This is a genomic window from Anaerosphaera multitolerans (genome assembly GCF_004006535.1).
Taxonomy (GTDB): domain Bacteria; phylum Bacillota; class Clostridia; order Tissierellales; family Peptoniphilaceae; genus Anaerosphaera; species Anaerosphaera multitolerans.
The window spans coordinates 57,672-268,334 of record NZ_RLIH01000001.1; the positions used below are offsets into that span (position 1 = coordinate 57,672).

Annotated in this window: 212 protein-coding genes and 1 pseudogene (1 of these 213 cut by a window edge); 154 read left to right on the top strand and 59 right to left on the bottom strand. The window is 35.2% G+C overall.

Going from position 1 to position 210,663, the window contains the following annotated elements; all coding sequences use genetic code 11:
* On the bottom strand, positions 1-451 hold the 5' portion of the coding sequence (locus EF514_RS00255) for a glycoside hydrolase family 73 protein (RefSeq protein WP_127722636.1). The gene continues 125 nt to the left of window position 1, outside the view; 451 of the gene's 576 nt are visible here — the first part of the coding sequence; the start codon lies at positions 449-451; its stop codon lies off the left edge, out of view.
* On the bottom strand, positions 441-1,772 hold the full coding sequence (gene rpoN, locus EF514_RS00260; RefSeq protein ID WP_127722638.1) for an RNA polymerase factor sigma-54: 1,332 nt from the start codon (positions 1,770-1,772) through the stop codon (positions 441-443). Before rpoN ends, EF514_RS00255 begins: the two co-directional genes overlap by 11 nt.
* Positions 1,773-2,404: 632 nt before the next feature.
* Here rpoN and EF514_RS00265 point away from each other — a divergent pair.
* Positions 2,405-2,851: a nucleoside deaminase gene (locus EF514_RS00265; RefSeq protein ID WP_127722640.1), complete on the top strand. Its 447-nt coding sequence runs from the start codon at positions 2,405-2,407 to the stop codon at positions 2,849-2,851.
* Here the strand turns inward: EF514_RS00265 and EF514_RS00270 are convergent, their stop codons facing one another.
* Positions 2,852-3,373 carry a phosphatase PAP2 family protein gene (locus EF514_RS00270; RefSeq protein ID WP_127722642.1) on the bottom strand — a complete coding sequence of 174 codons (522 nt, stop codon included), beginning with the start codon at positions 3,371-3,373 and terminating at the stop codon, positions 2,852-2,854.
* Between the two features lie 392 nt (positions 3,374-3,765).
* Between EF514_RS00270 and EF514_RS00275 the strand changes: the two genes are divergently transcribed.
* The 4 genes from EF514_RS00275 (at position 3,766) to EF514_RS10710 (ending at position 8,320) form a co-directional block, all read left to right on the top strand.
* The gene (locus tag EF514_RS00275) at positions 3,766-5,508 is read left to right on the top strand and encodes an ABC transporter ATP-binding protein (RefSeq protein ID WP_127722644.1); all 1,743 of its coding nucleotides are present in this window, start codon (positions 3,766-3,768) and stop codon (positions 5,506-5,508) included.
* Entirely contained in the window at positions 5,495-7,393 is a 1,899-nt protein-coding gene (locus EF514_RS00280) for an ABC transporter ATP-binding protein (RefSeq protein WP_127722646.1), read from the top strand. Before EF514_RS00275 ends, EF514_RS00280 begins: the two co-directional genes overlap by 14 nt.
* Positions 7,394-7,499: 106 nt before the next feature.
* Positions 7,500-8,150, top strand: a complete 651-nt coding sequence (locus EF514_RS00285) for a DUF1361 domain-containing protein (RefSeq protein ID WP_127722648.1) — start codon at positions 7,500-7,502, stop codon at positions 8,148-8,150.
* Between the two features lie 8 nt (positions 8,151-8,158).
* Positions 8,159-8,320, top strand: a complete 162-nt coding sequence (locus EF514_RS10710; RefSeq protein ID WP_164845505.1) for a hypothetical protein — start codon at positions 8,159-8,161, stop codon at positions 8,318-8,320.
* 31 nt (positions 8,321-8,351) lie between these two features.
* Here EF514_RS10710 and EF514_RS00290 read toward each other — a convergent pair whose 3' ends face one another.
* On the bottom strand, positions 8,352-9,221 hold the full coding sequence (locus EF514_RS00290; RefSeq protein WP_127722650.1) for a LysR family transcriptional regulator: 870 nt from the start codon (positions 9,219-9,221) through the stop codon (positions 8,352-8,354).
* Positions 9,222-9,329: 108 nt separating this feature from the next.
* Between EF514_RS00290 and EF514_RS00295 the strand changes: the two genes are divergently transcribed.
* The 8 genes from EF514_RS00295 (at position 9,330) to EF514_RS00330 (ending at position 14,801) form a co-directional block, all read left to right on the top strand.
* A complete protein-coding gene (locus tag EF514_RS00295) occupies positions 9,330-9,908 on the top strand; it encodes a chromate transporter (RefSeq protein ID WP_127722652.1) in 579 nt (192 codons plus the stop codon).
* Positions 9,898-10,458 (top strand): chromate transporter, encoded by a 561-nt coding sequence (locus EF514_RS00300; RefSeq protein WP_127722654.1) that lies wholly within the window; start codon positions 9,898-9,900, stop codon positions 10,456-10,458. Before EF514_RS00295 ends, EF514_RS00300 begins: the two co-directional genes overlap by 11 nt.
* A 256-nt stretch (positions 10,459-10,714) precedes the next feature.
* Positions 10,715-11,875 carry a thiolase domain-containing protein gene (locus tag EF514_RS00305; RefSeq protein ID WP_127722656.1) on the top strand — a complete coding sequence of 387 codons (1,161 nt, stop codon included), beginning with the start codon at positions 10,715-10,717 and terminating at the stop codon, positions 11,873-11,875.
* A 1-nt stretch (position 11,876) separates the two neighbouring features.
* Complete coding sequence (locus tag EF514_RS00310) at positions 11,877-12,086, top strand: Zn-ribbon domain-containing OB-fold protein (RefSeq protein WP_127722658.1); 210 nt, start codon at positions 11,877-11,879, stop codon at positions 12,084-12,086.
* A gap of 167 nt (positions 12,087-12,253) precedes the next feature.
* Complete coding sequence (locus EF514_RS00315; RefSeq protein ID WP_127722660.1) at positions 12,254-12,640, top strand: GntR family transcriptional regulator; 387 nt, start codon at positions 12,254-12,256, stop codon at positions 12,638-12,640.
* Complete coding sequence (locus EF514_RS00320) at positions 12,618-13,310, top strand: ABC transporter ATP-binding protein (RefSeq protein ID WP_127722662.1); 693 nt, start codon at positions 12,618-12,620, stop codon at positions 13,308-13,310. The genes EF514_RS00315 and EF514_RS00320 overlap by 23 nt, the downstream gene beginning before the upstream one ends.
* Before the next feature lie 12 nt (positions 13,311-13,322).
* Complete coding sequence (locus EF514_RS00325; protein WP_127722664.1) at positions 13,323-14,123, top strand: ABC-2 transporter permease; 801 nt, start codon at positions 13,323-13,325, stop codon at positions 14,121-14,123.
* A gap of 159 nt (positions 14,124-14,282) precedes the next feature.
* Positions 14,283-14,801 carry a nucleoside 2-deoxyribosyltransferase gene (locus tag EF514_RS00330; protein WP_127722666.1) on the top strand — a complete coding sequence of 173 codons (519 nt, stop codon included), beginning with the start codon at positions 14,283-14,285 and terminating at the stop codon, positions 14,799-14,801.
* A gap of 109 nt (positions 14,802-14,910) precedes the next feature.
* Here the strand turns inward: EF514_RS00330 and EF514_RS00335 are convergent, their stop codons facing one another.
* Positions 14,911-15,612, bottom strand: coding sequence for a (Fe-S)-binding protein (locus EF514_RS00335; protein WP_127722668.1), 702 nt, complete (start codon positions 15,610-15,612; stop codon positions 14,911-14,913).
* Between the two features lie 126 nt (positions 15,613-15,738).
* Between EF514_RS00335 and EF514_RS00340 the strand changes: the two genes are divergently transcribed.
* From EF514_RS00340 to EF514_RS00350, 3 genes are read left to right on the top strand one after another with little or no spacing between them, the layout of a single operon-like run.
* Positions 15,739-16,380 carry a hypothetical protein gene (locus EF514_RS00340; protein ID WP_127722670.1) on the top strand — a complete coding sequence of 214 codons (642 nt, stop codon included), beginning with the start codon at positions 15,739-15,741 and terminating at the stop codon, positions 16,378-16,380.
* Positions 16,377-17,006 (top strand): hypothetical protein, encoded by a 630-nt coding sequence (locus EF514_RS00345; RefSeq protein WP_127722672.1) that lies wholly within the window; start codon positions 16,377-16,379, stop codon positions 17,004-17,006. Before EF514_RS00340 ends, EF514_RS00345 begins: the two co-directional genes overlap by 4 nt.
* A 10-nt stretch (positions 17,007-17,016) precedes the next feature.
* Positions 17,017-17,643: a hypothetical protein gene (locus tag EF514_RS00350; RefSeq protein ID WP_127722674.1), complete on the top strand. Its 627-nt coding sequence runs from the start codon at positions 17,017-17,019 to the stop codon at positions 17,641-17,643.
* 24 nt (positions 17,644-17,667) lie between these two features.
* Here EF514_RS00350 and rlmH read toward each other — a convergent pair whose 3' ends face one another.
* The 8 genes from rlmH to EF514_RS00390 all read right to left on the bottom strand — a co-directional run bounded on the left by rlmH (position 17,668) and on the right by EF514_RS00390 (position 24,849).
* On the bottom strand, positions 17,668-18,147 hold the full coding sequence (gene rlmH / locus EF514_RS00355; RefSeq protein ID WP_127722676.1) for a 23S rRNA (pseudouridine(1915)-N(3))-methyltransferase RlmH: 480 nt from the start codon (positions 18,145-18,147) through the stop codon (positions 17,668-17,670).
* The gene (locus tag EF514_RS00360) at positions 18,144-18,695 is read right to left on the bottom strand and encodes an isochorismatase family protein (protein ID WP_127722678.1); all 552 of its coding nucleotides are present in this window, start codon (positions 18,693-18,695) and stop codon (positions 18,144-18,146) included. The genes rlmH and EF514_RS00360 overlap by 4 nt, the downstream gene beginning before the upstream one ends.
* A 9-nt stretch (positions 18,696-18,704) precedes the next feature.
* Positions 18,705-19,205 (bottom strand): thiol peroxidase, encoded by a 501-nt coding sequence (tpx, locus tag EF514_RS00365; RefSeq protein ID WP_127722680.1) that lies wholly within the window; start codon positions 19,203-19,205, stop codon positions 18,705-18,707.
* 130 nt (positions 19,206-19,335) lie between these two features.
* On the bottom strand, positions 19,336-20,691 hold the full coding sequence (locus EF514_RS00370) for an alkaline phosphatase family protein (protein WP_127722682.1): 1,356 nt from the start codon (positions 20,689-20,691) through the stop codon (positions 19,336-19,338).
* Positions 20,692-20,707: 16 nt separating this feature from the next.
* Positions 20,708-22,000: an ABC transporter substrate-binding protein gene (locus EF514_RS00375; RefSeq protein ID WP_127722684.1), complete on the bottom strand. Its 1,293-nt coding sequence runs from the start codon at positions 21,998-22,000 to the stop codon at positions 20,708-20,710.
* Between the two features lie 13 nt (positions 22,001-22,013).
* Complete coding sequence (locus EF514_RS00380; protein WP_127722686.1) at positions 22,014-22,841, bottom strand: carbohydrate ABC transporter permease; 828 nt, start codon at positions 22,839-22,841, stop codon at positions 22,014-22,016.
* Between the two features lie 9 nt (positions 22,842-22,850).
* On the bottom strand, positions 22,851-23,801 hold the full coding sequence (locus tag EF514_RS00385) for a carbohydrate ABC transporter permease (protein ID WP_205666342.1): 951 nt from the start codon (positions 23,799-23,801) through the stop codon (positions 22,851-22,853).
* A 10-nt stretch (positions 23,802-23,811) separates the two neighbouring features.
* Positions 23,812-24,849 (bottom strand): ABC transporter ATP-binding protein, encoded by a 1,038-nt coding sequence (locus EF514_RS00390; protein WP_240648970.1) that lies wholly within the window; start codon positions 24,847-24,849, stop codon positions 23,812-23,814.
* Positions 24,850-25,062: 213 nt separating this feature from the next.
* On the opposite strand from EF514_RS00390, the gene EF514_RS00395 reads away from it, so the two are divergent.
* From EF514_RS00395 to EF514_RS00405, 3 genes are read left to right on the top strand one after another with little or no spacing between them, the layout of a single operon-like run.
* Positions 25,063-26,244: a carboxylate--amine ligase gene (locus EF514_RS00395; RefSeq protein WP_127722688.1), complete on the top strand. Its 1,182-nt coding sequence runs from the start codon at positions 25,063-25,065 to the stop codon at positions 26,242-26,244.
* A 1-nt stretch (position 26,245) separates the two neighbouring features.
* A complete protein-coding gene (locus EF514_RS00400) occupies positions 26,246-26,950 on the top strand; it encodes a gamma-glutamyl-gamma-aminobutyrate hydrolase family protein (RefSeq protein ID WP_127722690.1) in 705 nt (234 codons plus the stop codon).
* The gene (locus EF514_RS00405) at positions 26,947-27,690 is read left to right on the top strand and encodes a TraX family protein (RefSeq protein ID WP_127722692.1); all 744 of its coding nucleotides are present in this window, start codon (positions 26,947-26,949) and stop codon (positions 27,688-27,690) included. The genes EF514_RS00400 and EF514_RS00405 overlap by 4 nt, the downstream gene beginning before the upstream one ends.
* Positions 27,691-27,721: 31 nt before the next feature.
* On the opposite strand, the gene EF514_RS00410 is transcribed toward EF514_RS00405, so the two are convergent.
* Positions 27,722-28,915: a MalY/PatB family protein gene (locus tag EF514_RS00410; RefSeq protein ID WP_127722694.1), complete on the bottom strand. Its 1,194-nt coding sequence runs from the start codon at positions 28,913-28,915 to the stop codon at positions 27,722-27,724.
* Between the two features lie 207 nt (positions 28,916-29,122).
* Here EF514_RS00410 and EF514_RS00415 point away from each other — a divergent pair, with 207 nt between their 5' ends.
* The gene (locus tag EF514_RS00415; protein WP_127722696.1) at positions 29,123-29,653 is read left to right on the top strand and encodes a MarR family winged helix-turn-helix transcriptional regulator; all 531 of its coding nucleotides are present in this window, start codon (positions 29,123-29,125) and stop codon (positions 29,651-29,653) included.
* Between the two features lie 18 nt (positions 29,654-29,671).
* Here the strand turns inward: EF514_RS00415 and EF514_RS00420 are convergent, their stop codons facing one another.
* From EF514_RS00420 to EF514_RS00445, 6 genes are all read right to left on the bottom strand, one after another.
* Positions 29,672-30,187 (bottom strand): GNAT family N-acetyltransferase, encoded by a 516-nt coding sequence (locus EF514_RS00420; RefSeq protein ID WP_127722698.1) that lies wholly within the window; start codon positions 30,185-30,187, stop codon positions 29,672-29,674.
* Between the two features lie 407 nt (positions 30,188-30,594).
* Entirely contained in the window at positions 30,595-31,533 is a 939-nt protein-coding gene (locus EF514_RS00425; protein ID WP_127722700.1) for a bile acid:sodium symporter family protein, read from the bottom strand.
* A gap of 353 nt (positions 31,534-31,886) precedes the next feature.
* Positions 31,887-33,875, bottom strand: a complete 1,989-nt coding sequence (locus EF514_RS00430; protein ID WP_127722702.1) for a CotH kinase family protein — start codon at positions 33,873-33,875, stop codon at positions 31,887-31,889.
* A 12-nt stretch (positions 33,876-33,887) separates the two neighbouring features.
* Positions 33,888-34,559, bottom strand: coding sequence for a DUF4956 domain-containing protein (locus EF514_RS00435; protein ID WP_127722704.1), 672 nt, complete (start codon positions 34,557-34,559; stop codon positions 33,888-33,890).
* Positions 34,560-34,568: 9 nt separating this feature from the next.
* Positions 34,569-35,243 (bottom strand): polyphosphate polymerase domain-containing protein, encoded by a 675-nt coding sequence (locus EF514_RS00440; RefSeq protein ID WP_127722706.1) that lies wholly within the window; start codon positions 35,241-35,243, stop codon positions 34,569-34,571.
* A gap of 33 nt (positions 35,244-35,276) precedes the next feature.
* The gene (locus EF514_RS00445) at positions 35,277-35,555 is read right to left on the bottom strand and encodes a hypothetical protein (protein ID WP_127722708.1); all 279 of its coding nucleotides are present in this window, start codon (positions 35,553-35,555) and stop codon (positions 35,277-35,279) included.
* 128 nt (positions 35,556-35,683) lie between these two features.
* Between EF514_RS00445 and EF514_RS00450 the strand changes: the two genes are divergently transcribed.
* On the top strand, positions 35,684-36,358 hold the full coding sequence (locus EF514_RS00450; protein ID WP_127722710.1) for a response regulator transcription factor: 675 nt from the start codon (positions 35,684-35,686) through the stop codon (positions 36,356-36,358).
* The gene (locus EF514_RS00455) at positions 36,355-37,605 is read left to right on the top strand and encodes a sensor histidine kinase (protein WP_127722712.1); all 1,251 of its coding nucleotides are present in this window, start codon (positions 36,355-36,357) and stop codon (positions 37,603-37,605) included. Before EF514_RS00450 ends, EF514_RS00455 begins: the two co-directional genes overlap by 4 nt.
* 56 nt (positions 37,606-37,661) lie before the next feature.
* On the opposite strand, the gene EF514_RS00460 is transcribed toward EF514_RS00455, so the two are convergent.
* The 7 genes from EF514_RS00460 to EF514_RS00490 all read right to left on the bottom strand — a co-directional run bounded on the left by EF514_RS00460 (position 37,662) and on the right by EF514_RS00490 (position 43,895).
* On the bottom strand, positions 37,662-37,928 hold the full coding sequence (locus EF514_RS00460) for a hypothetical protein (RefSeq protein WP_127722714.1): 267 nt from the start codon (positions 37,926-37,928) through the stop codon (positions 37,662-37,664).
* 10 nt (positions 37,929-37,938) lie between these two features.
* Positions 37,939-39,144, bottom strand: a complete 1,206-nt coding sequence (locus EF514_RS00465; RefSeq protein ID WP_338067633.1) for a pyridoxal phosphate-dependent aminotransferase — start codon at positions 39,142-39,144, stop codon at positions 37,939-37,941.
* 12 nt (positions 39,145-39,156) lie between these two features.
* On the bottom strand, positions 39,157-40,131 hold the full coding sequence (locus EF514_RS00470) for an ATP-binding protein (protein WP_127722716.1): 975 nt from the start codon (positions 40,129-40,131) through the stop codon (positions 39,157-39,159).
* A 24-nt stretch (positions 40,132-40,155) separates the two neighbouring features.
* Positions 40,156-41,178 carry a DnaD domain protein gene (locus tag EF514_RS00475; RefSeq protein WP_127722718.1) on the bottom strand — a complete coding sequence of 341 codons (1,023 nt, stop codon included), beginning with the start codon at positions 41,176-41,178 and terminating at the stop codon, positions 40,156-40,158.
* Positions 41,163-41,771, bottom strand: coding sequence for a GNAT family N-acetyltransferase (locus EF514_RS00480; RefSeq protein WP_127722720.1), 609 nt, complete (start codon positions 41,769-41,771; stop codon positions 41,163-41,165). The genes EF514_RS00475 and EF514_RS00480 overlap by 16 nt, the downstream gene beginning before the upstream one ends.
* A gap of 127 nt (positions 41,772-41,898) precedes the next feature.
* Positions 41,899-43,278: an MATE family efflux transporter gene (locus EF514_RS00485; RefSeq protein ID WP_127722722.1), complete on the bottom strand. Its 1,380-nt coding sequence runs from the start codon at positions 43,276-43,278 to the stop codon at positions 41,899-41,901.
* Positions 43,275-43,895: an NAD(P)H-hydrate epimerase gene (locus EF514_RS00490; RefSeq protein WP_127722724.1), complete on the bottom strand. Its 621-nt coding sequence runs from the start codon at positions 43,893-43,895 to the stop codon at positions 43,275-43,277. The genes EF514_RS00485 and EF514_RS00490 overlap by 4 nt, the downstream gene beginning before the upstream one ends.
* Positions 43,896-44,084: 189 nt before the next feature.
* On the opposite strand from EF514_RS00490, the gene EF514_RS00495 reads away from it, so the two are divergent.
* Complete coding sequence (locus EF514_RS00495) at positions 44,085-45,149, top strand: DUF3048 domain-containing protein (protein WP_127722726.1); 1,065 nt, start codon at positions 44,085-44,087, stop codon at positions 45,147-45,149.
* Between the two features lie 105 nt (positions 45,150-45,254).
* Here the strand turns inward: EF514_RS00495 and brnQ are convergent, their stop codons facing one another.
* The 3 genes from brnQ to proC form a co-directional block, all read right to left on the bottom strand.
* Positions 45,255-46,595, bottom strand: a complete 1,341-nt coding sequence (gene brnQ, locus EF514_RS00500; protein WP_127722727.1) for a branched-chain amino acid transport system II carrier protein — start codon at positions 46,593-46,595, stop codon at positions 45,255-45,257.
* Between the two features lie 83 nt (positions 46,596-46,678).
* Positions 46,679-47,263: a DJ-1 family glyoxalase III gene (locus EF514_RS00505; RefSeq protein ID WP_127722729.1), complete on the bottom strand. Its 585-nt coding sequence runs from the start codon at positions 47,261-47,263 to the stop codon at positions 46,679-46,681.
* A gap of 17 nt (positions 47,264-47,280) precedes the next feature.
* Positions 47,281-48,063, bottom strand: coding sequence for a pyrroline-5-carboxylate reductase (proC, locus tag EF514_RS00510; protein ID WP_127722731.1), 783 nt, complete (start codon positions 48,061-48,063; stop codon positions 47,281-47,283).
* Positions 48,064-48,151: 88 nt separating this feature from the next.
* Here proC and EF514_RS00515 point away from each other — a divergent pair, with 88 nt between their 5' ends.
* Together EF514_RS00515 and EF514_RS00520 are read left to right on the top strand one after the other, a co-directional pair.
* Positions 48,152-48,715: a chromate transporter gene (locus EF514_RS00515; RefSeq protein WP_127722733.1), complete on the top strand. Its 564-nt coding sequence runs from the start codon at positions 48,152-48,154 to the stop codon at positions 48,713-48,715.
* Complete coding sequence (locus EF514_RS00520) at positions 48,708-49,271, top strand: chromate transporter (RefSeq protein WP_127722735.1); 564 nt, start codon at positions 48,708-48,710, stop codon at positions 49,269-49,271. Before EF514_RS00515 ends, EF514_RS00520 begins: the two co-directional genes overlap by 8 nt.
* A 16-nt stretch (positions 49,272-49,287) precedes the next feature.
* Here the strand turns inward: EF514_RS00520 and EF514_RS00525 are convergent, their stop codons facing one another.
* Positions 49,288-50,025 carry a YoaK family protein gene (locus EF514_RS00525; RefSeq protein ID WP_205666343.1) on the bottom strand — a complete coding sequence of 246 codons (738 nt, stop codon included), beginning with the start codon at positions 50,023-50,025 and terminating at the stop codon, positions 49,288-49,290.
* A 120-nt stretch (positions 50,026-50,145) separates the two neighbouring features.
* Between EF514_RS00525 and EF514_RS00530 the strand changes: the two genes are divergently transcribed.
* A complete protein-coding gene (locus EF514_RS00530) occupies positions 50,146-50,991 on the top strand; it encodes a DUF975 family protein (protein ID WP_127722737.1) in 846 nt (281 codons plus the stop codon).
* 34 nt (positions 50,992-51,025) lie between these two features.
* Here the strand turns inward: EF514_RS00530 and EF514_RS00535 are convergent, their stop codons facing one another.
* The 10 genes from EF514_RS00535 to dnaA all read right to left on the bottom strand — a co-directional run bounded on the left by EF514_RS00535 (position 51,026) and on the right by dnaA (position 61,433).
* Positions 51,026-51,664, bottom strand: a complete 639-nt coding sequence (locus EF514_RS00535; RefSeq protein ID WP_127722739.1) for a transporter associated domain-containing protein — start codon at positions 51,662-51,664, stop codon at positions 51,026-51,028.
* 29 nt (positions 51,665-51,693) lie between these two features.
* Positions 51,694-52,482 carry a SigB/SigF/SigG family RNA polymerase sigma factor gene (locus EF514_RS00540; protein ID WP_127722741.1) on the bottom strand — a complete coding sequence of 263 codons (789 nt, stop codon included), beginning with the start codon at positions 52,480-52,482 and terminating at the stop codon, positions 51,694-51,696.
* 10 nt (positions 52,483-52,492) lie between these two features.
* A complete protein-coding gene (locus EF514_RS00545) occupies positions 52,493-52,837 on the bottom strand; it encodes an ATP-binding protein (RefSeq protein ID WP_127722743.1) in 345 nt (114 codons plus the stop codon).
* Position 52,838: 1 nt separating this feature from the next.
* On the bottom strand, positions 52,839-53,147 hold the full coding sequence (locus EF514_RS00550; protein WP_127722745.1) for an STAS domain-containing protein: 309 nt from the start codon (positions 53,145-53,147) through the stop codon (positions 52,839-52,841).
* 24 nt (positions 53,148-53,171) lie between these two features.
* Positions 53,172-55,592, bottom strand: a complete 2,421-nt coding sequence (gene gyrA / locus EF514_RS00555) for a DNA gyrase subunit A (RefSeq protein ID WP_127722747.1) — start codon at positions 55,590-55,592, stop codon at positions 53,172-53,174.
* 9 nt (positions 55,593-55,601) lie between these two features.
* Complete coding sequence (gene gyrB / locus EF514_RS00560; RefSeq protein ID WP_127722749.1) at positions 55,602-57,539, bottom strand: DNA topoisomerase (ATP-hydrolyzing) subunit B; 1,938 nt, start codon at positions 57,537-57,539, stop codon at positions 55,602-55,604.
* A gap of 18 nt (positions 57,540-57,557) precedes the next feature.
* Entirely contained in the window at positions 57,558-58,643 is a 1,086-nt protein-coding gene (gene recF / locus EF514_RS00565; protein WP_127722751.1) for a DNA replication/repair protein RecF, read from the bottom strand.
* The gene (locus EF514_RS00570) at positions 58,640-58,840 is read right to left on the bottom strand and encodes an RNA-binding S4 domain-containing protein (RefSeq protein WP_127722753.1); all 201 of its coding nucleotides are present in this window, start codon (positions 58,838-58,840) and stop codon (positions 58,640-58,642) included. Before EF514_RS00570 ends, recF begins: the two co-directional genes overlap by 4 nt.
* Before the next feature lie 8 nt (positions 58,841-58,848).
* Entirely contained in the window at positions 58,849-59,943 is a 1,095-nt protein-coding gene (gene dnaN / locus EF514_RS00575) for a DNA polymerase III subunit beta (protein ID WP_127722755.1), read from the bottom strand.
* Positions 59,944-60,092: 149 nt separating this feature from the next.
* A complete protein-coding gene (gene dnaA, locus EF514_RS00580; RefSeq protein ID WP_127722757.1) occupies positions 60,093-61,433 on the bottom strand; it encodes a chromosomal replication initiator protein DnaA in 1,341 nt (446 codons plus the stop codon).
* A gap of 399 nt (positions 61,434-61,832) precedes the next feature.
* Here dnaA and rpmH point away from each other — a divergent pair, with 399 nt between their 5' ends.
* The 13 genes from rpmH (at position 61,833) to EF514_RS00645 (ending at position 71,533) form a co-directional block, all read left to right on the top strand.
* Complete coding sequence (gene rpmH / locus EF514_RS00585) at positions 61,833-61,967, top strand: 50S ribosomal protein L34 (protein ID WP_127722759.1); 135 nt, start codon at positions 61,833-61,835, stop codon at positions 61,965-61,967.
* Positions 61,968-61,984: 17 nt separating this feature from the next.
* Complete coding sequence (gene rnpA, locus EF514_RS00590) at positions 61,985-62,308, top strand: ribonuclease P protein component (RefSeq protein WP_127722761.1); 324 nt, start codon at positions 61,985-61,987, stop codon at positions 62,306-62,308.
* A 4-nt stretch (positions 62,309-62,312) separates the two neighbouring features.
* Positions 62,313-62,528, top strand: a complete 216-nt coding sequence (gene yidD, locus EF514_RS00595; protein ID WP_127722763.1) for a membrane protein insertion efficiency factor YidD — start codon at positions 62,313-62,315, stop codon at positions 62,526-62,528.
* A gap of 14 nt (positions 62,529-62,542) precedes the next feature.
* Positions 62,543-63,265, top strand: coding sequence for a YidC/Oxa1 family membrane protein insertase (locus EF514_RS00600; RefSeq protein WP_240648971.1), 723 nt, complete (start codon positions 62,543-62,545; stop codon positions 63,263-63,265).
* The gene (gene jag / locus EF514_RS00605) at positions 63,262-64,038 is read left to right on the top strand and encodes an RNA-binding cell elongation regulator Jag/EloR (protein WP_127722765.1); all 777 of its coding nucleotides are present in this window, start codon (positions 63,262-63,264) and stop codon (positions 64,036-64,038) included. Before EF514_RS00600 ends, jag begins: the two co-directional genes overlap by 4 nt.
* 150 nt (positions 64,039-64,188) lie before the next feature.
* Positions 64,189-65,568, top strand: a complete 1,380-nt coding sequence (mnmE, locus tag EF514_RS00610) for a tRNA uridine-5-carboxymethylaminomethyl(34) synthesis GTPase MnmE (RefSeq protein ID WP_127722767.1) — start codon at positions 64,189-64,191, stop codon at positions 65,566-65,568.
* 7 nt (positions 65,569-65,575) lie between these two features.
* Positions 65,576-67,471, top strand: a complete 1,896-nt coding sequence (gene mnmG / locus EF514_RS00615) for a tRNA uridine-5-carboxymethylaminomethyl(34) synthesis enzyme MnmG (RefSeq protein ID WP_127722770.1) — start codon at positions 65,576-65,578, stop codon at positions 67,469-67,471.
* A complete protein-coding gene (rsmG, locus tag EF514_RS00620; protein WP_127722772.1) occupies positions 67,468-68,163 on the top strand; it encodes a 16S rRNA (guanine(527)-N(7))-methyltransferase RsmG in 696 nt (231 codons plus the stop codon). The genes mnmG and rsmG overlap by 4 nt, the downstream gene beginning before the upstream one ends.
* Before the next feature lie 105 nt (positions 68,164-68,268).
* A complete protein-coding gene (locus tag EF514_RS00625; protein WP_127722774.1) occupies positions 68,269-68,592 on the top strand; it encodes a hypothetical protein in 324 nt (107 codons plus the stop codon).
* Positions 68,593-68,605: 13 nt separating this feature from the next.
* Complete coding sequence (locus EF514_RS00630; RefSeq protein ID WP_127722776.1) at positions 68,606-69,358, top strand: ParA family protein; 753 nt, start codon at positions 68,606-68,608, stop codon at positions 69,356-69,358.
* A gap of 8 nt (positions 69,359-69,366) precedes the next feature.
* A complete protein-coding gene (locus EF514_RS00635) occupies positions 69,367-70,215 on the top strand; it encodes a ParB/RepB/Spo0J family partition protein (protein ID WP_127722778.1) in 849 nt (282 codons plus the stop codon).
* Positions 70,216-70,217: 2 nt separating this feature from the next.
* Entirely contained in the window at positions 70,218-71,099 is an 882-nt protein-coding gene (locus tag EF514_RS00640; protein WP_127722780.1) for a PhzF family phenazine biosynthesis protein, read from the top strand.
* A 155-nt stretch (positions 71,100-71,254) separates the two neighbouring features.
* On the top strand, positions 71,255-71,533 hold the full coding sequence (locus EF514_RS00645) for a hypothetical protein (RefSeq protein WP_240648972.1): 279 nt from the start codon (positions 71,255-71,257) through the stop codon (positions 71,531-71,533).
* Between the two features lie 16 nt (positions 71,534-71,549).
* Here EF514_RS00645 and EF514_RS00650 read toward each other — a convergent pair whose 3' ends face one another.
* Complete coding sequence (locus EF514_RS00650; protein ID WP_127722782.1) at positions 71,550-72,680, bottom strand: pyridoxal-phosphate-dependent aminotransferase family protein; 1,131 nt, start codon at positions 72,678-72,680, stop codon at positions 71,550-71,552.
* 85 nt (positions 72,681-72,765) lie between these two features.
* On the opposite strand from EF514_RS00650, the gene EF514_RS00655 reads away from it, so the two are divergent.
* A complete protein-coding gene (locus EF514_RS00655) occupies positions 72,766-73,086 on the top strand; it encodes a YqfO family protein (protein ID WP_420836566.1) in 321 nt (106 codons plus the stop codon).
* Between the two features lie 48 nt (positions 73,087-73,134).
* Here the strand turns inward: EF514_RS00655 and EF514_RS00660 are convergent, their stop codons facing one another.
* Positions 73,135-73,962: a polysaccharide deacetylase family protein gene (locus EF514_RS00660; protein WP_127722786.1), complete on the bottom strand. Its 828-nt coding sequence runs from the start codon at positions 73,960-73,962 to the stop codon at positions 73,135-73,137.
* Positions 73,963-74,079: 117 nt separating this feature from the next.
* On the opposite strand from EF514_RS00660, the gene rlmD reads away from it, so the two are divergent.
* The 24 genes and pseudogenes from rlmD (at position 74,080) to dcm (ending at position 106,835) form a co-directional block, all read left to right on the top strand.
* On the top strand, positions 74,080-75,411 hold the full coding sequence (rlmD, locus tag EF514_RS00665; protein ID WP_127722788.1) for a 23S rRNA (uracil(1939)-C(5))-methyltransferase RlmD: 1,332 nt from the start codon (positions 74,080-74,082) through the stop codon (positions 75,409-75,411).
* A 229-nt stretch (positions 75,412-75,640) separates the two neighbouring features.
* Entirely contained in the window at positions 75,641-76,414 is a 774-nt protein-coding gene (locus tag EF514_RS00670; RefSeq protein WP_127722790.1) for a replication initiator protein A, read from the top strand.
* On the top strand, positions 76,411-77,238 hold the full coding sequence (locus EF514_RS00675; protein ID WP_127722792.1) for an ATP-binding protein: 828 nt from the start codon (positions 76,411-76,413) through the stop codon (positions 77,236-77,238). The genes EF514_RS00670 and EF514_RS00675 overlap by 4 nt, the downstream gene beginning before the upstream one ends.
* Positions 77,231-77,716, top strand: coding sequence for a PcfB family protein (locus tag EF514_RS00680; RefSeq protein WP_000606600.1), 486 nt, complete (start codon positions 77,231-77,233; stop codon positions 77,714-77,716). The genes EF514_RS00675 and EF514_RS00680 overlap by 8 nt, the downstream gene beginning before the upstream one ends.
* On the top strand, positions 77,713-78,447 hold the full coding sequence (locus tag EF514_RS00685) for a BRO family protein (protein ID WP_127722794.1): 735 nt from the start codon (positions 77,713-77,715) through the stop codon (positions 78,445-78,447). The genes EF514_RS00680 and EF514_RS00685 overlap by 4 nt, the downstream gene beginning before the upstream one ends.
* On the top strand, positions 78,440-80,236 hold the full coding sequence (locus EF514_RS00690; RefSeq protein ID WP_127722796.1) for a VirD4-like conjugal transfer protein, CD1115 family: 1,797 nt from the start codon (positions 78,440-78,442) through the stop codon (positions 80,234-80,236). Before EF514_RS00685 ends, EF514_RS00690 begins: the two co-directional genes overlap by 8 nt.
* A gap of 18 nt (positions 80,237-80,254) precedes the next feature.
* Positions 80,255-80,530, top strand: a complete 276-nt coding sequence (locus EF514_RS00695; protein ID WP_127722798.1) for a hypothetical protein — start codon at positions 80,255-80,257, stop codon at positions 80,528-80,530.
* A gap of 40 nt (positions 80,531-80,570) precedes the next feature.
* Positions 80,571-80,944, top strand: a pseudogene (locus EF514_RS10885) (VirD4-like conjugal transfer protein, CD1115 family); the annotation flags it as partial.
* 67 nt (positions 80,945-81,011) lie between these two features.
* Positions 81,012-82,163 (top strand): hypothetical protein, encoded by a 1,152-nt coding sequence (locus EF514_RS00705; protein ID WP_127722800.1) that lies wholly within the window; start codon positions 81,012-81,014, stop codon positions 82,161-82,163.
* Between the two features lie 185 nt (positions 82,164-82,348).
* The gene (locus EF514_RS00710) at positions 82,349-82,663 is read left to right on the top strand and encodes a single-stranded DNA-binding protein (RefSeq protein ID WP_127722802.1); all 315 of its coding nucleotides are present in this window, start codon (positions 82,349-82,351) and stop codon (positions 82,661-82,663) included.
* Position 82,664: 1 nt separating this feature from the next.
* On the top strand, positions 82,665-82,880 hold the full coding sequence (locus EF514_RS00715) for a Maff2 family mobile element protein (RefSeq protein WP_012797151.1): 216 nt from the start codon (positions 82,665-82,667) through the stop codon (positions 82,878-82,880).
* 10 nt (positions 82,881-82,890) lie between these two features.
* Positions 82,891-83,754 carry a VirB6/TrbL-like conjugal transfer protein, CD1112 family gene (locus EF514_RS00720; protein WP_127722804.1) on the top strand — a complete coding sequence of 288 codons (864 nt, stop codon included), beginning with the start codon at positions 82,891-82,893 and terminating at the stop codon, positions 83,752-83,754.
* A 9-nt stretch (positions 83,755-83,763) separates the two neighbouring features.
* Positions 83,764-84,054, top strand: a complete 291-nt coding sequence (locus tag EF514_RS00725) for a hypothetical protein (RefSeq protein ID WP_127722806.1) — start codon at positions 83,764-83,766, stop codon at positions 84,052-84,054.
* A 1-nt stretch (position 84,055) separates the two neighbouring features.
* Positions 84,056-84,466, top strand: a complete 411-nt coding sequence (locus EF514_RS00730) for a PrgI family protein (protein ID WP_127722808.1) — start codon at positions 84,056-84,058, stop codon at positions 84,464-84,466.
* Positions 84,357-86,780, top strand: a complete 2,424-nt coding sequence (locus EF514_RS00735; protein WP_127722810.1) for a VirB4-like conjugal transfer ATPase, CD1110 family — start codon at positions 84,357-84,359, stop codon at positions 86,778-86,780. The genes EF514_RS00730 and EF514_RS00735 overlap by 110 nt, the downstream gene beginning before the upstream one ends.
* A gap of 7 nt (positions 86,781-86,787) precedes the next feature.
* Complete coding sequence (locus EF514_RS00740) at positions 86,788-89,367, top strand: C40 family peptidase (RefSeq protein WP_127722812.1); 2,580 nt, start codon at positions 86,788-86,790, stop codon at positions 89,365-89,367.
* A 14-nt stretch (positions 89,368-89,381) separates the two neighbouring features.
* Entirely contained in the window at positions 89,382-89,621 is a 240-nt protein-coding gene (locus EF514_RS00745) for a hypothetical protein (protein WP_016648544.1), read from the top strand.
* Complete coding sequence (locus EF514_RS00750) at positions 89,608-91,959, top strand: leucine-rich repeat protein (protein WP_127722814.1); 2,352 nt, start codon at positions 89,608-89,610, stop codon at positions 91,957-91,959. The genes EF514_RS00745 and EF514_RS00750 overlap by 14 nt, the downstream gene beginning before the upstream one ends.
* Positions 91,960-91,973: 14 nt before the next feature.
* Positions 91,974-92,831, top strand: a complete 858-nt coding sequence (locus EF514_RS00755) for a CD1107 family mobile element protein (RefSeq protein WP_127722816.1) — start codon at positions 91,974-91,976, stop codon at positions 92,829-92,831.
* 64 nt (positions 92,832-92,895) lie between these two features.
* Positions 92,896-94,617: a DNA topoisomerase 3 gene (locus EF514_RS00760; protein WP_127722818.1), complete on the top strand. Its 1,722-nt coding sequence runs from the start codon at positions 92,896-92,898 to the stop codon at positions 94,615-94,617.
* Complete coding sequence (locus tag EF514_RS00765; protein ID WP_127722820.1) at positions 94,610-95,575, top strand: DNA cytosine methyltransferase; 966 nt, start codon at positions 94,610-94,612, stop codon at positions 95,573-95,575. The genes EF514_RS00760 and EF514_RS00765 overlap by 8 nt, the downstream gene beginning before the upstream one ends.
* Positions 95,562-103,205: a helicase-related protein gene (locus EF514_RS00770; RefSeq protein ID WP_127722822.1), complete on the top strand. Its 7,644-nt coding sequence runs from the start codon at positions 95,562-95,564 to the stop codon at positions 103,203-103,205. Before EF514_RS00765 ends, EF514_RS00770 begins: the two co-directional genes overlap by 14 nt.
* Positions 103,206-103,248: 43 nt before the next feature.
* Entirely contained in the window at positions 103,249-103,905 is a 657-nt protein-coding gene (locus EF514_RS00775; RefSeq protein ID WP_127722824.1) for a DNA-binding protein, read from the top strand.
* A 107-nt stretch (positions 103,906-104,012) separates the two neighbouring features.
* Positions 104,013-106,835 (top strand): DNA (cytosine-5-)-methyltransferase, encoded by a 2,823-nt coding sequence (gene dcm, locus EF514_RS00780; RefSeq protein ID WP_127722826.1) that lies wholly within the window; start codon positions 104,013-104,015, stop codon positions 106,833-106,835.
* 7 nt (positions 106,836-106,842) lie between these two features.
* Here dcm and EF514_RS00785 read toward each other — a convergent pair whose 3' ends face one another.
* A complete protein-coding gene (locus tag EF514_RS00785; protein ID WP_164845506.1) occupies positions 106,843-108,222 on the bottom strand; it encodes an Alw26I/Eco31I/Esp3I family type II restriction endonuclease in 1,380 nt (459 codons plus the stop codon).
* Positions 108,223-108,368: 146 nt separating this feature from the next.
* Here EF514_RS00785 and EF514_RS00790 point away from each other — a divergent pair, with 146 nt between their 5' ends.
* Positions 108,369-109,145, top strand: a complete 777-nt coding sequence (locus EF514_RS00790) for a DUF6414 family protein (protein WP_127722830.1) — start codon at positions 108,369-108,371, stop codon at positions 109,143-109,145.
* The gene (locus EF514_RS00795) at positions 109,138-110,244 is read left to right on the top strand and encodes an AAA family ATPase (protein ID WP_127722832.1); all 1,107 of its coding nucleotides are present in this window, start codon (positions 109,138-109,140) and stop codon (positions 110,242-110,244) included. The genes EF514_RS00790 and EF514_RS00795 overlap by 8 nt, the downstream gene beginning before the upstream one ends.
* 18 nt (positions 110,245-110,262) lie before the next feature.
* Here the strand turns inward: EF514_RS00795 and EF514_RS00800 are convergent, their stop codons facing one another.
* Positions 110,263-111,594 (bottom strand): relaxase/mobilization nuclease domain-containing protein, encoded by a 1,332-nt coding sequence (locus EF514_RS00800; protein ID WP_127722834.1) that lies wholly within the window; start codon positions 111,592-111,594, stop codon positions 110,263-110,265.
* Between the two features lies 1 nt (position 111,595).
* A complete protein-coding gene (locus tag EF514_RS00805; RefSeq protein ID WP_106012388.1) occupies positions 111,596-111,952 on the bottom strand; it encodes a plasmid mobilization protein in 357 nt (118 codons plus the stop codon).
* Positions 111,953-112,253: 301 nt separating this feature from the next.
* On the opposite strand from EF514_RS00805, the gene EF514_RS00810 reads away from it, so the two are divergent.
* From EF514_RS00810 to EF514_RS01205, 83 genes are all read left to right on the top strand, one after another.
* Positions 112,254-112,874, top strand: a complete 621-nt coding sequence (locus EF514_RS00810) for a recombinase family protein (protein ID WP_240648973.1) — start codon at positions 112,254-112,256, stop codon at positions 112,872-112,874.
* 363 nt (positions 112,875-113,237) lie between these two features.
* Positions 113,238-114,659 carry a SpaH/EbpB family LPXTG-anchored major pilin gene (locus EF514_RS00815; protein ID WP_127722838.1) on the top strand — a complete coding sequence of 474 codons (1,422 nt, stop codon included), beginning with the start codon at positions 113,238-113,240 and terminating at the stop codon, positions 114,657-114,659.
* 50 nt (positions 114,660-114,709) lie between these two features.
* Positions 114,710-115,561 (top strand): class C sortase, encoded by an 852-nt coding sequence (locus tag EF514_RS00820; RefSeq protein ID WP_127722840.1) that lies wholly within the window; start codon positions 114,710-114,712, stop codon positions 115,559-115,561.
* A 36-nt stretch (positions 115,562-115,597) separates the two neighbouring features.
* Positions 115,598-116,551 carry a Cna B-type domain-containing protein gene (locus tag EF514_RS00825; protein ID WP_127722842.1) on the top strand — a complete coding sequence of 318 codons (954 nt, stop codon included), beginning with the start codon at positions 115,598-115,600 and terminating at the stop codon, positions 116,549-116,551.
* Between the two features lie 422 nt (positions 116,552-116,973).
* Positions 116,974-119,862 (top strand): VWA domain-containing protein, encoded by a 2,889-nt coding sequence (locus tag EF514_RS00830; RefSeq protein ID WP_164845507.1) that lies wholly within the window; start codon positions 116,974-116,976, stop codon positions 119,860-119,862.
* Positions 119,863-119,894: 32 nt separating this feature from the next.
* Positions 119,895-120,452 carry a sortase gene (locus tag EF514_RS00835; RefSeq protein WP_240648974.1) on the top strand — a complete coding sequence of 186 codons (558 nt, stop codon included), beginning with the start codon at positions 119,895-119,897 and terminating at the stop codon, positions 120,450-120,452.
* Positions 120,453-120,527: 75 nt separating this feature from the next.
* Positions 120,528-121,361 carry an AP2/ERF family transcription factor gene (locus EF514_RS00840; protein ID WP_127722848.1) on the top strand — a complete coding sequence of 278 codons (834 nt, stop codon included), beginning with the start codon at positions 120,528-120,530 and terminating at the stop codon, positions 121,359-121,361.
* Positions 121,362-121,658: 297 nt separating this feature from the next.
* Positions 121,659-123,200: a Spy0128 family protein gene (locus tag EF514_RS00845; RefSeq protein WP_164845508.1), complete on the top strand. Its 1,542-nt coding sequence runs from the start codon at positions 121,659-121,661 to the stop codon at positions 123,198-123,200.
* A gap of 392 nt (positions 123,201-123,592) precedes the next feature.
* Positions 123,593-123,793 (top strand): hypothetical protein, encoded by a 201-nt coding sequence (locus EF514_RS00850; protein WP_127722852.1) that lies wholly within the window; start codon positions 123,593-123,595, stop codon positions 123,791-123,793.
* A 306-nt stretch (positions 123,794-124,099) separates the two neighbouring features.
* Positions 124,100-124,258: a hypothetical protein gene (locus tag EF514_RS10715; protein ID WP_164845509.1), complete on the top strand. Its 159-nt coding sequence runs from the start codon at positions 124,100-124,102 to the stop codon at positions 124,256-124,258.
* Positions 124,259-124,556: 298 nt separating this feature from the next.
* Complete coding sequence (locus EF514_RS00855) at positions 124,557-124,973, top strand: helix-turn-helix domain-containing protein (protein WP_127722854.1); 417 nt, start codon at positions 124,557-124,559, stop codon at positions 124,971-124,973.
* Positions 124,974-125,403: 430 nt separating this feature from the next.
* Complete coding sequence (locus EF514_RS10720; protein WP_164845510.1) at positions 125,404-125,553, top strand: hypothetical protein; 150 nt, start codon at positions 125,404-125,406, stop codon at positions 125,551-125,553.
* A 43-nt stretch (positions 125,554-125,596) separates the two neighbouring features.
* Positions 125,597-127,351, top strand: a complete 1,755-nt coding sequence (locus tag EF514_RS00860; protein WP_127722856.1) for a recombinase family protein — start codon at positions 125,597-125,599, stop codon at positions 127,349-127,351.
* Between the two features lie 472 nt (positions 127,352-127,823).
* Positions 127,824-129,443, top strand: coding sequence for a restriction endonuclease subunit S (locus EF514_RS00865; protein ID WP_127722858.1), 1,620 nt, complete (start codon positions 127,824-127,826; stop codon positions 129,441-129,443).
* A gap of 14 nt (positions 129,444-129,457) precedes the next feature.
* On the top strand, positions 129,458-131,875 hold the full coding sequence (locus tag EF514_RS00870) for an N-6 DNA methylase (RefSeq protein WP_127722860.1): 2,418 nt from the start codon (positions 129,458-129,460) through the stop codon (positions 131,873-131,875).
* Complete coding sequence (locus tag EF514_RS00875) at positions 131,868-133,364, top strand: type I restriction-modification system subunit M (RefSeq protein WP_127722862.1); 1,497 nt, start codon at positions 131,868-131,870, stop codon at positions 133,362-133,364. The genes EF514_RS00870 and EF514_RS00875 overlap by 8 nt, the downstream gene beginning before the upstream one ends.
* The gene (locus EF514_RS00880; RefSeq protein WP_164845511.1) at positions 133,357-134,403 is read left to right on the top strand and encodes a restriction endonuclease subunit S; all 1,047 of its coding nucleotides are present in this window, start codon (positions 133,357-133,359) and stop codon (positions 134,401-134,403) included. The genes EF514_RS00875 and EF514_RS00880 overlap by 8 nt, the downstream gene beginning before the upstream one ends.
* Positions 134,404-135,489 (top strand): restriction endonuclease subunit S, encoded by a 1,086-nt coding sequence (locus EF514_RS00885; protein ID WP_127722866.1) that lies wholly within the window; start codon positions 134,404-134,406, stop codon positions 135,487-135,489. It begins immediately after the preceding gene.
* Between the two features lie 70 nt (positions 135,490-135,559).
* Positions 135,560-136,540: a site-specific tyrosine recombinase/integron integrase gene (gene xerA, locus EF514_RS00890; RefSeq protein WP_127722868.1), complete on the top strand. Its 981-nt coding sequence runs from the start codon at positions 135,560-135,562 to the stop codon at positions 136,538-136,540.
* Positions 136,506-137,132, top strand: a complete 627-nt coding sequence (locus EF514_RS00895) for a restriction endonuclease subunit S (protein WP_127722870.1) — start codon at positions 136,506-136,508, stop codon at positions 137,130-137,132. Before xerA ends, EF514_RS00895 begins: the two co-directional genes overlap by 35 nt.
* 24 nt (positions 137,133-137,156) lie before the next feature.
* A complete protein-coding gene (locus EF514_RS00900; RefSeq protein WP_127722872.1) occupies positions 137,157-140,066 on the top strand; it encodes a type I restriction endonuclease subunit R in 2,910 nt (969 codons plus the stop codon).
* A 14-nt stretch (positions 140,067-140,080) separates the two neighbouring features.
* A complete protein-coding gene (locus tag EF514_RS00905) occupies positions 140,081-141,994 on the top strand; it encodes a hypothetical protein (RefSeq protein WP_127722874.1) in 1,914 nt (637 codons plus the stop codon).
* Positions 141,995-142,387: 393 nt separating this feature from the next.
* On the top strand, positions 142,388-142,930 hold the full coding sequence (locus tag EF514_RS00910; RefSeq protein ID WP_127722876.1) for an RNA polymerase sigma factor: 543 nt from the start codon (positions 142,388-142,390) through the stop codon (positions 142,928-142,930).
* Between the two features lie 64 nt (positions 142,931-142,994).
* Positions 142,995-143,777, top strand: a complete 783-nt coding sequence (locus tag EF514_RS00915; protein ID WP_127722878.1) for a phage antirepressor KilAC domain-containing protein — start codon at positions 142,995-142,997, stop codon at positions 143,775-143,777.
* 1 nt (position 143,778) lies between these two features.
* Complete coding sequence (locus tag EF514_RS00920) at positions 143,779-144,213, top strand: DUF7768 domain-containing protein (RefSeq protein WP_127722880.1); 435 nt, start codon at positions 143,779-143,781, stop codon at positions 144,211-144,213.
* Complete coding sequence (locus EF514_RS00925) at positions 144,210-146,567, top strand: virulence-associated E family protein (protein WP_127722882.1); 2,358 nt, start codon at positions 144,210-144,212, stop codon at positions 146,565-146,567. The genes EF514_RS00920 and EF514_RS00925 overlap by 4 nt, the downstream gene beginning before the upstream one ends.
* Before the next feature lie 224 nt (positions 146,568-146,791).
* A complete protein-coding gene (locus tag EF514_RS00930; protein ID WP_127722884.1) occupies positions 146,792-147,073 on the top strand; it encodes a VRR-NUC domain-containing protein in 282 nt (93 codons plus the stop codon).
* Positions 147,054-148,406 (top strand): DEAD/DEAH box helicase, encoded by a 1,353-nt coding sequence (locus EF514_RS00935; protein WP_127722886.1) that lies wholly within the window; start codon positions 147,054-147,056, stop codon positions 148,404-148,406. Before EF514_RS00930 ends, EF514_RS00935 begins: the two co-directional genes overlap by 20 nt.
* On the top strand, positions 148,403-148,624 hold the full coding sequence (locus EF514_RS00940) for a hypothetical protein (RefSeq protein ID WP_127722888.1): 222 nt from the start codon (positions 148,403-148,405) through the stop codon (positions 148,622-148,624). The genes EF514_RS00935 and EF514_RS00940 overlap by 4 nt, the downstream gene beginning before the upstream one ends.
* Entirely contained in the window at positions 148,624-149,076 is a 453-nt protein-coding gene (locus tag EF514_RS00945) for a DUF1492 domain-containing protein (protein WP_127722890.1), read from the top strand. The genes EF514_RS00940 and EF514_RS00945 overlap by 1 nt, the downstream gene beginning before the upstream one ends.
* 316 nt (positions 149,077-149,392) lie before the next feature.
* A complete protein-coding gene (locus tag EF514_RS11045) occupies positions 149,393-149,554 on the top strand; it encodes an HNH endonuclease signature motif containing protein (RefSeq protein WP_476726855.1) in 162 nt (53 codons plus the stop codon).
* Between the two features lie 119 nt (positions 149,555-149,673).
* On the top strand, positions 149,674-150,213 hold the full coding sequence (locus tag EF514_RS00955) for a P27 family phage terminase small subunit (protein ID WP_127722894.1): 540 nt from the start codon (positions 149,674-149,676) through the stop codon (positions 150,211-150,213).
* A 1-nt stretch (position 150,214) separates the two neighbouring features.
* Positions 150,215-151,378, top strand: coding sequence for a methionine adenosyltransferase (gene metK, locus EF514_RS00960; protein ID WP_127722896.1), 1,164 nt, complete (start codon positions 150,215-150,217; stop codon positions 151,376-151,378).
* Positions 151,368-152,606 (top strand): site-specific DNA-methyltransferase, encoded by a 1,239-nt coding sequence (locus EF514_RS00965; protein WP_127722898.1) that lies wholly within the window; start codon positions 151,368-151,370, stop codon positions 152,604-152,606. The genes metK and EF514_RS00965 overlap by 11 nt, the downstream gene beginning before the upstream one ends.
* Positions 152,607-152,741: 135 nt before the next feature.
* Positions 152,742-153,434, top strand: a complete 693-nt coding sequence (locus EF514_RS00970) for a virulence protein (RefSeq protein ID WP_127722900.1) — start codon at positions 152,742-152,744, stop codon at positions 153,432-153,434.
* Positions 153,418-153,648, top strand: a complete 231-nt coding sequence (locus EF514_RS00975; protein WP_127722902.1) for a DUF4314 domain-containing protein — start codon at positions 153,418-153,420, stop codon at positions 153,646-153,648. Before EF514_RS00970 ends, EF514_RS00975 begins: the two co-directional genes overlap by 17 nt.
* Positions 153,638-153,817, top strand: a complete 180-nt coding sequence (locus tag EF514_RS00980) for a DUF5049 domain-containing protein (protein WP_127722904.1) — start codon at positions 153,638-153,640, stop codon at positions 153,815-153,817. The genes EF514_RS00975 and EF514_RS00980 overlap by 11 nt, the downstream gene beginning before the upstream one ends.
* 3 nt (positions 153,818-153,820) lie before the next feature.
* Positions 153,821-154,045, top strand: a complete 225-nt coding sequence (locus tag EF514_RS00985; RefSeq protein ID WP_127722906.1) for a DUF7678 domain-containing protein — start codon at positions 153,821-153,823, stop codon at positions 154,043-154,045.
* 149 nt (positions 154,046-154,194) lie between these two features.
* Positions 154,195-155,760, top strand: a complete 1,566-nt coding sequence (locus tag EF514_RS00990; RefSeq protein ID WP_127722908.1) for a terminase large subunit — start codon at positions 154,195-154,197, stop codon at positions 155,758-155,760.
* A 15-nt stretch (positions 155,761-155,775) separates the two neighbouring features.
* Positions 155,776-157,098: a phage portal protein gene (locus tag EF514_RS00995; protein ID WP_127722910.1), complete on the top strand. Its 1,323-nt coding sequence runs from the start codon at positions 155,776-155,778 to the stop codon at positions 157,096-157,098.
* A complete protein-coding gene (locus EF514_RS01000; protein WP_164845512.1) occupies positions 157,034-157,765 on the top strand; it encodes a head maturation protease, ClpP-related in 732 nt (243 codons plus the stop codon). The genes EF514_RS00995 and EF514_RS01000 overlap by 65 nt, the downstream gene beginning before the upstream one ends.
* A 16-nt stretch (positions 157,766-157,781) precedes the next feature.
* Positions 157,782-158,978, top strand: a complete 1,197-nt coding sequence (locus EF514_RS01005; RefSeq protein WP_127722912.1) for a phage major capsid protein — start codon at positions 157,782-157,784, stop codon at positions 158,976-158,978.
* A 12-nt stretch (positions 158,979-158,990) separates the two neighbouring features.
* The gene (locus tag EF514_RS01010) at positions 158,991-159,215 is read left to right on the top strand and encodes a Head fiber protein (protein WP_127722913.1); all 225 of its coding nucleotides are present in this window, start codon (positions 158,991-158,993) and stop codon (positions 159,213-159,215) included.
* Positions 159,216-159,236: 21 nt separating this feature from the next.
* Positions 159,237-159,545, top strand: coding sequence for a head-tail connector protein (locus EF514_RS01015; RefSeq protein WP_127722915.1), 309 nt, complete (start codon positions 159,237-159,239; stop codon positions 159,543-159,545).
* Positions 159,546-159,548: 3 nt separating this feature from the next.
* Positions 159,549-159,890 carry a head-tail adaptor protein gene (locus EF514_RS01020; protein WP_127722917.1) on the top strand — a complete coding sequence of 114 codons (342 nt, stop codon included), beginning with the start codon at positions 159,549-159,551 and terminating at the stop codon, positions 159,888-159,890.
* Positions 159,877-160,308 carry an HK97-gp10 family putative phage morphogenesis protein gene (locus EF514_RS01025; RefSeq protein ID WP_127722921.1) on the top strand — a complete coding sequence of 144 codons (432 nt, stop codon included), beginning with the start codon at positions 159,877-159,879 and terminating at the stop codon, positions 160,306-160,308. Before EF514_RS01020 ends, EF514_RS01025 begins: the two co-directional genes overlap by 14 nt.
* Positions 160,305-160,649 carry a hypothetical protein gene (locus tag EF514_RS01030; RefSeq protein ID WP_077316358.1) on the top strand — a complete coding sequence of 115 codons (345 nt, stop codon included), beginning with the start codon at positions 160,305-160,307 and terminating at the stop codon, positions 160,647-160,649. The genes EF514_RS01025 and EF514_RS01030 overlap by 4 nt, the downstream gene beginning before the upstream one ends.
* A 2-nt stretch (positions 160,650-160,651) precedes the next feature.
* Positions 160,652-161,236: a major tail protein gene (locus EF514_RS01035; RefSeq protein ID WP_127722923.1), complete on the top strand. Its 585-nt coding sequence runs from the start codon at positions 160,652-160,654 to the stop codon at positions 161,234-161,236.
* A 13-nt stretch (positions 161,237-161,249) separates the two neighbouring features.
* The gene (locus tag EF514_RS01040; protein ID WP_127722925.1) at positions 161,250-161,633 is read left to right on the top strand and encodes a hypothetical protein; all 384 of its coding nucleotides are present in this window, start codon (positions 161,250-161,252) and stop codon (positions 161,631-161,633) included.
* 205 nt (positions 161,634-161,838) lie between these two features.
* On the top strand, positions 161,839-164,445 hold the full coding sequence (locus EF514_RS01045; RefSeq protein ID WP_127722927.1) for a phage tail protein: 2,607 nt from the start codon (positions 161,839-161,841) through the stop codon (positions 164,443-164,445).
* 12 nt (positions 164,446-164,457) lie between these two features.
* Positions 164,458-165,234 (top strand): distal tail protein Dit, encoded by a 777-nt coding sequence (locus EF514_RS01050; protein WP_127722929.1) that lies wholly within the window; start codon positions 164,458-164,460, stop codon positions 165,232-165,234.
* 4 nt (positions 165,235-165,238) lie between these two features.
* Positions 165,239-167,764: a phage tail spike protein gene (locus EF514_RS01055; RefSeq protein ID WP_127722931.1), complete on the top strand. Its 2,526-nt coding sequence runs from the start codon at positions 165,239-165,241 to the stop codon at positions 167,762-167,764.
* A gap of 12 nt (positions 167,765-167,776) precedes the next feature.
* Positions 167,777-167,974, top strand: a complete 198-nt coding sequence (locus EF514_RS01060; protein WP_018659533.1) for a hypothetical protein — start codon at positions 167,777-167,779, stop codon at positions 167,972-167,974.
* Positions 167,967-168,551 carry a hypothetical protein gene (locus tag EF514_RS01065; RefSeq protein WP_127722933.1) on the top strand — a complete coding sequence of 195 codons (585 nt, stop codon included), beginning with the start codon at positions 167,967-167,969 and terminating at the stop codon, positions 168,549-168,551. Before EF514_RS01060 ends, EF514_RS01065 begins: the two co-directional genes overlap by 8 nt.
* A complete protein-coding gene (locus EF514_RS01070) occupies positions 168,551-171,019 on the top strand; it encodes a glycosyl hydrolase family 18 protein (RefSeq protein WP_127722935.1) in 2,469 nt (822 codons plus the stop codon). The genes EF514_RS01065 and EF514_RS01070 overlap by 1 nt, the downstream gene beginning before the upstream one ends.
* A gap of 60 nt (positions 171,020-171,079) precedes the next feature.
* Positions 171,080-171,490 (top strand): phage holin family protein, encoded by a 411-nt coding sequence (locus EF514_RS01075; RefSeq protein ID WP_127722938.1) that lies wholly within the window; start codon positions 171,080-171,082, stop codon positions 171,488-171,490.
* A gap of 2 nt (positions 171,491-171,492) precedes the next feature.
* Positions 171,493-172,431 (top strand): GH25 family lysozyme, encoded by a 939-nt coding sequence (locus EF514_RS01080; RefSeq protein WP_127722940.1) that lies wholly within the window; start codon positions 171,493-171,495, stop codon positions 172,429-172,431.
* Positions 172,432-172,763: 332 nt separating this feature from the next.
* On the top strand, positions 172,764-173,081 hold the full coding sequence (locus EF514_RS01090) for an rRNA biogenesis protein rrp5 (RefSeq protein WP_127722942.1): 318 nt from the start codon (positions 172,764-172,766) through the stop codon (positions 173,079-173,081).
* The gene (locus EF514_RS01095; RefSeq protein WP_127722944.1) at positions 173,074-174,210 is read left to right on the top strand and encodes a DUF2800 domain-containing protein; all 1,137 of its coding nucleotides are present in this window, start codon (positions 173,074-173,076) and stop codon (positions 174,208-174,210) included. The genes EF514_RS01090 and EF514_RS01095 overlap by 8 nt, the downstream gene beginning before the upstream one ends.
* A 5-nt stretch (positions 174,211-174,215) precedes the next feature.
* Positions 174,216-174,767, top strand: coding sequence for a DUF2815 family protein (locus tag EF514_RS01100; protein WP_127722946.1), 552 nt, complete (start codon positions 174,216-174,218; stop codon positions 174,765-174,767).
* Positions 174,768-174,839: 72 nt separating this feature from the next.
* Entirely contained in the window at positions 174,840-176,780 is a 1,941-nt protein-coding gene (locus tag EF514_RS01105; RefSeq protein ID WP_127722948.1) for a DNA polymerase, read from the top strand.
* Between the two features lie 55 nt (positions 176,781-176,835).
* Positions 176,836-177,051, top strand: coding sequence for an SHOCT domain-containing protein (locus tag EF514_RS01110; RefSeq protein ID WP_127722950.1), 216 nt, complete (start codon positions 176,836-176,838; stop codon positions 177,049-177,051).
* Between the two features lie 61 nt (positions 177,052-177,112).
* Positions 177,113-178,675 carry a recombinase family protein gene (locus tag EF514_RS01115; protein ID WP_127722952.1) on the top strand — a complete coding sequence of 521 codons (1,563 nt, stop codon included), beginning with the start codon at positions 177,113-177,115 and terminating at the stop codon, positions 178,673-178,675.
* A complete protein-coding gene (locus tag EF514_RS01120) occupies positions 178,676-179,092 on the top strand; it encodes a recombinase (protein WP_127722954.1) in 417 nt (138 codons plus the stop codon).
* Between the two features lies 1 nt (position 179,093).
* The gene (locus tag EF514_RS01125) at positions 179,094-180,656 is read left to right on the top strand and encodes a recombinase family protein (protein WP_476726853.1); all 1,563 of its coding nucleotides are present in this window, start codon (positions 179,094-179,096) and stop codon (positions 180,654-180,656) included.
* Between the two features lie 142 nt (positions 180,657-180,798).
* The gene (locus EF514_RS01130) at positions 180,799-181,023 is read left to right on the top strand and encodes a helix-turn-helix domain-containing protein (RefSeq protein ID WP_127722956.1); all 225 of its coding nucleotides are present in this window, start codon (positions 180,799-180,801) and stop codon (positions 181,021-181,023) included.
* Positions 181,024-181,038: 15 nt separating this feature from the next.
* On the top strand, positions 181,039-181,710 hold the full coding sequence (locus tag EF514_RS01135) for a hypothetical protein (protein WP_127722958.1): 672 nt from the start codon (positions 181,039-181,041) through the stop codon (positions 181,708-181,710).
* Positions 181,711-181,787: 77 nt separating this feature from the next.
* Entirely contained in the window at positions 181,788-182,933 is a 1,146-nt protein-coding gene (locus EF514_RS01140; RefSeq protein WP_127722960.1) for an ATP-binding protein, read from the top strand.
* 174 nt (positions 182,934-183,107) lie between these two features.
* Positions 183,108-183,344: a hypothetical protein gene (locus EF514_RS01145; RefSeq protein ID WP_476726854.1), complete on the top strand. Its 237-nt coding sequence runs from the start codon at positions 183,108-183,110 to the stop codon at positions 183,342-183,344.
* 609 nt (positions 183,345-183,953) lie between these two features.
* Entirely contained in the window at positions 183,954-184,550 is a 597-nt protein-coding gene (locus tag EF514_RS01150) for a DUF1062 domain-containing protein (protein ID WP_127722962.1), read from the top strand.
* Positions 184,543-184,746: a 50S ribosomal protein L35 gene (rpmI, locus tag EF514_RS01155; protein WP_127722964.1), complete on the top strand. Its 204-nt coding sequence runs from the start codon at positions 184,543-184,545 to the stop codon at positions 184,744-184,746. Before EF514_RS01150 ends, rpmI begins: the two co-directional genes overlap by 8 nt.
* A 111-nt stretch (positions 184,747-184,857) precedes the next feature.
* Positions 184,858-185,040, top strand: a complete 183-nt coding sequence (locus tag EF514_RS10725) for a hypothetical protein (protein ID WP_164845513.1) — start codon at positions 184,858-184,860, stop codon at positions 185,038-185,040.
* 197 nt (positions 185,041-185,237) lie between these two features.
* Positions 185,238-185,645, top strand: coding sequence for an SRPBCC family protein (locus EF514_RS01160; RefSeq protein ID WP_127722966.1), 408 nt, complete (start codon positions 185,238-185,240; stop codon positions 185,643-185,645).
* A complete protein-coding gene (locus tag EF514_RS01165; protein WP_127722968.1) occupies positions 185,642-186,103 on the top strand; it encodes a MarR family winged helix-turn-helix transcriptional regulator in 462 nt (153 codons plus the stop codon). Before EF514_RS01160 ends, EF514_RS01165 begins: the two co-directional genes overlap by 4 nt.
* Positions 186,104-186,360: 257 nt before the next feature.
* Entirely contained in the window at positions 186,361-187,032 is a 672-nt protein-coding gene (locus tag EF514_RS01170; protein WP_127722970.1) for a hypothetical protein, read from the top strand.
* A 39-nt stretch (positions 187,033-187,071) separates the two neighbouring features.
* Positions 187,072-187,389, top strand: coding sequence for a DUF6017 domain-containing protein (locus tag EF514_RS10730; RefSeq protein WP_276317149.1), 318 nt, complete (start codon positions 187,072-187,074; stop codon positions 187,387-187,389).
* Entirely contained in the window at positions 187,374-187,871 is a 498-nt protein-coding gene (locus EF514_RS01175) for a PcfB family protein (protein WP_127722972.1), read from the top strand. Before EF514_RS10730 ends, EF514_RS01175 begins: the two co-directional genes overlap by 16 nt.
* Before the next feature lie 50 nt (positions 187,872-187,921).
* A complete protein-coding gene (locus EF514_RS01180; protein WP_127723033.1) occupies positions 187,922-189,772 on the top strand; it encodes a VirD4-like conjugal transfer protein, CD1115 family in 1,851 nt (616 codons plus the stop codon).
* A 66-nt stretch (positions 189,773-189,838) separates the two neighbouring features.
* Entirely contained in the window at positions 189,839-190,231 is a 393-nt protein-coding gene (locus tag EF514_RS01185; protein WP_127722974.1) for a hypothetical protein, read from the top strand.
* Between the two features lie 65 nt (positions 190,232-190,296).
* Positions 190,297-191,154, top strand: a complete 858-nt coding sequence (locus EF514_RS01190; protein ID WP_127722976.1) for a toll/interleukin-1 receptor domain-containing protein — start codon at positions 190,297-190,299, stop codon at positions 191,152-191,154.
* Between the two features lie 313 nt (positions 191,155-191,467).
* On the top strand, positions 191,468-191,692 hold the full coding sequence (locus tag EF514_RS01195) for a helix-turn-helix domain-containing protein (protein WP_127722978.1): 225 nt from the start codon (positions 191,468-191,470) through the stop codon (positions 191,690-191,692).
* Positions 191,682-192,380 carry a site-specific DNA-methyltransferase gene (locus tag EF514_RS01200; RefSeq protein WP_205666345.1) on the top strand — a complete coding sequence of 233 codons (699 nt, stop codon included), beginning with the start codon at positions 191,682-191,684 and terminating at the stop codon, positions 192,378-192,380. Before EF514_RS01195 ends, EF514_RS01200 begins: the two co-directional genes overlap by 11 nt.
* Positions 192,381-192,557: 177 nt before the next feature.
* On the top strand, positions 192,558-193,109 hold the full coding sequence (locus EF514_RS01205; protein WP_205666346.1) for a hypothetical protein: 552 nt from the start codon (positions 192,558-192,560) through the stop codon (positions 193,107-193,109).
* 17 nt (positions 193,110-193,126) lie between these two features.
* Here the strand turns inward: EF514_RS01205 and EF514_RS01210 are convergent, their stop codons facing one another.
* The 13 genes from EF514_RS01210 to EF514_RS01255 form a co-directional block, all read right to left on the bottom strand.
* On the bottom strand, positions 193,127-194,683 hold the full coding sequence (locus tag EF514_RS01210; protein WP_127722984.1) for a recombinase family protein: 1,557 nt from the start codon (positions 194,681-194,683) through the stop codon (positions 193,127-193,129).
* Entirely contained in the window at positions 194,668-196,428 is a 1,761-nt protein-coding gene (locus EF514_RS01215; RefSeq protein WP_127722987.1) for a recombinase family protein, read from the bottom strand. Before EF514_RS01215 ends, EF514_RS01210 begins: the two co-directional genes overlap by 16 nt.
* A gap of 30 nt (positions 196,429-196,458) precedes the next feature.
* A complete protein-coding gene (locus tag EF514_RS10735) occupies positions 196,459-196,635 on the bottom strand; it encodes an SHOCT domain-containing protein (protein WP_164845515.1) in 177 nt (58 codons plus the stop codon).
* Complete coding sequence (locus EF514_RS01220; protein WP_127722989.1) at positions 196,632-197,039, bottom strand: helix-turn-helix domain-containing protein; 408 nt, start codon at positions 197,037-197,039, stop codon at positions 196,632-196,634. The genes EF514_RS10735 and EF514_RS01220 overlap by 4 nt, the downstream gene beginning before the upstream one ends.
* Positions 197,032-197,238 carry a hypothetical protein gene (locus tag EF514_RS01225; RefSeq protein WP_164845516.1) on the bottom strand — a complete coding sequence of 69 codons (207 nt, stop codon included), beginning with the start codon at positions 197,236-197,238 and terminating at the stop codon, positions 197,032-197,034. Before EF514_RS01225 ends, EF514_RS01220 begins: the two co-directional genes overlap by 8 nt.
* 92 nt (positions 197,239-197,330) lie before the next feature.
* On the bottom strand, positions 197,331-199,319 hold the full coding sequence (locus EF514_RS01230; RefSeq protein ID WP_127722993.1) for a DNA polymerase: 1,989 nt from the start codon (positions 199,317-199,319) through the stop codon (positions 197,331-197,333).
* Between the two features lie 53 nt (positions 199,320-199,372).
* Positions 199,373-199,516 (bottom strand): hypothetical protein, encoded by a 144-nt coding sequence (locus EF514_RS10740; RefSeq protein WP_164845517.1) that lies wholly within the window; start codon positions 199,514-199,516, stop codon positions 199,373-199,375.
* Positions 199,517-199,528: 12 nt separating this feature from the next.
* The gene (locus EF514_RS01235; RefSeq protein WP_205666347.1) at positions 199,529-200,089 is read right to left on the bottom strand and encodes a DUF2815 family protein; all 561 of its coding nucleotides are present in this window, start codon (positions 200,087-200,089) and stop codon (positions 199,529-199,531) included.
* Positions 200,082-201,215, bottom strand: a complete 1,134-nt coding sequence (locus EF514_RS01240; protein WP_127722995.1) for a DUF2800 domain-containing protein — start codon at positions 201,213-201,215, stop codon at positions 200,082-200,084. Before EF514_RS01240 ends, EF514_RS01235 begins: the two co-directional genes overlap by 8 nt.
* The gene (locus EF514_RS01245; RefSeq protein WP_127722997.1) at positions 201,212-201,505 is read right to left on the bottom strand and encodes an rRNA biogenesis protein rrp5; all 294 of its coding nucleotides are present in this window, start codon (positions 201,503-201,505) and stop codon (positions 201,212-201,214) included. The genes EF514_RS01240 and EF514_RS01245 overlap by 4 nt, the downstream gene beginning before the upstream one ends.
* The gene (locus EF514_RS01250; RefSeq protein ID WP_127722999.1) at positions 201,502-202,251 is read right to left on the bottom strand and encodes a BRO family protein; all 750 of its coding nucleotides are present in this window, start codon (positions 202,249-202,251) and stop codon (positions 201,502-201,504) included. The genes EF514_RS01245 and EF514_RS01250 overlap by 4 nt, the downstream gene beginning before the upstream one ends.
* A complete protein-coding gene (locus EF514_RS10745) occupies positions 202,229-202,366 on the bottom strand; it encodes a hypothetical protein (protein ID WP_164845518.1) in 138 nt (45 codons plus the stop codon). The genes EF514_RS01250 and EF514_RS10745 overlap by 23 nt, the downstream gene beginning before the upstream one ends.
* Positions 202,367-202,472: 106 nt before the next feature.
* Entirely contained in the window at positions 202,473-203,012 is a 540-nt protein-coding gene (locus tag EF514_RS01255; RefSeq protein ID WP_127723001.1) for a helix-turn-helix transcriptional regulator, read from the bottom strand.
* A gap of 617 nt (positions 203,013-203,629) precedes the next feature.
* Between EF514_RS01255 and EF514_RS01260 the strand changes: the two genes are divergently transcribed.
* The 5 genes from EF514_RS01260 to EF514_RS01280 all read left to right on the top strand — a co-directional run.
* Complete coding sequence (locus EF514_RS01260; RefSeq protein WP_127723003.1) at positions 203,630-204,775, top strand: ABC-three component system protein; 1,146 nt, start codon at positions 203,630-203,632, stop codon at positions 204,773-204,775.
* Positions 204,759-204,989 (top strand): ABC-three component system middle component 7, encoded by a 231-nt coding sequence (locus EF514_RS01265; RefSeq protein ID WP_127723005.1) that lies wholly within the window; start codon positions 204,759-204,761, stop codon positions 204,987-204,989. Before EF514_RS01260 ends, EF514_RS01265 begins: the two co-directional genes overlap by 17 nt.
* Positions 204,974-206,620 (top strand): DUF2326 domain-containing protein, encoded by a 1,647-nt coding sequence (locus tag EF514_RS01270; protein WP_127723007.1) that lies wholly within the window; start codon positions 204,974-204,976, stop codon positions 206,618-206,620. The genes EF514_RS01265 and EF514_RS01270 overlap by 16 nt, the downstream gene beginning before the upstream one ends.
* Entirely contained in the window at positions 206,617-206,820 is a 204-nt protein-coding gene (locus EF514_RS01275) for a helix-turn-helix domain-containing protein (protein ID WP_127723038.1), read from the top strand. The genes EF514_RS01270 and EF514_RS01275 overlap by 4 nt, the downstream gene beginning before the upstream one ends.
* 249 nt (positions 206,821-207,069) lie before the next feature.
* The coding region (locus EF514_RS01280; protein ID WP_127723009.1) for a VWA domain-containing protein at positions 207,070-210,663 on the top strand (3,594 nt) is incomplete at its 3' end.

Sequence of the window (210,663 nt, forward strand, 5' to 3'; positions counted from 1 at the left end):
AGTTTTTAGCCCTTCTTACGCTTTCATACCTCCCGGCTTCTGTAATTAATTTCGCATAATCATTAAAACTTTCTTCCTTAGTATTATACCTTCTAAAATTTTCCTTTAAGGTAACTTCCTCACCGTCAATATATTCGGAAGTATTTAATCCCACTGCATTTTCTCCTGAATTTGATTTAATCCCAAAGTAGTTTTTATACTCAGTGGAAAGTTCGGACCTCCCAAAATTGCTCTCCAATGCTGACTGGGCCAAAGTAACACTTGGAAATAATTTATATTTCTTGGAAACTTCCATTGCCAAATACTTTGTATTTTCCAAATATTCCTCTCTGGGATTTACTCTATCTCTGGAAAGTACTAAAATAAACAGCGTAATTAAAAACAACAGCCCTCCAAAGAAAATAAAAGCACATCCACCGCCTTTTTTTCTCTTATATCCTCTATTTGCCATTAAAGCTCCTTCTATTTTTAGCTGAACCTATTCCCAGTTCACTTCTATATTTTGCAATAGTTCTTCTATTAATATCAATTCCTTTTTTATTTATAATATCTGTAATCTTTTGGTCAGAAAGGGGTTTTAGCTTATCTTCGTTTTCAATTATATCAATTAACAGTTTTTCAATATAATCCTTTGAAACACTTCCTCCACTGGCACTTATTGAAGTGGAAAAGAAATATTTCATAGGAAAAATTCCTTTGTTACTCTGTAGATATTTATTTTTAGTAACTCTGGAGACTGTTGATTCGGAGATTCCCAAAGCCTCAGCCACATCTTTTAGTGTCATCGGCTTTAAAGGGGAGCCATAAAGAAAAAAGTCCCTTTGCCTTTCCACAATTTCTTTAGATACCTTTCTTATATTCTCCATTCTCTGTTCAATGGAATTTATTAAAAACATAGTTCTGGAAAACTTATCATTTAAATACTTTTTAGTTTCATCATCTATATCTCTCTCCAACATTTTTAAGTAGTATTCATTAACTGCTATATTTGAACTTCCCTCTCCCTCAAAACTTAAAGTCAATTCCTCTCCCTCAACTTCTACAAAAACCTCAGGTCTTATATATACTGTAGGTTCCTGAGAAGTATCAAATCCGGAACCCGGTTTTGGATTTAACTTTTTAATTTTCTCTATGTTTTCCAAGGTTTCTTCTATGGAAATATTTAAATTTTTTGCAATTTTATTTATTCTGTTTTCAGATATATCCTCAAGGTGATATTCTATAATTCCCTTTAATACATCGTCACCATCTTCAATTTGCAAAAGTAAACACTCTCTTAAATCTCTTGCGCCTATACCTCTAGGTTCAAATTGCCAAATTTTTTTTAAAATATAAAAGACATCATGCGTATCCACATTTAATATGTCCGACGCCTCATTTAAATCAATTTTTAAATAACCACTGCTATCTATATTATCAACTAAAAATTCTCCTATTTTCTTTTCCGCTTTAGTTAATTTTAAAGCATCTAATTGTTCCATTAAGACATCTCTTAACAGAACCTTTGAAGATATATATCTCTCATAGGAACTTTCTTCCTCATCAGGTACTCCATAGTAATCTTCTTTTTTTTCTCCTCTTCGCTTTAAAAATTCAACGGTTTTTTTTCTTTCAACTTCTCCCTGGTAATCTACGAATATATTTTCCTCTGATTCCTTCATTAAAAAATCTTCAAGCTCCATTGAGTTTAATTCTATAATCTCTATAGCTTGAATTAACTGTGTCGTCAAATTTAATTGTTGAACTTGATTTAATTTAATGTTTAAATCCATAATATCACCATAACTATTATACCACAGAGGTCTAATACCTTATCTTGCTAAATTGTTTTAATAGCAGATAAATAAATAAAAAAGAGAGCGAATAAAATATTTTCAAAAACTAATATTTTTAATTCACTCTCTTTAATTTGCTGACAATTTCACCCAACCCAAATCTTTTAATTCTATCAATTTCTCTATCTACCTTCTGTTCATATAAAATTTTCGACAATTTAATCTTTTTAACTGTTTTTTCAATTAATCGATATCATCTAATTTAGCTCTTACTAAACTTAAAATCCCACGAATTACTTTTCTTATTTTTGTAAGCTACTTCTCCTTATTTCTTATTCCAAATCCCACTCTTAAATTTGGAGAACATCAGAGTCATAAGACTTACCTATATTCAATAGCTGCTATTCTTAATCAGCAATATACAAACATCACTTAACTAAATAACATCTATATCAACGCCCTATTGGCAATTCACATTGGAAGATTGGATGAAATTGTCAAATTCCATACCAAGTCATACTTGGTATTATTAATATACCCAGTAAAATTAATAAACTAACATAAAAAAGAAAATTATTTAAAAATTTTGTCTTTTCCTTTAATTTTGTTAAAATTAAAATGGTGATATTATGAACAGAAAATTTTTCATGGAAGAAGCCTTAAAACTGGCTGAAATTTCCTATAAAAATAAAGACATTCCCGTAGGGGCAGTAGTGGTTTTAAATAATGAAATAATAGGAAGGGGTTACAACAGAAAAGAACTTTTAAAAGATGCTTCAGAACATGCGGAAATTATGGCTTTAAAAGAAGCCTCTAAAAAATTAAAGAGCTACCATTTAGAGGAATGTGAAATGTATGTAACTTTGGAACCTTGTGCCATGTGTGCAGGAGCCATAGTTAATTTTCGATTAAAAAAAATCCATATAGGTACAGAAAACCCTCGATTCGGATGCTGCGGCAGCAATTTAAATCTGCTTTCTCACAATTTCAACCACAAAACAGATGTGGAATTCGGACTTTTAAAAGAGCAGTGTTCAAAAATTTTATCGAATTTTTTTGAAGAACTTAGAAAATAATTACCTAGTTAATCTCTTTTCCAAATAATCTACTATTTGCCTTGAAATAATTCCGAAACCAACTCCTATTACAGCTCCTGCCAATACGTCAGTAGGGTAATGAACATAAAGATAAAGTCTGGAAAATCCCATAATCGCAGCAAATATAAAAAATCCGACACCTGGTTTTTTATTGTATAAATAAAGACTCGTTGCCGTAGCAAAGGCAGAATAGGTATGTCCTGAAGGAAAGGAAAAATCTGTAGGCGCCTTTATTAAAAGCTCAATATCCTTTATTGTAAAAGGACGCGGTCTTGCAATTAAAGGCTTTAATAACATATTTCCGAAAACCAAACACAAAATTAAAGACATCAGTATTGTAATGCCCATCTTCCTATCTTTTTTTCTAATTAAAAATACAAGCCCCACTAATATAAATATGAAGCCGCTATTTCCCAAAGTGCTAATTAACGTCATCACCTTGTCCAGTAGAGGACTGTGTAAAGTCTGTATCCAATTTAATATGTCAAATTCAAAAACCATAACCTAACTTTTTACTCCAACTTTTTATATTTAAATCTACCTTAAATCTTAACTTTAACTAGCTTGAAATTAAACTTTCGTATTTAAAACATATCCCTCTTTAATTCCCAAAGAGTTTCTTTAAAATTTTAAAAACTTCCTTAAACTTAATAATATATAAAATTATAGATATTCTATTGTAGTCTTATTATCTTAAATGATATATTAACATAAATTAAGTTTTTCTTAAAAGAAAATATTATAGCACCACAGTTCTCTTCATCCAACTAAAATACCGAATTTTTCTTTAATTTCTTATCCTAACCTCTTCCAAAAAATAATTTAATGGTATATCATATAGAGTACGGTGTTTACGCACCTTTTTTATTTTTGACAAGAAAAGGGGGCCTTATATGATTAAAAAAATATTTTCCAATGTCAAGGAATATAAAAAATTTGCCCTTCTATCTCCAATTTTCGTAATTATAGAAGTGGCTATGGATATTGCTATTCCCTTTTTAATGGGACTGATTGTAGATAGGGGAATTACAAATCCATCAAAAGAAAACATTTTAAACCTAGGTACCTACCTGTTTTTAAGTGTTATATTTGCGCTTATTACCGGAATTTTATCCGGATATTTTGCAACTAAATCCTCTGCAGGTCTTGCAAAAAACTTAAGACATTCAATGTTTAAAAACATTCAAAATTTTGCCTTTGAAGATATAGATTCTTTTTCTACAGGGTCTTTAGTTACAAGGCTTACCACTGACGTTCAAAACGTTCAAGTTGCATTTCAAATGTCTATAAGATTGGCCTTCAGAGCACCTTTGATGTTGATTTTCTCCTTTTTAATGAGTCTTCGTATTCATGTAAAAATCTCTTTAATATTCTTATTAATATTTCCAATTCTTGGAATAGGAATCGGAATAATAATTTCCAAGTCTTTTCCAATATTTAACAAAATATTTAGAACTATGGATAAATTAAATACTACTGTTTCCGAAAACTTACTTGGAATTAGAGTCGTAAAGAGTTTTGTAAAGGAAGAACATGAAACTCAAAAGTTCAAGGATATTTCCCTATCCCTTTTTAACAACTATGTAAGAGTGGGAAAACTATCTGCTCTAGCTGACCCTTTAATGCAAGCTTCAATTTATATAGTGGTTCTATTACTTGGATGGTTTGGCGCCAACTATATAGTAGTTGATCACAGTCTAAGTACGGGAGAACTTTTAAGTTTGGTAACTTATGCCTACCAAATTCAAGTTTCACTTATGATGGTTTCAATGCTTATTATTCAAATGATAGTTGCAAGAACCAGCGGTATGAGAATTGTAGCTGTACTGGATAAGGAATCTTCTCTTGATAAGAATGTTGATGGAGAAACTGAAATTAAAGATGGCAGCATTGAGTTTGACGACGTTTGTTTTTCCTATAGTAAAAAAGAGGATAAACTGGCTTTAAAAAATATCAGCTTAAAAATTAACTCAGGAGATAATGTGGGAATTATAGGTTCAACGGGATCTTCTAAGACAACGCTGGTAAGTTTAATTCCCAGACTTTACGATGTCCTTAGAGGAAGTGTTAAAGTTGGAGGAAAAGATGTTAGAGAGTACAATTTAAATGCGCTACGCGATGCAGTTGCAGTAGTTCTTCAAAAAAACCAACTTTTTACAGGAACTGTAATTGAAAACTTAAGATGGGGTAATGAAAATGCAACTTATGAAGAAGTGGAAAGAGCTGCCAAAATAGCTCAAGCTCACGACTTTATAACTCAAGTTCCCGAAGGATACGACCGTATAGTTGAAAGAGGAGGAACTAACTTCTCAGGCGGACAAAGACAGAGACTTTGTATAGCAAGAGCTCTGCTTAAAAAACCTCAGATTTTAATTCTTGATGACTCCACCTCCGCCCTTGACAATACCACAGAAAAACTTATTGTGGAAAATCTAAAGGAGCAGTTACCGGAACTTACTAGAATAACCATATCTCAAAGAATTAAATCCATTGAGGGCTGCGATTACATTATAGTTATGGACAACGGTGAAATTAATGGAATAGGTACACATGAAGAGCTTTTAGAAACAAATGAGATCTATAGAGAAATTTCTCAAAGTCAGGAAAAGGAAGGTGATTTTGATGAACCAAACTAAAAATCCAAAGAAAAGTAAAATCACATCACCTGAAAATATAAAGACCATTAAAAGACTTTTAAAATTTATATTTAAACAACATCCTTATAAATTGGTACTAGTTGCCTTTTTAGTTGCAATTTCCTCAACTATCGGTGTTGTAACATCTATATTTGTAAAAGTCTTAATAGATAGCTATATAATACCTATGATGTCTCAAAGCATTCCTGATTTTGGACCATTAATTCAAATAATTCTGACCTTTGCAGCTATTTACTGTCTAGGTGTGGTTTCATCATTTTTCTACACTAGAATAATGGTGGACGTATCAGAGGATATTCTTAAAAAATTGAGAGATGAACTCTTTGAACATTTGCAATCATTGCCGATTTCATACTTTGACTCCAATTCACACGGGGACATTATGAGTCGTTTTACCAACGACATTCAAATAATTGAGCAAATGGTAGCCAATTCAATACCACAGGTCTTCTCTTCAATATTGTCCTTTGTGGCGGTAATTTCAGCAATGCTCTATTCTTCTTTAATTTTAAGTGTCGTTGCTCTTGTTTCATTTATATTGGTTTTAATAGTTATGAACCAAATAGGAGGCAGGTCATCTAAGTACTTCCTAAGACAACAGGAGTCACTGGGTAAGGAGAACGGCTATATTGAAGAGATGATAGAAGGTCAAAAAGTTATTAAGGTCTTCTCCCATGAGGAAAAAATAGTTGAGGGCTTTGATGTTATAAATGACGAACTGGCAAAAAATACAACTTATGCCAATATGTTTTCATTAATACTACTTCCAATTGTATTTAGTATAAGTAACCTTCAATATGCCTTTACTGCAGTTGTGGGAGGGTTAATGGCAATAAACGGAAGCTACGGAATTTCCGTAGGAACTATAGCTGCTTTCTTGCAACTTTCAAGAGCTTTTGCAGGTCCTATTAGAAATATAGCTCAACAGATGAACGTAATAATCTCTGCCATTGCAGGAGCTAATAGAGTATTTAAATTATTAGATGAGGAACCTGAAGACTATAGCGGTGAAGTTTCTCTAGTTAGAATTAACAAAGATGAATATGGAAATATGGAAGAATGTGTTGAAAGGACTAATATGTGGGCTTGGAAGGACGAAAGTCAAAATCCGCCTGCATATACGGAATTAATGGGAGATATTAGATTCTTCAATGTAAATTTCTCCTACGATAAAAAACACAACGTACTTCACGATATTTCCCTATTTGCAAAACCGGGACAAAAACTTGCCTTTGTTGGGGAAACGGGAGCCGGAAAAACTACTATTACAAACTTAATAAACAGATTTTATGAAATAGATTCAGGAACTATAACCTATGACGGAATTGACATTAAGCGAATTAAAAAAGCGGACTTAAGACGTTCCCTTGGAATGGTACTACAAGATACTCATCTCTTTACGGGAAGTATTTACTACAATTTAAGTTACGGTAGAAACCACCTTGACAAGGAAGCGGTAAAAGATGCTGCTAAGAAAGTCCAGGCAGATAACTTTATAGAGCTTTTGCCTGAAAGCTATGACACTATAATCTCCGGTACTTCTTCAGACATTTCACAGGGACAAGCTCAACTCCTTTCCATTGCAAGGACGGAAGTATATGATCCGCCTGTCTTGGTCCTAGATGAAGCCACATCCTCAATTGACTCCAGAACTGAAATGCTCGTTCAGGAGGGTATGAATAGAGTTATGAAAAACAGAACAACTTTTGTAATTGCCCATAGACTTTCCACTGTACGTGATGCCGATGCTATAATAGTCCTATCCCAAGGTAGAATTATTGAAAGAGGAAGTCACGATGAGCTACTTGCTCAAAATGGCGTCTATGCAAGATTATATACTGGTGGCTTTGAAGAAGGCGACTAAAAATATTAAGTGCACTTAAAAACTTATTTTAGGTGCACTTTTATATTGCTTGAATTTAAGCCCATACTTCTATAAAATAGATACAAATAAACTTAAAGGCGATTTTATGAACAAGGAAACTGTAAACAACTACAAAAAGATATTTATATATTTTTTATTTTTTATGGCTCTATATGCCTGTGTAATTTATTTTAATTTTAATTTAAAGTACCTGCTCTTTAATGCAGGTCTGTCCTTTATTCCCTATTTACTGACCTCATTTTGCGTAAATATGAAAAATAAGGGGCTTGTATGTGTGCCCATTACTTTAGTGGCTGTGGTGTTTTATCCCAATACACTTTATATGTTTACCGATCTAATTCACATACGCACAAGTGAATTTTATTCCTATTCCGGCGGAGAAATGGTATATGTAATGGATTATTTAAATTGGGTAAAATTGGGAGTTACGGTGCTATTAGTTTTAATTTCCCTATGCCTGTGTTTTGAAAGTTTTATAAATATTTTAAAAATAATAAGATGTTATAAATACAAATTTGCAAGTTTTATAATGTTGCTTTTATTTTCTGCAATAAGCGGTGTAGCTCTTTATATCGGTCGATTTTTAAGGTATAACTCCTGGAATATATTTGACATAAAGGAAATTATAAACTACTTAATATACAACACCACTCAAAATGACCATATGCTCATTGCCCTCTTTGCCATTATGCACTTTATAGTAATTTTACTATTTGCAAATTTAAAAAGTCACTAGGAGAAATTATGAAGTATTTAAAAATTATAGTAGGTATATTGTTAATTCTGGGCGGTCTTAAAGAAATTCTAAACAATGGCGTAGTTACGGGAATAACTTTAATTTTAATCGGAGCACTCCTTATTAAAACCTATAACAGTGCACCGCCTAAGAAAAAAGATAAAAATTAACTTAATGTGGATCTAATCTATATTTTTTAAACTATACGCTTAAATCCACTAACTCCAAAAATTTATTTAGAGAATAAGTCCTGTATTTATTTTTATTTAAAACAAGACTTATTTTATTAAATATTTCAAAGTCTTCTATTTCAATCTCCTTTACATTTCCTTTTTTTAATTCTTCTAAAACTAAAACCTTAGGTAAAATAGAAATGCCTAAATCTTGTTTTACCCCTTCAACTAATGAATCTGTACTTACACTTTCCCACAAGGGATTTACTTTATATCCCTTTAAAGAAACAGCCGAATCAAATTCCTCTCTAACAGAACTGCCCTTTTCTCTTAACAATAAATCCTTTCTAAGTAATTCTTCAACGGAAATTTTATCATCACTGTAGTAATTATTTGAACTGATTGCTATTAATTTATAAGATGAAATTTGCTTTACTTCAAATTTATCAAGTGAAATATTTCCTTCTATAAAAGCCAAATCCACTTTCCCCTGAGTTAATAATTCCAATGAGTCCTCTGCCCTTTGAATTTTTACAATTACCTTTGTTTCCGGTGATATATCTTTAAATTTCCCTATTAATTTCGGAAGCTCTCTTTGAGAAAAAGTTATACAACAGGCAATATGCAACGGGGTGTCCTGTTCCAAAAATTTCATTCTGGACTCTAATCTTTCCATTCCCTCCAATATAGGCAGTATCTCCTTTGAAAACAGCTCTCCCGTCTTTGTCAGTTTTACTGATTTATGTAACCTTTCAAAAAGCTTAGTTCCCGTTTCTTCTTCTAATTTTTTCATTGCATGGGAAACTGCCGACTGAGTCAAATATAAATTGTCGGCTGCTTTCGTAAAGTTTTCCGTTTTTGATATTTCCCTAAAAATAATACATTGTTTAAAATCCATAACATCTCCTTGACATGAATTATATTCATAGTTATGTTGATATGTTATCATTTCACAAATGGCAATACAATACTTATAATAGAAGTCATAACTTTGGAGAGTGGTATTATGAAAAATAATTTAAAACTTTATCTCTGGCTTTTATACGTCAATTTATTTATAAGTTCCTTTACCTTCGGCGGAGGATACGTAGTAGTTCCCATGGTTAAAAAATACTTTGTAGAAAATAAAAATTTAATATCGGAAGATGAGTTAATGGAAATGGCAGCTATTGCTCAATCATCGCCAGGATCTATGGCTGTAAATTTAAGTATTTTAGCCGGAAAAAAAGTTGCCGGGATTCCCGGAATAATAATAACCCTTATTAGCTGTATAATTCCTCCTGTCATTATTTTAGGGTTGATTTCAAAATGGTATGTGGCTTTTTCTAAAAACATCTATATAAATGCCATACTTAGAGGAATGCAGGCCTGCGTCATAGCTTTAATAATAGATTTAGTAATCGATATGTATAAATCCATTATTAAGGAAAATTCCCTACTGTTAAAAATACTCGCTCCAGTGGCCTTTATTTCCTCAGCTTTTTTTAATATAAATGTGATTTTAATTTTGGTTTTAAGCTGCGTCATTAGCTTTTTTACTTTGTTTTTTAAATTAAAAAGGAGGGAGAGAGTCAATGATTTTTAAATTGTTTATTACCTTCTTTAAAATAGGCTCTTTTAGCATAGGCGGCGGATATGCAATTATGCCCTTAATTCAGGAGCAAGTTGTAAATCAGCACCAGTGGATTACGGAAAAGACCTTTACGGATATTATTACAATATCACAAATGACACCGGGCCCTTTAGTTGTTAACAGTTCCACCTTTGTAGGTATGCAGATTTCCGGACCGGTAGGAGCAGTCGTTGCTACATTCGGCTCCATTATAGGCGGAATTACCATAGCCATTCTCTTACATGAATTTTTTTCAAAATATAGAAGCTCACAATATGTTTTTCAAGTATTAAATAGTTTAAAAGCCTCGTCTCTAGGTTTAATAATGTCTGCCGGTTTTACTATGCTTTTACTGGCCTTTTTTAACAACTCCGATTTTAGAACTATTTCATCTATTAAAAACATAGACCTTATTGCAGTTTTAATTTCAGCAATATCTTTATTTATACTTAGAAGATTTAAGATTAATCCGATTATTGTAATGGTTGTAACAGGCGTTGTAGGTTTATTTGTATATGTTTAAGACTATAAAAAATAAGGCGTTTTAATTAAATTTAAAATGCCTTTTAAAATGCTCAAAATATAAAAATTCTTTATACTCCCCAATTTTTTGATTTTATTAAATTTTCAGGTATAGAAACTTTAAAATGGGTATAAAATTCGTACACAATAAAGTTCACAAATATCCGTTGTTTAAGGAAATTTTAAAATCTTCAGTAGGTTAAAACTTGTGCTTATTTTATATAAAATTTGCATTATTTTAAGGAAGGAGTGATTTTATGCGCTCTGTTTCAGTTATTGGAATAGGTGAAACTAAAATGGGTAAGCTTGACTCAGGTCTTCATGAGTTGATTTTAGAAGCCGGAAACAAGGCCATTGAAGATGCAGGAATAGAAAAAACTGCAATAGAGGCGGGCTATATAGGAAACTTTGACAGCGCCCACCTATGTAATCAAAACCATATCGGCGCAATGGTCTCTGAAGTTTTAGGGCTTAAAAACATACCCATGATTCGTACTGAAGCTGCCTGTGCTTCGGGAGGCGTGGCTTTAAGACAGGCTTATATGGCCGTTGCAGGAGGATTTTACGACATAGTCCTTGTGGGCGGTGTTGAAAAGATGACTCATCAGTCCACAGATATTGTAACTTCAGCGTTGGCATCTGCAATGGACTATGAAAAAGAAGCCTCTTTGGGACTTACCTTCCCAGGAAGTTTTGCCATGATTGCCCACCGTTACTTCCATGAGTTTAGAAATGTTAAAAAGGAAATGGCCATGGTGGCAGTACAGTCTCATAAAAATGCAATGTTAAACCCGGATGCTCAAATGCCAAGGGATTTGGATTTGGAAACAGTATTAAACGCCGACCTAGTTGCCAGCCCTTTAAGTCTCTACGACTGCTCCTTAATCACTGACGGTGCTGCCTTTGCAGTTCTTGCAACTACAGAAATAGCTCAATCTTTAAATAAACACCGCACTGTTGAAATAATCGGTTCAGGACATGCAGGAGACACTTTAAGTATTTTTGGAAAGAAACAACTTACAACCTTAGATGCAACTATATCCGCATCAAAACAAGCCTATGAACAGGCGGGATTAAAAGCTTCGGACATTGATTTTGCAGAAGTTCACGACTGCTTTACCATCACTCAGATTATAATTTCAGAGGACCTAGGCTTCTTTGAAAAGGGTAAGGGAGCAGATGCAGTCCTTGAAGGAAAAACCGCCAGAGACGGTATAATACCAATAAATGTAAGTGGCGGACTTAAAGCCAAGGGGCATCCCATCGGTGCCACAGGAATAAGCCAGCTTTACGAAGTAGTTACTCAGCTGCGTGGTGATGCCGATAAAAGACAACTTCCAAAGGCGAACATTGGATTAACTCATAATTTCGGCGGAACTGCCGGAACTTGTGCAGTCCATATTTTGAAAGGGTGGTAGTATGAAGACGACTATTTACAGCTACACTAAAATCTATGTGGCAGGTAAAGAATATAAAGATGATGCCCCTTTTATAAGCGCCATTCTTGACGAAGAGGGAAATAGATTTATAGGCATTGTTGAAGAAAATGGCAAAGAAGTGAAAATCGGCGCTGAAGTTTCTTTTTTAAGAAACAATGATAAGGGTAAACCAGTGTATTCATTAAAATAATATATAGCTTAGAATATATAGCTTAGACCGGTTCTATTTATTTAGAGCCGGTCTTTTTATTTATTATTTTCTTAACTAGTATAAATTTTAAAAAAAGCAGTTGACATCTTTTATGTTCGGGTGTATTATATAACCAATACACTAAGACTTGTTTACGGAGGTGAAATATGGAGTTTAATGGAAATGCACCTATTTATATACAGGTAATGGATCTGCTTAAAGCTAAAATAAGTGCCGGCGAATTAAATCTTGGCGATAAGTTACCATCAGTTAGAGATTTGTCTAAAGAGTTAAAGGTCAATCCCAATACTATCCAGAGAGCTTATCAGGAACTTGAAAGGGAGTCATTAGTCTTTACGCAAAGAGGCCTTGGAACCTTTATTACTGAAGACAGTGAATTAATTAAAAGCTTTAAAACTAAGGAGATAAATGATTTAATAAAAACCTTTATAGAGGACGTTATAAAACTGGGATACGACATTGAAGATGTCTTAGAAATATTAAAAACCTATTTAAATGAGGAGGAAATAAATGAACATAGTGGAAATAAATAATCTCACTCGAAAATACGGCAGAAAAACAGCCTTAAATGAAGTAAGCTTAAACATAGAAAAGGGAAAAATAGTGGGAATACTGGGACCTAACGGTAGTGGAAAGACCACATTAATTAAAATATTAGCAGGTCTGCTTAGACCCACTAACGGCTTTGTAAGAATTAACGATGAAGCAATAGGTATTAAAACCAAAGCCATGGTTTCCTACTTGCCCGATAGAACTTTTCTATACAGTTGGATGAAAATAAAAGACGCAAAAAATTTCTATTTGGATTTTTTCCCCGATTTCAACGAGAAGAAATTTGATGAACTGCTTAATTTTATGAATCTTAGTATGGAAATGAAGGTTACTGAACTTTCAAAGGGTATGCATGAAAAACTCAATCTGTCTTTAGTTCTTTCAAGAGATGCTGAACTGTACATCCTTGACGAACCTATTGCAGGAGTAGACCCCGTTGCAAGAGATCAAATCCTAGACGCAATTATAAATAATTATTCCAAAGACAGTTCAATGATTATAACCACTCACCTATTAAAAGATATGGAAAACCTCTTTGAAGATGTTGTCTTTTTACAAGAGGGAACGATAGTACTTGAAGGCAATGCCGAAGACTTAAGAAATGAGTATAACGGACAAATCGATACCATATACAAAGAAATATTCGGTTAACAGGAGGTAGAAATGTTAAATTTTATTAAATATGAAATAAAGGGAAGCTACAGATTTATTCTTGGAGTATTGGCTCTAACCACAATTTTAAATATAGGCAATTTTTTCTATTTGGATAAAGTAAATTATACGGGACCCTCTGCCATAGGAGGAATCTTTCTAGGTTTTTCCTTTTTGGTAATTTTCGGAATGATGATTGCAACTTTTTTCTACATTGTAAATTTATTTAGAAAAGACCTTTACGAAGACAGAGGATACTTAACCTTTACTCTGCCCATCAGTTCCCAAAAAATACTTGCATCTAAAGTCCTAGTTGCTTTTTTATGGTTTACAGTTGTTACTATAGGATTTATACTATCTAATATACTGGCTGTAAATCTAATAAGTTCAAATGTAATTTTAAGTGACATTTATAGATTTTTTATGGTAACTGACATACCATGGAAAGAAATTTTTGCGCTTTTCATAGGAATAATTACCAGTTCCATAATAACTCTATTGATTATTTTCTTTTCAATGACTGTTGGAAGAGTTTCAATAAAAAGTAAAAAATTTAAGGGAGTATGGTTCTTTATCTTTATTTTTATTTCCATAATCCATTCCTTAATTAATGTTAAAGTAATAGAGATTACTCCTTACTATTTTAATATAAGCACCTTAGGTTTTGAATATATAAACAATTACTTTTTCGGAGCAACTTTTAATGACGGTGTTTTTATAGTTAACTTGGGGTCAATATTATTTAATATTTTAACTTTACTCGGATTTTTCTTTGGCACAAGTTATTTAATGGAAAACCATATAGATTTATAATTTTTCTTTAAAAACAGTTTTTGTATATCAAAAGCTGTTTTTTGTTTTTAATATTATTTTAATAATTTTACTACTTTTCGAATATCCTTTGAGTTTACTTTTCTAATTTTATATAATTAATATATTATGTAATTAAATCAACTATAATAAGGAGACAATATGAAAAAATTTACGGGATATTTTGCATCTCATTTTTTTAATGCGGGAATGTTTGAGTGGACGGAAAAAGTCGCCCAGAGAATTGAAAGTGAAACGGGAATTGACCTATACGTTCCTCAACGAAACGGAGAAATAAACGACAAGAAAAACAATGATGACATTATTACGGACATTGCCATATCAAAGGCTGATACTGCTCAACTTAAAAAAGCAAATATATTAATAGCATGTCTTGATGGACTGACTATTGATGACGGAGTTGCTGCGGAAATAATGGCCCATGGAGTTATGGCTGAAATTGAAGAAGAGTATAACATTAATAAAGATTTCCCAAGGATGATTATCGGAATAATTACGGATATGAGATATCACGGTACGGGAGACAATCACCTTTACCGAAATTTAATGATAATTGGTAAAGTAAGAGAACATGGCCACCTAGTAGTGGGCTATCCCGGAGATGACAGCTATATTGACGAAATTATAAAACATATTAAAAACTTTATAGCAAAAAATTAAATAAAGGAGTCGGAGTAAAAAATACTCCGATTTTTTATTCACATTCCCGTTAAAATCTCAAAAAACTATCCACAATTTCCACAGTTATCCACAGACTTATACATAGTGACTAATGAGAATCTATATAATCCTGTACCGTTTTATGGTATTTAACCAAATCTCTTTCCTGAGCTTCAGTACTTTCTCCAAGAAGTAAATCCACCATGTACCTGGGTTCTTTTCCTCCTATTAACATGGATTTAATACAGGATACACAGTATACTGCCACTTCATCGCAAGGCATCTGTGATGCACGCTTTTTTTGAAATTCATGGACTTTTTCCAAGGGCACTCTGCCAAATAAATTATCCCCGCAACAGATGGACTTTGTACCGCTAAACTCCGAATCTATCACTTTAATTCCCATTTTATTTAAAAGACTTCTAACTGCCCTGTGGACTTGAGGTTTCGGACGATAGGAGCAGGAATCGTGAACGGATAAAGTAAGCCTCTCATACTTGGGAAGAGGAAGGTCCTCTAATGAATCTAAAATCTCCCAGAGGGAAATAGTTTCAATTCCTTCATAGAGGGAACGAAATCTTCGGTCACATCCTGCACAGTTATTGATTATAGTAGCTCCCTTGGGCAATTTAGGATTGTGGTGACAACAGATACTGTGAAGTTTCACCTCACCAAAATACTCATTTAAGATTTTTAAAACCCTATTGGCACTTTCAGGTTTATAGACACAAAGGGCACATCCCGGATTAAACCAACAGTTTTTCATATCTATTTTTGAAATTTCAATACTTTTTAATCTACCTTCTTTCAAATTCTTCCTCCAACTTTTAAAATATGTAGTCACTTCCATAGCTTATCTGTAAAAATTATAACATATACTTTTATTTTTACCCTCCTGATAATAAAACATGGTATACTTTTTTTAAGAGGTGTTGTTATGAAAAAATTATATATATTGATTTTGACCTTATTCTTAGTGGGATGTGGCGGTATACATATAGGATATACTAACATAGAGCCAATACCTGTAGATATAAGCAACAAGGAGTTAAATTTATATAGGAGTATTTTAGGGGAATCCAGGTTTTTTAGAATAAAACCGCCTGAAAATTCACTATCTTATTCAACTGAGGTATATTTACATAAAAATGGAGAATCTAAATTACAACTTCACAGTTCAGATAATTTCACTGTCCTTCCAAAGACCGGTTTTAATATAGGTTGTGGCTTAATATATGATAAATTTGTATTTTACAATGAAAGTAAGTATAAAACCGATACTTTCAGTGGCCAAGGATATGGTACCTCCTCCTTTCAAGGGGAAGAAAGTACAAAGAGCTATCAAGAAAGTTCCCGAAAATTTCTTGATACAAAGGTTAAGGATGTGGAGTTAAATGAGCCCGTTATCTTGGAACTGCTATCCTTTTCAAATAAAAATACAAGCGAACCCGACTACAAGAAAACCTATATGAAAGAATATGAATTTGACAATGAGAGAGTATATTATATTTTTACAATTACCTTTTATGACTACGATATAACAAAGCAGGATATGCCAGAAAGGTTGGAAGAGCTATGAGGAAAAAACTGATTTTTATAACTATATTTTTACTTTCCATTACAGCTGTATTTGTACTTTCAAATAAAAATCCATATATTAAGACCATTACTAAAAGCAAAATAGACGTGGATAATATAAATATAAATGCTATGGACGGTATTGAATTTAAAAATACAATTCCCAATAATATTAGTTTCTACAAGGTAAAGCCACCAAAGGAAAGCAAATCTTTCTCCATAGATATTTACAAAGCCTATGGTGAAGAAATAAATAAGTACTCCGGTGTTTTGGATAACTATGAATTTGCTGATAAAAAGGGTTTTGAACTTGCCCTTGGAACTATTTCCAATCTTCCCCTAATAAAATTTGAAAATTTTGAAATGACCATTCCCGAAGATGGAAAGGAAATTTCAGAAAGTGAGGTACATTTTACAGGTTTTTCCACTCTTGAGGGGAAAAAAGAATTTTCCAAATTAAGGGAGCCTATTATTTTAAAAACGCTGTGTTTTTCCAAAATCCATGGAGCAGCATTTAGCAACACCGATTATTTAAATATGTATAAATTGAATAAGGATTATAACTACTACTTCTTTACAATTACATTTTATGATTGGGACATAATAGAGGAAGATAAAATTAATTAGGAGGTAGAAAATGAAATTTAAAAAAATTATTTTACCATTAATACTTTTACTGTTTTTAACAGCCTGTGGTGACAAAACTGATACTAATAGCGAGACGTCATATATAGAAAGAACCCTTGAAGAAAATATTCCAAAAGAATTTAAAGCTTACGAAGCAGTACTTGGTGAAACGTATTTTTACAAGGTAAAGCCCCCAAAGGGAACAAAGTCCTACCAGCTTAATATTTTTTCCAACCAATATGACTCTGTAGCAAATAAAGGGATTTTCGGCTTTGAAGAATATGACTACACCTTTGGATTAGTTCAAAGTATTCCCTTTGAATACAATGAACCAACAGATAAAGAAATAAATATTGGCGCAGGCTTTATTTCAAATACTTTAATTATGAATAATGATGAGGCGTTTTTTACTGTGGAAATAGATGAGATTGCTGCAAATAAGAGCCAGATAATTCAATCTACTTCCCTTTTAAAACAGGAGGATTTGGAATTGAATAAACCAATGGTACTCTGCTCAGTTAAATGTAGCGATGCTAAAACGCCAAAAAGAAATGATATTACCTATTTGAAAGATTACACCTTAGATGAAGAAAGCATAGATTACTTTATCACCATTACATTTTTTGACGGAGAATAAATAAAGGTACCCTTCAAGGTACCTTTATTTATGGTAGGGATAATTGTTAATTATCCTAAATGCTCTATATACTTGTTCCAATAATATAAGTCTCATTAATTGATGGGGAAAAGTCATTAGCGAAAAAGAGAGGACGAAATTTGCTCTTTTTAAAACCTTTCCACAAAGTCCGTTTGAGCCTCCAATTATAAAGTCAATTGTGGAATTTCCTCCTAATTGAATCATCTTTATTCTTTGGGCAAATTCTTCTGATGTAAGTTTTTTACCCTTTGAATCTAAAGCAACTACATAGTCATTCTCCTTTATTTTTTTGAGAATTCGCTCTCCCTCTTTTATTTTCACCATCTCTCTTTCACCTTCTGAAAGACTTTCCGGTGCACTTTCATCTGCAACTTCAATTATATTGACCTTTGCATGGGGAGTAAGTCGCTTTATAAACTCTTCAATTCCCTCTTTAATATAATTCTCTCTAACTTTTCCAACAGCAATTATATTTATGTTCATATAAACTCTATGCCTCGATTCTTTAGCTCTTTGAGATTATCCAAATGATCCTTTTCATTGACATAGCCTGTTCCTTCAACATAAAAACTTACATTTTTTCCATTTTTTTCAAGTTCAAGTATTGTCTCTCGAACACAGTACTCACTTGCAAGTCCACATACTATAAATTCATCTGATATAATTTCATCAATGGACTCACCCTTGTAATTTTTAGCATAGTAGGCGGAGTACTCTTCCACCTCATCATCTAAACCTTTTTTGTAAATATTATCTTCATTAGGTCGGTGATTTTCATTTTCTATTTTGGAAAACTCTTCTGATAGAAGAGAACCTTCCTCCCCAGCTACACAGTGTACCGGCCAAATTCCTCCATTTATCTCAAAGGATTTATTTTCCGGTGAATGATAGTCCATGGAATATACCACTTTATCAAAGGCTCCACTGTTTATCTTTTTAACAATGTTATTCACTGCCTCTTTTGACTTTATACATGCAAGACTGCCATCTATAAAGTCCTTTTGACAATCTACTACAACTAAGGTTTTCATTTCACTCTCCTAAATCAGTTTTTTTAATTCTTCCAAGGCTTTGTCAAAGTTAACTTCATGGGTAACCTCTTCTACATATTCAACGTATGATATTTTACCATCTCTGTCCACAATTACAATACCTCTTGATAAAAGTTTTAATTCATCAATTAAAAATCCATACTTCTTTCCAAATTCATGATCTCTGTAATCGGATACTACAATTGCACTTTCTATTCCCTCAACTGCACAGAATCTCTTTTGTGCAAAAGGAAGGTCCACAGATACTGTAACTATTGCCACGTCATCGCCAAGTTTTGAAGCTTCTTCATTAAAAAATTTAGTCTGAATGGAGCAAACACCTGTATCTATTGAAGGGACTACTGAATAAACTACCACCTTGCCCTCTAGTTCCTTTGAATTAAACTCCGAAAGGTTCAAGTTAACCGCCTTAAATTCAGGAGCCATCTCTCCCACTTTCACCTGTTCTCCAACTAATGTAACTTTATCTCCGCCAAATGTTACGTTCATAATATACCTCCTTATATTTTAAATTCACTTTTGAAAACTATTTTTCAACTATAAGAGATATACCCAACAAAAAATAAAATTATCCATTGTTTTTTTGTGAAATCATAAGATTTGTCTTTAAATCTGTAAATTAAATTTTATTTACTACTGCTTTTTCTTTAGTTTTTATAATTTCATCGACGCCTTTTAAAATATTTACAGGACTTCCCACAGCCCCTTCTATTTCAACGCCGCATAATTTTGCCAGTGTTGGAGCAATATCAATTATTTTGCCACGCTCCAACACCATATTTTCTTTTATGTCAGGCCCCAGGGCTACAAAAGGAGGCTTTGTACCCTTTACCGGATGATGGCCGTGTGTTGCCTTATAGTAATTAAATTTTTCAGATGTGGAGCTTATAAATACTTCTCCCTCAACTTCCTTTTCGCCAAATAAGACCCCCTCTTTACCCTCTACTACAAAGGAAAAATCTCCCCTTAATCCCTCTCTTAACGCCACTTCATCAGCTGTATATATTCTTTCTATATATTGGGGGTAATCATCTCTTATTATATTTAAAATTTTCAATACTTTCTTATACATTTCCTCACTGTCCTCTTTTAAAAATATCTGAGTTGAAAATCCCGCAGAAAAAGAATAACATTCATAATCTACTACTTTTCCCTTATTAAGAGTTATAAGACCGTAATCCGCAAAAAGTTTATTTAAGGAAAATACTCCGTCAATATTTATTTGTCCGTGGTCCCCCAACATTACAAAGTTGGTGCTATTATAGGTTCCCGCTTTTTTAGTCGCTTCTATAAACCTGCCTGCAATTATGTCCAGCTGTCTTAAACAATCATCTACTTCCTTACTCTCAACTCCATACTTGTGACGTACATGGTCCAAATGAATAATGTGACATAGCAATAAATCCGGCCTTTCGTTTTCCAGAATATCAAGGGCAATTTCAACTCCGTAATTTAACATATCTTCCGTATTACTCCAGTTATAATGACTGATATAGGAGTTATAGTACCTGTCAAAGACATTTTTAGATGAGGTTCTGTAAAATAATTCTTCCACTGACTCATCGCTTAAATTATCAGGCCAAATCTCCGGCAGATTCCAACCTCTTTTTTCACCGCCTGTAACGGGCCACAGCACACTTGCCGTAGTCTTTCCCTTTTCCTGCAGTACATCTACTAAAGTAGGAACCTTAATATATTTCTTCTCCCAATGCCATTTGGAACCCATTATGTTAAAGTCCGGATTTTCATGGTAGAGGGAAGGTAGCTGATTATGTGTAATTCCGTGTTTATCGGGATATACTCCCGTCAACATAGTGGTATGAATGGGATAGGTCAAAGTGGGATATATTTCATACATATTTTTTATCACAGATGCCCTTTGGAAAATTTTTGAAAAATTAGGCATTTTAATTAACTTTTTTAAATCTGTTGATTGAAGTGCGTCAAAGGACAACACCACTAATTTATTATTCATCTTCTTCTCCTAAATATTACTTACTTAACAGTTCATTGGCTTTAATTTCAAACTCGGCTAAAGTGGAATCTATATCGGCACCATTTACCCAAATTGCGTCCATAGTTTCCGTTAAATACTTCTTCACTTCCGCATAGGCGGGGTTCATGGGACGACCTGTGCTGTAAAGCTCCAATTGGTCCAAGGCCACTTTAAATTGTGGCGTTTCTTTATAAAGCGTTTTAATTTTATCTGTTTCGGCTGCGCTTTTTCTACTTGGCACATAGCCCGTATAGGCGCTTGCATAGGCTGACTGTTCCGTATCTACCATCCACTTTATAAACTCCCATGCAGCTTCTTTTTCCTCAGGAGAAATTTCCCTAGCCATTACTAAATTACATCCTCCTGTGGGAACTCCATAATCCACCTCTTTAGGCAGAAAACAGGTATTTACTTCAAAGTTGTTTTCCTTTGCAATTTCTAAAATCTTGGTGATATCTCCCGTTGACTGCATCCACATTGCTGTATTTTGATTCATATAGTCAGCTTCTAATTTTGCAGAGTCACTTCCCGCCATAAACCTAATATAATCTTTATCTTTTAAATCCTTAAAGAATTGAAAAACTTTTTTGCCCTCTTCTGAATTTAAGTTGGTCTTAGTTTCATCTTCACTTAAAACCGAACTTCCATGTTCCAACATAAAACCTTCCAACAACCAGTCGTAGGAATGCATACTAAGTCCATAAGCTCCCGTTTTTTCCTTGACTATCTTGGAATACTCCGCAAGTTCATCCCAAGTTTTAGGGCCTGTGGGATCAAGTCCCGCCTTTTCCAATAAAGTTGTATTTAAATAGAGTATGGGTGTACTTCTAAGGTAGGGTAGACCGTACCAAACATCTTCAACTTTACAATTTCCAAGCAGGCCTTCATAAAAATCTCCCATATCGATATTATCTTTTTCAATATAGGGAGAAAGAGGTTCTATTACTCCATTATCAGCAAAGGTTTTTATTGAGGCAATTTCCATTACACTTACTGCGGGAACCTCTCCTGCAACATGGGCAGCTTGAAGTTTTTGATGCAGCTCATCATAGGAGCCTTGGTATTCGGCCTTTACCACAATATTTTTTTCCTTTCCCACAGTTTCATTAAATTGTTTAACTAAATTTTCATTGTTCTCCTGAATTTTATCTGTCCAGGAATACCAATAGGTTATTTCCATTGGATTATCCGAATCTTCTTTGCCGGCTTGGGAAGAATCCGCTTTACTGCAAGCTACTAAACTTAAACTTAACAAGACCATTAATACTAAAGTGAATTTTTTTCTCATTTACTATCTCCTTTTATTTTATGCCTGTATAAGACAGGGCATCCATAATTTGCCTTTGAGCAATAACAAATACTATTAATACAGGAATTATCAACAATACATTTCCCGCCATTATAATATGGTAGTTCAATCCGCCCTCCATAGTTCTCAGCGCCGCTATTCCAACGGGAAGCGTACGCACTGCATCATTTGTAGTTAGAACAAAGGGCCAAAAATAATCGTTCCAAGAGGATATAAAGGTAATCAGTCCCAAAGTTACCAATGTAGGTCTTGCAATGGGAAGCATAATTCTTGTAATAATCTTTCCTTCACTTGCCCCGTCTAATTTTGCAGCCTCTACTAACTCCTTGGGAACCTGCATAAAGGTCTGCCTTAACATAAATATTGCAAAGGCACTGGTTGCCGAAGGAAGTATTAAAGAAAGGTAACTGTTAATTAAACCCAATTTACTAAACATTAAAAATACAGGTAAAAATATAAGTTGAGCGGGAATCATCATTGTAACAAGAGTTATTCCAAATAAAATTTTCCTGCCCTTAAAATCATATCTTGCAAAGGCATAGGCAGCCGGTATTACAGTTACAACTTGACATAGCAAAGTTCCGGTTACTACAATTAAACTGTTTTTCAGCATATGCAGAAAGGGAATTGCCTCAAAGGCCCTTACAAAATTATCCCACTGCGGATTTTTCACAATAAAGCCGGGAGGCATTTGCAAGGTCTGCCCTAGAGTTTTTAAAGAAGTTACAACCATCCATGCAAAGGGAAAAACAAAAATTACCACCAACAATATATTTAAAAGATTTTTCATTAAAAAACCTAAACTTTTTTTAATTGCCATAATTCCTCCTTACTGATAGTGAACTTTCTTACTTAAAGCCCAGAAATACAAAATTGTACAAATTCCTATAAGTCCCATTAACACCACTCCCATCGCTGAAGCATATCCGATTTTATAATATTTAAAGCCATATTCATAAAGGTTAAAAACCAAAGTATTTGTTGAGTTCATAGGACCTCCCTGAGTCATAATACTTACAGTTTCAAAGACCTTAAAGGATGAAATAATATTCATTAGCACCAAAAAGAAAATTGAAGGTGAAATCATAGGCATAGTTATTTTAAAAAAAACTTTTTGCTTACTTGCCCTGTCCAAATTTGCAGCTTCATATAAATCCTTGGGAACTGCATGCATTGCCGAAAGTAAAATAATTACATTATAGCCCACTCCCTTCCAAACCGATACAAGTATTATGGAATTAAGGGCAATCTTCGGATCTTCCAGCCATTTAACGGAATTTATTTCCAGAACTTCAAGCAGATAATTTAAAAGTCCGTAGTCGCTGTCCATTAACCACATCCAAATAAAGGCTATGGATATTAAAGGAATTACATAGGGAGTAAATATTATCCCCTGCAATATTGAATTAATCTTCCTACTTTCCTTTAAATATTCAGCCAGCATTAAAGCAATTCCAACGGAAAAAAACACTGTATAAAAGGTATATTTCATAGTATTTACAACTACTTGAAGAAATTCTTCACTTGTAAATAAAGCTTTGAAATTTCCCAGCCCTATAAATACTTTTTCTCCTATTAAATTCCATTCAAAACCGCTTAAATAAACCATATATCCTATTGGATAAAGTACAAATACTGCAAGGATTATAATAGCGGGGCTTACCATTAAGTAGGGTTTGATTTTGGAAAGTTCTCCATATTTCTTGTTTCTTTCCTTTAATTGTCCCCGCAACTTATACCTATTTAAATATTGACTTTGAGTGTTTCGAGTATGTTCCACTTTACTCCTCCTAACTTAGAGTCTTTGCCACTCTATTCCCATTTTCATCAAAATAGTGAATATTTCTATTGTCCACCCTTACTACACAATTTCCCATGGAAATTTTCCTTTCATCAAAGCTTTTAACCTGTATGTTCCCAAATTCCGTTTTTACTTTAAATATTTTTTGATCTCCCAGCATCTCCTTTGCTGTTACTTTCCCATAAAAAGAATAGACATCTTTTAATTCACTTAAATCAGAATCTATATATGCCTTTTCAGGTCTAAAACCAATATGACTAATAGAAGTCTTCCCCTCATTTAAAACATTTAAAGGCAGTATATTCATAGGAGGAGAGCCTATAAATTTAGCGGAAAACATATTTTCAGGAAGATTGTAAATAGCTTCAGGAGTACCCTGCTGTTTAATTCTTCCCCTTTCCAGCAAAACTATTTCCGTTCCCATGGACATTGCCTCTACCTGATCGTGAGTTACATATACAAAAGTGCTTTTTAATTTTTGATGTAATTCAATTAAATCCACTCTTATTTGACTTCTAAGTTTTGCATCTAGGTTGGAAAGAGGTTCATCCATTAAAAACACATCCGGCTTTTTAACCAAGGCCCTTGCCAGAGCAACTCTCTGTCTTTGACCTCCTGAAAGCTGTTGCGGTTTCCTATTTAAAAATTCTATAATTCCAAGAGATTTTGATGCATTATTTATTCTCTCCTCCCTTTCCTCCTTTGGCAATTTCATATTCTTTAATCCGAACTCAATATTTTCCTTCACCGTCATTGTGGGATAGAGAGCATAGTTTTGAAACACCATGGCGACATTTCGCTTCCCCGGCTCAATATCTCTTACTGAATTGCCACCCATAATTATGTCGCCCTCTGTTGGCTCCTCAAGACCTGCTATCATTCTTAAAATTGTGGACTTACCGCATCCCGAAGGACCAAGCAGGACTGTAAAACTTTCTTTTTCTATTTCAAGATTCATATTTTCTATAATGGGCTTTTGATTTCCGAAAGCTTTATAAATATTTTTCAACACTATTTTATTTTCCAAAATATTCTCCTTTCAAGGTGGTTTTCCCTTCACTACGGTCCAAGTATATAACCCAAGTGTAAATTTCACTTGTAAGTAATGTAAAGATTGTTAAAAAAATTCAGGTCCTTTGTAAAACACCTTTAATTTCAGATTGCGCTATTTGGAATTAAATTCTTTGATATATTTCAAAAAATGGTATAATACCATTAGTAATTATAGGGAAGTGATAATGTGAGATATAAATACAGAAACAAGGCAGTAGTTCTTGGAACCAACTACTACGTTGGACTTGGAGTAGTTAGAAACCTTGGAAGAAACGGAGTAAAGGTAGTAAGTGTGGATTATGCTGAATCCAACTACGGAATATCCAAGTACGTAAAAGAAAGATTAATAGCTCCCCACTACAAAGAACAGGAAGAGGAGCTGGTTCAGTTCTTAATAGACTATGCTAAAAAACAAACGCGTAAACCCGTACTTTTCCCCACAGCTGATTTATATGTGGAGTTTATGGAAAACAATTTTGATGCCTTAAAGGAATACTACCTATGGCCTAATGAACAAAAAGGACTACTTGCCAGCTTAATGGACAAGCAATCCCTTTTACAATATACGGAACCTCTTGGAATTAAAACGCCTGAAATAATTCCAATGGATGAGGAGAATTTATACTCCAAGGTAACTGAGGAGTTGGGCTATCCCTGTATAGTAAAACCCAAGGATTCAATGCCCTTTGTAAATAAATATAGAAGTAAGGTATTCTTTGTAAATTCTGAAGAGGAATTAATTGAAAAAATTGAAATGTGTAAGCGGGACGGTCAGGAAGTCTTCGTTCAAAAAATAGTAAAGGGTCCCGAGACCAATTGCTATTCCTTTGACGTCTATATGGACAAGGACCAAAATGTAGTAAGCTATATGACCACAAATAAAATCCGTCAATGGCCTGTTAATTTCGGAGCAAGTACCTATGCCCGTCAACACTATATTCCGGAATTATATGATATTTGCGTGCCTTTGTTTAAAAATGTAAAGTACAGAGGTTTTGCGGAAGTGGAACTTAAAAGAGATGAAAATACAGGTACTATTTATTTAATAGAGGTCAATGTTCGATTTGTAAACTTCGTTGAACTTCAATGTGCAATGGGTATGAATACTCCAATGATGTACTTTTTGGATTCCATTGGCGAACCTGTTGAAGGACCTATTATAGATGAGGATAAGGACATCTACTGGAAGTACAAATATGAGGACATTTCAGCAATAAAAAAATATTTAAATACTAAACAAATGACTTTATGGCAAATTATAAAGGATTACAGATTTAAAAAAGTCAGCTCTACTTGGGCCTGGGACGATCCTAAGCCGGGATGGACATTCTTTAAGTGGGCCATAGGTCACAAATTAAAAAGGAGTTAGTATGAGACCTTTAATAGCTATTACTCCCAGAGTAGACTCCAACTGGGAAAGTGTAAATATGAACAGTGAATTTTTCAATTTTCTAGAGGATTTGGGAGCAACTCCTATAATATTGCCCTATAACTACTCTAGGGAATCCATTGACAATATTTTAAATAAAGTTGATGGACTGCTCTTTACAGGCGGACACGATATAAATCCTATGTACTACGGGGAATTTCCCACAAGTAAGTGTCATATTATAAGTCCTAAAAGAGATGCCTTTGAAAGTGAACTTATGAGGGCTGCTATTGAAAAAGATATACCCCTACTTGCCATATGTAGAGGGATGCAGTTATTAAATATAGTTCAAGGCGGTTCACTCTATCAGGATATAGACAGCCAGTATAAAACCAGCTTAAAGCACATCAACGAGGAGCCCTTTGATAAATTAGTTCACAGTGTGGAGATTATAAAGGACAATCCCTTTGGAAGTGTTTTTAAAAAAGATCTGCTGGAAGTAAATTCCCTTCACCATCAGGCTATTAAAGATTTAGGAAGTAATCTAAAAGTTTTTTCCAAATCAACAGACGGACTAGTTGAGGGAATATATATGGAAGATAAAAAGTTTATATGCGGAGTTCAATGGCATCCGGAATTTCTATATAAAACCTGTGAAGATAATAAAAACCTACTGTTAAAGTTTATTGAAAGCTGCAAAATATGAAAGAAATCTCATTAAATAAAAATTTAAATGCCTTTCATTTAAAAATTATAGCAATTATTGCAATGCTGCTTAATCATTTGGGAAGCGGGTTTAAAATAGGGATTTCCCATCCCTATTTATACCTATTTACTGAGACCATAGGAAAACTAACCTTTCCCATTATGGCTTTTCTACTGGTGGAGGGTTTTTATCACACAAGGAACTTTAAAAAATATGCTCTAAGGTTAGCTGTTTTTTGGATAATTTCCATAGTTCCTTTTAAATTATATTTTTTTGAAAATAGGCCCTTTATCTTTACAGACTTATTTAACAATATAATGTTTACACTTTTAATGGGACTTTTAATGATGTACTGTCTACAAAAATATAAGAATTTTTCCTTTATTATAGTACTTATCTTTATGTTCCTAACCTCTTTTTCCGATTGGGGAATTTTTGGAATTATAATTATTTTTTGTTACTACAATATTAAAGATGAAGTTTTAAAGGTGGTAAATCCTACAATATTTGTAGCTCTTCCCACTATAATAATAACACTTTTGGCTAAGGTATCCGACCCTTCTTTCAGTTCCATCTATGTTATTGAGGGAATTGGTATGGCAGGAATATTTTTAACGATTCCTTTGCTTTTAAAGTACAATGGCGAAAGAGGCTATTCACCAAATTGGGTTAAGTATGGATTTTATTTATTTTATCCTCTGCACCTAACAGTTCTTTTAATAATCAGAAACTATATATAGAAGGAGTTTGCCCTTGGACAAACTCCTTTTTTTATTTATTTTCTTTTAACTTTACAAGTGCTTTATCAAGTCTTTCAAGCTCTCTTTTTATAACCCAAGTTGGAGCAGCGAGGTTTATTCTCTCATAACCATTTCCCTCTTCTCCAAAAATATATCCCTCATCTGTAAAGAACTGAGCCTCCATATGCATAAACTCTTCCAGTTCCTCATTACTTAAACCCAATCCGCTAAAGTCAACCCACTGTAGGTAAGTTCCCTCGGAAAGATAAGCCTTTATCTCTGGATGTCTCTCATCAAAAAAGTCCTTTACCATTCTTTGATTTCTATCTATTACGGGAATTAATTCATCTAACCATTTTTCACTTTTAGTATAGGCAAGTTCACAGGCCTTATATCCTAAAATATTTACCATTCTGCTTCGCATTGCAGCTAAGGCTTCTAGGTAGACACTTCGCATTTCTTCATTTTTAACTATTATGTTGGAAGTTGCCAGTCCCGCCAAGTTAAAAGTCTTTGACGGCGCCGTACAGGTAATAGTAATATTTTCTATTTCTTCAGATATACTTCCCATCATTATGTGTTTGTAACCGGGCATTATTAAGTCATTCCAAATTTCATCAGACACCAATACAATATCATTTTCCAAACAAATATTGCCGACTTTTTCCAACTCATCACGTGTCCAAACTCTTCCTACAGGATTATGAGGATTGCAAAATATCAATAATTTATTTTTAGGATCTCTTGCCAATTCTTCAAACTTGTCAAAATCAATAGTATAGTATCCATCAGTTTTTATAAGCGGACAATTTACAAGTTTTCTATTATTTGCATATATGGCATTTGTAAAAGGATAATATACCGGTCTGAAAATTATTACTCCATCGTCTTCTTTTGTAAAGGCATTTACCGCTGCGTAAAAGGCATTTACTACACCCGGAGTAGTTACAATCCAGTCTTTTTCTATGTCATAATTGTGTCTGCGCTTCATCCAAGAAATTACAGCTTCATGGTACTCCGGATAAGGTCCTGCATATCCAAGTATAACTTCATCTAAGTACTCCTTAAGTCCTTCTATTATTTCCGGTGCATTTTTAAATTCCATATCAGCAACTGATAAGGGAACTACATCCTCACTTACATTTGGATTCCATTCATACATCTGGTCCCACTTTTCAGACCCTTGTTTTTTTCTAGATACTAAAGTTTCAAAATCATATCCCATAGTAAACCTCCAATTTTTAAATTATTTTAGCCTTTAATTATTAAGCCCCTTAACTTTATTGTTATTATACCACTTTCTTCTTTGGTAAATCAATTAATATTATATATCTTCTTAATATGAGTAGACTTTTGATATTAGTTTAACATATTTCCCAAAAGTGTGGTATTATTAAAAACAAAAGTAAGTAAAAATTAGCGAGGTGAATTTGTGAACTTAGAAACTTTTAAGAGAGAAATACTGGATACTTGGATTGAGGGCGATGAATCAGAAGAATTTGTAAATGAAAAATATGCAATAATAGATGCCTTTGCAACAAATCTCTATGATTTCGTACTAACTTACTATAACTATATGAATCGAAGGAAGGATTATGGCTTGGGGAAACCTCTTACAATGGTTGAAGTACATATTCTTACAGATATAGGAGATAATCCCGGAACTACAGTAACTGAACTTGCAAAAAAATGGAAAAAAACCAGCAGTGCAATTTCTCAAACAGTACGCAGTTTATTAAAATTAAACTACATTAGAAGAGAAAACAGCACTACTGACGGAAAGGTCTTTTTCCTCTATGTTACGGAAGAAGGAGCTGATATGGTCCTTGCCCATAAAAAATATGATATTATAGATACTATTAAAACCAACAAAAAGTTGGCCAAAAAATTTACTGCGGAAGATCTTTTTTTATTTAATGAAATTTTAAAAGAATATACCGACTTATTAAATCCAAAACTATAAAAGCAGGCATGCCTGCTTTTAAAAATCCTCTGAAATCTCTCTATTCCATTCTCTCTTTAACACTCCCATCATAAAGCTGTCCTTATACTCTCCCATTGTATAAAAGTGTTCTCTTAAATAACCCTCTTCCTTAAATCCAAGCTTTTCATAAATATGAATGGCTTTTTTATTGTCCGTATCTACATAAAGGTAAACTTTATGCATATTTAAAATATCAAAGGCATAACTCACTATTTCAATCATGGACTTTTCTGCCAGACCCATACCCTTAAACTTATCGGTAATTATAACTTGAATTTCACAGTTTCTATGGATATAATCCAACTCCACTAATTCTACAATGCCAGCAAATACTCCCTTTTCCTCCACTACAAACCTTCGCTCGGACTCATCTCTTAAGTGTCTTTCATAGAGGCTTTCCAATTCACTAAGGGATTGGTAGGGCTCTTCAAACCAATAGGCCATAATTTTTAACTCATTATTTATTTTATGAACGTCTTTTAAATCTTTTTTCTCCAAAGGTCTTATGTGCATAATACTCTCCACTTTCTAATTTATTCTTTTATTTTACACTACTATTATGAAAACTATATTAAATTTTTAAAATAAGTAACCTTCCAATGTCAAACTAACATAAGAAAAAAAAGAGTTCTTAATTAATTCAACTTTTATTATAAAATATACAAGCGGGAAGGATGAAACTGAACATTAAATAAAGGGATACTATGAAAATAGTACCCCTCTAACTATTTAGAACCCTATCGTACAAGATAAAAAGTGCAGCTCTGCTAAAATAGGAATATAAATAGATTTCTCAAGCCAAGTAATAAATTGTCTTAAGAATTATAAAAAGTTTTTAAAATAAATTACAGATTATCAATTTTATATTATAGGTCAATTATAAGATTACTATAAAGTATTATAAAAATTTTAATTTTTTCTTATTCTTCGGCACGATTAGCCATTATATTGGCAAACAAAGAACCTGAAATGTTATGCCAAACACTAAATACCGCTCCCGGAATAGTAGCTAAGGGCATTGTGGCAAAGTGAGTAGCAGCAAGTGAAGTTGCAAGACCGGAGTTCTGCATACCAACTTCTATAGCAACAGTGACACTTTTCGCGCGAGACATTCCACATGTTTTACCAACTAAATAACCGGTTGCATATCCTAAAAGATTATGAAGTACTACCACAGTTACAATTAATATACCGCTTGTAAGAATCTTGGAAGCGTTAGCCGATACAACAGATCCAACTATCATAACAATTGCAGTAACAGAGACTAAAGGCAATACCTTTGTAACTTTTTCCGTAGTCTTGCCAAAGAAACGATTAACAATAAATCCCAGTGCAATTGGCAATATTACCACTTTTATAATTGAGAAAAACATACTGAGCATATTTACATCAACACGTTGTCCCGCATATAAATAGGTTAAAAAAGGAGTTAAAATAGGAGCCAATAAGGTGGAAATAGTGGTCATTCCAACTGATAAAGCCACATCTCCTTTGGCAAGATAAGTCATTACATTGGAAGAAGTTCCTCCCGGACAAGTTCCCACAAGAATAACACCAATTGTAAGTTCCGGAGATAAATTAAAAACCTTGGTCAATATAAATGCAATTAATGGCATTAAAATAAATTGTGCAAGCACACCAAATATTACATCTTTAGGTCTTGAAAAAACAACCTTGAAATCTGATAAGGTTAAAGTTAAACCCATTCCAAACATTACAATACCTAACAAAGTATTGACCCATGTAGTTTTTATCCAAATTAGTGCAGGGGGATAAAAAAGAGCAAGCGCTGCTACAACAAGTACAATTATTGACATATATTTCCCTACAGTATTACTTATTTTTTCTAATGATTTCATAATATCCTCCTAATTTCTAATTTTTCAGGGTCTCAGACCTCTAAAATTAATATGATTCCCATTATATTTCATTTGTTTGAAATAGTAAAGACAATACTGTATACCAAGGGATTTTTTAATACTTTAATAGAATTATAAATAAATATTATCCCTATTGGACTGAGCAATAAATTATCGCAGGTAATGAAAAAAAGCAGTGGCATAGCTTAGTACACCCATAATTACATATAATATCAGCTACCACTATAAACTTTAAAATAAATAACCTCCACTTGGGAGGCTATTTATTAACAGTCTTACTTAATTGCCAAAACAGGCGAGTATAGTAAACTTTTGAATTCAAAAGTTATAGCTTATCTGTGAATTTTAAATTTTTTTGCCACTATTAATCCGATTATTAAAATAAGCACACTTCCTAGTAAAAGGAAAATTTCATTACTATAGTCTTGACTTTCCACCTCTCCTTTAAAGCCTTGAAAATCATCAGGGAAAGTCCCATCTCCTCCGGGGAAATTTCCCGGAGCTTGAGGAACTTCTTCTCCCTTTTCCGGTTCATTTAAATTCGCCTCCCCCTCTTCTTTAAACTCTTCAACTTTAAATTTATCTTCTCTTAAAAAATTATTTTGCATTTCTCCATTTATTTCAGGATTTTCCACTTCATTTAGATTTTTAAATCCTACATTCTTCTGTAACTTTGCTGTTTCATTTTCCATATTTTCATTTTTATCACCTTCAATGGTTTCTTCCTCAATTTGAAAATTAAAATTCTCCTTTTGGACACCTCTATTCCCCCCAAAATTATTAGAGCCCATCTCAGTTAAATTTATGTGCGATGCATCTATTAAATTGGCACTGTCCATATTTTGCCCTTCTTCAGTTGAAGGAATTTCACCGCTTAATTGTCCTTGAATACTTTCTCCTCTAAGAAGAGAAAATTCTTTTAATTGACTTGAAGCCTTTATAAAATCATCATAATCTACAAATGCCGTAGGATCTTTTTCCACATAGGGTGAAATTAATTTTAAAGCCTTGTCAAATTCCTCTTCAAAAATTCCACTTTCAAAGTAATTTAAAATAAACTGGCTGAATAACTCGTGGTATTTTTTAAGATATTCTTCATTGGATAATAGTTGCCCCAACATAGGCCTATCTTCAAGGGTGGCGCCGAGAACAGGACTATCTATGGGATAATTTACCATGGCAGTGGAAATGGAAATATCTCCATCTCTTCCTGCTCCCATACTGAAAGCTCCAAAGGCAAGGTTGTAGTCCCATGCAATCATGGAAAGTCTGCCATCATATTCATATAGGTAGTAATTATGCATCATACTTCCCGTATAGCTGTCAAAATTTAATAGGTAATTATGGACTACAAAGTATCTCAATACTTCATCAATATCCAATATTTCCTCTAGGTTTTCACCTGTTGACAACTGCTTTAAAGTTGCTATTAATCTACTTTTGTCCCTATCGGTTATTTCAGTTTTAGCATTTTCAAAAATATTGGCATAGCTGCTAAATTCATCGTCACTGTATAGAAGTGCAACGTCACTTGCTCCTCTGTTCATTCCGCCCCTTGGTCCTATAAAATCCCCTTCTTTAAGCCTGTTTTCAAATTCAGATTTAAGATCCGGATTATTATCTAAATTTCCCCTTATACCTTCCTCATTTTTTTCAAGGTCTTCTTCATTAAATTTCACTTCTCTTCCACCAACCATATTCATGGAATCGGGCTTATATAAATTTCCCGTGTCCTTTCCATAGGTCCTGCTCATAAAGGAATCTTCAATGGCCTCAACTGCTAAGTAAAGTCCCCAATCTTTTCCATTTACAGTTATCCAAATAAAACTGCTAAGGGGTGAATCCACATCAAAGTAGTTCATCATCTGGTAGCTTAAATAATCTTTAAGATAGGTATTATCTTGAATTATATTGTTCAGCACCAATTTATCCAAACCCATATAGGTTTTTCCGTCTTCATAGTGGTCAAATTCAATTTTAAAGCTGTATCTATTTGAATCTGAATTGGAAACACTGCTTAAGGAGGAGTTTCCCTTAGTTCTAATTGCCACATTGTTTACATTGTTATTGTCTATTACCACGTTGCAGTTTACATATTCCTTATCTATTGCATTAGATAACATTGAGTTAAAATCATCTTCCTTTATTACTATATCCAAAGTGTGGACTGAATCTGTGGAAAAAAGAGATTTAACATAGGGCAGTTCACTGTCAGTCTTTGTAATACCTAAACTTTCACCTTTTAAAAATAGCAATGCAAGTAAAAACGTAGCTATCACTATTCCTAGGGAAATAATTGTGGTTTTATTACTTTTAGACATCTTAACCTCCCGCTAGCCTTCATAATCTCCGTTGTAGCTTACCAATACTACATTCTCCACATTTTCTTTTTGAGATAGTCTGTTTATAAAACTTGTATCCTCGGATTTAAGTCTTATTTCATAATTTAATTCTATTGCATTTTCTCTGACTATCTTACTTTTAATTTCACTTTTATCTACAAGAGTTTTTAATTCACTTAGTATCTCTTTTTCACATCTGTCGCCTGTACAATTAATAACTAAAATATAAGGGTTGTCATAGGTCTTTCTATTTACAAATATTAAAAGCACAATACCTATTGCAACACTTCCAAATACAGCTAAAGGAATCATTCCTGACGCCAAAACTATACCTGCTGCAATGGACCAAAATAAAAATACCAAATCCAAGGGCTCCTTTATAGCCGTACGAAAACGCACAATAGATAGGGCACCTACCATACCCAGAGAAAGCACAACATTACTGGTAACGGCTAAAATTACCAAAGTTGTAACCATACTAAGCCCTATTAAAGTAACTCCAAAACTGGAGGAATACATAACTCCCTTATAGGTCTTTTTATAGATTAAAAATATAAATACTCCCAATCCAAAGGACATAGTTATGGCAAGTACCATATCAAAAATTGAAACGCTGCTTACATTTTCTAAAAACCCTGATTTAAAAATATCATCAAATGTCATAATTTCCTCCTATCCGTATATACGACAATTAGCATACTTGGAACAAGCTGTTGATTGTCTATTTCCAAGTTGAACTATATCTCTAATAAAGCCGGGAAGAAATTCATCATATTTAACTTCTAAAATAATCTCTTCCTCTCCTGCCGGTATTGACACCGGGGCACCGCTAAAAAAATCAGTTACCCTCATTCCCCTACGTATATCTCTGTCAAAGGTTATGCGTACATTTCCCGCCGGAAATACAAAAGGCTCTCTATAGTATTGAACTATTGTCTTTGGTCTTAAAAGCTTACTGTTGTACTTGCTGTAAAATTCAATTAAAATCGGATCTTTGCTTTCCAACATCCAACTTACGTCTCCTTTAATAATTTTCTCCACTTCCTCTTTGCAGATTTTTTTTGATTCCTTGTAAGTTAAATTATTTATCTTACTCTTTTTTTCCAACTTAATAAGATTGTAATCATCGTTGTAATACCTTATTCGAAATTTCTCTCTATGGTTAACTCCATTTATTTTTTCCCTAAGGGCTTCATCCTTGGGAGTGTCAAAATATAGACTGCTTATTTTATACTCCCTTCTCCCCTTGGTATTTTTATCTCTTGGCAGTACTGAAATTAATTTTTTTCTTAAAACCATATAGTCTAAATAATTTAAATTATGTTTTAATTCATGTCTTCCCTTCATAAATAACCCCTCTTTTTAGATAGTTTAAGGAAATTAAAGTTGAACCTCCAAAATACAAACCTCCTCATCTCTTCCTCCTAAGTATTTAACATCTTTTTCTACTTTAATATTTCCACTTAATACCTCCTTTAAAATTTCATCTAAACCTTCATTTAAGTGATTAAAAACGGTTTTTACTTTATAATCCTTAAATTTTAAACTGGTTAAATATATATTTGATGTCAATCGCTTTTTAATTTCCTCACAATATAAATAGCTTTCCGCTACAATATTCATAAGTTTATATCTTTCAATATCAATTTTTAAAATCATTTACAAACTCCTTTCTCAAATTGATTTAGGACAATATTACTTAAGCTAACTTAAAAGTAGATTGAACTTCTTTTCAAGTTTAATTTAAGCTTCGTGCTATAATATTAATTAAAGTTAGGAGGTTTAATATGAAGTTACTTTTAATAGAAGATGAAAGACAACTATCAGATGCCTTAGTTGCTCTCTTTAAACAAAATAGGTATTCAGTGGATGTTGCCTATGATGGAGAATCAGGCGAAGAACAGGCTCTAACCGGAATTTACGACGTAATAATACTTGATATTATGCTGCCTAAAAAGAACGGATTACAGATTTTAACCTCTTTAAGAGAGGAAAATATCTCCACTCCCATATTGCTTTTAACGGCTAAATCCGAAGTTGAAGACAAGATAAAGGGCTTGGATTATGGCGCTGACGACTACCTTACAAAACCCTTTGTGGCAGATGAACTTCTTGCTCGAATTAGGGCCATAAGCAGAAGAAAGGAAGAATTTATAGGAAATGAACTTACCTTTAATGAAACCAAATTAAATAAGGATACCCATGAATTAAGTTACAAGGGAAACACAGTTAAACTTGGTTTAAAGGAATTTCAAATTTTGGAAATGCTAATGGAGAACAGCAAACAAATAATTCCAAAGGAGACTTTTATAGAAAAGATTTGGGGATTTGACAGCGACGCTGAATACAATACCGTTGAGGTTTATATATCCTTTATTAGAAAAAAGCTTCTTGCTATAAATTCCGATATGCAAATTAAAGCTACTAGAGGACTTGGCTATTCTTTGGAGGACCTACAGTGATACGCTCTTTAAAAATTAAATTTATTACTATAATAATGGGTGTTTTAACTGCTGTATTTATTGGAATCTTCGTAGTTTTAAACATATTTATGCAATCTAAAAGCTCGGAGCAGACGGGAAAACTTCTAATGTTAATAGCTCAACAGGACGGTGTGGAGTTTTTACAGGACTTTAGAAGAGATTACTTTAGAGATGACTTCTTTAAAAGTCCCGATTTTGGAATAAACACCTTGGACCTTTCCCCTGCTGCAAGGGCTTCCAGAATTTTTTATGTAAAAATAGATCAGTCCAACAGAGTTTTTGAATTTCACTTGGATATGATTACTGGGCTTTCCATAGAAGATGCTAAGTCCTACTTGGAAGATGCCCTTACTAAGAACAAGAAACAGGGATTTATAGATAATTTTCAATATCTAATTGCAGATAAGGACTACGGTAAAATGATTATCTTTGCCGAAAAAAGTATAGAAACTCAACTTTTAAACCAACTTATGGATGTTTCCTTAAAGGTTGCAATTTTCAGTCTTGCCATTTTCTTTATACTTTCCATCTACCTATCAAATTGGGCTATTAAACCTGTAAAAACAGCCTTTGAAAATCAAAAACAGTTTATTTCCGATGCCAGTCACGAATTAAAAACACCTTTAACTATAATTTCCACTAATGTAGATGTTTTGGAAAATGAAATAGGAAAAAATAAAAGGCTGGAGGATATTAAAAGCCAGACAAATAGAATGAATCTCTTAATTAAAGAGCTTTTATCTTTGGCTAAAACCGATGAAGGCAAGGCAGATTTGGAATTTAAAAACTTCAATGTCTCCCAGGCTATTTTAAACAGCTCTCTGGAATTTGAAAGCAGAGCCTTTGAAGAGGGAAAGAACTTGGAAATAGAAGTTAAAGAAAATATTTTCTACAAGGGAAATGAAGATAAAATAAAACAGCTTTGCTCCATATTAATAGACAATGCCATTAAACATTCTCAAGACAACGGAGATATAAAAGTCAGATTTAAAAAAGAAAGTTCTAAATTACATTTTTCCGTATATAATACGGGTACCGGAATTCCCGAATCGGAAAGGGAAAAGGTCTTTGAAAGATTTTACAGAAGCGACAGCTCCCGTTCAAGAGATACGGGCGGCTACGGTCTTGGACTTTCCATTGCAAAATCCATAGTTGAAATCCACAGGGGGAAAATTTATATTACGGGAGAGTATGGCAGCTGGATTCAATTTAATGTAATATTATAAACCCTCAATTGTTTAAGGGTTTATAAATGAAAAAAGGACTTGGAATAAACCAAGTCCTATACTAATCCTCTATATTTAAATATTCCAAAGAGTACCAGCAGCAAAGCGTAAATGGCAAGTAGTCCCTTTACCAATCTCTTATCCTCTTTTGCTACAAATAACAGCCCCACAACCATTACAAGGAACATTACCACATATTCGGCATAGCGAATATATTCATTAAAACTTCCCGTTTTCCATTGCAGTTCCCTATATATAAACTGTAAAGCTATTAATATTACTGCAAGAGCTACGAATATTTTCTGCAAAGTCTCTTTTTTCAAAATCACACCTCTACTGATTTGTTAACTTTCTATATTCCTTTAAAGCTATTCCTAAAATCTCAATAGCTCTCTTTAAATCCTTTTGATTAATTACATATGCAAGTCTTACTTTACTCTTTCCTTCATTGGAATCATGATAAAAACCGTCTGCCGGAGCAATCATTATAGTCTCTCCATCTACGTCAAATTCAGTAAGCAACCACATTGCAAAATCATCGGCATCTTTTATTGGAAGATCGGGCATAATGTAGAAAGCCCCCTCAGGCTTGTAAACTTTTACTCCCTCTATTTTCTTTAATTCCTCGTAAATTAAATTTCTGCGTTTTTCATACTCTTCATTTACTTCTTTAAAGTAACTTTCATCTACATTATAAAGAGCTGTTGCTCCTATTTGATCAATAGTTGAAACTGCAAGTCTTCCAGTGGCAAGTTTTATTACCTCTGTCATCAATTCCTGATTTTTGCAGATTAATGAACCTATTCTTGCTCCACATGCTCCAAATCGCTTAGATATGGAATCTAAAATTATCAGCCTATCTTCAATTCCCTCTATTGAAGCAAAGGACATAAATGTCTTACCGTCAAAGATAAATTCACTATAAACCTCATCTGCAATTATAAAAAGGTCCTTTTCCTTTGCAACTCTTACAATTCTTCTAAGTTCCTCTTCAGTATAGACAGTTCCTGTCGGATTGGAAGGGTTGGATATTAAAATAGCTGCCGTATCTTCAGTTACTGCATTTTTAATAGTCTCATAGTCCGGTAGTCTATAGCCGTCCTCCACCTTTGTATCAAAGGTAACAGGATTTAAGCCACACTGTCTAAATATTGTATAGTAATTTGAGTAAAAAGGATTTGAAGTTAGGATTTTTTGTCCCAGTTCAGATACTGCAATTAAAGCGAAAACCAAAGCTTCACTTGCTCCCGTTGTAATAATTATATCTTTATTTGGATCAAAGTCCGCTCCTCTTGCCTTATAATACTCACAGGTCTTTTCCATTAATGATTTTAATCCCTTTGATGGAGCATAATCTAAAGTTTTCAAATTAGTGTTTTTTATTGCATCAAAAAATTCATCAGGTGTCTTAGTATCTGGGGCGCCTATATTTAAGTGGTATACTTTTTTACCATCGGCTTTTGCTTTATCTGCAAAGGGTGTTAACTTTCTTATTGCTGAATAGGGTACTTCTTTTATTCTCTGTGATATATTCATCATATCATTCACCTCTTATGAATTAATTTTTAATCTTAAATCTTCTCCAAAAAATTTAATTGGTTCAAATTTTTGGAATACTCGTGAAAAAACTCTATCAGTGTACTTTGCCGTCAATTCATCAGGCGATAAATTGGTGGAAATTAAAGTCTTACTTCCTCTAAGAATTCTCGTGTTGACTATATTAAAAATCTCAGATGCAGTAAAAGAATTTGTAAATTCAATTCCCAAATCATCGATTATTAATAACTCACAATCAAATAACAAGTTATATTTCACTGAGTTTATTTCATTTCTTCTAAACTTTCTATCTTCTATTAAATCAAGCATATTAAAGGCCGTTTGATATACTACAGCCACATTTTCATCTATCAGTTCCTTGGCTATACAATTTAACATAAAGGTCTTTCCCTGACCTGTCGGCCCGTAAAACAAAAGATTCATATCATTTTTGTCCTTAAAGGTATTTATAAATCTTCTGGATAATTTAAGAACCATTTCCATATTTTCTCTGGGAGAAATACCTTCATTTTTATAGGGCTCCCTTGAAAAAATTCCCAAGTCAAAGGTATTGAAATTTTCCTTATCCAAGGTATAGCTCATATTACTTATATAATAAAGCTCTCTGGCAATTTTTGCCTGCATACAATGGCACCTGCTGCCATCTTCTAAAAAACCTGTATCCTTACAGTCATAACAACTGTAGGAATCATCTAAATAATCTCTTGAATAATCATTTTCCAATAAGAGTCTTTCCTTTTCGCCCCGAAGGGCGTAAATGTCCTCGTTTATTTTTCTAAGTTCGTCTAGAGAAGGACTCTTTACCTGACTTCTTAAAGATTGAAAACCAAGGGAGGAAATACACTCGTCAATTTTTTTAATCTGAGGAATTTCCGCATAAATTTCACGTTTTCTATCCTCTAAATCCCTTTTGTTCTTATCTCTTTGAAGTTCATATTCTCTTTCAATTTTTCTAAATACATCCTTCATCAGTATCATCCTAAACACAGTTTATTAAACATCATCATTTTTCAAGTCTTCAAAAAGGGCTTCTCTTTTCTTTTTGGCTAATTCCTCTAAGTACCCTTCTGGATATTCATCACTTAACTGTTTAAAATTGTGAAACTTAGTTTTTACCACTTTCTGCTTACGTTTATCCAAGACTTCTATATCATCAACGGTTGTAATACCCTTTTCTTTCCAATTCATTAAAATACGATTTACATAGCCCAAGTTGGGATTATTCGTATTTATACACTTATCGCTGGCTGCCATTACTAAATCATAATCCATATTGTGCTCGTCAAACCAACTGTTTACAAGTTCAAAATCTCTGGCATTGTATGCCTTATTTGAGATTCCAATTCTCTCTTTCACCTTTAAAAATCTATAATATTTCTCATCATATTCCAAGTAGCTGTTTTGAATATCTTCCATTGTCCTAATATTATTTTCAGACCAATTCCTTATAACACCTTCAATATAGGGCAATTTATAGATTTTCTTAACTTCAGTGGCATACCAGAAGGCCTCTTCTATTAATTCCACAGGCATATTGTAAAAATCTCTCCATGAAGCTATTTCCTGTTTCTTAGCTACGGAAATCTGTCCTCTTAAGTAATATTCCGCCTTTGACAGCAAATCGGCTATCTTCGGATCATCTAAAATAGAATTCTGATCCACTCTCTCCTCTATTTTAGGAGCTGAATATATATTTTGAATATAGAGTTCTTTTAAGTTTAAAAAAATTATATTGAAATCATCTTCATCTTCTCCATCGTACTCCTTGGTAACAATTCCCGCTTTTTCCCAGTAGTCCCAAGCTCTTAGTACGTCAGATTCAATAAGTCCCAGTAGATCTGCTATTAAATTGTTGTCAAATTTCCTAAGTCCTCCCGATTCCCTTGCAAGTTTATATCCCATTAAATAAACTTTCACAAAGTTTCCGTCGGCTCCTGGCATATAGTCATTTATAAAAATATTTTCAATAGGTGTATCACCTAAATCCATACTTAATTTCTTTAACTTGAAATACATTTTACCACCTCATTAAAAGCATTTCTATATAGAACCATCTTATCTGTATAATAAAATTTTACACCTAAAAAATCTCTAAAACAATTCTTTAAATTTTCATCTTCATTAAAATCAACATCTCCGTTTTCATAAAGGCGCATAAAGGACCCTGTTTTTTCAAAACCCATTTTTTTATATAATAAAATAGCTCGTTTATTGTATCTTGCAACTTCTAAATACAACTTTTCAAAGTTGCACTCGTAAAAATAATATTTTAACATTCTAAACAGAGCTTCTTTTCCAAATCCTTTTTCAATTTTGCCAGGTTCTATTACAATGCCAAGCACTGCCCTTTTCTTTCTTTCATTAATGCTTTTAAAGCTGAGGTAACCTATGGGAGTATCCTTTAAAAAAATAGTAAAGTACTTACTTCTAAAACTTCCCGTCTTCCATAAAAACCAATCTTTTATTTCCTTTTCAGTACTTTCGTCAAAATTATAATCCGCATACAATGAGCTTTTATGTTTCTCCCAATCTTTAAATTTAAAGACATCTTGAAGTTTCATTTCCTCAAATCTAAGATTTTCACTGTAAATAACCTTAACACTTCCCAATAGTACTCCATCCCAGTCTAATTTTTATCTATTCTTTCAATTTTCAAAACAATTGTAGCCATTTTTAATTGTTAGGTTTTATAATATAATAAACCTTGGAATTTTTCAAGATAAATTAAAGAAGAAACTACACTTTGGCAGTTTCTTCTATTGTAGGTCTCCATTTTCCGAAATAATAATAAAGAGCCATTAATATACATGTCACTGTCCAGGAAATCGGATAGGATAAATAAATTATTTCAATCCTGTTCCAGGCCACTAGGGCAGTATAAATCCAAATTATTCTAAGTCCGCACATGGATATTATGGATATTACCATTGGAGGTACGGCTTTTCCCGAAGCCCTTATAAATCCTCCATAGATTTCGCTCATTCCAAAAATAAAATATCCTCCTGCCAAGTAGTAAATACACTTGGCTCCATAGTCTATTACATCTGGGGCACTGTTAAATATTCCTATTAACTGTCTTGCAAATATTACTGCTATTGTGGAAAGTATAATTGCAGAGCCTATTACAAGAGCCATTGAAACTTTCATTCCCGACTTTATTCGCTCATATTTTTTGGCTCCGAAATTCTGTCCTGCAAAAGTAGTTGCCGCAAGGGCTATTGCCTGCAATGCCATAAATATAAAGCCGTCTATTCGACCTTCAGCCGCAAGCCCCGCTATGGCATCGGAACCAAAGCCGTTTATCTTTGTTTGAATAAGTACATTGGAAAGAGAAATTACCGAACCCTGTATTCCCGAAGGAATTCCAATACTAAAAATTTCCCTCATACTGTCCTTATAAAATTTAACTTCCTTTAATTTCAATCTAAATATATTTTCCGATTTCATAAGACTGTAGGTAACTAAAATCGCCGTTACCATTTGAGATGCAAAAGTAGCCCAACCGGCTCCTCTTACAGACATATTTAAATTCTTAACAAAAATTAAATCCAGTACTATATTAGTCACAGCACCTACACACAGAAAGTTAAAAGGCCTTTTGGAATCTCCCACAGACCTTAGTATACTTGCTCCCATATTGTAAATTAACAGTGGAATTACTCCTATAAAAAATATTCTCATATAGGATATGGAATCTTCCATTATCTCAGCAGGTGTATTTAACATTCTAAGCAGCATAGGAGATATTAAATATCCCAAAAATGATAGAAGTATTCCACCTACTATGGATATTGCATAGGCTGTATGGATGGCATTGTTTAACTTTTTTCTGTCTCCCGAGCCGAACTTTTGAGATACTACAACTGCCGCTCCCGTAGTCAAGCCCACAAATAAACCTATTAACAGGTTTGAGATAGGACCTGTTGCTCCTACGGCCGCCATTGGATTTTTACCTGCAAATTTACCTACTATCATTAAATCCGCAGTATTATAAAGCTGCTGTAGAAAGTTGGATAACAAAAGAGGAATTGCAAAGTAAATAATTCCCCTTGCAATTGAACCCTCTGTTAAATTTATATTTCGTTTTTCATTTAATTTCAATTTTTTTCTTCTCATAATCCCGGAACACCTAAATAAATGGTGGTCACCTTTCCGCAAAGTTCATTGTCCACCATTCCCTTTTTTATTTCATAAACCGTCATAGTTTCATTGGCTATTACTGATGTATTTAATACCTCTCCTGTATTTGCCTCCACTCCCGAAGGTATATCTATGGAGATAATATAATTTGAATGTCTGTTGATTTCCTCTATTACTTTTTCAAAAATTCCCCTTACATCTCTACAAAGACCTATTCCAAAAATACAATCAACTGTAACTTCATTTACTTCCAGAGAATCTACTAACTTTACCAAATCCTCTTCCTCATTTAATTTATAGATATTATTTGTAAAAGTCCTTAATATTTCCAGATTTTCAATTAATTCTTCACTTTGGGGTTCTCCCATAATGAAAATATCCACATCTCTTTTGTCTATTAAAAGGTGTCTTGCCAAAGCAACTCCATCTCCACCGTTATTTCCATTTCCGCAAACTATGGTATAGGAATCATACTTATTTATCTCATTAAAAATACCCAAGGCAACGTTCTCCATAAGTAAAATCGGTCTGATCTTATGTATTTCCGTTGCCCTTCTATCAATTTCAAACATTTCTTCTCTTAATAAACTCATGGCTCTCCTCAAATTACTTATTATATTTTGATTATATCATAATTTTCCACACTTTATAGGGCACCTACAATTTTTTTCTGCAATTATTCTTATAATTAGGCTATTGATTTTTATCCTCTTAATTACTAAACTATAACTTGGGTTTAGTTTTACTAATCCTTAATTTAAAATACTTTTTGGAGCGATAAAATGAAAAAAAAGATTTTTATAATAACCTTACTTACGCTTTTACTTTGTAGTTGTGCAGGACCTAAAGATCCTGAGACACCAGAAAAAGAAGTGGAAAAAATTTCCTACTATGCGCCTCTAAGCGGAGAGGAGACAGCTGAAGATATATCGGGTAAGCCTGTTTTTGCAGTAATGCTTGACAACCATCCCGACGCAAGACCTCAATCAGGTTTAAATGATGCCGAGGTAGTATATGAATTTAAAGCTGAGGGAGAATTTACAAGGTACCTGGCATTGTATATGAAAAATGAAGTTGATGTACTGGGACCTGTTAGATCTGCAAGACCTTACTTTGTAGATACTGCAGCAGAATATGAGGCTATCTATGCCCATTGGGGAGGTTCCGAAGCGGGGTATTTTCAAATTTCAACTTTAGGAGTTAAAAATTTAGATGGAATTGCCCTTGAGGGTATTACTTATTACAGAAATAAGGAAGTAAATAAAAGAAGACCTCACGATGGTTACACAAGCTATGAATCAATGTATGAAAAGGCAGAGGAATTAAATTACTTAGAAGACCTTCAACCTGTCACTTCTTTTAAATTTGACTACAGTGAAGATTTAAATGCTATTAAAGAGCAAATGGGCGATGTTGAAGCTACTAAAGTATCCTTGGACTTCTTTAAACACTATAACACCACCTTTGAATACACTCCCGATTCAAATTCCTACCTTGTTTTTAGAAATGGGGAAGAAGTAGTTGATGAAAGAGATTCTTCAAATGTAGTGGCTAAAAATATAATAGTACAGTTTGCAAAATCCTACGTCTCAGGTCCAAATGGTACTCTCACCGTTGAACACCTTGGAGAAGGCGAGGGTAAGTTAATTACCAATGGAAAAATAATAGATATAACTTGGGAAAAAGACTCCGATAATTCCAGAACTATATTTAAAACACTTTCAGGCGAAGAAATAATTTTAATGCCAGGAGAAACTTTTATAGAAGTTTTAGATCTAACAGATAATGTGGAAATAGAACCAGTAGTTGAAAGTGAAGAAGTTAAAGAATCTGAAAACAATAAATAAAATGTAAAAAAGACTTTCTTGAAAAGTCTTTTTTACTTGGAAGTTTTTAATATAGAAGAATTTCAACTATTTCATATTAAGTTATATCTTCTATTTATGTTTTATTTATGTTTTATTTACTTTTAACTTACTTATAAAAACACCTACTATAAATCCTATAACTGCAGCTAAAATCCATCCAAAACCAAATTCAGCCAGCGGCATCACGTTATCATAAATTTCCGTTACCGACAAAACAATATTGGATTTTGAAATTATTTCAGGCGTTGATTTTAAAGCATCTACAAAACTTATTACACCTGTAAAAAGCATAGTAACTCTCCAAACAGTTAAATCCTCATTAAATACTTTGGAAATAAATACAAGAGCTATTAAAACTATTGCCAAAGGATATAAAAATACCAGAACAGGTAGGGAGAGATCTAAAATTAAATTCAAACCCACATTTGAAACTAAAAAGCTAAAACCGGTAATAATACATATAAATTGAAAATAGCTTAATTTCGGATACATTTTAGTAAAGGTTTCAGAACATGCGGTAATTAATCCCACTGCCGTTTTTAAACAAGCCACTGTTACGATTATGGCAAGTAATATTTGACCCGGCACTCCAAAATAATAATGGGCAATTTGATTTAAGGCAACTCCTCCATTTTCCGCAAGCGATACTTTACCCAAACTGGAAGCACCCATAAATATAAGTGAACCATAGATTAAAGACATTAAAATCAAAGTTACAATACCTGACTTTAAAGTATACTTTGCAATTTCAGAAGGGTCTTCTATTCCCAAGTTTTTAATTGAACTTATTACAATTACGGAAAAAGCAAGAGATGCAAGGGCATCCATAGTATTATAACCGCCTATAAATCCCTGACCGAAAGAATTACTTAAATAATTCGGTTGAATAGATTGTTCAAAGGCATTTCCCATAGGCGAAATAAATGCCATTATTATTAAAACGGACAAAAGCACTAAAAATATTGGATTTAATACCTTTCCCACCCAAACCATAATCTTTGTAGGTTTTCTAGCAAATAAAAATGCCACTATAAAATAGATAATTGTAAATATCAGTAATACCATACTGTTTTTTTCAGGGCTTACAAAAGATCTAAGACCCACTTCAAAGGCCACTGTTGCCGTTCTTGGCAATGCAAAAAAGGGACCTATGGTCAAATATAATGCCACTGTGAAAAATAAGCCGAACTTTTTATTAATCTTTCCTGATAAACTTTGAACTCCATCGGAATCAGATATTCCCATGGCAACAGTTCCCAGTATGGGAAGTCCCACAGCCGCCATTAAAAAACCCACCATGGCAATTAAAAACTTTGCACCCGCTTCTTGTCCTAAGTAGACCGGAAATATCAGGTTTCCTGCACCAAAAAACAATCCAAACAACATTGAACCTATTATTAAATAATCCTTTGACTTTTTATTCATGGTTCCTCCTGAAATAATAATAAAAGTATTTAGTTTTTCTAAATACTTTTATTTTATCAGATTATTCTTTTACCAAAAAGAGTTTATTTAATTTTATTTTCCTTTATGAAATTAACTAAATTCCCAAATAAAACTCCATCTTTAACCTGCTGTGACGCTTTTTCATCCTTTAAAATTCCAATCATTTCAAAGGCCAAAACCTGTGCAAAGGACGGCCCCATTGAAGTTATTACATTTTCATCAATTACTACCGGCTCATCAACTCTGCCCTTGGTCTTTAAGTTAACTTCATATCCCGGGTAGCAAGTAAATTTCCCCTCTTTTAAAAGCCCTGCCGTATCAAAAACTATTGGACCTGCACATATGGCAGCCACAGGTTTTTCTTCACTTTCATAAACCTTTACAAGTTCCACAACTCTATTTTCTGCTGCTAAATTAGTGGCTCCCGGAAGTCCTCCCGGAATATAAACTGCTCTATACTCGTCAAAATTTATTTCGTCAATTACTTTATCGGCAATAACTGTAATATTGTGAGCGCCCTTTACATTTCTATCACCGCTAATACTTACCAATTCAACTTCAAGTTCAGCTCTTCTCAAATAATCACAAACTGTTAAAGCTTCAATTTCCTCAAAACCATCTGCTAAAAATATAAGTAGGTCCTTCATTAATAATCCCCCTTCAATTACATGTTCTTTGACTTTTCCACCGCCGCATTTATAGCCTCAATTATTCCCCCTCTAAATGCCCTTTCCTCTAAAACTTTTAAACCCTCTATAGTTGTACCTCCCGGTGAAGTTACCATATCTTTTAACTCTCCAGGATGTTTTTCTGTCTCTAAGACCATTTTTGCTGAACCCATAACACTTTGTGCTATAAATTCATAGGCATCTCTTCTATTTAATCCATTTAATACAGCGCCATCGGCAGCCGCCTCTATAAACATATAGACATATGCAGGAAGAGAACCGCAAGCCGCAGAAAAAGCATTAAAGGAATCCTCGCTTATAATAGCTGCTCTTCCTATTAAATTAAAAATATTTTTAACTTCATCTCTTTCATCCTCTGATAAAAGTTCATTTGGACAGATGCCTGACATACCTTCATAGACCATTGCAGGTGTATTTGGCATTACCATTGCAATTTTTCGACTTGGTAGAAGTTTTTCCAGTTTTTCCAAAGTAAATCCGGCTGCTATTGAAATCAATATTTTATCTTCGCTGAAAACTTCCCTAACTTCATCTATTACATCTGCGTACACCTTTGGCTTCACTGCTAAAATTATATATTTTGAATCTTTTACAACATCTCTATTATCTTTTTTTATTTCAACATTTTTAAATTTCTCATATTCACTTAGTTTTTCCGGACTTTTATTAGAAATTATAAGTTCTCTACCGTTTTTTATAAGTCCGTGAGCTATTGCTCCTCCCATGTTTCCAATTCCAATTATCCCTATTTTATCCATAGTGACCTCCTATTATTTATTATTGCACAAATTCCATTAATTTTCTACCTCTCTCCCCTTTTATGCTATAATTAAAAGGGTGATTGCAATGAAAAGAATATCTTTATCAAAATTATTTTTTACTTTTTTTAAAATTAATGCTTTGACTTTTGGAGGAGGTTACACCATCGTTCCAATAGTAAAAGATGTCTTTGTAAATGATTTAAACTTAATAGACAATAATGAAATGACTGACTTAATAGCTCTTGCTCAAAGCGGACCTGGAGCTATGGCCATATCAACTTCAATATTAACGGGATACAAACTCAGAGGTCCCATAGGAGCTATAGTGTGTTTAATAGCTTCCACTTTGCCCTGTCTATTAATTTTATCTCTGGTTTCCGTTTTCTATACTCAATTTAAAACGAATTTTTTTATTAAATCCGCCCTTGATGGAATTAGCGGTATTATTTGCGCAGTTCTTTTAATTACCGTTTTTAATATGGGAAAGGCTGCCTATAAAAGCTATCCGGTTTTTTCATCTGTATTAATGGTACTGACATTTATACTTGGTTTCTTTATGAAAATAAGTACAGCTCCTCTCCTTTTATTTTCAGCTCTAATGGGAGTAAGCGTATTTTTTATACTGGATAGGAGGGATAAAATTGAATAATCTATTTGTTCAGCTTTATTTAACATTTCTGCAAATCGGAGTACTTGCCTTTGGAGGTGGTTATGCCACCATCCCCCTAATAGAAAAATTTATAGTCCATGGAAATAATTGGCTTAGTATGTCTGAATTTTTAGATTTAATTTCTATTTCTCAAATGACTCCCGGACCTATAGCTATTAACTCAGCAACATTTGTAGGTCAAAGGGTGGGAGGATTTTTAGGTTCAGTAGTTGCTACGGCAGGATTTGTAACTCCTCAATTTATTATAATGATGATTTTCGGATATTTTTTATTTACTAAAAATAAAAAATTTAAAATTTTAAATTGGATTTTAAACGGAATTAAAGCTGGGATTGTATCACTTATATTAATTTCCGCAATTAATTTAATAGAGACCAGTATTTTCCCCGAAGGATTTGCCAGTGCCAACATAGTTGTAATAGTCACTTTTATTTTAGGATTTATACTCTATATAAAGAAAGTGGACCTATTTAAATTAATAGGCCTTGGGGCAGTTCTTGGAATTCTTTTAAATTTTATTATGACACTAATTTAAAAAAAATTAGTGTTTTTTAATGCCCTCCGGGAACTATGTCAAAATCATCTTTTTCGGTTTTTAAATCCACAATCAACAGTCGAATAAAAACTATTGTCAGAGGAATTAAGGTTATAAATATGGATCTACCCAAGTACTTAGCTGAAAGAATTGTTCCGAAAATTCCCCCCACTATAAAAGCAAAAAGCATTTTAAAATGAACAAGTGAAACTTTAAAATATCTTTTGTCTTTATATCTTACAAAGTGTACTATGTTGTTTCCAAGCTGACGAATGTGATTTGTACAAAAAGTAGTTGCCATGGGAATCTCCTGAGCTCGTCTAAAGGTATTTAACCTCATTGATGAAATAAAATTAATTGTAACCTGAGCAATTTCATAGGGTGCACTTTCAGGTAAAAGACCTAGAAAAATCACTGCCCCTATCTCTATAAAAATTAAAAGCGTCTCCCAATGGATTAGCTTTAATTTTCGCATAGGCTCATAAACATATTCTGAAATTATAGCTCCTAAAAGGTACGCACTCATTGGAATTAACAAATAAGCCGCCCTACTCCAATCTCCGCTTCCTATTGCCATGGAAAATAAAACTAAATTTGCTGTTTGAGCATTGGAGAAAACGCCACCTCTTATACAATAAGTATAGGCTCCATAAAATCCGCTTACACACATAAGAACTATAAAAACCCAAAGTTTTTCAACTTCTAAGTATTTTTTACTTATTTTCTTTTTCGGCATTTCTAATTTATCAACCATTTTAAGACACTTTCCCTTTTTATTTTATTATATTTCTACCTAAATCTTTTGTAAATATTCTCTTTGAAATTGTGTGCTTATTATGCTCTGTGTTATAATTTTTAACATGGAGGTAGGTCTATGTGGACTAGAAAACAATTAAAAGACAAGGCCAAAGCACTACTTAAAAAATATTTTTGGAATGCTGTTATAGTGTGTTTATTATTTACGATTATAGGTAATTTAATCTCCACTGAGAGTATTTTTACAAATAATTTAAATGAGAATAATATAGTTATTACTAATGAAAAAGAGCAATATATCCACCCTTATGAGCATGATAAGGTTTTAAAAATAAATATGTTTAATGGTGTTTTTGATATTCGTACTTTTTCCAATAGAATTTTTCCTGAGGGTACTGCTGAAAATAATCTTCTTAGAGGAATTATTAAAATACCGGTGACTACCAGTACTTTAATAATTATTTCAATTTTTATAATTTTCTTGGGAGTGTTTATTTTTAATCCTTTAAAAATAGGACTTGCCAGATTTTTTCTTAAATCCTATGAAGGTGATTCCCGGATTGGTTACCTGTTCAGTGCCTTTACAGATGGGACCTGGTTTAAAATGTCAATTAAACTCTTTATAAGAGATATTTACATTTTATTGTGGTTTTTACTTCTCTTTATTCCGGGAATTGTAAAGAGCTATCAATACTTCTATGTGGAATATATCCTGGCTGAAAACCCCGAACTTTCCATCTCTGAAGCCCTTGAAATCAGTAAAAAAATGACCGATGGAGAGAAATTTGATATTTTTGTACTGGAACTTTCCTTTATTGGATGGATTTTTTTAGCTAATTTATTATTTAATATTGGATATATATTGTTAAATCCATATATGTACGCAACCTATGCGGATTTATACTTAACTAAAAAGTACAGATCTGAATTTTATTATGAAGAAAACGAAGCAAGCTTTAACTAAAAATTTGTAAATAAAAAGGACATCACTGTCCTTTTTATTTTACATTATAAACTTCTATATTTTTTACATTTCCCTTTTCCACAGACTTAATTTCGTAGTAGTACCTTCCGTCATCTACTACTCCATTTAATTCTATTTCCTCACCCTTACTGTTAAAGAGATGAAAAACCAATTCTCCCAAAGTTTCAAAACCCTGATCGTCTATGTCAAATTCATATACATGATTTATGTCGTTAATATGAGTCCCTGTAGTAAACAGTCCCCTATGTCTTGTTATAGCTATTTTTACATCAGAGGAGTCAACTAATAAGTACTTTCTTACTGCAAATAAAATAGCTATGGCTATTACTCCTATTAACAAATCCGATACTCTTTCCGATTCTACCAGCATCTTTCTGGAGATAACCAATAAAATTAAGTGAATTATTGTGGAATCGTTATGAGCCACCATCAATAATACAAATTCCATAGCTATTACCAAGAGCAATACGTGGGATAGAAAGTTTTTAAATAAAATACTGCTTATTTCAGCGTTACTTTGCAATATATTGATATAATACCTTACAATGTCAGGTACGGAAATTAAAATTCCAACTACTAATGCCAAGGAAATTAAAATTTCAAAGGCAAATACTATCCTGTTTAACAACAATAAAAATTTTTTTCTTTTCATTTTATTTGTCCCTATATTTTATTTTTTTGTTATACTTTCATAGTTTTATCAATCTCTTTTTTCATCTTTTCCAGCACTTTTTTTTCAATTCTTGAAACTGTCATTTGAGAAATATTTAAGCTTTTAGCTATGGAAACCTGTGTCTTTTTATTAAAGTACCTATCTACTAATATGGTCTTTTCCACGTCATTTAAATCTTCTATTAATTTTTCAAAAAAATCCTTTAATTCTATTTTATCAAAATATTTTTCATTTTCACCTATTAAATCTGAAAGATTTACTTCCTTATCGTCACTATTGGAATCATACATAACGTCTAAAGATTGAGGAGAGTATACTTTACTTGCCTCTATTGATTCCAATATTTCTTCAGGTGTGCTGTCTAAATATTCCGCTATGTCGTTAATAGTAGGTGTTCTTTGATATTCCTGTGCTAAATGAACTTTTGCATCGTTAATTTTTTTAGATAATTCTTGAATTCTTCTAGGAACCCTTATAGTCCAACCCTTATCTCTAAAATATTTTTTTATTTCACCTATAATTGTTGGAGTTGCAAAGGAGGAAAATTCATAACCCTTACTTAGGTCATATCTGTCTATTGCATAGATTAAACCTATTGAAGCCACTTGGTATATGTCATCATAATCTATACCTCTGCCTGAATATTTTTTTGATAAAATTTCCGCAATATATAGATGTTCCTCTATTAAAATTTCTCGAATTTCAGGGTTATTTGTTTCCTTATATTCTTTAAATAGTTCCTTTCTCTCTTCCTTAGTAAGTTTTCTGTTTAAGTTGTAATATTCTTCTATTTTCATAACATCAACCTTAAAGTTTTTTTACCATATAGAGAATCTCTTTGTCAAAAGAACTTTCATCAACGAGACAATCTATAATAGTAGTTGAAAGATAAAGGTCCTCAACCTCATTAATGGTATCCTCACATATTTCAGAAATTTTTATTTTCAAATCATCTTCAATTGCCAACTCTATATTAATATTTTCATTACACTGAAGTTTATAGGCAATGTTAAGTCCTTCTGTAACAGCCATTTTTATGTCTTCAAGTGTCTCTATGTCTATTTTTAAATTAGCTACAATTCCTGATATTAGAAGTCTTACTGAACTTATATATTCAGCTTTATTAGGTATTGTCAATAAAATTTTATCCATCTTAAGACCTCATTTCAAAAACATTGTCAAGTTTCGTTATTGTAAATAATTTTTTAATGCTATTTTTAATATTTGTTATTGCTATTTTATTATTATCCTTTTCAATTTCATTTAATATATAGATTAAAGCTCCCAATCCTGTGGAATCTATATATTCCAATTCACTTCCATCAATTAAGATATTTTTTTTGTTTTCATTGTAAACTTTAAGCACAGTATCTTTAAATTCTGAAATTGTATAGATATCAAGTTCTCCTATTGGATGTATTATTAACTCTTCTTCAACTTCATAATCCATTTTGAAAGTCATTTTTACCTCCTAACTCGACAAAGACTAATCTCCTATATATTTTGCAACTGCCACTATATCAGAATCTTTAATATTCATTAGTTTAACACCTGATGTAGATCTGCCCATTATGGAAATTCCCTCTGTTTCAATTCGAATTATCACACCTGCAGATGTAATCATCATTATTTCATCATTTCTGTCTATTACTTTTGCAGAAATTAAGTCTCCTGTCTTTTCTTTGACTTTATAGGTAATTATTCCTTTTCCAGCTCTTGATTGGGACCTATATTCTTTTAAAGGAGTCATTTTTCCATATCCTTTTTCTGATATTACCAATAGGTACTTATCATCTTGTACTACGTCAAAAGCAACTACTTCATCGTCACTATCCAACTCTATTGATTTAACACCCATTGAGCTTCTACCTGTAAGTCTTATTTCCTCTTCCTTAAACCTAATGCTCTTACCTTTTTTAGTAACTAAAATTACCTCTTCATTTCCCTTAGTAAGTTTCGTTGCAATTATGCTGTCATTTTCTTTCAGTGTCATTCCTATAATACCTGATTTTCTAATATTTTTAAACTCTTCAAAGGATATTCTTTTTATTATTCCAAATCTCGTTGCCATTACTATATTTAAGTCAGGATCGTAGTCTCTTACAGGAATAATAGATTGAACCATTTCTCCTTTAGATAAATTCAATATATTTATAATCGCAGTTCCCTTTGCATGTCTTGAACTTTCAGGTATTTCATAGGCTTTTAACTTATAAACTCTTCCCAAGTTTGTAAAGAAGAATATGGAGTCGTGAGTTGAAGTTATAAACAGATCATTTACAAAGTCCTCTTCTCTTGTAGTAAGGGCCGAAACTCCTCTTCCTCCACGTTTTTGAGGTTTATAGGTTCCCTCGGGCATTCTCTTTATATAGCCAAATTGAGTTAAGGTTATAACTACGTCTTCTTCTTTTATAATGTCTTCTAAATCTATTTCTTCAGCGGTGGGTTTAATAACAGTTCTTCTTAAATCTCCGAACTTATCCTTTATTTCCAAAAGTTCCTCTTTTATTAAATCCATTAAAACGCTGTGATTTTCTAAAATTTCAGTTAATCTTGCAATAGTTTTTATAAGTTCTTTATATTCTTCGTCAAGTTTTTCTCTTTCCAAACCTGTAAGTCTTTTAATTCTCATATCCAATATTGCCTGACCTTGGATATCCGAAAGTCCAAATTCCTCTGTAAATTTAGCCTTTGCATCTTCATCAGTTCTGGATTGTCTTGTAATTTCAATAATTCTATCTATATTGTCAAGAGCTATCTTTAAACCTTCAACTATATGTGCTCTTGCCTTTGCCTTGTCCAGTTCAAACTTAGTCCTTCTTGTAACTACTTCAATTTGATGGTCTACATAGTGGGAAATAAGTTCCTTTAAGGACAATACTTTCGGAACTCCGTTTACAAGAGCAAGATTTATTATTCCAAAAGTTACTTGCATTTGAGTATTTTTATAAAGTTTATTTAAAACCACATTTGGATTTGAATCACGCTTTAAGTCAATTACTATTTTTATTCCCTTCCTTGTAGATTCATCTCTAATTGCGGAAATACCCTCTATTTCCTTTTCCTTTACAAGGTCGTAAATCTTCATCACCAAGTTAGATTTATTTACCTGGTAGGGAATTTCAGAAATTACAATTCTATTTTTATTTTTAACTTCTTCAATTTCAGCAACTGCACGAACTTGAATTTTTCCCCTTCCTGTTTTATAGGCGGACTTTATTCCCTCTTTGCCCATAATTTGAGCACCTGTTGGAAAATCCGGTCCCTTTATAGTGTTCATTAATTCTTCAACAGTTATATCTTCATTGTCAATATACTCTATAACTCCGTCTATTACTTCATTTAAATTATGGGGAGCCATATTTGTAGCCATACCTACGGCTATACCTGATGAACCGTTTACCAATAAATTTGGAAATCTTGAAGGAAGTACTACAGGTTCTATTTCCGTCTCATCAAAGTTGGATTTAAAATCCACTGTATCCTTGTTAATATCTCTTAACATTTCAAGGGCAAGTCTTGTCATTCTAACTTCAGTATAACGCATTGCCGCAGCGCCGTCTCCGTCTATATTACCGAAGTTACCCTGTCCGTCCACTAATGGATATCTGGTATTAAAAGGTTGAGCAAGTCTAACTGTGGCATCATAAATTGAAGAGTCACCGTGGGGGTGAAACTTACCCATAACATCTCCCACAAGTCTTGCTGATTTTTTATAGGAGGTATTTGGATTAAGACCTAAAACTTGCATTCCGTACAATATCCTTCTGTGAACAGGTTTTAATCCGTCCCTTACATCAGGCAGTGCACGTGATACAATTACACTCATTGAGTAGTCCAAATAAGAACTTCTCATCTTCTTATCAAGATCTACATTAATTATTCCATTTTCGTTTATCTCTGTCATTACAGCCTCCTATGCATCTATATTTTCTGCAAATACTGCATTTTCTTGTATAAAATCACGTCTTGGTTCAACGTCTGAACCCATTAGGATTGAGAAGGTTTCATCTGCTTCAATTGCATCTTTTATTTCCACTCTCAGAAGCACTCTATGTTCCGGATTCATTGTAGTTTCCCAAAGATCTTCTGCATTCATCTCTCCAAGACCCTTATATCTTTTTATATCATATTTTTTATCTCTTCCAAGCTCATTTAAGGACTTTTGAAGTTCTTTTTCATCATAGGCATACCTTAGAGCCTTAGTCCCTTTCATAATTCCAAATAAAGGTGGTTGAGCTACGTATACATGTCCATTTTCTATGAGCTGAGGCATATATCTATAAAAGAAAGTTAAAAGCAAGGTCATTATATGAGCACCGTCTACGTCGGCATCAGTCATTATAATAATCTTATTGTATCTTAGATTATTTATATCAAAATCAGGTCCTATTCCCGTACCGAAGGCAGTAATCATATTTTTAATTTCATCGGAATTTAATATTCTATCAAGTCTTGCCTTTTCCACATTCATAATTTTTCCACGCAGAGGCAGTATTGCTTGAAATTCAGAATCTCTTCCGTCTTTTGCCGTACCTCCCGCTGAATTACCTTCCACTAGGAATATTTCCGTAGTTTCATTATCGGCATTATGACAATCCGCCAACTTTCCGGGCAGTGTCATTGATTCCAACATATTTTTCTTACGGGTTAAATCCCTTGCCTTTCTGGCAGCCTCTCTAGCTCTTCTTGCTGAAAGTGCCTTATCTAAAATTATCTTTCCAACCTTTGGATTTTCTTCTAAAAAGTTGGAAAGTTCCTCTGATACTGCAGATTCTACTATTCCTCTGGTTTCGGAATTTCCAAGTTTGGCCTTTGTCTGTCCTTCAAATTGAGGATCGGGAAGTTTTACACTTATTATTCCCGTAAGACCTTCTCTTACGTCATCTCCTGTCAGATTTTCTTCCTTTTCTTTTATAAGATTGTACTTTCTTCCATATTCATTAATGGTCTTAGTAAGAGCCGATCTAAATCCTGAAAGGTGCGTACCGCCCTCTTCGGTATTTATATTATTTGCAAAGGTCATTATATTTTCCGAATAGGAATCTGTATATTGAAGGGCAGCTTCTACAGAAGTTCCCTCTCTTATTTCTTCAATATATATAACATCCTTATGAATCGGTGTCTTCTTTTTATTTATATATTCTACAAAGGACTTTATTCCACCTTCATAGTGGTACATTACCTTTTCTTTTTTATTTCCCTCTTCATCTACTCTCTCATCTTTAAATTCAATTCTAATTCCCTTATTTAAAAAGGCCATTTCTCTAAATCGCTTTGAAAGAGTATCAAAGTCAAAATCCACAGTTTCAAAAATTTCATCATCAGGTCTAAAAAATATTTTAGTCCCCGTATCTTCAACTGGTACACTTCCCACTTCCTTTAAATCAGATGTGGCAATACCTCTTGAAAAATGCTGCTCAAAAACCTTACCTTCTCTTTTAACTGTTGCTATTAATTCAGAAGACAGAGCATTTACTACGGAAACACCTACTCCGTGAAGTCCTCCTGAAACCTTGTAGGCATTGTTATTAAACTTTCCTCCGGCATGAAGTATAGTTAAAACCGTCTCCACTGTAGATTTTCCCGTTTGAGGATGGATATCAGTAGGTATACCTGAACCGTTATCCTCAATACTTACAGAGCCATCTTCATAAATTTTTATAAATATATAGTCACATATACCCGCTAAAGCCTCGTCTATGGAGTTATCCACAACTTCATAAACCAAGTGATGTAAACCCTTAGGCCCAGTGGATCCTATATACATTCCCGGTCTTTTTCTAACAGGTTCAAGCCCTGTTAAAACCTGTATATCCTCTGCACCATAATGTCTGTTGTTATTCTCTTTCATTAACATTCTCCTAATTCATTACAATATATTTATTTTACCATTATTTATTTCAAAATATTTTCCAATTAAATCCTTTAAAATATCTTCATTTAAATCTGTAGTAGTAATAAATATTTGATTATTTTTAAAACTGTCTACTAAATACTTTGATCTGCTCTTATCTAATTCCGAAAATACATCGTCTAGAAGTAAAATCGGATTTGTCTTTAATTTTTCTCTTAATATATCTAATTCCGCCAACTTTAAACTTAAAACCACAGAACGAATTTCACCTTGAGATCCAAATTTCTTGGAACTTAAATTTTTAATTCTAAAATCCAAATCATCTCTGTGGGGTCCCACAGTGGTATATTTAAGTTCCAAATCTCTCTTATGGGAATTTTTTAAATGTTTTAAAAATATACTTTCCATTTCACTTTGTTCCAATTTTAAGGGAACTGTACTTAGGTAAGTGATCTTTAAATCATCTCCCCCTGAGAGATTTTTAAAATGTTCCTTGGCATATTTTTCAATTTGCCTTATATAATTAAGTCTTGTTCTTAAAAGTTTAACTCCCATTTGAGAAAGTTGAAAATTATAAACTTCAAGTAAGTCGTAGTTAAAACTTTTCTTTAAAAGTCTATTTCTCTCAAATAGGATTTTTTTATAAACTGACAGATTATGATCATAAATAGCATCCACTTTGGAAATTAAATTGTCCAAGTACCTTCTTCTGTCTAGTGGAGAAAATTTTATAATATCCAAATCGGCAGGTGTAAATATTACAGATGCCATATCTCTTTTATATTCCTTACTGCTAAGAGATTCCTCATTTATATAAAAGTTATTCTTTGCATTTAAATTTATCTCAACTTGGTACTTATCCTCATAGCCAAAGTTTTCCATAGTGGCCTTTAAATTGGACTTTTCACAGTCCAACTTTATAATTTCATTGTCCCTAGCTACTTTAAAGGATTTTCCATAGGCCAATATATAAATAGCCTCTAATAAATTAGTCTTTCCCATGGCATTTTTGCCCATTATCAAATTAATATTGCCATGGGGCTTAAATTGTAAATGGTCATAATTTCTAAAATTAAAAATTTCCAAGTCTATAATTTTCATTTTTCACCGACTACAAAAATTTCCCCTTCAAATTCCACCTTATCATTATTATAAAGTTTCCTTCCCCTTCTCAGTTCAATTTCACCATTTACTTTTACAAGACCTTCAGTTATGAAAATTTTAGCCTCTCCTCCAGTTTGGGCAACTCCCATTAACTTTAAAAAGCTGTCTAATTTTATATAATCTTCACTTTTCATAAATTCACCTAATTTGCAAGTCTTACCGGAAGAACCAAGTATATATAATCTTCGTCTTCATCTTCCTGTATAATGCAAGGGTTTATAGAATCAGTAAAGTTTAATATTATTTTTTCCGACTCTATAATTTTAATTCCCTCTAAAAGGTACTTTGAGTTAAAGGCTATTTTTAACTCTTCCCCTTCCACTTCGGAATCTACAAATTCCTCCACATTTCCAATTTCTGAATTTGAAGTTATTTCAATTTCACTTTCTCCCACATTTAATTTTACCAAGTTGGCTTTATCTTCCTTAGCAAGTAAACTTGCTCTTTCAAGGGCATTTTGAAATTTATTTTTATCTATTTGTACAATTGTGGAGTGATTTTCTCTAATTAAACCCTCATACTTAAAAAATTCTCCACTTAATAATGTGGTATAAAATACAGTATTGTCAAGATTAAATCTTATTGAATTATTTCCTATAGTTATGTCTATAGCTTCTTCGTTTTCAATTATTTTTATAAGTTCATTTAAACTTCTGGCAGGTATAATTGAACTTATAGATTGATTTGTCTGAGTCCTTAACTTTTTAAGAGCCAATCTAAATCCATCAAGGGCAACGAAATTTATTTCATCTTCCTTTATATCCATTAGAACTCCTGTAAAAGCCACTCTTGTCTCATCAAAAGAAACTGCAAAGGAAGTTTTTCTTATAGCCTCTTTAAAGTCAAAGGCCTTTATACTTACATTTACAATTTCATCTATTCTCGGTAAATCCGGAAACTCGTCACTTACCTGACATTGAATATTAAACTCACTATTTAAACATTTAATATTCATATTGGTACTTGCAACTTCAATATCAATTGTCTCATCGGGTAACTTTCTAATAATATCCCCAAAAAGTCTGGAGTTAATAACAATTTCTCCTTCCTCTAATACTAAAGCGCTTACAGAGGTTTTTATAGTAATTTCCGTATCTGAAGCTATTAAAGTAAGTATGTTGTCCTTTGCTTTTAAAAGTATTCCCTCTAAGATTTGCATAGTAGTTCTTGTGGAAATTGCTTTTTGTACTATGGATATATGCTTAGATAAATCTTTTTTACTAATTTTCAGTTTCATTATTTTTCTCCTAATATAGTATATATAGTTAATAATAGTAGTAGTACCTGTTAATTTGTGAATAAGTGATTCTACTGTTGATAGTTAAATAAAAAACTTCTTTAATACATTGTTGATAAGTCTGAGTAAAAATTAAGACTTATTAACAGTTATTCTTTTATCTCTCTTATTATATTACTTATCTTTATCTTTAATGAAGTATCTTCTTCCATATCTTTTTCAATTTTATTATAAGCATGAATTACAGTTGAGTGGTCTCTTCCTCCAAATTCCTCACCTATTTTCGGAAGTGACAGTTCAGTTAACTCCCTTGATATATACATTGCAATCTGTCTTGGATAGGCAATACTTCTCGTTCGTTTCTTGGAATTTATATCATCAATGCTGACTTTATAAGTTTTCGCCACCACTTCTTTTATAATTTGAGTATCAATTACCTTTTCCTTTTTAGTATTGTAAATATCCTTTAAGACTATGGCAGCTGTTTGCTCTGTAATTTCCCCTGTAGTAAGTTTTGAATAGGCCATAACTCTGGAAAGTGCTCCTTCAAGCTCACGTATATTGCTTTTTACGTTCTCAGCAATAAAATTAATTACGTCATCAGGTACTATAAAACCTTCTGTTTCAGCTTTTGAGCGAAGTATTGCAATTCGTGTTTCCAAATCAGGAGGTCCTATATCTACGACCAGTCCCCAGGCAAATCTTGATATTAACCGTTCTTCCAAAGATTTTATCTCCTTTGGGGGTTTGTCTGAAGTTAGAACTATTTGTTTATTGGATTCATGCAGCTCGTTAAAAGTATGGAAAAATTCCTCCTGTGTCCTATCCTTGTCAGCAATAAATTGAATATCATCTATTAATAAGAGGTCAACTTTTCGGTACTTATTTCTAAAAGCCTCATTCTTATTTGTTTGAATTGAATTTATTAATTCATTTGTAAATTGTTCACTAGTTACATAGAGTATTTTTTTAGTGGGGTCTTGAGAAAGGACGAAATGGCCAATAGCCTGCATAAGGTGTGTTTTTCCAAGTCCCACTCCCCCATAGATAAACAGCGGATTTGAATGTGCTTCAGCTGGATTTAAATAGCTTTCAGCCACAGCTAAAGAAGCCGCATGTGCAAATTCATTACTTTTTCCCACTACGAAGTTCTCAAATATATACTTTTTATTAAGTCTCGATTCAGGAAGAAAATTGCTGCTGCTTTTTTTAACAGGGATACTGCTTTCATTTTCCGTTAAAATTACGGGATTGTACTCCTTTTTTGTAACTTCCTTTATACACTTTTTAATAAGTTTTAATTGAGTGGGATTATTTGAAAGTCTGTTTTTAATAAATTCAATGGGCACTGTTAAGTAAAATATCCTCTCTTCTTCGTCTATGTCCTTAAGCTTCATATCCTTGTACCAAGTGTTAAAGGCAACAGACATAGCTTGCTGTTCTAAATTATTCATGACTTCACTCCAAATAGTGGAGAGATCTTTTTCCATTTTAAGCCTCCTAAATTATTAACAATGAAGCAATGTTAATAAAAAACTATTGATAAAGTTATTAACAAATGTTAATAATGTGTTGATAAAGTAAATTTTCTAAAGTTGTTGTTGATAAGTTAATTACTAAAATATGGATTTTAAGTAAAAAAGTCTAAAAAATAGAGTTTATAAACAAGTTATCAACAAAGTGTTTATAACTCTTTTTATAAACAAAAAAATTAATATAAACAAATTAATAAAGTTATCAACATATATTTTAACAAAAAAACTCCAACTTATCAACAGGAAGGAGTTGAGATAAGAGCTTATTTTAATAAATCTTTCCCCATAAAATCTTGACAATATCAGCATAAATCTAATATAATCTGTAGTATTGTAATTAGGAGGTGAATTTCAATGAAGAGAACGTATCAACCAAAAAATAAACAGAGAAAAAGAGAACATGGTTTTAGAGCTAGAATGAGAACGAGAGCAGGTAGAAATATCATTAAAGCAAGAAGAAGAAAAGGCAGAAAAATACTTTCAGCTTAATTATTTAATGAGGAAAAATGAAGGATTGTTATTTAAAGAAAAACATTGATTTTCAAAGGGTATATTCGGCAAGAAATGTAAATGGAAATAAGACTTTCACAGTGTTTTATAAAAAAAACAACTTAAATAATAAAAGAGTTGGCTTTACCATAACTAAGAAAATCGGAAATGCTGTGACTAGAAATAAACTGAAAAGAAGACTTAGAGAAATCTACAGAAAAAATTTTAATGAATTAAAAGATGGATATGACTATGTATTTGTGGCTAAGAAGGGAATTGATAATTTAAGCTTTGATGAACTTGAAAAGTCCTTTTTACACTTAGCTAAGAGATTAAGGTGATATTATGAGAAAAATAGTACTTCTTTTAATAAGATTTTATCAAAAGGTCATCTCAAAATACATTTTAACGGGAGCTCATTGTAGATTCTATCCCACTTGTTCGCAGTATGCTTACCTGGCCTTTGAAAAGTATGGATTTTTTAAGGCATCTTATCTTTCTATAAAACGAATATTAAGATGTAATCCCTTTTTTAAAGGAGGATACGATCCCCTTCCTTAACACTAGGAGGAATAATGGAATATATAAGAAGATTATTGGGGATGTTTTTAAAACTGATATATGATGTGTTGGCATCAACATTCCCTTCCGAACCTGAAAGTATATCTTTTTTTGCGCTTTCAATAATTATTGCAACTATTATATTAAAGGCAGTAATGGTGCCTGTAACTATATCGCAATTGAGAAATCAAAAAAAGATGGCTGAACTTCAACCGGAGTTAGAGAAATTACAGAAAAAGTATAAGTATGATGAAAAAACTTTAATGGTTAAACAACAACAACTTTACAAAGATGCAAATTATAATATGTTGTCGGGATGTCTTCCTATGATTGTACAACTGGTAATTTTAATGGCATTTTATAGGGTGTTCTGGGAACCGGCAAAGTATGCCTTTACAGATGCTAAGGCCTTTGCTGAAATGAGTAAGAACTTTTTCTTCATACAAAATTTAGAGGAAATAGACTCTTCTATGATTTTAGGAGTTATTGCTGCTTTGACGACGTTTTTAACGTCCTTTGTATCCAATTTAAACCCGGCTAATAAGGCTATGCAAAATCAACAGTCTCAGTCTATGATGACAAGTATGATGGTAGTAATGCCTATAATGATATTTATAATGGCGAGAAAAATGCAGGCTGCATTGGTTTTATATTGGACTATAAGTAACCTTTTTGCCATAGTACAGCAGTTAATTTCTAACTTTATTGTTGCTAAAAACATGGGGGAAGTTAAATGAATTATGTAATAAAAACAGCTAAGACTGTTGATGAAGCCGTAAGTGAGGCTCTAACTGAACTGAATATTAAACGTGAAGATGCGAAAGTGGAAGTAATCGAAGAACCTTCAAAGGGTTTTTTGGGAATTATAGGTTCAAAACAGGCAACGGTTAAAGTATCTAAAGTAGAAGATACTAAGGATATATTAAAGGAAATATTTAGTGAAGATCCAGAGAAGAGCCAAAGAAAACCGGAAACAGATGAATTTGAAAATAAATCTCTTGTAGATGAAGATCCAGTGGAAGAAGTTCAAAAAGAAGTTGTAAGTGATAAAACTGAAGAGGACATTACAAGAGAATTTATGGATAAACTTATGGAATCGCTTGGAGTTGACTATGATCTGGAAATAGAGAGAAAAGACAATATTCTTAATATAAACATACTTGGCGATGAGCAAAAACTTGGTATAGTAATTGGAAAAAGAGGAGCAACCTTGGATTCAATACAATATATTTTAAGTTTAATAATAAATAAAAATTCAGAAGAGTATGTTAGAGTAATTGTAGATTCAAGTGGTTACAGAAATAAAAGAGAGCAAACTTTAAGGGAACTTGCAAAGAAAATGGCTGCTAAGGTATTGAGAACTAACAGGTCTATTAGACTTGAGCCTATGAGTGCACAGGAGAGAAAGATAATCCATGAGACACTTCAAGATTATGAAGGAGTAATAACACACTCAGAGGGTAAGGAGCCATATAGAAAGATTGTAATTCAAAAGGAAAGAAAGTATTAAAACCGGGGAAACTCGGTTTTTTTATATTATAAATTTATACTATAATAAGGATTAATTGTGTATTAAAATAGACTTAGGAGTTTAATGACTTTATAGTAAAAAGTAAAGTTTTATTGTATTATATTTTAATAGCCAGCGAGGATGATTTTGATGATAAATAATGAAACTATTTCCGCAATTTCCACGGCAACGGGAGAAGCGGGAATTGGAATAGTGAGAATGAGTGGCGATAGAGCCATTGAAATAGCTAATAATATATTTAAACCCATAGGAAAGAAATCTTTGGATATCTCTGAAAACAGAAAGCTTCTATATGGGCATATATATGATGGTTCCAAACTTGTAGATGAGGTGTTAATTGTGAAAATGGAAGCGCCTCATACCTACACAAGAGAGGATGTAGTGGAAATTTACTGCCACGGAGGTATAATTTCCGTAAGAAAAATTTTAAATCTAACCTTAGATAGAGGTGCTGTAATAGCAGAACCCGGCGAGTTTACAAAAAGAGCTTTTTTAAATGGAAGATTGGACCTTACCCAGGCGGAGGCTGTAATAGATTTAATTAAATCCAAGTCGGAAATATCCTATGACGTAAGTATTAGACAGTTAGAGGGTTCCCTTTCGGGAAAAATTGAGGAGATTAGGGAAAGAGTAATGGCAATGACGGCTTTAATAGTTGCCAATATAGATTTTCCCGAAGATGAAATCGTAGAGGCAACTTATAAGTCCCTTGATGAAGATGCAAATTATATTATGGACAATTTAAATGAATTAATTGAAAACGCCAATAGAGGTAAACTCTTAAGAGACGGAATTAATACTGTTATTTTAGGTAAACCAAATGTGGGCAAAAGCTCCCTTCTAAATGGTTTACTTCGTGATGAAAGAGCAATTGTAACGGATATTCCGGGAACGACAAGAGACGTTATTACAGATTATGTAAATTTAGATGGAATATTGCTTAAAATTACCGACACTGCAGGTATTAGAGATACAGAGGATAAAGTTGAGAAAATAGGCGTGGACTTAGCTAAAAAATCCATAGAGGACAGTGATTTAATTATTGCAATCTTTGACAGTTCAAGACCTTTTGACGACGATGACAGAGAGATAATAAAGCTAATAGAATCTAAAAAATCCATAGTCTTAATGAATAAGGCGGATTTAAAAAGAGCTGTAAGTGAAGAGGACATTAAAGATCTTTTAGGAGATAGAAATTATTTAAATATTTCCGTAGTAAGCCAAGGGGAAATTTTAAAAATTGAAGATGAGATAAAAGAACTGTTCTTTGGAGGCGAGATAAAGGAAAGCTCTGATATTTATGTTAACAATTTAAGACATGTAAGAGCTTTAAAAAAAGCTAGAGATTCAATGTATGAAGTTAAAAAGGACATTAAAAATGAAATGTTTTTGGATTTATTGGAAGTTAATTTAGAGGATGTCCTATCCAGTTTGGGGGAAATTACGGGCCAAACTACAACTGAGGACGTTTTAGATAAAGTATTTAGTGAATTTTGTATAGGAAAGTAGGAGGAGTATGGCAGAAATAAAGGAGTATATTGCATCTGAATCAGATGTAGTTGTGGTGGGAGCAGGTCACGCAGGTTGTGAAGCTGCTCTTGCCACTGCAAGAATGGGTTTAAAAACAGTTCTTCTGTGTATTAATTTGGATTCCATAGCGGCAATGAGCTGTAACCCAAATATTGGAGGTACTGGAAAGGGTCACCTTGTAAGGGAAATAGATGCCCTTGGTGGCGAAATGGGAAAAAATATAGACAAGACCTTTATTCAATCCCGAATGTTAAATACATCTAAGGGACCTGCAGTCCACTCTTTAAGAGCGCAAGCTGATAAGAGAAGGTACCATGAAAGTATGAAACGGGTTATTGAAAATCAGGAAAATCTATTTCTAAGAGAAGCTGAGGCTACGGAAATTCTAATAGAAGATAATAAAATTGTGGGAATTAAGTCAAGGACCGGAGCCATTTATAAGACTAAGACTGCAATTATCTGTACAGGAACTTATTTAAAGGGACGTATATATATGGGAGAGGTAAACTACCCTTCCGGTCCTCAAGGATTTCAACCTGCTAATGAGTTGTCAGGCTCTTTAAGCAAGCTGGGATTTGATTTAATCAGATTAAAGACAGGTACACCTGCAAGAGTTTTAAAGTCCTCCATTGACTTTTCAAAGATGGAAATTCAAAGAGGAGATGATAAGATAGTTCCCTTTTCCTTTGACAATATTGATAATAATTTAACAAAGAAGCAGGAGGTCTGTTATTTAACCTATACTACGGAAAAAAGTCATGAGATTATTTTAAAAAATATTAACAGGTCCGCTCTCTATTTGGGAGATATTGAAGGTGTGGGACCAAGGTACTGCCCTTCTATAGAGGATAAGGTAATGAGGTTTAGAGATAAGGACAAACACCAGGTATTTATTGAACCAGAAGGACTTACCACTGATGAGATGTATATTCAAGGTGTATCCTCTTCCCTGCCTGAGGAAGTTCAAAATGAACTCTACCATGAAATAGAGGGATTGGAAAACTGTTATATTATGAGATCTGCCTATGCCATTGAATATGATGCCATAGATGCTACAGTGCTAAAGCGTACTCTTGAGCATATGGATATATGGGGTCTATTTTTTGCCGGTCAAATAAACGGATCTTCAGGTTATGAAGAAGCGGCGGGACAAGGACTTGTGGCGGGCATTAATGCAGCTTTGAAAATTAAAGGTAAAGAACCTTTTATTTTAAACAGATCCGAGGCCTATATCGGTGTGTTAATAGATGATTTAGTTACAAAAGGTGCCAAGGAGCCCTATAGAATGATGACGGCTCGAGCTGAATATAGACTTACACTAAGACAGGATAACGCAGATTTAAGACTTACACAAAGGGGTTATGATGTAGGCTTGGTAAGCGAGGAGAAATATGAGAGATTTCTCTATAGAAAAGAAAATATTGAAAGAGAAATAGAAAGAGTTAGAAATATAAAAATAAATCCTTCTGACTTAAACAATAAAACCCTAGTGGAAATAGGATCCTCCCCTATTAAAAATCCTCAAAGTCTTTTAGAGTTAATTAGAAGACCTGAACTTAACTATGAAAAAGTAAAGGTATTTGACCCTCAAAGACCTGAACTTAGAATGGATATTATAGAAGAAGTGGAAACGGAAATAAAGTATGAGGGCTATATTAAAAAGCAGCAAATGCAGATAAATCAATTTAAAAAATTGGAGAATAAGAAGTTAAGCCTTGATTTAGATTATTCTAAAATAGACGGCCTAAGACTTGAAGCCAGAGAAAAGCTACAGAAGATAAAACCTGAATCCATAGGACAGGCCTCAAGAATTTTAGGAGTCTCCCCTGCTGATATAAATGTGCTTTTAATATATTTAGAACAGTTAAGGAGATTAAAATGACTTTGGAGAAAAAAATAAAGGACTTTGGATTAGAGCCTAAAAATGTAAATAAACTAATAAGATATAAAGAGCTATTACTTCAATGGAATGAGAAAATGAACTTAACCGCTATTACAGATAGTGATGAAGTAGATGTGAAACATTTTTTAGACTCCCTTTCCCTTTTTAAAACCAAGTATTTTAATGGAGCGGAAAGTGTAATAGACATAGGTACCGGCGCGGGATTTCCGGGATTGGTCTTGAAAATCTATAATGAGGATTTAAAAATCACCCTTGTGGATTCTCTAAATAAAAGACTGGGATTTTTAAAAGAAGTTATTGAAGAGTTGGACTTACAAGATATTGAAAGGGTTCACGGAAGAGCTGAGGAGCTGGGAAGAAAACCGGAATACAGAGAACAGTTTGACATTGCAACGTCAAGAGCTGTTGCCAATCTATCTACCCTTCTGGAATATGACCTTCCCTTCGTAAAAGAAGGAGGATATTTTATAGCAATGAAGGGTCCGGAGTTTTTAATGGAGTTGGAAAAAGCAAAGTCGGCTATGGATATATTGGGAGGAGAATTAAAAGAAGTTATTGAAGTTAGGCTTCCCATGGACATTACTCACTATCTAATAGTAATAAAAAAAATAAAAAAAACACCTAAAAAATACCCTAGAGGCGGAGGAAAACCTAAAAATAGACCTTTATAGACGACATTGAATATGTCGTCTATATTTGCATTAGGGGGAAATTGAAGTATAATAACTATAAGGAATGCTCCACGTGGAGCGAAATATAATTTAAGTGGTGTTTATATGGATGAGGATAGATTTAAAAAAGTGGTTATAAACTTAACTGAAAGATTGGACTTAGATGTGGGAATCAATCCTGAAACAAAGGAAGAAGGAATTAATATAAAAAACATTCCCACCTCCTTTGACGTGGAATTTATACAGGAACATAAATCAAAAATAATTCCAATTATAAAAGAATTAAAATCTAAGCATGTGCAACTAAACATTTCCCTAGAAGAAGAACTGTATAAAGGTCTTTTGGAAAAATCAGAAATAAGGGGAGAAAAGATTGAAGATTATATAGTGGAGATACTAAAAAATGAAATGCTCTACGTGGAGCATTAGGTGAGGAGGTATTATGGCTAAGGTAATTACGGTTTTTAATCAAAAGGGTGGCGTTGGAAAGACCACTACAGTAGTAAACCTATCTGCAGCACTTGCTAAATTAAAGAAAAAAGTTTTAGTGATAGACTTAGACCCTCAGGCCAATGCCACAAGCGGTTTTGGAATTGAAAAAGACAATGAAAAAAACATTTATGATTTGTTAATTGAATCGGACAAAGATGTAATTCAAGCTACAGGGATTAAAAATTTAGACATTATACCTTCCAGCTCAGATTTAGCAGGTGTTGAAATTGAAATTTCAAATATGGATAATTGGCAGTACTTGTTAAAGGAGAAGTTAAAGGGATTGATTGAAGATTATGATTACTGCTTTATAGATTCTCCTCCTTCTCTAGGTGTGCTTTCAATGATGTCGTTAGTATCATCTGATAGTATATTAATACCTGTACAAAGTGAGTACTATGCTTTAGAGGGTGTGGGACAACTTATGAATACAATAACTTTGGTAAATGAAAATTTCAATCCTGACATAAAAATTGAAGGTGTAGTTATGTGTATGTATGATAGTAGAACAAATTTATCAGTTCAAGTTAGCGAAGAAGTTAAAGCCTTTTTTGAAGACTTGGTTTATAATACTACTATACCAAGAAATGTAAGGTTGGCTGAGGCACCCAGTCATGGTATGACAGTTTTTGAATATGACAGATTTTCCAAGGGAGCTAGAAGTTATATGAAGTTAGCTAAAGAATTTTTAAGTAGAGAATAGGTGGTAGGATGGCTAAGAAAACGGGTTTAGGTAGAGGTATCAACAACTTTATAAAAGATACACAGGCTGTGGAGAAAATACTAAATCAGGAAAGTGATCAAGGGCTTCAAAAGATCTCCATGGATTTAATTGAAGTAAATGAAAATCAAGCTCGAAAGTATTTTGACGAAACTGCTTTAGAGGAATTGTCGGATTCCATAAGAGAATATGGAGTGATTCAGCCCATTCTATTGAGAAAGATGGGGAAAAAATACCTGATTATAGCCGGGGAGAGAAGATATAGAGCTGCTACAATGGCAGGATTGACTGAAATACCGGCAGTGGTAAAGGAAATAGACAGCGAAGAGGCAGATAAGATTTCCCTGATTGAAAATGTTCAGAGAAAGGACTTAAATCCTATTGAGGAAGCTTTGGGATATAAGAAAGTGATAGATGAATATAGCCTTACTCAAGAGGAATTGGCAAAGGCTTTGGGGAAAAGCAGACAGTACATTGGAAATACAATTAGACTTTTAAAATTAGATAGTAGAGTGGTGGATTTGCTATTAAACAACTCACTTTCAGTTTCCCATGGGAAATTGTTACTTTCCATTAAAGATGGAGATAAACAGTTTAAGGAAGCTATGAGAATAGTAAATAGCGGAAGCACTGTTAAAGAAACTACAAAGATATTTGAAAGAGAGAAGAAACCGGAAAGAACAGATGTTTTTAAAGAAAAAGTGAGAAGAGAATTATCTGATATTTTGGGAACTAAGGTCAATTTTAAAGAAAAGGGAAGAACTAAAAAAATAGAAATTGAATATTATTCTGATGAAGATCTTTCAAGGATCTATGAAACTATTTTAAGGAGTGAATAGTTGTGCGTTATTTTAATATGTACTTGGTAAATGCCTTTACTGACAGAGCTTATAACGGCAATGCCACGGGGGTAATCCTCTGTAACGAGAAGATGGACGATGAGGAAATGCAAAATATTGCTAAGGACTTAAATCAATCTGAAACTGTATTTATAAATAAAGTAGATACAGATGTCTATGCTACAAGATTTTTCACGCCGGAAAGAGAGATAAACCTTTGCGGTCACGCTACAATTGCCACTTTTTATGCAATGGGTGAAAACGAATATTTAAGGCCTATGGATAAGGGAATTAAAAAGGTTATACAACATACGAAATGTGGTAAAATTCCCGTTGAATTGGAATATGAAAACAGAAGGGTTCAAAATGTATATATGATGTTAAATCCTCAAATTGTAAGGAAAAGCATAGAGACAGAAGAAATAGCCGAGGCTTTAAATCTATCGATGGAGGACATAGGCTATAAAGATTATGATCTTAAGCCTGAAAAGGTGGAAACAGGCGGATCGGATGTAGTAATTCCAGTTAAATCCATAGATGTAATACAAAAATTAAAACCCGACTATGAAAAAATATATAAACTTTCCAAAAGAGAGGATGTAGTAAGTTTCCAAGTTTTTACTTTGGAATCGGAAAACAAGGTGAGACAGAGAACTTTCTCTCCTTCAATAGGTGTAAATGAGGAAGCGGGTTCAGGTACTTCCACAGGAGCTACCTTGTTTTATATTATGAAGTATGTAGATCCAGATATAAAAAAGATAATATCCACTCAAGGTATTGAAATAAATAGGAAATCCAAACTGACAGCTGAAATGATTTCAGAAGGCACCGTCAAAGTAGGCGGAAGAGCATATGTATTTATGAACGGTGTTTTAAATATTTAGAGGTGATAACTATTAGCAGAAGAAAAAAGAGAAAAAATGCAATAGACAATAAATTGTTTATTATTATATTTTTTATATTACTTTTATTTCTATCCTACAAGGTAATAGGGAGCAGGAATAAAATTGTAAATTTTGACATAAAGGACACTTCTTATGTGGAACTTATAAGTTTTGAAAAAAACACTATGAAAACTATAAAAGACAATGTTAAATTAAGAGGAATTATAACTAAGATAAATGGATTAAAAGGTGAAGAAGTCAATATGGAAAATGAGGGCTTAAGTGCAATGGACTTTATAAACATCTATGATAAAAGTTTTAAAAAGACAGTTGTGGGAAGAAATAACAATTATTTAAAAATTAATGATAAGTGGTACAAGCTGGATTCCAGAAGTTCCAAAAATTTTGAAAATATATTTAACCAGTATAATTAAAAAAGATTAGGTCGACCTAATCTTTTTTTACTATATCGGATTTTAAAAAAGTTTCATAGAGGGAAGCCTTTGTCTTTACATTTAACTCTTTAAAAACTTCATCTAGAGCAATGTAAAGTTCTTTAAAGTTTTGAAGGCTGATATTATTTCCCATATGTCCTATTCTAAATATGGATTCTGCATTTTGCGCCACACCCTTTGAAATTATAATATCCCTTTTAATAAGCCCTTTAAGAATGTCGCTGCTTTTAATGTTTTCAGGTGTTTTAACTGCAGTAAGGGTATTTGAAAGGCTGTCTTTGGCAAAAAGTTCAAAACCGCACTTAGTAAATATCTCTCTTGTTTCCAAGGCATAATCCCTGTGAATTTTTACAAAGTCCCTTTGCAAAACCAAGTCCAAAGCCCTATCAAGAGCATATACTAAATTTTCATTAAAGGTATAGGGAAAAGGAGCTCCTTTAAAATCATAGGAGTTTTCAAAATTCAAATAATAACTTGGAATTTTGCTCTTTCGGTTTTTAATTTTAGCTTTGGCAGCTTCGGATATTGTAATTAAAGTAAGTCCTACAGGAGCGGAAATGCACTTTTGACTTCCTGCAATAAGTACGTCAATATTAAAATCGTCAAAGTTAATAAACTCTCCTCCCACAGATGAGACTGCATCAACTACAGTAAGGATGTCGTATTTTTTCAATAGACTACAAATGGACTTTATGTCATTGGTTATTCCAGTGGGTGTTTCACAGTGTACCATTGTGGCTATTGAAAAGTCGTTGTGATTTTTTAAAAAGTTTTCAAGTTTTTCTAAGTTTATTCCTCTTTGGAAATCATCTTCATACCTATAGGCAGTTCCACCATAACCTTCAACATAACTTGCAAATCCTTCTCCAAAGAAACCGTTGTAAATTACCAACACTTTTTCGCCTTTTTCCATAAGAGAACATATAGAGGCTTCCAGTCCTAAAATAGCCTCTCCAAGCATAATAAAACTTCTGGCGTCAGTATTTACCAACTTTGAAATTTTTCTTTCAACAGACCTGTGAAATTTTTCGTAATTAGGATCTAAGTCGGGATTGGTTTTAGACTGTCCCATCTTTTCCATTACACTTTCATCGATATATGTCGGTCCGGCACATAGTATTTTCATATAATCACCCTTTACTATGGTACCATAATTAATAGCAATTGAAAAAGGGAAAATCCTACTATATAATGAAATTGAGGTGATAAATTTGGCAAAGTTTTTAAAAATAGAATTGTTCATTCCGGAGGAATATGTAGTAAAATTAGCCAATGCACTTAATGAAAACAGCATACTTAAATATGGAAATTATGATTACGTATTTACTACTTCCAAGGTAGTTGGAAATTTCAGACCTATTGAAGGTGCCAATCCCAATATTGGAGAAATTGGGGTAGTAAGTGAAGTAGATGAAGTAAAAATGGAATTTAGGATAGTTGAAGAGGATTTAGAAGAAGTAAAGAAAATTGTAGAGTTAATTCATCCCTATGAGGAGCCGGTAGTAAATATAATAAAACTGGTAAGCTGGTAGGGGACTTAATATATTAAAAAATAGATTTAGAAATTTCTAAATCTATTTTTAGCTTTGTCCATTTTTTAAAAACCTAATTTTATTTTCAATATTAGTAGATGGTTTTATATGAAATCTTTTTATTTTATAGGGATTTAAATTTTTAAAGGAGCTTGCTCTTTTATTGCCGCCTATAAAACCGATTTTTAAGCCTGATTCCCTTACTGCATCTAAGACAATATCATTTACCATAGCGCCAGGATAGGCAATGGCATTTGGAAAAACGGAAGTGTGTTCATAGATTAAATTATTATTCCAAATTAAATCGTTTTTAACTTTTTCAAAATACTCTTCATCACTTTCTTCTTCCAGTTTTTCACTTAACCAGGTTTTGCCCTTATTAGGACCGTCAAGGAACAAATCATGTAGGTTGTAAGTGTGACTTTCAATATTAAAATGTCCTGATTCGCTCATTTTTTGAACTTGTTCCCAATTTAAATAACCGCTTTTTTCGCCAATATAGGAGCCTATTAAAAATACAGTGGCTTTGGCATCATACTTTTCCAAAATTGGCAAAACATTGGTATAATTATCTTCGTATCCGTCATCAAAAGTGATAAGAACGGAATTGTCGGGCAATTTAGTATTATTGTCTACGGCATTTGCAATTTCCTCAGTAGAAAGAAAGTGAAATCCGCTTTCCTTTAAACTTTTAACCATGTGTTCAAAGTTATTACAACTGATGATGTATTCATTATTTGTAGGGTTTTCATCCCTGATACTGTGGTAAGTAATTACCGGAATGGTATTGTCACCTACGGTTTTAAATTTATAATTATATATAGTTATAAGTAGTAAAAGTACTACTAGTGAAAGTAAAATAATTTTCTTTTTCATAATATCCTCGACATTTTTAATTATTGTTAAATTTTATCATATGTATGTGAAAATTGAAAATTTAAAAATGTTCCTATGAAATAAGGTATAATGTATTTGAATTTTAAAGGAGATAATATGACAAATAATAAAGTAATAGTTGGAAAAGTTGAAAGTGTTAAATTTCCTAATAAAGCTGTAATTGATTATGAAGGGAATAAAATCGAATTTAAAGGGGGCATTCTCGGCCAGACAGTCGAAGTGAGAAAGGTGAGAAGAACTAAGGGAAAGCTTTTAGAAGTAATTGAAAAATCACCTTTGGAAACAGAAGATAACTGTATTCATTCTAAAGTATGCGGCGGTTGTACCTATCAAACATTAAACTATAGAGATGAAGTGGAATATAAGAAAAATTTAATTGAGGATTTATTTAAAAAAGAGGGAATTGAAGTTGAGAATTTTGAGTTTTTAGGTTCTCCACATTATCAACACTATAGGAACAAAATGGAGTATACTTTTTCAGATGAATACAAAGAAGGACCCTTGTCCCTAGGCTTGCATATGAAAAATAAATTCTATGAAGTGGTAAATACTATGGAATGTAACATAGTTCATGAGGACTTTAATATAATAAGAGCCTTTACTAGAGATTTCTTTGCAGAAAAATTGTTACCCTATAATAAAATGAGACGAACCGGAACGCTGAGACATCTTTTAATAAGAAGGTCATCACTAGGCGAAATTTTAATAAATATAGTTACAACTTCAACGGACTATGATTTTTCTAATTACTTTGAAGAACTTTTAAAGCTGAAACTGGAAGGCAGCATAGTGGGATTGTTGCAGACTAAAAATGACAGTCCGTCTGATGCCATAGTAGCCGAGGAAGTTAACTTGTACTACGGCAGAGACTATATCTATGAGGAAATATTGGGACTTAAATTTAAGGTAAGCGTATTTTCGTTTTTTCAAACTAATACTCAGTCGGCTGAAGTCCTATACTCTATGGCAAAGGAAATGCTTGGAGATTTAAATGACAAGGTTCTACTGGACCTTTATTCGGGAACAGGGACAATTACACAGATACTCGGTCAAGAGGCAAGAAGGGCAATTGGAATTGAAATTGTGGAAGAGTCAGTGGAAGCGGCTATAGAAAATGTAAAGTTAAACAATTTGGACAATGTAAAGTTTATTTGCGGAGATGTATTTCAAGTAGTAAAGGACTTGGAAATAAGACCTAACATAGTAGTTGTAGATCCTCCAAGAGAGGGAATTAATCCAAGGGCAATAGATAATATAATAAACTTTAACCCTGAGGAATTTCTCTATATTTCCTGTAATCCCATAACACTTGTGAGAGATTTAAAAGTATTTTTAAACTCAGGCTATAAACTAAAGGAAATAAAAGGTCTGGACCAATTCCCAAGAACCAACCATGTGGAAGCTATAGCGTTGATACAAAAGATGTAAATATAGAAATCCTGCATTTTAAGCAGTTTTATAAGCATTTTGTCTTCGATAAAGATGAAGAAGGATACGTCAAAAAGACCCAAAAAAACTACATGGACGTAAGAGTAGTTTTACAACTGGTATGAGGAGACACAAAGAAGAATATAATAAGATAAAACCCATTTTATACTTTCTACAAGAGTAGCTTAAATAAGGCTACTCTTTTTTAATTCAAAGAAAGGAGGTAGGGATGAATTTTGATTATTTTTATAATAGGCAATCTGAAATGTATAACTTCATTAGGTTACCTATGGTATTAATGGAAGATGAGATTTTTGAGAGCATTTCTATTGAAGCTAAAGTTTTGTATTCATATATGCTTAATCGAATGGGTCTTTCATATAAAAATGGATGGATAGATGAAGATGGAAAAGTCTTTATTTACTACACAATTGAAAGTATAAAAGATCAATTTAATTGTGCAAGTGAAAAAGCGAATAAATTAATATCTGAGCTTGATATTAAATCAGGAATAGGACTGATTGAAAAGAAAAGACAAGGACTGGGAAAGCCTAACAGAATTTATGTTAAAGACTTTATGAGCATATTTAATAATATGGAATTAAAAAATAAAGAAGTTCGAAAAACAAAATTCCAGAAGTTCGATAATCGAAATTCAAGAGATTCGAATATCGAAAGTCAAGATTTTCGAAAATCGGAAGGTAACTATAACAATATTAATAATAATGAGTTAAGAAATAATGATTTTAGTAAGGAACAAAAGCCTTATGGAATATATAAAAACATATTTTTGACTGATGAAGAATACAAGGACTTAACAAATGAGTTAGGAAGCAGAATTAGTGAATATATTGATAGGCTCTCGTCCTATATGAAAGCAAATAACAGAGATTATCAAGATCACAAGGCAACGATAATCAATTGGTATCTTAATGATCAGGCGAAAAACATTAATGATAATACAACAAGAAAAATGAATTACGATATAGGAGAGAGTTTATGAAGAACTTAAAAGATTTTGTATTAAGAGAAAATGATATTGAAAGAAATGGACATATTTATTGCAAGGTATGTGGTAAAAGAGTCGATGGAGAATTACTTGACCTTGGATTTACAAAGTTTATTCCCAGAATTAAATGTGAATGTGAAATAAAAAGAGATAAGGAAAATGAAGAAAGAGAAAGACTAATGAAAATATCGTCATTGAAAAGAGATTGCTTTTCGTCGCCGCTCCAACACCAATATAATTTTGAGAAATACTTAAATGAAAAAGGTCAAGCTTATAAAGTTGCTTATAATTATGCCAAAAGCTTTGAGCAAATGAAGGAAGACAATGTTGGACTGTTATTTTATGGAGATGTTGGTAGTGGAAAGACTTATCTTGCTTGTTCAATTGCAAATGAATTAATCGAAAGAAAGCAAGTTAAAGTTAAGATTATGAATTTATCTCAGGTTATAAACCAAATACAAAAATCGGCATTTAAGCTAGATTCAAATGAAATTATCAGTAACCTATCTAATATTCCATTGTTAATATTAGATGATCTTGGAATTGAGAGGGATACATCTTATGCAAGAGAACAAGTATATAACATTATAAACTCAAGATACTTAAAGGGTAGGCCGACAATTTTTACTACAAACTTATCATTGGAAATTATTCAAAATCCTAATATTGAACTTGAGTATCAGAGGATATATTCAAGAATACTTGAAATGACAATACCAGTTAAAGTTACGGGAGAAGATTTTAGAAGAAAAATCCATCAAGAGAAGTTAAGAAAATACAAAGAGTTACTTTTATATGGAGGTGGAATAGATGATTAATGAAGAAGTATCCAGGTCAAGTCTTAATCTTGAAGTAAGGCTTGCAAAAGCAACAAGTAAAGCAATTCTTGATGCCTTAAAGAAAGTACACAAGCAAATAGAGGAACAAGGAGGCTTGAAAAATGTAATAAAAAATAACGGAGAAGAAGTAAAGCTAAAGGATATGGTTAAAAAGGGACAGTTAGAAGAAATTAATCTAAAGGATCCTGAGTTAAAAGAATTAAAGAAAATTTTAAATAAACACGGAGTGAAGTTTTCTGTTATGAAAGATAAGGAAACTGGTAATCACTCTGTGTTTTTTCAATCTAAGGATATAAAGGTAATGGAACACGCCTTTAAAAAAGCAGTTAAGGCTTCTGAAAGAAAGGCCGATAGGAAAGATTCAATAACGAAGACTATAAATAAGTTTAAAGATATGGCTAAGGATACCATCAGTAAAGATAAAGTTAAAAATAAACATAAGGAGCAAAGCTTATGATAAGTAATTTAAAAACATTTGAAAATAAGAATTTTGGGAAACTCACTGTTATAGAAAAAGACGGTGAGTTTTTCTTTATAGCAAATGAAGTAGCAACTATGTTAGGATATGTTAATCCAAGAAAAGCTATTTATGACCATGTAGATGAAGAAGATAAGGGTGTAACGAAATGGAACACCCTTGGAGGAATACAGAATATTTCAATAATTAATGAGTCAGGATTGTATTCACTTATCCTCTCATCAAAACTACCACAAGCAAAAATATTCAAAGCTTGGGTAACTAGAGAAGTCTTACCAAGTATTAGAAAAAATGGAGGATATATAGCGGGGCAAGAAAAGAAAACTAACGAAGAGCTACTTGCAGATGCAATTCTTGTAGCCAATAGAATTATTGCCGAAAGAGAAGAAGAAATTGAAGTATTAAGACCAAAGGCAGACTATTATGACAAATTAGTAGATTATAACTTACTTACAAACTTTAGAAACACTGCTAAAGAGTTAGGAATACCACAAAATCAATTTATAAGTTTTTTAATGGATAAAGGATTAATTTATAGAGATAAGAAAAAGAAACTCTTACCTTATGCAGATAAGAACAAGGGATATTTTGAAGTAAAGGAATGGGTTGATCCACTAGGTACACTTGTAGGAATACAAACTTTTATAACACCAAAGGGAAGACACTACCTACTAATATTATTAGATAGCGAAGGTTTCTACAATGAATAAGGTATTAGAAGCCATTCTTTCTGATATTAAAAACTTAATTAAAATAGACAACCCAAAGAAATTTATATTATCAAACATTCCCTATCTATCATTCTTCTATATTGGAAATATCTTTTCTAAGCACATCAATTCTTATGTAGGAGGAGATATTATTGATAGAATAATGGTGGGAATTTCTGATATAGGAACTTTATCTTATATACCAAGCCTTAATCCAAGGGACTTGTTAGTAGGTATTTCAGTTGCTGGTCTTGTTAAGCTAATTGTTTATAGTAAAGGTAAAAATAAAAAGAAATATAGGCAAGGTAAAGAATATGGATCTGCAAGATGGGGAGAAAGTAATGATATTGCTCCATATATTGACCCTAAGTTTGAAAACAATGTTCTCATAACTAATACTGAAAGACTTACAATGAACTCAAGACCTAAAAACCCTAAATATGCTAGAAATAAAAATGTATTAGTAATAGGTGGTTCTGGATCAGGTAAAACAAGATTTTATGTGAAGCCAAACCTAATGCAAATGCACTCTTCCTATGTAGTAACAGACCCTAAAGGCACGCTTGTGTTAGAGTGCGGGAAAATGCTTTATGATAATGGATATGACATAAAGATTTTAAACACAATAAACTTTAAAAAATCTATGAAATACAATCCCTTTGCATATCTTCGATCAGAAAAAGATATTTTAAAGCTTGTTCAAACAATTATTGCCAACACCAAGGGAGATGGAGAAAAGGCAGGAGAAGATTTCTGGGTAAAGGCTGAAAAGTTATATTACACTGCCCTTATCGGATATATCTATTATGAAGCCCCAGAAGAAGAAAAGAACTTTAAGACACTTTTAGATATGATTGACGCAAGTGAGGTTAGAGAAGATGACGAAACCTATATGAACCCAATTGATAGGCTCTTTGAAGCTCTTGAAAAGAAAGACCCAAGTCATTTTGCAGTTAAGCAATATAAGAAATATAAGCTGGCAGCAGGAAAAACTGCAAAGTCAATTTTAATATCATGTGGAGCAAGACTTGCACCTTTTGATATAAGAGAGCTTAGAGAACTAATGAGCGAAGATGAATTAGAACTCGATAAAATTGGAGATAGGAAAACTGCTCTATTCGTAATAATATCAGATACTGACGATACCTTTAACTTTGTAGTTTCAATAATGTATTCCCAATTATTTAATCTACTATGTGATAAGGCAGATGATGTGTATGGAGGAAGACTTCCAGTTCATGTTAGGTGTCTACTTGATGAGTTTGCAAATATTGGTTTGATTCCTAAATTTGAAAAACTGATTGCAACCATTCGTTCAAGAGAAATATCAGCAAGTATAATACTGCAAGCACAATCTCAATTAAAAGCAATTTACAAAGACCATGCAGATACAATAGTTGGTAACTGTGACTCAACACTCTTTCTAGGAGGAAAAGAAAAAACAACAGTAAAAGAACTATCAGAAACCTTAGGAAAAGAAACCATAGACCTATATAACACATCAGAAACAAGATCAAATCAAAAATCTTTTGGTCTAAATTACCAAAAAACTGGCAAGGAACTTATGAGCCAAGATGAAATAACTGTAATGGATGGTGGTAAGTGTATATACCAACTAAGAGGAGTAAGACCTTTCTTATCTGATAAATTTGATATTACAAAGCATAAGAATTACAAATTGTTGGAAGATTATGATAAGAAAAACTTGTTTGATGTAGAAGAGTATTTAACAAATAGAGATAAGGTAAAGTTAAAATCAAGTTATAAAATAAATAGGTTAAACATTTGATTTTACGGAGAAAGCAAAATGTGTGAAAATAGAAAATCATCTTTAATTATATTAAATATAAATGGGGAGCAGTTTATTTTAGAAAGTGATACAGAACTCACTATGAATAAGAAAAATTTTATTGAATCAATATGTGAGACAATGTACGATGAAAGCAATGAATGGTATGAAGATATATACGATATGTCCGCATATGATATTGCTGAGCTATTTGAAAAAATAGTAAAGGACGAAGTAGGAATAACTGTTACATTTAAAGCGATAGACCTTGAAGTATCGATTTTAGAAGACTAGAAATAAGGTATTAATAGGCGATAGAAATTAAAAACTCTAAAAAGAAAAATCAGCAAATATAATATTTCAACACAATCTCAATTAAAAGTAATTTATAAAGAACATTCAGATACAATAGAACTATATAACACATCAGAAACAAGATTAAACCAAAAGTCTTTTGATCTAAATTACCAAAAAACTGGTAAAGAACTTATGAGCCAAGATGAAATAATTGTAATGGATGATGGTAAGTACATATATCAACTAAGAGGAGTAAGACACTTTTTATCTGATTAATTTGATATTACTAAGTATATGAATTACAAGTTGTTGGAAGATTATGAAAAGAAAAATTTATTTGATGTAGAGGACTTTTTAAAAAATAATTATAAGATAAAATTAAATAGAAATAATTTGATTACAAGATTATGATTGGGTGCTAGCATTAAAGAATTTTTGCTATAATATTTATAAACAGTACTACGGAGGTTAATATATTATGTCTTTTGATAATAAGGAAAAATTTAAAAATGAGATTAAAAAGCTATTTGATTCAATATATGATTTAAATAATCAAGATTTTCCTGAAGAATTCAAGTTTTTACAACTTAATGAACAAGATTTGCTTAAAAGCAAAAAAAGAAATAGCAAATGCAATTATGTAAACTGTAATGAAAGAGCCATAGGATCCCATTCGTATTCTCGAGATTTTTTAAATTCTATTACTCAATATGATGATGAAATATTTTGTTTAAATTTGGATAATATGTATAGAAATATGTACATTAATAGAGAAGATTTTCCATTAAATAAAAAACATATAAATAATGCTGGTGTGGAAAATTTATTTTGTTCTAAGCATGATAATGAAGTTTTTGAAAGAATAGAAAATTTGAGATTTAAAACAGATTTGGATACCTATTTGTATCTATATGGATATAGGTTTTTTATTTTTGAGTACTATCACGAGAATATGACCAAAAAAGAATTACAACCAAAAATATATGAGAATAAGAGCTATTCGAAACAAATCAATAAAGAGCTACAAGAAAAATATTTGTCCGACAAAGAATATATTATAGATTCCCTAGATAATTTATATAACAAAAGTAATTTTGACGAGGTAAAGAAAATTTATGATAAAATTTTTTGTGATAATTCATTACCAACGTGTAAAGAATTTTCTGAAAATTTCATATTAAAGAAGTTTAAACTTAAAGGTGAAATTAATTTTTTTGCCAATGGTTCTATGGCATATAAAAATGACGATTCAGATATAAATAGCCATTTGCCGTCTGTTTATGCGATTGTCCCTGATAGAGAATACCAATACTCATATTTTACAATAATAACACCTAAGCAGGAAGAAGATTCTATGAAAATAGTGTTTGATGAATTTGATAAGTTATATCATAAATATATCAAGGAAGATAATAAAGAATTCTTAAAGTGTGTAATGCTTTTTATTTTAGATTGTAGTCAGAACATTTTTTTTGTTGAAAAGTTTTATAATAGGTTAACAAAGAATAATGATATTGATAACATTAAAAAAGTGTATTACTATTTAGCTCAAGCAAGATTGTTTAACGATATAAGTGCAGATTTAAAACAAATAGCATATGAGTATATTAGTAAAATCAATTTTATTTAGAAATTTTAGTTGGCGATAGAAATTAAAAACTCTATCGTCTTTTTTTATACTCAAAATTAGGAGGTTAAGATGGTAAGGATAAGAAGTCCCACTTAAAACAATTTAATATATAAGACATTTAGCGATTGAAATATAAGTTCATTCGCTTTTTTAATTGAAATTTTTAGATTAAGGAGAAGAAATTAATGGATAGAGAAATGATAAATATTAATGCAAATTTAGTTAAGGAAGCTGAATTTTCAGAATTTGAAAAAGATGGAGAAGATGTTCAAGTAGCAAATTTTGCTCTTGTTAAAAAATATGGAAAGGGCAAAGAATATACAAATTGCTCAGTATATGGAGGAAAGGTAGAAATTGTAAAAAAATTTGAAAAAGGAGATCTAATCCATGTCTTTGGATATTTCAAAGAAAACAAAAAAGGAGATAAGGTCTACAAGAATTTTATAGTTAAATCACTAAACAAAATAGAAAATAAAGAGAAAGAAAACGAGGAGGAATAATATGGAATTTTTTACAGCTGGAGTTGGAGTTTTAAAGACACTTGTAACTGCAATTGGTGCAGGTTTAGGAGCATGGGGAGTTATTAACTTAATGGAAGGTTATGGTAATGATAACCCTGGTGCTAAATCTCAAGGTATTAAGCAGCTTATGGCTGGTGGAGGAATTGTACTAATCGGTATTAAATTAATTCCACTACTTGCGAATGTTTTAAATTAGGAGAAAGTCTATGTTTGGTATCTTTGACAAGCTAACTGAATTTTTTAAGGATATGCTACTCGGAGGTATCAAAGCAAATCTTGAGTCCATGTTCTTAGATATAAATGACAAGGTAGGAATTATTGCAACTGATGTTGGTAAAACACCAATGGGTTGGAATGGAGAAGTATATAACTTTATAAAAAACATTAATGACAATGTAATTGTTCCAATAGCAGGTCTTATCATAACAGCAGTATTATGTATTGAACTCATAAATATGGTTATGCAAAATAATAATATGCATGATACAGATACTTTTGAGTTTTTCAAATACATTATAAAGATGTTTATAGCAGTCTACCTTGCAAGCCATGCCTTTGAATTTTCAATGGCAGTCTTTGATGTGGCACAAAATCTTGTAAACAAAGCGGCAGGGGTAATCACTACTTCTGCCACTGTTTCAGGAGATCAAATAGTTGCAATGGTTGATGCATTAAAAGAAAAAGAGATAGGTGAGCTTTTAATGATACTAGTTGAAACGAGCCTTGTAAGGATTGCGATTCAAGGAATTTCACTAGTTATAACATTAATAGTATATGGGCGTATGTTTGAAATATATGTCTACTCATCAGTATCATCCATACCATTTGCGACTATGGGAAATAAAGAATGGGGTCAGATTGGAACAAATTATATCAAGGGACTTTTTGCCTTGGGACTACAAGGTTTGTTTTTGATGGTATGTTTAGGTATCTACACCGTTTTAATAAGAACGGTACAGATTACAGATATTCACGCAAGCTTGTTTAGTATATTAGGATATGCTCTACTACTTGGACTTATGATGTTTAAGAGTGGAACAGTTGCAAAAAGTATTATGAATACGCACTAGGAGGAATAAATGTTAAAAAAGAAAAATTGTGCTTTATTGGTACTTGGAATTTTATTGGGAGGAACTTATGAGATCTTAAAAGAGAAAAAAAGAAATGAAGAGATTAGAAACTTAAAGAGGAGAATAAATAGACTTGGAAGATGTCACAATGAATTTGTTATGTATCAAGGAGAATACAATGACAGAAATGAAGAAAAACAAGAAGAATTAGAAGAAAGAATTAGCTACCTAGAAGAAGAAATAATATCTAATTATGACCATATACTTGAACTTTCCAAAGAAGAAGTAGAGGGAGATTAAAATGGCATATGTACCAATACCAAAAGATTTGGACAAGATTAAAACAAAGGTTGCATTTAATTTAACTAAAAGACAACTTATAGGTTTTTCTGTGTCAGGACTAATTGGCATACCAACCTATTTATTTATGAAGAAATATCTACCTAATGATGTTTCAATTATTGTAATGTTAATAGTAACCCTGCCAATCTTTTTTATAACCTTATATGAAAAAGATACCTTAACTTTTGAAAAGTATTTTAAATTTTTCTATCTTCATAAGTTTTATCAACCAACTAAGAGAATAAGAAAGGAGGCATACCTTGAAGCAAAGAAAAAAGCAAATCAGCGACTTAAATCTAAGGGAAAAACAATTAAAAAAAGACCGAAAGGAAGTAAGAAGGCTAAAAACAAAGAAAGATCAAACAAATAGTCTTCTGAGTGTACTTTTAAAGAAAGAGAAAAAGAGATTTACTGTTGAGGATACAATTCCATATATAAGAATGTTACCAGAGGGCATTTGCCAGTTAGATGAAAAAAATTATTCAAAGACAATTTCATTTCAAGATATAAATTACCAGTTGGCATTGGAGGAAGATAGAGATTTAATCTTTAACCAATTTGCCAACTTTTTAAATTCTTTTGATCCAAGTGTCCACATTGAACTTTCGTATGTAAATCAATTAGGAAGAAATAAAGACCTACAAGATGCAATCAAAATTGCTGATAAGGGAGACTTCTATGACGATGTAAGAAAAGAGTTTAGGGATATGTTAAAGCTTCAACTTGCAAAGGGGAATAACGGACTTAAAAAGATGAAGTATATAACATTTACAATAGAAGCTGATAACCTAGAGCAAGCAAGAGCAAAGTTAAATAGACTTGAAGTAGATATTTTATCCAACTTTAAATCTATGGGAGTAAGAGCAGAAAGCCTTGATGGCGAAGAAAGACTAAGACTTGTTCACGATATGTTAAATCCAGACAAAAACTTTGATTTTTCATATAAAGATTTGAAGAAGAAAGAGTCTACAAAATCACATATAACTCCCAATATCTTTAATTTTGCACCAGCAAATAATTTTAAATTTGGGAAATTCATTGGAGCAGTAAGTCATTTTCAAATACTTGCAAGTGAGTTATCAGATAGAATGTTATCTGAGTTTTTAGATATTGATGACAATATTTATGTAGCTTTTCATATAGATGTAGTTGAACAAGCAGAAGCTATTAAACTCATTAAGAGAAAGAACACAGACCTGGACAGAATGAAAATCGAAGAACAAAAGAAAGCAGTTCGAGCAGGATATGATATGGATATTATTCCTTCAGATATAAATACTTTTGGGGCTGATGTTAAGTCCATGTTATCTGACTTACAAAATAGAGATGAAAGGCTCTTTGTAGTTACCATAGTAATGATGAATTTTGCTAGGACTAATCAAAAATTAGAAAACACCATTGCTCAAATATCATCAATTGCTAACAGACATAATTGTCAGGTAAAAAGATTATCTCATCAACAAGAACAAGGACTTGTTTCTGTCTTACCTCTAGGAGTTAATCAAGTCGAGATAAAAAGATTTTTAACTTCATCATCAACGGCAGTATTTATGCCTTTTACAACAGAAGAGCTATTTATTGATTCGGCAAATTCTTTGTACTATGGCTTAAATGCCCTTAGCCAAAACTTGATTATGGCAGATAGGAAGAAACTAAAGAACCCTAACGGATTAATTTTAGGTACACCAGGTTCTGGTAAATCTTTCTCGGCAAAGAGAGAGATGGCAAATGCAATTCTTGTTACAGATGATGATGTAATTATTTGTGATCCTGAAGGCGAGTATTCAAACCTTGTAAAGCAGTTTAATGGAGAAGTTATTAAAGTTTCAGCAAAGTCAAAGGACTATCTAAATCCGTTAGATATTAATATGAACTATGGAGATGGGGACGCACCTTTAAAAGATAAGGCAAACTTCATAATGTCTATGCTTGAACTTGTAGTAGGAGGATCTGGTCTTACTGCTGCAGAAAAATCTGTTATAGATAGGTGCTTACCAAAGATATATCAAAAATATTTTGAAGACCCAAAACCAGAAAATATGCCAATATTAGGAGATTTATACGATATGCTCCTATCTCAAGAAGAGGGAGTTGGTAGAAAACTAGCAACAGAAATGGAAATTTATGTTAAAGGAAGTCTTAATGTCTTTAATAATAGGTCAAATGTTGACCTAAATAGGCAACTGCTCTGCTTTGATATAAAAGAGCTAGGAACACAACTTAAAAAAATAGGTATGCTTGTAATTCAAGACCAGGTTTGGAATAAGGTTTCCCTAAATAGAGGAAGCAAGTCTACAAGATACTATATAGATGAGTTCCACCTTTTATTAAAAGATCCACAAACTGCTTCATATTCAGTAGAAATCTGGAAAAGATTTAGAAAATGGGGAGGTATTCCAACAGGTATAACTCAAAACGTAAAAGACCTTTTAACAAGTCAGGAAATTGAAAATATCTTTGATAATACAGACTTTGTTCTAATGTTAAATCAAGCATCTGGGGATAGAGATATTCTTGCTAAGAAATTAAAAATATCGCCTTATCAGTTAAACTATATTACTAATTCAAATGCAGGTGAGGGACTCTTATTCTTCGGAAATACTATTGTTCCATTTATTGATAAATTCCCTAAAGACACCATGCTATATAAGTTAATGACAACTAAACCAGAAGAAGCTAAGTAGGTGTGATATGGATAAAAAACTAAAAAAAGATTTTCAAAAGAAAATTATACGAAATAGGGACGCTCCTGAAAAGAATATGGATAGTAAACTTGTTCATTCAGATGATTATACCAATAAGATTATTAAGACTAAGGATAGGTTCGGAGATAAAATTTCAGAAAAAGAATCTAAACTTATTCATGAGAATGTATTAGCTAAAGAGCAAAAACAAGATAAATTAAAAGATTTTCAGAAGTCTAAAAACAAGGAAAGAATCAGAAAAGAAGTTTTAGAAAATAAGGATAAGGCTGGAGAAACAAAACAAGCTAATCTTGAAATAAGGACAGATGAAAGCTTTAAACTTGATGAAGACTTAGATGTAGACTTTAAAAAGGTGAATTTTGATAGTGAAAACAGTAGAAATATTAATTCTAATAAATTAACAACAGATGATATTTCAGCTAAGGCTCAACCAATAAGCAATAAGAAGACATCAAGTAAAAGACAAGTTCTCAAAAATTATGAGGATAAACTTATCCATAGTAAGGATAAATTCCAAGATAAAATTAACGAGAAAGAGTCTAAGCGAATCCAGACAAGTGAAGACAAACCTATTGAAGCAAAGAAGAGCAAGAGAATATATAGAAAAGATAAGTTTGTTAAAGATGAAGTAAGTAAGAACGAGAGTAATACTAGTATCGATAAAAAGCAAAAGCAGAAGCTTTATCAGGAAAAGAAGTTTAGAGATAAGGAAAAAATTTCTAAAGAGATAGATAAAGAAAATAAGCTAAGCGAAGTTGATACAGATAAGACTTTTGATAATTCGAAGGTTAACGACAATAGTCAAGAATTCATAAAGGATGAAAAAGAAACATGTCTTAAACCTTCAGAACAAAAGAAAGTTAATAAAAAGAAGACTTACTATAAGAGAAAAAATTATGAAAGTGATAAATTTACTCGAAAGAAGATTGATGACTTAAAAGATGAATCTAAGAAAGTTACAACGAAAGATTCTAAGAAGGCACAAGATGTTAAAGACTTTATCTCAGATAAAAAGATTGGAGAATTTGAAAAGTCTAAAAGCAAGTTAAAGGATAATATTTTAAAGAATAAAACTAAAGGAAGTCTATCTTCTGGGGTTTTATTATCTGGAGCTAAGTCTTCAGAGTTAGTGAGAGATTATTTAAGTTCAGGGTCTGATAATACTGGTGTAGAATCTGGAGAAAAGGTCGCTAATGTAAGCTCTAAGCTTCAGCATGGAATAAGGAAGTATAAGCTAGACAAAAAGAAAAAGTCCTTAAAAAAGCTATCTAAACTTGATAAGAAAATAAAAAAGAGAAAAAGCAAGTTGGAGTTTAAGAGCGGCTTGGAAGATCTAAAAAAGTCAGACTCCTATATAAAGAAAAATAGATTTAAGAAGTTTTACCAAAGAAAGCAAATGAAGAGCATGATAGCTAAAAAGCACGAAACAAGACTGGTAGATAGAGTTAAAAAAGCTATTTTAAGTTTAGGTAAGGCTTCTAAAGAGCTAATCGTAAGAAAAAGTAAGATGATCTTATTTCTAGTAATAGGACTAGGTCTTATGCTATCAATCATGATTGGTGGTGGAAGTGTCGGTATGAGTGGATTAAGTAACTCTGTTAACTCAGTAATGACAACAACATACCTATCACAAGATACAGTTCTAAGTGAAGTTAATCAAGAATTTTCATCAATGGAATATGACCTACAATCACAAATCGAAAGTGTAAAAACAAGTCACCCTGGATATGACGAATATATCATAAACAAAGAAGGAGAAATTGGTCATAATACCCATGAGCTTTTATCCTATATAACTTCAAGATGCGGAGAAGTAAAATCAGCGTCTGAAGTAAAAGGAATTTTAAAAGAACTTTTCGATAAGATGTATAAGCTTGATTTTAAGGAAGAAATTGAAATTATAACAAGAACAGTAGCAAGAACAAGATATGATAGTCGTGGCAATCCTTATACTAGCTATGAAAAAGAAGAGTACGAATATAAAAAGTTAATTGTAACTTTAAAGAAAAAAGAAATGGATGAAGTTGTTAGGGAAATATTTAAAGATTATCCAGACAATGTAGTTCATTATGAAGCTCTTCTTGAAGCTAAGGGAAATATGGGAGATGTTTTTGGAGCAGGTAACGGGGACTTAGGGGAAATAGTAGATAATCCAAATTTTGGAAATCCTGGTCTTGCTTTTGATTCAGCTACTGCAAAAGCCTTATTTAATGAAGCAGAAAAACATATAGGCAAAAGATATGTGTTTGGAGCAAGTGGACCATCTAACTTTGACTGCTCAGGATTTGTATGTTGGTCATTTACAAAGTCTGGTGTAAAGAATATGCCAAGAACAACTGCATGGAGAATATACAAAGACTATTGTAATCCAGTAAGTCCAAGTGAAGCTCAACCTGGTGATATTATATTTTTCCACTCAACATATAACAGTGGAACTCCAATATCTCACGTAGGAATATACGCAGGTAACGGAATGATGATTCACGCAGGAGATCCAATTCAATACACATCAATAAATTCAAAATATTGGAAATCACACTTTTATGGTTTTGGAAGACCAAGATAGAAGGGAGATATTATGTGAACAGAAAACTTATAAGTATTAGGAACAAAAAGAAAAAAATAGAAGAGAAGTTGAAAGATTTAAATGCAAAATACAAGGAAATTTGCGATGAAGAAATACAAGTTGAAAATGAAGAAATAATTGTAACTCTAAGGAGGAACAATATTAGCTTGGAAGAATTAGTGGAGAAAATCAATGATAGAAAAAGAGAAGAAAAATTAAAAGAAAAGGAGAACATTCATAATGAAGAAATTTAATACGAACAGACTAAGAGCCTTTTTTATGGCTCTTTTATTAGTTTTAACATCAACTGTGCATACAAGTGCATTTGCGAAGTCTGATGTTACTTGGACGGAAGATGATTTTATGTATTCCTCTGAGGGAAATATAATTGCCTTTAGTGATAAAGGCTTAGAAAAGAAAGAGAAGACAAATATTCTAGTATTTCCTGAAGGAACGAAATCTATAAATGGAAATTATTCTTTAAGTCATTCAAACGATGAACTTAGATATAAAAGAGAATTTGGACGTGGCAAACATTGGGATAAAGTAATTATTCCTGATTCTGTTAAGCATTTAGGTTATGCTGCCTTTTACGATGCAAGTATAGACGAGGTAAAACTATCAAATAGTCTAACTTATCTTGGTGGTTTAGCATTTTTCAATTGTGGACTTAGAGAAGTGACTTTACCTGATACTTTGGTAAATATTGAACATAATGCTTTTGAAAGAAATAACCTCCAAGAAATAACTATACCGAAGTCTGTGAAGACAATTGAACAGTATGCTTTTTCAAGAAATAAATTGTACACTATAAAAGTTTTAGGAAATCCAAATATTAACAGTAAGGGAGTATTCCATAATCAAGAAGTTGAGTATAGACCAAAACAAAATCCATTTTACGAAAATCATTTTGGTTTTAACGGAAATCAAGGATTCAAATCTATTCCTAATGGATTAAGGTTTGAAAATGGAGAGTTTGTCTTTGATAAGAATGTAGATAGTGTAGAACTTGAATTTGATTATAACAATGATATGTATCAAGGAAAGATGACTATTTACAATCCAAATAAATATTCCATTGATACTCAAACAGATTTAACAGGGCAAGATATTGATGAAAAGGACAATAAGATTGATGATTTAACTAAAAACATTAAGGATTTAGAAAATCAGATCAAAGACTTAAATGATAAGAAACAAGAAGACCAATCAAAGATAGATGAATTAAAGGAAAAGTTAGAATCTTGCAAAGATAATGGAGAGAAACTAAAACAAGAAAAAGCTAAGCTAGAAGAAGAGATTACAGATAAAGATAATAAGATTGCTCAATTGAATAAAGAAATTGAGGATCTTAAAAACTCCAAAAATGATGAACTAATAGCAGAAATTACTCAGTTTAAAGATGAATTAAAAAGATTAGAAGATGAAAATGCAAAACTAAAAGAAGATTATTCATCTACAAAATGGGAGTTAGAAGCTGAGAAAGAAAAGGCTGATAAAAATGAAAATCAAATCAAAGAAATGCAAGAAAAGCTCGAGTCTTTAGAAGGAGAACTTGCAAAGAAGACTAAAGAAATTGAGGATAAAGATAATAAAATTAAGGACTTAGAAAAAGCTCTTGATGAAAAAGATACTAAGATAAAAGACTTAGAGTCTAAAAAGAAAGAGACAGAAAATTCTAAGTCAGAATGCTTTAAGAAAATTGAAGAGCTTCAAAAGGCTATTGATAGCTTAAAAGAATCTTCTGAAAATACAAAAAAAGAATTAGAAGATAAGATTAAAGGACTAGAAGAAAAACAAAAAGCTTCTGAAGAAGAAATTAAAAAGCTAAAAGAAGAATTAGATAAGAAAATTGAAGAAGCCAAGAAGTTAATCGAGGAAGCAAATAAAAAAGCAAAAGAAGAACTTGAAAAACAAGCTAAAGATGAAAAGGATAAAAATCTAAACCAAGACTTATCTAAAAAATTAGATGAACTTCTAAAACTCCAAAAAGAAAACAAAGAAAAGAAAGAAGATAAGATATCTCAAGATAAGAAGTGGGATGAACTTTTGAAAGCTGATGACAAGAATATCCTAAATCAATTTGATCTTAACAAGATGAAGAAGCAAGAGGAACAACAAGGCAAAAAACAAGTTAAAAATGAAAAAGAATTTGCAGTTTTCCAAGTAGACAAAAACTTTTATAACATTATCAATAAAGATGGTAAGACAACAGTTTACATGGATGTAAAAACTTATGTTGATCAAGGAAGAACTATGATTCCAGTAAGATATATTGCATATACTCTAGGTTTTAATGTTGAGTATGACAACTCTACTCGTGAAGCTATTTTCTCAAATAAAGAGAATAATATCTTAGCTAAAAAGACATTAAGACTAAATATTGATACTGGTGTTATGAAAGATTCAGATGGAAAAGTCTATAATTCAGATGTTAAGCCAGTGATTATAAATGGAAGAATTCATGCTTCAATTTCAAATATTGCTAAAGCTTTTGGAGCAAGTCATGGAGATATTAAAGATGGCAAAAACCAAACAATAGAATGGGACAATGCTAGAAAAGCAGTCTATGTATTTAAAAATGTAAAATAAGAAAGGATAGAAAAATGAATAAGAGTATTAAACGAGGAGTAGCCATAGCGTTACTCCTTTTTACATTTACAGTACCAGCAACTACATTTGCTATGACAAATGAAGGGCAAATAGAAAGTCAAAACGAATCAATCTATGAACCACAAAAAGAAGAATTTGAAAAAATGTTTAAAGATGATGTTTTTACACCATCAAAAGAAGAAATTCCTTATCAAGATGTTCCAAGAATACCAGGAAATACAAGTGAAGTAACCAAGCCTTCAAATAATCCTCCAAAGAAAACACCACTTGTAAAAGGTGGTAATACAAAGGCAGTAAATAGTCTAGCAACACAGGAAAATAAGGCAAGAGGTTCAGTAATTGAAAATGTAGATAGGAATGGAAAAGATATTACACCAAGTGGAGATACAGAAAAAGATAAAGAAAATCCAGTAGATGTAAGACAATTTTTAACATTTCAAACTAAAAGTGGAAAAACTATGCACCTAATAGTGGATCACTCATCAAATCAAGATAATGTAAGGCTATTGACAGAAGTAGGAGAGCAAGACCTACTTAATATGATTGAATCAGAAGATAAAAATACTATAAAGGTTGAAGAGCCTAAGAAAGAAGAAGTAAAAAAAGAAGAACCTACTGTTGTTCCAGTAAAAGAAGAAAAGAAAAGTGGAATAGGTTCATTTCTAATTATTGCACTTGTAATTGGAGGAGTTATAGGAGCAGGATATTATTTTAAAGTAGTCAAAGCAAAAGAAGATAGAATGTTGGAAGACTTTGAAGAAGATGATGAGGATTATATTAGTGAGTCAGAAGATGATGACGATGATGAAACTCACGAAGAATCTTTAGATGAAGATGATGAACTATTATAATAATTTTTAAAAGCTTGAGCGAGAGAGAAATCTTTCGCTCTTTTTTTAATTTAAGGAGGTATTAATGAAGTTAGTAATAGCAGAAAAGCCAAGTGTAGCAGTTACAATTGCAAAAGTAATTGGAGCAAGAACAAGAATAAACGGATATTATGAGGGGAATGGATACATTGTTTCTTGGTGTGTAGGTCATTTAATTCAAATGGCAAGTCCAGATAAGATAGATGAAAAATGGAAGAAATGGACAATAGACACTCTTCCTATAATCCCAGAAGAATATATTTACGAAGTATCTAAAAACACTAAAAAACAATATGGAATTTTAAAGAAACTTTTAAACGATAAGAACATCGACACAGTTATAAATGCTTGTGATGCTGGAAGAGAGGGAGAACTTATTTTTAGGCTTGTATATAATCAAGCTAAATGTAAAAAGAAGATTCAAAGACTTTGGATATCTTCAATGGAAAACAAAGCTATTGAAGATGGCTTTAGAAATCTTAAAGACGGAGAAAACTTTGAAGACGTATATAGATCGGCAAGTGCAAGATCTATTGCGGATTGGTTAGTAGGAATGAATCTAAGCAGGCTTTATTCTTGCATTTACAAGGAAACATATTCAGTTGGTAGAGTACAAACACCAACTCTATATTTAATTGCTAAAAGAGATAGTGAAATAAACCTATTTAAGAAGCAAAAATATTATACGGTAGACCTATCTTATGGAGAATTAAAACTTGTATCAGATAGGATTGATAGAATTGAAGTTGCAGAACAACTATTAAATCTACTAGAAGATGAAATAGTTATTACAGAGGTAGAGGATAAAGAAATAAGCACAAAACCAGATAAGCCTTATGATCTCACTACCTTACAAAGAGAAGCAAATAAATATTTTGGATATTCAGCAAATGACACTTTAAATCTAGCACAAGGTTTGTATGAAAAAAAGCTAATCACATACCCAAGAACAGATAGCAGGTATCTAACCGATGATATGGTTACTACTATGAAAGAATTATTAGAAGGACTTGAAGATGATTTTAGGGTTAATGAATCAAACTTTAAGTCTATTTTTAATTCATCTAAGGTTACAGACCACTATGCAATTATTCCTACTATATCTGGTATTGAAAAAGCTAAAGATTTATCTGATAAAGAAAGCAAAGTATATAATCTAATTAAGAATAAATTACTTGCTTCATGTTCGGATAACTTAAAGGAATCTAGTAGAAAAATCAGATATGAATATGATAAATTTAACTTCAATGCAAGTGGCAAGACTATAATCGATGAAGGTTATGCCAAGTATTTAAAGCCTTATGGAAAACAAAAACAAGAAAATGAATTACCAGATGTAAAGACTGGAGATAAAATTAAGCTAACTTCTAAAAATATATCGGAGAAATTTACAAAAGCTCCAAGTCATTATAATGAAGATACACTTTTAAAGGCTATGGAGAATGCAGGGATTGAATCTTTGGATAAAGACATAGAAGTAGAAAGGAAAGGTTTAGGAACACCAGCTACAAGAGCAGGAATTATTGAAAATCTTATCCATAAGGACCTTATAAGAAGAAATAAGAAAAATCTACTTGTAACAGAAAAAGGCAATAGGCTTGTATCGATTGTAGAGGATAAGTTTAAATCAGCAGAAACAACTTCTGAATGGGAAATGAAACTTGCAAAGATTAGCTCTGGAGAAGTAGATAAAGAAGACTTTTTAAGAGAAATAGAAAATAATATAAGGGAGCTTGTAGATAGGTACAAGAATAATCTAAATGAATAAGGTGAAGATATTAGAGCTTTTCGGTGGCATAGGTGCTATTAGAAAGGCTTTTATTAATTTGAAGATACCTTATGAAGTTGTTGATTATGTAGAAATAGATAAGGCTTGTGTTAAATCATATAACGCTCTTTATGGAGGAGAATATAGAGCAAAATCAGTAGTAGGATATAAAGCTCCTAATGAAAAGATAGACTTAATTATGCATGGAAGTCCTTGCCAAGACTTTTCAAGAATTGGAAAAAAGCAGGGAGGAGTAAAAAACTCAGGCACTAGATCAAGCTTACTATTTGAAACAATTAGAATAATTAAAGAAATGAAAGAAAAACCTAAATGGATAATTTGGGAAAATGTAAAGGGAGTTCTTGATAGAAATATGAGGGACTCCTTTTTTATTTATCTAAAAGAGCTAGAGAGCCTAGGATATGAAAGCAAGTATAAAATCTTAAATGCAATGGACTTTGGCATACCTCAAAAAAGGGAAAGGATATTTGTTGTTTCATGTCTTGGAAAAAACAACTTTTCTTTTAATAAATTGGAGAGGAAAGAAACTAGACCACTAAGTGAATTTTTAGAAAAGGATGTAAGTGAACTTTATACAATGACCCAACCTTATATGCTGAAATTTTTAAATAAAGGCATAGATAACAGTTTTAGAGGGCGATTAAAAGTGATTAAAGCTTTTTCTTATACTATTTCTACAAAACAAATGAGAGTTCCTAATTCTGGAATAATAGATATTGGAAATGGTAAATATAGGTATTTAACAGAAAGAGAATGTTTAAGACTCATGGGTTTTGATGATAGTGATATAGATAAATTAGAGGAAGTACATCCAAGAAGAAAAAATTGCACTTCAAGCAAACTATATAAGCAGGCAGGCAATTCTATTGTGGTTGATATTTTAATGGCTATTATAAAAGAAATTCATAGAACGGAGGTAGGAAATGCAAGTAAATGATTTTAAGAATATACAAGAAGCAATAAAGTATGAGGTGTTACAAGATGAAAAAGAATATTTAAAGCTCTTAAAAGTTATAGGCAATAATCAGAAATATGATTTTTCCAGCCAATTAAGCATATATAACAAAGAACCTGAAGCTAGAGCTTGTGCGACTTTTGATATGTGGAAGAAATATTTTGGCAGAGTTGTTATGAGAGGTCAAAAGGGTATTCCAATTTTAGTTGGAAGTGATATAAACAAAAAAGTTTCATATATTTTTGATGTTAGTCAGACCACATCAATGGATAGGAATATTAATGAGGTTAGCTTATGGCAGTTTGACCACGAAAATCATAACGAGGCTTTAAAAGAAATAATAAGAGACTTTTCATTTGAAGCTAGTGATTCACTTAATGAAAATATATTTTCTTTAAGTCGAATTTATGGAGATGAATATATTAATTTGGCTCTTGCTGATTTGAGGATAGATATAGAGGATAGACTTAGTTTTGAAAAGTTTATGAGAGACTCAATATCCTATGCGGTAGCTAATAGGTTTAATACAGTCTATCCTATGGATATGGAAAATTTAAAAAATAATTTTTCTAGGATTAATACAATTTCTTTAGAGCAGATAGGTCTTGTAATATCAAGGGTTAGCGAAGATATTATAGATAGTACAATAGAAAAATCTAAGGAAATAGATCGTGCTAGGCTGCTGACAGAAAGGGCCGCTGCCGACTATAATAGAGATATAGAAAATACAAATGAAGATAGAGGAGGTCAAAATGATTTATATAGACGAGATGATAGGTCAAGAAGTAGAAACGGACGAGTTTTCACAGATGGAACGGGCAGAGGAAATAGCGATGAAGATCGAAGAGAAAACCTTGGACATGATGGAGAAGGATCTGGAATTTATGGAGAGATTCCCGAATCCGACATACGCAGTTCTAAGACTGTCTTACCTAGTAGGGAGCGAGGAGATGGAGAACTGGAAGAAACTTCACGAAATGTACGAGGAGAAAACACTTTTGAACCACCTGAAGGAAATTCAGAATCAGGCAGTGGACTTTATCAAGAGAGAGAAAGTCAAGATGATGAAAGCACAAGGATTGACAGAGAAGATGATGAGAGAGAATCCAGAGGAATACCAAGGACAGATGAACAACTTAATGGCAACAGTGAAGAAAATGGCAATCAAGGAATACGTGGAAGCTTAGAAAATGAAATAAGTCAAGAAAAGGAAGCTGATGAAGCTTCTTTTTTTGATGACAAAAACACTGAAAATAGAAAAGACTACTGGATTGTAGAATTTAATGAAAACCATGAATTAGTTCCCGATTATAGTGGGCAGATAGTAACTAAAGACTTAATTAATGTCCTAAGACAAAAGGATATTGATGTTAAAGACCATAATCAAACTCTTGGAGAAAATGAATTTGGAGAAATGACTGATGATTATATCGGATATTTCAAATTCTATTTTGACCACTATGTAGACGGAGAAGTTGTCGAGCATTATAGGATTGACCTTGGTGATGGTGAAGAAGTAAATGAGCGTGAATTTTCATATTTAGAAGAACAAGTTGCACTAAGTGAGGAAAAATCATTACAAGAAGAAGTTAAGGAAAAGATAGAACCTAAATTTAAGATAGGTGATCAGGTTAGATATAAAGATAAAGACTTTACAATTACAGATTTTGATGAACTAAGTGGAGGACTTAAAACTGTCACTATCAGAGATAATATGGAATATATGGGAGGTATGATTAGGGGTTCGGCAGTAATTCCATATAGAAACGATTCATACCTTGAAGAAATCTTTGAAAATCTAAGTCAAACATCAGAAAAACTAGCAGTAAAAGTTGGAAAGGAATTTATTTTAGAAGATGAGAATGTCTTTGATGGAATTAACTTAATTGAAACAGGAACTAAAGTAGAAGTTAATGGGGAAGAATTTCCTTTATATAAGGGTGAAACATTTGAAGAAAGTAGAAAGATTGATGACCTTTTAGATAGTGGAAATTATGAGATATATAAGTTATCTGAGTATGAAAAACAAATTGAAAGGGAAGTAGAGCAAGAAAGCTTTATTGATAAGTTCAATCCCGAAATTGATCAAATGATGGATAGGTATAATGTCCCAAGACAAGCAGCTGAAAACCTATTGAGAGGTAAAGAAGATTTAAAAAATCTAGGCTATGAACCTAATAAGGAAAGACTAAGTTTTGCTAGAAATTATGACTTGAAAAATCATATTTATTCAGAATACCTAACACCATCAGAAAGGCTAGATAAAAATATCAAAGCTATTAAAATGCTAAAAAGACTTGAAAATGAAAATAGGAGTCCAAGAGAGTATGAACAAGCCTATCTTGCTGACTATCTAGGTTGGGGTGGTCTTGCCGATGTCTTCGATGAAGAAAAGGGAGGTCAATGGCTCGAAGCAAGAAATATTTTAAAAGAAAATCTAACAAATGAAGAGTATTTAAATGCTAAAGAGTCTACTTTAACATCGTTTTATACACCTAGAGAGGTAATGGATGGAATATATAAGACTCTAACAGATATGGGTTTTAAGACTGGAAATATCCTTGAACCATCTGCAGGGGTCGGTAATTTTATTGGTAATGTGCCAAATGAAATGAAAGCGTCTAAAATCTATGGAGTAGAAAAAGATAGCCTAAGCGGAAGAATAGCAAGCGAACTTTATCCTGAAGCTAACATTCAAATTAAAGGCTTTGAAGAAACAAACTTCTCAAATAACTTTTTTGATTTAGTTATAGGAAATGTTCCCTTTGGAGATTTTAAAGTTAACGATCGTGAATATAACAGAAATAACTTTCTGATTCACGATTATTTTTTTGCAAAGTCAATAGATAAGGTTAGGAATGGAGGAATTATTGCCTTCATAACATCATCTGGAACTATGGATAAAAAAGATGAATCTGTTAGAAAATATATTAATGCAAGATGTGAGTTTTTAGGAGCTATGAGGCTTCCTAATACAACATTTAAAGGACTTGCTGGTACAGAAGTTACTTCAGATATTATTTTCTTAAAGAAGAGAGATTCAGTTATAGAAAGAGATGATGATTGGATACACCTATCAACTGATAATAAAGGTTTGACTTATAATAAATACTTTGTAGATAATCCTCAAATGGTATTAGGGGATATGAAAGAAGTATCTGGAAGATTTGGCAATACAATTACTTGTGATGAAAAAGAAGACGAAAATCTAAAAGATTTAATGGATCTTGCAAGTAAGGAAATATCTTCAAATTCAAAATATGAAGAGGTTGAACTATTGGAAGATGAGGAATTAAGTCTTCCAGCAACAGACGATATTAAGAATTTTTCCTATACCATTATTGACGAAGAGGTCTATTTAAGAGAAAACTCAGTCTTAATCAAGCAAAATATATCAGATAAAAACAAAGAGAAGATAAAAGATTATCTTGATGTAATGAATGCTTTAAAAGATGTAATAGAAAAGCAAAAGGACGATTTTTCTGATGAAGAAATAAAAGAGTCACAAGCAAAGTTAAATGAAGTCTATGATAACTTTTCAAAGAAACATGGCTTTATTAACTCCTTATCAAACACAAGAGCCTTAAAGGAAGACTCACACTTTCCTTTGGTTTCTTCAATAGAAATACTTGATGATGAGGATAATTTCAAAGCTAAGAGTGATATATTTTCAAAAAGAACAATAACAAAGGCAAAAGTAGTAGACCATGTAGACACTTCTCTTGAAGCTTTGGTTTTATCAGTTTCACAAAAGGGATATGTAGATTTTGAATATATGGAATCTATCACTAACAAAGATAGGGACACCTTAATTGGTGAACTTGAGGGCGAGATATTTTTAGATATTAAGGACACAGACCTAATTAATAACAGAATGCCTTTTGAGAACTTTGACAATGACGATCCATTTCATTTTTCATATGTATCAGCTGATGAATATTTAAGTGGCAATATTAGAGAAAAGATTGGCTATCTCAATTCATATATCGGAGAAATTGAAAATGTAATAGATTTAGCACCTTCTGAAAAGAAAGACACATTATTAAACGAGTTAGGAAAACTCAAATATCAAAGAGAAAAATTACAAGAAGTTATGCCTGAAGAACTCACTGCTTCTGATATAAATGTAAGGTTAGGAGCAACATGGATACCTCAAAAAGATATAGAAGACTTTACTTTTAATCTTTTAAAAACACCAGGTTATGATAGATGGAATATAAATGTTAGGTTCTCGCCACACACAAGTGAATGGAATATTGAAGGTAAAAGTGTTGACTCAGCTAATGACCTTGCTAACATGACTTATGGTACAAGTAGAGTAAATGCCTATAAGCTAATTGAAAATGCCCTTAATCTAAAAGATACAAAGGTATTTGACCAAGTAATAAATGATGATGGTTCGAAGACTTCTGTATTGAATAAAAAAGAAACTATGCTTGCAAGTCAAAAGCAGGAACTGATTAAAGAGGAATTTAAGAATTGGATATTTGAAGATCCTGATAGAAGATATAGGCTAGAAAAGATTTATAATGAAAAATTCAATTCAATTAGAAATAGAGAATTTGATGGCTCTAACTTAACTTTTGATGGAATGAATACAGAAATCAGACTTCGAGAACATCAAAAAAACGCCATAGCAAGGACTCTTTATGGTGGAAATACACTACTTGCCCATGTAGTAGGAGCAGGAAAAACTTTTGAAATGGTAGCTTCTGCTATGGAATCTAAAAAGTTAGGACTTGCAAGTAAATCATTATTTGTAGTTCCCAATCATCTAACCACTCAAATTGGTAGAGAGTTTATGCAGTTATATCCGTCAGCGAACATTATGGTGGCCGATAAAAAAGACTTTCAACCCAAAAATAGGAAAAGATTTATTGGTAGGATTGCAACAGGAGAATATGACGCAGTCATCATAGGACACTCCCAATTTGAAAAAATACCTATGTCTAAGGAATACCAAGTAAGACATATACAAGACCAAATAGATGATATAGTTTCCTTTATTGATGAGAATAAAAGAAATAGAGGGGAAAATTTCACAGTAAAACAGCTAGAAAAGACAAAGAAGAAACTCTTGGTAAGACTTGAAAAACTAAATGATGACTTTAAAAAAGATGATGTAATAACCTTTGAAGAACTAGGAGTAGATAAATTATTTATAGACGAAGCTCATAATTACAAAAACTTATTCTTGCATACCAAGATGAGAAATGTTGCGGGTATCGGTCAGAGTGAAGCCTTTAAGTCTTCGGATATGTATATGAAATGTAGGTATATGGATGAAATGACAGATGGCAAGGGAGTTGTGTTTGCTACTGGTACACCAATATCAAATTCAATGACAGAGCTTTATACCATGCAAAGATACCTTCAATATGACGATTTAAAGGCAAGAGGATTAGAACATTTTGACGCTTGGGCTTCTACTTTTGGAGAAACAGAAAACACCTTTGAATTATCTCCAGAAGGCACTGGATATAGGCAAAAGACAAGATTTTCAAAGTTTTATAACTTGCCAGAACTGATGTCTATGTTTAAAGAAGTATCAGATATAAAGACTTCAGATATGTTAAATTTGCCAGTACCAGAAGCAAATTTTGAAGTTATTAAAACAAAACCTACTGAGGAACAAAAAGAAATATTAGAAGCTATTTCAGAAAGAGCTGACGCAGTTAGAAATAACCAAGTCGAGCCAACAGAAGATAATATGTTAAAGATTACAAATGATGGTAAAAAACTTGCCCTTGATCAAAGATTAATAAATCCACTACTACCCGATGATCCTAATTCAAAGGTAAATGTATGCGTTAAAAATATCTTTTCGATCTGGGATAAGACAAAAGAAAATTCATCGACACAATTAGTGTTTTCAGATATGTCCACACCAAAAGGAGATGTAGAATTTAATATCTATGATGATATTAGAAATAAGCTAGTGAATATGGGAATACCTAAAGAAGAAATAGCATTTATTCACGAAGCAGATACAGACAAACAAAAAGATGAATTATTCTCTAAGGTAAGAAGAGGAGAAGTAAGAGTATTATTAGGATCTACTCAAAAAATGGGAGCAGGTACAAATGTACAAAATAAACTAATAGCCTTACACGATTTAGACGTCCCTTGGAGACCGTCTGACCTAGAGCAAAGAAGTGGTAGAATTGTTCGTCAAGGTAATGAAAATGATAAGGTAAATATCTTTAGATATGTAACTGAGAATACCTTTGATGCATATTTGTGGCAGACTATAGAGAATAAGCAGAAATTCATATCCCAAATAATGACCTCAAAAACTCCAGTAAGGGTTGCTGAAGATGTTGATGAAGCAAGTCTATCTTATTCAGAAATTAAGGCTTTGGCTACTGGTAATCCTTTAATAAAAGAAAAGATGGATTTAGATAACGAAGTTACAAAACTAAAAATGCTTGAAGCAAACTACAAGTCTAATAAATATAAGCTCGAAGATAAGGTAAATAAAATTTATCCTCAAAGTATTTTAAAAACTGAAATGGAAATAAAAGCAGTTAAAGAAGATATTGCAAGTATTGAGAAATTAGGAGAAGGAGATAACAAATTCACTTCAATCAGTCTTGGGACAAATAAAATTGTAGATAAGAAAGAGGCTGGAGAGAAGCTACTAGAAGAAATAAAAAAGGTAAAGATAAATGATAGCAAGGTTATTGGTAAATATAGAAATTTAGACTTACAAGTTTCATATAACTTTATGACAAATACCCACACTTTTAAACTTCTAGGAAAAGCAGAATACTTCGGAGAGTTTTCAAACTCTACTGATGGCAATATAACAAGGCTTGATAATGCCATTGAAAAAATACCTGCAAGACTTGAAAGGTTAAATCAAAACCTTGAAAACTATAAAGAATCTTTAGAAAATGCCAAAGTAGAATTGACTAAACCATTTGAAAAAGCAGATGAGTTAAGGGATAAGACGCTAAGACTAGCTGAAATTAATAAACTTTTAGATATGGGAGAAGTAGAAGAATTAGAAAACCAATCACCACTATTAGAAGATTTAAAGAGGGCGATAGTTGATTATTCTAACTACGAGTTTTCAGAATCTAATAGCTATGAAGACTTCGACAAACTATACCCTGATTTAAGTCATATAGGACTTGCCTATACAGAAACACCAGATGGGAAGCACTCTATTCAATATGAGGTAAATTTGGAAGAAAAAACATGGACTCAGTATGTAGATGATGTAGCTATTAGAACAGAATCTTTTGTAGAAGAAGATATATCTAATTCACAAGCTCTTAAAGATATTACCGAAGCCATAAAGATGTCAAGTTTTGATGATCTGGTATCAGTAGATGAAGAAGATTTAAAACAAGCACTAGGATTAGAAATAGATGATGATGGAAACTTCTATGATCCACTAGCAAAAGATCTGGATAATGACGGAATACCAGATAGATATGACAATGATTTTAAAGATAGTGATTACTTTGAATCAACTTATGATGTAGAGGATAACTTTCAAGCAAGGGAAGAGAAATCATCAATATTAGGACAAATATCAAAATTCAAATCGGAAGAAGAAAAAGATAAAAATCAAGAAAAAAGTGAAAAAGGACAAGAAAGATAGAGGAGAGCGAAAGGCTCTCCTTATTTAATACAAGGAGGAAATTATGGAATACAAAGATATTAGAGAAAACTTAGAAGAAATGATGAATGATAATTACAAGGATTTTATAAAAGCACTTGTGAGCATAGAAAAAGGTGTTAATGATGAAAAGGCACTTGAAGAAGTCTATGTTTTATATATGAACAATGACACAACGGGTCTACTAAGTGATGACTTTGACTATATGATTGATGATATGAAAGAACAAGGAAAGCTCATTGAAAATACCAATGAACTTGAAGAAAAAGACGACCTCATAAATCTCGTGGGTAATATAGCTGGCAAAGTAGAAAATCTTGAACGAGAAAATGCTAATGGAGAAAAGTTTAAAGTAAGTAATTTTTCAATTGTTTCAAAAGATGACGATGGAAATAAAGTTTATACCAATTGTTCAGCCTATGGAGATAAGACAAAAGATTTAGAGAAACTAAAACAAGGAGATTTTGTTAAAATCTTCGGACAAGTAAAAACAAGCATTGATAACAACGGACAGGAACATAAAAATGTTCGTATTTTGTCTTCTAAGCTCTTAAAAGCAAAAGAACAAGTAAAGAGTCAAGACAAGGATAAAAAGTCAATATTAGGGCAAATAAAAAGCTTTAAGACAGATGACAAAGTTAAGTCAAATAAGAAAGACCATAGCAAAGGTGCAGAGAGATAAATATCGGCAGTCTTCGGACTGCCTTTATTTTTTTGTTTAAATCGTCTCAACTATATTGTCTCGAAATGAAAATTGTGATATAATATCTTCATTGGGAGGATTAAATTATGGAATTATATAATGATCTAACAAAAAACACAGATTTATATTTGAAGACATTGGCAATGGATATCAAGCGACAACAAGGCATATATTATACTGATTTAGAGCTCACTGACATAATTATGGAGAAGGTGTTAGAAAAGATATCTGCTGAGGAAATAAATGAAGTTAATTTTTTAGAACCATGCGTAGGTAGTGGAAATTTTGTAATTAGCTATATAAAAAATGCTGCCTTAAAATTTAAGTTAACTTCTAATGAAATAAGAAAATTAATAAAAAATATTTATGTATGTGATAGTGATAAATCTGCAATAGATCTTTTCATAAGAAATTTAAAATATTTTATAAAAAAAGAGTATCAGATCGACTTAACAAATGATAATCTTCCTAACATAGGTGGAAGTTTGATATATAATTTGCAATTAAGAGAAGATAATTATATAGGGATAGATAAATATTTTGGAGATATAAAATTTGATGTTATTGTTACCAATCCTCCTTATAAAGGATTGCGTGCTGAGAGAAGACATTATAAAACAGATGATGAATATTTTAATGGAAGAAATTATTATAACAAGGTAAAAGAAAAGTCGAAACATTTACATCCGTTATCTGGAGCTTTAAATGCTAATATATATAGATATTTTGTTGAAGAAATCTATACAAAATATAGTAAACCAGATTCAATTATATCAATATTAGTACCAAGCAGTATCCTAACGGATAAATCTTGTTATGATTTAAGAAATAAAATTATTGATTTTAATATTACTGATATTATACAAATACCAGAGAATAATAAGTATATAGATGCTAGCCAGGCAATGACAAATATAATAACCGATAGAAATCATATAAACAGTAGTGTAAGTATAGAAAAATTAAATAATGGTAGAATCGAAAATTATTTAGTACCAAAGAAGAATATTGTGGATGAAGCCCATAATAATTCTATATTAATTATGAGCAATGAAGATTATGAATTATTAAATAAATTAAAGTCCATCCCAAAAGTTAAAGATCATAAATTCATAGTAAATATGAGAGGCGAATTAGATATTACCAACAATAAAGACGCCATAACATCTAAAAAAACAGAGTATCCGCTAATTAGAGGTAGAGATATTGATAGATATTGCGAAGTAAAATATGAAAAAATAAAGGATTATGCTACTAGAGAGTTTGTTAATAATTCTTCTAAACAAAGATATGTAATTAAAAATAGGTTAGCGTGTCAGCAGATAGTCAATATGAATAAAAAGACAAGAATCGGTTTTACGCTCATTAAAGAAAATACGGTTTTGGCGAATTCTTGTAATTTTATCTTTATTGAAGATAATGATTATGGAATAGATGAATATTATGCATTAGCAATTTTAAATTCCAAGTATTGCGACTGGTATTTTAAAATATTTAGTAGCAATAATCATGTAAACAACTATGAAATAGATTTATTACCATTTCCTATAGGAAATAGTGTTCAAATTCAGGAAGTTTCAAGTTTAGCTAAAGAACAAGTATTGGAATATTCAAATTTAAGAGATAATCAGATAAATAAAATAGTTACGGAAATTATCGATAACTTCTTTGGAGTTGAAAATAAAATAAATTTAAACTCAACGCAGATTGATGAATTAGCAAATAAAGGCTTGAAAGAAAAAAACAAAATTTTATCAACAAAAGGAATTTTAAACGATAAACAATACACTTTGAGTGAGTTAGATTTAGAAATTATAAAATCAGTTCCACAAGGAGGAAATTGGAAGAATATTCCAGATAAAACAATTGAAAAATCTAAGCGACTTATGAAAATTAGAGAAACAGGTGGTAGAACTACACTTTATGGTAGAATAGACTATACAAATCCAAGTTATACAATAACCACATATTTTAATAGACCTGGAAATGGATGTTATATTCACCCAACACAAGATAGAGTATTGACAACTAGAGAAGGTGCAAGAATACAATGTTTCCCTGACGATTATTATTTTTATGGAAATCAAAGAGATATATTGAATCAGATAGGAAATGCAGTTCCACCTTTAATGGGTTATTTAATTGCAAAGAAAATTAAAGAAAATTTAAATGTAAAAAAATCTTTAGATTTATTTTCTGGAGCTGGAGGATTATTGTATGGATTTAAAATGGCTGGGGTAGAACATGTACTAGCTAATGATATAGATAGAAGTGCTTGTGTAACTTTAAAAATTAATAATCCAGAGGTAAATGTACTTTGTGACGATGTTACAAACGACTATACAAAAGAAATAATAATAGATACGGCTATCAAAAATAATGTTGATATTATTTGTGGAGGACCACCGTGCCAGGGGTTTTCTTTAGCAGGATTCAGAAAAAGTGATGATCCAAGAAATAAATTAGTTTTAGATTTTGCTGACATAATTAAAAGTGTTGAACCTAAAGTGTTTGTTTTTGAAAATGTTGTTGGTTTATTAAGTTATAATAAAGGAGAAACATTCAATGAAATAAAAAAAATGTTTCTCACATTAGGTTATAAACTACATGCGGAAACGTTAGATTTTAGTGATTATGGGGTGCCTCAACGTAGAAGAAGGGTCATCATTATTGGTGTTAGAAATAACATAAACATAGAACCTTCAAAACTTTTTCCTGATAAGATAACTAAAAATAAAAAAATTAGTGTAATGGAAACAATTGGTGATTTAGATATAAATATCAATTCTAGTAATATGAATTCAAAATTTATTAGTCTTATGAAGAACAAAATATCATATGATCATTACATTGATTCTATTAAAGAAAATTGCGAGAATGAAATAGGAGAACAATTGAGTATCTTCTAAAAGAAGCCTAAGCTTCTTTTAGAAGATTATCTTGCATATCAGAAACAATTTCATAAAAATGATTAACTATAGATTTGTTAGGAGCACAATTATTAATTTCATATACAAGACTATCAATATTTTTAGTAATATCTGTATTAAAGCTAGATTTTATATTTCTATTTTCTTTTTCGGCAAAGTCTATGACAGATTCAAATGAAATTCTTATGAATCGAGAATATTCTTTTTTTGTTGCATCGGAAATATTGCGAAAAGTTTTATTTATAATATTTCCAAATTCATCAAATTTGTAATCATATTTAAAATATTCTTGCTTAGGTTTCAGAAAATTTTCTTCCAAAAACTTCTTACCTAATTCGCCAGTTTCAGTAATGATAATATAAAGTAATGACATGTAGTTATTTATGTTTATCTTCATAAGGTTTCTATAGTATTCTAGATTTATATCATTATCAATTAGAAAATCTGCTTTAAGAGCCTTCCATATTTTTTCGGAAAACCAAGAAACAGGTAGCAAATTATATCTAGATTCAAGCTCTATCAATTTCTTTATATCACTTTGTTCAAGGCGATCTCTTTTACTTGAATTGTCTCCCGAGCTCATCGGTTGCATAAATCTAGGGTCATGAATGAATCCTAATGATATAGGACCTATATGATCTGCTGAAAGTCCAATAAAGTATTTACTTTTCATAAATTTATTTGCTGCGTGGATATTTCCGTCACTCCAGTTTTCATAAGCTCGTCTATCTTTTGAGTAAGTCTTCATATTATCAGGATTACGACCTTTATCAAATTCTTGTCTGCAACATCTGTTGTAGGAATGAAATCCGTCATAACGATCAGGGAAATTAGACATTGCTCCAGGTCCTAAGCTCTTTTTCTCTCCATTTCTGCATGCTTCTATAACTGATTTGATGTAAATTGTTAGGTCATTGAAATTTCCTTCTAGTTTTATAGACTTATTTAAAATTTTAATTATTTCAAGATCTGACTTTCCTTCTTCCTTAAAATGATTTGAAACATCATAAATATCATCAAACACATTGGGTTCATAATCGTAATTTTTAGAAAGAAATTTTTGAAAAGATTTATTAGGATAAATATAATCTAATGACATACTTTCTCCGCAAATTTGACATACTTTTTCTTTGGTTGGATGAACCATAAACATTACTTTTCTGTAGAAGCTATTGTCATTTTTCGAAATGCCAAATTTTTCAGCTTTATTTAATGCCCATTCTATTCTTTTTTTACCAATTTTAGATTGCTTAGTTGCTACCCAAACAATAGAGCCATCTTTTTTTCTTACATATGGCAATCCCTTATAAGCTTCATTATTAACAATGAAATTTTTATACTCTTCAAATTTAGGATGATTATTCATATACATATACCTCCAATTTATTATTATAACAAAATACTTGAAATATTGCAGCTCGTTTAAAATAACTATTGACAATCATCCGATTATGTGATTTTAAAATTGTTTTATTATATAATAGAATATGTAGAAAGACGTAGGTGATATACATGGAAGATAAAAAAATAGAATTTAGTAAAATAATATATTTTGATGAGGATTCAGCAACTGATTTGATATATATGAGTAATCAGGGAGCTTTGCGTGAAGAGATAATCAAAGAAGATCATGATAAAAGTGATGGTAAAGTTTCTGTTGAGGCTGGTATAGCTACAACTGGAATTCTAAAATCGATTTTGGGTGGAAAGTTTAGCTTAAATGCCAATGGTTCAGTTGGTGCTAGTAGAGAAAATCTATTGAACAAAGTGATAAATAACACAGTTTTAACTGATTATCTAAAATTAGGCTTAGATGATCTTAGGATCAAAATTTTTAATAATGCTAAAGTATATCCGTATGAAAATTCACTTTCTTATATCAAATTATTGGCTCCATATATGATAATGACAGAAGGTAAAATTGATTTAGGTGAATTCAATGTAAATATTGCCATGATAGATACAGCATTGAAACAAAGTAAAGGGTATTATGAAATGGTATTGAAACAAGAAGATAAAAGCGTTTTGAGATTCAATTTAAACGCATTTAGAAATTCATATTCACTACCAGATTTAGTAAAAATGGATTTAACTTATCATGCGGTTGAGGTTGGTAAAATTAAGTTGGAAAATCTTGATGTAGAAAAAGAATTTAGTTTCGGTGGAAATACACAGGTTCCAGATGCTTATGAAAAAGCTTTAGAAGATAGTGGCATTATGAGAGATAATTTAAAAGAAGACTTAGTAAAAGTTTATGATGTAATTTTGGCTGGTGTAAAGAATGATTAAAATATTTTATGGACCAGAAAGTGCTTTTAACAAAAGATTGCCAGAAAGAATTAGACCAAGAACCCTAACTCAACTTGTTAATGAATCTGATATGAACGCTAGGGGGCTGTATTTTAATCAAGAAGGAACGCGACAAAAACCAAAACGTACAAGAGTTTCTAATCTAGTTGCAAGAACGCATGAGTACGCAAGACTAAGTAATTCAGGTTTAAACGGATTCCTTTCAATTTTGAGTGAATATGATATAGAGAATATGTATTTTCAGAATCCACCGACACTAATAGTAAATCAATTGAAAGATGAATATGGCGATAATCTAAAAATTGAAGAACATAGTTACAATAAAGTAGACATAAAAAAAGTTAAAAAGTTTTGTGATGAGTATGATAGCTTAATTCTTGGACAACAAAAAGTTTCTTTAAAAATAACTAATAGTTTATATAGGATAGCTCAAGGATATAATAACGATAAACCATTGGTTTTATTGTTTTACGGACCATCAGGTGTCGGTAAGACTGAAACAGCAAAGTTTATAGCAAGTATTTTGGAAGAGAATCTATTTAGAAAGCAATTTTCTATGTATCAGAGCGGAGAATTTGGTAATTATGTTTTTGGAGGGAATCATACAGAATCTAGTTTAGCGAGAGATTTATTAGATAGAGAAAGCAATGTTATACTTTTCGATGAATTTGATAAACCCAATCAAATATTTTATAGTGCTTTTTATCAAATGTTTGATGAAGGTATTTTTGAAGATAAGAATTACAAGGTAAATTTAAAAAATAGTATAATTATTTGCACCTCTAATTTTTTAGATACAAAAGATATTATTAGTTCATTAGGTGAACCTATATATAGTAGAATAGATGACACTATTCAATTTAATCCTCTCGATATTGAAACAATAAATAAGTTGATTAGACTGAGTTTTGAAAAAAATTATTCGATATTAAGTGAAGAGGATAAGAAGTTAATAAAACCAGAACAGACCTTAAAAGGTTTACTTGAATTAGGTTCTGGAGTATCAAATGCGAGAATAGTTGATAAGTTCGTCAAAGAATATATATTCACTAGAATAGTTATAAATCGTTTTAAATGAAAGAGAAGTAGAGAAGATTTACCTCTCCACCTCCTTTCCATAATAATTTTCATAGTTTTTCCTATACTGAATAAGGTCAGAAAATTGTTCTTTATTTAAAGAATACCCTTGCATAAGGGTGTTCTTTTTTTCTTGCAATTTATCGAGCTTGGATAGTATTTCTTTTGTATTTGGTAGCTTATTATAATTTTCTAAGATTTCTTTAGCGGCTATTTTATAGACTGAAAGCTCACTATAATATTCTTCTGCAAATTGTTTGTCATCAGGATTTTTCTTATGGTATTTATAGATTTCACGATACTTATTTATGGTATTTATATTCTCCATATCTTGGGATAAACTTTTCATTTCAGTTTCAATTTTCTTTATTTTATCTAACAAATCTTGTCTATCATCGGCAGATTTTTTGATTAGATCATCGAGTTGTGTAATTGAATTTATTCCTTGCTCTCTTAATTTAATTATTGAATCAGACATTGTTTTGATATTGTGTTTTCTTGCCCAGACTTCGTAACCTTTAGAGGATTGAGCTTTTTTATTAGTAGATATATCAATGACGTTTCCTACACGTTTTTTAATAGGATTAGCTTTGTTTTTAATAGCTAAATCTATTCTTTCTTTGATTTTTTCTTCGGTATAATCTTCTCCGATAGTCTTAGCTCTTGTAAATCTTTGCTTATCTTTATGACGAAAAGCAATGTGTTTACCAAACTTAATTTCATAATCCAGAGATTTCATATTTTCTAAAAACTCTTCCCACGATTTAGACTTATTAATCATTCTATCTATATCAAATTGCAGTTTAGACTTCCAGGAATTTCCTTTTTTACTTTGGTCAAACTCATACCAAGATTTACCAGCAGTTTTATATTTTTTCTTGTAAGCTTCATAATATTCGTCAATGACTGAAAGCTTATTTTCTTTACATAATTCGTCACTTTGATACCTGATTTTATGATAAGTTTTTTTGTTAGATTGGTAGCATTTACCAGTCTTGTAATTAACATTATTAAAGATTATATGGTTATGGATATGCCCTTTATCTATATGAGTTGCAAGAACAAATTCATAATCTTCTTTTAAAATTTTCTTGCATAATTCCATTCCAATTTCGTGAGCTTTTATAGGATCAACCTCTCCTGGTAGAAAAGATTGAATTAAATGTCTAGCCAAAACTGTACCTTTAGTATCATTATCTTCTCGCGTTTTCATAAATTGAATGTGGGCAGTAGATGGATGACATTTGAATGAAGATACTAAGATTTTTTCATCAGTTTTTTCACTCTTAGTAATGTAGTCTATTGCTAAATTTAGAGTTGCTTTTATAGGATGTATCTTTGTGATTGCCATATTAATCACCAGAACTTTCTTTTGATTTATTAAGAAGTAGGGAATGGATCTGCCATATTTCTCTTGATAATTTTTCTATCTGCTTATTCATAGACTCAATTTCATTTTTGTAAATAACACCAGTTGTATTAGTAGCTTTTGCAATCTGATTTATATTATTTGTTGCATTCGAAAGTAGCCATTGTAGGTTTCTAAATGGTTCTAAATCTACAACATAAATTTCTTTTTCTAATACACACTTTCTAAGAAAGTGGGACATAGTTTTACAATTTGCAAGTTTCATTTTCTTTTCAAAAATTTCTTTTTCTTCTTTGGTTAGTTTTATTTCTATTCTTTCATTTCTAAATCTATTTGCCATTTTATTCTCCTTTATAAAATATATTTCGGGGTCTTAGGGTTCTCCCTAACAAGGTAAAAATTAAAAAAATGGAGCATTCCGTAAAGGGCTGCTCCATTAATTTTTTCGTAAGTGTCCGTACACTTACTGTGCTTGCTACTAAAATATAAACATGTAGAAAGCATCAAGCTGTATGCAATTTTAATATGTTTATTATATCATATTTTACTAGTATTTGACAGAGTTAAATACCTTTGTAAGACAATCCTTTCTATCTCTTAATTAAAATATTAGCAGAACAAATTTTAAAACAAATGAAAGGATGATAAAGATGAAATATGGTTATGTAAGAGTATCAACTAAAGAACAAAATATAGATAGGCAGCTGACAGCTATTCTAAATAAGGGGATTGAGATGAATAAAATCTATATTGATAAAGCAAGCGGTAAAGACTTTAACCGTACGAAATATAAAAAACTAATGAAAAAATTAAAAGAAGGAGATGAACTTTATATAAAATCCATAGATAGACTTGGAAGAAATTATGATGAAATCATCAAAGAATGGAACACCATTACAAAAGAAAAAAATGCAGATATTGTAGTCCTAGACTTTCCACTACTTGACACCAGAACCAAGGTCAATGATTTAACAGGAAAATTCATATCAGATTTAGTCCTTCAAATATTATCTTACGTAGCTCAAGTAGAAAGAGAAAACACCCATCAAAGACAAATGGAAGGAATAAAAGAAGCTAAAAAGAGAGGGGTTAAATTTGGTAGGAGTAAAATAGAAATTCCTAAAGAGTTCTATAATCTGGCTGAGAAATATATAAAAAACCAAACTAGTCTTAGAAAAGCCTCAAAAGAGCTAGGTGTGAGCCATACTACCTTTTCCAAATGGTTAAAAGAAGAAGGATATGAAAAAGAAAAAAAGAAATGAAGAAATGTAAAAAAAAGTAGACTTTAATTTACGTATAAATCACACACTAATTAAACATTAGTAATATTTAATAAACCAGTAAATTTTACATCTATATACACACAATTATTGTATCACAGTTTGTATTTTATTTCCTAATATTATTGACAGTTAAAGTAAAATCAAACCACAAAAATTATAGGAAGGAGGATTTAAAAAGGAATAAATAAAGAAAGATATATTATTAACTTTAGGTGTTTTTGATGTGGTTTTATACCTTAGATATTAAATCAGTACAACTAATTAATGACAAGTAAATCTATACGACACCAGTGTTTTATTACACAAATAAGAAATTAAAAATTAAGTCATAAGGAGGAAAACATGACAAAAAAATTTAAAAGTTTACTAGGTATAATGATGGCACTAGTAATGATTCTATCAGCAGGCTTTGGAAGTTCAAAGGTATTAGCTGCTGGAGGTAATGGAGAAATTAAAGTAACAGGAACTACACAAGATAAGAGTTATTCAGCATATAAGATTTTTGACTTAACTCAAAGTGGAGAAAATGTTTCGTATACTATTGCAAAAGAATGGGAAGACTTTTTCACTAATGGTGCTGGAAAAGATTATATAATTGGAGAAAATACTGGTGGAAAACTAAACCCAATAGTAGTAGGTAGCGAAACAAAATATATAAATATAACAGACGAAAATATTGCAGAATTTGCAAAAGTTGCCAACGCAGAAATTAAAAATCAAACACCAACTAAGACAGAAAAAGCGAATGGTACAGAGCTAACTTTCACAGGTTTAGAATTAGGTTACTACATGATTCATCCAGAAGGAGCAGCTTCAGGAACAGATAATCCAAATTCAGTCATATCATTAACTACAACAAAGCCAAAAGCTGAAGCTAAAGTTAAAGCAACATATCCTACTGTTGAAAAAACAGTGGAAGAAAAATCATATGATTATGGAAAGGAGATTGAATATACATTAAAAGGAACAGTTCCAGACACAAAAGGTTATAAAAAATATGTATATACAATGACAGATACTTTATCAGAAGGGCTTACTTTAGACACTGAAAGTGTAAAAGTTACTGTTGGTGGTGAAGAGCTTAATGAAAATGTAAAACTTACAAAAGAAGCAAATAAATTAGTAGCTGAATTTGATATGCTTAAACTTCAAGAAAAAGTAGGTAAAGAGGTTAAAATAACTTATAAAGCCTCATTAAATGAAAATGCGGTTATTGGTAGTGAAGGAAACGCTAATAACGTTGAATTAGAATATAGCAATAATCCACACGATGATACAACAGAAAAAACAAAAGATAGTAAAAAAGTATATACAGGTGCTATTAAGGTTATAAAACATGAAGAAGGACATGAAGAAAAACTTTTAGCGGGTGCTAAATTTAAACTTAAAAATAGTGAAGGTAAATTCTATAAATTAGACAATAATAAAGTTACTTGGGTAACTGAAGACCAAGCTGATGAAAAAACAACTGGAGATGACGGTGTTGTAGAATTTAAAGGTTTAGAAAATGGAACATACTACCTTGTAGAGACAGAAGCTCCTGCTGGATTTAACAAGTTAACATCTCCAGTTGAAGTAACTGTTGATTACAATAATCAATCAACTACAAAATACCAAGAAGCAAAGGTTGCAAATAACTCTGGTGTAGAGCTTCCAGGAACTGGTGGTATGGGTACTACTTTATTTACAATTTTAGGTGGAGGAGTTATCTTAATCGCTCTATTTAGTCTTGCAAAAGGAAAAGTAAAAAAAGAAAGGAACTAAAAATTTAAGTAGAGGTGGATTTACCACCTCTACTTAAATAATAGTTAATTATGCAAAAAAGCAAATCAATTTTTTTTCGTGTTCTTTTATTAATAGGTTGTAGTATTTTCTTCTACCCTACTATTAGTGATTATGTCAACAGCATCACTCAATCCAGAGCGATTGTTGAATACCAAGAAGCACTAAGTCAGTTTGAAGGGATGGAGATAGAGAAAATAAAAGAAAAGGCGGATAAGTACAATCAAAATTTATTAAAGATAGAACATCCCTTATCCAACCCTCTTTCACTCGAAGGATATAAAGAAAACCTGGACCCTTTTAAAAACGGAATGATGGGAACGGTAATTATAGATAAAATAAATGTCAATTTACCTATTTACCATGATGTCAACGAGGGGGTAATCCAAGTAGGAGTTGGACACCTTCCGGGATCTTCTTTACCGGTAGGAGGCAAAGGCACACATGCTGTAATTTCAACTCATAGTGGACTGCCGTCAGCTAAATTATTTACTGATTTAAACAAGCTGAAAATGGGAGATGAATTTACCTTATCTGTCTTAGGGGATAATTTAACCTATAAAATAAATCAAATTATTACTGTTTTACCAAAAGAAGTAGAAGCCTTAAAAATTGAAGAAGATAAAGACTATGTAACCATGTTTACATGCACACCCTATGGAATAAATACTCATAGGCTTTTAGTAAGAGGAGAAAGAGTAATAAAAGAAACAAATCATAAAGAAGCAAAAACTCTTGAAAAAGCGGAAAAAAACATAAAAACTCATCTAATTAAGATGATATTTTTCTTGATTTTATTCCTTATCATTCTATTTACTATTATAAAAGATTTAATATCTTTGGTAATAAATAGGGAAAAACATAAAAAACAAGATAAAAATTAAAAATTTGCTTAAAGCAAGATTTATTGGAGGTGAAAGATGAACAAAACTAAAAAAATCCTACCATTATTTCTTATGTGCTTAATATTAAGTCTTATTGTATTTCCTTCAAAGATATTAGCAAGCAGTGATTTTGATGCAAACAAAGACGTTGAATTTACTATCGACTATCAGAATGAAGGTAAAAGATTATCTAATACACAATTTGACATATACAAAGTAGCAGATGTGGATAAAGATTTAAACCTACAAAGTTCAAAAGACTTTGATAAATATCCTGTTGACTTAACAAAACTAAACCAAGAGGCTTGGAACGATTATGCTCTCACCCTAAAAGGATATGTGCAAAAGGACGGGGTAAAACCTGTAGTGACAGGGTTAACTGATGCTAACGGAATTTACAAAACAAAACTAAAACCAGGTTTGTATCTTGTTATCGGTAAAAATCTAACTTTGGATAATTATATATATGAATCCAGTCCTTTTCTAGTTTTACTACCTAATGTAGAAAAAGAAACAGGAACATGGAATTATGATGTTATCTCAAAGCCAAAGACAACAAGAAATGAAAAAATCATAAAGGAAGTATCTAAAAAAGTCATTAAGATTTGGAAAGATAAAGGTTTTGAAAATTTACGTCCTAAAGAAATAGAAATTGAACTATTAGGAAACGGGAAGCTGAGAGAGACCATAGTTTTAAGTGAAAAAAATAATTGGCAACACACATGGCATAAATTAGACGAAAGTGTTAATTGGACATTGGTAGAAAAAGGTGTGGATAAAGGAAAATACAAAGTATCTATAAGTAAAGAGGGTGATACTTTTATAGTTGAAAATGCCTATATACCACCTAAAACACCACCAAAAAAAACCAAAGACCCCTTGCCACAGACGGGTCAGTTATGGTGGCCTGTGTATACTCTAGTTGGTATCGGTTCAATAATGATTGTGTTAGGCTTTATTCAAAATAGAAGAAAGAAGGTGGATGAATGAAAATTAAAATGAAAAAATTTATATCGCTTGTTTTAGTACTGTTAATATTACTTTCAAATTCCCCTATTTCTCTGGCTATGGATAAAGAATCTTTTGGTGAGCATACAAAAGAAAGTAACTCAATTGTTACAACAAACACACAAGAAATAAAAGAAGACTCTCCAGACGAAAAAAGAAAGAGTGAGAGTAAGAGTAATTCATTAGAGATAAAAAATAGTGAAGATCTTACAAAGGGGTCTATTATAAACTCCTTTGAAACCGTCAAGGAATTGCCTAAGACATACTTTTATGAAAATAATGATATTGAAATTGCTATAGAGCTAAAACAAAGAACACTGCAAGAAGAAGGTCAATTAATAGTTAAGGAGGTTGATTCAGAAAAAGATGATAAGCAATTAGAATTACAAAAAAGAATCACGAATATGATTACTGAAAAGCTTAATGAAAAGCAAAAGTTAAATAAAGCAAAAATTTATGACATTTACTTTATTAATAAAGACGGAGATAGAATTCATGATCTTGAAATTCTAAATATACGCTATGTCTTTAAAAAACCTGTTTTATTAGATGAGAAAAATGAACTCTCAATATTTTCACTGTTCAACAACGAGTTAATTGATTCTAAAAATGTAGAAATCAAAAGAAATGATAGAAATGAAATTGTAGAATTAAGTTTTAATGTTGATAAAATACAACAACTTATCTTGATCAATACGGTAGAAAAAAACTTAAACCTTATAGAAGACTCTCAAAAGACTAATAAAGAAGAACAAGAAGATACGAAAATAGAAAACAAAGAAACTTTAGATGAATTTATTCAGCTTGAAAAGAGTTTATCAGGTAATAAGAAAATTACTATTGAGGGGTTGAGAAAAGACTTTTCAGAATTAGAAGGTGAAATACAGCTTGAGGTAAAAGAACTTAATCCAAACAATGGGAAAGATAAAGAGCAAATTGAAATTAACGAGACAGAGATGGAAAAATTTATTCCTGAAAAAAGTGATTCCATTAAGATCAATTGGCATCATTATGATATAAGCATCTTGTTAGATGGGGAGGAAATTGAACCTGTTAATAAGTTAAGGGTGTCCTTCTCAGGTTTTGATACTACTGATCTTGATGATGCTACAAAGGAAGTAAAGGTCCTTCATCTGAATGAATTAACAAATGAGGTAGAAGATAAGGAAATTGAAATTGGGGAAAACGGAGTTGTAGAAGCTGAATTTGATAGCTTCTCTCCTGTGACAGTTGTTGAAGTAATAGCAGATCATCCCTCTACTCTTAAGGCAACAGACTTTGTTAATGATGTTAAGCACTATATGGAATATGCTCCCGGTTCTCTTGGAAAAGCAGTAATAGACTCTTCTCAAATACTGAATCCAGGTCGTACTTCCGATGCCTTTGGTAATATAGTTCTTGAACATGGCCAAGTTATAACAAAGAAAACAGCAACACCTGTTAAGGGAAAGGTTAATACTTGGGATATTACTGTTCGTGTAGAAGGTAGGGACAACATATCTGATACTACAGATGTTGTTCTAGTTCTTGATAATTCATATAGTATGTATGAAAAGAAAAACGAACTAGCTGATGGACGAACTCGTTTTCAAGCAGTACAAGAGGCTGCTAAGAAATTTGTTGATATAGCATTGAATGAAAATCCTAACTTAAGGATTGCTATAGTAGTTTATAATGGGGAGGTAACGATAAATTCTGGGAATATTAATCAACCATTTTCACAAGACAAACAAGCACTATATTCAGAAATTGATGCGATTAAAGAACCACCTTCATTAGACCCAGAGAAGAAAGGGGGAACTTTTACTCAAGCAGCTATTAAACAGGCTGGTGAAATTTTAAAAGGTTCTTCAGCAGATAATAAGCACATGGTGCTTATGGCTGATGGTTTTCCGACTTTTAGTTACGACTTAGATTCTTCATCTTGGGATGAGAAAATAGAACAAACAGAATTATTTTACAAGCCAGGTGCTCCTTTTAATATAAAGGATCTTTATGAAAAGACTAAATACTACAGACTACCTGCAGATGAAAGTCAGATTCAATTTAATTACGATAATAGGGTAGGTTTGGGAGCTGAAGAAAGATCGTCAGTAGCATATAAGACTCTGAAAATTAATAAGGATATAGAAGATGTTTATAGGTATATCTATGGAGAATATATAACAGGTACTAAAGATCCGAATAATATAGACCTAACTGTACAAGCTCATCGTTATCATGTGGACGGTGAGGACTTTGCAAGAGAATACAGATATGCACATCAAAAATCAACTGTTTTAGAAGCTAAAAGATTAAGAGAAGACCCAAACATAGGTTTGGATACTTTGTATTCTGTAGGTGTTGGCTTTGAAACCTATACTGGACAAGCATTGGAAATTGCTGTTAGAACGCTAAGCAGAATTGCTGATTCTGGAAAGTTTTATGATGTTAGAAATGCGGAGCGATTGACAGCTACCTTTGAAGAAATAGCAAAAACTATTAGTATCAAAAGTGCTATGCGTGACTTCAAAATCGTTGACATCATGGGTAAAGGCTTTACGGTAACAGATGAGTCAAAAATAAAAGTAAGTGAAGGGAAAACAAGTTTTGACCGAAATTCAGAAACAATAAATTGGGATATAGAAACTGTAACTAAGTGTGTGGCTACAAAAAGTGACGTAAGATATGCAGAATTAACTTATAGAATTGAAATCAACGATGATATTCTAACTCTACCAGGTTCAAAGACTAATCAACACGAGAAGTTTATTACCAATGCCGTAACTGATTTGACTTATACAGATAATCTTAAGGATGAGAAGAAGACCTTATCAATTGATTCTCCAAAGGTAGATCCAGTTCTTTTGAAGGTTAAAAAGGTCTTATTAGATAGTAATGGAAAATTATTAAATGAAGATATAACATTTACAATAAATGTTACTAATGATTTGAAGACCTACGACGAAAGGCATGAATTAAGTCCAAAAGAAGACTATAAATGGCGTACTACTTTGAGAGATGAGGGAACCTACTTGGTTGACGAAATAGCTGTATCTGGAACTCCAGAAAAAAACTATATTACGACTATTAAGATTGATGGAGAAGAAACTAGTGAGTTCTTGGTAAATCATGACGGTGATATTCCGAGAGGCGATGTTAATATTGAGGTTACAAATCAGGAATTAGGAGGTTATGAACTGCCAACAACCGGTGGATTAGGAACTATACTCTTTAGATTGATAGGAGTCTTTGTATTGACTTTCGCTTTAGTAATTCCTTATAGAATGAGACGAGTTAAATGCGAAAGGTAAATAAGTTTTTCTTATTTGGTACGCTTTGCATTTTGTTTGGACTCTTACTTTTTTCTAAAAACTTATGGGAAGATTATCAGGTTGGAAAAGAAACTGAGTTAATCAAAGAAAGGCTTGAAGAAAAGAAGGTCATAGAAATTGAAAAACCAATTGATGATAGACCTGATTATGTTAAAAACCCGTATATGGAAATGCCAAAGGTTACAATTGACGGCAATGACTATATAGGATATGTAATTATACCGAGCTTAGAGCTGGAACTTCCGATTCTAAGCTCTTGGTCATATCCAAAGCTTAAGATTGCACCTGCAAGATATGAAGGTTCTGTATACTTAAACAATATGATCCTGTTAGCTCATAACTATACAGTCCATTTTGGCAAGCTTTATCGATTAAATATTGGAGATGTTATTCAATTTAAAGATATGAATGACAATCTTTTCGATTTTACTGTAGAAAAGAAAGAAGAGTTAGATGAAATACAAGTTGAAGAGATGGTTTCTGGGGATTGGGACTTAACATTATTCACTTGCACTCTAGGTGGTGAAGCAAGAACAACTATACGATGTAAAAGAATAGAAAATAGGTGATATTTTGTCAATATAGCATTGTAGAAATAAAATTTAAGAGAGGTTATATTATGAAAAAAGAAAATTTTTGTAGATATGACATCAAATAAAAAAGAAAAAATAAATAAAAAAGAAAAACTTGTAGGGAAAAGATTTGGAAAACTAAAAGTACTATCTGTTTATAAAAAAGGCAAGTACAAAAAATGTAAATGTATTTGTGATTGTGGAAACACTACTGATGTATACTATAGCAATCTTGTTTCAGGAAGAACAATAAGTTGCGGTTGTCGAGGGGGAGAGATTGCTAATAGGTATAAAAACATAGTAGGGGAAATATATCATGATCTTATAGTTGAAGAGAAGACTGAAAAACGTGAAGATGGCTTAATAGTTTGGAAATGTAGGTGTCTTAAATGTGGAAAATATATTGAAGTCACTAAAAAACAGCTAGATAGAGGATATGTCAAAGACTGTGGAAACCATAAATACGAAGACTTATTGGGACAAAAAATTGGAGAGCTTACAATTATCTCATTTGATAAAAATAGAGAAAAATATCTTTGCCAATGTTCTTGTGGTAAGTCTACATATGTATCCAGATCTAATTTAATCAGCAGTCATACCCTTAGTTGTGGTCATCTAAAGGACAACCGCAAATATAAGTATGTAGATGGAGCTTTACCATACCTATTAACAGGAAAAATTCCATCAAATAATACAAGTGGTGTAAAAGGTGTTAGTCAAACTAAAAGTGGGAAATGGGTTTCCTATATTACCTTAAGAAAAAAAAGATATACACTGGGAACATTTAAGAAAAAAGAAGATGCTATTAGAGCTAGAAAAAAAGCGGAAATAGATTTCTTTTTACCAATAATAGAAAAAGATCAAATGAGGAAACAAAAAACGAAGCATCGTAAAGAGAGGGTATAAACTCTGAATACTAGGTTACAGGTCTTTATTTTATAGGTGGAAATAAAGAAAGAGGTTTATTTGTCCATAACTCGTTTGAACAGAAATGGACTATTCTATTATAAATTGATTTTTATAGCATTATTTAGGAAAGGGAGGAAATAATTGAGAACAAAAAAGATATTTAATTATTTAATAAAAGGTATATTGGCATTTGTTATTTTTGTGAGTATTTCTCCAGCAAAGTCAGCTCTTGCATGTAGCCATAATTGTAATAATTACAACAATTACAATTATAGTTATAAAGAAACAATCTGTGTGTATAAATCATGGTCGGGTCAACCTTTGAAATACGGTGAAAAGCGCCCAGATGTTTATTTTCAACTACTTAAAGATGGAAGGCCTGTGGGAGAGCCTAAGAAAGCAGTAAATAATATAGCAAGCTTTATAATACCAAGTTCTAGAAATATCTATAGATATACGATAAAAGAAGTTAATGTAGATGGAAGTGACTGGTCTGCTGAAGGCTATAGAGCAGGTTCAGTTCGTAGAGATTCATGTAATCCTTGTGTATTTTATATAACAAATACCAAAGAAAGAACAGAAACAATTTGCGTGTATAAAACATGGTCGGGTCAACCTTTGAAATACGGTGAAAAGCGCCCAGATGTTTATTTTCAACTACTTAAAGATGGAAGGCCTGTGGGAGAGCCTAAGAAAGCAGTAAATAATATAGCAAGCTTTATAATACCAAGTTCTAGAAATATCTATAGATATACGATAAAAGAAGTTAATGTAGATGGAAGTGACTGGTCTGCTGAAGGCTATAGAGCGGGAATAGTATATAGATCGTCATATAACCCTTGTGTATTTTGTGTAACGAACAATAAGGAGAAAATGCCAGCACCAGGTGAAGTTACTGTTGATAAGATCTGGACTGGTGTCGACTTAGAATTAGGACAAAATTATCCCGATGTATATTTCCAATTACTTAAGGATGGTCATGCAGTTGGTTCACCTGTTTTATATGAAGGGCATACAGTAACTTTTAAGATTGACAACAAGGATGAAATCAGCAAATACGTAGTAAAAGAAGTTAATGCAGATGGAAGCGACTGGTCTGCTGAAGGTTATGTGCCTGGAACAATTGAAGGCAGTGATGGAGTATTTACTGTAGAAAATAGAAAACTTGGGCCAAAACCTGCAAGTGCAAGTATTGTTCTAAGAAAAACAATGTTAGGAAGACCAATTAAAGATGGGGAATTTTCTTTCCAATTAATAAATGATCAAGGTGTGGTCATTGAAACGATTACTAATCTTGGTAATGATATTTGTTTTTCGGAAATAGAATATACGAAAGCAGGAACTTACAGATATACAGTAGTAGAGCAAGAAGGAGATAATAAAAATATTATCTATGATGCAAAAGTTATTGAAGTTATAGTAGAAGTCAAAGATGTAGAAGGCCAGCTAGTTGCTGAAGTAAGCTATAGTCCTGGTAATGAATTTAATAATCAATTAAAAGAAAAGCACGTAAAAGTTATCAAAATAGATGAGAATTATGATTATTTAGTTGGTGCTGCTCTTCAAATGACTTCAGATAATGGCTATAACGAGGTATGGGTAACCAATGGGAAGGGGAGAACTTTTGAGTTGACAGAAGGAAGATATACTATCACTGAGTTGTCAACTCCGAATGAGGAATATGAGTTGGCTTCACCAGTTGTGTTTGATATTGTTTATAACGAAGCTAAAGAAGAACTAGAATTTGTTATTGTTGATGAAGGCGAAGGCAATATCATTAATGAGGTTGAAAATATCATTTATATGTTAGACAAATATAAAATTATAATTAATTAAAGATTTTTCTAGAAAAGATTTGCAAAAGGGGCAAAGTATTGAGATGGAGAAATACATAAACTGCTAACAGCATAGTTCTAATGAATATTTCTTGAATATAAAAAAATACACGGCAGTAAGCCTAAGATAATATTGTTATTTGGCTTAGCCTCTTTCTTGTATAGTAAGAAAGAATAAAGTAATGAAACTCATGAAAGTCAGCTGGCCTAGAGGGATCAGCTGACTTTTTATAAAAGGGTGATAGGATTAAAAAATCAAGAAGATTGATTTACAGTACTCTTATATTTCTATCCTTTGGATTGTTATATACGGAATGGAATAAAAGATAAGATATTAACAAAAAAATACTTAAATAAGTAGTTGATATAGAAACTAAAAAGAACATTAAAAACATGACTACTGAGATTGACGGAGAGAAATTATCAGAAGAATATATTTCAAGAGAAACTCATAAACAAAGGGAAATTAACAGTTTAAGAGAGATAAATCCAGATATCTTTCTATATATCGATGATATGAAAGACCATTATCAGATAATAGGTTCTATGATTTTAAATCTCTATACAGAAGATGAAATATTTAATTTTAATTAATATGTCAATTTTGATGATTACTATGGAGCAAGAGATTATTTCCATGACATTAGGTAAGGAAGCGAACGATTTACTAGTCGATCAAGTAAGGAAAGATACAAAGATCTGAACTCTTTCTATCTGTAGTTTTGAAACAAATGATGCTAGATTTGTTATTTTTGCAATGAAAGTAAGGACAGGGTGTGAACATCAAAAATAAAAATAAACAACTAGTTATCGAAAATAAAATCAAAAGAAAAGAAGGCAACTATCATGAGGTTATCTATGAAACAACTCTATACAAATAAGGGACAAAGGAGGCCACTTTTGCAAGACGATAATGTGAAGCCTGTAAAAGATGGAAAAATGTCCCGTTATCAAGAAGAACTTGATAAAACCAATAACAGACCAATGAACAACACTTCGGGTTATCCCTGTAGTAAGAAAGAGAGTGGCGATAAAAATCATATAATTTACATTTGTTAAATAACAACTAAATAAGAAACAATAATTAAACCATTTTGAGAGATGAAGTAACTTATATCACTTTCTTTCAATAAATATGAAATTGGCTTTGTTTGAAGGATAGTCCAAGGTTTTTTGGGATAAATGATTATTTATTTAAGCTGTTTTCGTAAGGGATTAACTATAAGGATAGCCACGAGTAAAATCGTGGCTATTTTTGTACCCAAAAGTAGGTGAGTTACATGACTATTATTGTACGAGCACGTGCTCCACCTGTCCTCCCTAAATTTCAGAACTAGAGATTTAAGGGGGATTTTTCATGACAAAGAAAGATTATTTTATTTTTATTGATAAAGAAAAGGTAATGGTTAGTAAGGAAGTTTATCTGGCTTATTGGAAGCAGACGAATAGGGAAAAATATTTAGAACGACTTGATCGTAAAAATAGATTGCTCTATATTTCTCAATTTGATCAAGATGGTAACTTTCAGGATATAATAGAAGATAAAAGTGTAGATGTAGAAAAATTAGTTGAAACAAAAGAGGCAATAGTGAACTTGCGAAAAGCTATTTCTAAACTCAGTGATGAAGAAAGAGAGATTATTAATGCTTTGTATTTTAGGGAAGAGACTATACGAGATGTCGCACAGAATATAGGGACGCATAAGACATCTATTATAAGAAAAAGAGATAGGATTCTAGAAAAGTTAAAAATGATTTTAGAAAAAAATAAATAAAAGTGTGTCCAAGAGGGTCAAATTTTCACTCATATAAGTGAGGGGGATTTGACCTTTGTTTTTTAAAACAAACAACTTATAAATAACCTCTCTTATTTGATATAAACATTGAACCTTAACAATTGAATAGACCAAGACGAGACATTAATCATTTTTGGAGCGTAATAACCTATCCGCCAAGATCTTTCTGCTGAATAATTCGGTAAAACAAGTACTGCTAAGCTAAAAACAAGGGAAGAAGAAAGGGAGCGATAAGTAAGAGTTTGAATATAGGGAGGGATACCCTATTCGCTATGAAGAAAATGAGGATAATGATACTTCTAAGGTTGAAGCCGGCTCATCCTGAATAGAGGCGGAGGTGAGATTCCTATGTTGCTAATCCAAGGCACTTGTCAATGTCAAAAAACTTAAATTTACATAGGAGGTTATTATGAAAGCAATAAAAGTTTATAGCATGAGAGTTGCTATGTTATGTAGACTTTATGATCTTAAATTAATTAATGATAAAGAATTCACCAAAATAAAGACTAGAATAGAAAAAGATTACAAGAAAATTGATAGAAAACAATTAATTTTATGATAAAATAATACTGTAGAAAGACACAAAATGGGAAGGAGGTAAAATGAATACTAAAGTAAAATTAATAAAAGCTTCAAATACAGGAGCTAGAAATAGAAATGCACTACATTTAGATTTAAAACGAGTTGCAGCATATTGTCGAGTTAGCACTGATAGTAAAGACCAACTTGAATCATATAAATCGCAAGTTGATTATTATACAAATCTAATAAAAAATAATAAAAACTGGACTTTGGCTGGTATATATGCAGATGAAGCAACAACAGGAACAACTGCTACTAAAAGAGCAGATTTCATGAGACTAATAAGTGATTGCCAAAATGGAGATATAGACATGATAATTACTAAATCTATATCAAGATTTGCTAGAAACACATTAGATACTTTGAAATATGTAAGGCTTTTAAAGGAAAATAATGTTGGTGTAGTATTTGAAGAAGAAAATATAGATACTTTGACAATGGATGGAGAGTTACTATTAACAATATTAAGTTCAGTAGCTCAACAAGAAGTAGAAAATACCTCAGCCCATGTAAAAAAAGGACTGAAAATGAAAATGGAAAAAGGGGAACTTATTGGTTTTCAAGGTTGCCTTGGCTACGACTATGACCCTACAACAAAAACTATCTCTATAAATGAAGAGGAAGCTAAAATTGTTAGATATATCTTTAAAAGATATTTAGAAGGCAATGGTGGTTCAGTTATTGGTAGGGAACTAGAAGAACAAGGATATCTTACCCCTAGAGGTAAAACAAAATGGTCTGATACTACAGTGTTAGGAATAATTAAAAATGAAAAGTATATTGGAGATATACTAATGGGAAAGACTTTTACAGTTGATCCCATAACAAAAAGAAGACTAGCAAACTTTGGTGAATCTGATAAATACCACATTGAAAATCATCACGAGCCAATTATATCAAAAGAAGACTTTGAAAAGGCACAAGAGATTAGACTCAGGAGAGCACAAAATAGAAACACCATTGCTAATAAGGATAGAAAAAGAGAGAAACTATCAAGACAATACGCTTTTTCAAGTATGCTGGAATGTGGATTTTGTGGCGAAATACTTTCAAGAAGAACATGGCACACTAGTTCAATTTACAAAAAAATTAACTGGCAATGTGTAAGGTCAACAAAAAAAGGTAAAAAATATTGCCCTCATTCAAAAGGAATACAAGAAGCAGCAATAGAAAAAGCATTTGTTGAAAGCTATAGGCAATTATGCCATGCAGATTCAACAGTAATAGATGACTTTTTAAAAATTGTAGAAGAAGAAATAAATGATAATACTTTAGTCAAGGATCTGAAAAAGATAGAAAACCAATTAAATAGAATCATTAGTCAAGAAAGAAAGTTAGTTGATCTTCATTTAGAAGATAGTATAGACGAAGAAGTTTATGCTAAAAAGTATAAAAAACTAACAAAACAAAAAGAAGAATTACTTGGTGAAAAGAAAACACTGGAACTAACAATAAAAGATGAAAATTCTATTAAAGAAAGACTAAAGCAATTTAAAAAGGTCTTAGAGAATAGAGAAATTATAGAGGAATTTAATAGAACAGTATTTGAAAGCATAGTTGATAAAGTCGTAGTGGGTAGAATTGATAAAGACGGAACAGTTCATCCATATGACCTGACATTCTACTTCAAAACAGGAATTAAAGATAGTCAAGATTCTAATAACTTTAAAGACAAAAGAAAAAATGCCAAAGACAATGACATTAATAAATTGTGCTCCTACAAGGGTGACGAGGATAAAAAATTATGTTCCCAAGCAAAAGACAACGCACGTTGAGACGGTAGTATTGATGTCAAGGGTTGAAAAATAAGAGTTTAATAAGATAAGTAAATAAAGGCTTTCCGTGGTTTGAGGTCTGGTTCTAAGCCGGAAGGATAATCACGGTTTTTTGCTTTGAGGGAAGTTATCCAAGATTGGTGAATTTAAAAAATCATCAATAAATATCGTCGATGACTAAGTGAGTTGATAAGATGGTTGGCGAAATAATAGTGAGTTGAAAATGTGGCTATCAGATTGAAAATTGAAATTGAAATATATAAGCACGTTGAAGGCAATTAAAATAGCTATCCAGAAAATCCGGTGCAAATCATTAAATAAACGCATCTGTATTTCTGCGCCATATCCACGACGTAATTTATATTAATTTGGTATTTGAGTACCAAAAGTTAAATTTACGATTGACAAATCTGTTAAACCGCGATATTCTTGATTTATCAAATAAGCTATTGGTAAGAAGGAGAAATGAATTATGACTAACCAGATCGAAAAAAACACCTTTGAATACTTAGATTTGTTTAGAGGGTTTACTGAGAGTGACTCCTATCTTCCTGCTGCGCTTCTTGTGGCTGAAACAAAGGAAGAATACTTTGACAAAAATATTTATGGTGATTCAGAAGAGCGAATCTACGAGACTATGCTGACAGTTGCAGATAGGCTCGATATTATTAACCCGTTTAGAGATAAGACACAATTTACCAGAGTGTATAATGCCTATGATGTTTTTAAGGGAGAGGTCAACTGGGAATTGATTATCGCCCAGAGTGATAGAAGGTATGGTGGGTACTCAGTAATTTCTAATGCTCTATTTGAGGAGTACAGCAGTCGCTTTAAACTTGACGCAGATGAGGTTCTCATTGCTGAAGGGGAAAAATTCGCTCCAAATCTAAAGAAACTAATCGATGAACATCCTGGTTGCAACTATACCATTACAACTGAAGAAAAAATTAGTTTTCACATAATCAACAGAATTTTTGCTGGTTATAAAAATGTAAAAATATTAAATGTAAGTATATATCAATACGGTTTCACAAACAGTCGTTACGATCTTATATTCTCTGTACCTAATTTCGGAACAAGAAATCTTGCTGAAGATGAAAACTTTATGAGTAGAGATCAAGATGCGGTAGCGCTTGAAAACCTGCTTCTTCATACAAATAATGGTGGTGAGCTTATAATCACAATGCCGGCTAGAATCACATTTGCTCATGGAAAGAATGGAGTGCTTAGGCAGTTTGTTCAACAGACTTATCGCTTAAAAGAAATTACAGAACTTCCAGAAGGTGCGTTTGAAGGAACAGGGATTAAAACTTACCTTATCGATGTTGTAAATACCAAGCCAGGTGATGATGATGTGATAGTCCGTCGATATAAATCTGGTCCTCGTAAGAACAAACGTGATATGGCTAATAAATTTATTATCGATGAAGAAACATTCGTTATGTTAGAGGAACTTGAGGAACTTGGTGATTGGAGTATAAATAAAATATTCTCTCAGCAAGATGAAGAGTGGATTAAATTCCAAGAATCATCTATTCGTAAAATTGCTTTGGGAGATGTTGCTGAAGTTTTCCGAGGAAAATCAGTATCAAAAAAAGACCCAACCGGAAGTGTAGGTGTCGTTAACATCTCGAATATAGGTGATTACGATATTGATTATGATAGTCTAGATCACTTTGATGAAGAAGAACGTAAGATTTCAAACTACATTCTTAAAGAAGGTGACGTATTAATACCTGCAAGAGGAACCGCAATTAGAACTTCTATCTTTCGCGAGCAGAGCTATCCATGCATCGCTTCATCTAACATCATTGTAATCCGACCTGAAGTAAAGATGCTTAGCAGCGTGTATTTAAAATTATTCTTAGATAGCTCTCTCGGGCAAAAGATGATAAGTGGTGTACAACAAGGAAGTACAGTAATTAATATCAGCTATAAGGATTTAAATGCCTTGGAAATACCTGTTCCTTCAATTGAAGAACAACATATGAAGGCAAATGAATATGAAAAAGAGTTAGAAATCTACAAAGAAACTGTTGAGGTTGCTGAAAAGCGCTGGAATAAAGTTTTAGATAAGCTACGAGAACTTTAATAGGAGGTATCATTATGTTAGGAGCTATTATCGGGGATATCGTGGGTTCCCGTTTTGAATGGAATAATAACAAGAGTAAGCAATTTGATTTATTAACTTATAAATGTAGTGTTACCGATGATTCCATAATGACTTTAGCTACAGCTAAAGCGCTGTTAGAAAGCAAGTCGGATTATAGTGACCTGTCCGAAAATGCTGTAAAATATATGAAGAATATCGGACAACACTACCCAAACTGTGGATATGGTGGGCATTTCAGAGAATGGATATATTCTGACAATCCAAAACCATATAACAGCTATGGTAATGGGGCAGCGATGCGTGTCAGTGCATGTGGATTCGTAGCAAATACCCTGGAAGAAGTGAAACAACTATCAAAAGCTGTGACAGAAGTAACACACAATCATCCTGAGGGGATAAAAGGTGCAGAGGCAACAGCTGTTGCTATCTTCCTGGCACGTTCTGGAAAAAACTTGCTAGAGATTCGCGACTATATAACAAAGAATTATTACCCGTTGAATTTTTCCCTTGATGAAATACGGGATAATTATGAGTTTAATGACAGCTGTCAGGGAACTGTTCCTCAAGCCTTGGAAGCTTTCTTCGAGTCGAAAAATTTTGAAGATGCAATTCGTAACGCCATATCAATTGGTGGCGATAGCGATACCCTTGCAGCTATTACAGGTGGTATCGCAGGAGCTTACTATGGAATACCTACAGATATTAGAAAACATGCTCTGACCTTCCTTGACGAGCGCTTACTTAAGATTTTGGTAGAGTTTGAAAATAATTATCCATCAAAGATGGAAAAAATCAATTCAGTCGGTAGTATTGGCATCGAAAGAAATGCAGAGACCAAAGTGCAGACAGGGAATAGAAAAACTATGATGCAGTCCTCTGTAGAAATAGCAGAGAAAGAACTAAATGATTCGATTCCTACAAATGAAGAGACGACAAGCCAGCAACTATTTAATCATCTATTTGAGGCTTGCAATATTCTGCGAGGACCAATAAACCAAGATGAGTATAAAAGTTATGTGACTCCAATCCTCTTTTTTAAGAGAATTAGTGATGTTTATGACGAAGAAACTCAAGATGCACTTGAGCGCTCTGGTGGAGATGAGGAGTATGCTAGATTTCCCGAGAACCACAGTTTTGATATTCCTGTGGGATGCCACTGGCAAAATGTCAGGGAAGCAAGTGAAAATGTTGGTGTTGCAATCGTCAAAGCAATGAATGGTATTGAGCGTGCTAACCCAGATACTTTAAGTGGTGTGTTCAGTAGCTTTGATGATGCTAATTGGACTGACAAAACTAAACTCTCAGACGAGAGACTAAAAAATTTAATAGAACATATGTCAAAAATTAAAGTTGGTAATGCGAATTACTCAGCTGATGTTATGGGAGATAGTTATGAATTTCTGATTAAGAAATTTGCTGATTTATCAAAAAAGAATGCTGGTGAATTTTATACCCCACGCTCCATTGTCAAACTTCTCATCATGCTTCTGGATCCAAAGATTGGTGAAACAGTCTATGATCCAGCTTGTGGAACTGGAGGAATGTTAATAGAAGCCATACGGTACATGAAAAACGATAAAATGACGTATGGCCGAATATATGGTCAGGAGAATAATCTATCTACATCTGCAATTGCTAGAATGAATTTGTTTTTGCATGGTGCAAAGGATTTTAAGATTACACAAGGTGATACACTGCGTTCTCCTAATTTTCTTGAGAAAGGTAAATTAAAAACTTTCAATTGCGTTGTAGCGAATCCTCCCTTTTCGTTGAAAAAATGGGGTTCACAACAATTTAGCACAGATATATATGGTCGAAACATGTGGGGAACCCCAACTGACTCCAATGCTGATTTTGCATGGCTGCAACACATGGTGAAGTCGATGGACGAAAAAACCGGCCGTTGTGCTGTTGTTTTACCACAAGGTGTACTATTCCGAGGGGGTAGAGAAGCAGAAATTCGCAAACAACTGATTGAATCAGACAAGCTGGAATGCATTATTACACTGGTAAGCGGCGTGTTTTATTCAACTGGAGTATCAGCTTGTATTCTTTTTCTAAACAATAACAAGAAAAATGATCATAAAGGTCGTATATGCATGATCGATGGTTCTGATATATTCACAGCACAACGAGCACAAAATATAATGACCGACAATGACGTAGAGAAGGTCTACAATTTGTATGACGATTATAAAGATGTTATTGAAAAAGTAAAAGTGGTCACGATTCCCGAAGTGAAAGACAAGGGCTATAGTCTAGCGATCAATAATTATATTGAAAGAAAAGAACAAGAAATTACTCCTCCAACTGAAATAAGAAAACAGTATTTTGATGCACTTGAAAAAATGATTGAGGCTGAAAAAATAATGATGGAATTATTGCTTGAAGGAGGATATGTCAATGAGTAATCGCATTACAATAGATGAATTGCAAACATATTTATGGGATTCAGCTGTTCTTCTTCGTTCTAGTATAGATGCAGGAGCTTATAAACAATACATTTTCCCGCTGCTTTTCTTTAAAAGAATCAGCGATGTTTATGACGAAGAGTGTCAAAAAATTCTAGAGCAATTTGGCGATGAAGAAGCCTTAGAGTTTGAAGAAAATCACCGGTTTCAGGTACCCAAAGGTGCTCATTGGAATGATGTTCGTGAAGTTTCTGAGAATGTAGGTGTTGCTATAGTAAGTGCATTTCGTAAGATCGAAAAAGCAAACGCTGATAAACTACAAGGTATTTTTGGAGATGCTGCTTGGACAAATAAGAATCGTTTGTCAGACAGACTTCTAAAAGAATTAATAGAACATTTCAGCAGTAGAACATTGTCTATTGAAAATTGTCCAGAGGACGAACTAGGACAGGGATACGAGTACCTAATCAAGAAGTTTGCCGACGATAGTGGCCATACCGCTCAAGAATTTTATACTAATCGTACCGTAGTTCATCTTATGACTGAAATTTTGAGACCTCAGTCAGGCGAATCGATTTATGATCCAACGTGCGGTAGTGCAGGTATGCTAATCTCCGCGATAGCCTATTTGCAAAAACAAAAAAAAGAATGGCGTAATGTTGCTATTTATGGGCAGGAAATAAATGCTTTAACTTCATCGATTGGCAAAATGAACTTATTTTTGCATGGTGTGAAGGACTTTGAAATTGTAAATGGAGATACGTTAAAATCACCGGCTTTTATTGAGAAAGGAAAGTTGAAAGAATTTGACATGGTTCTTGCCAATCCTCCCTACTCTATTAGTCAGTGGGACAGAGAAGCCTTTGCTAGCGATAAATATGGACGTAATTTCCTAGGTGTTCCTCCTCAAGGTCGAGCAGATTATGCTTTTTTACAACATATTCTGAAGAGTTTGAAAGAAGACACTGGACGTTGTGCGATATTATTCCCACATGGCGTATTATTTCGTAATGAGGAAAGTAGTATGCGAGAAAAATTAGTTAGAAGCGATATGCTTGAATGTGTGATAGGTTTAGGTCCCAACCTGTTTTATAATTCACCAATGGAGGCTTGCATAATTATATGTCGTAAAAATAAGCCTGCAAACCGTCGTGGCCAGGTTTTATTTATAAATGCAGTAGATGAGGTTGAGAGAAAAAATGCACAGAGTTATCTGGAAGATAAACATATTGAGAAGATAGCATCAGCATACAACAAATATGAAACAGATAATGATTTTGCACGCGTTGTCTCAATTCGTGATATCGAAGATAACAATTTCTCGCTCAGTATTCCACTTTATGTTAAAAAGACCATGCCTGGGGCAGAAACTGACGAACGTTCTCTTCAAGAGCGTTATGAAAGTTGGAGAACACACTCGGAAATTATGAAACTTCGCTATATGAAATTAAGCGACATGATCGGAAAGGAGGATGAAAATTATGAGTGAAGTATTCTTAGGAGAAGTTGCTAAAGAGCGAAAGGAAACTAGTAAAGAAAATAAAGGTAGGTATCCAATTGTGGGCTTAGAGCACTTGATTTCAGAAGAAATTACTCTAACAGCCTGGGAAGAAAATAAGGAAAATTCTTTTACTAAGATCTTCCGAAAAGGAGATGTGCTTTTTGGACGTAGACGCGCTTATTTAAAGAAGGCTGTAGTTGCTCCTTTTGATGGTATTTGTTCCGGTGACATAACGGTAATTCAAGCTCTGCCAGATAAAATTCTACCTGAACTTTTACCTTTTATTATTCAAAATGATGCATTATTTGATTTTGCTATAGGTAAGTCCGCTGGTTCTTTATCACCCCGTGTTAAATGGGAGAATCTAAAGAACTTTAGGTTTGAGTTACCTGATTTAAAAGAACAAAGCAAGTTAGCTAGCCTATTATGGTCGATAGATAGCACTAAAAAGACCTATCAGAAGCTGATTCAAAAGACCGATGAGCTGGTCAAATCTCAATTTATCGAGATGTTTAAGGATACAGAGAAAGTCAAACTTAGCTCTATTGCTGAAATTGTAATGGGACAGTCTCCGCCATCAGATTCATACAACGAAGATAGAATAGGATTACCGTTTTATCAGGGGAGTGCTGATTTTACAGATAAGTATGTGACTACGAGGATGTATTGCACATCACCGACGAGAATTGCCGAAGCCGGGGACGTTCTGATGTCTGTTCGAGCCCCTGTGGGAACAGTTAATCTAACTGATAAAGAGTGCTGTATTGGTCGAGGGTTAGCTGCTATACGGAGTAAAGGAACTTCAGAGTATAACGAGTTTCTTTTGTACGCATTCAGAACTATGGAAGATGAAATTGTTGCCATGGGACAAGGAAGTACAGTACTTTCAATTAACAAGGACAAGTTACATGGGTTACTAATGCCTGATGCTAAAAAAAAGCAACAAGAAGCATTTATTTCGTTCGTACAGCAGAGCGATAAATCAAAATATGACTATTTTAGCTGGATGTTAGGAGGTGCAGCATAAATGGCGGAATATAGATTTGACCAGATTGTTATCAATATCACAGAAAAAAAGAAGCCTGTTGAAGAAGACAAATATACTTATATAGGCTTAGAACACTTGGATTCTCAGAACCTTAAGGTTTCAAGATGGGGCTCTGATATTGCTCCTAAGGGTGAAAAACTTGTAATGAAAAAAGGAGACGTATTATTTGGTAAAAGGCGAGCATATCAAAAGAAAGTAGCAATTGCTCCGTTCGATGGTATCTTCTCTGCTCATGGAATGGTCTTGCGACCAAATGAAGAAATAATTGACAAGAATTTTTTCCCGCTCTTCATTAGCTCAGATTATTTTTTGGACGCTGCAATAAAGATATCTGTTGGGTCACTCTCACCAACAATTAACTGGAGAGATCTTAAAGAACTGAAGTTTCAGCTCCCTGATTTAGATAAACAAAAGAAGTTAGCTGACATGTTATGGTCAATAAATAGAACGTTGCTAAGGTATAAAGAGTTGCTCAATAAAACTGATGAGCTCGTAAAGTCTCAATTTATCGAGATGTTTGGCAATCCAAATAAGATAACCAACTCATCTCGTTTAGAAGAAGCATTTGAAATTAGAAATGATTTAAGGAAACCTTTGAATGATGCTGTTCGCTCAAAAATGCATACAGGAGAGTTGTATCCATACTACGGTGCGAATGGCCAGGTGGATAGTATAAATGAGTATCTAATGGACTGCACAGCACTTTGTTTAGCAGAAGATTGCGGAGCATACGGTGCAGGAGAGTCAACCTCTTATATCATTAAGGGAAAATCTTGGGTAAACAACCATGCACATGTATTAATACCGCTTGACTGTTGTGATATAGAATTTGCTAATACATATTTCAAAATACTAGATATGACAAAATTTGTGACTGGAACGACACGGCTGAAACTGACTCAAGGTAAGATGAAGGAAATACCGTTTTTGCTGCCACCATTAAGTGATCAGAAGAAATTTGCAGCCTTTGTCCGACAGAGCGATAAATCAAAATTTGAACTCGAACAAACTCTATCAGAGTTAAATGCCACCTATAAACGGATTATAGAAGAAAACTTAGGATAATTATGGGGCATGAAGTTTCCTCCGGCTCGTGAGACAACCTCACGGAGGAACAAACAAAGGAGGAAATTTCATGCTTAATCAAATTATTAATGAAGTGCAACAAGATCTTGCAACAATTTTGGATGATGCCCAAATGGCTATGTTATCTAAAGTACTAAAAAAACGTCTAACAGAAGTGGTTGGTGATAAACAATTAGAAAAAGAGGATAAACAGAATAATCTTCTTCCGTTATTTATTTCAGCCAAACGTGTGGAAGGGTGTTCAAGCAAAACTTTACGTTATTATGAATCAACGATTCGAAATTTACTGGAGGATATTAACAAATCGGAATGTCATATAACAACGGAAGATTTACGGGATTACCTTGATTCATATCAGCAACGAGGTAATGTTAGTAAAGTTACGTTGGATAATGTAAGGAGAATTTTTTCTACCTTCTTTGCTTGGCTAGAGGATGAGGATTACATTGTAAAGAGTCCGGTTAGAAGGATTCGAAAAGTTAAGACTGGTAAAACAGTGAAAGAAACGTATTCGGATGAGTCAATGGAGCTGATGCGTGATCACTGTGACAATATGCGTGATCTTTCTATGATTGACCTTCTAGCTTCAACAGGCATTCGGGTAGGAGAATTAGTCAAGCTTAATATCAGGGATGTGGACTTTGAAAATAGAGAGTGTGTTGTGATAGGAAAAGGTAATAGGCAACGAAAAGTATACTTTGATGCTAGAACTAAAATACATCTTCAGAGATATCTATCAGAGCGTGAAGATAATAATGAAGCACTATTTGTATCATTATTAAAACCTTATGATCGATTGCAGATTAGCGGAGTTGAGATTCGTTTAAGAAAAATAGGACGAGAACTAAACTTTTCTAAGGTGCACCCACATAAGTTTCGCAGAACGCTGGCAACACTGGCAATAGACAAAGGAATGCCGATTGAGCAGGTTCAACAGCTTCTTGGCCATCAAAGTATAGATACTACTCTTCAGTATGCAATGGTGAATCAGGAAAATGTTAAAAACTCCTTTAAAAAGTTCATTGGTTAATTTCAAATCTCAATTTATCGAGATGTTTGGCAATCCAAATAAGATAACCAACTCATCTCGTTTAGAAGAAGCATTTGAAATTAGAAATGATTTAAGGAAACCTTTGAATGATGCTGTTCGCTCAAAAATGCATACAGGAGAGTTGTATCCATACTACGGTGCGAATGGCCAGGTGGATAGTATAAATGAGTATCTAATGGACTGCACAGCACTTTGTTTAGCAGAAGATTGCGGAGCATACGGTGCAGGAGAGTCAACCTCTTATATCATTAAGGGAAAATCTTGGGTAAACAACCATGCACATGTATTAATACCGCTTGACTGTTGTGATATAGAATTTGCTAATACATATTTCAAAATACTAGATATGACAAAATTTGTGACTGGAACGACACGGCTGAAACTGACTCAAGGTAAGATGAAGGAAATACCGTTTTTGCTGCCACCATTAAGTGATCAGAAGAAATTTGCAGCCTTTGTCCGACAGAGCGATAAATCAAAATTTGTAAGTGATACAGAGGTACGAGATTTTAGACTCTTGAGCAACTTGATTCGCAATTATAACAATATGAATGTCAAAGATGGAAATTAAACTTAATGATAGGAGGGAATATTTATGTTTAACGAAGACAATACAATTGAAAAAATGGTGATCTCAACACTAACCAAAAACGGGTGGAATTTTATCTCAGCTGATGATTTACCACGGGACTTTTCGGATGTGATGGTGGAACCGATGGTTAAAGAAGCGCTAATTCGTTTGAATCCTGAAATAGCGGAAGAACCATCTCGTGCTGATGAAGTCATTTATAAATTACGTGCAATTATACTTTCAGTGCAGCATCATAACCTAATAACTCAAAACGAACTTTTTCAAAGAATGATTTTTGAAGAAAATTCATATCCTTTTGGCAAAAATGGTCGAATGATACCGATCCGTTTTTTTGGCACAATGAAAAAAGAAGATTTAGTGCTTAATGAATATGTCGTTACTAATCAATGGATTTATCCTCAGGCCGAAGGTGGAAAGAGACTTGATATTGTTTTGCTGGTTAATGGTTTCCCAATTTCAATCGGAGAATTAAAGACCCCGGTGCGCAATGCTATAACCTGGTTAGACGCTGCGAGTGATATTTCATCGTATGAAAAGAGTATTCCTCAGATGTTTGTAACTAATGTATTTAATTTTGCTACTGAGGGTAGATGCTATCGCTATGGTTCGGTTGGCATGCCAGTTAATATGTGGGGCCCATGGCATACTCCTGACCATAAGTCAGAGGGTAGCCTCGCTGATGTTAAAGTTAGCATAGCTGATATGATTACTCCTGAGAAGGTTATGGATATTTTTCAGTTTTTCACTCTCTTTGCTACAGATAAGAAACATGTTAAATACAAAATAATTTGCCGTTACCAGCAGTATGAAGGTGCTAACCTTATTGTACAACGTGTTATTGCGGGCTATCCAAAGCAAGGTCTTATCTGGCACTTTCAGGGTTCTGGTAAATCGTTGCTAATGGTATTTGCAGCACAAAAAATTCGCATGATCCCCGAACTTAAGAATCCTACTGTAGTAATAGTTGATGATCGACTTGATCTTGAAACTCAGATAACTGCAACATTTAATGCTTCGGATATTCCAAATCTAGTATCACTTGCAACTAAGGAAGAGGTTGAAAACTTTTTTAAGCAAGATATTCGTAAAATTGCAATAACGACCATTTTCCGATTTGGTGATGTCGAAGATGTTCTTAATCATAGAGATAACGTAATCATCATGGTTGATGAAGCACATAGAACTCAAGAAGGTGACCTCGGTGAAAGGATGCGTGCAGCACTTCCAAATGCTTTCTTCTTTGGACTTACCGGCACTCCAATTAATCGTATTGATAAGAATACTTTCCGTACATTTGGTGCAACGGAAGATAAGAGTGGATATTTGAGTCGATATACTTTCTCGGATTCCATCAGAGACAATGCAACTCTACCCTTGAACTTTGAGCCAGTTCCAGTTGAGCTTCATGTTGATAAGGATAAAATAGATACAGAATTTGATGCTTTAACTGAGACGCTCTCAGATGCAGATCGAGCTGAGCTTTCAAAACGTGTAAACATGAAAGCCATCATGTATGATCCAAAACGTATACGAAAGGTTTGCGAACACATTGTAAAACATTATAAAGAAAAAATAGAGCCTAACGGGTATAAAGGACAGATTGTTGTATACGACCGTGAATGCTGTCTTAAGTACAAGGAAGAGCTAGATAAGCTACTCCCTCCTGAAGCAACAACGATCGTAATGGATACCAATAACGATAAGGAAGATCGATATAGAAAATTTCGTCGCAGTCGTGATGAAGAAGCAAGAGTTCTTGATCAGTTCCGTGATAAGAGTAACCCTCTTAAGTTAGTTATTGTTACATCAAAGCTATTAACGGGTTTTGACGCTCCAATTCTTCAAGCAATGTATTTAGATAAGCCAATGAAGGACCATAACCTTCTGCAAGCCATCTGCCGTACCAACCGTACTTTTGATGAAGGTAAAACCCATGGATTAATTGTAGACTACATTGGTATTTTTGATAATGTAGCTAAGGCGTTGGACTTTGATGAAGCTAGCATGAAAAAAGTTATCACAAATATTGAAGAAGTCAAGAAGCAGGTTCCTGCACTTCTCAGAAAATGCCTAAGTTACTTTATGGGCGTTGACCGTACCGTAGTAGGTTGGGAAGGTTTACTTGCAGCTCAGGAGTGTATTCCAACAAATAAAGATAAAGATGCATTTGCTGCAGATTATCATGTTCTAAATAGAGCATGGGATGCTCTGTCCCCTGATCCATTTCTTGATAAGTACAAGTTTGACTATGTATGGCTAACAAAAGTCTACGAGTCAGTGAAACCCACGGATAATCGCGGTGCTCTCGTTTGGGCTGCTCTTGGCGCCAAAACAATGGAATTAGTTCACTCTAATATCGAAGTTGGCAGGGTTCATGATGATATGGATATTTTAACGCTTGATGCGGATCTAATTGACGAATTTATTCGTAAGCAGAAAGATGTTAAAAAGACAACTATGAAGGTAGAAATAGACTTAGTTGCCAAAATTCGCGAACATTCTAACGATCCAAAGTTTATTAAGCTGGGAGAGAAGCTCGAAGAGCTTCGTGAACGTCACGAACAAGGGTTAATTAATAGTATTGAGTTCTTGAAGCTCCTACTTGAACTTGCAAAAGAAGCTGCTCAAGCAGAAAAGGAAGTTGTCCCGGAAGAAGAAATTGATCGTGGGAAAGCAGCACTCACAGAACTCTTTAAAGGTGCTAAGAACGACAAAACACCCATCATTGTTGAACGCATTGTTGCTGATATTGATGACATTGTAAAGATTGTACGATTCGATGGATGGCAAAGAACAACTACTGGAAAAAATGAAGTGAAAAAGGCACTTCGTAGTGTTATCTGGATTAAATACAAGATTAAAGACAAAGAAGTTTTCGATAAAGCTTATAGCTACATCGAGCAATATTATTAGTAGGAGGTCTGCCTATGAAACAATATGCATCGTTTGAAAAGTATCTTGAAGACAAATATTATAATGATATTCACCGCGCTATCACCGGCCTCATATTTAAAAGAGGCCGGAATAACGGGTTTTATTCTTATACAGTTTTAGATCCTTCTTACTTTCAGGTAGAGGATATACATATAAAAACTGTCTCTTTCCACTCTACAGATGGAAGCAGGATTATTTTCAATGCAGCAGTTGAGGCAGATGTTATCCTAAAAGGAATGGGAAAGAGAGATTATGATGCTGATATAAAAAACCCTTGGTACACGGTCTCTTTTACTGGTTATTTAAGTGATGGTCTTAATATGGTTACCATTACGGATGTTGATGACTATTTCGCCGATAAGTTTGATAAGAATACAACATTATCAAAATATTTGATTCCTTACCTTTATTCAGAGGACTTAGAACAGGAAGCGGAAAAATTCCTTTACAAATACTGTAGACAAGCGCTAAATGAACCTATGCCTATTCCCCTCGATGAACTCATGTTTAATATGGGACTAGTGCTTTATGAGGCCCCGCTCCCAGATAATATATTTGGCAAAACTTATTTTGCAGAATCAACAGTTGATATATTCAACGAGGAATATGAAGTAGTAAAACAGACCGTTGAGCCAGGAACAATCCTTTTAAATCCGAACATTTTCTTCATGCGGAATATAGGATCTCGTAATAATACAGTTGTACATGAATGTGTGCATTGGGACCGTCATGATAAGTTTTTTGAAATGCAGAAGTTGTTAAATAGTGATCTGACTTCTTTAACATGTGAGATTACTGAGCAAAGAGGGCTTAAGAATAATGGGATTGAAGGTGCGCTTCAGTGGATGGAATGGCAAGCTAATGCTTTGACTCCTCGCATTCTACTACCTGCAAACACGACAAGACAAAAACTAAAAGAAATATTGCTACGTCTACATATTGAAAATTCAGAGAGATCTGATTCAGATATTATGGAAGAGGCAATCGAAGAGTTGGCAGATTTTTTTGCAGTTTCAAAGTTTGCAGCAAAACTCCGCGCCATCGAACTTGGCTTTTCGCAGGCACAAGGGGTTTGGAATTATCTAAACGGCACCTATTTACCTAGTTTTTCATTTAAGGCAACTGCTCTCAATAAGGATGAAAGTTATATCATCGATATAAGAAATGCCTGTTATGAGGCAAGTTTTGATGTCAGCTTTAAAGCTAACCTTGAGAAAGGCGACTTTATTTATGTTGACTATATGTACTGTATCAATGATGAAAAATACGTAGAAAAATCTGCAGATGGGAAATGCACCCTAACATCTTATGCTAGACAGCATGTCGATGAATGTTGTATTAAATTTAAGCAAAAATTTAAAATAACAAAAACACAAGGCGATGCCTATTATACCCAATGTTCCCTTTGCAGAGATATAGATGCATCTTCTTATTGTGAATGTACTTACATTGAAGATGAAGATAATCAAGACGTAGTACAGCGTGCAATAGAATTGAAAAAACTAAAAGAAGAAGGAGAACGCATTACAGGAATATTACGATCACTACCGATGTCTTTTTCAGGGACTCTGGATGCCCATATGAAGCGTCTTAAAAAAGAAGATGGTACAAAGATGACTAATCTTGAGTTAGCGCTTAGAACAGGATTAAGTGATCGATATATTCAAGACCTTCGCAAAGAAGAAAAAAATGTAAGTTATGAAACTGTCTGTGCCATTTGTATTGGGCTTCACCTACATCCCAAATTCAGTAACGATCTCATTAAGAAATCACGCAATGATTATCCATTAACAGAAGAAGGTTACTTTGGTCAATTTCTCATCGAACATCACTATATGGAAACACTAGATTTATGTAATGAAAAGTTAAGAGAAATGGGCTATAAAACGTGGGGCAAGGATTTATAAAATAGTAAAAAATAATTAGACCAAAACCGGAACTCTTACTTCTGGTTTTGATTACGTAATTGCAAGGCTTTATGACCAGTAATGGTTGTAAAGCCTTTTTTTTACGCTCAAAAACCGGAACTCGCAGTTCTGCGAAGGAAATCTTGTTTCAAATTATGATGTTAATAGAAGCTGAAAACTTCTAATAAACCAGTCTCAAAGTCCGAGATGCGCATTAGGACGGCGGGATGCATAGAGAGTTCAGAACACAGTGATAGAGACTGTGTTTGGAATGAAGATGCACCCACCGTAATTTCGTGCGCTCTTTTTTAGGACAAACGAGGTTTGTGGTCATCTTACCCGCAGGCTCTTTTGCATTCCGCCACCCATTACTGGGACGGAAAGGAATGCAAAATGAAAATACGAGTTTTATATGAAGACAACATCAAAAATGGTCACAAGAACTACACCACGATTGAAATTCCAGATGGAGATTACAGCGTCATGCTGGATATCGACTATGAGCAACGTCTTGCAGAAGCAAAACCTGAAAAGAAGGAAGAAGTGAAACGCTGTGAGACTGTCCAGGAAATGTTCGACCTCATGAACAACAAGGAATACAACCATTGGCGTCGCTACCATAGGCATCTTGGTAATCCTAAGACACCTTATCGAAAAGATGATGAAGTTGAAATAGATGTCATGGATACTTTCGCTGATAACTCTCAGGAGATTGAACGCAATCACCAAGATGAGTATGAGTCTGTCTGCTCATGGATACGCACTGCTCTTGGTAAAAAGAAGGATTGGGCAGATATGTTCATTGCAGTACGCATTGACGGTATGTCGATTCGAGAATATGCCAGCTCCATCGGAGTTAATGAAAACAACATTACTCAGAAATTAAAGCGGGCCACAAAGAAATTAGAACAAGAATATAAAAACCGTCAGATTTGACCTTCTCCCAAGGCTACTAGGTAGGAGGTCAAGACCTCCAAAAAAACACAAGGAGGTAATTCGAATGGAATTACAAGTTTACAAAAATGCAGAGTTTGGCTCTGTACGTACTACAACGATTGGCGGGCAACCATATTTTGTTGGCAAGGATGTAGCAAGCATTCTTGGTTATGCAAATACTCGCAAAGCTTTAATTGACCACATTGATGAAGAGGACAAGGATGACGTAACGATTCGTGACGCCATCGGAAGAAATCAAACGATGACTGCTATCAACGAGTCTGGTCTGTACAGTCTCATCCTCTCAAGCAAGATGCCAAATGCTAAAAAGTTCAAACGCTGGGTCACCAATGAAGTCCTTCCTGCTATTCGCAAACACGGACTTTATGCAACAGATGATTTAATCGCAAATCCAGACCTTGCCATTGCAGCTTTTACTGCACTGAAAGAGGAACGAGAAAAGAATAAGGAGCTGATGGCGGCCGTTGCGATTGGTCAGCAGCAGATTGCTGAGATGAAACCCAAGGCTACTTATTATGATGTGGTTCTTAAATGCAGGGATGCAGTAAACATTTCTGTGATTGCCAAAGATTACGGCTGGAGTGCCATGCGCATGAACGACTACCTTCATGAAAAAGGCATTCAGTTTAAGCAAGGTGATATTTGGCTTCTCTATCAAAAGTATGCTCCCAATGGATATACAAAAACCAACACTCACATTTATGAAGATAGCAAAGGTATAAAGCATACGAAAGTGCATACCAAGTGGACACAAAAAGGCAGACTCTTTATCTATGAACAGCTAAAGGCGGATGGTATTTATCCGCAGATTGAGATGGAGGTGTGATATGGGAATCAATAAATTCAATGCAGAGGGGTATCATGACCCAACTCCCCATAAAGCACTTAGCAATATCACTCGTGAGGAAAAGGCAGCAGCAAAAGCTGCCTTTAAGCCCCTTGTCTATATTTGCTCTCCATTTAGTGGCGATATTGAAAACAACAATAAGCGCACACGAGCATTTTGCCGTTTTGCTTTAGATAAGGGCAATATCCCGCTTGCTCCTCACCTTCTATTTCCACAGTTCATGGATGATAACAATGAACAGGAACGTGATCTCGCTATTTTCATGGATATTATCCTGATGGGCAAATGTCAAGAGGTCTGGGTTCTAGGTGATGTGATTTCAAGAGGTATGAGTATTGAAATTGAAAAAGCAAAGAAGCGCAGACAGCCGGTTAGATACTTTAATAAAGATTTTGAGGAGGTAGAGTCTCTATGAAGATAGCATACGGTAACAGCCGAATGGATAAGAAATGGAAAAACACAGACATCAGCTGGGAGGACTTCTGCTCCCGAGTTAAGACCACGCAGCGTACCACTGAAACCGTAGAAGAATATCGAAAAATGAGAAAAGGTGGTCAGGATTCCATTAAAGATGTCGGGGGTTTTGTCGGCGGTCACTTAAAAGATGGTAGACGCAAAAAAGGGAATGTTCTATCACGCTCCATGCTCACCCTTGATATGGATTATGGCACAAGTACTATCTGGGAAGAAATCTCTACCTTCTTCCCTTATCAGTGTTGTATCTATTCTACTCATAAGCATACTCCAGAAAATCCAAGACTAAGGCTGATCATTCCTCTCTTCCGTGATGTGGGTGAGGAAGAGTATGCAGCCGTAAGTCGTATGGTCGCAAAAGAAATCGGCATCGACCTTTTTGATGATACGACCTATGAACCTGAACGATTAATGTATTGGCCGTCTACTTCTAGAAATGGCATTTTTGTGTATGAGGAAAAAGATGGTTCTCTCCTTGATCCTGATGTATTTCTAAATAAATACGATGATTGGCGAGACACCAGTACTTGGCCGGTATCCTCTAGGCAATCAGAAGTCATTGATCGCTCATTAAAAGAACAAGCCGATCCGCTTTCTAAGGAAGGCGTCATCGGTACTTTTTGCCGCACCTACTCAGTAAGCAGTGCAATCGATATGTTCTTAAAGGATATATACGAGCCTTCAGCAATGACTGGTCGTTATGATTATATTCCTGCAGATTCCAGTGCCGGGGTCATCCTCTATGATGATAAGTTTGCCTATTCCCACCACGCAACAGATCCTGCAAGTGGGAGACTTCTTAATGCTTTCGATCTTGTTCGTATTCATAAGTTTGGTCATTTAGATGATCGAGCGACAGAAAACACACCTCCAAGCAAACTACCATCCTTTATCAACATGTGTGAATTTGCTATTCAAGATGATGAAGTAAAGGCACAGTTTACGAAAGAGCGGATGGAGCAGGCCACAATTGATTTTACGGAGGACAACTGGCAGACAGCGCTTGAACTGGATAAGCAAGGAAAGATTAAGGACACCTTGGATAATATCGTTCTCATCATCCGTAACGATTCAGAACTAGAATCTATTGCTTTTAATAAGCACCGTGATGGAATCGATGCAAGAGACGGACTACCTTGGGAGCAAATGAAGGGCGGCTGGAATGATTCAGATAATGCAGCCCTTAAAGTTTATCTGTCTAATAAATATGGCATCTACTCCCCAACCAAAACAAAGGATGCCATATTAGCAGTCGCAGCAGAGCGATCCTATCATCCTATAAAAGAATACCTGGATCATCTACCAGAGTGGGATGGAACCGATCGCGTTGAGACCTTACTGATTGATTATTTTAATGCAACAGATAATTCCTATACCAGAGCCGTTACTAGAAAAATGATGGTGGCAGCAGTCGCTAGAATTGTTCATCCTGGTACGAAATTCGACAGCGTTTTAATTCTGAATGGACCACAAGGCATCGGTAAGTCTACCTTCTTTGCAAAACTTGCAGGTGATTGGTTTTCCGATAGTTTAACCCTCACCGATATGAAAGACAAAGCAGGCCCTGAAAAACTTCAAGGATACTGGATCTTAGAACTGGGCGAACTAGCTGGCATGCGAAAAACCGATGTGGAGGTTGTGAAATCCTTTATTTCAAGATCCGATGATAAATACCGTGCCAGTTATGGGGTGAATGTTGAAAGCCATCCTCGTCAATGTATCATTGTCGGATCTACCAATGCAGAGAGTGGATTTTTGCGAGATATCACGGGTAACCGAAGATTCTGGCCAGTGCGTATTAGTGGTGACGGTAAAAGAAAAGCATGGCAGATGTCCGTATACGATGTAGAGCAGATTTGGGCAGAAACTTTGGTGCTTTATGCCAAAGGTGAAAAGCTCTATTTAGAGGGCAGTGATGTAGAGTTGGCAACGAATGAGCAGGCAGATGCCATGGAGAGTGATGAGCGAGAAGGGCTTGTTCGCACTTACCTCGATACACTTTTACCCGACGACTGGAATGCCCTGTCCTTATACGAGCGAAGAAACTACCTAAACGGTAGTGAATTTGGTGGGGAATCCCGTGTTGGCACGGTAGAACGCACCCTTGTTTGTAATATGGAAATTTGGTGTGAATGCTTTGGGAGGGATGCCTCCGCCATGAAACCTGCAGACTCCTATGCCATTGCAGGCATTATGAAAAAGATTAATGGGTGGAACAAGTACCAAGGGAACAAGAACGGAACAAGTAATTTTCCCATTTACGGTAGACAACGTTGTTACGAGAAAAATGAGTAAGGTCGTTCCTTGTTCTTTAGTTGTTCCTTACGCTTGTTCTCTTAAAAACCCAGTCATTACCGATGTTTAGGCTTTACTGGAATGAGTGGAACAAGAGTTTTACTACTTAGTAATAAATTAATAAATAGTAGTAGTAAAGCATCGTGAGCGTGTGTATGCGCGCGTATAGGAAAAAACGTTAAAAGTTGTGCTTGTTGTTCCTGATGAATTGTTGGAGGTCATTTATGCAAGAAAAATATATAGAACAAAAACTGGTAGCGACAGTAAAAAGCATGGGAGGTATGGCTCCGAAATTTGTAAGTCCTGGAATAGATGGAATGCCTGACCGCATTGTGTTACTTCCCATGGGTAGAATCGCCTTTGTTGAATGTAAGGCAACAGGGAAAAAGATGCGTCCTTTACAGAAAAAAAGAAAGAAACAACTAGAGGCATTAGGCTTTCTGGTTTATTGCCTGGATGATGTAAAACAGATTGGAGGGATACTTAGTGAAATACAAGCCACATGAATACCAAAGCTATGCCACTGAATTCATTTTATCCCATCCCATATCTGCAGTATTTCTTGAAATGGGTTTAGGTAAAAGTGTGATTACCTTATCCGCCATATTTGATCTGTGTTTGGATAGTTTCCTCGTTTGCAAGGTGTTAGTGATTGCGCCTTTAAGAGTAGCAAGAGACACATGGCCAGCAGAAATCAATAAGTGGGATCATTTAAAAGGACTCTCTTACTCGGTGGCAGTGGGAACGGAAAAAGAAAGAATCGATGCTCTCAAAAAACAATCCACACTATATATCATCAACCGTGAGAACGTGGATTGGTTGGTTCACAAAAGTGGTATTCCCTTTCAATTTGATATGGTGGTCATTGATGAATTGTCATCCTTTAAGTCTTATGGAGCAAAACGGTTTAAAAGTCTACTCAAAGTAAGACCCTCTGTAAAAAGAATAGTCGGTCTTACCGGAACTCCTTCTAGTAATGGATTGATGGATTTATGGGCAGAGTTTCGCATTCTTGATTTGGGTCAAAGGCTTGGACGCTACATTAGCCATTACCGAAATACCTACTTTACACCAGATAAGAGAAATGCCCAGATTATATTTTCTTATAAACCACTACCCGGCGCTGAAGAGGAAATCTACAAACAAATATCAGACATCACCATTTCTATGAAATCTACCGATTATCTCACCATGCCTGAATATGTCAGCAATGAAGTTTTTGTCACTTTAAGTGAAAAAGAATGGAAAGTCTATTCAGATTTCAAGGAAGACATGGTGGCTAACTTAGGTGATGAAGAAATTGATGCGGTTAATGCGGCAGTTCTTTCTGGAAAACTGCTACAGATGGCAAATGGTGCAGTATACGATAGCGAGAATAAGGCTCATGTGATTCATGACAAAAAGCTAGATGCCTTGGAAGATTTAATCGAAGGAGCAAATGGAAAACCGGTCCTTGTTGCTTATTGGTATAAGCATGATTTAGAGCGGATTAAAGAGCGATTTCCGGTAAGGCAAATTCAGTCATCAAAGGATATTGAGGATTGGAATGATGGAAAGATACCCATTGCTGTTATTCATCCAGCCAGTGCAGGTCATGGTCTTAATCTTCAAAGCGGTGGTTCAACGCTTATCTGGTTTGGTCTGACCTGGTCACTAGAGCTGTATCAACAAACTAATGCAAGACTTTATAGGCAGGGTCAAAAGGATACAGTTATTGTTCACCACATCATCACCAAAAACACCATCGATGAAGACGTACTGCTTGCACTCACAAAAAAGGAGAAAACTCAAGATACCTTAATTGATGCGGTAAAGGCGAATTTAGAGGTGATGCGATGACAGAACCTTATCAAGATTTAGCCAATGCCATTATTTTGATGGCTGTTAAGGATTATAGAGATGCCTTAAAGAAACTAAAAAAACGGCCTAAATATGGACCGGCACAAGATATAAAAAACGAGGTGGAGAGGTTCTTCCGCTCTGATTGGTATAGAGAACTTACCTCTGTTGATGGGAATGTCCTAATCAAAAAGCTACAAGCGGAGGTGAGCGAGTAATGAAAGCAAAAGAATATTTACATCAAGCCTATAGGCTAGATAAACGAATCCAATCCAACATTGAGGAAATGGAAAGGCTAAGGGAGCTATCGACCAGTGTTTCCTCCCCTAGTTGGGGTGAGAGAATACAAAAGGGGCGGCATACCGATGCTTTGTTTGTCAGATACCTAGAGCGAATTGAAGAACTTCAAATCAAGATTAATGATGAGGTAGATCATCTTGTAGCACTGAAAGCAGAGATTCGAGATGTGATTAATAAAGTAACGGATATCGATGAACGCATGGTGTTACGTTACCGTTATGTTCATAACTTTACTTGGGAGCAAATCGGTGATGAGCTGAACGCTGATAAGAGTACCATTCGCAGATGGCATGGCAATGCCTTAAATCATGTGGTCGTACCTGAAAATCCAATTGTTATTCAAATGTTGAACAGCAATGAGCACTTTTGAGCAGAGATAAGCACCTCATCTTTATGTTACATTATAATCAGCAAGATAGAATACTTACCAAGCCTTGTGGGATGCGCCCTGCAGGGCTTTTTCTATGCCCAGAAAGCGAGGTGATATGATGCCAAGAAAACCAAAACGACCATGCAGTACACCAGGCTGTCCCAACTTAACCGATGGCCAGTACTGTGAAGACCATCGAGTAGAAGAGCGTAGGCGCTATGACAAATACCAACGGTCAAGCGATGTTAATAAGAAATACGGCAGAGCCTGGAAAAGAATCCGTGACCGCTATGTACGAGAACATCCCCTGTGTGAAATGTGTAAAGAGGACGGAAGACTAACTCCCACCGATGAAGTGCATCACGTCCTCCCTGTATCTCATGGTGGTACACACGATAGAAGTAATTTGATGTCCTTGTGTAAATCCTGTCACAACAAGATTCATTTAGAAATCGGTGATCGACAGATTCGCAACTGAGCCAAGGGGGAGGTCAAATCTCTAGACCTCTTATGGCGGACAACGGCCTGGGGCTTCGCGTGTAAAAATCAGAAATCAAAGGGGGTATTAAAGACTTTTAGGAAAGTGGGGTGAAAAACATGGCGAAAGACGGTACAGCAAGAGGCGGTCAGCGTGTTGGCGCAGGAAGAAAATCAAAGGCTCTAACCGACAAAATTACTGACGGCAGATTAAATGGAGCCATGATACTGCCAGAGCCAACAGAAATAGAAGGTGCAGATGTGCCGGCTGTAAAGGATTATTTAAAGGCTACTCAGAAAAATGGCAAAGATCTCTGTGCAGAAGATATTTATATCGAAACTTACAAGTGGCTGAAAGATCGTGGCTGCGAAATGTTAGTAAACAACCAGCTAATCGAGCAGTATGCCATGAGTGTTTCTCGTTGGATTCAGTGTGAAGAGTGTATTTCAGAATATGGCTTTCTAGCCAAGCATCCAACCACTTCAGCTGCCATCGCATCACCTTATGTTGCGATGAGTCGTGAATACATGAAACAGGTCAATCAATGTTGGTATCAGATTTACCAAATTGTAAAAGAAAACTGCTCTGTGGAGTTCGGTGGCAGAAGTCCACAAGACGATTTGATGGAGTGGTTATTATCTGCTCGGAAAGGAAAATAAAATGAAAAAATATAGAACGTGTGAAAGTGTATGTAAAGGTCATCCCGATAAATTATGTGACCTAATTTCAGATAGCATTTTAGATGCGTGTTTAAGAAAAGATAAATCCTCTCGTGTTGCTTGCGAGGTGATGGCAACCAAAGGACACATCATTGTTGCCGGTGAGATTACCTGCTCAAAGAGAATTGATATCAGAGGTGTTGTCCGCCGTGTTCTGACGGATGTTGGTTACAATCCCAGAAAGTTTTTAGTCTTTGTCTACGTCCATCAGCAAAGTAAAGATATCGCAGGTGGTGTGGATAGGGCCTTGGAATCTCGTGAGGGTGATACGTCATGGTATTCCATGTTAGGGGCGGGTGACCAAGGCACCGTTTATGGCTATGCCACCAATGAAACCAGTGAAAAACTACCTCTCCCCTTAGTCTTATCCCACGCCATTTGCGAAAAGCTAGATAAGGTGATGAAAAATGGTGTCATTAAAGATATTGGCCCAGATGGTAAGGCTCAAGTGACCGTTGAATATGAAGGTGACAAACCAAAACGAATTAAGACCATCGTTGTCTCCGTTCAACACAGTGCAGATAAAGATTTAGATGTTTTAAGAAATGAAGTCATTGCTCAGGTGCTGTGGCCTGTCTTTGAAAAATATCCATTTGACGATGAAACTGAGATCCTTATTAATCCAAGTGGACGATTTGTTGAAGGAGGACCAGCAGCAGATACAGGGCTTACGGGAAGAAAAATCATGGTTGATACCTATGGTGGACTCGCCGCTCATGGTGGCGGTGCGTTTTCAGGCAAAGACCCGACAAAAGTGGACCGCAGTGGTGCTTATATGGCTAGGGCGATTGCAAAGAATATTGTTCGATGTGGCTTTGCTAAGCGATGTCAGGTTGCGATTTCCTATGCTATTGGAAAAGCAGATCCGGTTGCTCTTGAGATTGATACCTTTGGAACAGGCACGGTGGAAGAAAGGATCCTTTGTCGTGCAGTGCTAGATGTATTCAATCTAAGACCTGCAGCCATTATCGAAAAGCTAAAGCTGACGGATGTTATTTATGAAGATACAGCTACTTACGGTCATTTCAGATATGGCTTAAGCACGTGGGAATTTTTGGATTGCTATACAGAACTAAGGGAGGCGGTAAACAAATATGTTGATTGAAAAGAAGAACACAAAAGACCTCATCCCTGCAACATACAATCCTCGTAAAGATTTGAAACCAGGAGATGCAGAATATGATAAATTAAAACGCTCCATTGAACAATTTGGTTATGTAGAGCCGGTTATCTGGAATAAGGTGACCGGCCATGTTGTTGGTGGGCATCAAAGACTGAAGGTTCTCATCGATATGGGCATCACAGAAGTTGAATGTGTCATCATCGAGATGGACGAAGAGAAAGAAAAAGCACTTAACATCGCACTCAATAAAATCAGCGGTGATTGGGACAAGGATAAATTGGCTCTTCTAATTTCAGATTTACAAGGTGTAGATTTTGATGTTTCCCTAACTGGATTTGACCCTAAAGAACTGGATGACTTATTTAAAGACACGCTGAAAGAGGGGATCCACGATGATGACTTTGATGTGGAGACAGAACTAAAAAAGCCTGCCATCAGCAAGCTTGGTGACATCTGGACACTTGGCAGACACAGGCTTATCTGTGGTGACTCCACCAAAAAAGAAACCTATGATGTGCTGATGAATAAAAAGAAGGCAAACTTGTGTGTAACAGATCCTCCCTACAATGTGAATTATGAAGGTGCTGCAGGGAAAATCAAAAATGACCATATGGCAAATGATGCCTTCTACCAGTTCCTCTTAGATGCTTTTATCAACATCGAAGAAGTTCTAGCAGACGATGCTTCCATTTATGTATTCCATGCCGACACCGAAGGGTTTAACTTTAGAAAAGCCTTCTCGGATGCCGGTTTTTATTTGTCTGGCTGTTGCATATGGAAAAAGGACTCCCTTGTACTGGGGCGTTCTCCGTATCAATGGCAGCACGAACCTGTGCTGTTTGGCTGGAAAAAGAAAGGCAAGCATCAGTGGTATACGGGCAGGAAAGAAACCACCATCTGGGAATTTGATAAGCCGAAGAGAAATGGCGACCATCCTACGATGAAACCTATCCCTCTGCTCGCCTATCCGATTTTGAACTCCTCGATGACTAACACCATTGTGCTAGATCCTTTTGGCGGCAGTGGTAGTACCCTAATTGCCTGTGAGCAATCAGAACGCATCTGCTACACCGCGGAACTAGATGAGAAGTTTTGTGATGTCATTATTAAACGCTACATTGAGCAGGTTGGAACTTCCAAAGAAGTCAGTGTTCAAAGAGACGGGTTTAGCTATGGTTTTGATGAGTTGGAATTAGCTGCGGATGAGTAGTCGGCACTGTTTAGTTAACACAATTAGAGGGTAATACTTAGGACTTCTTTCTACACTAAATAATCGAGAAAAAGCTTGCTATATCAGTACTTTAGAGTGATATATGTACATACCAAAACAAAGGAGGTTTTGTACATGGTCATTAAATATAACGTAACAGGAACAGACCGAAAAAGGCTAGTCACAGCACTGAGCAAGCTTACAGGTGTGAAAGCAAAGTATCTAGGAATGCCTAGCATGGCTTATGAGGTGGGGGATTTTATCATCGACAAGAATGGAACACTTGAACTGACTGGCAAGGCAGAAGGCGAAGAAATCGAAAGTGTGGCCGAGCATTTATTAAGTGAGGGCTTTACCCCAATGGAAGAAACTAAGGCCACAGAGGGCGCACAAACGGCGGATAGCGGAACATTTGGTCTTTGTATCTCCATGCCAAGAAATAGCTTTACTGATACAGCATTAGAAAACGTAAAAGCAATCATTCAGGTAAAAGGCGAACTGATTCGTCACGCTTTGCGGCTAGACGATTTACCAATTAAGATTTCAGAAGAGGAAGTCTCATTTCCTTGGTTTGAAGAAATGCCTACACCAGAAGAGGTACAAGCGTATACCCACTTTATTTCAGCTCTTTGTGAGATGGCAAGGAATCAAAAACGCATCACGGTAAAAGAAAAGGAAACTCCGAATGAGAAATATGCATTCCGATGCTTTTTACTGCGTCTGGGCTTTATTGGAAAAGAATATAAGGAAGAACGAAAAATACTGCTTAGAAACCTAACAGGTTCATCGGCATTTAAAGGAGGAGCTAAAAATGAGGATAATCAGTAAAGAAAGACTACATCATCTTCGTAAAAAGTATCCTGTTGGATGCCGTGTAGAACTATTAAGGATGGATGATATACAAGCACCAGTGATTGGAACAAAAGGAACAGTAATAGGTGTAGATGATATCGGTTCAATCATGGTGTCTTGGGACACCGGGTCTAGTTTATCCGTTGTTTACGGAGAAGACCTTTGCAGGAGGATTGACGATGACAAGTAAGATAAAAGAGCAGATTATTGCCATTCGAGATACAGGCCTTACTAATATGTTTGATGTGAACGCAGTCCAAAGAATCGCAGATGAAATGGAATTTTATGAGCTGGTCATTTTTCTTGAAGAAGAAAAAGCCAAGTATGTGAAGTTCATTTTATACGGTAATGGAGAATGAAACATGTGGAAAAAGGGTAGCATCAAAGTTCAGGACAGCATCATCCGCTATTGGATAAAATGCTATGAAAGAGGTTCAAAATTCGGAATTAACGAAGGCCGCATCTCTAAGCTCATGCTTAAGTGTGACGGTGAGATTGTCGCAAATTATGACCGAGGGTGGGACATGAAACCCGCTGATGAAGAGACAAAATTTGCACTTAGCTTACTGCTAAAAGAATATAACTAACGATTACTAGAGGACAGTGCCATAATTGGCTCTGTTTCTCGTAGGAAATAGAGTAATGAGACTTGTTTAATACAGGTCTATTTTTATGCTCATTTTGAAGGGAGGTGACCGCAATTAGAAAGCTGAAGAAATATAAACCGACACCTTTTATGGCAAAGGACTCTATCTACGATAAAGATGCTGCAGATTATGCGGTCAACTTTATTGAGTGTTTAAGTCATACCAAGGGGAAATGGTCTGGAAAACCATTTGAACTGATTGATTGGCAAGAACAAATTATCAGAGATCTCTTTGGAACACTGAAACCAGATGGCTATCGGCAGTTTAATACAGCCTATATTGAGATTCCTAAGAAAATGGGGAAATCTGAATTAGCGGCAGCTGTCGCATTACTGCTTACCTGTGGTGATGGCGAAGAAAGAGCCGAGGTTTATGGATGCGCTGCAGACAGGCAACAGGCATCCATTGTTTTTGAGGTGGCTGCTGATATGGTACGTATGAGTCCGGCTCTAAGTAAACGAGTCAAAATCTTATCGGCAACAAAACGAATCGTTTTTCAACCGACTAATAGTTTTTATCAAGTGCTTTCAGCAGAGGCCTATTCAAAGCATGGCTTTAATATTCATGGTGTTGTTTTTGATGAGTTGCATACGCAGCCCAACAGAAAACTCTTTGATGTCATGACCAAAGGTTCTGGTGATGCCAGAACACAGCCCCTATATTTTCTTATCACCACGGCAGGATCTGATACAAAATCAATCTGCTATGAAACCCATCAGAAAGCCAAAGACCTCATGGAGAAAAGAAAAATTGACCCTACTTTTTATCCGGTTATTTATGGAGCAGATGAGTCCGATGATTGGACAGATCCGAAGGTGTGGAAAAAAGCTAATCCAAGCCTTGGCATAACGGTAGGGATCGATAAGGTAAAAGCCGCTTGTGAATCAGCCAAGCAAAACCCTGCAGAAGAGAATGCCTTTAGACAGTTACGACTTAATCAGTGGGTCAAACAAGCTGTTCGATGGATGCCAATGGATAGATGGGATAAATGCGCCTTTGCTGTAAATGAAGAGGATTTGCTTGGCAGAGTATGTTATGGCGGACTAGACCTTTCTAGTTCCATTGATATTACTGCCTTTGTATTGGTTTTTCCTCCTGTTGATGAAGATGATAAATACATCATTCTTCCCTACTTTTGGTTACCAGAAGAAACGCTCAGTAGCAGGGTCAATCGTGACCATGTTCCCTATGATGTCTGGGAAAAGCAAGGACAGCTTAAAACAACGGAAGGCAATGTGGTCCATTATGGTTTTATTGAGAAGTTCATCGAAGAACTTGGCGAAAAGTACAATATTCGTGAGATTGCCTTTGACCGTTGGGGAGCCGTACAAATGGTTCAAAACCTCGAAGGTATGGGTTTTACTGTTGTTCCCTTTGGTCAGGGCTTTAAGGATATGAGTCCACCGACCAAGGAACTGATGAAACTCACGCTAGAAGAAAAGGTCGCTCATGGCGGGCATCCGGTACTTCGTTGGATGATGGATAACATTTTTGTTCGAACGGACCCGGCAGGCAACATCAAGCCGGACAAGGAAAAATCATCAGAAAAGATTGATGGTGCAGTGGCAACGATTATGGCTCTTGATCGAGCGATTCGTTGTGGAAATGATACGAGTGCTTCGGTTTATGACAACCGAGGCATTCTCTTTATATGAGGGAGGTGATTGGTTTTGGGATTTTTATCATCCATTTTTAAAGCAAGAGATAAGCCTACTGACAGAGCTGTGAGTTCAAACTATACATTTTTAATGGGTTCAACCACAGCAGGTAAAACAGTGACCGAACGGTCGGCACTTCAAATGACGGCTGTATACTCTTGTGTTCGAATTTTAGCTGAAGCAGTAGCAGGGCTTCCTCTGCACCTTTATCGTTATACAGATGATGGTGGCAAGGAAAAAGCAATTGATCACTCCTTGTATCGACTTTTGCACGATGAACCAAATGCTGAGATGAGTTCTTTTGTGTTTAGAGAAACACTGATGACTCATCTTTTATTATGGGGGAATTGTTATGCGCAGATTATTCGTAATGGAAAAGGCGAAGTTGTCGCGCTCTACCCGTTGATGCCAAATAGGATGTCAGTCCATCGAGACGAGAGTGGGCAGCTCTATTACTTATATACCAGAGGTGCAGATGATGTGAACAGTACAAAGGGTATGACAGTAAAACTTAGTACCTCCGATGTACTTCATATTCCTGGACTCGGGTTTGATGGACTGGTTGGCTACTCCCCGATTGCGATGGCTAAAAATGCGATTGGTCTTGCCATAGCAACAGAGGAATATGGAGCTAAGTTCTTTGCTAACGGTGCGGCTCCAAGTGGTGTCCTTGAACATCCAGGAACGATTAAAGAACCTGGGAAAGTCAGAGAGGCTTGGCAGTCACAATTTGGTGGCAGTTCCAATTCCAATAAAATAGCCGTGCTTGAAGAAGGGATGAAATATACACCGATTTCTATCTCACCAGAACAAGCACAATTCCTTGAAACAAGGAAATTTCAAATCAATGAAATTGCTCGAATTTTTAGAGTCCCTCCCCACATGGTAGGTGACCTTGAAAAATCGAGCTTTTCTAATATTGAGCAACAATCCCTTGAGTTTGTGAAATACACATTAGACCCGTGGGTAGTGCGTTGGGAGCAAACCCTAGCCCGCACCCTTTTTACACCGGAGGAAAAGAAAAAATACTTCTTTAGATTCAATGTAGAAGGCCTACTGAGAGGGGATTATGTCAGTCGTATGAGCGGATATGCCACAGCAAGGCAGAACGGTTGGATGAGTGCAAATGATATTAGGGAACTTGAAAACCTAGACCGTATCCCTTCAGAGGATGGCGGTGACATGTACCTTGTAAACGGCAATATGCTCCCTCTTACAAAGGCAGGTGCATTCGCAAATATAAACGAGGATGGAAAGGAGGAAGACTTGGATGAAGAACAAGATATTTTGGCGATGGAAGAACCAAGCAAGCGAACAAGAAGAACGAGTTCTTGAGCTTTACGGAACAATAGCCGAAGAAAGCTGGTTTGATGATGATGTGACCCCGCAGATGTTTAGAAATGAACTCTTTAGCGGGAAAGGACCCATTACCTTATGGATTAACTCACCGGGTGGAGATTGCATTGCCGCAAGTCAGATTTATACCATGTTGATGGATTATCCAGATGAGGTAACCGTCAAGATTGATGGGATTGCAGCATCAGCCGCTTCTGTCATTGCCATGGCAGGAACAAAGGTACTGATGGCGCCTACAGCACTCATGATGATTCATAACCCGGCAACCATCACGATGGGTGATCATGAAGACATGAAACGAGCGATTGAGATGTTAGATGAGGTGAAAGAAAGCATTATTAATGCCTATGAGATTAAGACTGGAGTATCTCGCATCAAACTATCTCATCTGATGGACGCTGAAACCTGGATGAATGCTAATAAAGCCATAGAACTTGGCTTTGCAGATGATGTGCTAAAGGATGAAAAACAATCTGAAGCCACTTTTTCTGCCTATGCTTTTTCCAGAAAAGCAGTAGCAACTAATCTACTTAACAAAATGGCAGAAAAGAATAAACCAATTCAGGCAGAGGAGTCTGCCAAATCCCAAGGACGCTCGGTTGATGAACTAAAAGAGCGTCTTTTTAATCTAAAAAAATATATGTAAATGGAGGAATTTAACGATGACGATTACAGAAATGCGTAATAAACGCAAAAAGCTTATTGAAACGATGGATGGGTTCTTGGACACTCATAAAACCAAGAATGGCACATTATCCGCAGAAGATGATAAAACCTACAAAACCATGGAAGATGAGATCACTGAACTTACCAATGAAATCCATCGTATGGAAAGACGTGAGGAGATTGAGGCGGAACTTGAAAAGCCTGTCAGCAAACCAATCATTGAGAAACCGATGAATGGTCGCATGGATAACGGCGAGGTTAAAACAGGTCGTGCCGCAGACTCCTATAAGAAAGCCATGCTCTCAGCACTTCGCTCAAACTTCCGTAATGTATCAAATGTTCTACAAGAAGGGGTAGACGCAGATGGTGGCTATCTCGTACCTGAAGAGTACGACAGCAGACTGATTGATGGTCTGGAAGAAGAGAACATCATTCGTAAGCTGGGTCACAGAATTACCACATCAGGTGAGCGAAAAATCAATATTGCAGCTACAAAACCTGCAGCTGCATGGATTGATGAAGGTGAAGCACTGACCTTTAGCGATGCTACATTCTCTCAGATTAATCTGGATGCTCATAAACTTCATGTGGCAGTCAAGGTGACTGAAGAGCTGCTTTATGACAATGCCTTCCAGCTTGAGAATTACATTATTAAGGAGTTTTATAAGGCTCTGGCTAATGCGGAAGAAGATGCCTTTATCAATGGTGATGGCACAGGAAAACCTCTAGGCATTCTTGCTGCTAGTGGTGGTGCTGAAGTCGGTGTGACCACAGCATCTGCAACGGCGATTACTGCTGACGAAGTGATTAATTTAGTGTATTCACTGAAACGTCCATACCGTAAGAATGCAGTATTTATTTTAAATGACCAGACCATTGCGGCACTTAGAAAACTCAAGGATGGAAACGGAGCCTATATGTGGCAAGCAGCTCTTGTTGCGGGTGAACCAGATAAACTACTTGGCTATCCTGTTTATACATCTGCTTATATGCCCACCATTGAGGCAGGTGCTAAGACCATTATCTTTGGAGATTTGTCTTACTACAACATTGGAGATCGTGGTTCTCGCTCCTTTGCAGAACTTCGTGAACTGTTTGCTGGTAATGGCATGGTCGGTTTTGTTGCGAAAGAACGTGTGGATGGCAAGTTAGTACTACCTGAAGCAATCAAGGTTCTTCAGCAGAAAGCCTAACGGAGGTGCGATATGGATTACAACACAAAAAACTACACCGAACAAGGCGGTGACAAAACCGTTATCGGTGGAACGCTAGAGATTAAGGAGGGAGCAACCGTAACCGGTCTCCCTTCTTCTTTTACTCCTGCAGAAAACCAAGCACCTAGTACGGCAGAAGATATTACGAGTTTAGTTGCTGATTTTAATGCCTTGCTTTTAAAGCTAAAAACAGCCGGACTCATGGAAACTGATTAAAAAAGAAAGGATGGTAGCGGTATGACACTGATTCAAAAGGTAAAGGCAAACTTGATTTTAGAGCATGACACTGATGACGAACTCTTAGAGGTGTTCATCACCGCTGCTGTCAGTTATGCCGAGAGTTATCAGCATGTACCAGAAAATTTCTATAGCGACAATCCTATGCCACCGACTACAGAGCAAGCCATTATTATGCTCTCTTCTCATTTTTATGAAAGTCGAGATGGCAGTACCGGTGGATTTTTTGCTGACAATGTGCAAGCCGGTCAGCAAGTTTGGAATACGGTCAATCTTCTTTTGCGACTTGATCGGGATTGGAAGGTGTAAGAGATGAGTTTTGGAAAAATGAATAAATTTGCTGATATCAAGGAAATCACAAAAACAAAAGACAGTGAAGGCTTTGCGACAACATCAGAAACCGTGATTGCTTCGATTCGGGTTTACCGAGAAGGGCGTCATGGCAGTGAACGCTGGGCTAATTTAGCTACTTTTTCAGAAGCTACGGATTTATTCAGGTTTCGTGCCATTCCAGGAGTTGAGGTCAGTACAGAACACTTTATTGAGTGTGATGGAGAGCGTTTTGATATTACCTCGGTAGAAAACGTAAAAGGTCGAGGTATGTATACAGAAGTTTTGGCAAAGAAGGTGGTGAGTAGCGTTGGCAAAAGTTGATATTAAAATGCCCGATGAATTTCTACTTAAGGTTTCAAAGCTTGGCTCTGACTTTGACCCTGTTGCAGAAAAGGTGCTAAAAGCAGGTGGTGAAGTCGTCTTTAAGAGAACGAAAAGTAATCTATCTGCAGTGATTGGTAAAGGTACAAAGCATAAATCACGCTCAACGGGTGAATTAGAAAAGGCACTCGGTGTCACTTCAGTACGATTAGATAGGAACGGAAACCACAATATAAAAATTGGATTTTCTGAACCAAGGCCTGATGGTGAGAGTAACGCAAAAATAGCAAACATCCTTGAGTATGGCAAACACGGTCAACCTGCAAAGCCTTTTTTGAAACCCGCTAGGAGTGCTTCCAAATCAGAGTGTATCTCAGTTATAAAAAGCACTTTTGAAGAGGAGGTCAAAAAGCTATGAGTATTTTAGAGGACTTACAAGTAGTTTTAGAAACACTAGACGTTCCGATTGAAACAGGAGTGTTTTCAGATGTGGCTCCTGGTAAGTACATGGTGATTGTTCCGATGAGCGATAGCTTTGACCTTCATTCGGATAATCTACCATGCATGGATGTTCAAGAGGCACGGATTTCAATTTATAGCAAAGGCAGTTATACAGCTCTAAAAAATCAAGTGGTGCAGTTATTGTTGGATTCCAGTTTCACCATAACCGCACGGAGCTACATCGGCTTTGAAGATGATACGGGCTATTACCACTACAACGTGGATGTAGCCAAACATTATGAAATAGGAGGTAATTAAAAATGGCAACAATTGGTCTGGATAAACTTTATTATGCGACCATCACAGACGATGAAAATGGCGAAGAAATCTATGGCACACCCACTCAGCTGGCAAAAGCAATCTCAGCAGAGCTATCTGTTGAACTGGCAGAGGCAACGCTCTATGCAGATGATGGTGCGGCAGAAATCGTTAAAGAATTTAAAAATGGCACCATCTCTCTTGGAGTAGATGATATTGGCTCGACTACTGCAGCCGCCTTAACCGGTGTCACGGTTGATAAGAACAACGTTGTGGTTTCTAACAGTGAAGATGGCGGGGATCCTGTGGCTGTTGGTTTTAGAGCAAAGAAATCCAATGGCAAGTATAAATACTACTGGCTCTACCGAGTGAAATTCGGTATTCCTGCCACCAACCTAGCGACTAAAGGTGACAGTATTACATTCTCAACACCAACAATAGAAGGTACGGTTCTTCGAAGAAACAAACCGGATACAAGCGGGAAACATCCATGGAAAGCGGAAGTGACCGAAGGTGATAAGGATGTACCGGCAGCGGTTATCAGCGGTTGGTATACAGAAGTCTATGAACCGGATTACACAGTATAAGGAGGGATAATTCATGGATAACGAACGAACAGCAAGTATTCGTATTGGTGGCGATGAATATGTGCTACTACTTACTACAAAGGCAACAAAGGAAATCGCAGGACGATATGGTGGTCTTGAAAACCTAGGCGATAAGCTAATGAAGTCTAAGAATGTTGAGATGGCACTTTCCGAGATTGTGTGGCTGATTACCTTACTGGCCAATCAAAGTACCCTTGTCTATAACATCAAGCACAAGGATGCACCGAAGGAATTACTCACAGAAGATGAAGTGGAAATTCTCACAAGCCCGATTGATTTGGCAGAGTACAAAGAGGCAATAATGAATGCCCTTTACAAGGGTGCAAAAAGAAATGTACTCAGTGAGGAAAGCCCAAAAAACGCAGTAGCCCCGTAAGTGACGAAGAGTTATTTACGAGGCTTTTATATTACGGCATCAGTCTATTACATCTGACCATGGATGAATTTTGGCTGATGCCGTTTGGTTTGCTACTAGACTTGTGGGAGTGCCACAAACAGTATCAGGGGCTGGCAAAACCAAAAAGAGAGATATTTATCGATGACATTATCCCTGATGGAATCTGACAAAGGAGGTGGAAAGCATGGCAGATAATTTTGGCTTAAAAATCGGTCTTGAAGGCGAGAAAGAATTTAAAAAGGCATTAACCGATATCAATCGTTCCTTTAAAGTACTTGGCTCTGAAATGAAACTGGTAGCCTCAGAATTTGATAAAAACGATAAGTCTGTCCAGGCTCTTTCCGCCAGAAATTCAGTCCTCAACAAAGAGATTGAAACCCAAAAAAGCAAAATTGATACCTTGAGATCGGCTCTAGAAAATGCAGCGACCTCCTTTGGAGAAACTGATAGAAGAACACAGAACTGGCAGATTCAGCTAAACAATGCTGAGGCGGCACTCAACAATATGGAGCGAGAGTTAAGTAGCAATAATGCTGCTCTTGAAGAAGCTAACTCCAATTATGATGATGCCGAAGATGCCCTCGATGACATGAACCGTGAAATGAACGATGTCACCGATAGTGCCGATGATATGGGAAAAGAGATTGATGAGGCGGCTGACTCTGCTGAAAAGTCTGAATCTAAGTTTAAAGGCTTAGGTACAACTCTAAAATCTATTGGCATTGCCATGGGAGCTGTTGCTGTTGCAGCAGGAGCGGCGGCTGTCAAACTGGGTAAAGAAGTCATTTCCGCTTATGCCGATTACGAGCAATTAGTCGGTGGTGTGGATACGCTTTTTAAAGAGAACTCTCAGCAGTTACAAGACTATGCATCGAATGCCTATAAGACGGCAGGTCTTTCTGCCAATGACTACATGGAAACCGTCACTTCGTTTTCTGCAAGCCTTATTTCTTCTCTTGGAGGAGATACTGAAAAAGCCGTTAAATATGCGGATATGGCAATTACTGATATGTCTGACAATGCCAATAAAATGGGTACAGACATGGAGTCCATTCAAAATGCCTATCAGGGTTTTGCCAAGCAAAATTACACCATGCTGGATAACCTTAAACTAGGCTATGGTGGTACAAAAAGTGAAATGGAGCGGCTCCTTGCCGATGCCAAGGCTATCTCTGGTATTGAGTATGATGTTTCTTCTTATGCCGATGTAGTTTCTGCCATCCATGTCATTCAAGAAAGCATGGGTATTGCTGGTACGACTGCTCTTGAAGCTGAGGAAACTATTTCAGGGTCCTTGAATGCTTTTGAATCTGCTTTACAAAATCTCTTAGTTGGTTTTGGAAATGCTGATGCGGATATGGAACAACTCAGTAAAAACATGGTGGATGCCTTTCAGTCTGTGGTAAAAAACATTACTCCAGTGATTGAAAATATCGTAAAGGCTTTACCTATAGCAATTGAAGCATTATTGGATGCGATTTCTGATTTGTTACCGACACTCCTTGCTACGGTGACAGATTTATTTACTCAGGTACTTAACGCACTGATGAACCTACTACCTACCTTAATACCGGTAGCAGTTGATTCCATTCTCACGATTGTGAATGCGTTGATTGAAAACTTACCACTGCTAGTGGATGCGGCCGTTCAGTTAATTGCAGCTTTAGTGGATGGTCTTGGGCAGGCTCTCCCAGAACTTATTCCTGCGGCAGTTAATGCAATTACTACGATTGTACAAGGTTTGGTTGATAATCTACCCATGCTGCTCGATGCAGCACTGCAGTTAATACTTGGTTTGGCTCAGGGGCTACTCGAAGCGATCCCGCAACTAATTGAGGCTCTTCCTACGATTATCTTGGCAATCGTTGATTTTATTATTAGCGCAATTCCTCAGATTATAGATGCAGGTATTCAGTTACTAACATCGCTGGTTGCCGCGTTGCCTGAAATTATTACGGCAATTGTTGAGGCGATTCCACAGATTATTGATGGAATACTAAATGGGATTTTAAGTTCGATTCCACAACTCATTCAAGCAGGTGTCGACTTACTTGTTGCACTGGTTCAAAATCTACCGACCATTATTACCACCATTGTGGCAGCGATACCTCAAATCATTTCAAGTATCGTAAATGCCTTAATGGGAAACATCGACAAAGTCATTATGGCAGGGGTTCAGCTATTTGTAGCACTCATTCAAAACTTACCAACCATTGTGGTAGAAATCGTAAAAGCAGTGCCCCAGATTATTGGCGGCATCGTCAGAGCATTTACAAACTCCATGGGTTCAATCGTGACGGTGGGTGGCAACATTGTAAAAGGGTTATGGCAGGGTATTCAATCCCTTGCTTCTTGGTTATGGAATAAAGTGAGTGGTTGGATTAGTGGCATTTGGACTGGCATCAAGGATTTCTTCGGTATCAAATCACCATCGAAACAGATGGGGTGGGTTGGTGAAATGCTTGTGAAAGGTCTTGCAGGTTCTATCCAAGATAACGGTGATGAGGCTGTGAAAGCGGCTGAGATGATGAGCGAGGATATCAACGATGTGATGACTAGTCTTGCCAGCGATATGAGTACATCCTTGCCTACAGACTTTTCAGTGGATACTTCGGTAGGCGGTGTGATTTCAAATGCAGCGACCTCTTCCCTAGGTGGTGTCAGTGGGTCGCTAGTTACTGTACAGCAGATGATTGTACGAAGTGAAGATGATATCAGAAGGGTATCTCAGGAACTTTATAACTTAATTCAAACAGGCTCTCGTGCTCAAGGTCGATTTTCTACAACATAAGGAGGTGTGCCGATGGGTTTTTCATATAACGATATTTCTTCAAAAAGCATGGGACTAAAAGCCAGGCTCACTTCCTGGCAAGTCTGTGGAGGAATGCGTAATTTTACCACCACCGTACCTGGAAAGTATGGGGTGACAGACTTTGGGGCTGATTTTGATTACCGAGAAATCAATGTAGCTTGTAATATCTATCCCAAGCATAGCTTTTCTGCTCTGGTGAGTACGCTTGATGAACTTTCAACATGGCTTGATCCCATGCAAGGATTAAAAGAACTTGTTTTTGACGATGTACCTGACAGGTATTTCATGGCAAGGCTGAATGAAAAAGTGGATTGTGAACGACTCATTCGTTTTGCAGGAAGTTTTAACTTGAAGTTTTTCTGCCCTGACCCATTTGCTTATGCCATTACGGATGAAAATTATTTAATAGAAAGCGAAGGAAGTCACACGATTACAAGACAGACCGGCAATGTTGAATCCAATCCTATGTATCGCTTGAAGGGAATCATCACATCGGGTGTGAACAATTTTATTTCTGTTACAACCAATGGATTGGAAATGAAAATAGTGAATGCGGTACTTTTGGCAGAAGAAACCCTTGTCATTGATACAGCTAATATGACGGCTTATGTGGAAGACGAAAACGGGATAATCTTAAGAAACGCTTTGCCTTACCTAGAGGAGATACAGTTTCCAAGTCTTCATGTGGGCACGAATACCCTAGCAATAACAACAAATAATGCTGTGTTTACAGCGCTTGAAATAAAGGCTCGCAGTAGATGGAGGTGATCCAGTGGCATTAAAAACAATATTAAATAAACAGACAGATTTTACGGGAGAGTTCCCGGTTGAGCATGCAAAATCTGGACTATGGCGATTTAATGATGTATCGGTAGATGAATATGGTTATCTTGCAGACTCTTCTGGATTAGACAGAAAAATAGAGCTTGTCAATTATCTAGGAACAACTGCAAGCCTTCAAAGCGGCCAAAAAGGGAGACAAATCCGAATCAACATCAACAATCCCGCTACAGAAAAAACCTACCTTAAAGTGGCCAATGATGGTACTTTCTTTTCGGAGATGGGAGAGCGAATCCTTGTTGGCGGTTGGATGATACCGACTACTTATTCGGTGGGAAATACCTATTGCCCCATATTAAATACTCGCTATGGTCCTGGTCAGCCTATCTTTTACCTGTCGCTCTTTGCAGGCAGACCTAGAATCATGCTTTATAACGCTAGTGGTTCTCTTATACTCGACCAAACAACCACACCGCCTTTTTCACTTATCAATGGTGGTGTGTATTTTATTTGCATGGTCATAGAGCCAAACAATAAAAATGCATGGATTGTACTAGGAGATAGGACGAATGGAACGAGCTGGGTATCCCCGACCTATTCTTTTACAGGCTCACTAAATCCTTCTTGTACAGCCGACATCATTATGGGTATGCATGCAGATACTTACTGGTATGCTGGAAGATTTGATGACTGGTTTTTTGATATGGATTCAAGTCTTACAACGGATGATTTGATTGATTATTTCAATGGGTCTCTTTTGACTAACGGTGGTGATATGGGCGGTGCTGTTGATGCCCTTAGCGTACCGGGAGTCGTGAGTTTAAGGGAAACAGAAGGTGTCTATCCAACGGAAGGAACACTATATACGGCTCCGGCAACGTGCAATCTGTCTGGCACAGGTCGGGTCTCCGTTACCAGTGAATATATTTCTGGGGTAACTGCAGTTGGGCCGATAGAAACCTCAACAAGCGATGACCTTGTTCAATGGAGTGATTGGGCAGCCATCGCACTTGATGGAAAACTTGTATCTCCAAATAAGGCATACATTCGTTTTAGGGTCACACTTAATACTGTAGATACGAGTAAGACCCCTCGAATCATTGATATCAGGCTTTATGATATTCCAAAATCCCCTTATGAGAGGATTGGTTTTGCAAGACCGGTCGTACTGGATTCGAATGGAGCATGGGAGGCTGTGTTAGAAAATGCCTATAACATTGTGGTAACAAGTGAAATTAATGGTGAAGATACGCTCTCCTTTATGATCCCCTACCGTGATACCAAGCGGGGATTTATTGATAGTGAAAAGAAAATTCAGATTGTTGATGACATCTATAAAGTAAGGACTTTAACAGATACAAAAGACAGTGAAGGAAATCTAGCGACTGAAGTGTATGCTGAGGCAGAGTTTTACGACCTGACTTTTTCAGTGCGAAAAGAAGAACATAAATTTGATGCAGAAACTGCTGAAGTCTCCATGGCTTATGCCTTAGAAGGAACAGAGTGGAGTGTAGGCACAGTCAATGTACGAACCAAAAGAACCTGGACGAGTACAGAAAAGAATGCACTATCCATCCTTCGTACGGTTGCAGACTTACATGGTGGAGACCTTGTCTTTGATTGTCCCAATCGGCTGGTCCATCTCTTAACGGTCTATGGTACGGATAGCGGTGCATTGTTTGCCTATAAGAAAAATATGAAGAGCATTAAAAGAGTCGTTGATACCAGAAGTCTTGTAACAAGGCTCTATGCCATTGGTAACGATGGTCTTACTTTTGCAGACATCAATGGAGGAAAGGCATATGTGGAGGACTATACTTATTCGTCTGATATTCGAATATCAACACTTGATTGTTCTTCCTTTACCAATCCCTATCAGATGAAAGAATATACCGAGATGAGGCTTGCTCAGTATGCAAAGCCAAACATCTCTTATGTTTTAAATGCAATGGATTTATCAGTATTAACGGGTTATGAGCATGAAGCATGGTCACTTGGCGATTACGTTCATGTAGAAGATAAGGATTTAGGGCTGTCGGTAACCACTCGAGTCATACGAAGAGAATATAACTTACAAGAACCATGGAATACGGTACTCGAACTATCCACTACCCTTAAAAATCTGGGCAGTTCTGCAAGCCAGTGGGACAATGTAGCAGATTCTCTTGAAGGCACAAGTATGGTTACAAACAATGATATCCGTGAAATGGTGCCATTTAATTTATTGCGAAATTCTCGTGGTGATGATGCGATGGCTTATTGGGTTAACTCAGGCTTTGAAGTAGATGGTGATAACGGTGTGAGCGGTACTGCATCGTTTAAAGCAATGGGTGTAGAAAATATGACAAAGAGCATGGCTCAGACCATCTATCCAGCGAATCGTTCTAGCTACACGCTCTCGGCACAAATCGCATCTGAAAACCTTGAAAAGCTGAGTAGCGACTCACAGGTTGGCATTGAAGTGGTTATTGAATATGAAGATGGAACAACAGAAACAAGATTTATTGATTTGTATTAAGGAGGTGGATTCATGGCCTATTTTTCAAGAACATCAGAAAAGATACTTCCAGAAAGCTATTCCTCAAAAGTAAAATCCATCACCATCCGTGTCTGTGTCACAAATTGCACAGGCACTTTTTATATTACGGATCTCTTTTTACAGGCAGGCTCAGTGGTCACGGGATGGGTAGGTCATCCCTGTGAAATAAGGTGGACGTTAGATGGCTAAGGTTAAATTTATAAGGTTAGCGGAAGTCATAAATAAAAAACAAGATAAGCGTGTCATGAGTGTAAGCATAAAACCTACCCTCTATGATTGCACTGGCATGATTTGGTTTACGGACATCCAATTACAAGAAGGACCTGTTCTAAATGGTTATGTGCCTCATACAGAAAGCAGGTTAGAAAAACTAAAGGAAGATGGCAGTATCAAGAATCCTGTTTGGTTTAACGGTGTGGTCCGTTCAGAGGAAACCATTATTTTATTTAATGTCGGTGAAACCTCCGCAGGACTTGATGTTCATATCTATCCAAAGCTTTCTATGTCTGCTGGAACAGTGAAACTAAGCCAAGGTATAGGAGGGCAACAGGTCTCCTTCCCTAGAGAAATTGAAAAAGATGCTGATTTGGCACTCTTAGCATCCACGCGAACTTGTACCAAAAACGGAGCAAGCGAACCCAAAGAGGGGTTCTATCAATACAGTGCTGCCTGGGACTCAAAGCATAAAGTGACCCTTGAAAAAGGGAAATCTGCAAGGGTGCTGTTTACCATGCAGGAAATGCAAGACGGAGGTGAACCATTCTAATGGAACGACTAAAAGGCAAGAAAATCATGGTGTGGACTTTTATGGGAAATGCACGAATGTATGAAGCTTTAGAGAAATATGGAGACCGGATTGATACCATCGGTCTTTTTTCTTTTAAAGTACGAGCTACCGGGGAGATTGTTGAGAGTGGTGTCACCATCAGCAGTATGCTCCCCTACATCAACCGTTATCGTCACATCAAATGGCTACTGACCATTGCCAATGATGGTGCAAATAGTATTTTCAGAGCATTGAGAGATAACACGAATGGCGCTCAGGAACTGTTTCTATCCGAGCTTATTCGTATTATGAAAAAGTATCCGTGGTGTGATGGCATTGATATTGACCTAGAAAGAGGCGATGACTATTCCACTCATGCTGAGTCAACCGCCATGTTTAAAAATATTTACAACACCATCAAAGCCTATGATTCAAGTAAACTGATGAACATTTGCCTTCCAGGTATGACCAGTGTCAATGGTTCAGTAGGTGGTGAGAACTGGTGTGTTTACGGAGACTTAGACCCTTATTGCGATACCGCATCAATTATGAGTTATGGTATGGCTTGGTCAGGTTCTGCACCGGGACCTGTATCTCCAAGGAGCTGGCTTGAAGGGATTTATGATTATGCCGTTACAGTGATGAATCCCGATAAGATTTTCTTTGGGATGCCTGCTTATGGCTGGAACTGGCAAATCTTTGATACACCAGAAAACCTAGGAAAAGTCTACCGAGGAACGTCCCATACCTACTATGCGGCAAAATACTGGATGACAGGAGTCTATAATTTCACAGACGATGCGCCTCCTCAACCGTTTATTCCCATCGTGGCTTATTGGGATGATGAGAATAAAGTGCCTTGGGCATTGCCTCATGTCTACGATTATATGGAAGGAAGAGATGCCACTCGCTATAGCTATCCACTCTTATCTGCAAGCTACAATGGCAGACAATATCTGACGGCCTATGGCAAACAACAAAAGACAGCCTTTGGCACTGTTTATGTGGATCATGATGCCATGCCGGATAGTTATTCTGGTGTTGTTTCTGTTTCTAATAGCGTCACAACACTGGGGGATGAAGGTGCGGCAACCTATCATTTTACGCTTGCTCAGGCAGGTACTTATGATGTAGCAGTAGAGCTAGGCTTTCCCTTTTGGGATAAGAATAGTATTCATATCTCCCTTGATGGAAATGAAGTAGATTTTTCTGAAAACAGACTGTGGTGGCCTTATTGGAGAACGACTTTCTGGACGGTACTGAAAAAAGGAGTGAACCTTTCTGCAGGAACACATACCATCACTATTTCGCTTGGGGTAAAGGGCGTACAGTTTTATGGATTTAGAGTCTGTTCTTCATTTTTTGAGGGGCCAACAGTTGGTGAAGCAGAATATACCCTTGCTCCTAGACATTTCAAAGATATAAACGGAGATATGGTCGGGCCTGCAACAGGTTTTAAGTTGACATTCGAGATGCTTAGAAGAAAAGCAGATTCAGCCCTTGTGTGGTATGAGGATTTTAGAGATGAGAACCCTCTTCCCCAAAGCTACTGGACAACCTTATCGGGTGAATGGAGTGTTTGGCAAGATACAAGCAGTTCGATGAATAGACCCTATTCCCAACTGGAGGGTAAGGGACAGTTAGCATGGAACTACAACAATTTTTCAGATATCCACTTAAGGGCGCAGATTATTTTTCCTGAAACCTTTAGTGGCAAGGCAGGTGTTTTTATTGGAACGATTTATTGTTGCTTTAATTATGATAACCAGCGCATTGAACTGTATGAAAGTTCTACTTTAAAAGGTAGTTATGCCACCAGCTTTTCAAAAACATCGGCCGCAAACATTCGATCGAATCCAAGCTTTTATACTCTAGAAATTCGAAAGCGTGGCAATCAAGTGCGGGTCTATTCCTCTGCATCCAATACACTGCGCTTTACAGCCACTTGCTCGGATGTGACAGGGTATGCAGGTATTCGTTCGGATAATAAAGTCCATTGCCAGTTGCTTCGCTTAGGCGATGCCTGGACCTATGAGCCTTATGAACGCTTTGACGTGCTTATGCCAGATGGAACATTTAAAACTTATGGTCGGCTATCAAGAAGTAACTGTTCTTGGGATGATGAGTTTCAAGTGTTTACTTTAACAGCAGACATTGAAGAATCAGCCACAAGAAGTGAAAGCATCTCCCTTGATTATGACTTCTTTCATTCAGATATGATGCCATCCATTCAGTGTGGAAATGACTATAGTGTCACCATTATTCCGAGGGATATTAACATCTGGATATCTCGTCTTTTCTTAGGTGATGGAGATGGATTTTCCATTCTCTATTATCAGGATGTGGATAGCCTTGTGTACTGGGCAAATGAAGCAGCTTATCGGTGGAAACTTCGAGGCATGTGTATGTGGTCACTAGGGCAAGAGGATTTAAGACTCTGGGAGTGGCTACCAAAACAAATAGAGTAATCAAAGGAACATCTGCAAAAGTAGGTGTTCTTTTTATTTCAACAAAAGGAGGAATTTTAAATGAAAGAAATATGGAACTGGATCCAAATTGTGATAACAGCAATCGGTGGATTCTTCGGATGGTTTTTAGGAGGGGCAGACGGTTTCCTATATGCACTACTAGTCTTTGTAGTCATCGACTATCTAACAGGTGTCTTATGTGCAATCGCTGATAAGACCCTATCAAGTGAAGTGGGATTTATCGGAATCAGCCGTAAAGTGCTGATTTTTGTTTTAGTGGGTGTGGCCAATATTTTAGATGTCTATGTGATTGGTGATGGGAGCGTACTAAGAACAGCGATTGTTTTCTTCTATCTATCAAATGAGGGAATTTCGCTGTTAGAAAATTCAGCTCATCTTGGACTACCTATCCCAGAAAAATTAAAAGATGTATTAGAACAGCTCCATAACAAGAGCGACAAGGAGGAATAATCATGAGAACTAAAGGAATCGATATCAGCACGTGGCAAAAACCAAGTCAGATTAACTATGACCAGCTTGCAAAAGAGGTTGATTTTGTCATCCTCCGAGCAGGATATACGGGCCACGGTACAGGAGTAAGTTTGCACAAGGATGATGCCTTTGAACAATACTACAAAGCCTTTCACGAGAGAGGTATTCCTATCGGTGTTTACTGGTACAGCTGTGCCAATACCAAAACCAAGGGCATAGCAGAAGCGAAGAAATGCCTAGAAATTATCAAAGGCAAGACCATCTCTTATCCCGTATTTATTGATACAGAGGATAATTATCATCAACGACCAAGTGGCAAGAAAGCCATTACCGATGCGTTGGTAGGCTTTTGTGAAACCGTAGAAAGTGCTGGATATTACGCCGGTATCTATGCATCTAGTTCTTGGTTTCAAGATTTAACAGAACTGGATCGGCTAGCACCTTATGATTTCTGGGTTGCACAGTGGTCCAGTAAAGAACCGACTCTTCGTCATGGTATCTGGCAGTATACAAGCAAAGGTAAATTGAATGGTTACTCAGGTAATTTGGATATGAACTATGCTTTTAAAGATTACAAAGCGATTATCCGAAGTGCAGGGCTTAATCATCTTGGCATAGAAGAAAACGTACCTGCTCCTACAGAAAAGAAATCGGTTGAGACGCTGGCCAAGGAAGTCATTCAAGGGTTATGGGGTAATGGTGAAGAACGAAAGAAACGTTTAACAGATTCAGGCTATGATTATGCGGCGGTGCAGTCAAAGGTCAATGATCTGCTATCTAGTAAGAAGTCGATCGATACCATCGCAAAGGAAGTCATTCGTGGCGATTGGGGTAACGGACAAGAAAGAAAAAACAAACTTACCAAAGCCGGTTATGACTACATTTCGGTACAAAAAAGGGTCAATGAACTCTTGAAATAACAGTAATCAAGAAAGCCTATCAAGGAGTGTTTCTCTTTGGTAGGCTTTCTTTTTTTCTAAACCGTCAGATTCTATCACCTCCCGTGGCTACTAGGTAGAGGGCAAGAAATAAATCGCCCTTTGGAAAGAGGTGATGGATATGAAACACAATCTAAAAATCAGTGTTTCTAAGAAACCACAGACAGGCGGACTTGTTACCTACCGTAATGTGTCCGTAAGGGAACGAATTCTTCGCTTTCTTTTAGGGAGTAAACAGCGTGTAACGATTGTGATTCCTGGAGATAGCATCGAGGAACTCTCTATCTGTGAAATGACGAAAGGAGGAACTGACCTTGAGCAAAATAAAGTTACTGCTTGAAGTGGTCAATGATATGCGAAGTCTTGCTGACAGCATACAGGCGGTTTGCGATGTAATGACAGAAGGAAGTCCTGCTCCAAGTGCAAAAGCTGCAACTGAACAAGAACCAGTAAAAGAGCCAGATATCCCACTTGAAAAAGTGCGTATGGTACTTGCTGAAAAGAGCCAACTTGGATTTACCGCCGAAGTGCGAGGACTCATTCAGAAGTATGGTGCAGACAAGTTAAGTGCTGTTGATAAGACTTATTATGCTGACATCTTGAAAGATGCGGAGGGTCTTGGAAATGGGTAATCATGCAATATTATCTGCATCTTCATCCCACAGGTGGCTTAACTGCCTACCCTCTGCAAGACTTGAACTGGAGTTTGAAGACCAAAGTGGTGAGGCAGCAAAAGAAGGCACAGCGGCTCATGACCTGTGTGAACACAAACTAAAAAAGGCACTTCATATGAGAAGTCAGCGACCTATCTCTGAGTATAACTCTGATGAGATGGAGGAATATACAGATGCTTACGTGGACTTTGTTATGGAGCAGGTGGAACTTGCAAAAACAAAATGCAAGGATCCAATCGTTCTTATCGAACAGCATCTTGATTTTTCATGCTATGTGCCAGACGGCTTTGGAACAGGAGATTGTGTGATTATCGCGGATGACAGACTTCACATCGTAGACTTTAAGTATGGGCTGGGTGTGCTAGTTGATGCAGTGGACAATCCACAGATGAAGCTCTATGCCCTAGGAGCACTTGGGATCTATGATCACCTGTACGACATTAAAGAAGTGTCTATGACGATCTTTCAGCCTAGAAGAGAGAATGTCAGCACCTGGACAATACCGGTGGAAGAACTAAAAGACTGGGCTGAAGAGGAACTAAAGCCTAGAGCTGACAAGGCCTTCAACGGTGAGGGTGAATACATCCCCGGTCCATGGTGTACTTTCTGTAAAGCGGCAAACAAATGTAGGGCCAGAGCCGAAGAAAAGCTAAAACTTGCAGAGAAAGAATTCAAGATGCCGCCACTACTAACGGACACAGAAATAGAAGAAATCTTACTTATTCTTCCCGACCTTAGCAAATGGGCAAATGAAATAACTGCCTATGCCACTGATGCAGCAGTCAATCACGGTAAAGAGTGGAATGGTTTTAAAGTTGTGGAAGGTCGCTCGGTTCGTAAGTATAAAGATGAAGAAGCCATCGCAGAAAAAGCCGTGGCAGGTGGATATAAAGACATTTATAGAAAGAGCCTTATTCCACTGACAGAGATGCAAAAACTAATGGGCAAATCCAAGTTTGAGGAACTCCTCGGTGACCTCATTTACAAACCACCGGGTAAGCCGACTCTTGTTCAAAACTCAGATAAAAGACCGGCTATGAATGTAGCGGATGCTAAAAACGAATTTAACGAAATTATGGAGGATTAAATATTATGGCAAATATGCAAAACAAAACAAAAGTTATCACAGGTGTAAACTCAAGATTTTCTTACTTCCACGGTTGGGAGCCTGTATCTATTAATGGTGGTGCAGAAAAATACAGTGTATCTGTCCTTATTCCAAAGGATGATAAGGAAACTATTAATGCCATCCATGCAGCGGTTGATGCTGCCATTGAGGAAGGTATCGCAAAGTTTGGTGGTAAGAAACCCAATAAGGCAGCCATTAAACTACCGTTGCGTGATGGAGATGTAGAGCGTGATGACGAGGCTTATAAAGGCCATTACTTCATCAATGCGAATAGCAAAACAGCACCGCAGATTGTAGACAAAAGTGTTAAGCCGATACTGGATCGTAGTGAGGTGTACAGCGGTTGTTACGGCAGGGTTTCACTCAACTTCTATGCCTTCAACTCAAATGGTAATAAAGGTGTAGCTTGTGGTCTTGGTAACATTCAAAAAATTAGAGACGGAGAACCTCTAGGTGGTAAGTCTTCTGCAGTAGATGATTTTACGACTCTTGTCGATGATGACTTCCTTGCCTAAAAGGAATAGTAAACTTGACGGTGGTGGAGGTCTTCCCTCTGCCACCTTTTTTCATTTAGGAAGGAGACCACTATGAAGAACTTAGAAATTGATATCGAAACCTATTCATCTACTAATCTACAAAAAAGTGGTGTTTATCGTTACGTAGAAGCAGATGATTTTGAGGTGATGCTGTTTGCTTATGCGGTTGACGGTGGTGAGGTTAAGGTCATCGATTTGATGAATGGAGAAAAGATTCCAAAAGAAATCCTAGATGCCTTAACCGATGAAACCATTACGAAGTGGGCATTTAATGCTCAGTTTGAGCGAGTCTGCCTTTCACGTTATTTGGGCTATCCCACTGAGACTTATCTAAATCCTTCCTCATGGAAATGTTCCATGGTTTGGTCTGCCTATATGGGGCTTCCTCTTTCTTTAGAAGGTGTAGGTGCAGTGCTAGGACTTGAAAAGCAAAAGCTGACGGAGGGTAAAGACCTGATACGATACTTTTGTGTTCCATGTACTCCAACAAAAATAAATGGTGGTAGAACCCGTAACCTACCCACTGATGAAATCGATAAATGGCAGCAGTTTAAAGCATATAACAAGCGTGATGTGGAGGCAGAAATACAGATACAACAAAGATTGATTAAGTTTCCAGTACCAGAGGACATCTGGGAGGAGTATCATCTCGATCAAGAAGTCAACGACCGTGGTATAAAGGTGGATATGGATTTTGTTAAGCAGGCCATTGCCATGGATGACATATCTCATGAAAAACTACTAACTGCCATGCAGCAGATAACAAATCTCGATAACCCAAACTCTGTACAACAGATGAAAGGCTGGCTTTCTGAAAACGGTCTAGAGATGGAGACTCTCGGTAAAAAAGCTGTCGCTGAGAAACTTAAGGAAACCGATGGTGAACTAAATGAAGTTCTTTCACTTCGTCAGCAACTGGCAAAATCCTCGGTAAAGAAATATACAGCAATGGAAAATGCGGTCTGTAGTGATTCAAGAGCTAGAGGTATGTTTCAGTTTTATGGAGCTAACAGAACAGGACGTTTTGCCGGAAGGCTTGTGCAATTACAAAACCTCCCTCAAAACCATATGCCAGATTTAAAAGAGGCGCGAAATATTGTTAGAAATGGTGATGTTGAAACACTAGAACTGCTCTATGAAGATATACCTGATACCCTCTCACAACTGATTCGTACAGCCTTTGTACCTAGAGTTGGTCATAAGTTTATTGTGTCTGACTTCTCAGCCATTGAGGCTCGTGTGCTTTCATGGCTCGCAGGCGAAACATGGCGAACAAAGGTATTTGCTAGTGGTGGTGATATCTACTGCGCATCTGCCTCTCAGATGTTTAACGTTCCCGTTGAAAAGCATGGTGTGAACGGTCATTTGAGACAGAAGGGTAAAATCGCTGAATTGGCACTCGGCTATGGCGGATCTGTCGGTGCATTAAAAGCGATGGGAGCACTAGAGATGGGGCTTGAAGAGGAAGAATTAAAACCGCTTGTGAATGCTTGGAGAATGTCTAATCCCAACATCACACAGTTCTGGTGGGATGTAGATCGGGCGGCTAAACAATGTGTAAAAGAAAACAAATCACAGGAAACCCGTGGCATCGAGTTTCATTGTTTTAGTGGCATGCTTTTTATCGTTCTTCCTTCCGGCAGAAGGCTTGCCTATGTAAAACCTCGAATTGGTGAGAATCAGTTTGGTGGTGAGTCTGTTACCTATGAAGGAGTAGGTGGAACAAAGAAATGGGAGCGTCTTGAAAGTTACGGTCCTAAGTTTGTAGAGAATATTGTTCAAGCCATCTCCCGTGATATTTTGATGTATTCAATGAAGATGCTTAGTACTTATCGTATTGTGGCTCATGTCCATGATGAAGTCATTATTGAAGCCGATCCTCAAATATCGGTTACTGAAGTATGTAAACAGATGAGTCAAGTGCCACCTTGGGCAAAAGGGCTGCTCCTTGACGCCGATGGCTATGAATGCGACTTTTATCAAAAAGATTAAAGAAATCATCAGATTTCACCTCCTGCCGTGGCTACTAGGTAGGAGGTGTTTTTCTATGAACATTTTTGAAGTAAAAGATGGCTGTCCGTTAAAGGGCAAGACCGATCAGATGACAGAGGAAGAATTACAAAAGGAATATGACTTTCACATAGCCGAGAGCATTGTCGCAAACCTATATAAAGAAGGCAAAATCACAGTGGATGAATTACACAAAATATCAGCCTTGAACAGGCAGAAATTCTCTCCCCGTTTAGCCGAGATTATGTCCTAAAAAGCTTGCTATTAATAGCTTTTAGAGTGATGTATGTAATGGGCGAAAGCGAGGTGAGATGATGAAAAAGATAACAAAAATAGATGAACTGACCCAGGGACAACTACCTACTACGAAACTTAGGGTTGCCGCCTATGCTAGAGTCTCAACCGATAGTGATGAACAACTTGAAAGCCTTAAAGCACAGCGTGAACACTATGAGCGCTATATTAAGTCTAATCCTGAATGGGAGTTTGCTGGTCTTTATTATGACGAAGGGATCTCCGGCACCAAGATGGAGAAACGGACTGAACTGCTCCGCATGATACGAGATTGTAAGCAAGGTCGGATAGATTTTATTATCACCAAATCAATCAGCCGCTTTGCTCGTAATACAGTAGATTGCCTAGAGTTAGTAAGAAAGCTGATTGATATCGGTGTTTACATTTATTTTGAAAAAGAGAATCTAAATACGGGTGATATGGAAAGTGAGCTGATGCTTTCTATCCTTTCTGGATTTGCTGCAGAAGAGTCTGCATCTATTTCACAAAACTCAACATGGTCCATTCAAAAGAGATTTCAAAACGGCAGTTATGTAGGTACTCCACCCTATGGATATACCAATATAGATGGTGAAATGGTAATCGTCCCAGAAGAAGCAGAAATCATCAAACGTATTTTTGCAGAGTGCCTTTCAGGGAAAGGTGGAGGTACTATAGCAAGAGGTTTGAACAAAGACAAAATCCCTGCAAGACGAGGTAATCACTGGAGTGCAGGCACGGTGATAGACATGCTTCGAAACGAAAAATATATGGGTGATGTCCTACTACAAAAGACTTACACAGATAGTAACTACAATCGCCATCCAAATACAGGCGAAAAAGACCAGTACTATTACAAGGACAATCATGAAGCGATTATTAGTAGAGAAGACTTTGCTAAGACACAAGATCTCATTGATGAAAGAGCCAAGATGAAGTGTAAGGGCATGAAAAAGAACGTTTATCTTAATCGATATGCTTTAAGTGGCAAGATTGTCTGTGGAGAGTGTGGTCGCAATTTTAGGAGAAAGACAAACTACTCAGCTGGTAGGAGTTACATTGCTTGGAGTTGCATCGGTCATATCGAAGACAAAGAGAGTTGCTCCATGTTGTTCTTGCGAGATGGGGAAATCAAAGCCACATTTACAACCATGATGAATAAGCTTGCTTTCAGTAACAAGCTAATCCTAGAGCCACTTTTCAAATCAATTAGCCAAATCGATGAAGAAAGCGACCGTGAAAGAATGGATGCTATTGATAAGCGAATGGAGCAACTCATGGAAGAACGCAACACCCTTATTACACTGATGGCCAAAGGTTTCCTTGAGCCAGCTCTTTTTAATCAGGAACGAAATGTTTTAGATAGTGAGATGAAAAATCTTTCAACTGAAAAAACAAACCTTGTATCAAATTCCGCGAGTGGGATTTTGCGAGCAAACGAGATAAAGGACCTCATTGATTACGTGTCAGCAAATAATTTTAATGGTGACTACACGGAAGAATTATTTGAAGAATTTGTAGAGAACATCATTGTAAATTCCAGGGATGAGCTGACATTCAATTTGAAATGCGGTCTTTCCCTGAAAGAAAAGGTGGTGAGATAAATGGCATATATTCCATATGGATACAGAATTCAAGACGGAGTTGTTACTGTCGATGAAAAGGCAGCAGGTCAAGTAAAGGTATTCTTTGAGAAATACATATCAGGACTATCCCTTACAGTGGCTGGCGAACAAGCAGGTATTGATAAGACACACTCTGTGATGGGACGCATTTTGAAAAACGTCAACTACCTTGGAAATGATACGTATCCAGCAATCATTGATAAAGAGATATTTGATAAAGCTGAAGAAGTTAGAGATAAGCGTGCAAAGGATTTAGGACGAGTGGTAGAGCTTGCCGCTTTCACCTCTCCCCCTCCCAAAGAACGATTTAAAATGAGAAAGGCAGATAATAAGATGCCAGTTGATCCTTTTGAACGAGCAGAATACTTATACAGTCTGATAGAAAGCGAGGAATAAAGTGACAGAGAAAAATATAATGGTTATTCCTGCTCGTAAAAGAGTAGGAAGTACAGCCGCAAAAGAAAAGATAAAGAAACTTCGTGTTGCTGCCTATTGCCGTGTTTCTACAGAAACAGAAGAACAAAATTCTAGCTATGAGGTTCAGGTCGCACACTATACAGAGTTTATAAAGAAAAATACTGAGTGGGAGTTTGCTGGCATCTTTGCAGATGATGGTATCTCCGGGACGAACACCAAAAAGCGTGACGAATTTAATCGTATGATTGCAGAGTGCATGGACGGTAACATCGATATGGTTATTACAAAATCCATCAGCCGATTTGCACGTAACACCCTAGACTGCCTTCAATATATTAGACAGCTCAAGGATAAAAACATATCCGTCTATTTTGAGAAAGAGAACATCAACACCACGGATGCCAAAGGTGAGGTTTTGCTGACTATTATGGCATCTCTAGCACAACAGGAAAGCCAGAGCCTTTCTCAAAACGTTAAGCTTGGTCTACAGTACCGATACCAACAAGGAAAGGTGCAGGTCAACCATAAACGATTTATGGGCTACACGAAAGATGAAGATGGAAATTTAATTATTGTCTCCGAAGAAGCTGAGATTATCAAACGCATCTACCGAGAATACCTTGAAGGTCAGAGTCTAGTGGGCATTGGTCGAGCCCTTGAAAAGGATGGTATTTTAACAGCAGCGGGAAAACCAAGATGGCGACCAGAATCAGTTAAGAAGATACTTCAAAACGAAAAATACATCGGAGATGCCCTTCTGCAAAAGACTGTTACTGTAGATTTTCTAACCAAGAAACGAGTTAAGAATGAAGGTCATCTTCCCCAGTATTATGTTGAAAATAGCCATGAGGCGATTATTCCTAAAGAGTTATTTTTGCAGGTGCAGGAAGAGGTTCATCGAAGAAGCAATATCTACACAGGAGAAGGCAAGAACAAACGAATTTATAGTAGCAAGTATGCTTTAAGTGCCATCACCTTCTGTGGAGATTGTGGCGATATTTATAGGAGAACCTATTGGAATATTCATGGTAGAAAAGAATTTGTCTGGCGATGCGTGACTAGAATCGAGCAAGGTCCTGAGGTCTGTAAGAACCGAACCGTAAAAGAAGATGAACTCTATGGTGCGGTAATGACAGCGATTAATAAGCTACTTGCAGGTGGCAATAACATGATAAAAACCCTGGAAGAGAACATTCATGCTGTGATTGGCGAAACCACAGAGTATCAAATTGCAGAGATTAATAATTTACTAGAAGAAAAACAAAAAGACCTCATCAAGCTGGCCAATAAGAGTCAAGATTATGAACATCTAGCAGATGAGATTGATGAGCTGAGAGACAAGCGACAGCTCCTTTTAGTAGAAGATGCCTCCCTCAGTGGCGAGAACGAGCGAATCAATGAGCTGATTGAATTTATCCGCAAGAACAAATTCCGTACCTTAGAGTACGATGATAAGCTTGTAAGGAAGATAATCCAGAGCGTTACAGTCTATGAAGAACACTTCGTCATAGCCTTTAAATCTGGCATCGAAATGGAAATATGAAAACCAGAAGTAAATAGCCCATGACTCTACAGTAGAGTCATGGGTTTTCTTTTGCTTGCTGATTATAATAATATTTTAATAACTATTGTATTTATCAACCAAACGGTTTATAATGTTCTTAGCGTAAACTTGGAGGTGCTGTATGACTACGGCAGAAATGATTAAAGAACTGTGTGAGCGAATGAATATAAGCGTTTCTGAACTTGCCAGACGTATCGGCCAGACTCCACAAAATTTCAATAAGAAATTACAACGTGAAACGGTAACCTTGGATGAGTTGAAAGCCATCGCAGATGTACTGGGTGTCAGGTTTGAGCAGGCATTTATTTTGCCCGATGGAGATGAAATAAAAATATCTAACAAATAAAGGAGGCGGTCTAATATGATGATTAGTCCGGAAAGTTACTATGAAGAGTATCTCAAAGGAAAAACAAAAGAAGAAATAATGACCGCCATCCGAGGACTTAAGCAAGAAATAGGTCACCTCAAAAATTCTATGGAAAACCCGTATGATGGCATGAAAACTGTTATGCATCCAAGTGAAGATACCCGCCTTCATTGGAGCCGTAAATATTTGGATAAAGCCAAGCAAGCCTATGTTGAGGCTGGCGGGACTTATACTTTATCAAAGTCTGAAGAAAAGGCAGCCGATTTTGATGCGAACATAAATGCTATCTGCAAGATCACCTTTAACATTGGTGGTTACTTTGGCGGTTATAGCACCTATATTGTAGAGCTATCCGAAGAATTGAAAGCCTATACAAAGTTATGGGAAGATGTAGAACCACTTGTATTGTTGGATGATAATAAAGAGCCCTTTATAAAGGATACTTTCATTGGGGCACTTAAGGAACTTCATATCGGTGAGTGGCGAAGACATTATACAACTAAACGCTTCGGATACATGGTACTTGATGGAACACAGTGGGAGTTGGAATTTGAATATAGTAATGGCCATAAGCCAGTAAGATTTGATGGCGATAACTCTTACCCTTATAACTTTGATAAGTTCCAGAAGCTATTTGGTATCGATGATATTGAGGAGGGTGAGTAAAAGATAAATAGGAATTTATGAGGAGGATTTGAAATGGGGTTAAACATAATAACTCTTTATGATTGGGGGTATTCTGTGTGGACAACCTAAAAAAAACTATTACAAATCTAATATCTCTCAAGCAAGAGGGAGCGTATTGGGATTTTAAACGTATGTGGTATGACTCTGATCATAATATGGATTTATTACATGATATTATCTGTATGTCAAATAATTTAGTTAATAGGGATGCCTACATAATAATTGGTATAGATGAAGAAAATGATTATAGTATTAATGATGTTCTGAATGATTCAAATAGAATGAACACACAAAAAATCGTTGATTTTCTAAAGGACAAGAAATTTGCTGGTGACATAAGGCCCATAGTTTATGTGGAAACGATTAGTTTTTCTAAAGGTGTTATCGATGTTGTTGTCATCCAGAATAGTTCAAATACACCATTTTACTTGAAAGAAAAATATAAAGGTGTATTTGAAAATCACATATATACAAGAATCCAAGACACAAACACGCCAACCAATTCATCGGCAGATATAGATAAAGTAGAATGGTTGTGGAAAAAGAGGTTTGGGTTAATTCAAACACCTGTTGAGCGGCTTGAAACATTTTTAGGTCACCCAGATGGTTGGGTCAATGGCCCGTATGGAGAAATGCAAAAATATTATAAAAATTTCCCAGAATACACAATAACATATGACTTTGCTAGTAATAATCGAGACGGTTATGAGTATTATCTATTTTCACAATATGATTCAAGACCTCATTGGATGGATATCAAGATCTATTATCATCAAACTCTTTTAACAGAAATAGGAGGAGCATCGTTAGATGGTGGGAGATATATGACACCTTGTCCCGAGACAGATGGGATTATTATTTCAGATAATCACCACTGGGACATCATGTATAAATACATGGTTAAGGGTTCTTTCCTATACAAATTGCATCAATTCTTTTTTATTAATGAGTACTCTTCAGACGCACAAAGTGCTCATGATAGATTTATGAAGGTAATTTTACTTTTCCATAGTGAACAAGAACGAAAATTATTTAAAGAATATGTTGAAAAGCATTGGGACGATAGAGGCAAATATGAGAAATGTATTCACTTGCCACACATACCTCAACTTGAAGGATACAAGACAGATGCATTCAAGGATGACTATGAACATGCTTTGATTCTACAATGTATGCTAAGGGATTTTAGAAAGCGAATTTAAACGTCGACTTAGATATGTTCCCACATACGCAAGCTCTCAGTGGATATGTTCCCTCAAAGAGAATTATATTCATGTCCCTAATTTTTGACAGCTATCCACTCATCTCAAAACACGTTGAAGTCGTAACACTACTTGTGAAGGAGTGAAACGACTGAAGCAGTAGATGTACGTCTCATGCAAAAAATCTCCAAGAAATCAAGTGAAGCGAAGATTGATTGGGAAGATTTGGCTGCTGGAGACTATAGCGTTGCTACGAAGAGTGGATTAGTCAAGATCTTGCATTTTAAGCAGTTTTATAGACATTTTGTCTTCAACGAAGATGGCGAAGGAGGACGTAAAAAAGTCATAAAAGATTATATTGATGTGAACGTATGTATTGATATGGTCTGTGGAGACACAAGGAATGAGTAAAGAAATTTAAATCTATATGTAGAAAATCACATAATCATTATAGTTCATGATAATTATATGTAAGTGGAGTTTAAAACTGGGAATAAAATCGAAATTAAGAAATAAGGTTAAGATACTAAATAGTTAAAGTATCTTGACCTATTTTGATATAATTAACCAGAAATGACCAAATAGAAAGTAAGTTATTTAAATTAACCTATAATAAAATTGAATTAAATAAGAGTTAGCATTGATGTTGAATAGTATAAATGTTAATATAAAATTATCTGAATTTGAAAGGGGATTGTCCAGTGGTAACTTTATAATCTATTTTAAGGTAAATGAGCACAATAAAATTATTCTTTTTAAGAGCTACATGTAATGTGGTTATTTTGTTGTGACTATTTTTAAGTAGATTTAAAGCACTAGACTTCTTTCATAAAATTGATTAGGGTCATAACCCTTTTATTTTAATGCAAAGATTTACTACAGTAGGTGCTTTACCTAGCTGTAGTTTTTTATTACAAAATATATGGAGGTTATTTATGAGAAAAATTATTATTGATTATGTTCCACCTGTAATTACGTTTCTTTTTGATATAAGAAAAATGAGTCGAAAGGAAATGATATATGAAAACAATAAATTGGGAGGTGGAATATCTTTCATCGCCTAAAGTAATACGCTATTGTAAAAAATGTGGACATGAAACTGAACATATTTCATCAGACCTATTTCGAATTAATGCTCAACAAAAATCTTTAGATATTTGGTTAATATATAAATGTATACACTGTAAGAATACATGGAATATGACTATATATACAAGAATTAATCCAAAGAGTATTTCACAAGACCTGTTAAATAAATTTATGAAAAATGACGAAAATTTAGCAAGAGCATGTGCACTGGATACAGAACTAATAAAAAGAAATAGAGTAAAAATAGAATTGCCACCTTATGATATTAAGGGCGAAAGTATTGACTTTAGAAGTGACACAAAAATAAAGATATATAATCCATACTCCGCTAATATAAAAGTATCGAAAGTTTTGAGAGAAAAATTATCTTTAACAAGAAAAAACTTTGATAGCTTAGTTTTAAATAAGATATTTCAATTGGAAAAAGATAAAGATATTAATAAAAGTAAAATAGTAGATAATATTACTATTTATTACTATGGAACTAGAATTAGAGAAATTTATTTTGGAGGAAATGAAAATGCCTAAGATGAAAACACATAAGGGAAGTCAAAAAAGATTTAAGTTGAATAAAAATGGCAAAATCAAGAGAAGTTGTGCTGGAATGAACCACAATGCAAGTAGCAAAACTAAAAAACAGAAGAAACATCTTCAAAAAGGTGCTTATGTAGATAAGGAAAATATTAAGACTGTTAAACAAATGTTAGTTTATAAAAAAGGATAAATTTTATTATAATTTTTTTAAGAAAACCTTCACTTACTTATATGTAAGTGGAGGTTTTAAATATTTATATGAAGAAAAATTATTATCCTGTAATTATGATTAAAGGTTTGAATGAAGAAGCAAATTCTTTCAAGAAGAGTCCAAGATATAAAAGCTTATCTTAAAACCTCATATGCTAAGATTGAAAACTATGATGAAAGTCTAGTTCGAATAATCATAGATAAAATCATAGTACATGATGATTATATGGAGATAGAGTTTAAAACTGGGAATAAAATAGAAGTTAAAAAATAGGTCAAGATACTAAATATTTAAAGTATCTTGACTTAATTTATTATTATTTTATATTCTGTAATAATCTATATTTATATTTTTTTATAGCATTTAAAGTTTCGTTCAAATATGTTGTAATAAAAATTAAATAACAGGTTGACAATTTTACTAAGTATACATATAATATGTATACTTAGTAAAATGTAAGGAGGGATATAATGTTTGAATATTCAAATAAAATATCATCAGAAGTTAGTGTTGAGAAAGTTTGGTTAAATTACAAAGATGTAGATAATTGGGCTAAGTGGGATTCTAGTATAGAACACATTGAATTAAGTGGTACTTTTAAAAAAGGAACAACAGGTATATTAAAAAACTTTGGGATGGCACCACTCGAGTTTGTATTAACAGAGGTACTAGAAAAAGAAAGTTTTTCAAATAAAAGTGAATTAGGACCATTTTCAGTAGTTTTCACTCATACGATAGTTGTAGAAAAAAATATGGTAACAATAGAACATGGTGTAAATGTTGACGGACCAGATAAAAATAAAGTACAGGAAATTGGAAATCTAATTGCTTCAAGTATACCTGATGCTATGAATAAATTACTGGAAATATCAAAATGAGAAAGTTCTCAAATTTTAATACAAGTGAAGAAAGTTTTGGATTTGTATTTTGGCAAGTCTATACTTTGTGGAGTAGAAGAATAAAAAAAGAATTAAAAAAGTACAAATTAACACATACACAGTTTGTAATATTAAGTGTTATTGCTTACTTAGAGAAATCATCTAAGTTCATTTCTCAGTCGGATGTTTCTAATCTATCAAAAATTGATGTGATGACTGTTTCTACGAGCATAAAGACATTAGTAAAGAATGGATATGTGATAATTTCAAGTAGTAGTGAAGATGCTAGAGCGAATGCTTTAAAATTATCTAATGAAGGTAAAATAGTTCAAAACAATGCAATGAAAACTATAGAAAATGTTGATACAGATTTTTTCAGAAATGCGAATATAGAAACGAATAAATTTTTGGAGATTATGCATGAAATTTTAGAAGTAAATTCAGAAGATAAACAGTAGATATAAGTAAGAAAAACATAAAATTATAACATATAATAGTAGAGTTTTAAATTGAAAAGATAGTATAAATTAAAAAGTAGGTCAAGATGCGAAACATAAAAGTATCTTGACCTACTTTTTATAGAATAGGATAAACTATAAAACTATAATGTACAACGGAATGATAGAGAGGAAAAAAGTTATTGTTTGGAATGGATGATTATGATAATTAATAATGAAAAAGCTGGTTTCAATATGTTAAAGATGGAGGTGATAATATGAGTTATTTATACAGTTCAGGAAATGACACTGTAGATGAAATAGGGAAGATTAATTTTATTGGTGATATAGTTCCACACACTTGGTACAAAACTATCTTAAGGGACAATGGGAAGCCATATTTGAACGCAATTATAATACTGGCAGATATTGTCTATTGGTATCGTCCGTCGGAAGTTCGAGAGGAAACTTCCGGACAGTTATTAGGATTTAAAAAGAAGTTTAAGGAAGACTTATTACAGCGAAGCTATCAACAAATGGCGGATCGATTTGGAATGTCAAAACGAGAAGCTACCAATGCTATTATATTTTTAGAAAAACTAGGTGTAATTAAAAGAGAGTTTAGGACAGTAACTACGGCTAAGACCATATTGAACAATGTTTTATATATCCGTTTGTATGTAGAACAATTAGAAGCTATTACATTTCCTGAAAGCACCATTTCGACGAAACAAGATAAAGTTGAAACGTCGCCGGGTACAGACACCCTATCACTTCTCAAAGAGGGAGGGGTCACTTTACAAAGAGATACCCTATCACCTTCTAAAGAGACAGGTATCACTTTAAAAAGGGAGACAAATACAAAGAATACAACTAAGACTTCTAACATAGATTTCCATCCTATCTTATCTGAAAAAGGAGAAGAGGAGGAAGATAGAGGAAAGATTTAAAGCGAATATAGAATATTCCTATTTGATTGAGAGATATCCATTGAGAAAAATAGAATTGATGGAATACTAGACTTAATGGTAGATATTTATTTACAGGAAACAGGAACAATAGTAATCAATCAACAGGAAAAACCTATTACATTAGTTAAAAGTCAGTTTATGAAGTTGAACTTTCAACATATAGAGTATGTATTAAATTCATTAAATGAAACTACAACAAAAATCACAAAACAGAGAAGTTATTTATTGACGACTCTATACAATGCACCAATGACAATGGATCAGTACTACAGTTCATGGGCAAACCATACTCTGTATGGAGAGGTAGAGGAGGATAGATTATGCAAGAGGAAGTGAATCAAAAGACTATAGCTTTTACTACACAGAATGCCAAGATGACGGCCAGAGTATTAAAAGAAATTATAGAAAAGTATTTAAGAGAACAAGAACGAAAAAAATCCATGAAGCAGTCAAAGACATTGAACAACTCTCAAATTAGTAAAAAGAAAATATCACTAAAAGAGCTAAGTAAGAAATATGATGGTTTGAAAAGTGTAGAAATTGACAATACAAATATTAAAGGCTTTGAAAAATATGCTAAAAAATATCATCTTGAATATGCCTTGAAAAAAGATAAGACTATGGATCCACCAACTTATGTCATATTCTTTAAAGGAAAAGATACAGATATGATTGATCGAGTCTTTAAAGACTTTATAGGCAAAGACTTGATGAAGCAGAAACCGAGTTTAATTGCAGATCTTAAAAAGTATGCAGAAGTAGCTAAAAACTTAGTGACAGATAAAACAAAACATAAACATCAAGAACAGTCATTATAAAGAAAGGGTGATAGTAATTGACTAGCCCAGTTGAAGATATAAAAAACTTAATGGAAACAGTAGATAAGAAGAAATTCATAATCAAGCTAATACCATATATCTTATTAACTTATGTATTTCATAAATTAGCCTACCTTTATCACCTAATTTTAGGTGATAATTTTTTTATAAAAATATTTGAATTATTGAAATACGTTAAATATATTTTTGCATCACCATATATTAGCTTGGATATAAGAGATTGGTTTATAGGGCTTATGGGAGCAGTAAGTATTTATGGGATTGTTTACAGTAAATCAAAAAATGCTAAAAAGTATCGAAAGGGAGAGGAATATGGATCTGCCAGATGGGGAAATAGGAAGGACATTATTCCCTATGTAGACAAGAATTTTGAAGACAATATTATTCTAACCCAAATAGAAAGTTTGATGATGAACAGTCGTCCTAAAAATCCAAAGCATGCAAGAAATAAAAATGTATTAGTTATAGGAGGATCAGGTTCCGGGAAGACAAGATTTTATGTGAAGCCTAATTTAATGCAGATGCATAGTTCTTATGTGGTAACAGATCCAAAGGGAACTCTTCTCGTAGAATGTGGGAAAATGTTAGAAAAAGGAACACCAAAGAAAAAATATGATAAGAGTGGTAAGGAAATAAAAGATATGAAAGGAAATCCTATTTACGAAAAAGACAAGAATGGAAAAATAGTTTATGAACCATACAATATAAAGGTTTTAAATACGATTAACTTTAAGAAGTCTATGCATTATAATCCCTTTGCCTATTTGAGAAGCGAGAAGGATATTTTAAAACTGGTGAATACTATCATAGTAAATACAAAGGGAGAAGGTGAAAAAGCAGGGGAAGATTTTTGGGTGAAAGCTGAAAAACTTGTTTACACTGCCTATATAGGACTCATTTACTATGAAGCTCCAGAAGAGGAACAGAATTTTTCAACACTGTTGGAACTTATTAATATGAGTGAGACAAGAGAAGAAGATGAGAACTACAAAAATCCAATAGATTTGAAAATTGAAGCCTTGGAAGAATTAAATCCTAATCATTTTGCAGTGAGACAGTATAAAAAATATAAATTGGCGGCAGGAAAGACCGCTAAATCTATTTTAATTTCCTGTGGAGCAAGATTAGCTCCTTTTGACATTGAAGAGTTAAGAGACTTAATGGAATATGACGAAGTGGAATTGGACACAATAGGAGATCGAAAAACAGCCTTATTTATAATTATTTCTGATACTGACGATACATTTAATTTTGTGGTAGCAATTCTATACACACAACTTTTCAACTTGCTATGTGATAAGGCAGATGATGTTTATAATGGGAGATTACCTGTTCATGTAAGATGTTTATTAGATGAATTTAGTAATATTGGACAAATACCTAAATTTGAAAAATTAATCGCAACTATCCGTTCTAGGGAAATTTCAGCTAGTGTAATACTTCAAGCACAATCACAACTAAAGGGGATTTATAAAGACCATGCAGAGACAATTGTAGGAAACTGTGACACAACATTGTTCTTAGGCGGAAAAGAAAAGACAACACTAAAGGAAATGTCAGAAATATTGGGAAAAGAAACCATTGATTTATATAATACATCAGAAAATAGAGGAAGAGAAAAAACGCATGGACTGAATTATCAGAAATTAGGAAAAGACTTAATGACTCAGGATGAACTGGCAACTATGGATGGTGGAAAGTGTATCTTACAATTAAGAGGAGTACGACCATTTTTGTCAGATAAATATGATGTAACAAAACATAAGAATTATAAAAAAATGTCTGATTATGATGAGAAAAATGCTTATGACATAGAAAAAGCATTAAGTACAGAATTGAAAATTAAGAAAGAACAAGAGATAGAGGTGTATGAGATATAAAAAAGAAATATTATTAGATCCTATATATGATATATTGATATTATAGATAATAAGGGAGGCTGAATGATGAATAAATTTTTAAGAGTAATGTTTATTATATTAATAATTGCACTTTTGGGTGCTGCAATTATGCAATTATTCTTTCCAGAAATGATGGGAGCAAATTCTGAATATGGAATCTCTATAGGTTGGCAAAGAGAAATAGGATTTTGGAACTTGGCAATATTACCAATATTAATTGGAATTAATATAAAGTATGATTTCTTCTTCTTAAAAATAATAGTGATTTCTTTAATAATTGGAGGTTTAGGGTTTGGAACCAATCATCTTCTGGGTTATATAAATGATAATTCTAAAACCATAAGTTTAATTGGTGCCTTGGAGAACTATGCTTTAGTTATGCTATGGATAGTTGGACTTAAGATTGAGTGTACTAAAAAAGGAAAAGTAGAAAAATGAATGCTTTGGATACCATAGGTGAGAATATAATATTAACATTATTAAATTAAAGGTGAGTGAAATATATGCCAGTAGAGCAATATCAACGTACTGTGAATTCTTTAGACAAAGAAATTGCAGGGTTAGAAAAGAAAAAAGCAGAAGTTGAGAAGCGCAGTTCAGAAATTCAGATAAGAATTAATAATATTGAAAGAAGTATAACAAAAAATACTTCTAGTTCTATGATAAAAACAAAATCGAACCAAATTGCTAGTTTAAAAAAAGAATATGCAAGTAAAAGTAAAGAAAGTGCAGAATATGGCAAAAAAATTGCTGAAAAGCGAAAAAAACGAAATGATTCCTATTTAAAACTACAAAAAGCAAGTCAAGATGAACAGAAAAAATTGGATAGGGAACAAAAGAAGATCCAAGAAGCATATGAAAAAAGAATTGAAGATTTGTCTGAAAAATCCATACCACATTTATTTGAGTTAGAGAACCACTCTTTGAGAAAAAATTCAAACGAAGAAATGTATGATGTTTTTGTTTCGCATGCATGGGAAGATAAGGAATCGCTAGTAGACGAGCTTGTTTTGGAAATGAAAAATATTGGTATATCTGTTTGGTATGATACAGAAAAAATCGCTTGGGGAGATTCAATGAGGGGAAAAATAGATGAAGGTTTGAGAAAGTCAAAATTTGGAATTGCAATTCTTTCACCTAATTATATTGCTGAAGGAAAATATTGGACAAAGGCTGAATTAGATGGTTTATTTCAACTTGAAAGCATAAATGGTAAAAAACTATTGCCTATTTGGCATGAATTAACAAAAAAAGAAGTTATGGAGTATAGTCCAATTATAGCAAGCAAACTCGCTATGAATACAGCTATGCTAACACCTAGAGAAATAGCGGAAGAAATGAAAAATATAATTTCTGCTTAGATATTTAAAGAAAAAACTATTTGTGTGTTTAAATTAAATACTTTATAGACAGTAGAAAATAGAAATCTACGGTCTTTTTTATATTCATTGAATGAGTTATTCAACCGAGAATTAAGTAAAGTGGATTTAATTTTTCAAAAGTGTTCAATTTGATATTACAATTTAGGTATTTATATATATTATGATTAAGTAAAAAATAAATAGACATAAAAATTTAGGTGTGAGCACATTGCGTCACACCTTCTTTTTTAATTTTTAATATGATACAATGTAGAAGATAAAATACAAGTTATTGAAGAAATGGAGTGAAAGTATGAAGGTTTCATATAATGGGTTATGGAAAATTTTAATAGATAAAAATATGAACAAAACTGATCTTCAAGAGAGAATTGGTATTTCACCAGGTACTATTGCAAAAATGGGTAAAGGTGAATTTGTTAGCATGGAAGTCTTATATAGAATAGCGACAGCACTTGATGTTGATTTTGGGGATATGGTTTCGGTTAATACTGGGGAGGAAAAAGAATTTGAAAAATAATATTTTTGATGTAGTAGAGAATGTACTTAAATCAAAAGGAAAATATATATCAGAAGATGGTGGACTTTTAAAGGCAAAAGTTTATTCAGATATAATGACAATGGATAATGATTTGATTTCTATGCTTTTAAATGATGAGGATATCAAAAAAACCTTCTTTGTTAATGTTAATGGTACTTTTGTTTTCGACAAGCAAAAATTTGCATGGTTAATTGATTCCAAGGAGTTTTTACCTGACTCTTATACTTCATATACTAATAAAATAGGGCTGACATCCAATGGAGAATTTTTATCTGCTAAAAATGATGTAGTGCTTGATTTTCCTTATAAAGATTGTGTGTTAGAAGGTGGGCAAGACAAGGAAGATCAAAAACGTTCGGAAATAATGTACAATGAAATAATTGCAGCTGATGAAATTAGGAATATGCTTGCACCGAAGATTTTTACAAATGCAAGAAGATATAGTGCGAAGGCAGAAAAAGATTTGTCAGGGACTGATACTTTGAAAATTTGTGAAGAAGATAACATTGAATTCAAAGAAGAAGATAACTTAATAATTAAAGGAAATAATTTAATTGCGCTTGCTTCTTTATTAAAAAGATATGAAGGTAAAGTGAAGTGTATTTATATTGAAATGATAATACCGAAATTGATACAATTTAACGATTGCAAAAGAGCGGTTGCTTAGGGGGGTTCAAAAGTTTTTAGGGGTGTGCAATAAGTCAGCTTTTCAAAATCAGGGGGTGATTCCATGATGATAAGTCCGGAAACATATTATGATCACAATCTCAAAGGAAAATCTGCTTCTGAAATTTTGTCAAAAATTCGTGGACTCAAAAATGAAATCGGCAGGCTGAAAAATTTAATGGAATCTCCAGGTTACAACCAGATAATTCACTACTATCCCTCTTATGAGACTCAGCTTTGGTGCAATCGCCTGTATTTAGAAAAGGCGAAGCAAGCACTTGCTGATATGGGAGAAAAATATAAACCATCTAAGCAGGAGCAAAAAGTAGAAGCCTTTGATGCAAGCGTGCGTTTTATTGAAAAAATAGTTTTTTCCATCGGCGGATATTTCGGAGGATACGAGGAGAGAACACTTGCTTTTCAAGGAGACAATGTATCTATGACTGTCCGTCCATCTCTGTACGCTTTAGAAGATCATTTTGAAGTTGTAAATGTTCCACATTCTAAAAATGAATTTCTAGATACATTAACATCACTACACATCGGAGAGTGGAAAGCAAGCTACGACAATCCGTATGTTTCAGACGGTACGCAGTGGAAACTAGAGATATATTTTTCTAATGGTCATAAGAAGGTAAAAAAGGTAGGCTCAAATGCCTACCCGTATAATTTCAATGCTTTATGTGACCTTATTGGAATTCAAGATGACACTGAGGGCGGTGAAGAATGAATGCAGGAAAAAACGCCTTAAATCTCCATCCCATTTCTGAATATAAAGGTTAGATTTCCGTCTCTTGAAACCCTGGTATAATCAAGCAAACTTTGCCAGAGAAGCGGGCTGAAAGTTGCCATCTCATCTTCGGATAGTAGAGTCTTTATAAATCGCCCGGCTTGGATGTGCCGGGTTTTCTTGTCTTCAATCTTTTCATTGATGGCATCGTACTTTTTCTTCACACCGTTAAACCGCTCAGTCATCTCATCAAATTCCTGATTGTACTTTTCCTGATCCAAGGCCACTCTGGCGTTATTTTGAATGGCCTGTTCCATGAGATTTGAGATAGACTCCATTTCCGCGTAGAGCTTGTCACGCTCAATCTCCAGCTCTTTTGTGCTGTAGGCGATGGTTTCTATGGCTTGAAAGTTTGCTTGAATCTGCTCACGATCTTTCATCAAAATATTCACGGCGTTCATAAAGGCTTCTTTGATTTCATCCTCGGTAAAGTGCGGGGTTTGACATTTTTCTTTAAACTTGCTGTTACACTGCCAGATCGTGCGTTTATATTTGCTGGTGGAATGCCAGACCTTAGAACCGTACCAGTCTCCACAGTCCTCGCATTTCAGCTTCCCTGAAAAGATGGATACGCTGTTCTTTGATTTCCTGTAATCATGCTCAAGGAGCGTTTGAACGAAATCCCAAGTTTCAGGCTCAATGATCGCTTCGTGATTATTCTTCACATAGTACTGAGGGATTTCACCTTCATTTTTCTTTTTCTTCTTGGTCAGAAAATCAACGGTGAAAGACTTCTGCAAAAGTGCATCACCTTTGTATTTTTCGTTGGTCAGGATTGATTTGACACTTCTTGCACTCCACTTATCTTTGCCGCCTGGTGTTTTAATCCCTCGAGCTGTCAGCTCTTTAGCAACTCCGTAGCAAGATCGTCCTTCAAGGAAGAGGGCATATAAAAGTTTCACGCTTTTTGCTTCTTCAGGGTTTACGACAAGATTTCCGTCTTCGCCTCGGTCATAGCCTAAAAAGCGACTAAAAGGCACGGTTACTTTTCCATCTGCAAATCGCTTCCTTTGTCCCCAGGTGCAGTTTTCAGAAATAGACCTGGATTCTTCCTGGGCAAGAGAGGACATGATCGTGATGAGAAGCTCGCCTTTTGAATCGAGCGTTTGAATGTTTTCTTTTTCAAACCAGACCTCGATGTTTTTCTCTTTAAGTTTCCTGACGGTCGTTAGAGTATCCACCGTGTTTCTTGCGAAACGGCTGACCGATTTGGTGATGATGAGGTCAATCTTTCCGTCTAAGGCATCGTTAATCATAGCCTTAAACTCGACACGGTCTTTGGTGTTCGTTCCTGTAATGCCCTCATCAGCATAAACCCTGACAAACTCCCAGTCTTTTCGATTTTTGATGTAGTTGGTGTAATAGTCGACCTGAGCTTCATAGCTTGTTGCTTGTTCTTCGCTGTCTGTGGAGACACGGGCATAAGCAGCGACTCGTCTTTTCCTAGGAGAGTCAATGGGCATAGCCGTCTTTTTATTTATCTTGGCGGGTATGGTTGTTACTGACTTGACCATTTTTTCTCCTTCCTTATTTTCTTCATGCGATCGCTTGCTTCTTTGCGATGTTCAGGATCGCTCCAGTATTCTTTCATGCCTTTTAAGGCCTTTTTGCGACGCTCCTTGCTCCAGGGCGTGCCCCGTTTCTTTTCTTCGTATTGTCTTTCTTCGAAGTGGCCGTCACGAAAGTGAAAGGATACGGTATTATCTGCTATCTCGCAGTAATCCATCGCCTTGTCCATTGCTTCTTCGCTATATTCATCAAGATCTAAAACATCGCAGACTAAAGCGTTCAAGGTCGATTCCTGAATAGTGTTTGACGGACACTCACTAATCTTCGTTCGACATCTCAAGTAATATTCTGTTGTGCCGTCTTTTAGAGTTCTCCTTTGTCCACTAAAACTGTTGCCACATCTGGCACACCTGATAAATCCTGTATAGGGAGTTGCTGGATTTTTTAAACCGTTGGTATCTTTGCTTCGCTTTATCCTTTTGTATCTTTCTTTGTATTCGGGTGTCCAGGCATCTTTTCTGGCAGTGGATGCATAGGTGCGATGAATAAGCGAACCATCGGTCATAAAAAATTCCAGATGGTCTTTTCCTGTGACATCGATATGATCTACTTTTTCAAGAAAGACTTCGTCATCAAATTCATCAATGTCGAGAACCTCACTTATGATTTTCTTGAGCTGTTCCTCGTTTATATCACCGGTGCCACAGGGATTTCCCTGTCCCGCTTTTCTTGTCGCACACATCCAGCACCTTGTATGCCCGGTCTTGTTTTTCTTGCCGGCTCTTTGAAAGCTGCGATTGCAATGTGTACATTTGATTTTGGAAGTTAAAGCGGATGTCTTGATATGCGGATTGGCAAAAGCCCCCAGCTCCCGTTTTTTCTGTCTTATTTCCTGTACCTTGTTGAAAGTTTCCTCGCTGATGATGACAGGGTGGGTGTTTCTCGCATAATATTGAGGAAGTTCACCATTGTTGTACTTGGTTTTTCCGTCTTCGATGTAGGTTTTCTGAAAGAGCGTATTTCCGGTGTAGCGTTCCTGCTTTAAGATTTGGCGGATGCTGTTGTTTCCAAAATGGCCACCCGTATAGGACTTTACACCCATCTCTTCGAGCTGCTTTTCTGTCTTTTCCGCTGAAATGCCTTTGAGGTAGTTATCGTAAATAAGCCTTACAATTTTGGCTTCCTCTTCGACAATGACAAACTCTTTGCCTGTCCAGCGGTAGCCGTAAATATGAAAGGAATTCCCGATGCCTTTTTGAAAGTTCTTGCGAATGCCCCATTTCACATTTTCGGAAATGGATCTGCTTTCCTCTTGGGCAAAGGAAGCAAGAAGCGAAAGCATCAGCTCACCGTCTTCAGATAAGGTATGAATCTTTTCTTTTTGAAAACGCACTTCAATGCCTAAATCCTTCAGCTCCCTTACTGTTTCCAAAAGGTCGACCGTATTTCTTGCAAAGCGGGATATGGACTTTGTAAGGATGATGTCGATTTTCCCGTCCCGTGCATCACTTAGCATTCTTTGAAATTCCGGTCTGTCTGTTGTTAACCCTGAGACGGCTTTGTCGGCATAGACTCCGGCATACTCCCAGTCGGCATTTCCTTGAATGAACTTGCTGTAATAGCTGATTTGAGCAGAGAGCGAATGGGGCGTTCTGCCTTTCTCGATAGATATCCGAGCATAGGCAGCCACCTTTCTTTTCCTTGGCGGCTCCATTTTCACGGCGTTCACTTTTTGTATTATTTTCGTCATGAACTATCACCTCCACCCATATACATCACTCTAAAGAGGATAAATAGCAAGTAATAAATGGCCGATTATGGGCTGATATAAGTCTTCAAAATGGTGCATTAAATTCCGGCTTTCTTCGGCTGTCAGAAGCCCTTTTTCATACAGGTTTTCCACCAGCAGGAAGGCTTCTTGATATCTTGCTTCTCTTTCAAATTGCTCCTTTGTCATGAAAGACCACCTCCGAAGCGGTCAGCGATATAACATTCATGGGAGCAGTACTTTCTATTCTTGTTTCCGTATGAATAAAAGGCTTTATGGCAATAAGCACAGATCAGCTCGTAGTAGGCTTTACGCTTTACCTTATCCGGATGTTCTTTCCACCAGGAGAGCCTGCATTCATCGGAACAAAAGCTTTTCTGCTTTGCTCCTTCGGTCTGCGTAAGCTTCTTTCCGCACTTTTTGCAAAAGAGAACTTCAATAGCATCTGTGCCGCTTCGGTTTCCCGTCAGCCCGTTTCGTCTGCAGTGAGACTTCACGGTGTTGACAGAAAGCCCCAGTTTTTGAGCGATCGCTTTGTAGCCTACGCCTTTGTTTCTTAATTTTCCGATGACTTTTCTCTGGAGATCATTCATAGAAGACCCCCGCTTTTTCTTTCAGCCACTTGGCCGCACAGGATTTGCAATAGACGCAGGTTGTATGAAGATCGGTATCTTCTTCTTTCAAAACGTCACTCAGGTTTACCTGGATTTCTTTTCCGCATTTAGGGCAAATGGAGTAGACGTTTTTATCAGATAGGCGGGTGATAACCTTACTGTTTTCTGAAAGCGTCAATTTGGTATAAAACATGATCTGTCCTCCGTTTTTTTGTGATAGGGAAAACTCCCTTCACTTCCCCCTTGGACAGATCAGGTGTTTTTGGGCAATTAATCTTTCTGATAAAACGAACAAGTAAATCCGTCCGCATCAAGTTTTAAGCCTTTAGCCCATTTTGGTGTCCTGCTCATCTGCTCACATACAGCCTGTACCGACATGCGGGGATCAGCTTCGATCACGATCTCATCGTGGACATGCATGACAATGTCGGAGTATTTAAAAGTCATAAGGGCATTGCATAAGATGTCTCTGGAAATAGCCTGCACGATGTTTTCGACAAGCTTCGCTCCGTAGGTTTCAATTCGCTCCCAGCGCTTACCCGTGCCTACGCCTTCATAAGTGATGGATTCACCACCGAAGCGGTTTTCTTCAATGCGGGGTTTTGCATAGAAAAGCTCTCGACCGGACGGAAGGGTGATGATGAGTATGCCGGACTCATAGCGAAAGCGGATATTTTTAACTTCCTTTTTCTTGGAACGTTCTCTGACAGTAGCTATAGCTGCCCGGTCAATGTCCTGCCAGAGCATGACAATATTAGGGTTCGTCGCACGCCAGGCACTTACTAGGTTCGGCAGTTCCTCCTCCGAAAGCCCCATCTCAAGGGCACCCATTGCTTTTAAGGCTCCGACTGAGCCGCCGTAGCCGCAGGCGAGTTCCGCTATTTTCCCTTTTTGCCTGAGATGGGCATTTACTCCGTGCTTTTCTACAGGAACGCCGAACATCTCACTTGCCGACCTGCAGTAGATGTCGCCACCTTCAGAGAAAAGTGCCATCCGCCATGTTTCTTCCGCCAGCCAGGCTAAAACTCTGGCTTCAATGGCCGAGTAATCAGCGACAAGAAAGATGCGTCCTTTTTTCGGGATAAAGGCGGTGCGGATAAGTTCCGATAAGACTTTCGGGATGGAGTCAAAGAGCAGGCTTAAGGATTCAAGGTCACCATCTTTGACCAGCTTTCTTGCAAGCTCCAAATCTTCCATCTTGTTTCTTGGGAGATTTTGAACTTGAATGAGCCTTCCTGAAAAGCGACCGGTGCGGTTGGCTCCATAGAACTGCAAGAGTCCGCTGGCACGGCCGTCGCGACAGACACAGTCTCTCATCGCTTCATATTTCTTAACGCTGGACTTGGCCAGTTCCTGCCTGGTTTCAAGAACCTCTTTAACATCGCCGGAAGCATCTTTAAGGAGTTTTTTTACTGCCTTTTTATCAAGAGATTCTGTTGCGATACCCTTTGATAAAAGCCACTCTTTTAGCTGCAGGACAGAATTGGGATTTTCAAGCCCGGTGATTCGTTTGAGTTTTGCCATGCTTTCTTCACGCACGGCTTCATTCATGCGGATGGCATTTTTAGCGAGGTCTTTGTCCAGCAGAATTCCGAGGTCATTTATTTCCTGATCTCTGTGGTAAATCTCCCATTCCTTATCCGGCATGGGAAAACGGGAAAGCTTGTCATGAATGAGAAGTTCCGTTTCCACATCTCGCTTGTTGTAGGATTTGTAAAGTGCCCATTTTTCCGGATCGTGTGAGGGCAGGTTTCTTGTTCTGCCGCCATTTGCCCGATTTGCTTTACAGGGAAGAGAAAAATAGCGGATGAGATCTTTCCCGGTCTTTAGTTTTTGTTTATCCAGTCCTAAAACCTCACCGACCCCTTCCAAAGATAAGGGAAGCCCCAGATAAGCAGACCAGGCCATATCGCAGTACCAGGACGTAGGAGATAGGTAATGAAGATACTCAGAATCGTGGCCAAAGGGCAGCGACTTTTCTAGTACATAGCCCTTTCTTTTCAGCCATTCCGAGATACAAACCCGCTCAAACTGAGCGTTAAAAGCCCACTTGATGACATCATCTGAAAGAAAGGCGCAGATGAGTTTCTCCGGCACCTTTTCCCCCTGAGCGAGGTCAATCGTCTTTATCTCTCCTCCGTCGATGGCATAAGAAAGAAGCAGAATTTCAAAGTCCGGCTCCTCAACATAGCGATAAACTCCTGTTTTTCTTAAATCGGCAGAGGAAAAAGTTTCAATGTCTAAGCATATTGTTTTCATTTACTCCCTCCATAGAGAGAAAGGGCGGAGCCTTTGACCCCGCCCTCCCGTCATCAGTTTTTCTTTTGCCTTTTTGCCTGTCTCCATACGGCTTGGCAGAATCTGTAGACAAGGTAGAAAGGTAAGAAGGCTAGTGTTCCTGCAAGAAGCGTTGCTGCGAAAAGCTGATAGAGCTGAGAAAAGTATTCACAAAACATGAGACTTCCTCCTTAGCTCAAAAAGTCATCGTCTTCAACAAAATCAGCAAAGTCGTCTTCTGCGCTGGTGCGACTTCCCAAAAGTTCTCCGTCACGGATTTTCTGCAGGTTATTTAAGCCACAGGCGATTCCTCGATTGCCGTTGGAGTTGAAGGCGTAGAAGTTGATCGACGCTCTGCCATAGACTCCGCTGTAGACTTCCGAGCGGGTCAGAATCGGCTGCACATTGGCATCGACAATGCCCGGCTGAGTGGTTGAGTTGGCATTGAGAAAATAGCTGTTTGCATAGGCTTCATCGTCCGGACGCTCCGTATCACCGTCACGAAGCGGTGTTTTGATGGATTCAAGCGTCGGGACAGAGCGGCTGTTGCCTTTCAGTTTCGCTTCGCCTTCCTTGTAGGCGGCTTGAATCGCTTTCTTGATGGCTTCAATGGTTTTCTTGTCGCTTTTCGGAATGATGAGAGATACCGAGAATTTCGGCACTCCGCCGTTGATGGATTTTGGCTCCCACACATTGGCATAGGACCAGCGGGTGTCTTTACCTGTAATTACTTTCATTGGATTCTTAGTCATGGATAATTTCCTCCTTAAAATCATCAAATATGTTTGTCATTTCCGGTCTTTTATCGCTTTCCGGTACAAGCGTCGGTTTGCCCTGAGGCTTAATCACGAGATCTTCCAAGAGATCGCTGAACTGTTTCCTGCCGAGAAGCTGAGTCATGGCAGTGATGCCTAAGACCTTCTTTTCATAAGGGTCAAAGCCTGCCTGCTTAACCGTCTCGGCGACTTTTGCTTCATCGCTGTACTTGCGGTTTGATCTGCCCTCGACGAGCTTAAACCCCGCCCATTTCTTGCCGGATTTGGCAGCTGTCAAGGCGTAGTCTTTGATGTCCTTGGCCCATGCGGAAAGCTCGTCAAGTTTCCCCAAGACAGACTCGATTTCCTCATCTGTCAGAAGCTGCGGCCTGGCAAATTCATATTTGGCCAGTTCAAGATTGGCACTTGCTCGTTCTGCACAGGTAGCTTTTACCTTGCAGAACTGACACCAGCTTCCGGCTGAGAAGTCACCCTTGCCCTCAAAGGCAAGTGTGGCGATGGGTTTTACAGTTTCTTTGGCCCAGCCGTAGAGTTCTTCTTTTGGCAAAGTAAAGCTTGAGATATTGTCTCTTCTTGGCTGAAAGATAGTCATTTTGACTTCGTCAAAATCGTAGATGCCGTCAAAAAGTAAGCTTGCCGCCAGGCCATAAAGCATTAGCTGGGGATTTCGTTCCGCTTCGACCAGCACCCCTGTTCCGTACTTAAAATCCCAGAGATAGAGCGTATCGTCAGCGATGATGATGCAGTCCGCTGTGCCGAAGCCCTCCGGTACGATGTCGGAGAAGTCGAGCCTTTGCTCAATCAGGACAATCGGATCGGTGGTGGTTTGCTTTATTCCTTCCAAGCACTCCATGATATGGTCGGCATAGAAGGCTGCTGCATCGTCCATCTCTTTTGAGTAGTAGGAGAGGTTTTCCGTCGGGTCATCCGCTTTCATGCCGAGGGCTGATTTCAGCTTGTATTCCGCAAGCTCGTGTGCCGCCGAACCTTCTAAGGCATAGGGCGATGCTTCGTCTCTGACTTTTGTGTTCAGCCTCGCCGAGGGTGGGCAGTGAAGCCACCTGTAGGAAGAAGAAGCGGATAATATGGCATGTGCTGTCATTTTTTTAATCCCTCCACTTCCTTTAGCAAGGCTTCGTAGTGCTTAGGTTCTACCGCTGAGAGTTTCTCCGCACCGTACTTTTCAATCAGTGCCTTAATCTCCTTGGTGAAACCTGCCTGCGATTTTTTGGCGAGAACGGCTCTGACATCGGACAGGCTGAGTTCGGGTTTTGCAGGCTGTTCCGGAGCCACAGGCTTGTCACTCTCGATAGCCAATGCCAATGTGCCAAGGCTATCTGCCAAAGCGTGCATATCATCAACAATGTCTTTTAGTAACTTGATTCTGCTCATGAGACACCTCCTTCGAGAAGAAGACGGAATGTCTCTCGTCCTTTGGGCGTAATTAGTGTCTGATAGCCTTTCCAGTCGGTTTTCTCGTTGAAACATTCCTTGATTTCAAAAAGACCGTCATTTTTCTCGGCGTAAGGAAAGAGTGTGCCTTTCGCATCCCTGTAGATGTAGCCGTGGCTCAGGAGATAGTCGATAAACTCCTTTTGCTTAACACCGAGCGCCTTTGCCGTGTTGCGGAAATTAGAGAGTAGGTTTCTGTCCACCAGCTCATCAAAGTAGTCCGCCTTAGGCTGCATGACTGTGTTTTGAACGGTGAGTTCCGAATTTTGGATGGAAAGGGCATCACGTTCTTCTCTTGCTTTTTTGAGTTCCGTTGCCAGCTGAATTAAGGTGTCCGGATTAAGAAGTACTTCTTCTAGCTTCGCAGGAGTCAAGTAGGCTCCGTGTTTTCGAATGTCCGGCAGCACCTCATGCGTGATCCAGCGTTTAAAGGTTTTCGCTTCAGGTTTTCGGCTGGCCAGGATCAGGTTATATAAGCCGTACTCATTGATGCAGTTGGTCATTCCCTGACGACCTATGTTGAACATAGACCGTTCATCTTCATCGAGACGTGTGACCGCCTGGCTTGTGTTGGCAATATCCAGTGCATCGCAAATATCCGTTGCAACAAACCAGATATCTCCGTCTTTTGTCAGTGTTCGGATTTTTCCGAACTGTTCGTGTTCATAGATTTGCATTGGCTCCATACTTGTCCTCCTTTCTCTTACTCATGAGTTCTTGTGCTAATCTTTTTGACATGATGCTGATGGTGATAAGTAGTCCGATCAGCTGTTTGTCATCCGGGTCTCTTGCTCGTTTCATTGGCGTTCCTCCTATCCGAAGGGCAGGTATCGTTTGTCCCTTCACCCTCCCCTTGGACAAGAGGAGGGATTTTGGGCAAACGAAATTGAAAAAAGTTTTTAATTGGCTAGAACCAGTCACTTAATTTCTCTAGCAGGGTTTTGAAAATGACCGATTTTCTGTAGTTCACGGTTTTTCTCGGACAGTCGATTTTAGATGCGATAGCTCGTTCACTAAGACCGTCCATAAACAGTCGGGTTATTTCCCAGTCACGGGGAGATAAGCTTTGAACTGCAGCTTGAACAGCTTCTTTGAATGCCTTTTCTTCCAGTTCTTCAGATAAATCTGATTCATCTGCGATTAGGTCGATAAGCGTGCTCATATCCTTGTCTTCATCTGCGACTTCTACATCCAGTGAAAGGAATTCTCCTTTTTTGTGATAAGGGCAGACATCACAGTCAGCCGCACACTTCCAAAAGAGATGTTTGGGGCAGAAACAGCGACCTGCCCGCTGTTCCTGCTTTCGGATTCGATTGATGCTTAGGTTTAATTCCTGATATATTTCTTCACTGACCGGGATAAGGTCGACGCTATAGGGGTTGTCCGGTCTTCTTAACGGGTAGTAGCGTTGTTTCTTGGATTGACTTTGTTTGCCTAAATTTTTCATTTTTGTCCTTTCCGCCGTCCGGAGGAAAGGGCAAAGGAATAAAGAAAAGGTCCCGTGCGATTCAGTACACGAGACCTTTAGAGCCGAAAAATGGGCACAGAAAAGAAAGGTACTGAAATCGCCATGACTGCTTAGTGCAGTGTTTTGACGTTTTCTGTATCCTCTGCCTTTCCGTGCACAGATCGGCTTTAGATAATTTTTAGGTTGATTACGACTTTGGCAATGCAGGCTGTCCAGTTAAGGGCTGTCTCTGCACTGCCGGGTGAAATTACTTGCGCTTAGGCTTGGTTTGCGATAAAGCGCTGCCTGCCACAGACTTTGACTTCTTGCTGTAGCGTCCGTCTCGCAAAATGTGAGAGGCTTTACGAGCTACTTTTCTCGATGTCTGCTTCGAGTTTCGCTTGGCCATACTTGTCACCTCCTTTTTAGAGGTTTGCGGTTATTGATCAAAGAAAAATTGGCGTTCGCCAAGTTGTAGTTGTAAAAACAGACAAAAAGCGATATAATTTACACACTATTCTTCGATTACCCCTATTGTACCGAGGGGGTTATCCTGGAATTAGATGTTTTGAGATGACGTGAGATACTTTGGATACTTTGCTAAGGAGGTCGCAGGGATGTTATTTCATGAATTAGTCCATGCTGTACATCCGTACCTTATGAAAGATGCGGATGTTCCGGAATTTATGCGCACCTTGATTCAGATGCTCTGTGATATTCCTGAAGAGGATTGGACAACAAAAAAAGACCCTTCGTCAGAACAGGTCAATAAGGATGCATCCTTACGGAAGTTCTATACGAAAGGGCCTACTAAAAAGTTGGCAAAAGCAATGCTGGGTCGACTTACAAAAGATAATTTTGTTGAATCTATAAATTATGACAGGACAGATGTTGTAAAAGAGTCGCTTGCTGAAAGCATAAGACCTTTTCACGAAAGTGTTGATAAAGATAATGTAGGTGAGGTTCTTTTCGAGCTATTTAAAAAATCTCTGGAATTTATCATAAATCCAAAATTGGAAAATGAGCGCAGATTAACTCTCGCAAAAAACACTTCAAGCCAAGCTAAAACATCCTTCGGTTCCTCTCTGTTGGCGGATTCTGATCATATATGCTCTATGCCAGGCTGCAGTAAAAGTTTACAAGTTGAAGATGCCGATAATAACACTGTTGAAGACTATGAAGCAGCTCGCATAGACAACAGTAAAAGTGTTACATATAAATCTTTTATAGCTCTATGCCATGACTGTTTTCAGAAATACGCCTTTAAACATACTAAAGTTGAAGAAACAGCGTTGCAAGCCATTAAAAAAGTGCAGATGCAAACCCGTGATTCAAAAAATGTGCTTGACACAATAGGTATTGAAAAAGGTATCAGTCAGGTTGTTTCCAATCTCTCAAGAGCAAAACCTAAAGATTTTATTGAAATTAGTTATGAGGCTCTGAGTGTATCCGAGAAAATTGATGAAGGAAGTCACAGCATATTACTTAACCAGGTTACGAGCGATGTAACTAAATATTTCTTGTTTGTTGAGAAGTCAATGCAAGATGAGGCAAAGAAGAAATTGTTCAATGATCTTTTGCTTAGGGCGCAAATAAAAGCCGCATATGAGAAGCTTGCGGATAAGAAGTATAGTCCCGAGCAAATTTATACTGCTTTATCAGAAAAATTGCGTGCCATTACCAAGCAGGATATCTTTTATTGCAACATCGTGATTGCATATTTTATACAGTCGTGTGAGGTGTTTGATGCTTTTACCAAATAAGCTGTTTTCATATAGTGAAACAGCTCTCTCAAAGATTCCTTATGTACTTGAAGTGCTGGATGAACCTCTTTCTCCAAGCGAGATATTGCACAGTATTGGTGGAGTACTGGGCGGTCCTTTGGAATTAATATATGCACTAGACATTCTCTATGCACTGGGTGAAATACGATTAATAGAGAATGAAGGGAGGATTACCAGATGCTCAAAAAAATAAGCTGTGAACTTTTTAAAGTGAATGGGCAAAAAAGGAGGCCTATTCGATTTCATAAGGGATTGAATATTATCCTGGGCGGAGGAACAGGAGTAAACTCCATCGGAAAATCAACAATGCTTCTCATCATCGATTTTGTATTTGGTGGAAATACGTACCTTTCAAGTGATGCTGTAAAACAACTCGGAAATCATAACATTGAATTTGTTTTTGAGTTTGACAGTATTGAGTATCGATTTGTTCGTAGTACTGCACAGGCGAATAGTATTATTAGGGTTGATGAGAACGACAATATTCTGAATGAGATTGACCTGCAGGATTTTACTGATTGGCTGTGCAAAAAATACAAAATGGATTTACCAGGCCTAAAATTCAGAAATACAATCAGCCGTTTTTTCAGGATTTATGGGAAAAAGAATTATGACGAATTTCGCCCGCTACAAGATACCGGGCAATCAGAGAATCAAGAAAAAGCGATCCGTGTCCTTGTTGCTCTTTATAATCAGTACGCTGAGATTGAAGCTTTCGAACAGCAACTAAAAACCGCTGAGGCTAGAATAGATGCTTTTCGTAAAGCACGAAGATATCAGTTTATTCCGTCTGCTGTTGATGGAATGAAAAAATATGAAGAAAACATCCAGATAATTTCTGAACTGAAAAGGAAAAAGTCGGAATTAGAGTTGAGCGGCGATCAATCTTTCAGCGAAGAAGAAGTCAAGAAGGCTGAACAAACTAATGAATTGCGGATGGCAATTCAGGATGCCAGGCGGAAACTTCGACACAAAGAAAATGATCTGCATTTGATAAATCTTAATCTTACGCAAGGAGTGTATCCGACAGAGGCGGATTTAAAGAATCTGCAGGAGTTTTTTCCGGAAGCAAACCTGGCTAAAATTTTGGATGTTGAGCGCTTCCATAACAAGATTCAGGCCATTTTGCATGATGAGCTGGAAGCTGAACAAGAAAAAATTAAAGAAGAAATTCAGCCACTTAGAGAAGTAATTGAAAGTCTGCAGAAGGAATTAGAGAACATCCAACCGTCGATGGCTTTTAGCCAGGAGTTTTTAAACACTTACACAGAACTCGACCGCAGGATTCATAAATTAGAAGATGAAAACGAAGCTTTTGAAACAAGAAACAGATTACAAAATGAGAAAAAACAAGCGAGTGATCGCCTTAAGTCCCAGACAGGAATGGTGCTTAACGAGATTAATTCTAAAGTTAATAGCAGTATGGCGGAGATTAGTGATGTTGTTTCCCAAGGATTGGATAATCCTCCGGTACTCAATATTAAGGAGTACAACAGCTACTCTTTTGAAACACCCAAGGATACCGGTACGGGAACTAATTTTAAGGGGATGTTGATTTACGACTTGGCTACGCTGAGAAATACTGTTCTGCCGGCTATGGCACATGACTCGTTACTCTTTGTAAATATTTCTTATGAGACGGTGGAGCGAATTTTACAGCTATATGCAAACGAGACAGACAAACAGATATTTATCGCCTTTGATCGAGCTGATAGCTATGACAGAGAGGCACAGGACATTGTCAAAAAGAACACCGTTTTGAAACTTGATAATGATGAGGAGGCATTGTTCGGATGGAAATGGAGCAGGAAAGAAACACCATGAGAATTCAATATAACAAGCTGTGGAAGCTTTTGATTGATAAAGACATGAAAAAAGTCGACTTAAAAAATGCGGCAAAGATTAGTTCAAACTCGATTGCAAAGCTGAGTAAGAATGAGCCGGTACGTATGGATGTTCTCATGAAGATTGCCATCGCTTTGGATTGTAAGGTGGAAGATTTGTTTGAGACAGTGATTACTTGAGAGTAAAGCCTAGTTACTCGTTGTTTTTGCAAAAAAGGGGTCCTAAAGGAGGACTCAATATGGTATAATGAATAAAATGATAGCTATTGCAGAGGGTCATGTGTGGTCTGCCTGCCATCCTGAGCCTCTCTCTTCTGTGCTTAATTATGAAAGAGATTGAGGGAATTGGGTTATCTCTTTTCTTTCATCGTATGAGCACATCATGTTATCAGATGATACAATAATTTTACTTAGGAGGTAGCAACAGTTATGGTAAAACGATCAAAAATTAAACTCACCTTTTCTTGGCTCATTGTTTTTGTCTTAATATTTAGTCCTTTGGTTTCGGCCTTTATGCCTATCGCTGCAGCAGAAACATCTGGAGATTTTGAAGTTTCGGTCAGTTATGATGCAAATGGCGGTAGTGGAGAAATGAAGCCGCTTACCGTGGCATGTATGGAATACATTACATTGCCTGAAAACGGATTCATAGCCCCTGAAGGGTGCACTTTTAAAACCTGGGGTATAGGTGGAACGGAATATGCTCCCAATGAAGAAGTGCAAATTCGTTCTGATACTGTAGTTAAAGCCGTCTGGAAGGATGTGTCAGAAGTTTCAGAGGAGAGTGATGTAGGTCCTAGTGCTGAGGCCGAGCCAGCTGGGTCGGTGGATGTAGAACTGCCCCAGACGGAGCTTCCGGAAGAGGGTGTTGGTAATTCTGCTGAAGGGGCTGATGGCTCGCAGGCGGAAGTTTCAGAGGGAAGTGGTCTTCCTGCTTCCTCGGAAATGTCCAATTCGGAAAGTGCTAGCAGTGAAAAGCCGGCTCCAGGGGAAGCAGAAAAAGCCGGGCTTGATGATAATCCAGACCATTTGCTTGCACCGGATGATTCGCCCTACGGTGGAGAGATTGACTATGGTATTTTTCCCGTCATGTCATTTGGCGGTGTGCGGATGATGCGTTCGATGAACACTATGGCTGCCAATAACTCCCCAGTCATCGGAACAGACCACCCGACACAGCCCGGCGAAGTCATGCTTTTCAAAGAGGCGAAACCCATTGCCGGGATTGTTAATACCTGGGAAGTCACCTTAAGAATTGAAGGGAAAGATACGAGAGAGACATCCGATGTTGTCTTGGTGATCGACCGATCCGGGTCGATGAATGATCAAGGTCGTATGGCAGCAGCTCAGCAAGCAGCTAATGCATTTGTAGACGAGTTGCTACCGTCCGATACTACCCGAATCGCTGTGGTCTCTTTTTCAGGGGATGTCACGACGAATCAGGGGCTAACCAACGATGCTACAACTCTGAAATCTGCCATCAATGGTCTTAATGCAAATGGCGGGACCTTTACTCAAGCGGGTGTGAAGCAGGCGGAGGCTTTGCTCGCCAACTCAACAGCAGATCACAAGCATATCGTCCTTTTGTCGGACGGGGTGCCGACCTATTCTTATGAGATTCCCAATAGTACGGTTCGTAGAGATGGCTACGTACATGATGGTTCTGACTATGTTACAGGAACAGGCTATGCCTCATCGGCCTATGGAACATCTAGAGTAGGCAACGGCAGCAGTATTGACTCTTATATTGAGTGGTATCTGTTGGAACGAGCTTACTACAATCACGGCAACTCTGCCATCGCGGAAGCTGGCTTTGCCGGTGTTGCCGGCTATAATGTCTACACCATTGGCTTGCAGACGGGTGGCACCGGTAGTGACGTTCTCAGTCGCATGAAACAAAATGACGGTACTTTTACAGAGGTTTCAGACGTCAGTCAATTAGACCCGGTATTCCAGGCAATTGCTGGTCAGATTGGTGCCGCCGTTAAGGAAGCTGCCGTTACCGATCCGATGGGAGCGGGATTCCAAATTCCCGCGGCTAACGTTAGTGGCATTATAACCGTCCCGGCAAGTCCACCTGCCACATATAACGCAACTACTAAGAGCATCAGTTGGAATCCGGGAACGCTGACAACTCCAATTGAGCCAGGCAGCGATATCAAATACGCAGAACTGAAATATACGATTGAGATCAATGACGATATCCTGGCTCAGACTCCGGATGTAAATGGTGAGTATCCGACCAATGGCAGTGCGCAGATACAGTACACGGACGCAGGTGGAAATCAGCAGACCGGCACTTTTCCGGTGCCGAAGGTCAACCCTGTGCTGTATAAGGTTGTCAAAGAACTTCAGGACAAAGACGGCACTGTTATTACCGCTGACCGGAGCTTTACTGTTCAGGTGACAGGACCCGAGGCAGGTGGTGCTGGCACTGTCCGTAGTTTCACACTGAACACCAATACGGAGAGCAGTACTAAACTGATGACCGACCTAAGGTATGCTAGTACCTATACCTTTGAGGAGACGGGAAATCTGTCCGACTACGATGTGAGCTATTACGTTGATGGTGTGGCGGTTTCCGGTGCCGACAGAAAATTTACAATCACTGACGGCAATACGGCCGATGTCGAAGTAAAGGTTGTCAATAAAGAAAAGCCGGGAACGCTAACCATTACCAAGGTCCTAGATCAGTCGGTGGTATCCGCAAAGAGCGGCACCCGAGCGGCTGTATCGTTCTCTTTCTCGGTCACGGGACCAAATAGCTATAACCGGACGTTCGACTTACCGGACAATGGATCTTGGACAAAAACGTTGACAAATCTGGTCAAAGGAACATATACGGTGACTGAAACAACCACCGGCTATACCACCAGCGTGCAAGTCAATGAGAATCCTTCGGTCTCAGGCAACAGTGCGGATGTAACCATCGACATCGGTGCACTCAATCAAACAGTGACGGTCACTAACAAACAGACCGAGAACATGAGCGTCACAGCCACCAAAACATGGGTGAATGCACCAACCGATAAGCCTGATATCTGGTTTCAACTGATTCGCATAAACAGCGATAACAGCGAGACCAAAATAGGAAGCCCCAAAGCGGTTATCAGCAATACTGTATCCTGGAATCAGACAGATGTAGGATTAGGTGAATCGCTGCTCCGCTATGACGAAAACGGAAATGAGTACATCTACAAGGTGCAGGAAGTGGACGCCGACGGCAACGACTTTGTGCCGGGAGGATTTTCAAAGATAGAAGATGGTTTGAACGTTAAAAACAGCTTCTACGAGACAAATCCGGCTGACATCACTTCCCTGCGTTTTGAAAAAACATGGGCGGGTGTTCCTGAGGGGATGACTCCTCCTGACATTACGGTACAGGTGATGGCGAATAATGAGGTTTATGCAACGGCTACCCTCAGGTATCCCGACACTGTAGTGGAATGGAAGAATCTGCCTTTGCATGATGCTGATGGTAATTTGATTACTTACACCATCAATGAGCTGGGCATCAATGACTTCGACGAGGGGACTCCTGTTTACACTGAAAGCGTGATAGAGAATGTTTATTGCGAGCCGTCTCAAAATCAAACAGACTGGTCATTGCAAAATCCGGCTTTTATTATTACGCGTTTAACGAAAAACGGACCTTTTGTTGTATGGACCCTAAACCATATTCCGCAAGCGGAGCGTGTTGCTATGTTGCAAAATGTTATAGCAGCTTCCCAACCAGATAATTTCAAGCAGCCACTGAAAGACTTGGGGCAATACTTAGACGGAGGTGGTGACTACTTTGTTTGGTTGGAAGGTGCTAATGTTTCTCGTGACATCTTGCCGAACGATCAGAGTGCGGGGCAGATTACCATTAACATTACTTTCAATACTGACGGAACGGTGAATGCATCGACTATTCACTATCAAGGTGAAAACACTTGGACGCACTTTGCTGTGGGCGGCTATTCATCGAAACTAGCCAAGATTACCAATACCTATAACCAAGAAACGATTGACATCCCAGTC

Coding starts and splice junctions, on each gene's coding strand:
- rpoN (WP_127722638.1), bottom strand. CDS start 1,772: ATGGATTTAAACATTAAATTAAATCAAGTTCAACAATTAAATTTGACG.
- EF514_RS00265 (WP_127722640.1), top strand. CDS start 2,405: ATGAACAGAAAATTTTTCATGGAAGAAGCCTTAAAACTGGCTGAAATT.
- EF514_RS00270 (WP_127722642.1), bottom strand. CDS start 3,373: ATGGTTTTTGAATTTGACATATTAAATTGGATACAGACTTTACACAGT.
- EF514_RS00275 (WP_127722644.1), top strand. CDS start 3,766: ATGATTAAAAAAATATTTTCCAATGTCAAGGAATATAAAAAATTTGCC.
- EF514_RS00280 (WP_127722646.1), top strand. CDS start 5,495: ATGAACCAAACTAAAAATCCAAAGAAAAGTAAAATCACATCACCTGAA.
- EF514_RS00285 (WP_127722648.1), top strand. CDS start 7,500: ATGAACAAGGAAACTGTAAACAACTACAAAAAGATATTTATATATTTT.
- EF514_RS10710 (WP_164845505.1), top strand. CDS start 8,159: ATGAAGTATTTAAAAATTATAGTAGGTATATTGTTAATTCTGGGCGGT.
- EF514_RS00290 (WP_127722650.1), bottom strand. CDS start 9,221: ATGGATTTTAAACAATGTATTATTTTTAGGGAAATATCAAAAACGGAA.
- EF514_RS00295 (WP_127722652.1), top strand. CDS start 9,330: ATGAAAAATAATTTAAAACTTTATCTCTGGCTTTTATACGTCAATTTA.
- EF514_RS00300 (WP_127722654.1), top strand. CDS start 9,898: ATGATTTTTAAATTGTTTATTACCTTCTTTAAAATAGGCTCTTTTAGC.
- EF514_RS00305 (WP_127722656.1), top strand. CDS start 10,715: ATGCGCTCTGTTTCAGTTATTGGAATAGGTGAAACTAAAATGGGTAAG.
- EF514_RS00310 (WP_127722658.1), top strand. CDS start 11,877: ATGAAGACGACTATTTACAGCTACACTAAAATCTATGTGGCAGGTAAA.
- EF514_RS00315 (WP_127722660.1), top strand. CDS start 12,254: ATGGAGTTTAATGGAAATGCACCTATTTATATACAGGTAATGGATCTG.
- EF514_RS00320 (WP_127722662.1), top strand. CDS start 12,618: ATGAACATAGTGGAAATAAATAATCTCACTCGAAAATACGGCAGAAAA.
- EF514_RS00325 (WP_127722664.1), top strand. CDS start 13,323: ATGTTAAATTTTATTAAATATGAAATAAAGGGAAGCTACAGATTTATT.
- EF514_RS00330 (WP_127722666.1), top strand. CDS start 14,283: ATGAAAAAATTTACGGGATATTTTGCATCTCATTTTTTTAATGCGGGA.
- EF514_RS00340 (WP_127722670.1), top strand. CDS start 15,739: ATGAAAAAATTATATATATTGATTTTGACCTTATTCTTAGTGGGATGT.
- EF514_RS00345 (WP_127722672.1), top strand. CDS start 16,377: ATGAGGAAAAAACTGATTTTTATAACTATATTTTTACTTTCCATTACA.
- EF514_RS00350 (WP_127722674.1), top strand. CDS start 17,017: ATGAAATTTAAAAAAATTATTTTACCATTAATACTTTTACTGTTTTTA.
- rlmH (WP_127722676.1), bottom strand. CDS start 18,147: ATGAACATAAATATAATTGCTGTTGGAAAAGTTAGAGAGAATTATATT.
- EF514_RS00360 (WP_127722678.1), bottom strand. CDS start 18,695: ATGAAAACCTTAGTTGTAGTAGATTGTCAAAAGGACTTTATAGATGGC.
- tpx (WP_127722680.1), bottom strand. CDS start 19,205: ATGAACGTAACATTTGGCGGAGATAAAGTTACATTAGTTGGAGAACAG.
- EF514_RS00370 (WP_127722682.1), bottom strand. CDS start 20,691: ATGAATAATAAATTAGTGGTGTTGTCCTTTGACGCACTTCAATCAACA.
- EF514_RS00375 (WP_127722684.1), bottom strand. CDS start 22,000: ATGAGAAAAAAATTCACTTTAGTATTAATGGTCTTGTTAAGTTTAAGT.
- EF514_RS00380 (WP_127722686.1), bottom strand. CDS start 22,841: ATGGCAATTAAAAAAAGTTTAGGTTTTTTAATGAAAAATCTTTTAAAT.
- EF514_RS00400 (WP_127722690.1), top strand. CDS start 26,246: ATGAGACCTTTAATAGCTATTACTCCCAGAGTAGACTCCAACTGGGAA.
- EF514_RS00405 (WP_127722692.1), top strand. CDS start 26,947: ATGAAAGAAATCTCATTAAATAAAAATTTAAATGCCTTTCATTTAAAA.
- EF514_RS00410 (WP_127722694.1), bottom strand. CDS start 28,915: ATGGGATATGATTTTGAAACTTTAGTATCTAGAAAAAAACAAGGGTCT.
- EF514_RS00420 (WP_127722698.1), bottom strand. CDS start 30,187: ATGCACATAAGACCTTTGGAGAAAAAAGATTTAAAAGACGTTCATAAA.
- EF514_RS00425 (WP_127722700.1), bottom strand. CDS start 31,533: ATGAAATCATTAGAAAAAATAAGTAATACTGTAGGGAAATATATGTCA.
- EF514_RS00430 (WP_127722702.1), bottom strand. CDS start 33,875: ATGTCTAAAAGTAATAAAACCACAATTATTTCCCTAGGAATAGTGATA.
- EF514_RS00435 (WP_127722704.1), bottom strand. CDS start 34,559: ATGACATTTGATGATATTTTTAAATCAGGGTTTTTAGAAAATGTAAGC.
- EF514_RS00440 (WP_127722706.1), bottom strand. CDS start 35,243: ATGAAGGGAAGACATGAATTAAAACATAATTTAAATTATTTAGACTAT.
- EF514_RS00445 (WP_127722708.1), bottom strand. CDS start 35,555: ATGATTTTAAAAATTGATATTGAAAGATATAAACTTATGAATATTGTA.
- EF514_RS00450 (WP_127722710.1), top strand. CDS start 35,684: ATGAAGTTACTTTTAATAGAAGATGAAAGACAACTATCAGATGCCTTA.
- EF514_RS00465 (WP_338067633.1), bottom strand. CDS start 39,144: ATGATGAATATATCACAGAGAATAAAAGAAGTACCCTATTCAGCAATA.
- EF514_RS00470 (WP_127722716.1), bottom strand. CDS start 40,131: ATGAAGGATGTATTTAGAAAAATTGAAAGAGAATATGAACTTCAAAGA.
- EF514_RS00475 (WP_127722718.1), bottom strand. CDS start 41,178: ATGTATTTCAAGTTAAAGAAATTAAGTATGGATTTAGGTGATACACCT.
- EF514_RS00485 (WP_127722722.1), bottom strand. CDS start 43,278: ATGAGAAGAAAAAAATTGAAATTAAATGAAAAACGAAATATAAATTTA.
- EF514_RS00490 (WP_127722724.1), bottom strand. CDS start 43,895: ATGAGTTTATTAAGAGAAGAAATGTTTGAAATTGATAGAAGGGCAACG.
- EF514_RS00495 (WP_127722726.1), top strand. CDS start 44,085: ATGAAAAAAAAGATTTTTATAATAACCTTACTTACGCTTTTACTTTGT.
- brnQ (WP_127722727.1), bottom strand. CDS start 46,595: ATGAATAAAAAGTCAAAGGATTATTTAATAATAGGTTCAATGTTGTTT.
- EF514_RS00505 (WP_127722729.1), bottom strand. CDS start 47,263: ATGAAGGACCTACTTATATTTTTAGCAGATGGTTTTGAGGAAATTGAA.
- proC (WP_127722731.1), bottom strand. CDS start 48,063: ATGGATAAAATAGGGATAATTGGAATTGGAAACATGGGAGGAGCAATA.
- EF514_RS00515 (WP_127722733.1), top strand. CDS start 48,152: ATGAAAAGAATATCTTTATCAAAATTATTTTTTACTTTTTTTAAAATT.
- EF514_RS00525 (WP_205666343.1), bottom strand. CDS start 50,025: ATGGTTGATAAATTAGAAATGCCGAAAAAGAAAATAAGTAAAAAATAC.
- EF514_RS00530 (WP_127722737.1), top strand. CDS start 50,146: ATGTGGACTAGAAAACAATTAAAAGACAAGGCCAAAGCACTACTTAAA.
- EF514_RS00535 (WP_127722739.1), bottom strand. CDS start 51,664: ATGAAAAGAAAAAAATTTTTATTGTTGTTAAACAGGATAGTATTTGCC.
- EF514_RS00540 (WP_127722741.1), bottom strand. CDS start 52,482: ATGAAAATAGAAGAATATTACAACTTAAACAGAAAACTTACTAAGGAA.
- EF514_RS00545 (WP_127722743.1), bottom strand. CDS start 52,837: ATGGATAAAATTTTATTGACAATACCTAATAAAGCTGAATATATAAGT.
- EF514_RS00550 (WP_127722745.1), bottom strand. CDS start 53,147: ATGACTTTCAAAATGGATTATGAAGTTGAAGAAGAGTTAATAATACAT.
- gyrA (WP_127722747.1), bottom strand. CDS start 55,592: ATGACAGAGATAAACGAAAATGGAATAATTAATGTAGATCTTGATAAG.
- gyrB (WP_127722749.1), bottom strand. CDS start 57,539: ATGAAAGAGAATAACAACAGACATTATGGTGCAGAGGATATACAGGTT.
- recF (WP_127722751.1), bottom strand. CDS start 58,643: ATGAAAATTATAGACTTGGAAATTTTTAATTTTAGAAATTATGACCAT.
- EF514_RS00570 (WP_127722753.1), bottom strand. CDS start 58,840: ATGAAAAGTGAAGATTATATAAAATTAGACAGCTTTTTAAAGTTAATG.
- dnaN (WP_127722755.1), bottom strand. CDS start 59,943: ATGAAACTGAAAATTAGTAAAAAAGATTTATCTAAGCATATATCCATA.
- dnaA (WP_127722757.1), bottom strand. CDS start 61,433: ATGGAAAAAGATCTCTCCACTATTTGGAGTGAAGTCATGAATAATTTA.
- rpmH (WP_127722759.1), top strand. CDS start 61,833: ATGAAGAGAACGTATCAACCAAAAAATAAACAGAGAAAAAGAGAACAT.
- rnpA (WP_127722761.1), top strand. CDS start 61,985: ATGAAGGATTGTTATTTAAAGAAAAACATTGATTTTCAAAGGGTATAT.
- yidD (WP_127722763.1), top strand. CDS start 62,313: ATGAGAAAAATAGTACTTCTTTTAATAAGATTTTATCAAAAGGTCATC.
- EF514_RS00600 (WP_240648971.1), top strand. CDS start 62,543: ATGGAATATATAAGAAGATTATTGGGGATGTTTTTAAAACTGATATAT.
- jag (WP_127722765.1), top strand. CDS start 63,262: ATGAATTATGTAATAAAAACAGCTAAGACTGTTGATGAAGCCGTAAGT.
- mnmE (WP_127722767.1), top strand. CDS start 64,189: ATGATAAATAATGAAACTATTTCCGCAATTTCCACGGCAACGGGAGAA.
- mnmG (WP_127722770.1), top strand. CDS start 65,576: ATGGCAGAAATAAAGGAGTATATTGCATCTGAATCAGATGTAGTTGTG.
- rsmG (WP_127722772.1), top strand. CDS start 67,468: ATGACTTTGGAGAAAAAAATAAAGGACTTTGGATTAGAGCCTAAAAAT.
- EF514_RS00625 (WP_127722774.1), top strand. CDS start 68,269: ATGGATGAGGATAGATTTAAAAAAGTGGTTATAAACTTAACTGAAAGA.
- EF514_RS00630 (WP_127722776.1), top strand. CDS start 68,606: ATGGCTAAGGTAATTACGGTTTTTAATCAAAAGGGTGGCGTTGGAAAG.
- EF514_RS00635 (WP_127722778.1), top strand. CDS start 69,367: ATGGCTAAGAAAACGGGTTTAGGTAGAGGTATCAACAACTTTATAAAA.
- EF514_RS00650 (WP_127722782.1), bottom strand. CDS start 72,680: ATGAAAATACTATGTGCCGGACCGACATATATCGATGAAAGTGTAATG.
- EF514_RS00660 (WP_127722786.1), bottom strand. CDS start 73,962: ATGAAAAAGAAAATTATTTTACTTTCACTAGTAGTACTTTTACTACTT.
- rlmD (WP_127722788.1), top strand. CDS start 74,080: ATGACAAATAATAAAGTAATAGTTGGAAAAGTTGAAAGTGTTAAATTT.
- EF514_RS00670 (WP_127722790.1), top strand. CDS start 75,641: ATGAATTTTGATTATTTTTATAATAGGCAATCTGAAATGTATAACTTC.
- EF514_RS00675 (WP_127722792.1), top strand. CDS start 76,411: ATGAAGAACTTAAAAGATTTTGTATTAAGAGAAAATGATATTGAAAGA.
- EF514_RS00680 (WP_000606600.1), top strand. CDS start 77,231: ATGATTAATGAAGAAGTATCCAGGTCAAGTCTTAATCTTGAAGTAAGG.
- EF514_RS00685 (WP_127722794.1), top strand. CDS start 77,713: ATGATAAGTAATTTAAAAACATTTGAAAATAAGAATTTTGGGAAACTC.
- EF514_RS00690 (WP_127722796.1), top strand. CDS start 78,440: ATGAATAAGGTATTAGAAGCCATTCTTTCTGATATTAAAAACTTAATT.
- EF514_RS00695 (WP_127722798.1), top strand. CDS start 80,255: ATGTGTGAAAATAGAAAATCATCTTTAATTATATTAAATATAAATGGG.
- EF514_RS00705 (WP_127722800.1), top strand. CDS start 81,012: ATGTCTTTTGATAATAAGGAAAAATTTAAAAATGAGATTAAAAAGCTA.
- EF514_RS00710 (WP_127722802.1), top strand. CDS start 82,349: ATGGATAGAGAAATGATAAATATTAATGCAAATTTAGTTAAGGAAGCT.
- EF514_RS00715 (WP_012797151.1), top strand. CDS start 82,665: ATGGAATTTTTTACAGCTGGAGTTGGAGTTTTAAAGACACTTGTAACT.
- EF514_RS00720 (WP_127722804.1), top strand. CDS start 82,891: ATGTTTGGTATCTTTGACAAGCTAACTGAATTTTTTAAGGATATGCTA.
- EF514_RS00725 (WP_127722806.1), top strand. CDS start 83,764: ATGTTAAAAAAGAAAAATTGTGCTTTATTGGTACTTGGAATTTTATTG.
- EF514_RS00730 (WP_127722808.1), top strand. CDS start 84,056: ATGGCATATGTACCAATACCAAAAGATTTGGACAAGATTAAAACAAAG.
- EF514_RS00740 (WP_127722812.1), top strand. CDS start 86,788: ATGGATAAAAAACTAAAAAAAGATTTTCAAAAGAAAATTATACGAAAT.
- EF514_RS00750 (WP_127722814.1), top strand. CDS start 89,608: ATGAAGAAATTTAATACGAACAGACTAAGAGCCTTTTTTATGGCTCTT.
- EF514_RS00755 (WP_127722816.1), top strand. CDS start 91,974: ATGAATAAGAGTATTAAACGAGGAGTAGCCATAGCGTTACTCCTTTTT.
- EF514_RS00760 (WP_127722818.1), top strand. CDS start 92,896: ATGAAGTTAGTAATAGCAGAAAAGCCAAGTGTAGCAGTTACAATTGCA.
- EF514_RS00765 (WP_127722820.1), top strand. CDS start 94,610: ATGAATAAGGTGAAGATATTAGAGCTTTTCGGTGGCATAGGTGCTATT.
- EF514_RS00770 (WP_127722822.1), top strand. CDS start 95,562: ATGCAAGTAAATGATTTTAAGAATATACAAGAAGCAATAAAGTATGAG.
- EF514_RS00775 (WP_127722824.1), top strand. CDS start 103,249: ATGGAATACAAAGATATTAGAGAAAACTTAGAAGAAATGATGAATGAT.
- dcm (WP_127722826.1), top strand. CDS start 104,013: ATGGAATTATATAATGATCTAACAAAAAACACAGATTTATATTTGAAG.
- EF514_RS00785 (WP_164845506.1), bottom strand. CDS start 108,222: ATGAATAATCATCCTAAATTTGAAGAGTATAAAAATTTCATTGTTAAT.
- EF514_RS00790 (WP_127722830.1), top strand. CDS start 108,369: ATGGAAGATAAAAAAATAGAATTTAGTAAAATAATATATTTTGATGAG.
- EF514_RS00795 (WP_127722832.1), top strand. CDS start 109,138: ATGATTAAAATATTTTATGGACCAGAAAGTGCTTTTAACAAAAGATTG.
- EF514_RS00800 (WP_127722834.1), bottom strand. CDS start 111,594: ATGGCAATCACAAAGATACATCCTATAAAAGCAACTCTAAATTTAGCA.
- EF514_RS00805 (WP_106012388.1), bottom strand. CDS start 111,952: ATGGCAAATAGATTTAGAAATGAAAGAATAGAAATAAAACTAACCAAA.
- EF514_RS00810 (WP_240648973.1), top strand. CDS start 112,254: ATGATAAAGATGAAATATGGTTATGTAAGAGTATCAACTAAAGAACAA.
- EF514_RS00815 (WP_127722838.1), top strand. CDS start 113,238: ATGACAAAAAAATTTAAAAGTTTACTAGGTATAATGATGGCACTAGTA.
- EF514_RS00820 (WP_127722840.1), top strand. CDS start 114,710: ATGCAAAAAAGCAAATCAATTTTTTTTCGTGTTCTTTTATTAATAGGT.
- EF514_RS00825 (WP_127722842.1), top strand. CDS start 115,598: ATGAACAAAACTAAAAAAATCCTACCATTATTTCTTATGTGCTTAATA.
- EF514_RS00830 (WP_164845507.1), top strand. CDS start 116,974: ATGATTACTGAAAAGCTTAATGAAAAGCAAAAGTTAAATAAAGCAAAA.
- EF514_RS00840 (WP_127722848.1), top strand. CDS start 120,528: ATGACATCAAATAAAAAAGAAAAAATAAATAAAAAAGAAAAACTTGTA.
- EF514_RS00850 (WP_127722852.1), top strand. CDS start 123,593: ATGACTACTGAGATTGACGGAGAGAAATTATCAGAAGAATATATTTCA.
- EF514_RS00855 (WP_127722854.1), top strand. CDS start 124,557: ATGACAAAGAAAGATTATTTTATTTTTATTGATAAAGAAAAGGTAATG.
- EF514_RS10720 (WP_164845510.1), top strand. CDS start 125,404: ATGAAAGCAATAAAAGTTTATAGCATGAGAGTTGCTATGTTATGTAGA.
- EF514_RS00860 (WP_127722856.1), top strand. CDS start 125,597: ATGAATACTAAAGTAAAATTAATAAAAGCTTCAAATACAGGAGCTAGA.
- EF514_RS00865 (WP_127722858.1), top strand. CDS start 127,824: ATGACTAACCAGATCGAAAAAAACACCTTTGAATACTTAGATTTGTTT.
- EF514_RS00870 (WP_127722860.1), top strand. CDS start 129,458: ATGTTAGGAGCTATTATCGGGGATATCGTGGGTTCCCGTTTTGAATGG.
- EF514_RS00875 (WP_127722862.1), top strand. CDS start 131,868: ATGAGTAATCGCATTACAATAGATGAATTGCAAACATATTTATGGGAT.
- EF514_RS00880 (WP_164845511.1), top strand. CDS start 133,357: ATGAGTGAAGTATTCTTAGGAGAAGTTGCTAAAGAGCGAAAGGAAACT.
- EF514_RS00885 (WP_127722866.1), top strand. CDS start 134,404: ATGGCGGAATATAGATTTGACCAGATTGTTATCAATATCACAGAAAAA.
- xerA (WP_127722868.1), top strand. CDS start 135,560: ATGCTTAATCAAATTATTAATGAAGTGCAACAAGATCTTGCAACAATT.
- EF514_RS00895 (WP_127722870.1), top strand. CDS start 136,506: ATGTTAAAAACTCCTTTAAAAAGTTCATTGGTTAATTTCAAATCTCAA.
- EF514_RS00900 (WP_127722872.1), top strand. CDS start 137,157: ATGTTTAACGAAGACAATACAATTGAAAAAATGGTGATCTCAACACTA.
- EF514_RS00905 (WP_127722874.1), top strand. CDS start 140,081: ATGAAACAATATGCATCGTTTGAAAAGTATCTTGAAGACAAATATTAT.
- EF514_RS00910 (WP_127722876.1), top strand. CDS start 142,388: ATGAAAATACGAGTTTTATATGAAGACAACATCAAAAATGGTCACAAG.
- EF514_RS00915 (WP_127722878.1), top strand. CDS start 142,995: ATGGAATTACAAGTTTACAAAAATGCAGAGTTTGGCTCTGTACGTACT.
- EF514_RS00920 (WP_127722880.1), top strand. CDS start 143,779: ATGGGAATCAATAAATTCAATGCAGAGGGGTATCATGACCCAACTCCC.
- EF514_RS00925 (WP_127722882.1), top strand. CDS start 144,210: ATGAAGATAGCATACGGTAACAGCCGAATGGATAAGAAATGGAAAAAC.
- EF514_RS00930 (WP_127722884.1), top strand. CDS start 146,792: ATGCAAGAAAAATATATAGAACAAAAACTGGTAGCGACAGTAAAAAGC.
- EF514_RS00940 (WP_127722888.1), top strand. CDS start 148,403: ATGACAGAACCTTATCAAGATTTAGCCAATGCCATTATTTTGATGGCT.
- EF514_RS00945 (WP_127722890.1), top strand. CDS start 148,624: ATGAAAGCAAAAGAATATTTACATCAAGCCTATAGGCTAGATAAACGA.
- EF514_RS11045 (WP_476726855.1), top strand. CDS start 149,393: ATGTGTAAAGAGGACGGAAGACTAACTCCCACCGATGAAGTGCATCAC.
- EF514_RS00955 (WP_127722894.1), top strand. CDS start 149,674: ATGGCGAAAGACGGTACAGCAAGAGGCGGTCAGCGTGTTGGCGCAGGA.
- metK (WP_127722896.1), top strand. CDS start 150,215: ATGAAAAAATATAGAACGTGTGAAAGTGTATGTAAAGGTCATCCCGAT.
- EF514_RS00965 (WP_127722898.1), top strand. CDS start 151,368: ATGTTGATTGAAAAGAAGAACACAAAAGACCTCATCCCTGCAACATAC.
- EF514_RS00970 (WP_127722900.1), top strand. CDS start 152,742: ATGGTCATTAAATATAACGTAACAGGAACAGACCGAAAAAGGCTAGTC.
- EF514_RS00975 (WP_127722902.1), top strand. CDS start 153,418: ATGAGGATAATCAGTAAAGAAAGACTACATCATCTTCGTAAAAAGTAT.
- EF514_RS00980 (WP_127722904.1), top strand. CDS start 153,638: ATGACAAGTAAGATAAAAGAGCAGATTATTGCCATTCGAGATACAGGC.
- EF514_RS00985 (WP_127722906.1), top strand. CDS start 153,821: ATGTGGAAAAAGGGTAGCATCAAAGTTCAGGACAGCATCATCCGCTAT.
- EF514_RS00990 (WP_127722908.1), top strand. CDS start 154,195: ATGGCAAAGGACTCTATCTACGATAAAGATGCTGCAGATTATGCGGTC.
- EF514_RS01000 (WP_164845512.1), top strand. CDS start 157,034: ATGAAGAACAAGATATTTTGGCGATGGAAGAACCAAGCAAGCGAACAA.
- EF514_RS01005 (WP_127722912.1), top strand. CDS start 157,782: ATGACGATTACAGAAATGCGTAATAAACGCAAAAAGCTTATTGAAACG.
- EF514_RS01010 (WP_127722913.1), top strand. CDS start 158,991: ATGGATTACAACACAAAAAACTACACCGAACAAGGCGGTGACAAAACC.
- EF514_RS01015 (WP_127722915.1), top strand. CDS start 159,237: ATGACACTGATTCAAAAGGTAAAGGCAAACTTGATTTTAGAGCATGAC.
- EF514_RS01020 (WP_127722917.1), top strand. CDS start 159,549: ATGAGTTTTGGAAAAATGAATAAATTTGCTGATATCAAGGAAATCACA.
- EF514_RS01030 (WP_077316358.1), top strand. CDS start 160,305: ATGAGTATTTTAGAGGACTTACAAGTAGTTTTAGAAACACTAGACGTT.
- EF514_RS01035 (WP_127722923.1), top strand. CDS start 160,652: ATGGCAACAATTGGTCTGGATAAACTTTATTATGCGACCATCACAGAC.
- EF514_RS01040 (WP_127722925.1), top strand. CDS start 161,250: ATGGATAACGAACGAACAGCAAGTATTCGTATTGGTGGCGATGAATAT.
- EF514_RS01045 (WP_127722927.1), top strand. CDS start 161,839: ATGGCAGATAATTTTGGCTTAAAAATCGGTCTTGAAGGCGAGAAAGAA.
- EF514_RS01050 (WP_127722929.1), top strand. CDS start 164,458: ATGGGTTTTTCATATAACGATATTTCTTCAAAAAGCATGGGACTAAAA.
- EF514_RS01060 (WP_018659533.1), top strand. CDS start 167,777: ATGGCCTATTTTTCAAGAACATCAGAAAAGATACTTCCAGAAAGCTAT.
- EF514_RS01065 (WP_127722933.1), top strand. CDS start 167,967: ATGGCTAAGGTTAAATTTATAAGGTTAGCGGAAGTCATAAATAAAAAA.
- EF514_RS01070 (WP_127722935.1), top strand. CDS start 168,551: ATGGAACGACTAAAAGGCAAGAAAATCATGGTGTGGACTTTTATGGGA.
- EF514_RS01075 (WP_127722938.1), top strand. CDS start 171,080: ATGAAAGAAATATGGAACTGGATCCAAATTGTGATAACAGCAATCGGT.
- EF514_RS01080 (WP_127722940.1), top strand. CDS start 171,493: ATGAGAACTAAAGGAATCGATATCAGCACGTGGCAAAAACCAAGTCAG.
- EF514_RS01095 (WP_127722944.1), top strand. CDS start 173,074: ATGGGTAATCATGCAATATTATCTGCATCTTCATCCCACAGGTGGCTT.
- EF514_RS01100 (WP_127722946.1), top strand. CDS start 174,216: ATGGCAAATATGCAAAACAAAACAAAAGTTATCACAGGTGTAAACTCA.
- EF514_RS01105 (WP_127722948.1), top strand. CDS start 174,840: ATGAAGAACTTAGAAATTGATATCGAAACCTATTCATCTACTAATCTA.
- EF514_RS01110 (WP_127722950.1), top strand. CDS start 176,836: ATGAACATTTTTGAAGTAAAAGATGGCTGTCCGTTAAAGGGCAAGACC.
- EF514_RS01115 (WP_127722952.1), top strand. CDS start 177,113: ATGAAAAAGATAACAAAAATAGATGAACTGACCCAGGGACAACTACCT.
- EF514_RS01120 (WP_127722954.1), top strand. CDS start 178,676: ATGGCATATATTCCATATGGATACAGAATTCAAGACGGAGTTGTTACT.
- EF514_RS01130 (WP_127722956.1), top strand. CDS start 180,799: ATGACTACGGCAGAAATGATTAAAGAACTGTGTGAGCGAATGAATATA.
- EF514_RS01135 (WP_127722958.1), top strand. CDS start 181,039: ATGATGATTAGTCCGGAAAGTTACTATGAAGAGTATCTCAAAGGAAAA.
- EF514_RS01145 (WP_476726854.1), top strand. CDS start 183,108: ATGCAAAAAATCTCCAAGAAATCAAGTGAAGCGAAGATTGATTGGGAA.
- EF514_RS01150 (WP_127722962.1), top strand. CDS start 183,954: ATGAAAACAATAAATTGGGAGGTGGAATATCTTTCATCGCCTAAAGTA.
- rpmI (WP_127722964.1), top strand. CDS start 184,543: ATGCCTAAGATGAAAACACATAAGGGAAGTCAAAAAAGATTTAAGTTG.
- EF514_RS10725 (WP_164845513.1), top strand. CDS start 184,858: ATGAAGAAGCAAATTCTTTCAAGAAGAGTCCAAGATATAAAAGCTTAT.
- EF514_RS01160 (WP_127722966.1), top strand. CDS start 185,238: ATGTTTGAATATTCAAATAAAATATCATCAGAAGTTAGTGTTGAGAAA.
- EF514_RS01165 (WP_127722968.1), top strand. CDS start 185,642: ATGAGAAAGTTCTCAAATTTTAATACAAGTGAAGAAAGTTTTGGATTT.
- EF514_RS01170 (WP_127722970.1), top strand. CDS start 186,361: ATGAGTTATTTATACAGTTCAGGAAATGACACTGTAGATGAAATAGGG.
- EF514_RS01175 (WP_127722972.1), top strand. CDS start 187,374: ATGCAAGAGGAAGTGAATCAAAAGACTATAGCTTTTACTACACAGAAT.
- EF514_RS01180 (WP_127723033.1), top strand. CDS start 187,922: ATGGAAACAGTAGATAAGAAGAAATTCATAATCAAGCTAATACCATAT.
- EF514_RS01185 (WP_127722974.1), top strand. CDS start 189,839: ATGAATAAATTTTTAAGAGTAATGTTTATTATATTAATAATTGCACTT.
- EF514_RS01190 (WP_127722976.1), top strand. CDS start 190,297: ATGCCAGTAGAGCAATATCAACGTACTGTGAATTCTTTAGACAAAGAA.
- EF514_RS01195 (WP_127722978.1), top strand. CDS start 191,468: ATGAAGGTTTCATATAATGGGTTATGGAAAATTTTAATAGATAAAAAT.
- EF514_RS01205 (WP_205666346.1), top strand. CDS start 192,558: ATGGAATCTCCAGGTTACAACCAGATAATTCACTACTATCCCTCTTAT.
- EF514_RS01210 (WP_127722984.1), bottom strand. CDS start 194,683: ATGGTCAAGTCAGTAACAACCATACCCGCCAAGATAAATAAAAAGACG.
- EF514_RS01215 (WP_127722987.1), bottom strand. CDS start 196,428: ATGACGAAAATAATACAAAAAGTGAACGCCGTGAAAATGGAGCCGCCA.
- EF514_RS10735 (WP_164845515.1), bottom strand. CDS start 196,635: ATGACAAAGGAGCAATTTGAAAGAGAAGCAAGATATCAAGAAGCCTTC.
- EF514_RS01220 (WP_127722989.1), bottom strand. CDS start 197,039: ATGAATGATCTCCAGAGAAAAGTCATCGGAAAATTAAGAAACAAAGGC.
- EF514_RS01230 (WP_127722993.1), bottom strand. CDS start 199,319: ATGAAAACAATATGCTTAGACATTGAAACTTTTTCCTCTGCCGATTTA.
- EF514_RS10740 (WP_164845517.1), bottom strand. CDS start 199,516: ATGTTTTGTGAATACTTTTCTCAGCTCTATCAGCTTTTCGCAGCAACG.
- EF514_RS01235 (WP_205666347.1), bottom strand. CDS start 200,089: ATGACTAAGAATCCAATGAAAGTAATTACAGGTAAAGACACCCGCTGG.
- EF514_RS01240 (WP_127722995.1), bottom strand. CDS start 201,215: ATGACAGCACATGCCATATTATCCGCTTCTTCTTCCTACAGGTGGCTT.
- EF514_RS01245 (WP_127722997.1), bottom strand. CDS start 201,505: ATGAGCAGAATCAAGTTACTAAAAGACATTGTTGATGATATGCACGCT.
- EF514_RS01250 (WP_127722999.1), bottom strand. CDS start 202,251: ATGGAGCCAATGCAAATCTATGAACACGAACAGTTCGGAAAAATCCGA.
- EF514_RS10745 (WP_164845518.1), bottom strand. CDS start 202,366: ATGAAACGAGCAAGAGACCCGGATGACAAACAGCTGATCGGACTACTT.
- EF514_RS01255 (WP_127723001.1), bottom strand. CDS start 203,012: ATGAAAAATTTAGGCAAACAAAGTCAATCCAAGAAACAACGCTACTAC.
- EF514_RS01260 (WP_127723003.1), top strand. CDS start 203,630: ATGTTATTTCATGAATTAGTCCATGCTGTACATCCGTACCTTATGAAA.
- EF514_RS01265 (WP_127723005.1), top strand. CDS start 204,759: ATGCTTTTACCAAATAAGCTGTTTTCATATAGTGAAACAGCTCTCTCA.
- EF514_RS01270 (WP_127723007.1), top strand. CDS start 204,974: ATGCTCAAAAAAATAAGCTGTGAACTTTTTAAAGTGAATGGGCAAAAA.
- EF514_RS01275 (WP_127723038.1), top strand. CDS start 206,617: ATGAGAATTCAATATAACAAGCTGTGGAAGCTTTTGATTGATAAAGAC.